Origin of the sequence: Actinomycetospora flava (genome assembly GCF_037400335.1) — a bacterium.
In the GTDB taxonomy this organism is placed as follows: Bacteria; Actinomycetota; Actinomycetes; order Mycobacteriales; family Pseudonocardiaceae; genus Actinomycetospora; species Actinomycetospora flava.
The window spans coordinates 1,178,658-1,344,349 of record NZ_JBBEGM010000001.1; the positions used below are offsets into that span (position 1 = coordinate 1,178,658).

At 74.4% G+C, this 165,692-nt stretch carries 156 protein-coding genes, 2 tRNA genes and 1 pseudogene (1 of these 159 only partly in view); 62 read left to right on the forward strand and 97 right to left on the reverse strand.

What is annotated here, in order from left to right; translation table 11 throughout:
- The 6 genes in view from WCD58_RS05835 to glyA are tightly spaced (at most 42 nt apart) and all read right to left on the reverse strand, a layout consistent with a single transcriptional unit that may run on beyond the window.
- Nucleotides 1-194, reverse strand: the beginning of a protein-coding gene (locus WCD58_RS05835) for a GcvT family protein (RefSeq protein ID WP_337700425.1). The gene continues 2,275 nt to the left of window position 1, outside the view; the window shows 194 of its 2,469 coding nt (coding positions 1-194); its start codon is at nt 192-194; its stop codon lies off the left edge, out of view.
- Between the two features lie 42 nt (nt 195-236).
- The gene (locus WCD58_RS05840) at nt 237-833 is read right to left on the reverse strand and encodes a sarcosine oxidase subunit gamma (protein WP_337700427.1); all 597 of its coding nucleotides are present in this window, start codon (nt 831-833) and stop codon (nt 237-239) included.
- Nucleotides 826-3,582, reverse strand: a complete 2,757-nt coding sequence (locus WCD58_RS05845) for a 2Fe-2S iron-sulfur cluster-binding protein (RefSeq protein WP_337700429.1) — start codon at nt 3,580-3,582, stop codon at nt 826-828. Before WCD58_RS05845 ends, WCD58_RS05840 begins: the two co-directional genes overlap by 8 nt.
- Nucleotides 3,579-3,833 (reverse strand): sarcosine oxidase subunit delta, encoded by a 255-nt coding sequence (locus WCD58_RS05850; protein ID WP_337700430.1) that lies wholly within the window; start codon nt 3,831-3,833, stop codon nt 3,579-3,581. Before WCD58_RS05850 ends, WCD58_RS05845 begins: the two co-directional genes overlap by 4 nt.
- A gap of 9 nt (nt 3,834-3,842) precedes the next feature.
- Entirely contained in the window at nt 3,843-5,081 is a 1,239-nt protein-coding gene (locus WCD58_RS05855; RefSeq protein WP_337700433.1) for a sarcosine oxidase subunit beta family protein, read from the reverse strand.
- A complete protein-coding gene (glyA, locus tag WCD58_RS05860) occupies nt 5,078-6,376 on the reverse strand; it encodes a serine hydroxymethyltransferase (RefSeq protein ID WP_337700435.1) in 1,299 nt (432 codons plus the stop codon). Before glyA ends, WCD58_RS05855 begins: the two co-directional genes overlap by 4 nt.
- 111 nt (nt 6,377-6,487) lie before the next feature.
- On the opposite strand from glyA, the gene WCD58_RS05865 reads away from it, so the two are divergent.
- Nucleotides 6,488-6,709, forward strand: a complete 222-nt coding sequence (locus WCD58_RS05865; protein WP_337700437.1) for a hypothetical protein — start codon at nt 6,488-6,490, stop codon at nt 6,707-6,709.
- A gap of 149 nt (nt 6,710-6,858) precedes the next feature.
- Here the strand turns inward: WCD58_RS05865 and WCD58_RS05870 are convergent, their stop codons facing one another.
- Genes WCD58_RS05870 through WCD58_RS05885 form a run of 4 tightly spaced genes read right to left on the reverse strand, consistent with a single transcriptional unit; the run spans nt 6,859 to nt 8,457 of the window.
- Nucleotides 6,859-7,041 (reverse strand): hypothetical protein, encoded by a 183-nt coding sequence (locus WCD58_RS05870; RefSeq protein ID WP_337700439.1) that lies wholly within the window; start codon nt 7,039-7,041, stop codon nt 6,859-6,861.
- Between the two features lie 53 nt (nt 7,042-7,094).
- Nucleotides 7,095-7,358 (reverse strand): DUF3817 domain-containing protein, encoded by a 264-nt coding sequence (locus tag WCD58_RS05875; protein WP_337700442.1) that lies wholly within the window; start codon nt 7,356-7,358, stop codon nt 7,095-7,097.
- Nucleotides 7,355-7,810 (reverse strand): hypothetical protein, encoded by a 456-nt coding sequence (locus WCD58_RS05880; RefSeq protein WP_337700444.1) that lies wholly within the window; start codon nt 7,808-7,810, stop codon nt 7,355-7,357. The genes WCD58_RS05875 and WCD58_RS05880 overlap by 4 nt, the downstream gene beginning before the upstream one ends.
- Complete coding sequence (locus WCD58_RS05885; RefSeq protein ID WP_337700446.1) at nt 7,807-8,457, reverse strand: DJ-1/PfpI family protein; 651 nt, start codon at nt 8,455-8,457, stop codon at nt 7,807-7,809. The genes WCD58_RS05880 and WCD58_RS05885 overlap by 4 nt, the downstream gene beginning before the upstream one ends.
- 76 nt (nt 8,458-8,533) lie before the next feature.
- Here WCD58_RS05885 and WCD58_RS05890 point away from each other — a divergent pair, with 76 nt between their 5' ends.
- Nucleotides 8,534-8,965: a MarR family winged helix-turn-helix transcriptional regulator gene (locus tag WCD58_RS05890; protein ID WP_337700448.1), complete on the forward strand. Its 432-nt coding sequence runs from the start codon at nt 8,534-8,536 to the stop codon at nt 8,963-8,965.
- On the forward strand, nt 8,962-9,381 hold the full coding sequence (locus tag WCD58_RS05895) for a DoxX family protein (RefSeq protein WP_337700450.1): 420 nt from the start codon (nt 8,962-8,964) through the stop codon (nt 9,379-9,381). Before WCD58_RS05890 ends, WCD58_RS05895 begins: the two co-directional genes overlap by 4 nt.
- Here WCD58_RS05895 and WCD58_RS05900 read toward each other — a convergent pair.
- The gene (locus WCD58_RS05900) at nt 9,359-9,940 is read right to left on the reverse strand and encodes a TetR/AcrR family transcriptional regulator (protein ID WP_337700452.1); all 582 of its coding nucleotides are present in this window, start codon (nt 9,938-9,940) and stop codon (nt 9,359-9,361) included. The genes WCD58_RS05895 and WCD58_RS05900 overlap by 23 nt on opposite strands.
- 103 nt (nt 9,941-10,043) lie before the next feature.
- On the opposite strand from WCD58_RS05900, the gene WCD58_RS05905 reads away from it, so the two are divergent.
- Genes WCD58_RS05905 through WCD58_RS05940 form a run of 8 tightly spaced genes read left to right on the forward strand, consistent with a single transcriptional unit; the run spans nt 10,044 to nt 18,896 of the window.
- Nucleotides 10,044-11,537, forward strand: coding sequence for a class I adenylate-forming enzyme family protein (locus tag WCD58_RS05905; protein WP_337700453.1), 1,494 nt, complete (start codon nt 10,044-10,046; stop codon nt 11,535-11,537).
- The gene (locus WCD58_RS05910; RefSeq protein WP_337700456.1) at nt 11,534-12,325 is read left to right on the forward strand and encodes an MBL fold metallo-hydrolase; all 792 of its coding nucleotides are present in this window, start codon (nt 11,534-11,536) and stop codon (nt 12,323-12,325) included. The genes WCD58_RS05905 and WCD58_RS05910 overlap by 4 nt, the downstream gene beginning before the upstream one ends.
- 9 nt (nt 12,326-12,334) lie before the next feature.
- Nucleotides 12,335-13,099 (forward strand): SDR family NAD(P)-dependent oxidoreductase, encoded by a 765-nt coding sequence (locus WCD58_RS05915; protein WP_337700458.1) that lies wholly within the window; start codon nt 12,335-12,337, stop codon nt 13,097-13,099.
- An 8-nt stretch (nt 13,100-13,107) separates the two neighbouring features.
- Nucleotides 13,108-15,447, forward strand: coding sequence for a xanthine dehydrogenase family protein molybdopterin-binding subunit (locus tag WCD58_RS05920; protein WP_337700460.1), 2,340 nt, complete (start codon nt 13,108-13,110; stop codon nt 15,445-15,447).
- Nucleotides 15,444-16,289, forward strand: coding sequence for an FAD binding domain-containing protein (locus WCD58_RS05925; RefSeq protein WP_337700463.1), 846 nt, complete (start codon nt 15,444-15,446; stop codon nt 16,287-16,289). Before WCD58_RS05920 ends, WCD58_RS05925 begins: the two co-directional genes overlap by 4 nt.
- On the forward strand, nt 16,286-16,765 hold the full coding sequence (locus WCD58_RS05930; protein WP_337700465.1) for a (2Fe-2S)-binding protein: 480 nt from the start codon (nt 16,286-16,288) through the stop codon (nt 16,763-16,765). The genes WCD58_RS05925 and WCD58_RS05930 overlap by 4 nt, the downstream gene beginning before the upstream one ends.
- Nucleotides 16,762-18,075: an enoyl-CoA hydratase/isomerase family protein gene (locus tag WCD58_RS05935; RefSeq protein WP_337700467.1), complete on the forward strand. Its 1,314-nt coding sequence runs from the start codon at nt 16,762-16,764 to the stop codon at nt 18,073-18,075. The genes WCD58_RS05930 and WCD58_RS05935 overlap by 4 nt, the downstream gene beginning before the upstream one ends.
- Nucleotides 18,076-18,080: 5 nt before the next feature.
- Nucleotides 18,081-18,896: an alpha/beta fold hydrolase gene (locus WCD58_RS05940; protein ID WP_337700469.1), complete on the forward strand. Its 816-nt coding sequence runs from the start codon at nt 18,081-18,083 to the stop codon at nt 18,894-18,896.
- Nucleotides 18,897-18,913: 17 nt separating this feature from the next.
- Here the strand turns inward: WCD58_RS05940 and WCD58_RS05945 are convergent, their stop codons facing one another.
- From WCD58_RS05945 to WCD58_RS05995, 11 genes are all read right to left on the reverse strand, one after another.
- The gene (locus WCD58_RS05945) at nt 18,914-19,810 is read right to left on the reverse strand and encodes an SRPBCC family protein (RefSeq protein ID WP_337700472.1); all 897 of its coding nucleotides are present in this window, start codon (nt 19,808-19,810) and stop codon (nt 18,914-18,916) included.
- Between the two features lie 18 nt (nt 19,811-19,828).
- Nucleotides 19,829-21,151 carry an FMN-binding glutamate synthase family protein gene (locus WCD58_RS05950; RefSeq protein WP_337700474.1) on the reverse strand — a complete coding sequence of 441 codons (1,323 nt, stop codon included), beginning with the start codon at nt 21,149-21,151 and terminating at the stop codon, nt 19,829-19,831.
- A gap of 14 nt (nt 21,152-21,165) precedes the next feature.
- Entirely contained in the window at nt 21,166-21,882 is a 717-nt protein-coding gene (locus WCD58_RS05955) for a glutamate synthase (RefSeq protein ID WP_337700476.1), read from the reverse strand.
- Nucleotides 21,870-22,763 (reverse strand): class II glutamine amidotransferase domain-containing protein, encoded by an 894-nt coding sequence (locus WCD58_RS05960; RefSeq protein ID WP_337700479.1) that lies wholly within the window; start codon nt 22,761-22,763, stop codon nt 21,870-21,872. Before WCD58_RS05960 ends, WCD58_RS05955 begins: the two co-directional genes overlap by 13 nt.
- Before the next feature lie 62 nt (nt 22,764-22,825).
- A complete protein-coding gene (locus WCD58_RS05965) occupies nt 22,826-23,086 on the reverse strand; it encodes a hypothetical protein (RefSeq protein ID WP_337700481.1) in 261 nt (86 codons plus the stop codon).
- On the reverse strand, nt 23,086-23,763 hold the full coding sequence (locus WCD58_RS05970; protein ID WP_337700482.1) for a hypothetical protein: 678 nt from the start codon (nt 23,761-23,763) through the stop codon (nt 23,086-23,088). The genes WCD58_RS05965 and WCD58_RS05970 overlap by 1 nt, the downstream gene beginning before the upstream one ends.
- A 1-nt stretch (nt 23,764) precedes the next feature.
- Entirely contained in the window at nt 23,765-25,228 is a 1,464-nt protein-coding gene (locus WCD58_RS05975) for an APC family permease (RefSeq protein ID WP_337700484.1), read from the reverse strand.
- Nucleotides 25,225-25,410, reverse strand: coding sequence for a hypothetical protein (locus tag WCD58_RS05980; protein WP_337700486.1), 186 nt, complete (start codon nt 25,408-25,410; stop codon nt 25,225-25,227). The genes WCD58_RS05975 and WCD58_RS05980 overlap by 4 nt, the downstream gene beginning before the upstream one ends.
- Nucleotides 25,407-25,871 (reverse strand): hypothetical protein, encoded by a 465-nt coding sequence (locus WCD58_RS05985; RefSeq protein WP_337700488.1) that lies wholly within the window; start codon nt 25,869-25,871, stop codon nt 25,407-25,409. Before WCD58_RS05985 ends, WCD58_RS05980 begins: the two co-directional genes overlap by 4 nt.
- Nucleotides 25,868-26,167, reverse strand: a complete 300-nt coding sequence (locus WCD58_RS05990; protein WP_337700490.1) for a hypothetical protein — start codon at nt 26,165-26,167, stop codon at nt 25,868-25,870. The genes WCD58_RS05985 and WCD58_RS05990 overlap by 4 nt, the downstream gene beginning before the upstream one ends.
- A gap of 168 nt (nt 26,168-26,335) precedes the next feature.
- Nucleotides 26,336-27,067: a FadR/GntR family transcriptional regulator gene (locus WCD58_RS05995; RefSeq protein WP_337700492.1), complete on the reverse strand. Its 732-nt coding sequence runs from the start codon at nt 27,065-27,067 to the stop codon at nt 26,336-26,338.
- Nucleotides 27,068-27,241: 174 nt separating this feature from the next.
- Between WCD58_RS05995 and glnT the strand changes: the two genes are divergently transcribed.
- Genes glnT through WCD58_RS06020 form a run of 5 tightly spaced genes read left to right on the forward strand, consistent with a single transcriptional unit; the run spans nt 27,242 to nt 33,680 of the window.
- On the forward strand, nt 27,242-28,606 hold the full coding sequence (glnT, locus tag WCD58_RS06000) for a type III glutamate--ammonia ligase (RefSeq protein ID WP_337700494.1): 1,365 nt from the start codon (nt 27,242-27,244) through the stop codon (nt 28,604-28,606).
- 10 nt (nt 28,607-28,616) lie between these two features.
- Nucleotides 28,617-29,903 (forward strand): FAD-dependent oxidoreductase, encoded by a 1,287-nt coding sequence (locus WCD58_RS06005; protein ID WP_337700497.1) that lies wholly within the window; start codon nt 28,617-28,619, stop codon nt 29,901-29,903.
- Nucleotides 29,904-29,948: 45 nt separating this feature from the next.
- Nucleotides 29,949-30,215 (forward strand): sarcosine oxidase subunit delta, encoded by a 267-nt coding sequence (locus WCD58_RS06010; protein WP_337700498.1) that lies wholly within the window; start codon nt 29,949-29,951, stop codon nt 30,213-30,215.
- Nucleotides 30,212-33,049: a 2Fe-2S iron-sulfur cluster-binding protein gene (locus WCD58_RS06015; protein WP_337700500.1), complete on the forward strand. Its 2,838-nt coding sequence runs from the start codon at nt 30,212-30,214 to the stop codon at nt 33,047-33,049. The genes WCD58_RS06010 and WCD58_RS06015 overlap by 4 nt, the downstream gene beginning before the upstream one ends.
- Nucleotides 33,042-33,680: a sarcosine oxidase subunit gamma gene (locus tag WCD58_RS06020; RefSeq protein WP_337700503.1), complete on the forward strand. Its 639-nt coding sequence runs from the start codon at nt 33,042-33,044 to the stop codon at nt 33,678-33,680. Before WCD58_RS06015 ends, WCD58_RS06020 begins: the two co-directional genes overlap by 8 nt.
- Here the strand turns inward: WCD58_RS06020 and WCD58_RS06025 are convergent.
- Genes WCD58_RS06025 through WCD58_RS06040 form a run of 4 tightly spaced genes read right to left on the reverse strand, consistent with a single transcriptional unit; the run spans nt 33,655 to nt 37,180 of the window.
- Nucleotides 33,655-34,143: a GNAT family N-acetyltransferase gene (locus WCD58_RS06025; protein WP_337700505.1), complete on the reverse strand. Its 489-nt coding sequence runs from the start codon at nt 34,141-34,143 to the stop codon at nt 33,655-33,657. The two genes, WCD58_RS06020 and WCD58_RS06025, sit on opposite strands and share 26 nt — an antisense overlap.
- A 10-nt stretch (nt 34,144-34,153) precedes the next feature.
- On the reverse strand, nt 34,154-34,957 hold the full coding sequence (locus tag WCD58_RS06030) for a cyclase family protein (RefSeq protein ID WP_337700508.1): 804 nt from the start codon (nt 34,955-34,957) through the stop codon (nt 34,154-34,156).
- Between the two features lie 13 nt (nt 34,958-34,970).
- Nucleotides 34,971-35,912 (reverse strand): fumarylacetoacetate hydrolase family protein, encoded by a 942-nt coding sequence (locus WCD58_RS06035; RefSeq protein ID WP_337700511.1) that lies wholly within the window; start codon nt 35,910-35,912, stop codon nt 34,971-34,973.
- Nucleotides 35,909-37,180, reverse strand: a complete 1,272-nt coding sequence (locus tag WCD58_RS06040) for an MFS transporter (protein WP_337700513.1) — start codon at nt 37,178-37,180, stop codon at nt 35,909-35,911. Before WCD58_RS06040 ends, WCD58_RS06035 begins: the two co-directional genes overlap by 4 nt.
- A 125-nt stretch (nt 37,181-37,305) precedes the next feature.
- Between WCD58_RS06040 and WCD58_RS06045 the strand changes: the two genes are divergently transcribed.
- On the forward strand, nt 37,306-37,965 hold the full coding sequence (locus tag WCD58_RS06045; RefSeq protein WP_337700514.1) for a TetR/AcrR family transcriptional regulator: 660 nt from the start codon (nt 37,306-37,308) through the stop codon (nt 37,963-37,965).
- A gap of 7 nt (nt 37,966-37,972) precedes the next feature.
- On the opposite strand, the gene WCD58_RS06050 is transcribed toward WCD58_RS06045, so the two are convergent.
- A complete protein-coding gene (locus tag WCD58_RS06050) occupies nt 37,973-38,188 on the reverse strand; it encodes a DUF3159 domain-containing protein (protein ID WP_337700516.1) in 216 nt (71 codons plus the stop codon).
- A gap of 264 nt (nt 38,189-38,452) precedes the next feature.
- Nucleotides 38,453-39,199, reverse strand: a complete 747-nt coding sequence (locus tag WCD58_RS06055; RefSeq protein ID WP_337700519.1) for an enoyl-CoA hydratase/isomerase family protein — start codon at nt 39,197-39,199, stop codon at nt 38,453-38,455.
- A gap of 69 nt (nt 39,200-39,268) precedes the next feature.
- On the opposite strand from WCD58_RS06055, the gene WCD58_RS06060 reads away from it, so the two are divergent.
- The 3 genes from WCD58_RS06060 to WCD58_RS06070 all read left to right on the forward strand — a co-directional run bounded on the left by WCD58_RS06060 (nt 39,269) and on the right by WCD58_RS06070 (nt 42,119).
- Nucleotides 39,269-39,499 carry a hypothetical protein gene (locus WCD58_RS06060; RefSeq protein WP_337700521.1) on the forward strand — a complete coding sequence of 77 codons (231 nt, stop codon included), beginning with the start codon at nt 39,269-39,271 and terminating at the stop codon, nt 39,497-39,499.
- A gap of 55 nt (nt 39,500-39,554) precedes the next feature.
- The gene (locus WCD58_RS06065; RefSeq protein ID WP_337700523.1) at nt 39,555-41,492 is read left to right on the forward strand and encodes a S9 family peptidase; all 1,938 of its coding nucleotides are present in this window, start codon (nt 39,555-39,557) and stop codon (nt 41,490-41,492) included.
- Between the two features lie 255 nt (nt 41,493-41,747).
- Nucleotides 41,748-42,119 carry a DUF2255 family protein gene (locus tag WCD58_RS06070; protein ID WP_337700525.1) on the forward strand — a complete coding sequence of 124 codons (372 nt, stop codon included), beginning with the start codon at nt 41,748-41,750 and terminating at the stop codon, nt 42,117-42,119.
- 4 nt (nt 42,120-42,123) lie between these two features.
- Here the strand turns inward: WCD58_RS06070 and WCD58_RS06075 are convergent, their stop codons facing one another.
- Together WCD58_RS06075 and WCD58_RS06080 are read right to left on the reverse strand one after the other, a co-directional pair.
- Entirely contained in the window at nt 42,124-44,076 is a 1,953-nt protein-coding gene (locus WCD58_RS06075; RefSeq protein ID WP_337700527.1) for a heavy metal translocating P-type ATPase, read from the reverse strand.
- 2 nt (nt 44,077-44,078) lie between these two features.
- The gene (locus WCD58_RS06080) at nt 44,079-44,429 is read right to left on the reverse strand and encodes an ArsR/SmtB family transcription factor (protein WP_337700529.1); all 351 of its coding nucleotides are present in this window, start codon (nt 44,427-44,429) and stop codon (nt 44,079-44,081) included.
- Between the two features lie 60 nt (nt 44,430-44,489).
- Here WCD58_RS06080 and WCD58_RS06085 point away from each other — a divergent pair, with 60 nt between their 5' ends.
- Nucleotides 44,490-44,783, forward strand: a complete 294-nt coding sequence (locus WCD58_RS06085; protein WP_337700530.1) for a hypothetical protein — start codon at nt 44,490-44,492, stop codon at nt 44,781-44,783.
- 295 nt (nt 44,784-45,078) lie between these two features.
- Complete coding sequence (locus tag WCD58_RS06090; protein WP_337700532.1) at nt 45,079-46,599, forward strand: DUF1996 domain-containing protein; 1,521 nt, start codon at nt 45,079-45,081, stop codon at nt 46,597-46,599.
- A gap of 55 nt (nt 46,600-46,654) precedes the next feature.
- Here the strand turns inward: WCD58_RS06090 and WCD58_RS06095 are convergent, their stop codons facing one another.
- The 9 genes from WCD58_RS06095 to WCD58_RS06135 all read right to left on the reverse strand — a co-directional run bounded on the left by WCD58_RS06095 (nt 46,655) and on the right by WCD58_RS06135 (nt 55,478).
- A complete protein-coding gene (locus WCD58_RS06095; RefSeq protein WP_337700534.1) occupies nt 46,655-47,284 on the reverse strand; it encodes a L,D-transpeptidase in 630 nt (209 codons plus the stop codon).
- A 98-nt stretch (nt 47,285-47,382) separates the two neighbouring features.
- Nucleotides 47,383-48,018, reverse strand: a complete 636-nt coding sequence (locus WCD58_RS06100; RefSeq protein ID WP_337700536.1) for a trimeric intracellular cation channel family protein — start codon at nt 48,016-48,018, stop codon at nt 47,383-47,385.
- Between the two features lie 26 nt (nt 48,019-48,044).
- The gene (locus tag WCD58_RS06105) at nt 48,045-49,217 is read right to left on the reverse strand and encodes a cytochrome P450 (protein WP_337700537.1); all 1,173 of its coding nucleotides are present in this window, start codon (nt 49,215-49,217) and stop codon (nt 48,045-48,047) included.
- Nucleotides 49,214-50,347 (reverse strand): cupin domain-containing protein, encoded by a 1,134-nt coding sequence (locus WCD58_RS06110; protein ID WP_337700539.1) that lies wholly within the window; start codon nt 50,345-50,347, stop codon nt 49,214-49,216. Before WCD58_RS06110 ends, WCD58_RS06105 begins: the two co-directional genes overlap by 4 nt.
- Nucleotides 50,344-51,645 carry an MFS transporter gene (locus WCD58_RS06115; protein ID WP_337700541.1) on the reverse strand — a complete coding sequence of 434 codons (1,302 nt, stop codon included), beginning with the start codon at nt 51,643-51,645 and terminating at the stop codon, nt 50,344-50,346. Before WCD58_RS06115 ends, WCD58_RS06110 begins: the two co-directional genes overlap by 4 nt.
- Before the next feature lie 17 nt (nt 51,646-51,662).
- The gene (gene dapA / locus WCD58_RS06120) at nt 51,663-52,583 is read right to left on the reverse strand and encodes a 4-hydroxy-tetrahydrodipicolinate synthase (RefSeq protein ID WP_337700543.1); all 921 of its coding nucleotides are present in this window, start codon (nt 52,581-52,583) and stop codon (nt 51,663-51,665) included.
- Nucleotides 52,580-53,494, reverse strand: coding sequence for an ornithine cyclodeaminase family protein (locus WCD58_RS06125; RefSeq protein WP_337700545.1), 915 nt, complete (start codon nt 53,492-53,494; stop codon nt 52,580-52,582). The genes dapA and WCD58_RS06125 overlap by 4 nt, the downstream gene beginning before the upstream one ends.
- Complete coding sequence (locus WCD58_RS06130; protein WP_337700547.1) at nt 53,491-54,339, reverse strand: fumarylacetoacetate hydrolase family protein; 849 nt, start codon at nt 54,337-54,339, stop codon at nt 53,491-53,493. Before WCD58_RS06130 ends, WCD58_RS06125 begins: the two co-directional genes overlap by 4 nt.
- Entirely contained in the window at nt 54,336-55,478 is a 1,143-nt protein-coding gene (locus WCD58_RS06135; protein ID WP_337700549.1) for an LLM class flavin-dependent oxidoreductase, read from the reverse strand. The genes WCD58_RS06130 and WCD58_RS06135 overlap by 4 nt, the downstream gene beginning before the upstream one ends.
- 100 nt (nt 55,479-55,578) lie before the next feature.
- Between WCD58_RS06135 and WCD58_RS06140 the strand changes: the two genes are divergently transcribed.
- Nucleotides 55,579-56,544, forward strand: coding sequence for a LysR family transcriptional regulator (locus WCD58_RS06140; RefSeq protein ID WP_337700551.1), 966 nt, complete (start codon nt 55,579-55,581; stop codon nt 56,542-56,544).
- Here the strand turns inward: WCD58_RS06140 and WCD58_RS06145 are convergent.
- Nucleotides 56,487-57,689 (reverse strand): cytochrome P450, encoded by a 1,203-nt coding sequence (locus tag WCD58_RS06145; RefSeq protein ID WP_337700553.1) that lies wholly within the window; start codon nt 57,687-57,689, stop codon nt 56,487-56,489. The genes WCD58_RS06140 and WCD58_RS06145 overlap by 58 nt on opposite strands.
- Before the next feature lie 140 nt (nt 57,690-57,829).
- Here WCD58_RS06145 and WCD58_RS06150 point away from each other — a divergent pair, with 140 nt between their 5' ends.
- Nucleotides 57,830-58,777, forward strand: coding sequence for an EamA family transporter (locus WCD58_RS06150; RefSeq protein WP_337700555.1), 948 nt, complete (start codon nt 57,830-57,832; stop codon nt 58,775-58,777).
- On the opposite strand, the gene WCD58_RS06155 is transcribed toward WCD58_RS06150, so the two are convergent.
- Together WCD58_RS06155 and WCD58_RS06160 are read right to left on the reverse strand one after the other, a co-directional pair.
- Complete coding sequence (locus WCD58_RS06155; RefSeq protein WP_337700556.1) at nt 58,778-59,563, reverse strand: alpha/beta hydrolase; 786 nt, start codon at nt 59,561-59,563, stop codon at nt 58,778-58,780.
- A gap of 114 nt (nt 59,564-59,677) precedes the next feature.
- Nucleotides 59,678-60,466, reverse strand: a complete 789-nt coding sequence (locus WCD58_RS06160; protein ID WP_337700558.1) for an SDR family NAD(P)-dependent oxidoreductase — start codon at nt 60,464-60,466, stop codon at nt 59,678-59,680.
- Between the two features lie 122 nt (nt 60,467-60,588).
- Between WCD58_RS06160 and WCD58_RS06165 the strand changes: the two genes are divergently transcribed.
- Nucleotides 60,589-61,191, forward strand: a complete 603-nt coding sequence (locus tag WCD58_RS06165; RefSeq protein ID WP_337700560.1) for a TetR/AcrR family transcriptional regulator — start codon at nt 60,589-60,591, stop codon at nt 61,189-61,191.
- Between the two features lie 2 nt (nt 61,192-61,193).
- Here the strand turns inward: WCD58_RS06165 and WCD58_RS06170 are convergent.
- A tRNA-Glu gene (locus WCD58_RS06170) sits at nt 61,194-61,266 on the reverse strand.
- A 48-nt stretch (nt 61,267-61,314) separates the two neighbouring features.
- A tRNA-Gln gene (locus tag WCD58_RS06175) sits at nt 61,315-61,386 on the reverse strand.
- Between the two features lie 177 nt (nt 61,387-61,563).
- On the opposite strand from WCD58_RS06175, the gene ileS reads away from it, so the two are divergent.
- The 5 genes from ileS (at nt 61,564) to WCD58_RS06200 (ending at nt 70,791) form a co-directional block, all read left to right on the forward strand.
- Entirely contained in the window at nt 61,564-64,704 is a 3,141-nt protein-coding gene (ileS, locus tag WCD58_RS06180) for an isoleucine--tRNA ligase (RefSeq protein ID WP_337700562.1), read from the forward strand.
- Nucleotides 64,705-64,955: 251 nt separating this feature from the next.
- Nucleotides 64,956-67,136, forward strand: a complete 2,181-nt coding sequence (locus WCD58_RS06185) for an HNH endonuclease signature motif containing protein (protein WP_337700564.1) — start codon at nt 64,956-64,958, stop codon at nt 67,134-67,136.
- A 326-nt stretch (nt 67,137-67,462) separates the two neighbouring features.
- Entirely contained in the window at nt 67,463-67,861 is a 399-nt protein-coding gene (locus WCD58_RS06190) for a hypothetical protein (RefSeq protein WP_337700566.1), read from the forward strand.
- 256 nt (nt 67,862-68,117) lie between these two features.
- The gene (locus WCD58_RS06195) at nt 68,118-69,977 is read left to right on the forward strand and encodes a LamG-like jellyroll fold domain-containing protein (RefSeq protein WP_337700568.1); all 1,860 of its coding nucleotides are present in this window, start codon (nt 68,118-68,120) and stop codon (nt 69,975-69,977) included.
- Nucleotides 69,978-69,996: 19 nt separating this feature from the next.
- Nucleotides 69,997-70,791 carry a class I SAM-dependent methyltransferase gene (locus tag WCD58_RS06200; protein WP_337700570.1) on the forward strand — a complete coding sequence of 265 codons (795 nt, stop codon included), beginning with the start codon at nt 69,997-69,999 and terminating at the stop codon, nt 70,789-70,791.
- A gap of 1 nt (nt 70,792) precedes the next feature.
- On the opposite strand, the gene WCD58_RS06205 is transcribed toward WCD58_RS06200, so the two are convergent.
- The 10 genes from WCD58_RS06205 to WCD58_RS06250 all read right to left on the reverse strand — a co-directional run bounded on the left by WCD58_RS06205 (nt 70,793) and on the right by WCD58_RS06250 (nt 80,684).
- Nucleotides 70,793-71,587, reverse strand: coding sequence for an ABC transporter permease (locus WCD58_RS06205; protein WP_337700572.1), 795 nt, complete (start codon nt 71,585-71,587; stop codon nt 70,793-70,795).
- On the reverse strand, nt 71,587-72,450 hold the full coding sequence (locus WCD58_RS06210) for an ABC transporter ATP-binding protein (RefSeq protein WP_337700574.1): 864 nt from the start codon (nt 72,448-72,450) through the stop codon (nt 71,587-71,589). Before WCD58_RS06210 ends, WCD58_RS06205 begins: the two co-directional genes overlap by 1 nt.
- Nucleotides 72,451-72,455: 5 nt before the next feature.
- Nucleotides 72,456-73,517, reverse strand: a complete 1,062-nt coding sequence (locus WCD58_RS06215) for an ABC transporter substrate-binding protein (RefSeq protein WP_337700576.1) — start codon at nt 73,515-73,517, stop codon at nt 72,456-72,458.
- 100 nt (nt 73,518-73,617) lie between these two features.
- Nucleotides 73,618-74,610, reverse strand: coding sequence for a LysR family transcriptional regulator (locus WCD58_RS06220; RefSeq protein WP_337700578.1), 993 nt, complete (start codon nt 74,608-74,610; stop codon nt 73,618-73,620).
- A gap of 45 nt (nt 74,611-74,655) precedes the next feature.
- Nucleotides 74,656-75,489 carry an alpha/beta fold hydrolase gene (locus WCD58_RS06225; protein ID WP_337700580.1) on the reverse strand — a complete coding sequence of 278 codons (834 nt, stop codon included), beginning with the start codon at nt 75,487-75,489 and terminating at the stop codon, nt 74,656-74,658.
- A complete protein-coding gene (locus WCD58_RS06230) occupies nt 75,486-76,553 on the reverse strand; it encodes an amidohydrolase family protein (RefSeq protein WP_337700582.1) in 1,068 nt (355 codons plus the stop codon). Before WCD58_RS06230 ends, WCD58_RS06225 begins: the two co-directional genes overlap by 4 nt.
- On the reverse strand, nt 76,550-77,677 hold the full coding sequence (locus tag WCD58_RS06235) for an amidohydrolase family protein (RefSeq protein WP_337700584.1): 1,128 nt from the start codon (nt 77,675-77,677) through the stop codon (nt 76,550-76,552). The genes WCD58_RS06230 and WCD58_RS06235 overlap by 4 nt, the downstream gene beginning before the upstream one ends.
- Nucleotides 77,674-78,111: a Rieske (2Fe-2S) protein gene (locus WCD58_RS06240; RefSeq protein WP_337700586.1), complete on the reverse strand. Its 438-nt coding sequence runs from the start codon at nt 78,109-78,111 to the stop codon at nt 77,674-77,676. The genes WCD58_RS06235 and WCD58_RS06240 overlap by 4 nt, the downstream gene beginning before the upstream one ends.
- A 60-nt stretch (nt 78,112-78,171) precedes the next feature.
- Nucleotides 78,172-79,473, reverse strand: coding sequence for an MFS transporter (locus WCD58_RS06245; RefSeq protein WP_337700588.1), 1,302 nt, complete (start codon nt 79,471-79,473; stop codon nt 78,172-78,174).
- Nucleotides 79,474-79,520: 47 nt separating this feature from the next.
- Entirely contained in the window at nt 79,521-80,684 is a 1,164-nt protein-coding gene (locus WCD58_RS06250; protein WP_337700590.1) for a CaiB/BaiF CoA transferase family protein, read from the reverse strand.
- A 151-nt stretch (nt 80,685-80,835) separates the two neighbouring features.
- On the opposite strand from WCD58_RS06250, the gene WCD58_RS06255 reads away from it, so the two are divergent.
- Both WCD58_RS06255 and WCD58_RS06260 read left to right on the forward strand, forming a co-directional pair.
- On the forward strand, nt 80,836-82,338 hold the full coding sequence (locus tag WCD58_RS06255) for a class F sortase (protein ID WP_337700592.1): 1,503 nt from the start codon (nt 80,836-80,838) through the stop codon (nt 82,336-82,338).
- 13 nt (nt 82,339-82,351) lie between these two features.
- The gene (locus WCD58_RS06260; protein WP_337700594.1) at nt 82,352-83,113 is read left to right on the forward strand and encodes an AIM24 family protein; all 762 of its coding nucleotides are present in this window, start codon (nt 82,352-82,354) and stop codon (nt 83,111-83,113) included.
- Here WCD58_RS06260 and lysS read toward each other — a convergent pair.
- The 8 genes from lysS to WCD58_RS06300 all read right to left on the reverse strand — a co-directional run bounded on the left by lysS (nt 83,110) and on the right by WCD58_RS06300 (nt 93,287).
- Entirely contained in the window at nt 83,110-84,780 is a 1,671-nt protein-coding gene (lysS, locus tag WCD58_RS06265; protein ID WP_337700596.1) for a lysine--tRNA ligase, read from the reverse strand. The genes WCD58_RS06260 and lysS overlap by 4 nt on opposite strands.
- A 44-nt stretch (nt 84,781-84,824) precedes the next feature.
- The gene (locus WCD58_RS06270; RefSeq protein ID WP_337700597.1) at nt 84,825-85,616 is read right to left on the reverse strand and encodes a fumarylacetoacetate hydrolase family protein; all 792 of its coding nucleotides are present in this window, start codon (nt 85,614-85,616) and stop codon (nt 84,825-84,827) included.
- Nucleotides 85,617-85,643: 27 nt separating this feature from the next.
- The gene (locus WCD58_RS06275; RefSeq protein WP_337700599.1) at nt 85,644-86,597 is read right to left on the reverse strand and encodes a hypothetical protein; all 954 of its coding nucleotides are present in this window, start codon (nt 86,595-86,597) and stop codon (nt 85,644-85,646) included.
- Nucleotides 86,598-86,667: 70 nt separating this feature from the next.
- The gene (locus WCD58_RS06280) at nt 86,668-87,714 is read right to left on the reverse strand and encodes a 3-isopropylmalate dehydrogenase (RefSeq protein ID WP_337700600.1); all 1,047 of its coding nucleotides are present in this window, start codon (nt 87,712-87,714) and stop codon (nt 86,668-86,670) included.
- A 258-nt stretch (nt 87,715-87,972) separates the two neighbouring features.
- Nucleotides 87,973-89,535, reverse strand: coding sequence for a phosphoglycerate dehydrogenase (gene serA, locus WCD58_RS06285; RefSeq protein WP_337700831.1), 1,563 nt, complete (start codon nt 89,533-89,535; stop codon nt 87,973-87,975).
- Between the two features lie 223 nt (nt 89,536-89,758).
- Nucleotides 89,759-90,796 (reverse strand): ketol-acid reductoisomerase, encoded by a 1,038-nt coding sequence (gene ilvC / locus WCD58_RS06290; protein ID WP_337700602.1) that lies wholly within the window; start codon nt 90,794-90,796, stop codon nt 89,759-89,761.
- 44 nt (nt 90,797-90,840) lie between these two features.
- The gene (ilvN, locus tag WCD58_RS06295) at nt 90,841-91,347 is read right to left on the reverse strand and encodes an acetolactate synthase small subunit (RefSeq protein ID WP_133824746.1); all 507 of its coding nucleotides are present in this window, start codon (nt 91,345-91,347) and stop codon (nt 90,841-90,843) included.
- Nucleotides 91,344-93,287: an acetolactate synthase large subunit gene (locus tag WCD58_RS06300; protein WP_337700607.1), complete on the reverse strand. Its 1,944-nt coding sequence runs from the start codon at nt 93,285-93,287 to the stop codon at nt 91,344-91,346. Before WCD58_RS06300 ends, ilvN begins: the two co-directional genes overlap by 4 nt.
- 234 nt (nt 93,288-93,521) lie before the next feature.
- On the opposite strand from WCD58_RS06300, the gene WCD58_RS06305 reads away from it, so the two are divergent.
- Nucleotides 93,522-94,058 carry a PH domain-containing protein gene (locus WCD58_RS06305; protein ID WP_337700609.1) on the forward strand — a complete coding sequence of 179 codons (537 nt, stop codon included), beginning with the start codon at nt 93,522-93,524 and terminating at the stop codon, nt 94,056-94,058.
- A gap of 45 nt (nt 94,059-94,103) precedes the next feature.
- Nucleotides 94,104-95,945 carry a dihydroxy-acid dehydratase gene (gene ilvD / locus WCD58_RS06310; protein WP_337700611.1) on the forward strand — a complete coding sequence of 614 codons (1,842 nt, stop codon included), beginning with the start codon at nt 94,104-94,106 and terminating at the stop codon, nt 95,943-95,945.
- Between the two features lie 7 nt (nt 95,946-95,952).
- On the opposite strand, the gene WCD58_RS06315 is transcribed toward ilvD, so the two are convergent.
- Together WCD58_RS06315 and WCD58_RS06320 are read right to left on the reverse strand one after the other, a co-directional pair.
- Nucleotides 95,953-96,135, reverse strand: coding sequence for a hypothetical protein (locus WCD58_RS06315; RefSeq protein WP_337700613.1), 183 nt, complete (start codon nt 96,133-96,135; stop codon nt 95,953-95,955).
- A gap of 97 nt (nt 96,136-96,232) precedes the next feature.
- Nucleotides 96,233-97,162 carry a 2-hydroxyacid dehydrogenase gene (locus WCD58_RS06320; RefSeq protein WP_337700615.1) on the reverse strand — a complete coding sequence of 310 codons (930 nt, stop codon included), beginning with the start codon at nt 97,160-97,162 and terminating at the stop codon, nt 96,233-96,235.
- Between the two features lie 77 nt (nt 97,163-97,239).
- Here WCD58_RS06320 and WCD58_RS06325 point away from each other — a divergent pair, with 77 nt between their 5' ends.
- Both WCD58_RS06325 and WCD58_RS06330 read left to right on the forward strand, forming a co-directional pair.
- The gene (locus WCD58_RS06325) at nt 97,240-98,427 is read left to right on the forward strand and encodes a PQQ-dependent sugar dehydrogenase (protein WP_337700617.1); all 1,188 of its coding nucleotides are present in this window, start codon (nt 97,240-97,242) and stop codon (nt 98,425-98,427) included.
- Between the two features lie 29 nt (nt 98,428-98,456).
- Nucleotides 98,457-99,518 (forward strand): catalase family protein, encoded by a 1,062-nt coding sequence (locus tag WCD58_RS06330; RefSeq protein ID WP_337700619.1) that lies wholly within the window; start codon nt 98,457-98,459, stop codon nt 99,516-99,518.
- Between the two features lie 166 nt (nt 99,519-99,684).
- Here WCD58_RS06330 and WCD58_RS06335 read toward each other — a convergent pair whose 3' ends face one another.
- The 4 genes from WCD58_RS06335 to gatC all read right to left on the reverse strand — a co-directional run bounded on the left by WCD58_RS06335 (nt 99,685) and on the right by gatC (nt 103,701).
- Nucleotides 99,685-100,203 carry a hypothetical protein gene (locus WCD58_RS06335; RefSeq protein ID WP_337700621.1) on the reverse strand — a complete coding sequence of 173 codons (519 nt, stop codon included), beginning with the start codon at nt 100,201-100,203 and terminating at the stop codon, nt 99,685-99,687.
- A gap of 173 nt (nt 100,204-100,376) precedes the next feature.
- Entirely contained in the window at nt 100,377-101,885 is a 1,509-nt protein-coding gene (gene gatB, locus WCD58_RS06340; RefSeq protein ID WP_337700623.1) for an Asp-tRNA(Asn)/Glu-tRNA(Gln) amidotransferase subunit GatB, read from the reverse strand.
- A complete protein-coding gene (gene gatA / locus WCD58_RS06345; protein WP_337700625.1) occupies nt 101,882-103,408 on the reverse strand; it encodes an Asp-tRNA(Asn)/Glu-tRNA(Gln) amidotransferase subunit GatA in 1,527 nt (508 codons plus the stop codon). Before gatA ends, gatB begins: the two co-directional genes overlap by 4 nt.
- Nucleotides 103,405-103,701 (reverse strand): Asp-tRNA(Asn)/Glu-tRNA(Gln) amidotransferase subunit GatC, encoded by a 297-nt coding sequence (gene gatC, locus WCD58_RS06350; protein WP_337700627.1) that lies wholly within the window; start codon nt 103,699-103,701, stop codon nt 103,405-103,407. The genes gatA and gatC overlap by 4 nt, the downstream gene beginning before the upstream one ends.
- A gap of 305 nt (nt 103,702-104,006) precedes the next feature.
- On the opposite strand from gatC, the gene WCD58_RS06355 reads away from it, so the two are divergent.
- Nucleotides 104,007-104,666: an ACT domain-containing protein gene (locus tag WCD58_RS06355; protein ID WP_337700629.1), complete on the forward strand. Its 660-nt coding sequence runs from the start codon at nt 104,007-104,009 to the stop codon at nt 104,664-104,666.
- A gap of 6 nt (nt 104,667-104,672) precedes the next feature.
- Here WCD58_RS06355 and WCD58_RS06360 read toward each other — a convergent pair whose 3' ends face one another.
- From WCD58_RS06360 to WCD58_RS06390, 7 genes are all read right to left on the reverse strand, one after another.
- Nucleotides 104,673-106,070: an FAD-binding oxidoreductase gene (locus WCD58_RS06360; protein ID WP_337700631.1), complete on the reverse strand. Its 1,398-nt coding sequence runs from the start codon at nt 106,068-106,070 to the stop codon at nt 104,673-104,675.
- A 154-nt stretch (nt 106,071-106,224) separates the two neighbouring features.
- The gene (locus WCD58_RS06365) at nt 106,225-107,040 is read right to left on the reverse strand and encodes a 3-keto-5-aminohexanoate cleavage protein (protein ID WP_337700633.1); all 816 of its coding nucleotides are present in this window, start codon (nt 107,038-107,040) and stop codon (nt 106,225-106,227) included.
- 208 nt (nt 107,041-107,248) lie between these two features.
- Nucleotides 107,249-109,387 carry an NAD-dependent DNA ligase LigA gene (gene ligA, locus WCD58_RS06370; protein WP_337700634.1) on the reverse strand — a complete coding sequence of 713 codons (2,139 nt, stop codon included), beginning with the start codon at nt 109,385-109,387 and terminating at the stop codon, nt 107,249-107,251.
- Between the two features lie 10 nt (nt 109,388-109,397).
- Nucleotides 109,398-110,141, reverse strand: coding sequence for a hypothetical protein (locus WCD58_RS06375; protein WP_337700635.1), 744 nt, complete (start codon nt 110,139-110,141; stop codon nt 109,398-109,400).
- A 78-nt stretch (nt 110,142-110,219) separates the two neighbouring features.
- Nucleotides 110,220-111,170, reverse strand: coding sequence for an NAD(P)-dependent oxidoreductase (locus WCD58_RS06380; protein ID WP_337700637.1), 951 nt, complete (start codon nt 111,168-111,170; stop codon nt 110,220-110,222).
- Nucleotides 111,171-111,175: 5 nt separating this feature from the next.
- Nucleotides 111,176-112,252: a uroporphyrinogen decarboxylase/cobalamine-independent methonine synthase family protein gene (locus WCD58_RS06385; protein ID WP_337700639.1), complete on the reverse strand. Its 1,077-nt coding sequence runs from the start codon at nt 112,250-112,252 to the stop codon at nt 111,176-111,178.
- Nucleotides 112,253-112,486: 234 nt separating this feature from the next.
- Complete coding sequence (locus WCD58_RS06390) at nt 112,487-113,263, reverse strand: ArsR/SmtB family transcription factor (protein ID WP_337700641.1); 777 nt, start codon at nt 113,261-113,263, stop codon at nt 112,487-112,489.
- Between the two features lie 196 nt (nt 113,264-113,459).
- On the opposite strand from WCD58_RS06390, the gene WCD58_RS06395 reads away from it, so the two are divergent.
- Nucleotides 113,460-114,443 (forward strand): 3-methyladenine DNA glycosylase, encoded by a 984-nt coding sequence (locus WCD58_RS06395; protein WP_337700643.1) that lies wholly within the window; start codon nt 113,460-113,462, stop codon nt 114,441-114,443.
- Between the two features lie 14 nt (nt 114,444-114,457).
- Here WCD58_RS06395 and WCD58_RS06400 read toward each other — a convergent pair.
- Nucleotides 114,458-115,279, reverse strand: a pseudogene (locus WCD58_RS06400) (SDR family NAD(P)-dependent oxidoreductase); the annotation flags it as partial.
- A gap of 90 nt (nt 115,280-115,369) precedes the next feature.
- Between WCD58_RS06400 and WCD58_RS06405 the strand changes: the two are divergent.
- Entirely contained in the window at nt 115,370-115,897 is a 528-nt protein-coding gene (locus WCD58_RS06405; protein WP_337700644.1) for a TetR/AcrR family transcriptional regulator, read from the forward strand.
- Here the strand turns inward: WCD58_RS06405 and WCD58_RS06410 are convergent.
- From WCD58_RS06410 to mrf, 3 genes are read right to left on the reverse strand one after another with little or no spacing between them, the layout of a single operon-like run.
- On the reverse strand, nt 115,865-116,749 hold the full coding sequence (locus WCD58_RS06410) for an EamA family transporter (RefSeq protein ID WP_337700646.1): 885 nt from the start codon (nt 116,747-116,749) through the stop codon (nt 115,865-115,867). The genes WCD58_RS06405 and WCD58_RS06410 overlap by 33 nt on opposite strands.
- Nucleotides 116,750-116,807: 58 nt before the next feature.
- On the reverse strand, nt 116,808-117,167 hold the full coding sequence (locus WCD58_RS06415) for a hypothetical protein (protein ID WP_337700648.1): 360 nt from the start codon (nt 117,165-117,167) through the stop codon (nt 116,808-116,810).
- Nucleotides 117,164-118,432 carry a ribosome hibernation factor-recruiting GTPase MRF gene (mrf, locus tag WCD58_RS06420; protein ID WP_337700650.1) on the reverse strand — a complete coding sequence of 423 codons (1,269 nt, stop codon included), beginning with the start codon at nt 118,430-118,432 and terminating at the stop codon, nt 117,164-117,166. The genes WCD58_RS06415 and mrf overlap by 4 nt, the downstream gene beginning before the upstream one ends.
- Nucleotides 118,433-118,491: 59 nt before the next feature.
- On the opposite strand from mrf, the gene rpmG reads away from it, so the two are divergent.
- On the forward strand, nt 118,492-118,656 hold the full coding sequence (gene rpmG / locus WCD58_RS06425; protein ID WP_337700653.1) for a 50S ribosomal protein L33: 165 nt from the start codon (nt 118,492-118,494) through the stop codon (nt 118,654-118,656).
- Between the two features lie 70 nt (nt 118,657-118,726).
- The gene (locus WCD58_RS06430) at nt 118,727-118,849 is read left to right on the forward strand and encodes a ribosomal protein bL36 (RefSeq protein WP_337700655.1); all 123 of its coding nucleotides are present in this window, start codon (nt 118,727-118,729) and stop codon (nt 118,847-118,849) included.
- A 1-nt stretch (nt 118,850) separates the two neighbouring features.
- Here WCD58_RS06430 and WCD58_RS06435 read toward each other — a convergent pair whose 3' ends face one another.
- A complete protein-coding gene (locus WCD58_RS06435) occupies nt 118,851-119,150 on the reverse strand; it encodes a hypothetical protein (protein WP_337700657.1) in 300 nt (99 codons plus the stop codon).
- 59 nt (nt 119,151-119,209) lie between these two features.
- Between WCD58_RS06435 and WCD58_RS06440 the strand changes: the two genes are divergently transcribed.
- Nucleotides 119,210-120,118: a helix-turn-helix domain-containing protein gene (locus WCD58_RS06440; protein WP_337700659.1), complete on the forward strand. Its 909-nt coding sequence runs from the start codon at nt 119,210-119,212 to the stop codon at nt 120,116-120,118.
- A gap of 78 nt (nt 120,119-120,196) precedes the next feature.
- Nucleotides 120,197-121,423, forward strand: a complete 1,227-nt coding sequence (locus tag WCD58_RS06445) for an acyl-CoA dehydrogenase family protein (RefSeq protein WP_337700661.1) — start codon at nt 120,197-120,199, stop codon at nt 121,421-121,423.
- On the opposite strand, the gene WCD58_RS06450 is transcribed toward WCD58_RS06445, so the two are convergent.
- The gene (locus tag WCD58_RS06450; protein WP_337700663.1) at nt 121,390-121,953 is read right to left on the reverse strand and encodes a PadR family transcriptional regulator; all 564 of its coding nucleotides are present in this window, start codon (nt 121,951-121,953) and stop codon (nt 121,390-121,392) included. The genes WCD58_RS06445 and WCD58_RS06450 overlap by 34 nt on opposite strands.
- A gap of 95 nt (nt 121,954-122,048) precedes the next feature.
- On the opposite strand from WCD58_RS06450, the gene WCD58_RS06455 reads away from it, so the two are divergent.
- The 5 genes from WCD58_RS06455 to WCD58_RS06475 all read left to right on the forward strand — a co-directional run bounded on the left by WCD58_RS06455 (nt 122,049) and on the right by WCD58_RS06475 (nt 128,848).
- Nucleotides 122,049-123,647: a class I adenylate-forming enzyme family protein gene (locus WCD58_RS06455; RefSeq protein ID WP_337700665.1), complete on the forward strand. Its 1,599-nt coding sequence runs from the start codon at nt 122,049-122,051 to the stop codon at nt 123,645-123,647.
- Complete coding sequence (locus WCD58_RS06460) at nt 123,644-126,013, forward strand: xanthine dehydrogenase family protein molybdopterin-binding subunit (protein ID WP_337700667.1); 2,370 nt, start codon at nt 123,644-123,646, stop codon at nt 126,011-126,013. The genes WCD58_RS06455 and WCD58_RS06460 overlap by 4 nt, the downstream gene beginning before the upstream one ends.
- Before the next feature lie 65 nt (nt 126,014-126,078).
- On the forward strand, nt 126,079-126,858 hold the full coding sequence (locus tag WCD58_RS06465; protein ID WP_337700669.1) for an enoyl-CoA hydratase/isomerase family protein: 780 nt from the start codon (nt 126,079-126,081) through the stop codon (nt 126,856-126,858).
- Nucleotides 126,855-127,685, forward strand: coding sequence for an FAD binding domain-containing protein (locus tag WCD58_RS06470; RefSeq protein WP_337700671.1), 831 nt, complete (start codon nt 126,855-126,857; stop codon nt 127,683-127,685). The genes WCD58_RS06465 and WCD58_RS06470 overlap by 4 nt, the downstream gene beginning before the upstream one ends.
- The gene (locus WCD58_RS06475) at nt 127,682-128,848 is read left to right on the forward strand and encodes a xanthine dehydrogenase family Fe-S subunit (protein WP_337700673.1); all 1,167 of its coding nucleotides are present in this window, start codon (nt 127,682-127,684) and stop codon (nt 128,846-128,848) included. The genes WCD58_RS06470 and WCD58_RS06475 overlap by 4 nt, the downstream gene beginning before the upstream one ends.
- Here the strand turns inward: WCD58_RS06475 and WCD58_RS06480 are convergent.
- Together WCD58_RS06480 and WCD58_RS06485 are read right to left on the reverse strand one after the other, a co-directional pair.
- The gene (locus WCD58_RS06480; RefSeq protein WP_337700675.1) at nt 128,833-129,618 is read right to left on the reverse strand and encodes an enoyl-CoA hydratase/isomerase family protein; all 786 of its coding nucleotides are present in this window, start codon (nt 129,616-129,618) and stop codon (nt 128,833-128,835) included. The two genes, WCD58_RS06475 and WCD58_RS06480, sit on opposite strands and share 16 nt — an antisense overlap.
- A gap of 7 nt (nt 129,619-129,625) precedes the next feature.
- Nucleotides 129,626-130,720, reverse strand: coding sequence for a LacI family DNA-binding transcriptional regulator (locus WCD58_RS06485; protein WP_337700677.1), 1,095 nt, complete (start codon nt 130,718-130,720; stop codon nt 129,626-129,628).
- Between the two features lie 271 nt (nt 130,721-130,991).
- On the opposite strand from WCD58_RS06485, the gene WCD58_RS06490 reads away from it, so the two are divergent.
- The 4 genes from WCD58_RS06490 to WCD58_RS06505 are packed head-to-tail and all read left to right on the forward strand — an operon-like array spanning nt 130,992 to nt 135,682.
- Nucleotides 130,992-131,894: an FAD binding domain-containing protein gene (locus tag WCD58_RS06490; RefSeq protein ID WP_337700679.1), complete on the forward strand. Its 903-nt coding sequence runs from the start codon at nt 130,992-130,994 to the stop codon at nt 131,892-131,894.
- Entirely contained in the window at nt 131,884-132,384 is a 501-nt protein-coding gene (locus tag WCD58_RS06495; protein ID WP_337700682.1) for a (2Fe-2S)-binding protein, read from the forward strand. The genes WCD58_RS06490 and WCD58_RS06495 overlap by 11 nt, the downstream gene beginning before the upstream one ends.
- Nucleotides 132,381-134,792, forward strand: coding sequence for a xanthine dehydrogenase family protein molybdopterin-binding subunit (locus WCD58_RS06500; protein WP_337700685.1), 2,412 nt, complete (start codon nt 132,381-132,383; stop codon nt 134,790-134,792). Before WCD58_RS06495 ends, WCD58_RS06500 begins: the two co-directional genes overlap by 4 nt.
- Nucleotides 134,789-135,682, forward strand: a complete 894-nt coding sequence (locus WCD58_RS06505) for a cyclase family protein (RefSeq protein WP_337700687.1) — start codon at nt 134,789-134,791, stop codon at nt 135,680-135,682. Before WCD58_RS06500 ends, WCD58_RS06505 begins: the two co-directional genes overlap by 4 nt.
- Before the next feature lie 3 nt (nt 135,683-135,685).
- On the opposite strand, the gene WCD58_RS06510 is transcribed toward WCD58_RS06505, so the two are convergent.
- From WCD58_RS06510 to WCD58_RS06525, 4 genes are all read right to left on the reverse strand, one after another.
- A complete protein-coding gene (locus tag WCD58_RS06510) occupies nt 135,686-136,042 on the reverse strand; it encodes a PRC-barrel domain-containing protein (protein ID WP_337700689.1) in 357 nt (118 codons plus the stop codon).
- A 10-nt stretch (nt 136,043-136,052) separates the two neighbouring features.
- Nucleotides 136,053-136,520, reverse strand: a complete 468-nt coding sequence (locus WCD58_RS06515; protein WP_337700690.1) for a hypothetical protein — start codon at nt 136,518-136,520, stop codon at nt 136,053-136,055.
- Between the two features lie 93 nt (nt 136,521-136,613).
- Complete coding sequence (gene mnmA, locus WCD58_RS06520) at nt 136,614-137,690, reverse strand: tRNA 2-thiouridine(34) synthase MnmA (RefSeq protein ID WP_337700692.1); 1,077 nt, start codon at nt 137,688-137,690, stop codon at nt 136,614-136,616.
- A gap of 68 nt (nt 137,691-137,758) precedes the next feature.
- A complete protein-coding gene (locus WCD58_RS06525) occupies nt 137,759-138,946 on the reverse strand; it encodes a cysteine desulfurase family protein (protein ID WP_337700694.1) in 1,188 nt (395 codons plus the stop codon).
- A gap of 132 nt (nt 138,947-139,078) precedes the next feature.
- On the opposite strand from WCD58_RS06525, the gene WCD58_RS06530 reads away from it, so the two are divergent.
- Nucleotides 139,079-140,320 (forward strand): cytochrome P450, encoded by a 1,242-nt coding sequence (locus tag WCD58_RS06530; RefSeq protein WP_337700696.1) that lies wholly within the window; start codon nt 139,079-139,081, stop codon nt 140,318-140,320.
- An 83-nt stretch (nt 140,321-140,403) separates the two neighbouring features.
- On the opposite strand, the gene WCD58_RS06535 is transcribed toward WCD58_RS06530, so the two are convergent.
- Both WCD58_RS06535 and WCD58_RS06540 read right to left on the reverse strand, forming a co-directional pair.
- Nucleotides 140,404-141,363, reverse strand: a complete 960-nt coding sequence (locus tag WCD58_RS06535) for an electron transfer flavoprotein subunit alpha/FixB family protein (protein WP_337700698.1) — start codon at nt 141,361-141,363, stop codon at nt 140,404-140,406.
- A 27-nt stretch (nt 141,364-141,390) separates the two neighbouring features.
- A complete protein-coding gene (locus WCD58_RS06540; protein ID WP_337700700.1) occupies nt 141,391-142,173 on the reverse strand; it encodes an electron transfer flavoprotein subunit beta/FixA family protein in 783 nt (260 codons plus the stop codon).
- 260 nt (nt 142,174-142,433) lie between these two features.
- Here WCD58_RS06540 and WCD58_RS06545 point away from each other — a divergent pair, with 260 nt between their 5' ends.
- Complete coding sequence (locus WCD58_RS06545; protein ID WP_337700702.1) at nt 142,434-142,601, forward strand: hypothetical protein; 168 nt, start codon at nt 142,434-142,436, stop codon at nt 142,599-142,601.
- A gap of 4 nt (nt 142,602-142,605) precedes the next feature.
- On the opposite strand, the gene WCD58_RS06550 is transcribed toward WCD58_RS06545, so the two are convergent.
- Nucleotides 142,606-144,024, reverse strand: a complete 1,419-nt coding sequence (locus WCD58_RS06550) for an MDR family MFS transporter (protein ID WP_337700705.1) — start codon at nt 144,022-144,024, stop codon at nt 142,606-142,608.
- Between the two features lie 95 nt (nt 144,025-144,119).
- Here WCD58_RS06550 and WCD58_RS06555 point away from each other — a divergent pair, with 95 nt between their 5' ends.
- A complete protein-coding gene (locus tag WCD58_RS06555; protein ID WP_337700707.1) occupies nt 144,120-145,013 on the forward strand; it encodes a siderophore-interacting protein in 894 nt (297 codons plus the stop codon).
- A gap of 49 nt (nt 145,014-145,062) precedes the next feature.
- Here WCD58_RS06555 and WCD58_RS06560 read toward each other — a convergent pair whose 3' ends face one another.
- Complete coding sequence (locus WCD58_RS06560) at nt 145,063-152,031, reverse strand: non-ribosomal peptide synthetase (RefSeq protein WP_337700709.1); 6,969 nt, start codon at nt 152,029-152,031, stop codon at nt 145,063-145,065.
- Nucleotides 152,032-152,266: 235 nt separating this feature from the next.
- Here WCD58_RS06560 and WCD58_RS06565 point away from each other — a divergent pair, with 235 nt between their 5' ends.
- Genes WCD58_RS06565 through WCD58_RS06595 form a run of 7 tightly spaced genes read left to right on the forward strand, consistent with a single transcriptional unit; the run spans nt 152,267 to nt 157,703 of the window.
- Nucleotides 152,267-153,292, forward strand: a complete 1,026-nt coding sequence (locus tag WCD58_RS06565) for an ABC transporter substrate-binding protein (protein WP_337700710.1) — start codon at nt 152,267-152,269, stop codon at nt 153,290-153,292.
- Nucleotides 153,293-153,317: 25 nt separating this feature from the next.
- Nucleotides 153,318-154,256: a methionyl-tRNA formyltransferase gene (locus tag WCD58_RS06570; RefSeq protein ID WP_337700712.1), complete on the forward strand. Its 939-nt coding sequence runs from the start codon at nt 153,318-153,320 to the stop codon at nt 154,254-154,256.
- Nucleotides 154,253-155,302 carry a FecCD family ABC transporter permease gene (locus WCD58_RS06575; RefSeq protein ID WP_337700714.1) on the forward strand — a complete coding sequence of 350 codons (1,050 nt, stop codon included), beginning with the start codon at nt 154,253-154,255 and terminating at the stop codon, nt 155,300-155,302. The genes WCD58_RS06570 and WCD58_RS06575 overlap by 4 nt, the downstream gene beginning before the upstream one ends.
- Nucleotides 155,299-156,348: a FecCD family ABC transporter permease gene (locus tag WCD58_RS06580; protein ID WP_337700716.1), complete on the forward strand. Its 1,050-nt coding sequence runs from the start codon at nt 155,299-155,301 to the stop codon at nt 156,346-156,348. Before WCD58_RS06575 ends, WCD58_RS06580 begins: the two co-directional genes overlap by 4 nt.
- 1 nt (nt 156,349) lies before the next feature.
- Entirely contained in the window at nt 156,350-157,192 is an 843-nt protein-coding gene (locus tag WCD58_RS06585; protein ID WP_337700718.1) for an ABC transporter ATP-binding protein, read from the forward strand.
- Nucleotides 157,193-157,222: 30 nt separating this feature from the next.
- The gene (locus WCD58_RS06590; protein WP_337700720.1) at nt 157,223-157,459 is read left to right on the forward strand and encodes a phosphopantetheine-binding protein; all 237 of its coding nucleotides are present in this window, start codon (nt 157,223-157,225) and stop codon (nt 157,457-157,459) included.
- Between the two features lie 4 nt (nt 157,460-157,463).
- Complete coding sequence (locus WCD58_RS06595) at nt 157,464-157,703, forward strand: MbtH family protein (RefSeq protein WP_337700721.1); 240 nt, start codon at nt 157,464-157,466, stop codon at nt 157,701-157,703.
- Nucleotides 157,704-157,792: 89 nt separating this feature from the next.
- On the opposite strand, the gene WCD58_RS06600 is transcribed toward WCD58_RS06595, so the two are convergent.
- The 6 genes from WCD58_RS06600 to WCD58_RS06625 all read right to left on the reverse strand — a co-directional run.
- A complete protein-coding gene (locus tag WCD58_RS06600) occupies nt 157,793-160,423 on the reverse strand; it encodes a condensation domain-containing protein (RefSeq protein ID WP_337700723.1) in 2,631 nt (876 codons plus the stop codon).
- Nucleotides 160,420-161,091 carry an isochorismatase family protein gene (locus WCD58_RS06605; protein ID WP_337700725.1) on the reverse strand — a complete coding sequence of 224 codons (672 nt, stop codon included), beginning with the start codon at nt 161,089-161,091 and terminating at the stop codon, nt 160,420-160,422. Before WCD58_RS06605 ends, WCD58_RS06600 begins: the two co-directional genes overlap by 4 nt.
- The gene (locus tag WCD58_RS06610) at nt 161,088-162,776 is read right to left on the reverse strand and encodes a (2,3-dihydroxybenzoyl)adenylate synthase (RefSeq protein WP_373696193.1); all 1,689 of its coding nucleotides are present in this window, start codon (nt 162,774-162,776) and stop codon (nt 161,088-161,090) included. The genes WCD58_RS06605 and WCD58_RS06610 overlap by 4 nt, the downstream gene beginning before the upstream one ends.
- 2 nt (nt 162,777-162,778) lie before the next feature.
- On the reverse strand, nt 162,779-164,011 hold the full coding sequence (locus WCD58_RS06615; protein WP_337700729.1) for an isochorismate synthase: 1,233 nt from the start codon (nt 164,009-164,011) through the stop codon (nt 162,779-162,781).
- 47 nt (nt 164,012-164,058) lie between these two features.
- Nucleotides 164,059-164,823, reverse strand: a complete 765-nt coding sequence (locus WCD58_RS06620) for an SDR family NAD(P)-dependent oxidoreductase (protein WP_337700731.1) — start codon at nt 164,821-164,823, stop codon at nt 164,059-164,061.
- A partial coding sequence (locus WCD58_RS06625) for a SidA/IucD/PvdA family monooxygenase (protein WP_337700733.1) occupies nt 164,820-165,692 on the reverse strand: 873 nt, incomplete at its 5' end. The genes WCD58_RS06625 and WCD58_RS06620, both read right to left, overlap by 4 nt.

Below are 165,692 nucleotides of genomic sequence, written 5' to 3' on the forward strand. Positions count from 1 at the left end.
AACTCGCTCATCGTCTTCGACGCGTTGGTCTGGAACACCAGACCGGGCGCGTGCGAGGTCGACCCGCCGGCCAGCGGCAGCGGTCCCTGGTCGAGGACGGTGACGTCGGTCCAGCCGCGGCCGGTGAGCTCGTCGGCCAGGTTGGCGCCGACGATCCCGGCTCCGATGACGACGACGCGGGGGGTGGTGCTCATGGCGTCTCCAGGAGTGACGGACGAGACGGGTGACGGGACGGGTTACGGGACGACCGCTGGTTGGAACTCCTGGGCGGCGTCGACGAGCCAGTCGGCGACGTAGCCGGCGAAGGAGGCGCGGACGATCAGGAGCAGGTCGTCGGCCTCGAGCGCGACGAGCAGGACGCCGGCCTGGCCGAGGAGGGTCTGGGCGCAGCGGCCGCGCGGGAACGCGGAGGGGCGCAGGTCGAGCGAGCAGCCGAACGAGAGCAGCTCCCGCGCGGCGGTGCCGCGCACGCGCACGGCGGTGCGCTGCGCGGACACGTCGACGGCCATGCCGCCGTGGGCGGCGGCGGTCTCGTCGACGTGGAACTCCCAGTCCTCGGGTTCGGCGGTGGTGCTGGTGAGCAGCCACTCGTCGGGCCCGAGGCGCAGGGCGAGCCCCGTGGGGAGCGCGGTCCAGGTGTCGGGACGCTCGGGCAGCGGCCCGCCGACGGCCGCGCCGACGGCGGCCGGTCCCCCGTGGGCGGGGTCGACGCGCAAATCGACGGTCGCGACGGGGGCCTCGAGCTCGAGGCGCAGGGCCGGCGAGTCGACCGAGGCCAGCGCGGCGCGCCGGCTCTCCAGCGGGTGGGAGGCGGTGAGGGTGCGGTCAGCCATCTCGGCGGGCTCCTTCCGGGTCGACGAGCACGGACTCGCCGATGCGCGCGGCCACGAGGTCGTCGCCGACGGGCACGTGGACGACCTCGCCGAGACGCTCCCGGCCGCCCTTCACCAGGGCGAGCGCGAAGGGCCTGGCGAGCTCGGCGCTGTGGTAGCTCGAGGTGACGTGCCCGAGCATCGGCACGGGCGCCGGGGGCAGGGTGCCGTCGTCGCAGAAGCGCACGATCTGGGCGCCCTCGGGCAGCCTGGTCGCGGCGTCGGTCGGCAGCAGCGAGACCAGCTGCTTGCGCAGCGGGTTGCGGTTCTCCGGGCGGGCGTACGACCGCCTGCCGACGAAGTCGTCCTTCTTCTTCGACACCGCCCAGCTCATGCCGAGGTCGTGCGGCGAGACGGTGCCGTCGGTGTCCTGGCCGATGATCGGGTAGCCCTTCTCGGCCCGCAGGACGTGCATGGTCTCGGTGCCGTAGGGCGTGATGCCGCAGGGCGCCCCGGCCTCGACCAGCCGCGCCCACACCGCGGGGAAGTACCAGGAACTGACCGTCACCTCGTAGGCGAGCTCGCCCGAGAACGAGATGCGCGCGAGCCGCACCGGCACGCCGTCGAGCGTGGTGTCCTGCCAGGTCATGAAGCCGAAGGCGTCGTTCGAGACGTCGACATCACCGAAGACCGCGCCGATCACGTCGCGCGAGCGCGGGCCCGCGACGGCGGCGATCGACCACTGCTCGGTGACCGAGGTCAGCCGCACCCGCAGGTCGGTCCACTCGGTCTGGACCCACTCCTCCATCCAGTCGAGGACGTGGGCGGCGTTGCCGGTGGTGGTCGTGACGAGGTAGCGGTCCTCGGCGAGGCGCAGCACGGTGCCGTCGTCGAAGACCATGCCGTCGTTGCCGCACATCACGCCGTAGCGGACCCGCCCGACCTTCAGGCTCGACATCATGTTCGTGTAGAGCCGGTCGAGCAGGACCGGGGCGTCGGGGCCGCGGACGTCGATCTTGCCGAGCGTCGAGGCGTCCATGATCCCGACCGACGTGCGCACCGCGGCGCACTCGCGCAGCACGGCGGCGGTCATGTCCTCGCCGGCGTGCGGGTAGTGTCGCGCGCGCTTCCACTGCCCGACGTCCTCGAACTCGGCGCCGGCCTCGACGTGCCAGGCGTGCAGCGGCGTGGTGCGCACGGGGTCGAACAGGTCGCCGCGCTCGCGCCCGGCCAGCGCCGCGAACGCGACCGGCGTGTACGGCGGGCGGAACGTGGTGGTGCCGACCTCCTGGATCGGGCGGCCCGTGAGCTCGGCGAGGATGCCGAGGGCGAGGATCCCGGAGGTCTTGCCCTGGTCGTGCGCGGTGCCGATGGTCGTGTAGCGCTTGACGTGCTCGGGGTGGGTCATGCCGGCGCCCACCGCGCGGGCGACGTCGGCGACGGTGGCGTCGCGGGCGACGTCGACGAACTGCCGGCCGGCCTCGCCCGGCGTGTGCCAGAGCACGAGCGTCGGCTCCGGCCACTCCGGCGCGGGGGCGGTCGGGGCGTCGGTGCCCCCGGCCTCGCGCAGGATGTCGGCGAGGCCGAAGGTGCCGTTGGCGGCGCCGACGGCCTCGACACCCTCCGGCTGCGGCGAGGCCGGGCGGAAGGCGCCGATCGCGGCGTCGTAGGTGAGGGTCCCGCCGACGTGGCTGACCAGGTGCGCGGTGGGGTTCCAGCCGCCGCTGACCAGCAGCAGGTCGCAGGGCACCTCGCGGCGGTCGGGTCCGACGACCGCGGCGGTCAGGTGCGCCTCGCCGCGGGTGCCGTGCACGAGCGTGCCCGTCTCGACGGGGATCCCGCGCTCGCCGCAGCGCCGTCGCCACGCCTGCGGCGCGCGCTCGCGGGCGTCGAGGACGCGCACGGCCGCGCCGGCGTCGGCCAGGTCGACCGCGGCCGCGTAGGCGGCGTCGTCGCTGGTGAAGACGACGACCTCGCGCCCGGCGAGCACGCCGTGGCGGTGCAGGAGGTCCCGCGCCGCCGAGGCGAGCATGATCCCGGGGCGGTCGTTGTCCTCGAAGACGATCGGGCGCTCGATCGCGCCGGCCGCGACCACCACACGCCCCGCGCGGATGCGGTGCACGCGCTGGCGCGTGCGCGCCGCGTCGCCCCGGCGCTCGAGGGCGAGCACGAAGCCGTCGTCGTAGTGCCCGAACGCGGTGGTGCGCTGCAGGTGGGTCACCGCGGGCAGCGCCGCCAGCTCGGCGACGACCCCGGCGACGAAGTCGAGGGCGGGCTCGCCGTCGATCGTCTCGGTGCCCGTCAGCGTCCCGCCGGCCTCCGGGCGGTCGTCGACGAGCACGACGCTGCGCCCCGCGCGGGCGGCGGTGCGGGCGGCGACGAGGCCGGCGGGGCCGGCGCCGACGACCAGCACGTCGCAGTGGGTGTGCTTGCGGTCGTAGCGGGCGGTGTCGGGCACCTCGGCGAGGCGGCCCTGCCCGTTGACCCCGCGCACCACGAGCCCGTCGGTGGCCTCGACGGTCGCGGCGAGCAGCATCGGCTCGGGGAACGGCTCCTCGACCTGGACCAGGCCGGTCGGGTCCTCGGTCCACGCCGAGCCGATCCCGCGCGGGCGCCCGTACTTGACGCTGGCGGTCTGCGGGCGCGCGCCGTGGGCGAGCAGCACCGAGGCGACGGTGTCGCCGGGGTGCCCGGTGTAGGGCGTGCCGTCGACGGTGATGGTGACGGTGCGGCTGCGGTCGACGCGGCCGTACCCGGCGATCCTGCTCATCGGGGCACCTCCTCCAGGAACCGGTGCGTGCGGGTGTCGCGGACGGCGGTGAACCAGCGGCGGCAGCCCGAGGAGTGGACCCAGCGCTCGGCGAACGGGCCCTTCGGGTTGGCGCGGAAGAACACGAAGTGCGCCCACTGCTCGTCGGTCAGCGAGGCGGGGTGCTCGGGGTAGGGCACGTGGGCCTGGCCGCCGTAGGAGAACTCCGTCTCCTCGCGGGGGCCGCACCAGGGGCAGGCGATGAGTTGCATCCGGGCTCCTTAATGCGCGACCGCGGCGGCGCCGTGCTCGTCGACGAGGGCTCCGGTGACGAAGCGGTCGAGGCCGAACGGCGCGACGAGGGGGTGGGGGCGGCCGTGGGCGACGGTGTCGGCGAACGCCCAGCCCAGGCCGGGGGTCGCCTTGAAGCCGCCGGTCCCCCAGCCGCAGTTGAGGAAGACGTTCTCGTAGGGCGTGGCCCCGACGATCGGGCTCGCGTCCGGGGTGACGTCGACGACGCCGGCCCAGCTGCGCAGCAGGTGCGCGCGGGCGAAGACCGGGAACAGCTCGACGGCCGCCGCCATCTGGCGCTCGATGATGTGGAAGGCGCCGCGCTGGCCGTAGCCGTTGTAGCTGTCGACGCCGGCGCCCATCACCAGCTCGCCCTTGTGGGCCTGCGAGACGTACACGTGCACCGCGTTCGACATGACGATCGTCGGGTGCACCGGCTCGAGGAGCTCGGAGACCAGGGCCTGCAGCGGGTGCGACTGCAGCGGCGCGGGGACGCCCAGCATGTCGAGCAGCACCGAGGTGTGCCCGGCCGCGCAGAGGGCGACGGTGCCGGCGGCGATGGCGCCGCGGGTCGTGCGCACGCCCGTCACGCGGTCGCCGTCGCTGACGAAGCCCGTGACCTCGCAGTTCTGGATGATGTCGATGCCGGCCTCGCTCGCGCGGCGGGCGAAGCCCCAGGCGACGTAGTCGTGCTTGGCGATGCCCGCGCGCGGCTGGAACGTCGCCCCCTGGACCGGGTAGCGGATGTCGGCCGAGACGTTGACGATCGGGCAGACCTTGGCCACCTCGTCGGGCCCGAGCCACTCGGCGTCGATCCCGTTGAGCCGGTTCGCCTCGACGCGGCGCACGGAGTCGCGGACGTCCTGCTCGGTGTGCGCGAGGTTGAGCACGCCGCGCTGGCTGAACAGGATCGGATAGCCGAGGTCGTCCTCGAGCCCCTCCCAGAGCTTGAGGGCGTACTCGTAGATGCCCGCCGACTCGTCCCAGAGGTAGTTCGAACGGATCAGGGTGGTGTTGCGGGCCATGTTGCCGCCCGCGAGCCAGCCCTTCTCGAGCACCGCGACGTTGGTGATGCCGTGGTTCTTCGCGAGGTAGTGCGCGGTCGCGAGGCCGTGGCCCCCGCCGCCGACGATGACGACGTCGTAGGCCTTCTTCGGCTCGGCGTCGTCCCAGAGGTGGTCGGGGTGCTCGGGCAGGTGGGCGCCCGGCGGGTTCGTTGCGGTCGTCATCCCTGCAGCTCCCGGTAGAGAGGGTGGCGGTCGGCGAGGGCGGCGACGCGCTGCGCGAGCGCGTCCAGCTCGGTGTCGGTGACCTGCGGACGCAGGGCCCGGGCGATGACGTCGGCGACGACCCGGAAGTCGTCGGCGTCGAAGCCGCGCGCGGCGAGCGCGGCGGTGCCGATGCGGACGCCGGAGCTGACCATCGGCGGGCGGGGGTCGAACGGGACCGCGTTGCGGTTGACGGTGATCCCGACGCGGTGCAGCCGGTCCTCGGCCTGCTTGCCGTCGAGCTCGGAGTCGCGCAGGTCGACGAGGACCAGGTGGACGTCGGTGCCGCCGGAGACGACGCCGACGCCGGTCTCGGCGAGGAGCCGGTCCGCCAGGATGCGCGCGCCGGCGAGCGTGCGGACCTGCCGGTCGCGGAACTCGGGCTCCCCGGCGAGCTTGAACGCGACGGCCTTGGCGGCGACGACGTGCTCGAGCGGGCCGCCCTGCTGACCGGGGAAGACGCTCGAGTTGAGCTTCTTCGCGAGGGCCGTGTCCGCGGAGAGGATCACTCCCCCGCGCGGGCCGCCGAGCGTCTTGTGCGTGGTCGAGGTGACGACGTGCGCGTGCGGCACCGGCGAGGGGTGCAGGCCCGCGGCGACGAGCCCCGCGAAGTGCGCCATGTCGACCATGAACCAGGCGCCGACCGCGTCGGCGATCCGGCGGAACTCCGCGAAGTCCTGCTGGCGCGGGTAGGCCGACCAGCCGGCGATGATCAGCTTCGGACGCCGCTCGTGGGCCAGCGTCTCGACCTCGGCCATGTCGACGCGGTGGTCGTCGGCGCGGACGTGGTAGGCCGCGACGTCGTAGAGGCGCCCCGAGAAGTTCAGGTGCATGCCGTGGGTGAGGTGGCCGCCGTGCGCCAGCGCCAGGCCGAGGATCGTGTCGCCCGGCTCGAGGAGCGCGGCCATGACCGCGGCGTTCGCCTGCGCGCCGGAGTGGGGCTGCACGTTGGCGAACTCGGCGCCGAAGAGGGCCTTGAGCCGGTCGATCGCGAGCTGCTCGACGACGTCGACGTGCTCGCAGCCGCCGTAGTAGCGCCGGCCCGGGTAGCCCTCGGCGTACTTGTTGGTGAGGACCGACCCCTGCGCCTCCATCACCGCGAGCGGCGCGAAGTTCTCGCTCGCGATCATCTCGAGCGTGCCGTGCTGGCGGCGCCGCTCACGGTCGACCGCGGCGGCCACCTCGGGGTCGGCCTCGGCGAGCGAACGGTCGAGCACCGGGACGGTGCGACCCTCGGGAGCGACTGTGAGCGACATCCGCGTTCCTCATCGTAGCCAACTGATATATCTGATGGCGATGACTGTAGACACGGAAGCCGAGCAGGGTCAACACTTGTCTCGTCGGCGGAGACAGGAGGAGGGCGCGCGATGCTCGAGGGCACCGACCAGTGGACGGCCGGCTTCGAGATGGGCCGGCTCGATCAGCAGCTCGCGGCGCTGATCCTGCGTGACCGCAAGGTCGGCCTCACGATCCGGAGTGTCAACGGCGAGCAGGCGGCCGCGATCGCACGCCGGCACGGGTACGGGCTGGACCTGCGCCCGGTCGAGGAGCCGGGACACGTGTGGGCGGTGTTCTCGCCGGAGCCCTGATCGTCGATCCGGAGATCAGCAGGTCGTTCGGCACCTCAGAGGCATGATCGACAGTGCTTGTCGGTCTGCTGATCTCCGGCGGGGCGCGGTGATCGCTGCGGGTGCTCCGACGGGGCGACCACATCGCCCGGGAGGAGCACTCGGGCGGATCAGTCGTCGGGCGTCACGAACAGGGCGCCCATGGACGTCCCGCCGGCGCTCCCGCCGGAGAGCGGGTGCCCGATGACCAGCTCCGCGCCGGTCACGAGCAGCAGCGCGAACAGGAAGATGCCCACGGCGGTGACGACGTACCGCGCGAGGCCGCCGGACGCCGTGTGCTCTCGTCTGGTCACGGAGAGATAACGACCCGCCCGGTCGGGCGATACGTGTCGCCGTGAGCTCCGTGTCAGTCGGGCACTGTCGCCGACCTCTCCAGCGCCGCGGCCGCCGCCCATCCCCCGACCGCGGGAACCACGGACAGCGCCGCCGCCCGGGACCGCCACCCGGCGCGCGCGACGGTCAGTGCGATGGCCGCGAGGTAGGCGCACCCGTGGACCGGGCCGACGAGGGACGCCACCTCGGCGACGTGGACGGTCGCGAGGTTCGCGAGCAGGACGACGAGGCTGACCAGCTCGACGGTGGCGGCGATCCGCAGCGGCACCGCGCTCACACCCCCGTCGAGGAGCCCGGGCGCACGATCATCAGCACCGTCACCACGGCCCACAGCAGGTTGAACACGCCGGTGGCGGCGGCGAGCCGGCCGGTCGCGGCGACGAGCACCTCGCGGGGGCCGGCCCCCTCGAGCAGCACCTTCTGGCGCGGCAGGACCACGCCCGCGAGAACCCCGGCCGCCGCGAGGGTGAGGACGATCGACACGAGCACCCACGGCTCGCCCAGCACGCCCATCGACGACGCCGTCGCCAGCCCGAACACCGGGACCGCGATGCCGACGAGCGCGTAGGTCCGGCAGATCCGCGCGAGCACCGGCAGGCGGGACACCGCGCCCGGTTCGTCGCCCAGGGCCCGGCGCGCCTCCGGCGGGAACATGCTGGCCGCGACGCACACCGGGCCGATCGCGATGATCGCCGCGAGGACGTGGACGGAGAGCAGGACGGCGTTCACGCCACCGCCACCGCGGCCCCGGTGGCCCGCCACACCGTGCCCCGCCGCTCGTGGCACATGAGGCCCTCGACGGCGTGGGCGACCTGCGGGCCGATCTCGCGCTCGAGCAGGTAGAGCGCCATGTCGACGCCGGAGGTGATGTTGCCGGCGCTGACGAGGTCGCCGTCGTCGACGACGCGGGCGTCGACGGGCAGGGCGGCGGTGCCGGCGAGGTCGGCGCCGCGCTCGTGGGTCACCAGCGGCCGGCGGTCGGCGAGGCCCGCGTGGGCGACGAGCAGCGACCCGCCGCACACCGTCGCGACCACCGTGCCCGCGCGCCCGACGGCGTCGCGCAGCGCGGGCGTCAGCGGACCCGAGCCGGCGCGTCCCAGGAGCGCCGCGACGCTCCCCTCGACCGCCGGGTCCAGCGACAGCGAGCCCGCGGCACCGGGCACGACGACGAGGTCGGCGACCGCGGGGTCGAGCGTCGCGGTCGCCGTGAGGGAGACCGCGGGGAGCCCGCTCGGCACCTCGCGGGGCCCCTCGGCGCTGACGAGCTCGACGGTCACCGCCCCGCCCGAGAAGCCGCCGCCCGCGTGGAAGACCTCGAACGGCCCGAGGACGTCGAGGGGGTCGAACCCGTCGAACAGCACGATCTGCACGCGCATGCCGCCTCCTTGGTTTCAGTCGGACTGTAACTGCTTACAGTGTGACTGTAACCCCACTCGTCCCGGAGGTGTGCCCGTGAGCGAGACGCCGCCGCCCGCGAGCGCCGCGTTCCTGCTCATGGCCCTGGGGCGGCGGATCCGCGAGGAGGTCGAGGGCGCCCTGAAGGACCAGGGGATCGCCCTGCGCCACCTCTCCGCGCTCGGCCACCTCGCGCCGGACCCCGGCCTGTCCTACAGCGAACTCGCCCGCCGGGCGGGAGTGACACCGCAGAGCATGCAGGCCACGCTGGTTGCCCTCGAGGCGCGCGGCGCGGTCGCCCGCGACACCGACCCGGGCCGCGGCCGCACCGCCGAGCTGCACGTCACGCCCGAGGGCACACGCCTGCAACGCGCCGCCATGGCGATCATCACCGAGGTGGACGACCGCCTGCGCGCCCGGCTCGACGACGAGAGCCACCAGGTGCTCACGCGCGCGCTGTTCACCCTGATCCGCGGGGAGGTCGAGTGATCCGGGGCGCCGCCCGCATCCTGCTCGGGCTCTTCCTGCTCGGCGCCGGGACCGCGCACCTCACCGTGGCGCGCGAGGCGTTCCGCGCGCAGGTGCCGTCCTGGTTCCCCGCCGACGCCGACGCGGTGGTCGTCGTCTCCGGGGTCGTCGAGATCGTCCTCGGGCTCGCCCTCGTCGCGCTCGTGCGCCACCGCGCGCTCGTCGGGCTCGTCGTCGCGGCCTTCCTCGTGGCGATCTTCCCGGGCAACGTCGCCCAGTTCGTCGAGGGCCGGTCCGCCTTCGGCCTCGACACCGACGCGGCGCGCGGCGTGCGCCTGCTGTTCCAGCCGGTGCTCGTCGCCTGGGCGCTGTGGTGCACCGGGGCCTGGGAGCTCCTCCGGAGGAACGGCCGGGCTAGGACGCGCCCACGATCCTGAGCGCGAAACCGCTGTACTGGTCCGCGACCTGCTCGGCGGTCAGCGCGCCGTCGTCGGAGAACCAGCGCGCGATGCTCACGCACAGCTCGCGGATCGCGAACGAGGCGAGCGCGGGCGACTCGACGTGGAAGTCGCCCGCCTCGACGCCCCGGGCGATCACCGCGCGCAGGGCGTGCTCGTGCTCGCGCCGGCGGGCCTGCATCTCGCCGAAGGCGGGCTCGGAGAGGCTGCTGGTGTCGCGGTTGACGACGAGGGCCTCGCGGCGGTGCGTGGCGTGGCGGTGGGCGTAGACGCGGGTGGCGCGGCGCAGCTGCTCGGCGGGCGGATCGTCCGGGTCGAGCACGCGGTGGAAGTCGTCGAGCACGCCCGCCGTCGTGCGGTCGACGATCCGCAGCAGCAGGTCGTGCTTCGAGCCCATGTGGTTGTAGAGGCTGGGCGTCCGCACCTGCAGCGTCTCGGCGATCTCGCTGAGCGCCGTGCCGTGGTAGCCGCGGCGCGCGAACAGCGTCAGGGCCGCGTCGAGCACGACGTCGGGGTTGAGGCCGGCCCGGGTCACCACCGACTCATGGTGGCACGGCGAACGAGCGCTCGTGAGTCTTGTCCGATCCCTGTGGTGCTCGCTACGGTCAAACTAACGAGCGTTCATCAGCTTGGGAGGCGCGATGCTGCGTACCGAGGTGATCCGGCCCGTGCACGAGCTGCTCGACGGCCACGCGGCCGCCCGGCCCGACGACGTCGCCTTCGCCGACGACGCCCGCGACGTGTCGTGGCGGCGGCTCGCGACCACCACCCGCCGGCTCGCCGGCCACCTCGCCGCCCGCGGCGTCCGTCCCGGCGACCGGGTCGCGATGGTGATGGCCAACGCCGTCGAGACCGCCGAGACCTACCTGGCCATCCCCCGGGCCGGTGCGGTCGCGGTGTGCCTCAACCCGGACGCCGCACCCGCCGAGCTCGCCTACATGCTCGCCGACTCCGGCGCCCGCGTGGTGGTCACCGACGTGGCGCACGCCGGACTCCTGGGCCCGGACGTCACCACGATCGTCGTCGGCGGGGACTACGAGGACCTCGTCGCCACCGAGCCCCCGACCCCGGCGCCCGACCCCGCCGACCTCGACGTCACGGCGTTCATGCTCTACACGTCCGGCACCACCGGGCGCCCCAAGGGCGTCGAGCTGAGCCTGCGCAGCTGCCTGTGGGTGGTCGCCGCGTGCTGGGCGCCGATCGTCGGCCTCGGGCCCGGCGAGACCGTGCTCTCGGGGCTGCCGCTGTTCCACTCCTACGCCCTGGACATGTGCGTGCTCGGGATCGTCGCGACGGGGGCGAGCGAGCGCATCCTGCCGCGCTTCTCCCCCACCCGGATGCTCGAGATGCTCGGCGACGGCTACACGGTCCTGCCCGGGGTCCCGACGCACTTCTCCTACCTGCTGCAGGCCGCCGGCCACCGCCCACGGCACCGGCTCCGGATGGCGGTCTCCGCCGGCGCGATCCTGCCCGCGTCGGTGAACGAGACCTTCGAGCAGGTGTTCGGCGTGCCGCTGCTCGACGGCTACGGCATCACCGAGACCTCGACGATGGTCGCGATGAACTGGCCGCACGGGACGCGGCCGTACGGGTCGTGCGGGCTGCCGCTGCCCGGGCTCGCGGTCCGGCTGGTGGACCCCGCCACCGGCACCGACGCGCCGGCCGGCGACGAGGGCGAGCTGTGGGTGCGCGGACCGGGCGTCATGCGCGGCTACTGGAACCGCCCCGAGCAGACCGCCGACGTCCTCGTCGACGGCTGGTACCGCACCGGCGACCTCGCGCGCGCCGACGCGAACGGCTACCTGACGATCTCCGGCCGCGCGAAGGAGATGATCATCCGGGGCGGCGAGAACATCTACCCCGCCGAGATCGAGGCCGTGCTCCTGCGGGCGCCCGGGGTGGGCGACGCCGCCGTCGTCGGCCGTGCGCACCCCGACCTCGGCGAGGAGCCGGTGGCCTTCGTGGTCGGCGACCCGGACCTGGACGCGGTGGCGGCGCACTGCCGGGAGCACCTCACGGGGTTCAAGGTCCCCGTCGCCTTCCACCTCGTCGACGTCATCCCGCGCACGGGCTCCGGGAAGATCAAGCGCTTCGAGCTCGCGCGGCTGCTCAGCGGCGAGAAGGCCCCGGCGTGAAGGTCGGCGACCTCGAGGTCCTCCCGATCGTCGACGGGACCGGGCGGGAGCAGGCCCGCGAGGTGCTCTCCGCACCCGGCGGCGACCGGTGGGCCTGCCACCCCGAGCACCTCGACGCCGACGGGAACCTCGAGCTGACCCTCGGCGGCTTCCTGCTGCGCACCGGCGACCGCGTCGTGCTCGTCGACGCGGGTGTGGGGCGCATCCACAACGACCACTACGCGGGCGGCGGGTTCCTCGACGCCCTCGCCGCCCACGGCGTCGCGCCGGACGAGGTCACCGACGTCGTCTTCACCCACCTGCACTTCGACCACGTCGGCTGGGCGACGAGCAAGGGGCAGGTCGTCTTCGACCGCGCGACCTACCGCGTGCACGCGGCCGACTGGGCCCACTTCGTCGAGGCGGCCGACGCCGACCCCGGCGCGGTGCGCAAGCTCGCCCCGCTGCGCGAGCGCCTCGAGACCTTCGACGCCGAGCACACCGTCGCCCCCGGCCTCGACGCCCGCCCCACGCCCGGTCACACGCCCGGCTCGACCAGCTACGTCGTCTCCAGCCGCGGGGAGCGCGCCCTGCTGATCGGGGACGTCGCGCACTCGGTGGTCGAGCTCGAGGAGCCCGACTGGGAGGCCGTGTTCGACGTCGACCCGGTCGCCGCGCGGGCGATGCGCAACCGCATCGCCGACGAGGTCGCCGACACCGACGACCTCGTCGTCCCCGCCCACCTGCCCGGACTCGCCGTCGGCCGGATCGTCACCTTCGGCGACCGGCGCCGCTTCGTCATCGCCTAGAGGAGCCCCATGGATCTGCAGCTCGCCGGCACCACCGTGCTCGTCACGGGGGCCGGGCAGGGCCTCGGCCGCGCGATCGGCGAGGCGTTCGCGGCCGAGGGCGCCCAGGTCGCCTTCGGCTACAACACCTCGTCCGCCGGCGCCGAGGAGGCGGCCGAGGCCGCGCGCGCCGCGGGGGTGAAGGCGATCGCGGTCGCCGTCGACACCCGCGACGACGCGGCGGTCACGCGTGCGGTCACGACCGTGGAGGCCGAGCTCGGGCCGATCGGCGTGCTCGTCAACAACGCGGCGGTGACCGGCCGCGGGCGCTTCCTCGAGCGCGACGCCGACGAGTTCGCCGCCGAGATCGACGTGACCGTCACCGGCACCGTGCGCATCTCCCACGCCGTCGCCCGGCGCATGGCCGAGCACGGCGGCGGCGCGATCGTGTCGCTCATGGGCGACTCGGGCCGGGTCGGCGAGTCCGGGCTCACCGTCACCGCGACCGCCCGCAGCTCGACCCTCGGGCTGACGAAGTCGCTGGCCAAGGAGCTCGCCCGCCACGGCATCCGCGCCAACGCCGTCTCGATCGGGCTCGTGCAGACCGACCGCTTCTCCGACCACGCGGGCGGCACCGACGACGAGCGCCTGAAGAAGATCACCGCGCTCTACCCGCTCCGCCGCCTCGGGCGCCCCGAGGACGTGACCCCGACGATCCTGCTGCTGGCCTCGCCGTGCTCGTCCTGGACCACCGGTCAGGTCGTGTCGGTCAACGGCGGCTTCGCGATGCCATGAGTGGTGCCATGACGCCTGACGACCAGCACGCCCCCGCCAGCGGCACCTCGGTGCGCCGCAAGGAGGACGCGCGCCTGCTCACCGGGCGCGGCCGCTTCGTCTCCGACCTCGCCCTGCCCCGCATGCGCCACGTCGCGTTCGTGCGCAGCCCGGTCGCGCACGGCCGCATCACCGGGGTCGACGTCGCCGAGGCGCTCGAGGTCGACGGGGTGTCCGCGGTGTTCACCGGCGAGCACCCGGCGATCGCGCCGGTCGCGCTGCGCGCGCAGTCCGCCCTGCCCGGCTACGTCGAGACCGACCAGCCGCCCCTGGCACGCGGGAAGGTGCGTTTCGCCGGCGAGGCCGTCGCCGCCGTCGTCGCCGCCGACCGCTACCTCGCCGAGGACGGCGCCGAGGCGGTCGTCGTGGACTACGACCCGCTGCCGGCGACGGTCTGCGCCTGGGCGGAGCCCGAGCACCCGGTGCACGACGAGGCGCCGGACAACGTGCTGCTCTCCCGGACCTTCCGCGCGGGCGACGCCGACGCCGCGCTGGCCGAGGCGCACGTCGTCGTCGACCGCGAACTGACCACCAACCGCCACAGCGGCAACCCCATCGAGTGCCGCGCCGGCGTCGCCCGCTACGAGGCGGCGGACCGCAAGCTGACGTTCTGGTCGGGCACCCAGGTGCCCTACATCGTGCGCACCCAGCTCGCCGAGCTGCTCGACCTGCCCGAGGGCAACATCCGCGTCATCGCCCCCGACGTCGGCGGCGGGTTCGGCGTCAAGGCGGTGCTCTACTCCGAGGACGTCGCGCTCTGCCTCATGGCGATGGCGATGCCCGGCGTCCCGCTCAAGTGGGTCGAGGACCGCGTCGAGCACCTGCTCGCGGCCACCCACGCCCGCGACCACCGCTACGTGCTGCGCGCGGGGTTCGCCGCCGACGGCGAGCTGCTCGCCGTGGTGGCCGACGCGTGGTGCAACGCCGGCGCCTACTCCGTCTACCCCTGGACCGCGGGCATCGAGCCCCTCATGGCCGGCGGCCTGCTCACCGGGCCGTACAAGCTCGCGCACTACACGGGCACCGTCCGCGGCGTCGCCACCAACACCAGCCCGTCCGGGCCGTACCGCGGCGTCGCGCGGCCGTCGACGGTGTTCGCGATGGAGGCGCTGATGGACTCGGGCGCCCGCGCGCTCGGCATGGACCCGATCGCCCTGCGGCGCCGCAACCTCATCCTCCCCGCCGACGTGCCCTACCGGATGCCGTCGCGGCTGGTCGACGACTCGGGCGCCTACGAGGCCTGCCTCGACAAGGCCGTCGCCACCTTCGACCTCGACCGCTGGCGCGCCGAGCAGACCCGGCGCCGCGTCGAGGGCGGGCGCCCGCTCGGCATCGGCGTCGGCGTCTACAACGAGCTCACCGGCCTGGGCCGCGCCGCGTCCGCCGGGCCTCGCATGGCGTTCCGCACGGGCCACGACGCCTGCACCGTGCGGATCAACCCCGACGGCGCGGTCACGGTGTTCTCCGGCGTCACCTCCCAGGGCCAGGGCCTCGAGACGACGATGGCGCAGGTCGTCGCCGACGCCCTCGGGGTCGACTACGACGACGTCGAGGTCCGCTACGGCGACACCGACGAGTCGCTGTGGGGCTTCGGGGCCTTCTCGTCGCGCCAGGCCGTGATCAGCGGCGGCGCGGCGCACCTCGCGGGCGAGCACGTCCGCGGGCAGGTCCTCGCGCTGGCCGCCGCGCTGAAGGAGGCGCCGGTCGAGGAGCTCGACCTGCGCGGCGGGCAGATCCACATGGCCGGGCAGGAGAAGCCGATCATCTCGCTGGCCGAGGTCGCCCGGGTCGCGTACCTGCAGTCCGACCGCCTGCCCGACGGCTTCGAGCCCGGCCTGGAGGGGACGAGGTTCTACGACCCGATCCGCGGGGCGTTCGCCGCCGGGGCCCAGATCGCCGCCCTCGAGGTCGACCCCGCCACCGGCGAGATCGGCATCCTGGACTGGGTGTGCGTCGAGGACGCCGGCCGGATCGTCCACCCCGTGATCGTCGACGGGCAGATCGCCGGCTCGATCGCCCAGGGCATCGGCGGCGCCATGTACGAGCACCTCGTCTACGACGACGCCGGCAACCTGTCGACCGGCACCCTGCTCGACTACCTCATGCCGACCGCCGGCGAGATCCCCGAGCTGCGCATCGGGCACGTCAGCACGCCGGCCGCGAACCCGACGGGCGTCCGCGGGGTCGGCGAGGGCGGCACGCTCGCGCCGAACGCCGTGGTGGCCGGGGCCGTCGCCGACGCGCTGGGCGTCGAGGTCGACGACCTGCCCGTCACCCCCGCCCGGGTCTGGGAGCTGGTGCAGCGATGAAGTGCCCGCCGTTCTCCTACCACCGCGCGACCGACGTCGCCGACGCCGTGGCCGCCCTGGAGGCCGCCGACGACGAGGGCAAGATCCTCGCCGGGGGCCAGAGCCTGGTGCCGGTGCTCGCGCTGCGCCTGGCGCGGCCGTCGGTGCTCGTCGACGTCAACCGCGTCCCCGGGCTGGACTGTCTCGAGCGGCGCGACGGGGTGCTGCACGCCGGCGCGCTGGTCCGCCACCTCGCGCTCGCCGACCAGACGCACCATCCCCTCGCCGCCGAGGCCGCCCGCTGGATCGGGCACACCGCCATCCGCAGCCGCGGGACCCTCGGCGGCAGCCTCGCGCACGCCGACCCGTCGGCGGAGCTGCCCGCGGTGCTGCGCGCCTGCGACGGCGCGGTGCACGTCGCCGGGCCGACCGGGTCGCGGCGTGTCGGCGCCGACGACCTGTTCGTCGGCGCGCTGCAGAGCGCCGTCGGCGAGAACGAGATGATCACCGGCGTCGAGCTGCCGGTGCCCGACGCCTGGGGCTTCGCGGAGTTCGCGCGGCGCCACGGCGACTTCGCCGTCGTCGCGGTCGCCGCCGCGCGCTTCGGCGACCGGGTGCGCGTGGCCGTCGGCGGCGTCGCCGGTGTGCCCCACCTCGTCGACGCCGGCGACCTCGACCACGTGGGCGACGAGATCTCCGACGACCACGTCGCCCTCCTCGCCGCGGCCGCCGCCGACGACGTCGACCCGGCCTCCGACCTCCACGGCAGCGCCGGGTACCGCCGCGCGCTCACCGAGCAGATGACCCTCCGGGCGCTCGCGGACCTCGCCGGGCGCCCCCAGCCCGTCCGGGAGCCGGCATGAAGATCACGCTGACGGTCAACGGCGAGCGGCACCGCGTCGACGTCGAGCCGCGCCGCACCCTGTCCGACGCGCTGCGCGAGGACCTCGGCCTGACCGGCACCCACGTCGGCTGCGAGCACGGGGTCTGCGGCGCGTGCACGGTCCTCGTCGACGGCCTGCCCGCCCGTGCCTGCCTGATGTTCGCCGTGCAGGCCGACGACGCCGAGGTCGCGACCGTGGAGGGCCTCGCCGCCGACGACGGCACGCTGCACCCGTTGCAGGAGGCGTTCTCGCGGTGCCACGGGCTGCAGTGCGGCGCCTGCACACCCGGGATGCTCATGACCGCGGCCCATCTCCTGGAGACCGATCCCGACCCCGGGCGCGAGCGGATCCGCGCGGAGATGGCCGGCAACATCTGCCGTTGCACCGGCTACGTGGGCATCGTCGACGCCGTCGAGGACGCCGCCCGGCGGTCCCGGTCGGAGGCGGCGTCATGACCTTCGCGCGCGACGCCGCCCTGCTCTCCGAGCGCCTCGGGGCGCTCGGCGCCGACCTCGAGGAGCTGCCTCCCCGGCCCGAACGAACCGAGGGCCAGCAGGAGCGGGCCACGACGCTGCTCGAGCGGGGCCGCGCGGCCCGCGAGGGCTTCCTCGACCACCACCTCGGCGCCGTCTACGACGCCCTCACCGACGGCGCCACCCGGACCCTGCGCGCCGCGGAGCTCACGTACGCGGCCGGCGAGCTGGTGCCCGGCCTGACGCCGACCCGCGAGCGCATCGCCGCCGAGCGCCGGCACCCGCAGAAGGACAAGGAGGGCTGGGAGGTCGATCAGGGGATCTTCCTGTCCCGCGTCCTCGACGACGCGCGCACCGGCTACCACCTGATGCACGCCATGGCGCAGCCACGCCGCGAGGCGCTCGACATGCTCGACCACTTCCGGGACACCGGTCGCGTCGACCTCGGCACCTGTCGGCTCGAGCGCGACGGCACCGTCGGGCACCTGACGATCGCCCACCACAAGTACCTCAACGCCGAGGACGACGAGTCGACCGCGGCGATGGAGACCGCCACCGACCTCGTCCTGCTCGACGACCGGATCGAGGTCGGCGTCCTGCGCGGCGACGAGGCCCAGCACCCGCGCTACGCGGGACGCCGCGTCTTCGACACCGGCGTCAACCTCACCCGGCTCTACCACGGCGAGGTCTCGCTGATCGAGTTCTTCGTCGAGCGCGAGCTCGGGCTGATCACCAAGTGGTACCGCGGCCACAGCCTCGGAGCGGGCGAGGTCAGCATCGTCGAGCGGCGCCACGAGAAGCCGTGGATCGCCGCCGTCGACACGTTCGCCATCGGCGGGGGCTGCCAGTTCCTCCTGGTCATGGACCGCGTCGTCGCCCGGTCCGGCGCCTACGTCAACCTCCCGGCACGGCGCGAGGGCTTCCTGCCCGGCTGCGGGAACATGCGCCTGCCCCGCTTCGTCGGCGAGAAGGTCGCCCGCCAGGGGATCTTCTTCAACCGCGACATCGACGTCGACTCCCCCGAGGGCCGCCTCATCGTCGACGACCTCGCCGCCGACGAGGCCGGGATGCAGGCGGCGATCGACGACGCCGTCGACGCCCTCACCGCGACCGGGTCGGTCGGCGTCAACGCGAACCGCACCCAGATGCGGGTCGGCGTCGAGCCGCTCGAGACCTTCCGGCACTACATGGCCAACCTCGCCATCGGCCAGGCGCGCTGCATGTACTCCCCGGCGATCATCCGCAACCTCGAGCTCGCGTGGGACCCGAAGCGCCGCGGTGGTGTGAAGTAGACGCCGTGATCACTCCCGACGGTGTCGAGCTGGCGGTCCAGGTGCACGGGCCCGAGGACGCGCCACCGATCCTGTTCCTGCACGAGTTCGGCGGCGACCACCGCTCGTGGGTCCCGCAGGTCGCACACTTCGCGGACCGGTACCGCTGCGTCACCTACGACGCGCGCGGCTACCCGCCCTCGGCCGTGCCGACCGATCCCGCCGCCTACTCGCAGGACCACGCCGTCGCCGACGCCGTCGCGGTGCTCGACGGCCTGGGGATAGAGCGCGCGGTCGTCGTCGGCAACTCCATGGGCGGGTTCGCGACCCTGCACCTCGGGCTGCGCCACCCCGGTCGCTGCGTCGCCCTCGTCGTCGCGGGCTGCGGCTACGGCGCGCCCCCGGAGCAGACGGAGGCCTTCCGCGCCGACGCGCTCGCGCTGGCCGACGCCTACCTGCGCGACGGCAGCGCCGCGGTCGCCGCCGACTACGGGAACCGCGCCTCCCGGCAGCCGCTGCGCCGCCGCGACCCCGCCGCCCACGACGAGCACCTGCGGATCCTCGCCGAGCACGACCCGACCGGCGCGGCCCTGACCATGCGCGGCGTCCAGGCCGCGCGGCCCTCGATCTACACGCTTCGCGACCAGCTCGCGACGATGACCGTGCCGACCCTGCTCGTCGTCGGCGACACCGACCGCGACGCCCTGGACGCCAACCTCATGCTCGCCGCGACGCTGCCGGACGCGGGGCTCGCGGTCCTCCCCCGCACCGGGCACCTCACCAACCTCGAGCTGCCGGAGGTGTTCAACCGGCTCGTGGCGGACGTCCTCCCGTCAGCGTGAGGCCGAGGCCCGGGTCGTCAGCCCTCGGCGACCGCGGCGAGCCGGTCGAGCGAGGCCCGCAGCCGGTCGGGGGTCGTGGCGCGGGCGCGCGCGAAACGGTGCTCGTCGACCAGGTGCGACCAGTCGTAGGTCTGCCGGACCGCGGTGCGGTCCCCCGCCTCGCCACCCAGGGGCTGGAGCTCCCAGCGCCAGAGGTGCCCGGGCGGCGGCACGCGGCCGGGGTCCGACGGCGTCCACGCGAGCAGGCGGCCCTCGGTGAACTCGACGACGTGGTTCTCGCGCTCCTCGCCCATGGTCAGCCGCGTGACGAAGACGTCGCCGACGGCCCGCACCCGCTGGCCGCCCGCGGACGCGGCGAGGTTGTCGTTGCCGTCCCACGCGGGCTGGCGGGCGGGGTCCGCGATCAGCTCGAACACCGAGGCCGCCGGCGCCGCGATCACCCGGGCGGCGGTGGCGACGCGCGGCGTGTCGTACAGGGCGGCGAGGCGCTCGGCGACGCCGCGCACCGTCTGCCCGTACGGGTCGTCGCCGAGCACGCCGAGCACCTCCTGCCCGCGGGCGAGGTGGTGGCGCGCCCGGTCGTCGTCGCCGACCCGGCGGAAGTCGTCGGCCAGGCCGAGGTGCAGCGACGGGTAGAAGGCCGCGACGGACAGTCCGCCGTGGAACTCCTGGGCGCGCTCGTCGGTGACCTCGTCGGCGGCCTCGAGCGCGCGCAGGTCCCACGCCAGCTCCTGCTCGACGTCGGGCTCGGCGTCGGCGGCGAAGTGGGCGACCACGCACCGGTGGAACGCGTCGTCCTCCGCCACGGCGGCGCGCCACAGCTCCGCGAACGCGGACCGCGCGCCCTCGACGTCACCGGCGCGGAAGAGCTCGCCCGCCGCGCCGATGTGGGTCATCACGGGATCATCCGTCACGCCCCGCACCGTAGAGGCTCAGAATCCCCGGCCCGGGATCCAGTTCGTGCCGGCCAGCGGGACGCGGGCCATCGCGGCCGCTTCGATCGTGAGGGCGACGAGGTCCTCGGGTTCGAGGTGCAGCACGTGGGCCTTGCCGCACGCCCGCGCCAGGGTCTGCGCCTCCATGGTCAGCACGCGCAGGTAGTTCGCCACCCGCCGGCCGCCCTCCACGGGGTCGAGGCGGGCGGCGAGTTCGGGGTCCTGGGTGGTGATCCCGGCCGGATCCTTGCCGTCCTGGTAGTCGTCGTAGAACCCGGCGGCGGACCCGATCGCCTCGTACTCCGCGGCGTGGCGGGGGTCGTTGTCGCCCAGGGCGATCAGCGCGGCGGTGCCGATGGCGACGGCGTCGGCGCCGAGGGCCATGGCCTTGGCGACGTCGGCGCCGGTGCGGATGCCGCCGGAGACGATGAGCTGGACCTTGCGGTGCAGCCCGAGCTCCTGCAGGGCCTGGACGGCCTGGGGGATGGCGGCGAGGGTGGGGATGCCGACGTGTTCGATGAAGACTTCCTGGGTGGCGGCGGTGCCGCCCTGCATGCCGTCGACCACGACGACGTCGGCGCCGGCGGCGACGGCGAGTTTGACGTCGTAGTAGGTGCGGGTGGCGCCGACCTTGACGTAGACCGGTTTCTCCCAGTCGGTGACCTCGCGCAGTTCGCCGATCTTGATGGCGAGGTCGTCGGGGCCGGTCCAGTCGGGGTGGCGGCAGGCGGAGCGCTGGTCGATGCCGGCGGGCAGGGTGCGCATCTCGGCGACCCGGTCGGAGATCTTCTGGCCGAGCAGCATCCCGCCGCCGCCGGGCTTGGCGCCCTGCCCGAGCACGACCTCGATCGCGTCCGCCGCCCGCAGGTGATCGGGGTTCATCCCGTACCGGCTCGGCAGCAGCTGGTAGACCAGCGTCTTCGACTCGCCCCGCTCCTCGTCGGTCATCCCGCCGTCGCCGGTCGTCGTCGACGTCCCGACCTCGGACGCCCCGCGGCCCAGGGCCTCCTTCGCCTGCGCCGACAGCGCGCCGAAGCTCATCCCCGCGATCGTCACGGGGATGTCGAGGTGCAGCGGCCGGGTCGCGTGCCGGTCGCCCAGCACCACGTCGGTGTCGCAGCGCTCGCGGTACCCCTCGAGCGGGTAGCGCGACATGCTCGCGCCCAGGAAGAGCAGGTCGTCGAAGTGCGGCACCGCGCGCTTGGCGCCCCACCCGCGGATGTCGTACACGCCGGTGCGCGCCGCGTGCTGGATCGCCGCGATGCTCGCGCGGTCGAACGTCGCCGACTCCCGGAGCCCTCGTTCGGCCGGGTTGGTCACTGGTAGCTCTCCCCTCAATAGCTGGCGCTGTGCTCGCTGGTGAAGTGGTACAGCGTCCGACCCGAGCCGTAGCGGCGGAACTCGTCGACGGGATGGTCGAACCCGGCCGCCGCGAGCAGTTCCGCGAGCTCGGCGCGGTGCTCGTCGCGCAGCGGCTTCTCGACGCAGTCCGCGCCGAGCGACCCGACCCGCCCGCGCACGTAGAGGCGCGCCTCGTAGATCGAGTCACCGAGCCCGTCGCCGGCGTCGCCGCACACGACCAGCCGCCCGGCCTGCGCCATGAACGCGCCCATCGCGCCGATGGCGCCGCCGACGACGATGTCGATCCCCTTCATCGAGATGCCGCAGCGCATCGACGCCCGGCCCTCGATCACCAGCAGGCCGCCGCGTCCCGTCGCGCCGGCGGACTGCGAGGCGTCCCCGCGGACCCGCACCGTCCCCGACATCATGTTCTCGGCGACGCCGTTGCCCGCCGAGCCGTCGACGACCACCCGGCCGCGCTGGTTCATCCCGGCGCAGAAGTAGCCCGCGTTGCCGCGGACGTGCAGGTCGATCTCGTGGTCGATGCCGGCGCCGATGGAGTGCGCGCCCGCCGGGTTGAGCACCTCGTAGGACGCCGCGGACGGCGCATGGAGCTCGGCGTTGAGGGCGCGCACCCCGGCGTCGCGCAGGTCGACGGAGACGGGGCGGGCCGACCGCTCCTCCGCCTCCGACCGGCTCAGCGCCGCCACGTGTAGACCTTGCCGGGGTCGGGCTCCCAGACGCGGGCCTCGCCGATGCCCGGGAGGTCGGCGAGCGCCCGGAACTCCGAGGCCATCGCCACCCACCGCGGGTGCTCGGCGATCACCGCCGGCTTGCAGGCGATCTCGTCGCGGACCACCGCGAAACCCTCGTCGGAGGTGACGAGCAGCGTGTAGAAGCCGTCGAAGGTCTCGCCGAGGCGCAGCAACGCCTTCTCGAGGTCGTCGCCCTCGGCCAGGCAGGACGCCACGAAGCGGGCGCCGACCTCGGAGTCGTTCTCCGAGTCGAAGCTGACACCCCGGCGCATGAGGTCGCGGCGCACGGTGGCGTGGTTGGAGAACGACCCGTTGTGCACCAGGCACTGGTTCGGGCCCACCGAGTAGGGATGGCAGCCCTCGGGGATGATCGCGGACTCGGTGGCCATGCGGGTGTGCGCGAGCCCCTGCCAGCCGGTGACCCCGCGCAGGCCGTAGGTCACGGCGAGGTCCGACGGGTGCCCGACGCCCTTGTAGACGACGAGGTCGCCGCCCCGCCCGACGACGAGCGCGTCGGGAGCCGCCGCGGTGACCGCCGCCGCGAGCGCCTCGGCGGCCACCGGTGCGGTGAGCACGGTGGTGTCGCCGACGCGGGTCGCCGTGACGGCCGGACCGCCCGGCAGCAGCCCGCCGACCGCCGCGTCGAGATCCCCGGGCGCGCGCAGCACCGACACCGCGCTGTGGCCGGGCGGGTTGCGCTGCTCGTCGCCGTAGACCGCGACCCCCACGGAGTCGGGCCCGCGCTCGGAGACACCGCAGAGCATGTCGTCGAGGAGCGCGCCGAGCACCGGATGGAGCTCGGGATCGCGGAGGTGCAGACCGATGATGCCGCACATGGGACTCAGCCTTCCTGCGTCGGGAGGGACCGGGTCGACCTACTGACAGGAAACTAGTTTGCCTAGGAGGAGACGTCGACCGGTACCGCCCGACGGGCCGCCCACGTGTACGCGTCGAGCACGCTCACGGCGTACACGAACAGCCCGCCGGCCAGGCGGCCGACGAGCGAGGTCTCCGGTGTCGTGAGGTTCCAGGTGATCACGCCGAGCAGCAGCGTGTAGAACGCGAACATCAGCCCGCGCACCGGCAGCCGGGCCAGCACGTGGCCGCAGCCGGGCAGCAGGACGGCGACGACGAGGACCATCCAGGGTCGGACGCGCATCAGGACCTCACTTCCACGGCGGTGCGCTCGGCGCGGTCGCCCACGCGGCCGAGCACCGCGACCGCCCGGGCCAGGACGTCGGGACGCAGGCGCGGGTCGTCGAACACCGCCCGCCGGGTGCTGCGGTAGCTCGCCTGCTCGGCCTCGGCGACCCGCAGGACCACCCGCAGCCCGCCCCGGCCGACGGCGAGCTCCTTCGTGTCCGGGTCGGCGAGCAGGTCGGTCGCCGGGGCGAGCACGTCGGGCGACGGCGCCCGCCCCGGGCCCGCGCAGGAGACGCGGACCGGCCGCGGCACCCCGGCGGGCGGCTCCAGCTCGTGGCGGAAGCCGGAGTCCGGCGAGAAGAACTCGGTGCCCAGCGGACGGAGCAGGACGTTCAGCGTGCCCGGCACGGCGAGCCGCCGGTGGACGACGACCTCGACCCACAGCACCGGCAGCTTGCGCAGCGCGACCCCGTCGACGATCACCCGCAGCGTCACCGGCCACCCGTCGAGCCGGCCGGTGAGCACCGGGTGGTCACCGCGCTCGCCGACCAGCCGGGCGTCGTCGAGCAGCGGCACGACCTCGGCGAACAGGCGCCACCGCTGCGCCGCGTCCGCCGCCCGGGCCCGCCGGTGGAGCACGGCGAGCGCGACGAGGCCCGCGGCCACGACCAGCAGCACCACCACCGTCGCCATCTCAGTACCCCTGCGGCCGTGGGAGGTCTGCGGTGAACTGCGCGCCGCGGCGGACATACTTGTAGCGCCGGAGCACGAACCAGATCGAGGCGAGCAGGTAGAACGACAGGATCGAGAGCAGCGCGACGCCGTACCCGAGGAACGTCGCGAAGAAGACGACGGCCGACAGCGCCAGCAGTGCGATCGCCGGCGCCGGGTGCAGCGGCAGCGTGTAGGCCCGGGCGATCGTGCCGAGGGGCCACAGCTTGCGGAACCGCATGAAGCTCGGCCCCATGAAGCTGTACATCAGCAGGCCCGACAGGATCGAGAAGGTGATCACCGTCGAGAGCAGCGTCGGCTCGTCGAGCACCACCGGCAGCAGCGCGAAGGCGATCGCGACGGGGACGAGGAACACGATCGCCCGGAACGGCGTGTGGTACCGCGGGTGCACCGCGCCGAACCATTCCGGCAGGTAGCGGTCGCGCCCCATCGAGAACCACGCCCGCGAGGCGTCGTTGATGCAGCCGTTCGCCGAGGCCAGCGTCGCGCACAGCGTGCCGAGCAGGAGCAGCACCACCAGCACCCCCTGGCCCGACACGAGCGCGGCGTCGAACAGCGGGGTGATCGCCGTGCCCAGGTAGTGCCAGGGCAGGGTGCCGGCGCAGACGTACCAGGTCAGCGACGCCGCGATGATCAGCGTCATGATCCCGGCCAGGCTGCCCAGCGGCACCGACCGCGGCGCGGAGCGGCACTCCTCGGCGGCCTGCGCGGTGCCCTCGATCCCGAGGTAGAACCACATGCCGAACTGGAACGCCGCGATCACGCCGATCCAGCCGTACGGCAGCGCGTTGGTGACGTCGCCCGCGAGGCCGGCCAGGTCGAGCTCGGCCGACGGCGACCACGCCTGCAGACCCACGAAGAGCACCAGGATCGTCGCGAAGGCGAACGCCGTGATGACGAGGTTGAGCGTCAGCGACGCGAACACCCCGCGGTAGTTGAGGAAGGCCAGCGCCAGGATCGCGAGCACCGCGAACGGGTACGGCGAGAGCTCCTGCTCGCTGCCGAGCAGCCCGGACAGCGCGGTGAGCAGCGCGCTCATGACGTTGGCGTTGGCGGCCTCGAGCATCGTGTACGCCAGCGTCAGGTACAGGCCCACGTTGAACGCCATCAGCGGCCCGACGGTGTGCTTGGCCTGCGCGTACTGCCCGCCGGCCGCCGGGATCGCCGAGGTCACCTCGGAGTTGATCATGACGATGCACGTGTAGAGCAGGCCGACCACCCAGCAGGCGACCAGCGCGCCGTACATGCCGCCCTTCTCGACGGCGAAGTTCCAGCCCATGAACTCGCCGACGAGCACGATGCCCACGCCGAGCGCCCAGATGTGCATCGGGGCGAGCACCTTGCGCAGGGCCGGGCGGTCGGTGCCGGGCCCGTCGCCGGACCCCGTCGCGGCGACCGGGGTCGGGGCGTCCTCGGTGGCGCTCATGCCGACCTCACCCCCGCGCCGTCACCGGTGGCCGGCGGCGGGTCCTCGAGCGGATCCGGGGCGTTGACCAGCGACGCCTCGTCGTGCCGGCGCCCGGTGCGCAGCAGATCGTTGATCATCCAGGCGGCGATGACCGCGCTGAGCACCCACGCGATCAGCTCCACCACGCCCACGGCACTCATGGCTGCCTCCCGGCGTTCTCGGTCGGACCGGCCGTCCCGGCGGGACCGAAGCGCTCCTCCACGACCTCGCGGTACTCGCGGTACGACACGCGGTAGACGAAGCCGAGGTACAGGCCCAGCAGCACCACCGTGCCGAGCAGGGCGAGGACGTCGATCTCGTACTTGTCGCCGGAGGGCTGGTTCGCCTCGACGCCCGCGGCGAGCGTCGCCTCGTCGGCGACCCCGGCGTCGATCATCTTCTGGTACTGGGTGCGCTCGCCGGGCGTCAGCGGCTGCTCGGCCAGAGGCCGGGCCGGGGTCGACGTCTCGTCCTCGGCACTGGTGATGTACGTGGTGGCGAACAGCGTCACGAAGATCAGGACGAGCACGACGACGGCGTCGAGGAGCTGGCCGCCCACCGACTGCTTCGGGGGCTCGTAGACCGGGCGTGGTGCGGCGGTGCCGCCGCCGGCCGCGGTCACGACCCGCCCCCGTCGCGGGCGGCGCGCTGGGCGTCGAGGTTCTCGATGTCCGGGCGGTAGACCTGGTCGCTGGCCAGGCGATAGCGGCGGACGAGGGCCGCCGCCGACGCCGTGTTCAGGCCGCCGAGCGCGACCACCGCCACGGCGAGCACCACGAACAGCCCGGTGCTCGGGACGGTCGGGGCGGCGGCGACGAGGACGAAGACCAGCACCACCCACATCGCGACGGTCGCCCCTAGGGCGAGGAGACGGTCGCGGCGCAGGAGCACCGCGATCCGTTCGTCGAGGCTCTTCATCGGCATGCCTCCGGGCGCGGCGCACCGGCGTCACGAGCGATCCGACGACGTCGTGCGGGCGCTGGTCCGTGCTTTGGTCTGGAGCGCAGACCATGGACGGAGGGAGAGTAGGTGGCCCACGCCACACCGTGTCAACCCCGCGTGAAACGGACGGGTGCCCGGATCAGGTCAGGCCGAGGACCACTCAGGGTCGCCGTCCGTGTCGTGATCCGTGCCGAAGACGATCGCCCGCAGCTGACGTCTCGCCCGCTCGAGGTGGGCGCGCATCGCCTCGGCGGCCAGGCCGGCGTCGCCGTCGCGGACCGCCTCGAAGATCGCCTGGTGGTCGCGGAGCGTCTCCTCGACCGGCTCGCGGAACGGCAGCAGGTCGCGCGGGCTGAAGAGCTCGCCGCGGGCGGTCTCGACGGCGTCGGTGAGCCGGTCGTTGCGCGCGGCCCGGGCCAGGGCGACGTGGAATCGCGAGTCGGCCTGGCGGAACGCGGTGCGCCCGATGACGTCGCGCAGCGCCCCGAGCGACTCCTGCACCGGGGCGAGCGTGGCCTCGCTCCGGCGGTGCGCGGCCAGGGTCGCGGTCTGCGTCTCGAGCGCGATCCGGAAGTCGACGATGTCGTCGATCTCCCCGGCCTGCTCGCGCATCCGGGCCCGCCACGCCTCGGCGGGCCGGCGCAGCTCGGTGACGTACGTGCCCCCGGTCGACCCGCGCCGGACCTCGACGTAGCCGTCCTCGCGGAGCTGCCGGATGGCTTCCCGCAGGCTGATCCGCGCGACCCCGAGCTGCTCGGCGAGCTCGCGCTCGGCAGGCAGGCGCTCCCCCGGGCTGACGTCCCCACGGTGGATGCGCATCCGCAGGTGGTCGGCCACCGCCTGGGTCAGCGACGTGGAGGTGACCTGCCGGGCCATGACCCGAGACTAGCGCTCCTGGTCACCGTGTGTATCGGGCCGGAAGTCGGGGCCCTCGCTGGCCTTCCGGCCGGGTGTGACGGGGTTGACACTCTCCCCCGGTCACGGTTGCCTCTCCAAAGGTTCTAACTCCACACCTTGATCCGCCGTCGGCGCGGCAGAGGGAGGCCCGGCATGGCCATCGGTGATGACAGTGCACGGAACGACCTGCGGGAACGCGCCGAGGCCGACGGCATCGAGTTCTTCCTGGCGATGTTCGTCGATCTGCACGGCAAGCCGTGCGCGAAGGCGATCCCGTTCTCGTCCTTCGACCTCCTCATGGACGGCGGGGCCGGGTTCGCCGGTTACGCCGCGGGCGACCTGGGCCAGTCACCGGCCGACCCGGACGTGCTCGTCGTCCCCGACCCCGCCTCCTACACGCCGCTGCCCTGGAAGCCGGGCGTCGCCGTGCTGCACTGCGACCCGCACGTCGAGGGCAAGCCCTGGCCCTACGCGCCGCGCGTGATCCTCAAGCGCCAGCTGGCCGAGCTCGCGGACAAGCGCGGCTGGGTGTTCAAGACCGGCACCGAGCTCGAGTACAGCCTGCTGCGCCGCCGCGAGGACGGAACGCTCGAGTTCGCCGACCCGCACGACACCGCCGCCAAGCCCTGCTACGAGGTCAAGGGCCTCACGCGGATGTGGGACCACCTCTCGACGGTGTCGCGCCACCTCAACACCCTCGGCTGGGGCAACTACGCGAACGACCACGAGGACGGCACGGGCCAGTTCGAGAACAACTGGGAGTACTCCGACGCGCTGACCACGGCCGACCGCACGATCTTCTTCCGCTACATGGTCCACATGCTGGCGCACGACGCCGGCATGGTCGCCACGTTCATGCCCAAGCCGTTCAGCACCGTCACCGGCAACGGCCTGCACATCCACCAGAGCCTCTGGACCCAGGACGGCACGCCGCTGTTCGAGGACGACGCGGACTCGCTCGGCCTCTCGCCGACCGCCCGGCACTACCTGGGCGGGCTCATCGAGCACGGCCGCGCGGTCGCCGGGATCATCTGTCCGACCGTCAACTCCTACAAGCGCATCGGCGTCGGCGCGCCCACCTCGGGATCGACCTGGGCCCCCGCGTACGTGGCCTACGGCGGCAACAACCGCACGGTGATGCTGCGGGTGCCCGAGGGCGGGCGCATCGAGCACCGCGGCGTCGACGGCTCGGCCAACCCGTACCTCGCCGCCACCGCGCTGCTCGCGGCCGGGCTCGACGGCATCGACCGTGAGATCGACCCGGGCGCCTGCACCGACGACAACCTTTTCACCCTGCACAGCGACGAGGTCCGCGCCCGGGGCATCAAGCACCTCCCGAAGACGCTCGACCGGGCCGTCGAGGAGCTCGTCGCCGACGACGTCCTGCGCGCCGCGCTCGGCAAGACCTCGGGCGGCGACTTCATCGACTACTACGCCGCGGTGAAGCAGCAGGAGTTCGACGAGTACCACGCCGCGGTCTCCGACTGGGAGGTCCGCCGCTACCTCACCCAGGCCTGAGAGGACATCGTTGACGAACAACGGCAGTTCCCGGTCCGACGGCCATCGCCTGTCGGGGTACTCGGCGTGGAGCCTGCTGCGGCACGGGGCCGTGGGAGGCGAGTGGCCGCGCGCGTGGCGTGAGCACGACCTCGAGTCGTCGTACGACGCGGTGATCATCGGTGGTGGTGTGCACGGTCTGGCGACGGCCTATTACCTGGCCCGGGATCACGGGATGCGGAATGTGGCGGTGCTGGACAAGGCCTACATCGGGTCGGGGGGTTCGGGGCGGAACACCGCGATCCTGCGGTCGAACTATCTGACCCCGGAAGGGGTGCGGTTCTACGACCGGTCGGTGAAGCTCTACGAGCACCTGGCCGCGGATCTGAACTACAACGTGATGTTCTCCCAGCGCGGGCATCTCACGTTGGCGCACAACGACGCGTCGCTGCGCACGATGCGCTGGCGCACCGAGGTCAACAAGCAGCAGGGCGTCGACTCGTCGGTGATCGACCCCGACGAGATCGCGAAACTCGTCCCGTATCTGGATGTGTCGTCCGAGGCGCGGTATCCGATCCTGGGGGCGCTCTACCACCCGCCGGGCGGGATCGTCCGCCACGACGCCGTGGTCTGGGGCTACGCGCGGGGGGCGGACGCGCACGGGGTGCACATCCACCAGCAGACCGAGGTCACCGGGATCGACGTGTCGCACGGCCGGGTCACCGGTGTGCGGACGAACCGGGGTCGCATCTCCACGCCGGTGGTGCTCAACGCCACCGCGGGGTGGGCGACGCTGATCTCGGACATGGCCGGGGTGTCGATGCCGGTGCAGACCTTCCCGCTGCAGGCGGCGGTGACCGAGCCGGTGCGCCCGTTCCTCGACACCGTCGTCGTGTCGGGCACGCTGCACGTCTACGTCTCGCAGACCGACCGGGGCGAGCTGGTGTTCGGCGCGAGCGTCGACCCGTTCGCGTCGTACTCGATGCGCGGCTCGCTGGAGTTCACCGAGGGGATCGCGGGGCATGTGCTGGAGCTGATGCCGGCGTTGCACCGGATGCGGCTGCTGCGCCAGTGGGCCGGGCTGTGTGACATGACCCCGGACTACTCGCCGATCATGGGTCCGACCCCGGTGGAGGGGTTCTACGTGGACGTGGGGTGGGGGACCTACGGGTTCAAGGCCGGCCCCGTGTCCGGTGAGGCGATGGCCGCGACGCTGGCGTCGGGGAAGCCGCCGGAGATCATCGCGGCGTTCGGGCTCGACCGGTTCGCCGATGGGCGCCTGGTCGGGGAGAAGGGCGCGGCCGCGGTCGGCCACTGAGCAGTCGTGGACCCGTTCTCGTCGTCTCGCTGGGGTGATCTGCTGATGATGCTGTTGCCGTGCCCGTGGTGCGGGCCGCGGAATGCCACCGAATTCCGGTATGTCGGTGAGGCCGGTCCGCGCCCGGACCCGGGGTCCGCGACGCCCGAGGAGTGGCGGCGCTACCTCTACATGCACGCCAACCCGTGCGGGCCGGTGCGGGAGACCTGGTACCACCGCGCCGGCTGCCGCCGCTACCTCGCCGTCGAGCGCGACACCGCCACCAACGAGGTCTTCTCCGTCACCGACTCGGCGTCCGGAGCCGCGCGATGAGCCTGCTGCCCCTGTCCCGCGGCACCCGCGGCACCCGCGCAATCCCGGACTCGGCGCGGCTGGGCCCGCAGCCCGGTGAGGTGATCGACCGCGGGCGCAGCGTCCCGTTCACCTGGAACGGCGCCGCGCACAGCGCCCATCCCGGCGACACCATCGCCTCGGCCCTGGCCGCCGCGGGGGTGCGGGTGTTCTCGCGCAGCTACAAGTACCACCGTCCCCGCGGGCTGCTGACCGCCGACTACCTGGACCCGGGGGCGTTCCTGCAGGTCGGCGACGAGCCCAACGTGCGCGGCGCGCACCGTCTCGTCGAGCCCGGGATGGAGGTGTCGTCGCAGAACACCTGGCCCTCGTTGCGGTTCGACGTCAAGGCGGTCAACCAGCTCGCCGGCCGGTTCCTCGCGACCGGGTTCTACTACAAGACCTTCATCAAGCCCGAACCGCTCTGGCCGCTCTACGAGAAGGTCCTGCGCCGCTTCGTCCACGCCGGAACCATCACCCCCGAGGTCGGGGCGGCCTACTACGACCACCGGTATGCCCACCCCGACGTGGTCGTGGCCGGCGGCGGACCCGCCGGCATGGCCGCCGCCCTCGCCGCCGCCCGCGGCGGCGCGTCGGTGATGCTGGTCGAGGAGAACCACCACCTCGGCGGGCACCTGCGCTACGGCGACACCGCCGACCTCGCCGCGCTGGCCGAGCTGCGCGCCCAGGTCGCCGGCCAACCCGGCATCGAGGTCCTCACCGACTCCGTGGTCACCGGCCGCTTCGACGACAACTGGATCCCCGTGGTCCAGCGCGGCCTGCCCGGTGTCACCGAGCGCCTGATCAAGGCCCGCGCGAAAACGCTGATCGTGGCGCCGGGGCTGATCGAGCGGCCCTACGTGTTCGCCGGCAACGACCTGCCCGGGGTCATGCTCTCCACCGCGGTCCGCCGGCTGATCAACCTCTACGCGGTGAAGCCCGGACAGCGGGCCGTGGTCCTGACCGCCAACCCCGACGGCGACGCCGCCGTCGCCGACCTCGCGCGGGCCGGCGTGGAGATCGCCGCCGTGCTCGACCCCCGCCGCGGCGACGGCGTCCGCGCCGCTCACGGGCACGGCGGGCTGCGCGCCGTCGAGACCGGCACCGGGCAGAGGATCGAGGCGGACCTGCTGGTCACCGCGACCGGGTGGACGGCGCCGACCTCGCTGCTCAACCAGTCCGGCGACCGCCCGATCTACGACCCGGCCGCGGCCCGGTTCCTGCCCGACCCCCGGCGCATGCCCGACAACGTCCTGGCCGCCGGCGGGATCGTCGGCGACGGCACCACCGCCCAGCTCGTCGAGCACGCCGAGGCCGTCGGCCGCGAGGCCGCCCGCCGCGCCACCTCCGGACCCACCCCCGTCTCCGTGCCCGAGCTGAAGCCCGCAGCCCACCCCGAGCTCTTCAGTGCCGGCACCGGGGGGTTCGTGGACTTCTGTGAGGACGTGTCCGCCAAGGACATCACCACCGCGGTGGCCGAGGGCTACGACTCGGTCGAGCTGGTCAAGCGCTACACCACGGTCACCATGGGCCCCACCCAGGGCAAACTCGAGACCGTCAACGCCGTCGCCCTGGTCGCGGCCGCCACCGGCAAGAGCATCGCCGAGACCGGCACCACCACCTGGCGCCCCGTCTACTCCCCGGTCACCCTCGGAGCCCTGGCGGGGCGGCCGCACGAACCGGTCCGGCACTCCCCGATGCAGCCCTGGCACCAGCGCCACGGCGCGACCCCGCTGGTGGCCGGGCAGTGGATCCGCCCCGAGCACTACGGCGACCCCGCCGCCGAAGTCCGCGCCGTCCGGGGCGGGGTGGGGATCATCGACGTCACCCCGATCGGCAAGCTCGACCTCCAGGGCCCCGACGTCCCCCAGCTGCTCAACCTGCTCTACGTCAACAAGTGGTCCAAGCTCCCGATCGGGCGCGTCCGCTACGGGGTGATGTGCGCCGAGGACGGCGTGGTCCTCGACGACGGTGTCACCGGCCGGCTCGGGGAGCACCACTACCTGATGTCCACCACCTCGAGCGGGGCGGCGACGGTGTGGGAGTGGGTGGAGAACTGGCTGCAGACCGCCCACCCCGACTGGCGCGTCCACGTCACCCCCGTCACCACCGCCTACGCCTCGATCAACATCGCCGGCCCCCGCTCCCGCGACCTCCTCAGCAGACTCACCGACGTCGACCTGTCCAGCGACGGCTTCGGCTACATGAACGTCCGCCGAGGGACGGTGGCCGGGGTCGCCGAGTGTGTGCTGTGGCGGATCGGGTTCACCGGCGAGCTGTCCTACGAGATCCACGTCCCCGCCTCCTACGGGCTGCACGTGTGGGAACAACTCATGGCCAGCGGCGCCGATCTGGGGGTGGCGCCGTTCGGGGTGGAGGCCCAGCGCATCCTGCGTCTGGAGAAGGGCCACGTCATCGTCGGGCAGGACACCGACGGCCTGACCCAAGGGTTCACCGCCGGCCTCGACGGGCTGATCAAACTCGACAAGACCGACTTCGTCGGCCTGCCCGAACTGCGCTGGCAACACCAGCGCGACGAGCACCCCCACCTCGTCGGGCTGCGCCCCCTCGACGGCTCGGTCGTCCCGCCGGAGGCCAGCCAGATCCTCGACCGGTCCGGCGGCATCGCCGGGCGCGTGACGTCCAGCCGGATGTCGCCGACGCTCGGCCGCGCGATCGGGCTGGCGCAGATCGACCGCGACCTCGCCGCCGTCGGCACCCACGTGACGGTGCGTCTCCCGGACGGGCGCGACATCACCGCCGAGATCACCGACGCCGTCCACGTCGACCCCGAAGGAGAGCGCCAGCGTGTCTGACCGCACCCCTCCCCTGGCCCGCGGACCGGTCGCCGTCGACCCCGGCGTCGTGCGCGACGGCTGGGAGGTCGACGCCCGGGTCGCCACCGGCCCGCTGACGCTCTCCGACGAGTCCCCGCTGGCCAAGGTGCACGTCCGCGCGCCGTTCGACGGCGCGAGCCCCGCCGCCCTCGGCGTCGGCTTCGGCCGAGCCGCCCGCGCCGACCTCGGCACCGGGGACGTGCTCGTCGTGGGCTCGGGCCCCGGCGAGTGGCTCGTGCTCGGGGCGCCGAACACCGCGGGGGCGCTGCGCGCCGCGATCGAGGAGCGCCTCGCCGGAACCGGGGAGTTCACCACGGTCCTCGACCTCACCCACGGCCGCGCGCTGCTCCGGCTCACCGGCCGCGACGCCGCCACCGTCCTCGCCGCCGTCTGCGCGATCGATCTCTCCGACACCGTCACCCCCGACGGCACCGCCCTGCGCAGCTCCCTCGCCGCCGTCGTCACCGACCTCGTGCGCGACGACCAGGACCAGACGGCCTCCTACCTCCTGCACGTCGAACGCTCGTCGGGCCAGTACCTCGCCGACGCCCTCCTCGACGCCGGCGCCCCGTCGAGGCTGGAGATCACCGGGTTCCGCGGCCTGAGCTGATCGACCTGGTCATCCGCGACTCGGTGACGGCCGGATCGCTCGGCAGCGGACCGCGCTCGCCGGTGGCGACGAAGCCGTGGCGCTCGTAGAAGCCCCGGGCGCGCGGGTTCCCGTCGACGACCCAGAGCGCCAGGCGCACCGCGCCCTCGTCGCGGGCCCACCCGACCACCGCGTCGACCAGCGCGTCGGCGACGCCGTGGCCGCGGTACTCGGGGGCGACCCACATGCCGACCAGGTGCCGGCCGTCCGGGTCGTCCGGTTCGGGCACGCCGACGGCGACCCCGACGTCACCGGCCAGGAACCACGCATGGGTGGACACGCGCCGCCGCCACTCGGCCTCGTCGTACGCCTGCTCGCGGGCCAGGGTCGACGCGAAGACCCCCGGCGCGTCGGCCAGCGCCCGCAGGCGCACGTCCCGCGCCGCGACCCAGTCGTCGGCGGCGGCGCGGCGGATCGTCGTCACCCACCCATGATCAGTCCTCGACGAACGCCACCGCCCGGGCCGGCGCGGCGCTGGTGCCCGGGAGCTTGATCGGGAAGAAGCCGACCGTGAACCCGGTGAGCGGCAGGGCCCCGAGGTTGGTCATCTGCTGGACGATGAACGCCTCCTTGTCGCGGATGGCGAAGTGCCCGTCCCAGATCTGGCCGGGGTCGCCGGTCTCCTCGAACGCCCGGCGCATCACGGGGAACGGCCGGTCCCAGGCCATCGCGTCGGTGCCGAGGATCGTGGCGCCGCGGGAGGTCAGCCAGCGGGTGGTCTCGCCGGTCATGCCCGGGTAGTTGAAGTACTCCGGGTCGGCGACCGTGTACCAGTCCTCCTGACCGGTGCGCAGCAGCACGGCGTCGCCCTCGGCGATGTCGCGGCCGGTCGCCTTGACCGCGGCCTCGAGGCCCTCGATCGGGATCGCCTCGCCCGGCGACACCCATTCCCGCAGGTCGAGCACCATGCCGGGGCGGAAGAGCTCGTCGAGGCCGATGTCGCTCAGGGTGCGGGCGGGGCGGCCCTCGACGCGGTTGCCGCTGTGGAGCGGGGCGTCCACGTGCGTGCCGCAGTGGGTGTTCATGTCGGTGAGCAGGTCCTCGCCCCAGCCCTCGCCGTCGGGGAGGTCGGCGGGCTCGCAGCCGAAGATCGAGGTCATGCGGTCGAGGCCGCCGGACTCCGGGCGCAGGTACTCGATGCGCGGCGCGATCACGGTCTCGAGCGCGCGGAACGACTCGTGGACCTGGGCGCGGCGCTCCGGGTCCATGGTGCGGGTGAGGTCGACGAGGGTCGTCACGGGAAGCTCCGGATCAGTAACCCGACCGCAGCCGGGTGACGGGGGGTGCGGGCAGGATCGTCTGGGAGGTCTCCCCCAGCACCGGTGAGCGCAGGGAGACGACGTCGCCGGGCTTCAGCCAGCCGGAGAAGGCGGCGATGTCGGCGGTGTCGACGTGCTCGAGCAGGCAGCCGCCGGGCACCGTGCCGGAGCCGACGACGTCGCCGGGCACGAGGTCGGTGCCCCGGGAGACGTAGGCGAGGATCTCGCCGAACGACCAGTCGGCGTCCGCGAGCGAGCCGCGCGCGACCTCGGTGCCGTTCACGGCCGCCGACACCTCGACCGGGAAGCGCCCGTCCGGCGCCGGGGCGAACTCGTCGACGGTGACCAGCGCCGGGCCGAGCGTGATGGCGCTGTCCTTCGCCTTGCCCATCCCGATGCCGTGCGCCATGTCGCGGATCTGCAGGTCGCGGGCGGACCAGTCGTTGAAGAACGTGAGCCCGACGATGTGGCTCGCGGCGTCGTCGGGGTGCAGGTCGCGGCCGCCGCGCCCGATGACCGCGCCGATCTCCAGCTCGAAGTCGAAGAGCTCGCACGCCGGCGAGATCGCCACGTCGTCGTGCGGGCCGACGACCGCCGCGGGGTTGCCGAAGTAGAACGCGGGCGTCTGCGACCACACCTCCGGGAGCTCCGGCGGGCGGCCCAGGGCGCGGTAGCAGCCGCGCAGGTGGTCGAGGAAGCACAGCGCGTCGCGCACGGCGGGCGGCCGCGGGACCGGCGCGAGCAGCCGCACCGCGTCGAGCGGCCGGACCTCGGCGGGGTCGGTCCGCGCGGTCTCCCCGGCGGCGGCGAGGCGCTCGCCGTCGTCCCCGAGCAGGGACACCAGCGTGGTGCCGGCGGCCAGGCCGTGGACCTTGTCGCCCTCGAGCAGGCCGGCGCGGTCACCGTCGCCGGCGTCGTAGGTCACCCACTTCATGACGCTCCTCCTGCGGTGGTGGTCGCGGGGACGGACGCGTCCGCCGCGGGGGTGGTGCTCGGGAAGCGCGGCGCGGTGAACAGCAGCACGACCGCGACGCCGAGCAGGGCGACGGCGCCGAGCAGCGGCGCGGTGTAGCTGCCGGTCGCACCGCGCACGGCCGCCATGAGCAGCGGGCTCGCGCCGACGCCGAGCGTGAACACGGCGTAGAAGACGCCGAACATCCGGCTGTAGGCGGCCATGCCGTAGTAGCGCGCGACGAGGTAGCCGACGACGTCGACCTCCGCGCCGAGGGCCAGCCCGACGCCGACTGCCGCGGCGCTCGCGAACGTCGGCCCGCCGACGACGAGCGCGACGTAGCCGAGCGCCGCCACCAGCAGCACGCCGACCATGACGCGTGGCGCGAAGAAGCGGTCGACGAGCAGGCCGCTGATGACCCGTCCGACGATCACCGCGATCCCCACGAGACCGGCGGTGGCCGCCGCGGACGTGGGCGCCACGCCGGCGTCGCGGAGCAGCGGCACGAGGTGGACGGTCAGGCCGCCGACGGCCAGGGAGATGGCGAGGAACGCGACGGCGAGTCGCGCGAACAGCGGGGTGCGCAGCAGGGGCGCGACGCGGAACCGGGGTGCGGCCACGTCGCTCGGCGCGGCCGCGGCCGGGCGGTGGCGGGGCATGAGCAGCAGCACGAGCACCGCGCCGGCGAGGATCACGACGCCGAGGATCCGGTAGCCGCCGCGCCAGTCCTCGGCGATCGTCCCGCCGAGAATCTGCGGGACGGCGAAGGCGACGAGCCCGGCGCCGCCGAGCGCGATGCCGAGGGCGAGTCCTCGCGCGCGGTCGAAGCGCTCGTTGACCGTGCGGGTGAACGACACGGCCGTCGAGGCCGCGGCCAGCACGTACATGCCGACCCAGATCGCGAGGTAGCCGGCGAAGGACCCGCCGCTCGCGGAGAGCAGGAAGTAGGCGGCGCCGAGCACCACCAGCGAGATCACGCCGGGCAGGCGCACGCCGAACCGGTCGACGATCACGCCCACGAGCGGCGAGGTGAGGATCGTGATGACGGCGCCGACCAGGGCCAGCGACGACAGCTGGGACCGGGACCATCCGAACTCGGCCTCGAGGGCCGGGATGAACAGGCCGTTCGTGTAGAAGGGCATCACGGCGACGCCGGTGCCGATGCCGACGGTGGCCGCGGTCAGCGCGGCCCAGTGCCGGCGCAGCTCGCCGACGGGGCCCGGCGACGGGGCGGGCGGGGTGAGGGACATGAGGTCTCCGGTGACAGGAATCCGTACCCGAGTACAACTTCGATGTCCCCGGACGCTAGGACGTTGACTCCTACGAAACAAGACCCGAGTACAGATTCGTGGGTGCTCGTGGTGTACTGGGGGCGATGAACCTCGACGAAGCGCCGACGATCCGCGAGCTCGTGGCGGAGTCGGACGCCACGCCCGGGCCACCACCGTCCCGCCGCACGCGCGGGCGCCACGAGCGCCGCGACCGCATGTTCGAGGCCGCCGTCGAGCTCTTCGTCGAGAAGGGCTTCGACGAGACCTCGATGGACGACATCGCCGAGCGCGCCGGCCTCGCGCGGACCACGGTGTTCAACCACTTCCCCCGCAAGGTGGCGTTCCTGGAGGAGTGGACCCTGCGCCGGCGGCAGCGGGCCGCGCTGTCGTTCAAGGACTCCGACCGCACGCGCCAGCCGGCGCGGATGCTGCTCGGGAACTACTTCCGCGCGCTCGCCGCGGTCAACCTCGAGACCCGGGTGGAGACCTCGGCGATCATGCCGCTCGGCGTCCGCCAGACCGACATCCTGCTCGACCACCCGCTCTCCCGGGATCTCGCGGAGCTGCTCTCGGACGCCGACACGGTGCTCGCGCCGTCCGCGACGCCCACGCAGGTCGGGCGCCTCCTGGCGCTCGGCTACTTCTCGGCCGTCACCCGCTGGGTGGCCGTCGAACCGGAACCCTTCGACCTCGCCGCGGAGCTCGCGGCCCTCCTCGACACCGTGCTCGACGGGGCCCTGGCCGGCGAGGGCCGGCCGGGCTGAGCACGGTTCATCCCGTGATCAGGCGCTTGGTCGTGCGACGGAAGGCCCAGATCACGACCAGGCCCATCAGCGCGGTGAGGGGGAACCCGGTGACGACCTTCGCCGCCGCGAGCCCGCCCGTGGCCTCGGCGAGGTGGAGCGTCCGGTTCACCGCGAAGCGTCCGGCGAACACGACCGCGGCGAACGCGGTGGCGACGACGTGCTCGGCAGCAGGGCGATCCACGCGGTGGCGACCGAGAAGACGATCGCCGGCACGTTGGTGTAGACGACCCCGGGCCAGCCGCCCATCTGCGCGAGGATCGCCCGGCCCGGCGACACGGGTGCTCCCGACGCGGCGACCGGCAGTGGCGCGGTGACGGGATCGAGGTCCTCCCCCCGGTGGCGCGGCTTCTCGGTGATCATGTCGTCCCCTCCCGGGGTGTGCTGCGCCGACCGTGCCGAGGGAAGGCCGTGACGTTGCGGCACACTCAAGGCGGCATGACCGGGGTCACCCGGCGCCGAGGGAACTCCGGTAGGCGGCGAGCGCGGCGCGCGTGTCCGCGGCGGCGAAGACGCCGGCGAACTCGTCGACGCTGAGGTCGATCCCCGCCGACAGCGGCTGGTCCTGCCAGGTCTCGAAGAGCCGCTTCTGGGCCGCGACGACGGTCCGGGTGTGCCCGGTGACCCGTGCGAGCAGGTCGCCGACGGCCGCCTCGAGGTCCTCCGGGGCGACCGGCCGCCCGCAGAGCGCGGCGACCTGAGGGGCGTCGGCCGGGTAGACGTCGCCGGTCAGGATCATCTCCTTGGCGTGGCCGAGACCGACGAACTGCTGCAGCAGCGCGGCGTCGATCACCGAGGGGATGCCGAGGCGCACCTCGGGCAGCCCGAAGCGCGCCCGGGTGGTGACCACCCGCAGGTCGGCGGCGAGCGCGAGCTCGAACGCGCCGCCGAGGCAGTGGCCGTCGATCGCGCAGATCGTGACGGCGGGGATGCGCCGCACCGCGGCGAGCAGGTCCCGCAGGGCGGTGATGAACGAGCGCGCCGCGTCCGGCCCGTCGAGCGCGAGGAACTCGCCGACGTCGACCCCGGCGCTGAACGCGCGGTCGCCGGCGCCGCGGAAGACGACGGCGCGCAGGTCGCGGTCGTCGAGCAGCCCCGTCACCTCGTCGATGTCGGCGCGGCGCAGCGCGTTGCGCTTCTCGGGGCGGTCGAACGTGACGTGCAGGACGTCGTCGGTGCGCTCGGCGCGAGCCATGCCACTCTCCTCGGGGTTCCTCGGCGTCGTCGACGTGCGCATGATGGAGGTCCGGGGAGGGAGGCCGCCGTGTCCGACGAGGAGCTGATCGTCGAGTTCGCCCTGGCGCGTCTGGACCACCCGGGCCTCGATCTCGACGAGGTCGCCGCGCTGCTCGTGCGCCGTCTCGGGCCGGAGCGGACGGTCGACTTCGCCGCGCAGAACCTCGCCGACCGCGGCGAGCTGCGCGGGTCGCTGTTCGACGCGGCCGTCGAGCGGGTCATGCGGGTGGTCCTGACGCTGCGCGACGCCCAGGGCTGAGAGCCGCGCCACAGCCGCTTGAGCATGCCGTGACGGCACACCGTCACCTGGCCCCATGACGCAGACGGCAGGCCCGACCAGCACCAGCAGCCGCCCCCGGCTCCGCGACGTCGAGGAGTTCTTCGCCGACCCCGAGTTCGCCCACGCGACGGTCTCGCCCGACGGCACCCGCCTCGCCTACCTGGCCCCGCGGTACGGCCGGACGCAGGTGTGGATCCGCGGCATCGACGAGGACCACGAGCAGGCCGTCTGCGTCACCCGCGACGCGCGCCGCGGCATCAAGAACTACTCCTGGACCGAGGACCCGCGCTGGCTGCTCTACGAGCAGGACACCGACGGCAACGAGGACTGGCACCTCTTCCGCGTCGACCTGACCGGGGTGGGTGGGGATGACCCCGAGCCGGCGGTGGACCTCACACCGCTGCCGCCCGGATCCCGCGTCGCCGGGACCCAGACGCTGCCGTCGGACCCCGGGCACGTGCTGGTGTGGATGAACCGGCGGCCGATGCACTTCGACGCGTTCCGGATCGAGCTCGCCACGGGGGCGACGACCCTGCACCACGAGCAGCCCGCGCTGGGCGCGAGCTACCTGGTCGACGCCGAGGGCCGGCCCGCGTTCCTGACGGAGCTCACGCAGGACGGCACCTACGAGTTCTCCGCGGTCGATCCCGGGACCCTCGAGACGCGCCTGCTGCGCCGCGTCGGCGGCCCGGAGCACCCGCTGGGCGTGAACCCGCAGATGGCCACGCCGGACGGGTCGGGGCTGCTGCTCGGGCTGTACCAGGACGCCGACGACCTGCGGCTGGTGCGCATCGACCGGGAGACGGGCGAGGAGAGCGTCGTCGCCGCCGTCGAGGGGCAGGACGTCGACACGATGGGGCTGCTCTCCCCGCTGCTCCCGGCGGCGGTGTTCACCAGCGCCCGCACCCGCGAGGTGATCGCGGCCCGCTTCGTCGGCGACCGGCCGCGCATCGAGGTCGTCGACCCGGCCTACGCCGACGTGTTCGACGCGGTCGCCCCGCTGTCCGAGGGCGTGCTGCACGGGCTGTCGTCGGACGAGGCCGAGCGGTACTGGATCGCGAGCTTCGTGCACGACCGCGAGCCGGGCGTGACCTGGCTGGTCGACCGCACGACCGGCGAGAGCCGGCTGCTGTTCCGCGCGTTCACCCACCTCGATCCCGCCGAGCTGGCGCCGGTGACCCCGGTGCGGTTCGCCGCGCGGGACGGGCTGCCGCTGCACGCGTACCTGACGCTGCCGGTGGGCGAGCCGCCGTCGGCGCTGCCGCTGGTGCTGGTGGTGCACGGCGGGCCGTGGGCCCACGACTCCTGGGGCTACGACCCGGAGGCGCAGTTCCTGGCCAACCGCGGCTACGCCGTCCTGCACGTCAACTTCCGCGGCTCGACCGGCTACGGCCGGCGCCACCTCACCGCCGCGATCGGCGAGCTCGCCGGCGCCATGCACGACGACCTCATCGACGCCGCGCGGTGGGCCGTGGGCGAGGGCTTCGCCGACCCCGACCGCATCGGCATCTACGGCGGCTCCTACGGCGGTTACGCCTCGCTGGTCGGGGTCACCGTGACGCCCGACTTCTTCGCCGCCGCCGTCGACTACGTCGGCATCTCGAACCTGGCGAACTTCATGCGCACGCTGCCCGAGTTCGTCCGCCCGTTCCAGGTCAACAGCTGGTACGGCTACGTCGGCGACCCGGCGATCCCGGAGCAGGAGGCGGACATGCTGGCCCGCTCGCCGATCACCATGGTCGACCGGATCCGCACCCCGCTGCTCGTCGCCCAGGGCGCCAACGACGTCCGCGTCGTGCAGGCGGAGTCCGACAACATCGTCGCGTCCCTGCGCGGGCGCGGCGTGCCGGTGGAGTACCTGATGGCCGAGGACGAGGGCCACGGCTTCGCGAACCCCGAGAACCAGTTCCGCCTGTACCGCGCGATCGAGGCGCACTTCGCCGAACACCTCGGCGGCCGCCTGCTCGCCTGACCCGGACTGTCAGCGGTGGGCCACCGCTGACACCGGACGTCCGCGATGCCACACGCTCGCCTGGCGTGTCAGCGGCGTGGCGCCGCAGACGTTGAGTGTCCGTATCTCCACGCGGTCGATTCGGGGCCCCGCCGGGCGGCAAGATCCGGGTTACCGGAGCGAACGCTCCGCTCCGCGAGACATTCGCGCCAGGAATCCGGATCTTGCCGCCGGCGACTGGACCTCGAGTTCTGTCGAGGTCCTAGCGTCGCGCCCATGAGCTGGACCCCGCAGACACTGGAACGCATCGCCGCCGCCGACGAACTGGAGATCGCCGTCCGACGGCCCGACGGCACCCTGCGACGCCCGACGCCGATCTGGGTCGTCACCGCCGACGATCACGTCTACGTGCGGACCTGGTACCGGCGTGGGACCGGCTGGTTCGGCCGCGTCCTCGCGTCCCGCCGGGCCCGCGTGCACGTTCCGAGCGTCGACGCGGACGTCACCGTGGACGATCTCGGCACCACGTCCCGGGAGATCGTCGACGACGCCTACCGCGCCAAGTACGGCCGGTACGGCGCCGGCTCCGTGGACCGCATGGTGGGCGACGAGGCCGCGGCCACGACGCTGCGGCTGGACCCGGAGTAGCCGCTCAGCAGTGCTCGCAGCAGCCGTCGCCCTCCCCCGTCGCGACCGGCGCCAGGGCGAGACCGGGCGCCGAGGACGGCGGGGGCGGCGGCGCCTCCGGCAGCGCCGCGATCCGTGCCCCGCGCAGGGCGTTGCCGATGACGAGGACCTCGGCGAGCTCGTGCACGAACACCACCGCCGCCAGCCCGAGCACACCGAGCGCGGCGAGCGGGATGAGCACCACGATGATCGCGAGCGACAGGCCGATGTTCTGCAGCATGATCCGCCGCGCGCGCCGGGCGTGGGTGAACGTCTGCGGGAGGTGGCGCAGGTCGTCGCCCATGAGCGCGACGTCGGCGGTCTCGAGCGCGACGTCGGTGCCCATCGCGCCCATCGCGACACCGACCCGCGCGGTCGCCAGGGCCGGGGCGTCGTTGATGCCGTCGCCGACCATCGCGACGGCGCCCGGGCCCGCGACCCGCGCGGCCTTGTCCTCGGGCAGCAGGCCGGCGTGGACCTCGCCGATCCCGGCCTCGCCGGCGAGGGCCCGGGCGGTGCGGGCGTTGTCGCCGGTCAGCATCACCGTCCGCAGCCCGAGGGCGTGCAGCGCGGCTGTCGCCTCCGGCGCCTCGGGGCGCAGGTCGTCGCGGACGGCCAGCGCCCCGAGCACCACGCCGGACCGTTCGAGGACGACGACCGTCGCGCCGGCCTCCTCGAGCGCCGCGACGGGCAGGTCGCCCGGCGCGACCCAGCCGGGCCGACCGAGACGTATCGGCGCGCCGTCGACCCTCCCGGTCAGCCCGTGCCCCGGCACCGTCTCGACGTCGGCGGCCCCGGGCACGTCGAGACCGTCGGCGGCCGCGACGATCGCCGGCGCCAGCGGGTGCTCGCTGCGCCGCTCCAGGGCGGCGGCGAGCGCGACCACCTCGGCCCGCGTCCCGGACGCCACCACGACGTCGACGACACGGGGCGCGTGGCGCGTCAGCGTCCCGGTCTTGTCCAGCGCGACGGTGTCGACCCGGCCGAGCTCCTCCAGCGCCGCGCCACCCTTGATCAGCACGCCGTGGCGGCTCGCGGCGCCGACGGCGGCCACGACGGTGAGCGGCACCGCGATCGCGAGCGCGCACGGCGACGCCGCCACCAGCACCACGAGAGCCCGCTCGATCCAGCGCAGCGGGTCCCCGAGCACCAGCCCGAGCCCGGCCACCAGCACCGCGAGCACCAGGATCGCCGGCACCAGCGGCCGCGCGATGCGGTCGGCGAGGCGCTGACCGGCGCCCCGGCGCTCCTGGGCCTGCTCGACCATGTGCACGATCCGCGCGAGCGACGAGTCGACGGCCCGTGTCGTGACGACCAGCTCCACCGCGCTGCCGGCGTTGATCGCGCCGGCCGGGACGCCGTCGCCGGCGGCCACCTCGACCGGCACCGACTCGCCGGTGATCGCCGAGACGTCGAGCACCGTGGTGCCTCCGGCCAGCTCGGCGTCGGTCGCCGCGCGCTCGCCGGGGCGCAGGAGCAGGCGGTCGCCGACGACGAGCTCCTCCGGCGCGACCTGCGCCTCCCCGCCGTCCCGGAGCACCGAGGCCGTGCGCGGGACGAGCGACAGCAGGGCCCGCAGACCCCGCCGCGTGCGGTCCACCGCGTGGTGCTCGAGCCCCTCGGCCGTCGAGAACAGCACCCCGAGCAGCGCGGCCTCCTCGAAGCGCCCCAGGGCCACGGCGCCGACCGCCGCGATGGTCATCAGCAGGCCGACGCCCAGGCGCCCGCGGAGCAGGCCCCGCATCGCGCCGGGCACGAAGCTCCGCGCGCCGACCACCGCGGCGAGCAGCTGCACTCCGGCGCCGACGGGATCGGGCAGCGCCCACCCCGCGCCCAGCAGCACCGCCGCGGCCGCCGCGTACTGCAGCTCGCGGACCCGCCACCACCCGCGCCCGCTCGGGGCCGGCGTCTCCTCGGGACCGCAGCAGGCATCGCTCACGGTCACACCACCGCAGGTCCGAGGACCGCGCGGACCAGCTCCCGCCCGACCGGCGTGAGCCGGTACATGACGAGCTTGCCGTCGCGCCGTGAGGTCACGAGGCCCGCCGCCCGGAGCTGGCGGAGGTGGTGCGACGCGAGGTTCTGCGCGTGCCCGACCACCCACGCCATGTCGCAGACGCACAGCTCGTCGCCGGCCAGCAGCGCCGCGGCGACCGCGAGGCGTGTCGGGTCGGCGAGCGCCCGGCCGAGCGCCGCCCGCGCCGTCAGCACCTCGAGGTCGGGCAGCGAGGTCCGGATGTCCTCGGCGTGCGGGAGGTCGAGGCACAGGAGGTCGCACTGGTCCTCGCTCATGCCAACACGCTAACGACCGTTGGAACGAGGCGACAGGGCCCCCGGCGGTACCGTGCGGGCGTGGACGACCGCCAGCGCGACCCGGCCGCCGACGCCCGCCGCCGGGCCCTGTCCGCCGCGGCACGGCGTGACGCCGAGGGCGGGTCCGGGCTCTCCCGCCGGGTGCGGCCCGACGAACGCCGCCGGTACGTCTTCCAGGTCTGGACGACGTCCGCCTTCGCGGTCGCCTGGCTCGTGGTGTTCGTGCTCACCGGCTCCTGGATCTTCCTCGCGCTGGCCGGCGGGTTCCTCGTCCTCACGGTGCTCGCCGCGCTCGCCCTGCGGACGCTGAGGACCCCGACACCGCGGACCTGAGAGACCTGAACGGCACTCGGACGCCCGATTGCGACATCCGGCGCAGACGGGGCGTTGTTCGGCGCGACGGGCACGCCGGTGGGCGGCGCCGCCGCTCGGGCGCTCTCAGACAAGCGATCACCGGACCGTCGTGTCCCTAGCGTGATCTCCCGTCGGAGCCGGGCGGCGACGCTCCCCCTCGTCATCCCGCCGCCTGCGCTCCGCCGACTCCACCGCAGGACACCCCTGCCCCGGCGTCGGCCCCCGGACGAGCTCCCCCGTCCCCGGCGCCGCGGGCACCGTCAGGAGGTTCCCCGTGCCCCGACGCGGCCGACACCGCTCCAGCCTGCCGACACGCCTGATCGCGGCCGTGGCGGCCCTGCTCGTGACGCTCGGCGTCGTCATGGTGGCCGGCAACGCCGCCGCCTCCGACGAGGCGGGCGACGGCGGCGGCATCCTCAGCTCCCTGACGGGCGGGTCGTCGGACGACGGCTCGGGTGACGACGACGGCGGCGGCGACTCGAGCGGCGACTCCGGCGGCGACGACTCGAGCGGCGACTCCGGGGGCGACGGCGAGGGCGGCGACCAGGGCTCCGGCCAGGACGCGTCGGACGAGGAAGGCTCGGGCACCGAGGACGGCTCGGGCACCGAGGACGGCTCGGGCACCGAGGACGGCCGCCAGGGCGACGGGCAGGACGACCGGCGCGAGCAGGACCGGGACGAGCAGCAGGACGACCAGCAGGCCGACGACGGCGAGAACGCCGACGCCGACGCCGACCAGGCCCGTCAGGACGACGGCCAGGAGAACGGTCAGGAGAACGGCCGGGAGAACGGCCAGGACGACGGCCGGAGCGACCGCGTGGACCGTCAGCGTCCGGCCGAGGACGTCGGCGAGGTCCAGAGCGCGCCGAACGCCGCGGCCGCCGACCCGTTCCCCGGTCGCGCCGAGGCCGCCCCGGCCGGTCCGGAGGACTACGTCGACATCGCCGACGTCGAGCCGAGCGGCAACATCGGCGAGGGCGGCGTGTTCAGCCGCGGGTCGTACACCGTCGACTGCGGCGTGAGCGACCACAACAACTCCGACAACTACATGGCCGCCCCGGGCAAGCGGAACGGCGCGCAGCACGTCCACGACTACGTCGGCAACCGCACCACCGACGCGGACTCGGACGAGCGCTCCCTGGAGCAGGGCGCCACGAGCTGCGTCAACGGCGACCAGTCGACGTTCTTCTGGCCGGTCGTCCGCGACCTGAACGGCACCGGCCCCGACGCGGACGCCGACGGCGGCGGCCGCGACGGCAACGTCGGGGCGATCCTGGAGCCGCGCTCGGCGCAGCTGTCGTTCCGCGGGCACGGCGACCGCGAGGTCGAGCCGATGCCGGCGCACCTGATGATCATCATGGGCAACGCGAAGGCCGGCGCCCAGGACCAGAAGAACGTCAACGCGAAGTACACCTGCACCGGGCAGGAGGACCGGGTCACCGACCGGTACCCGATCTGCGGCCCGGGCTCGCAGCTCGTGCGCTTCCTCGACTACCCGAGCTGCTGGGACGGCGAGAACCTCGAGACCGAGGACCTGCGCTCGCACATGACGTTCCCGGACGCGCAGGGCAACTGCGAGCGCGACGAGGTCCCCGTGCCCGCGCTGCGGATCACGCTGACCTACGACCAGCCCGACGGCCGCTCGTTCTCGATCGACAGCTTCCCGAACGAGCAGCACGACCCGCGCACCGACCACTCCGACTACGAGAACCTCGCCACCGAGGCGCAGTCGCAGCGGGGCGCGGACTGCATCAACGCCGGCCAGCAGTGCGCGAACATCCCGCGCGAGGGCTGACCGACCGTCTGCCACACCGTGCCCGGCGGGACTCCCCCGCCGGGCACGCGTGTCGCTACTGGCGGGCGCCGCCGCGTGCGGCCTGCTCCTGCGACGCGTTGACGACCTGCACCTTGTCGCCGACCTCGAGGTCGGAGAACGTGGCCCGGGCGTCGTCGGTCTCCATGCGGATGCAGCCGGCCGAAGAGCGGGAGGGGTCGCCGCTGTGGAAGGCGATCCCGCCGTCGGCGAAGAACACCGAGTACGGCATCGGCGCGGGCCGGCCGTCTCGGGTCTTCGACTCCCCGGAGACGTGGTCGACCTCCTTGCGGTAGACCCGCAGCGAGTGGCCCACCGGCGTGGCGCGGCCCTCGCCGCCCGAGGCGATGGTCATCGGGCCCCGCGTGACCTTGCCGTCGCGGATCAGCCAGGCGCGCTGCGACTCGAGGTCGACGCAGGCGCGCGCCGACACCGAGCAGGGCGTCCCGGGAACCTGCGCCTCCGCGTGCGCGGCCTGCGCCGCGGGGCTCTCCTCGACGTTCTGGGTGTTCTGCGCCGGTGCCGCCAGGGCGGGCACGGCCAGGGCGGTCCCCGCGGCGACGACCACCGCGCCCAGGACGGACGCCGCACGTCCCGGGTGGCGCCGGACCGCGCCGCGCGCGACGACGAGCCGGTGGCGCCCGCGACCTGCCGGGTTCGAGCTCATGGGAACGTCCCTCCCTCCGCGACGGGCGGTGGCCCGTCCCCCTTCCGTCGACGGTTCATGCCGATCGCTGCACCCGCCGACCGGGTGATGCGTGACGATCACGGAGTGTCGGGACGTCCCGGCGGGTGCGGCGCGTCGAGGCGGAAGCGCAGCCCGAGCAGGCGGACGAGCAGGCACACCGCCGCGCCCGCCAGCGCCGGCAGCAGGGCGCCGAAGCCCGTCCGCGTGCCGACCACGACGACCGCGGCCCCGAGCAGCGCCGGGATCGCGTAGAGCTCGCTGCTCAGCACCGTCGGGACGCGGCGCACGAGGACGTCGCGGATCGTGCCGCCGCCGACCGCGGTGATCGCGCCGAGCAGGATCGCCTGCCCCGCGCCCGCGCCCAGCGCCATCGCCTTGGCCGCGCCGGTCACCGCGAACAGGCTCAGCCCGAGGGCGTCGAAGATCTCGATGGGCGTCGCCAGCCGCTCGAGCTGGCGGCTCAGGGCGAAGGCGACCAGGCCCCCGACGGCGGCGACGGCGAGGTAGCGCCAGTCGTTGAACGTCGCCGGCGGCAGGGCGCCGAGCAGGACGTCGCGCACGATGCCGCCACCCAGCGCGGTGATCATCCCGAGGGTGATCACGCCGACGATGTCGAGCCGCGCCGCCCGGACCGCCGTGAGCGCGCCGTTGAGCGCGAACGCGAACGTCCCGGCGAGGTCGAGGACCAGCGCCGTCACCGCCGCCGTCGTCATGGGGGGCATCCTCGCCCCCGGCCCGGTCACTCCTCGAAGCGCACCGGCAGCGCCGTCGGACCCAGGTGGTTGCCGCCCTGCAGACCGCTCCAGCGGACCTCGTCGGACAGGTGCAGGCGCGGGTGGGCGCACAGGGTGGTGAGCAGGATCGTCAGCTCGGTGCGCGCGAGCGCGGCACCCGGGCACGCGTGGATGCCCCAGCCGAACCCGAGGTGGCCGCGGACGTCGCGGTCGGGGTCGAAGCGCTCGGGATCGGCGAAGCGCGCCGGGTCCCGGTTGGCCGCCGCGAACGACAGCAGCACCGCGTCGCCCTCCTCGACGAGCTGCCCGCCGACGCTCACCGGGCAGGTGGCGCGCCGCGCGAAGTTCTGGGCGGGGCTGCGGTGGCGCAGCATCTCCTCGACGAAGCCCTTCGCCCGCGACGGGTCGGCGCGCAGCCGTTCCTGGCGCGCCGGGTCCTCGAGCAGCAGGGCCACCAGCGTGCTCGCCGCGTTCATCGTCGTCTCGTGCCCCGCCACCGCGAAGGTCGCGAGGATGCTGATCCGCTCGTCCTCGCCCAGGGGACGGCCGTCGATCTCGGCGGTGAGCAGCGTCGTCACGAAGTCGTCGGCAGCGTGCTCGCGGTGGGCGGCGAGCTCGGAGGCCATGAGCTCCGAGACCCGCCGCGCCGCGCCCGCGAAGTCGACCTCGTCGCCGTCGGCGGTCAGCCCCGACCACATCTGCTCGGTGACCTCGCGGAACCGCTCGACGGTCTCCGGCGCGAACCCGACGAGCTCGGTGAGCACCGCCAGCGGCAGCGGCAGCGCCACCTCGCGGACGAAGTCGCCGCCCCCGCGGGCGGCGAACCGCCCCACGAGGTCGGCGATCGTGCGCTCGAGGAACGGCCGCAGCGCCCGCACCCGCGCCGTCGAGAGCGCCGGGCCCATCAGCCGCCGGTACGCGGTGTGCAGCGGCGGGTCGAAGTCGATGGGGATCGACCGCTGGGTGCCGTCGGTCGGGATGCGGTGGCCCGACGCCGACGAGAACGTCGCCGTGTCGCGCAGGGCCGCGCGGACGTCGTCGTAGCCGGTGAGCACCCAGAACCCGCCGCGGCGTGCGGACCGCGCGACCGGCCCGGCCGCGCGCGCCGCGGCGTACACGTCCCAGACTCCCGGTTCGGTGAGGTCCGGGTCGTAGGGGTCGAGATCGACCTCGGTCACTCGCCGGCCTCGCGCGGCCCGACGAACCCGGTCTGGCCCGCCTCGGAGCCCAGCGCCAGCACCGGCCCGTCCATCTTCTCCTGCCACACCAGCGACTCCATGCCGATGTGCAGCGGGTGGTCCTGGACGGTGTAGACGGCGAGGCCGTCGGGACCCTCGTAGTGCGCGTGCTCGAGCCAGCCGGGCGCCGAGAGCAGCAGGTCGCCGGCCTCCCAGGCGATGTCGACACCGTCGACGGTGCTGACCCCGGAGCCGGCGAAGTGATAGTTGATCGCCACCGAGGAGTGCCGGTGGCCCGGGCCACGCCGGCGCGGCGGGCGGCCCGCGGGCATCGCGGTCGCGGTGACGAAGAAGCTGTGCGTGGCGCCCTGGCGCCGCTGGGTCGCCGGGTTGTACAGCGCCATGATCGTGCGCTTGCCGTCGCCCACCTCGCTCGACAGGTGCGACGAGACCTCGGCCCACGGCCAGTGCAGGGGCCGGGACTCGACGACCTCGACGTCGACGAGGAACTCGTACCCGCGCAGGCGGGCGCCCCGGTCCCCGATCGCGATGTCGGGCGCGGTCGCGCGGGTGTAGGCGACCTTCTCGCTGTCCTGCGTCGCCGGGGCCGGGGCGTGCGCCGGCGACGGCGCCCAGGTCAGCGGCAGGTCCTCGGCGTAGTGCACGCCGAGCTTCTCGAGCAGCGGGGCGTTGGAGTAGCTCAGGCGCGCCCAGACCTCGCCGGTGTCGTTGCGGAACCGGAACGGCTGCATCGAGGGCAGGTTCGCGACGTCGAGGTGCGCGAGGTCGACGTGGGAGTCAGCCACCTCGATGCGGCCGCTGCCCAGGATGCCGATCTCCACGCGGTGCGCGTTCTCCCGCAGCGGCGTGGTCTCCTCGCCCGGGTTGAGGACCTCGATCGTCACCGCCACACCGGGCGCGAGCCCGAGGCCCGGGGCCGTCGCGGACGGGTGCACGATCCGGCTGCCGCGCCGCCCGTTGGCCGGGCGGGGGGCGGCGGCGAGGCGCTCGATCTCGGCCTCGATCTCGGCGCGGGAGACCTTGAGCGGCGTCCACGGCCGCGGCGTCGAGGCGGCCGCGCCGCTGACGTCGACGAGGGGCGCGGCGGTCGGGATGTCGGTGAGGCTCATGCGGGCTTCCTCTCGAGAGGCGCGTCGGCGGGAGCCGGCGCGAGGTGAGGGCTGCGGAGGGTGAGGGTCGCGACGAGGCTGATCAGCCCCAGGACGACCACGTAGGCGGAGATCGCCGTGCCGGTGCCGGTCGCGGCGAACAGGACGGTCGCGGCGATCGGGGCGAGCGCGCCGCCGAGGACGCTGCCGAGCGCGTAGGCGACCGACGAACCGCTGTAGCGCACGGCCGTCGGGAAGGCGTCGGCGAGATAGGCCCCGTACGGGCCGGACGCCACGGCGAACCCGGCGCCGGCGACCACGCAGGCCGCGAGCGTGCCGAGCACCGTGCCGGTGTCGATCAGCCAGAAGTACGGGAACGCCCAGGCCGTCAGCGCGAGGACGCCGACGAGGATCACCTCGCGCCGCCCGCGGCGTTCGGCCCACACCGCGGCCAGCGGGATCACGCCCGCCCAGACCAGCGCCGTGACGACGGTGACCGCCAGCATCGTCTGCGCGCCGACCAGCTGGCGCACCGCGACGTAGGCGAGGGTGAAGACGAGCAGGATGTTGGCGAGCCCGGAGACGAGCACGTTGAGCCCGGCGGCCGGGACGAGCACGCGCGGGGCGCGGAGCACGTCGGCGAGGGGGGCGCGCCGGACCTCCGCGGTCGCGCGGACCCGCTCGAACTCGGGGCTCTCGTCGAGGCGCAGCCGCAGCACCAGCCCGAACACGACGAGCAGGGCGCTGAGCAGGAACGGGACGCGCCAGCCCCACGCCGCGAAGGCCGCCTCGTCCATCGCGAGCCGGACGGCGAGGAACACCAGGCTCGCCAGCACCACACCCAGCGGCAGGCCGACCTGCGGCAGCGAGCTGTAGAGCGTGCGCTTGCGGGGCGGGGCGTGCTCGAGGGCGAGGAGGGTGGCGCCGCCCCACTCCCCGCCGACCCCGATGCCCTGGACGAACCGCAGGAGCACGAGCAGCACCGGGGCCGCGACGCCGATGGCGGCGTAGGTCGGCAGGAGCCCGATGAGCAGGGTGCCGACGCCCATGATCAGCAGGGACGCGACGAGCATCCGGCGCCGGCCGAGCCGGTCGCCGTAGTGGCCCATCACCGCGCCGCCGACGGGCCGGGCGACGAAGCCGATCGCGTAGGTCGACAGCGCCGCGAGGGTCCCGGCGACCGGGGAGACCTGCGGGAAGAACTGCGGCGCGAACACCAGCGCGGCCGCGGTGCCGTAGATGAAGAAGTCGTACCACTCGATGGTGGTCCCGATCAGGCCGGCGAGAGCCACCCGGCGGGGTCGGTGCGGTGCGGACATGGCGGTCTTCTCTCGCGTCAGGGCGACTCGAGCAGGGCGGCGCCCTGCGCGAGCAGCGCGTCGACCCGCGGGCGGGCCTCGGCGGTGAGGGGGATCAGGGGCGGGCGCACGTGGTCGGACGCGATCCGGCCCTGCCGGGCCAGCACCGACTTCGCCGGGGCCGGGTTGGTCTCGACGAACAGCAGGTCGACCAGCGGGTGCAGGCCGTAGTGCAGGTCGCGGGCGGTCTCGTGGTCGCCGGCCTCCCACGCCGCGTACATCCGCGCGACGGCGCCCGGGGCGAGGTTGCTGACCGCCGAGATGAACCCGGCGCCACCTAGCGCGAGCAGCGGCAACCCGAGCAGCTCGATGCCCGACCAGACCATCAGCTCGCGCCCGCAGAGGTGCAGCACGCGGGAGAAGTGCTCGAAGTCCTTGGTCGTCTCCTTGACCCCGACGACGTTGTCGCAGTCGCGGAACAGCCGGGCCACGGTCTCCGGGGCCACGTCGACCGCCGTCCGGGACGGCACGTTGTAGAGCACGATCGGCAGGTCCGGGAACTCGCCGGCGACCGTGGCGAACCAGCGGTACAGGGCCTCCTGCGTGGGCCGCGCGTAGTACGGCGTGATCACGAGCGCGGCGTCGGCGCCCGCGTCCCGCGCGGCCGCCGTGATCTCCAGCGTCTCGTCGAGCTTCGCTGAGCCGGTGCCGGGCAGGAACGGCACGTCGTCGTCGACCTCGGCGGCCACCGCGCGGATCGCGGCGATCCGCTCGGCCGCCGTCTGCGCCGACGGCTCCCCCGTCGACCCGCCGATCGAGACGCCGTGCGCCCCGGCGTCGAGCTGCCAGCGGACCAGGCCGCGCAGGGACGCGAGGTCGAGCGCGCCATCGGCGGCGAACGGGGTGATCACCGGGGCGATCGAGCCGCGGATGCGGGCGGGGTCGCTGCGGAACTTCACGAGCGCCCCCCGGTGAGCAGCCCGGCCACGGCCAGGTCGGACAGGCCCATGCCCATGCCCTTGAACACGGTCAGGCGGGGCGTCGCGGGGCGCGTGACCTTGCCCGCGACGACCTCGGCGAGCGTGCGGACGCTCCCCCAGTCGTCCCGTTCCCGCAGCTCCCGGGACCCCCGCCGCGCGTTCGGCTCGCTGTCGACGACGGTGAGCGCGGACCCGGCGAGCACGTCCGGGGCGAGCTCCGCGTGCGTCGGCAGGATCGCCCCGACGGCGTTGAGGTGCGCGCCGTCGGCGAGGTGCGCCAGCGACAGGAACGGCTCGTCGGCCCGGGTGATCGCGGTGACGACCGGGGCGTGGCGCGTCGCGTCCTCGACGGTCGCCGCGACGTCGGCGCGCAGGCCCAGCTCGTCGCGGACCCTCGTCGCCAGCGCTTCGGCGCCGGCCGCCGTGCGGTTCCACAGCCGGACCCGGCGCAGCGGGCGCACCGCCGCGACGGCCTCGACCTGGCGCAGCGCCTGGCGTCCGGCGCCGAGCACCGCGAGCTCGTCGGCGGCCGGATCGGCGAGCAGGCGCGTCGCGACGCCGGAGATGCCCGCCGTGCGCAGCGCACCGGCGGCACCGGCCTCGGCGACGCCGAGGGTCGCGCCGTCGGCGGCGGCGAACACCGTCATCAGCGCGCTCGCCCCGGCCGGGGTGTTCACCCAGGTCTTGAAGATCGTCAAGTCGGCGGTGAGGTCCACCGCGCCCAGGGCGTGCGCGCTGCCCCGGCCGCCCTCGGCCGGCCAGGTGCTCATGGTCTTGTCGATGTTCCACGCCGTGCCGTCGGCCTCGTGGGCGAGCACGCGCTCCAGGGCGTCGATCACCGCGGGCACGGTGAGCCCCGCGCGGACGTCGTCCTCGGTCCAGGACCTCATACCGCCGCCTCTGCGAACGCCGGGACCTCGTCGACGACGCCGTGGCGCAGGACCCCGACGCCCGAGACCTCGACCTCCAGCTCGTCGCCGGGACGCAGGAACCGGGGCGGCTCCTGGCGCAGCCCGATGCCTTTGGGGGTCCCGGTGGCGATGAGGTCGCCGGGGCGCAGCGGGGTGAAGGTGCTGACGTAGGCGACGAGCTCGGCGAACGAGAAGGTCAGCCGGTCGGTCGTGTCGTCCTGGACCACCGCGCCGTTGAGCCGGGTCGTGACGCGCAGCGGGCCGCCGCCGACCTCGTCGGTCGTGGTCAGCCACGGACCGACGGCGCCCGACCGGTGCCAGTTCTTGCCGGCGGTGGCCTGGGTGGAGTGGAGCTGCCAGTCGCGGACGCTGTTCTCCGCGACGCAGGTGACGCCGGCGACGTGCGACCAGGCCTCGGCGGCGGGGATGCGGCGGCCGGCGCGGCCGACGACCAGCGCCGCCTCGCCCTCCCAGTCCAGCGAGTCCTCGCCCGCGGGCCGGACGACGGGGGTGCCGGCGCCGACGAAGGAGTCGCCGAAGCGCGCGAACAGGGTGGGGCGGGGCTGCTCGTCGGGCGCCCGGGACGACTCGGCCGCGTGGGCGGCGTAGTTGAAGCCGACGCAGACGACCTTCGGGTGGTCGCCGATCGGGGGCTCCCAGGCGACGTCGGCGACGGGGACCCGCGGGTCGTCGGGCGTCGGGGTCACGGGGTCGGTGAGCAGGTCGGCGAACGAGGGGACGCGGTGGTCGAGCCGGGCGACGTGGTCGCCCAGGACGACGCCGAAGCCGCCGCCGGTCGCGGTGCGGAAGCGCGCGATCCTCATCCCGCGGCCACCGGCTCCCGCGTCGCGGCGGGCGACCCGACCGGCGTCCGCAGCCCGGCCCGCTCGAGACGGGGCAGCACGTCGCGGGTGAAGTCGGCGAGGCCCGCGTCGTAGTCGACCCAGGTCAGCAGCGCGCCCTCGATGCCGGCGGCGCTGAGCATCTCGAGGCGCTCCGCGATCGTCTCCGCGGTCCCGACCAGCGGGAACCCGCCGGCGCCCGCCGCGAAGCGCTGGCGCATGGCCGTCATGACCTCGGGCGGCATGAGCTGGGTGTTCGCGCCCTGCAGCCGCATCCAGGCGTCGACGCTCTCGACGTCCTCGTACTCCTGGGAGAACCGGCGCAGGTAGGCCTCGGCCTCGGCCTGCGTGTCCCGCTGCACGACGACCGTGTGGGTCCAGAGCCGCACCTCGCGGCCGAACTCCTCGCGCGCCATCTGCTGGTAGCCCTCGACCTGGGCGCGGATCGCGTGCTCGTCCTCGGACGCCACGATGACGAAGCACAGGTCGGCGTGCTCTGCGGCGAACCGCATGCCCCGCGGCGACCCGCCCGCGTTCATGATCGGGATGGTGGGCTGCACCGGCTTGGGCTGGGAGACGCCGCCGACGACGTCGAAGAACCGGCCGTGGACGTCGAACTCCTCGGTCTCGGCCCAGAGCCTCCGGATCACCTCGAGCCACTCGGCGAGGTGGTCGTAGCGCTCGTCGTGCTCGCGCATCGGCGCGCCGAACATCTCCAGCTCCGGCCGGTTCCAGCCGCCCACCACGTTGAGCGCGAACCGTCCGCCGGAGATGTGGTCGACCGTGGCCGCCTGCTTCGCGGCGACGATCGGGTGCATGGTCGGCGCGTGCGAGGTGGCGAAGACGCCGATGTTCTCGGTGGCCGCGGCGATGCCGGCCGCCCAGGTGAACGGCTCCATGACCCGCCCCGACCGGTGCTCCGGGCGGCCCTCGGGATAGCCCTTCCAGCGGGCGAACGGCACGACGGCCTCGAGGCCTGCGCGGTCGGCGGCCCGGGCGGTGCGCAGCGAGAGGTCCCAGTCCATCTCGTGCGCCTCGGGCACCAGCGTCTGCGATGCCCCGGAACCGTTGGTGCAGAACAGTCCGAGCTTGAGCGTATTGCCGCTGAGCAGCGGATTCATCGCAGACCTCCTCGTCCGTGGTGGTGTGCTTCTCGACGCTAGAGACGCGGAACACATAGCACCATGACGAGTAGTACGACCTTCCGATAAGCTTTCTCGTATGAGTCTGTCGTCCCAGCTGCGGCGCCTCGAGACGTTCTGCGCAGTGGTCGACGAGGGCGGCGTGACCCGGGCGGCCGAGCGGCTCCAGGTCGCGCAGCCGTGGGTGTCGGCGCAGCTGCGGACGCTGGAGAAGGCGGTGAAGGCACCGCTGTTCGTCCGCGAGGGCCGCCGGATCGCGCTCACCGAGGCGGGCTCGCGCTTCTACGCGTGGGCGAAGGAGGTCCTGGCCAGCGGCGCGCAGGTGCAGCGCGACATCGAGGACCTCAACGCCGGCGCGGCGGGGTCGCTCTCGGTCGCCACGAGCATGGCGATCGGCACCTACCTGCTGCCCCCGCTGATGACCGACCTGCGCCGCGAGCGCGCGGGCGCCGACATCACGATCTCCATCAGCGAGCCGGCCGTCGCGATGCGCCGGGTCGAGATCGGCGAGGTCGACTTCGCCGTCACCACCTGGTACGACGACGTCCCCCCGGCGGGCGTCCAGGCCGAGAAGCTCTGGGACGAGGAGATCCTGCTCTGCGCCGCCCCCGGCGGGCCGCCGGCCGGCGACGAGATCGACCTCGCCGACACGCTCGCGCTGCCGATCGTCGGGGTGCCGGCGGGCGTCGCGATCGAGCGCGTGCTCGACGCCCAGCTGCGGGCCCAGGGCCTGCCGGCGCCGTCCTACGTCATCCGCCTCGGGCACGCGGAGGCCCTCAAGGCGGCCGTCGCCGCGAACGACTGGGTGTGCTTCGCGCCCTGGTACTGCGTCGCCGACGACGTCGCGTCCGGGCGGCTGCGCGCCGTCCGCATCCGGGACGCGCGGCTCGCCGAGGGGATCGGCCTGTTCTCGCGCGACACCAGCTGGTTCTCGCCGCTGCAGCGCGCGGCGGTCGCGGCGCTGCGCGACGTCGCGGCGAGCAAGCGTCAGGAGCCGACGCGCACCGGCAGGGTCGCGAGCGACGGGAACATCAGCGACGGGTAGCGGTCCGACGGGCCGTCCGGCTCGAGGCGCGTGACGTGGCGCGCCAGCCCGGTCACGGTCTCCTGGAGCTGGATCCGCGCGAGCGGGGCGCCGACGCAGTGGTGCAGCCCGCCGCCGAAGGCCAGGTGCCGGGACGCGTTCGGACGCGTCAGGTCGACCCGCTCGGGGGCGTCGAAGGTGCGCTCGTCGAGGTTCGCCGACCCGATCCCGCACAGCGTCGTCGCGCCGGCGGGGACCGTCGTGCCGTCCGAGGCCACGTACTCCGCGGTGAGGATGCGCGGGACGACCTGCACCGGCGCGCGCAGGCGCAGCGTCTCCTCGACCATCGGGGTGACGAGGGCGAGGTCGGCCCGGACCGCGTCGAAGAGCCCCGGCACCGTCGCGAAGAGCTCGACCATGTTGGAGATCGACGTGCGGGTGGTCTCGAAGCCGGCGTCGAGCACCGTGTGCATGAGCGAGAGCACCTCGTCGCGGGACAGCTCGCCGCGCTCCTCGGCGTCGAGCAGGCGCCGGACGAGGTCGGTCGGCGCGGTGGTGCGGCCGAGCAGGCCGTCGAAGTAGTCGAGGTAGAACCCGGACACCTCGTCGAGGCGGGCCTGGTGCCCGGCGTCCAGCGGGAACGGCGAGAAGATCATGAGGAAGTCCACCTGGGTCCGGAGCAGCGGCTCCCAGTCCTCCTCCGGCATGCCGATCAGCAGACGGAGCACGCCGCGGGGCACCCGCGCCGCGAGCTGCGTGACCGCGTCGAACCGCCCGCCCGCGGCCGTCAGTGCGCCGAGCTCGTCGGCGACCTCCGCCGCCGCGGCCGCCCGGAGCTTCTCGACCTGCCGCGCCGTGAACAGCGGCGCGACGACACCGCGCAGGCGCGTGTGGATCGGCCGGTCGGTCTGCACCATGTTCGCCCGCAGCCGTCGGCGCGCCGGACCCTCGGGCATCCACGGCGGCGCGTCCTGGCCCTCCGGCTGCATCCGCGCCGTCGTGTCGCGCAGCACCGCGTGGGTGTCCGCGTAGCGCGTGAGGACGTGCGTCGGGTGCTCCGGATCGCCGACGGTGAGGACGGCACCCTGCTCGCGGATCGCCCGGTACTCGGCGTGGCGGTCGCCGGTGAGGAAGGCGGGGTCGTCGAGGTCCAGCGTGGCGGTCATGGAGCGGCTCCTCGGTCGCGGGGAGCACCCCACGCTAGGAGCACGCGATCCATCGGCACCAATACCGGAAACCCGGGGGACGCATCACCGAACCGTGATGGGTTGCCCGGCAGGTACCCCGGCTGCTCTGATCATCCGTCGTGGGCGACCCCGGCGCCGGAGCCGATCAGCGACCCGCCCGCACCGCGCCCGGGCTCGCGATCGCGCTGCTCTCGGGCTTCTCCTTCGGGCTCGCCGGACCGTTCGCGGCGGCGCTGCTGGCCACCGGGTGGTCGCCGCTCGCCGTCGTGGTCGGGCGCCTCGGCGGGGCCGCCCTCCTGCTCGTGGTGCCGCTGGCGGTCATGGCGGCGCGGGGCCGCTACCTGCGGCGACGCCACCTGCGCCCCGTCGTCGTGTACGGCGTCGTCCCGCTGGCCGGGGCGCAGGTCTGCTACTTCAGCGCGGTCGGGCACCTCTCGGTCGGCGTCGCGCTGCTCATCGAGTACACCGCCCCGGTCCTGCTGCTCGCCTGGACGTGGGCGCGCACGGCCCTGCGTCCCCGGCCCGCCACGCTGCTGGGCGCGGCGCTCGCGATCCTGGGCCTCGGGCTCGTGCTCGACGTCGGGCGCGGTGCGGACGTCGACGTCGTCGGTGTGCTGTGGGGGCTGGGCGCCGCGGTGTGCCTGGCGGCGTACTTCCGGCTGTCGGCCGACGCGAGCGAGGACGACGGTCCCCCGGCGCTCGTGCTCACCGCCGGGGGCGCCCTGGTGGGGACCGCCGTCGTCCTGCTCGTCGGCCTCGTCGGCCTGCTGCCCCTCGAGGCGAACACCGCCCCCATCGACCTCGCCGGCTGGACCGCGCCGTGGTGGGTCGGCGTGGTGCTGGTCGCGGCGCTGTCGACGGCGCTCGCCTACCTCACCGGGATCGCGGCGGTCGGGCGCCTCGGGTCGCGGCTGGCGTCGTTCGTCGGCCTGAGCGAGGTGCTGTTCGCCGTGCTCGGCGCCTGGTGGCTCGTGTCCCAGGAGCCGACGGCGACGCAGGTCGCGGGCGGCGTGCTCGTCGTCGCGGCGATCGCGCTGATCCGCTGGGCCGAGCCGCCGGAAGGCTGATCACAGGTCGGTCAGCACGTCCACCAGCCGCTCCGGCCACAACTGGATCCCGACGTGCGAGGTCGGCACGTCGACCACCGTGAACGGCTGCGCGAGCGCGGCGTCGGCCTCGGCGACGAAGCGGTCCTGCAGCGCCGGCAGCATCGCGCGGTCCCGGGAGAGCCGCACGTAGGTGTGCGGCAGCAGACCCCAGGCCGCGGGATCGACGCGCACGGCGTCCTCGTCGATCGCGAGCGCCTCGCGGGTGTCCATCGCCGCGAGGACCGCGAGCAGCTCGGGCCGGGAGCCGTCGGCGAGCAGGGCGTCCTGGAGGGCGTCGAGGGCCTGCGGGTCGGTGGTGTGGAGGTCGACGCGCAGCTCCCCGACCTCGGCGGGGTCGGCCGTGATCAGGCTCGGGGCGAGCACGTCGAGGGCCGAGGGCCCCGTCTCCGCGAGGTAGGTCGACGGCCCCGCACCCACGCAGCACCACGCCGAGACGTAGACGACGTGGTCGAGCAGCTCGGGCACCGCGTTCGCGACCGCGGTGACCGTCATCCCGCCCCGGCTGTGGCCGACGAGCACGACCGGACCGTGCTCCCGGGCGGCGTGGACCACGGCGACCACCGCCGCGACGTCGTCGGCGGTGGAGATCCCGGCCATGCCGGTCGGGCGCGCGTCGAGCCCGTGCCCGGGCAGGTCGACCGCGACGGCACGGTGGCCCTCCAGGGCGAGCGCCCGGGCGACCGGACCCCAGTGCGAGGCGTTGGCGAACGCGCCGTGGACGAGGACGTAGGTGATCGACGACAAGGGAGCACTCCTTCGGGGACGGGCCGGCGTCGGGCGAGGAGTGCTCAGATCACGGGGCGGGAGGCTACGGGCGCGGCCGCCGGGGTGTCGACGGGGTTGCCGGCGCCGCGTCCGTCACAGCGCGCGCTTGGCCCCGGCGTCGACGAGGACGTTCGCGCCGATCGTGCTCGCCGAGAGCGGCGACGCCAGGAACACGACGGACGCGGCGATCTCCTCGGGCGTGATCCAGCGCCCGGTGATCAGCCCGGCCTGCGCCGGCAGCGCGGCCAGCAGGTCCTCCCGCGAGACGCCGGCCGCCGCCGCGAACGCGGCGCCGACCTCGCCGTCCCAGAGCGAGGTCCGGGTCGCGCCGGGGCTGATGGTGTTCACCCGGACCCCCTGGGCGCCCTCCTCGACCGACAGCGCCTTCATCGTCGCGTTCAGCGCCGCCTTCGCGGTCGGGTACGCGATCGGCGTGCCCACGGCTCCCTGGCGCGGGGTCAGGGCGCTGTCCGACGACACGCTCACCACGGCGCCGCGGCTCGCCCGCAGCGCGGGCAGCGCCGCACGGGTGATCCGCACCGGCGCCATGAGGTTCAGCTCGAGCGCCTCGTGCCACTCCTCGTCGGTCGTCTCGCCGAACACGAGGTTGCCCACCCGGTCGCCGCCGCCGACGTTGTTCACCAGGACGTCGAGCCGGGGGTCGGCGGCCAGGGCCGCGTCGACGAGCTCCTGCGGGCCGTGCGGCGTCGCGAGGTCGGCCGCGACGAACTCGGCGCCGGTGGCGTCGAGCTCGGGCGTGCTCCGCCGGGCCGCGGCCACGACGGAGGCCCCCTCGTCGCGGAAGGCCCGGACGATCGCGAGGCCGATGCCCCTGCTCGCGCCCGTCACGAGAACGCGCTTGCCGGTGAGTTGGAGATCCACGGTGTGCTCCTGAGCTCGTGCCTGCGAACTAACTGCGACATCAACGTAGCACTTAACTGACCAACTGCGCCGCCGATGTCGCACTTGTGCGAGGCTGGGTACGGTCACGGCGAGGAGGTGGGATGAGGGCGGACGCCGAACGGAGCACGGCACGGATCCTCGAGGCCGCGGAGGACGTGCTGGCCGACGACGCCGCCGCGCCCCTCGAGCGGATCGCGGACGCCGCCGGGGTCGCGCGCGCCACGCTCCACCGGCGGTTCTCGTCCCGCGGCGCGCTGATCGACGCCCTGGCCGCCCGGCTCAACGAGCGCTACGTGAGCGCGCTGGCGGAGACGCGGGTGGAGTCGGCGCCGCCCCTGGTGGCGCTGCGGCGCCTCACGGAGACGGTGTTCGACCTCAAGCTGGGCCACCGGTTCGCCGCCTCGCTGCCCGCCGCGGTGACGCCGGACGTGCTCGCCGGTCTCGACCTCGTCTTCGCCCGGCTGCACGACGCCGGGATGATCACCGCTGCGGATCCGACGTGGGGACGGCGGATCTTCCTGGCGCTGCTCCACGAGGTCGCCGACCTCCCGGCCGGCGCGCCCACCCTGGCCGCGACGGGCATCGACGACGAGATCGACGCCCGCACGGAGCTCCACGTGCGGACGGTGCTCGGCGCCCTCGGGGGCGACCCGGCCCGGAACGACGAACGCGGCGCACCGGAAACCGGTACGCCGCGTTCGTGATGTAGCCCCGAGGGGATTCGAACCCCCGCTACCGCCTTGAGAGGGCGGCGTCCTAGGCCGCTAGACGACGGGGCCCTAGGAGAACGGTGGAGACTCTAGATCACGCTCTGCCACCGCTCGCAGCTGGGGTACCAGGACTCGAACCTAGAACAACTGAACCAGAATCAGCCGTGTTGCCAATTACACCATACCCCATGGCGATCACCGAGCGTGACGCAGCGCGTCCTGCCCGATGACGACGACAAGTCTAGGACATGCCCGCGCGGCGATTCGACACCCCCCGGAGCGACCCGGGGCCGCAGGTCAGGACCGCCACGTGCGCACCGGTAACCTGGGTGAGTTCGGCCGCCGCACCACCAGGAAGATCGTGACGTGAGCTCTTCGCCGTCCCCCGGTTCCGCGGGCAAGCCCGCGTTCGCCCCTCTCCCCGCGAGCGTGGACCTGCCCGCGATCGAGCGCGAGGTCCTGGCCCGCTGGGCCGACCGCGACGTGTTCCGTCGCACCCTCGAGCGCACCGCGGACGGCGAGCCGTGGATCTTCTACGAGGGCCCGCCGACGGCCAACGGCCAGCCGGGCACCCACCACGTCGAGGCCCGCGCGTTCAAGGACCTCTTCCCCCGGTTCAAGACGATGCGCGGCTACCACGTCCCGCGCCGCGCCGGCTGGGACTGCCACGGCCTGCCCGTCGAGCTCGCCGTCGAGAAGGAGCTCGGCTTCACCGGCAAGGCGGACATCGAGACCTACGGCATCGCCGAGTTCAACGCGGCGTGCAAGGAGTCCGCGCTGCGCAACGTCTCGGCCTTCGCCGCGATGACCGAGCGCATGGGCTACTGGGTCGACCTCGACGAGGCGTACCTGACCATGGCCCCGCGCTACGTCGAGAGCGTCTGGTGGTCGCTCAAGAAGATCTTCGACGACGGCCTGCTCGTCGAGGACCACCGCGTCACGCCCTACTGCCCGCGCGACGAGACGCCGCTGTCCGACCACGAGGTCGCGCTCGGGTACGAGGACGACGTCGACCCGTCGGTCTACGTCCGCTTCCCGCTCACCGACGGTCCGTGGGCCGGCGCCGACCTGCTGATCTGGACGACGACGCCCTGGACGCTGCCGTCGAACACCGCCGTCGCCGTGGCCCGCGACATCGTCTACGTGCGCGCGACCACCGCCGACGGTGAGGACCTCGTCGTCGCCGAGGACCTGCTGTCGGTGCTCGGCTCCGAGGCACGCGTGACGGACCGCCTCACCGGCGCCGACCTGCTCGGCAGCCACTACCGCCGGCCACTCGACCTGATCGCCGACGACCGCTTCGGCGACGCGCACCGCGTCGTCCACGGCGACCACGTCACCACCGACGCCGGCACCGGCCTGGTGCACATGGCGCCGGCGTTCGGCGCCGAGGACCACCTGGTCGCCAAGGCCGAGGGCCTCGAGATGGTCAACCCGATCGGGCCGGACGGGCACTTCTACGCCGACGTCCCGCTCATCGGCGGGATGTTCTTCAAGGGCGCCGACCCGACGCTGGTCGAGGAGCTGCGCGCCCGGGGCGTGCTGTGGCGCTCCGAGTCCTACGAGCACTCCTATCCGCACTGCTGGCGCTGCCACACGCCGCTGATCTACTACGCGCTGCCCTCGTGGTTCATCCGCACCACCGAGATCCGCGACCGGCTGGTCGAGGAGAACGAGCGGACGAACTGGTACCCGCCGCACATCAAGCACGGCCGCTACGGCGGGTGGCTCGAGAACAACGTCGACTGGGCGCTCTCGCGCAACCGGTACTGGGGCACGCCGCTGCCGATCTGGCGCAACGACGCCGACCCGTCGGAGATGGTGTGCGTCGGGTCGCTGGCGGAGCTCTCGAGCTGGGCCGGCGAGGACCTCGCCCAGCTCGACCCGCACCGCCCCTACGTCGACGACGTCACGTTCCCGGCGCCGTCCGGCACGGGCACGATGCGGCGGGTCACCGACGTCATCGACGTCTGGTACGACTCGGGCGCGATGCCGTTCGCCCAGTGGGGCGCGCCGCACCACCACGAGGCCGACTTCGAGGCGGCCTACCCCGCGCAGTACATCTGCGAGGCGATCGACCAGACCCGCGGCTGGTTCTACTCGCTGATGGCCGTGGGCACGCTGGTGTTCGACAGGTCGTCCTACGAGAACGTCGTGTGCCTGGGCCTGCTGCTCGACGAGCAGGGCCGCAAGATGTCGAAGCACCTGGGCAACGTGCTCGACCCGTTCGAGCTCTTCGACTCGCACGGGGCCGACGCCGTCCGCTGGCTGATGCTCGCCCAGGGCTCCCCGTGGGTCGACCGCCGCGTCGGCCACGAGGCGCTGCGCGAGATCGTCCGCAAGATCCTGCTGACGTACTGGAACACGGCGTCGTTCCTCGTCACGTACGCGAATGCGGCGGACTGGACGCCCTCTGGCGGACCGGTTGCCAGTGACCACCCGATGGACCGCTGGGTGCTCGGCGAGCTGGCCACGTGCGTCCGCGAGGTCACGCGCGCGCTCGACGACTTCGACTCCTCGAGCGCGGGGCGGGCGATCTCGGGGTTCGTCGACGAGCTGTCGAACTGGTACGTGCGCCGCTCGCGCCGCCGCTTCTGGGCGGGCGAGCCCGCGGCCCTGGCGACGCTGCACCACTGCGTCGAGACGCTCTCGCGGCTCATGGCCCCGTTCACGCCGTTCGCCACCGACTACCTCTGGACGCTGCTGCAGGGCGACGTGGTGGAGGCCGCGCCGGACTCGGTGCACCTCGCCGACTGGCCCGTCCTCGACGAGGCCGCGATCGACCCGGGCCTGGCGGAGCGGATGGCGCTCGTGCAGCGGATCGTCGAGCTGGGCCGGTCGACGCGGGCGGCCAGCGGGGTGCGCACGCGCCAGCCGCTGTCGCGCGCGGTGGTGGCCGCGCCGGGGTTCTCCTCGCTCGACGACGACCTGCTCGCCGAGATCGCCGAGGAGCTCAACGTCGGGCGCGTCGAGGCCGCCGGCTCGGACCTCGTCGAGGTCACCGTGAAGCCGAACTTCCGCGCGCTGGGCAAGCGCTTCGCCAAGCAGACCCCCGTGGTCGCGGAGGCGGTGAAGACGTCCACGGCGGCGCCGGTCGACGGGACGCTGACCGTGGTCGTCGAGGGCGAGGAGATCGCGCTCTCCGGCGACGAGATCCTCGTCGAGGAGACGCCGCGCGAGGGCTGGGCGGTCCGCTCGGAGGGCGGGCTGTCGGTCGGCCTCGACACCGAGCTCACCGACGAGCTGCGCGCCGCCGGGCTCGCCCGCGACGTCGTGCGCGTCGTGCAGGAGGCCCGCAAGACGCGCGGCCTCGAGGTGTCCGACCGGATCGCGCTCACCTGGGCCGCCGAGCGCGCCGACGTCGCGGACGCCGTGCGGGCGCACGCGGGCACGATCGCCGAGGAGGTCCTCGCGGTGTCGATGACCGAGGGGGCGGTGAACGGCGACGCCGCGGCCCGCTCCGACGACCTCTCGCTCGCCGTCGCGATCACGCCCGCGGGGGCCTGACCGCCCGCGGTGTCAGCGGGGGGCCACCGCAGACGTTGAGCGTCCGTGATGCCACCCGCTCGGTGTCGGGCCCCCGGGGCGCGCGGAGTGTCAGCGGCGTGGCGCTGCAGACGTTGAGTGTCCGTAACGCCACGCGCTCGCGCGGCAGGGGCCACCTCTCCTCTATCGTTACCAATCCGTGACCTGCACCCTGGCGGTGACCTGCGCTTTCTAGGGCGGCACTGTCGGGGGTCGGTTCTAGCGTTCTTCCCGTGAGCGTCGAGCAGGATCAGCGGCCTGGGCTGGCGGCCCGGCTGTCGGGTCGTGCGCCGGATGCTGATCTGCACGCGCTGCTCGACACCATCGACCCGGCCGGGTTGGACGGCCCGGAGCTGGCCGCTTATGTGCGGGCGCGGTTCGCGGTGCACAACCGCGCGGAGGCCCAGCTCCTGGCCGGGTTGCGGGAGCTCGGGCTGGCGGTGGAGGACGCCGACGGGCGCCCGCGGCGGTTGCCGAGCTCGGACGAGTTCTCCGGCGACGAGGTCGCCGGAGTGCTGGGCTGCTCACGCACCATGGCGGCCCGTCGGCTGGCGCTGGCCGAGGATCTGTTCTGCCGGTTGCCGGCGCTGGGCGCGGCGCTGTGGCGCGGCGTGTTGGACGAGTCCAAGGTGCGCGCGATCAGTGAGTGTGTGGCCGATCTGTCCGCCGACCACGCCCGGCTGGCGGTGGCCGAGGTCCTCGACGAGGCCGCCGAGCTGCCGGTGATGGCGCTGCGCGAGCGGGTCGGTGAGGTCGCGCTGGCGCTCGACCCGGAGTGGGCCGAGCGGCGCCGCCAGCGCGCCGAGGCCCGCGGGCGGGTGGGGTTGGTGTCGAACCCAGCCGGGACGGCGACGTTGTCGCTGCTCGACGCGCCGGCGGCGGACGGCATCGCGTCGATGGCGCGGGTCGAGGCCCTGGCCGCCCAGCTGCACGCGGCGGGGGTGCTGACCCCGATCAACCAGCTGCGCTTGCATGTCGGAACCCGGCTGCTCGACGGGTCCACCGCCGGCATGACCGACGCCGAACTCATCGCGCTGCTCGCCGCCGAGTACCACGCCGCGAACGGTCCCGACCCCGACGACGGGCCCAACGGCGACGGAAGCGATGGCCCAGACGACAGCCCCTACGGGCCGGACGACGAGCCAGACGACGAGCCAGACGACGAGCCAGACGACGGGCCAGACGACGGGCCAGACGACGGGCCAGACGACGGGCCAGACGACGGGCCAGACGAGGGGCCGGACGACGGTGGCCCGGACAGCGGGCCGGGTGGCGGCGCGCCCGGCGACGGCTCGGGCGACCGCGGGCCCAGCTCCGGCGAGAGCTCCGGCGAGGACCCCGGCTCCGGCGAGGACGAGCCGGGCAGCCGCCACGACCTCGACCTCGCGCTGCCCGCGCCGGGCTCACCCGCCGCGCAGGGTGTCCTCGACCTCAACGGACTACCCAACCTGTCGGAGCCGGTGGTCGAGCCCGAGCCGGTGGAGCCGCGGGCTGGGCGGGTGCGCCACGGCACCGTCGAGATCCGCCTCCGGCTGACCACCGCGTTGGGGCTCGACCAGCACCCCGCCACCGTCCCGGGTTTCGGGGCGGTCACCGCCCCCGTGGCCCGCGACCTGATCACCGAACGCCACCGCGGGGAGTGGCGGGTCGTGCTCGTCGACGACGACGGGCACCTCCAGCACGTCCTGCTCGCCCGCAGCCGACCAACCCGCCCCCGCAACCAGACTCGGGTGCGGGGGCGGGCACCGGGCGCGACCCGGACCGGGGCGATCGTCGAACTCCACGTTCCGACGACGATCCTCGCCGCTCTCGACCCGGACGATCACCCCGGATGGGCCGGGCTACTCGCCGAGCTCCACGCCCGGCTCACCGACCTCCAGCACACCGGGCGGCTCGGGCTACCCCCCGACGCCGACTCCGGGCCCGCCGACTGGTTGCGTCGGCGGCCCGGTGCCGAGGCCGAGCGCTGGACCCGCGCCCGCGACCGGCACTGCATCGTCCCGTGGTGCCGCCGCGCCGCGCACCGCGCCGAGATCGACCACACCCGCGACCACGCCCACAGCGGGCCGACCGTGACCTGGAACCTCGGCGCCTGGTGCAGCCACGACCACCGCGCCAAACATCACGCCGGCTGGCACGTGCGCCAACCCCTACCCGGCTGGTTCGTCATCCGCACCCGCGCCGGGATCACCCACACCACCCGGCCACCACGCATCCTGCGACCACTCCCGACACCCAGCCCGGCGCAGCGCCCGCGACCACTCCCCGACGACGGCTGGGCCGACACCGACGGCGAGTACCTCGACGACTGGCGCCGACGCTTCGCCGCCAAATTCGGCGGCCCCCGCGACACCACGACCGCGAGCACCCCGCCGCCCGTCCTCCACGACCCCAACGACCCGCCACCCTTCTGACCGGCCACGCCGAAAGAGAGCATCGCCGGCCACGCGCCACCGCGAAGAAAGACCCAGCTCAGGCCGGGCTCCCGCCTAATCCGGCCGCCCGACAGGCCCCGACCACCTCTCGTGATCACACCCGCGGGGGCCTGACAGGCGCGTCGACGAGCGACACGCCGAACGCACCGTCACTCGTTGGGCTTTTCGGGTCAAGACATAGGTCCGTGCGTCCGTTGGCCAGAACGCGCGGTGGGATGCGCCCGCCGAGCAGCACTCGTCGTCGCTCGGAAGGTGGTTCTGATGCCTCGGGACAACGCGTCCCCCAGCAGCGCCGGTTCGTCCGGTTGATCATCGCGGCCGGCCTGGTCGGCGCGCTGATGATGTCGCTGGCCATGACGAACACCTTCTCGGCGTTCGTCGCGACGATCACCAACACCAACGACACCGCCGCCGCGGGCTCGCTCATCCTGCAGGAGTCCGGCGCCACGGGCGCCCCGTGCAACAGCACCGACGGCGGCGGCGTCAGCACGAACACGTCCACCTGCGCGACGTTCAACAAGTACGGCGGCAGCACTACGTTGGTGCCCTCGAACGCCACCGGGACCACCAACAACGTCGTCACCACGGTGAGCTTCCGGAACACCGGCACGCTCCCGGCGACGTCGTTCACGATGGCCTTCGGCGCCTGCACCCAGCCCGCCCCCGCGGCCGGCGCGACCGCCGGCACCGCGACCGACTTCTGAAGCAAGCTGCACGTCAAGGTCACGTCGGGCACCACGGAGGTCCAGGCCGACACGGTCGCCTCGACCCTGGCCAACAAGACCGTCACCCTGCCCGTCGGGCTCATCCCGCCCGCCAACGGCGGCACGGCGGTCCCGCTGACGTTCACCGTCTATCTCGACAGCACGGCCGGCAACACCTACCAGGGACTGTCCGCCTCGCAGCCGATCACCTGGACGCTCACGAGCTGAGCGAGTCCGACCCGACCGAGAGCAGGCTGTGGGTGCACGCGACCCCGGCACCGACGGGCTCGATGTCGACCCCGACGCGGTGACCGCTCCCCTCCCGCTGCCGCTCCCCCCGCAGGCTCCGGCCCGGCGACCGTCCTCGCTCGTGCCGGGGGTCATCGTCGCCGCCGCGGTGCTCGCCGTGTTCGCGGCGGCGCTGGCCTGGCACGCGACCGGGGGGCGCTGGCAGATCATCTCCACCCCGTCGATGGGCACCGCCGCGCCCGTCGGCTCGGTGGTGCTGACGCGACCGGACCCGAGCCCGGCCATCGGCGACATCCTCACGTTCCAGCCGCCGTCGACCGAGCGTGCGCGGTCGGTGACCCACCGCGTCGTCGCGGTCGAACCGGGCCCGCGCGGCACGGGCATCAAGACCCGCGGCGACATCAACGGCGGGGTCGACCCGTGGGTCCTGCACGCGCCGGACCTCACCGGCCGCGTCGTGCTCGTCCTGCCCGGGCTCGGCTGGCTCGTGCGGGCCCTGCCGGCGCTCATCGCCGGGATCGTCCTGCTGTGGTGGGCGACACGGCGGTGGCTGCCGTGGCTGTGGGCGGTGCCGACGCGCGTGCTGGGGCTGTCGCTCCTGCTCGCCGCCACGAGCCTCGTCCTCAAGCCCTTCGTCGGGACGACGACGCTCGCGAGCCACGCCGACGCGGGCGGCGCGCACCTCACCCTGGTGTCGACCGGGGTGCTGCCGACGCGGATCACCGCCGACACCGGGGGCGAGCTCGACCTGGTCAGCGGCCAGGTCGGCCTGCTCACCATGCCCCGGCCCCCGCAGGCGAACGGCAACGTGCTGACCAGCGGCGTCCACATGCCGTGGTGGCTCTGGATCGTGATGACGGCGTTCTGGCTGCTGCCGATGATTTACGGCCTGGTCGCGGCCCGGCGCCACCCGCTGGTCGAGGAGTCCGGGCCGGCCGACCGCGGCCCGCCCCCGCCGCTCGACCCCGACACCGACCCCGGCCCGTCCGACCCCGCTCCCGACCGGGGCCGTGGCGGGGGCACGACGTTCCTCGGGATGACGCTGGCCCTCGTGCTGACGGTCCTGCCCGACCCGACCTTCGCGGCCTTCACGGCGCGGGTGGCCAACACGGCGAACACGACGACCGCGAATCCGTACTTCACGTGCCTCGGCGCCACCGCGGGCTTCGGCACCAACTACATCGCCTGGCCCCTCGACGACGCGACCGTCACCAACGGCGCCACTGCCCGCTCGCTGACCGGCGGCGCGACCGGCACGTACACCGGCATCTTCAACCCGGCCACGAGCAAGCCGTGCCCGCGGGACCCGGGACGCGCGGTGACCCTGGCCCCGACGCTCCTCGCTCCCTCCTCGATCGTCACGACCAACACCACCGCGAGCGCGAGCACCACCGTGTTCTCGCTGGTCCTCTGGTTCCGGACGGGCACCACCACCGGCGGCAGGCTCCTCGGGTGGTCCAGCTCGCGGACACCGGGCCTGCTGTCCGACCTCGGCGGCTTCGACCGGCACCTGTACATGACCAACTCCGGCCAGCTCGTCTTCGGCGTCTACCCCAACGCCTACAAGACGGTCACCAGCCCGGGCTCCTACAACGACGACGCGTGGCACCTCGCCGTCGCCACGCTCTCGCCCGCGGGCATGGTGCTCTACGTCGACGGCGCCCAGGTCGCCGCCGACCCGGCGACCACCACGGCCCAGGGCGGCACCACCCGCACCGGCTGGTGGCGTGTCGGCGAGGGCAGCCTCACCGGCTGGGCGTCCTCTCCGACGACCACCGCCTGGAGCGGCAGCCTGTACGACGCCGCCGTCCTGACCAGCGCGCTCACCCCCGCCCAGGTGGCGCAGCTCTACCGCTCCGGCACGTAGAGCCCCGACACTGCTGGTCATGGCCCTGACCACACACGACTGGACCGTCGTCGACGAGGGGTGGGGCCGCCGGGCCGCCGACTTCGCGACGCTCTCGGAGCCCAGCAACTGCCGCGAGTACGTCGCGATGCACCACCACCTGCACGTCGACGCCGGCGACCGGCTCCTCGACATCGCCTGCGGCTCCGGGCTCGCGCTCGAGCTGGCCGCCCTGCGCGGCGCGACCTGCGCCGGCATCGACGCCTCCGCCCGGCTCGTCGCCGTCGCCCGCGACCGCAACCCGGACGCCGACGTCCAGGTGGGCGACATGCACGCGCTGCCCTGGGCCGACGGCAGCCAGGACGTCGTCACCAGCTTCCGCGGCATCTGGGGCACCACGCCCGAGGCGCTCGCCGAGGTGCACCGCGTGCTCGCGCCCGGCGGCCGGGTCGGACTGACCGTGTGGGGCCACCTCAAGATGTCGCCCGGCGCGTGGATGCTCGCGCCCTTCCGCCTCGCCGACGAGCCGGCCGTCGCCCACCAGGCGGCGATGGTGTCGCTGGGTCGCCCGGGCGCCGGCGAGGAGCTGCTCGCCTCCCACGGGTTCGCCGACGTCCGCCGCGTCGACCTCCGGCTCGCCTGGGAGGCTCCCGACCCGCGGGGCTACGCCCGGGCGCTCGCCTCCACCGGGCCCGCCTACGAGGCGATCCGCGCCGTGGGTGAGCAGGCGTTCCACGACGCCGCGGTGGGCATCGCCGAGCAGCACGTCCGCGACGGCCTGCCGCTGCGCGCCGAGCTCCCCGTCGTCGGCTACCTCGCGCGCAAGGCCGCCTGAGTCACGCGAACTCCTTCTCGCTCACCGACTCGTGCCACGGGATGACCAGGCGCTTGGCCAGGTTGACCGCGAAGAACAGCACGGAGCCGACCGCGGCGAGCAGCACGATGACGGCGAACAGCGCGGGGGCGTCGAGCGCGTTGAGGCTCGAGACGACGAGGAACCCGAGGCCCTCGTTGCCGCCGAGGTACTCCCCCACGATCGCGCCGATCACCGAGAAGACGATCGCGACCTCCATGCCCGCGAAGACGTAGGGCAGCGTGCTCGGCAGCTCCAGGTTGCGGAACGTCGACCACCGGCTGGCGCCGAGGCCGCGCATGACGTCGCGGTGCCCGCGGTCGACCGAGCGCACGCCGAGCAGCACGTTCAGCAGGATCGGGAAGAACGCCAGGATCGCGGCCATGATCACCTTGGAGGTGAGGCCGAACCCGAACCAGATCACGAAGATCGGGATGAGCGCGACCTTGGGCACCACCTGGAAGGCCACCAGCGCCGGGCGCATCGCCACCTCGAGCCACGCGATCCGCCCGAGCACCACCCCGCCGAGCACGCCCAGCACGAGCGCGATGGCGAAGCCGGACAGCACCTCGGTGACGGTCACCTGCACGTGACCCCAGGTCGCCGGGTCGACCACCAGCTCGCCCAGCGACGCCGCCACCGCCGAGGGCGCCGGGAGCACGAACTCCGAGACCCCGAACACCGAGACGACCAGCGACCACACGATCACCAGCAGGATCAGCAGGACCGGGGCCGAGACCCACGGCAGCCACTTCGCGAGATTGCCGCGTTGTTCCATCAGTCCTCCTCCCATGGTCCAGCTCCGCTGCGCTTCGTGTCCTCCTCGTCCAGGCCTGCCCGCAGCGCCCGCACCGTCTCCCGGAACGCGGGCTCCACGTCGATCTCCAGCTCGCGCGGGCGGGCGAGGTCGACGTCGGTCACCGAGTGGATGCGGCCGGGCCGCGGCGAGAGCAGCACGACCCGGTCGGCGAGGAAGACCGCCTCGGGGATCGAGTGCGTCACGAACACGACGGTGGCGCCGGTGCTCGACGCGATGCTCTGCAGCTCCAGGTTCATGCGATCGCGGGTCAGCGCGTCGAGGGCGCCGAACGGCTCGTCCATCAGCAGCACGCTGGGGTCGCAGCTCAGGGCCCGGGCGATCGCCGCGCGCTGGCGCATGCCCCCGGAGAGCTCGCGCGGCAGCGACTTCTCGAAGCCGCCGAGCCCGACGAGCTCGCACAGCTCGTGCGCCCTGGCCCGGCGCGTCGCCCGGTCGGTGCCGCGCAGCTTGAGCGGCAGCGCGACGTTGTCCTCGATCGTGAACCACGGGAAGAGGTTCGGCTCCTGGAAGACGAGCCCGAAGCGGCTCACGGTCTCCTCGTCGCGCCGCCCGCCGCGCCACACCGGGCGCCCGCCGGCGCGCACGTCCCCGCCGGTCGGCGGGAGCAGCCCCGCGAGGATCCGCAGCAGCGTCGTCTTCCCGCACCCGGACCGTCCGACGAGCGCGACGAACTCGCCGGCGGCGACCCGCAGGTCGATGCCGCGCAGCGCCTCGGTGCTCCCGCGCCGCGAGCTGTAGACCTTGTCGACGCCGGCCAGCTCGAGCTCGGGGGTGACGACGTCCGGCGGGGTGGTGGGCTCGGCCAGGAGGTGATCGGTCATGCGGCTCAGCTCCCGAGCAGCTCGTTGGTGAACCAGGGGTCGGGCTGCAGGCCGCCGGGCATGATCCCGGCGGAGCTCAGCTCGGCGTAGCCCGCCTGCCAGCGCGCCGGATCGGTGCGCATGACGTTCTGCGGCCCGGCCGCCTGCCAGTTCGCGGTGTAGGCGGCGAGGCTCGCCTTCGCCAGCTCCGTGTCCTGCAGGATCGGGAAGTCGAACCGGCTGCGGATCGTCGCGAGCGTCTGGTCGCCGGTGGGGTCGGCGAGCACGGTGTTCACCGACGACCGGATCGCGCGCAGGTAGCGCGTCATGAGGTCGCGGCCCCGCGGGTCGTCGAGCTGGGGCCGAGAGGTCGCGTAGACCTGGGCGCCGCTGGCGATGACGTCGGCGGGGTTGAACACGACGGCGTCCGGGCGCTGGCGGCGCAGCTGCTCGGAGGTGTCCAGCGAGGCGATGTAGGCCGCGATCCGGCCCTGGGCCACCAGGTCGAACACGCCGGGGGCGACGCCGACGACCTGGCGCTGCACGGTCGCGGGGTCGACGCCGCCGCGGGCGAGCACGAGGTCGAGGGTGGTCTCGCTGGTGCCGCCCTCCGAGGGCAGCCCGATCGTCTTGCCCGCGAAGTCGGCCGGGGTGCGGATGGGCGCGCTCGCCGCGGACACCATCCGCACCGTGACCTGCTGCAGCATCGTGCTGACGTTCACCAGCGGCGCGTTGCGCGTCCCGACGGCGATCATGGTCTCGATGTCGCCGATGCGGGAGACGAGCGCGCTGCCCGCGATGAGCGTCTGGATCGCCTGCGCCGAGCCCCGGGTGGTCTGGAACTGGACGTCGAGGCCCTCGCGGGCGAAGTGCCCGCCGGCCGACGCGACGAGCTCCGGGGTGAACGACAGCGTCTCCAGGGGCAGGACGTTCAGGAACGTCACCCGGTCGCCGCCCCCGCCCGCCCCCGACGAACAGGCGGGGACGACGACCGCGGCGGCCCCGACCGTCGCGGCGAGCCCGGCGCGGTGCAGGAATCGACGGCGGGACATCCCCGGCGTCGAACTGATCGGGAACGTCGTCGTCACCCGAGCCTCCTCGTCAATTCGCCGGAGCGGTGGCTGCGCGGAAAATCACACTACGAACGATTCCGCGTCGGCGGCCAATCAGTAGTTCGAATTGACGTCATCATCGGGGTGTATGGCTTGTCGCCGTGATCGCACCGTGATCGGCGAGGCGGATCTCGGGGGCCTGCCGGGCCGCCTGGCGGATCACGCCGCGCAGCCACCGGTGCGCCGGGTCGTCGTCGAGGCGCTGGTGCCACCACAGGCACTCGACGATCTCGGGCGGGTCGCCCGGGCACGGCACGATCCGCAGGTCGGGGCGGTCGGCGAACGTGACGGCGAGCCGGCGCTGCATCACCGCGACCCGGTCGGTGCCGGCGACGAAGTAGGGCGTGGCCCGGTAGCTGTCGACGCGCACCGCCACGTGGGGGCGCCGCGAGAGCCGCGCCAACAGCGGCGTCAGCGGGTAGCTCGCCGGATAGCCGCCGTCGGGGTGGTGCGGCACGACCCAGGGCAGCGCCTCGAGGTCGCGCAGGCCGAGCCCCTCGGCCGCGGGGTTGTCGCGGTCGAGCACGCACACCCACCGGTCGCGGAAGAGCTCGGCGTCGCGGATGCCCGCCGTGCGCAGCGCCTGCGTCGGGGCGGACAGGATCCCGTCGATCACCCGCAGCGTGTCGAGCGGGTCGGTCGGCAGCGCCTCGTTGACCAGCTTGACGTGCAGGCGCGTGCTCGGCGCCGCCGCGAACATCGTGCGCGACAGCGTCTCCCCGAGCGCGGTGACGACGTAGTCGGGCATGAGCAGCGTGAACTCCCGGCGGGAGTCGTCGGCGCGGAAGTCGCCGGTGGTGACGAACAGGGCCTCCAGGCCCTCGCAGACCGGCTCGACCTGCCCGGCGAGCTGCTCGGCCAGCGGGGAGAGCACGAACTGCGCGCCGTTGCGCACCAGCAGCTCGTCGGAGAAGTGGCGGCGCAGGCGCAGCAGTGCCGCGCTGGCGGCGGGCTGCGTGACCCCGATCCGCTCCGCGGCCCGGGTGACGTTGCGTTCGCGGAGCAGCTCCCGGAGGAAGACCACGAGGTTGAGGTCGAGGTTCGCCAGCGACGCCCGTGAGCGGCTCATGCCCGATTCTGCTGGTGGGACGGCCTGCCGCGTCAACGGCCTGTCTCAGCAGGCGAGAAGCTCCCGGACCGCCTCCAGTGTCTCCGCGGGCCTCTCCTCGGCCGGGTGGTGGCCGCACGCGAGCGCCCGGCCCGTCGCCGTCGGGGCCCAGCGACGCCAGGTCCCGAGCACGTCGGGGGCCCGCCCGAGCGGTCCCGACGCGCCCCAGAGCACCAGGGTCGGGCACGCGATCCGGCGGCGGTCGCGGTCGGCGTCGTCGTCGGCGGCATCGATGGTCGCGCCGGCGCGGTAGTCGGCGCACATGGCCGCGACGACCTCGGGACGGCGCCACGCCTCGCGGTGCGGCGCGGGATCGGGCACGTAGCGGGCGAAGAAGGCATCGGGGTCGGCGAGGATCATCCGCTCCGGGACGCCGCCGGGCTGGGCGAGGAAGAACCAGTGCCAGGCCGAGAGCGCGAACGCCGCGTCGACGGCGGCGAACACGTCCCCGGTGGGCAGGACGTCGAGGACCCCGAGCGCGGTGACGGCGTCGGGGTGGTCCAGGGCGAGGCGGTAGGCGCAACGGGCGCCGCGGTCGTGGCCGACGACCGCGAAGCGCTCGTGCCCCAGCGCCGCCATCACCGCGAGCTGGTCGCGGGCCATCGCGCGCTTGTCGAACCCCGCGCCGGCCGGGGCGGTGCTCTCGCCGTAGCCGCGCAGGTCCGCGGCGACGACGGTGTGGTCGCGCGCGAGATCCGGGGCGATCGCGTGCCACATCGCCGAGGTCTGCGGCCAGCCGTGCAGCAGCAGCACCGGCGGGCCCGACCCCGCGACGTGCACCCGGATCCGCACACCCGGCTCGGTGTCGACGTCGCGCGCGACGAAGCCCGGCAGGCTCACAGCCGGTACCAGGCGACGGCGTTGTCGCGCGTCACCGCCGTCCGCTCGTCGTCGGTGAGCGCGTCGAGCAGCCACTGCCCGCCGGGACCGTGGTCGTGCGGGTGGTCGCTGGCCCACAGCAGCGGGCCGGTGCCGCCGAGCAGCTCGAGCACCTCGCGGATCCGGTCGCGGTCCGGCGGGAGCGCCGCGGGGGCCGTCGTGAACCGCACCTGCTCGCGCACGATCTCCGATGGGCGGCCGGCGACCCACGGGACCTCGCGCCAGACGCCCTTCCAGTCCTTGTCGAAGCGCCACAGCAGCGCCGGCAGCCACGAGAAGCCGCACTCCAGGAACGTCACGCGCAGGTCCGGGACGGCGGCGAACGCACCCTCGGCGACGAGGCTGGTGAGCTGGGCCTGGGCGGCCACCTGGGAGTTGGTGAGGTAGTCCTCGAGGTAGGTGTGGGTCAGCCCGGACGGGGTGCCCGCGTGCCCGGCGCGGCCCCACGCGTGCAGGCCGACGACCAGCCCGTGCTCCGCGGCCGCCTCCAGCACGGGGCGGTGGCGGACGTTGCCCCACGGCGCGTCGGTGCGCACGGGCAGCAGGACCTGGACGACGCCGGGGTGCGCCCCGACCCGCTCGATCTCCGCGACGGCGGCCCGCGTGTCCAGGGTCGGCACGACGATGCTCGCGCGCAGGCGGGCGTCGTGGGCCAGCCAGTGCTCGAGCAGCCAGTCGTTGACGGCCCGTGTCAGGGCCGCCTCGTAGTACGGGTTGCGGTTGACCGGGAACGCGCTCGTGCAGCTCAGCACGGCCGTCCGCAGGCCGGCGGGGTCGAGCAGCGCGTCGCGCAGGGCGTCGACGGTGCCCGCCGCCGGGAGCAGGCCCGCGGCGCGCGCCTCCGGGGTCGCGCTGGTCGGCGCGGTCGGCGGATAGGCGCCGGCCTGGGTCGGCGACAGCGTGATCCCGCCGTCGGCGACGTAGTTGCGCCAGTAGCCGTCGAGGTAGCCGGTGAGCACGTCGAGGTGCGCCGGGGCGACGTGGACGTCGCAGTCGACCGCCGAGGTCAGCGTCGGCGCGCTCACCGCGACTCCCGCGCCGGCAGGCCGTAGAGGCGGCAGGCGTTGGCGCCCATCACGGTGTCGCGGATCGCGGACGGGAACGCCCGGGGCGCGTGCCTGGGCGAGTCGAAGTCCCAGTGCGGGTAGTCGGACGCGAACAGGATGCGGTCGTCCATGTCGAGGTGGCGCAGCGCGATCTCGAGGTGGGCCGGGTCCTCGGGCTCCTCGATCGGCTGCGTGGTGAACCAGACGTGCTCGCGCACGATCTCCGACGGCGGGCGGCGCAGGTGCGGGACGTCCTCGCGCAGCCGCGCCCACGCCTGGTCGAGCGCCCAGAGCAGCGGCCCCGCCCAGGCGATGCCGCCCTCGACGAGCACGAGCTGCAGGGACGGGAACTCCTCGAACACGCCCTCGAGCAGGAAGCTCGTCAGCAGCGAGGCCATGGTGTTGCCGTTCCAGACGTGCTCCTCGAGGTAGAACGAGGGCCAGCCCGCGGACCGGTGCTGCGCGAGCCCGCCGGTGTGCGCCGCGATCGGGCGCCCGGCCTCGGCGGCCGCCGCGTAGATCGGCCAGTAGTTCCGCCGCCCGAGGGAGAGCTCCGCGCCGGTCGAGAGCAGCACCTGCACGAACCCGGGGTCGTCGGCGTGGCGCCGGATCTCGGCGGCGGCCAGGTCCGGGGCCTCGTGCGGGACGGCGATCGAGCTGCGCAGCCGCGGCTCGGGGTCGAGCCACTCCTCGCGCAGCCAGGTGTTCAGCGCGCCGCACAGCGCGGCCGCGTACTCCGGCGCCTCCATGCCCCAGCTGTGGCCCTGCAGCGGGATGAGGACGCCGTGGTCGACGTCGAACTCGTCGAGCAGCTGGTCCCGGACCATCCCGAGGTCGCTGCCGGGAAAGCCGCCGGGCGGCCACGCGTCGGCGCGGAACCCGGCGTTGCGCACCCGCGGGTAGATCTCCGGCGGCGCCAGCACGCGGCTGCCGAACATCTCCCAGCGCCGCCGGTGCCCGGGCGCGAGCCGCGCCGCGATGTGCGGGGCCAGGGCGGTGGGGTGGATGTCGGCGTCGACCAGCGTCCGCGCGGTGCGCGCGCGTCCGGGCTGCTCGGTGGCCTGTTGAGTGGCCTGCTGGGTGGCCTGCTGGGTGACCGTCATGCCGAACCCTCCCCACGGGTCGCGGTGTCCACCACGACCCAGGCGTCCTCCACGTGCACCGGGTACGTCTCGACGACGTACGGCCCCGGCTCCCGGGTGCTGTCGCGCGCCCCGACGCTGACCCCGTAGGTGCGGACCGGCGGCTCCCCCGGGCCCAGGAACGACTGGCCGGTGGCGAGGTCGTACTCCCAGCCGTGCCACGGGCACGCGACGAGGGCGTCGTCGCCGTCCACCCGGTAGTCGCCGGGGGTGGTCGAGCTGACCCACGGCACCGTGCGCCCCAGGCAGAGCGGCCCGCCCTGGTGGGGGCAGTGGTTGTTCACCGCGTAGAAGCGGTCACCGACCCGGAACACGCCAATCGAGCGCCGGCCGTTCTCGACGATGCGACGTTCCCCCGGGGGGAACTCGTCGAGCCGTGACACCGCGATCCGCACGGAACCGATCGTAGGAATGGCGTCAGCGGGCGGAGAAACAGCGATCGGGAATGACCGGCATCAATTCCGCTGATGCTCGCCCTGTTCCTGCGTCCGGGCGGAGCCCTCGCGCAGGCCGAACACCGCCAGGAGCGTCAGCAGCGAGAGGGCGGCGACGTAGAGCGCGATCGGGGTGGACGAGCCGGTCGCGCCGAACAGCGCCGTGGCGACGATGGGGGTGACGGCGCCGCCCACCATGCCCCCGATCTGGTAGGCGATGGAGATCCCGCTGTAGCGCACGCGCACCGGGAAGATCTCGCTGAACAGCCCGCCCTGGGCGCCGGCCATGATGCCCTGGACGACGGCGGCCACCGCGAACGCGAGCCCCGCCAGCGCCGCCGACCCCGTGTTGACCAGCGCGAACATCGGCAGCGGCCAGATCACCGCGGTGAGCGCGCCGATCACGTACACCGGGCGCGAGCCGTAGCGGTCGGAGAGCACGGCCGCCCCGACGATCGTCGCGACCCACACCACCGTCGACAACATGATCAGCGTCAGTAGCGTGGTGCGCTCGTAGTCGAGCACCGTCGTGCCGTAGCTGAGCATGTAGACGATCACCGTGTAGCCGATCGCCGGCGGCGCGATCGAGGCCAGGCTCGCGAGCACGAGGGTCCGCGGGTGCCGCCGGACGAGCTCGGCGACCGGCACCGTGCTGGTCTCCCTGCTCTGCTTCACCCGCTCGAACTCCGGCGCGTCCTGCAGGCGGCTGCGCACGACGAAGCCGACCACCACGAGCACGACCGACAGCAGGAACGGGATGCGCCAGCCCCAGGAGCGGAACGCCTCGTCGGGCAGGCCCGCGACGGCGAGGAAGGCGAGGTTGGAGGTCAGCACGCCGATCGGCACGCCGAACTGCGCGAAGCTGCCGTAGACCGCGCGGCGCCTGCTCGTGGCGTGCTCGGTGGCGATGAGCACGGCGCCGCCCCACTCCCCGCCGACGCCGAAGCCCTGCAGCAGGCGCAGCAGCACGAGCAGCAGCGGGGCGCCGATGCCGATCGCGGCGTAGGTCGGCAGCAGGCCGATGAGCGCCGTCGCCCCACCGGTGAGCAGCAGCGTCAGCACGAGCATGGCCTTGCGGCCGAGGCGGTCGCCGTAGTGGCCGATCACCGCCGCGCCCAGCGGGCGGGCGATGAAACCGACCGCGAACGTGCCGAACGCCGCCAGCGTCCCCGCCACCGAGGAGAACTGGGGGAAGAACAGGCTGCCGAACACCAGCGCCGCGGCGGTGCCGAAGATGTAGTAGTCGTACCACTCGATCGACGTGCCGACGAAGCTCGCGGTGAAGATGCTCCGCCGCGAGGGCGCCGTGCTCTGCTCGGCCATGGTCCGGCAGGGAAGCGCAGCGGGCCGGTGAGGACAAGCGGCCGGCGTCAGGTCTTCCGGAACTCGGAAAGGACGGCGTCGGTGTGCTCGCCGACGTCGGGGATGTCGCCCATGCGCAGCGGCCGGTCCGCCAGCCCGATCGGCGGGACGAGCGCGGGCACCGCGCCGGCCGGGGAGCCCACGGTGCGCCAGCGGTCGCGGGCGAGGTGCTGCGGGTGGGTCAGCACGCCCTCGTCGCCGACGAGGTCGCGCCGGCGGGCGTGCGCGATGCCGGCGCCCACGAGGCGGGCGACGACCTCCTCGCCGTCCAGGCCGCCGAGCACCGCGTCGATCACCGCGTGCAGGTCGCCGCGGTGCTCCACGCGTGCCGAGCCGGTGGCGAAGCGCTCGTCGGTCGCCACCGCCTCGTCGCCCAGGACCTCGGCGCAGAAGCGCGCCCACTCGCGTTCGTTCTGGATCGCGAGGACGACCTCGGTGCCGTCGCCCGCGGTGAACGTCCCGTACGGCGCGATCGCGGGGTGGGACGTACCCGCGCGCTGCGGGGCGTGCCCGGCCCCGGCGGCGTAGGTCAGGGGGAAGCCCATCCACTCGCTGAGCGCGTCGAAGAGGCTGACCTCGAGCGCGGTCCCCTCCCCCGTGCGCTCCCGCTCGTAGAGCGCGGCGAGGATCCCGGAGAACGCGTACATCCCGGCGCCGATGTCGGCCGCGGGGATGCCGGCCTTCGCGGGGTGCTCCGGCGTCCCGGTCATGGTGACCAGGCCCGCCTCGGCCTGGATCAGCAGGTCGTAGGCCTTGGCGTCGCGGTACGGGCCCGCCGAGCCGTACCCGGAGATGCTGCAGTGCACGAGCCGCGGGAACTCGCGGCGCAGCTCGTCGGCACCGAGGCCCAGGCGCTCGGCCGCCCCCGGCGCGAAGTTCTGCACGAAGACGTCGGCGCGCGCGAGGATGCGCCGCAGGTCGGCGATCGCGTCCGGGTCCTTGAGGTCGAGGGTCACGCTCTCCTTGCCGCGGTTGAGCCAGACGAAGTGGCTCGACAGCCCGCCGACGACGGTGTCGTAGTCGCGCGCGAAGTCGCCCCGGCCCGGGCGCTCGATCTTGATGACGCGGGCGCCGAGGTCCGCGAGGTGGCGCGTCGCGAGCGGGGCGGCCACGGCCTGTTCGCAGGCCACGACCAGGACGCCGTCGAGCGGGAGGGACACGGGGTCGGGCATGCGCTGATCGTGCCCTCCCCGTCGCATCCTCGCGCGGTGCCGCTCGTTGTGACGGACGTCGTCCTGATCATGCGAACCCGCTCGCCCATTCGGCCGAATACTGGGGCGTCGGGGCAGGGGATCGGGCACGGCGAGCAGCAGGAGACGGCGGATGGGGCCACGAATGGGGCGGTTGGTCGGGCAGGTGGTGGGACGCCGGGCGGGCACGGCCGCGCTCGCGCTCACCACGACGGCGCTCGCGATCGGCGGGACCGGCGTGCTCGCGCAGGCCGGCGTGGTGTCACTGGCCGTCGAGCCCTCGTCGCAGTCGTCGCCGTCGGCGCCCACCGACCAGGGACTGCTGCGCGTCGCCCACCTGTCGCCCTCGACCGGTGCGGTCGACATGTACGCCGAGGGGCCCGGGCTGCCGCTCACCAAGGTCGCCTCGAGCGTGTCGTACCGCGGGCTGACCGACTACCTGCCGGCCGCGCCCGGGGTCTACACGCTGCAGGCGCGCCCCGCCGGCGCCGCGGCGTCCACCCCGCCCGCGCTGTCCGCGAGCGTCGCCGTCACCGCGGGATCGGCGCAGACCGCGGCGTTCGTCGACGTCGGCCCGAACGGCACGCCGCAGGCGGAGCTCCTCAGCGACCGGACCACCGCGCCGCCGCCCGGCTCGGCGCTCGTGCGCGTGGTGTCCGCGGCCGCCGGGGTGGGCGCGGTGGACGTGACCGCGCAGGGCGGCGGCCCGATCGCCGACGACATCTTCTACGGCGCCTCCTCGGACTACGCCACGGTGGACGCGCGCACCTGGACCATGGACGTCACCACCAGCTCGGGGCAGTCGACCCAGGTGACGCTGCCGGTCGGCAGCTCCTCGGTGAACTCCGTGATCGTCACCCGCGACCCGCAGGGCGCGCTCGCGGTCACCGCCGTCCCGGACGGCGCCCCGCCCGCGCCCGCGTCGGCCGACCCGACCACCACGGCGAGCCCGGCGCCGTCGTCGACCCCCTCCTCGTCGGCCTCCGCGAACCCGCCGGCCACCACCGGACCCGCCCCGACGGCGACGCGGTCCCCCACGGCGCCGTCGTCCGGGAGCGCCCCGACGCGCCGGACCCCGAACGGCGGCGTGCCGGCGGGCTACGGCGGCCTCGCCGGCGCGTCCGCGCCGACCCTCGCCCCGGCCGCCGGCCCGATGCCCGTCGTCGGCCTGCCCGCCTCGCCGCACTCCGCCCTGCGCCCGACCGGGCTGTCGGTCCCCGCGGCGGGCGTCGCGGCCGATCACCTCACCGACCTCGGGCTGGAGCGCCGGGGCGGCGCGCTCCAGGTGCCGGCCGGCCCGCAGGAGGTCGGCTGGTTCAGCGAGGGGTCGGTGCCCGGCGCGACCGGGCCGGCCGTCGTCGTGGGGCACGTCGACTCGTGGCAGGGACCGGGCGTCTTCTCGCGGCTGCGCGACCTGCGCCCCGGCGACACCATCGACGTCCCGCGCAGCGACGGCACCGTCGCGCACTTCGCGGTCGACTCCGTGGAGCGGTTCGGCAAGAACGCGTTCCCCACCGACCGGGTCTACGGCCCGACCGCCGGCCCCACGCTGCGCCTCGTCACCTGCGGCGGGCCGTTCGACCCGCAGACCCGCTCGTACGTCGACAACGTCGTCGTCTTCGCCTCGCCCCGCTGACACACTCCGGGGCATGCGCAGCAACCTCTTCGCCCCGGAGAACCAGGAGCAGGAGTCCGCGCAGCCGGGCCTGCGCCTGCAGAACTCGAAGATGCTCAAGATCGAGCTCAACGGCGAGTGCCTGGCCCGCCAGGGGTCGATGGTCGCCTTCCAGGGCGACGTGCGGTTCGAGGCCAAGGGCTCGGGCGGCATCGGCCAGTTCCTCAAGCAGCAGTTCACGGGCGAGGGCGTGCCGCTGATGACGGTGGCGGGGCGGGGTGACGTCTTCCTCGCCGACGCCGCCTCCGACGTGCACCTCATCGACCTCGAGGGCCCGCACGACGCGCTGTCGATCAACGGGAAGAACGTGCTCGCCTTCGAGCCGACGCTGTCCTACGACATCCAGATGGTGAACGGCGCGGCCTCGATGTCCGGCGCGGGCCTGTTCAACTGCGTCTTCTCGGGCCGCGGCCGGCTGGCGATCACCTGCAAGGGCACGCCGGTCGTCCTCAACGTCGACCAGCCGACCTACGCCGACCCCCAGGCCGCCGTCGCGTGGTCGGCGGGCCTGCAGACCGGTGTGCACCGCGCCGACCAGCTCGGGCTCGGCACGCTCATCGGCCGCACCACGGGCGAGGCGTTCACCATGGGCTTCTCCGGCCACGGCTTCGTCATCGTGCAGCCGTCCGAGGAGGTGCCGCTCAACAGCGGCGTCGGCGGTGTCGGGGGCCAGGGCGGCGGCGGGCAGGCCGGCCAGAACGGCGTCGGCGGCGTGCTGGGCAGCTTCCTGCGCTAGCTGTTCTCGCCGCCGAGGAGGTGGCGCACGCGCTCGGGGCCGGCGGCGAGGAGCAGCGTGGGCAGGCGCGGGCCGGTGTCCGCGCCGACCAGGAGCTGGTAGACGACCACGAAGAAGCGGCGCTGGGCGGCCTTGAGCTCGTCGGTCGGCTTGACGTCGAGCGGCAGGCCGGCCTGCTTCTTGGGCACGCCGTAGACCAGCGACGTGAGGCCGTCGAGCGACCAGTCGTCGGTCAGGTGGTCGCGCAGCATCGCGACGGCCTCGCGGTCCTGCTCGTCGAGCGAGCCCAGCAGGGCGGTGTCGGGCTCGTCGCGCAGTCGGGTGTGGGCGTCGTCGGGCATGTAGGTCTCGACCCACCGCGTGGCCCGGTCGAGACGCGGACGAGCGCCGTCGAGCGTGGCGCCGACCCCGGCGAGGATGCGCTCGAGCTGGGCCGGGTCGCCCGCGGTGATGTCGACGACCGACGCCAGCGTCCGGTACGCGACCGGCTCCGGGGTCCGGGGCAGCTCGCGCTCGGCGGTGCTCACCGCGCGCACGTGGCCGGTGGTCTCGATGCCGCCCGCCGTGCCCGCGGCGACCTTGCGCTCGAGGGCGTCCCACTCGTCGTAGAGACGGTGGATCTCCTGGTCGAACGCGACCTTGATGGCCTGGTTGGGCCGGCGGCGCGCGAACTGCCAGCGCAGCACGGGGACCTCGAGGATCTCCAGGGCGTCACCGGGCGTCGGGACGGAACCGCGCGAGCTCGACATCTTCGCCTGGCCGCTGATCCCGACGAACGCGTACATCGGGCCGATCGGCTGCTCGCCGCCGAAGACCTCGTCCACGATCAGCCCGCCGACCTGGAACGACGACCCGGGCGAGGAGTGGTCGACGCCGGACGGCTCGAAGTGCACGCCCTCGTAGGCCCAGCGCATCGGCCAGTCGACCTTCCACACGAGCTTGCCGCGCGTGAACTCGCGCAGCAGCACCGTCTCGCCGGCCCCGCACGCGCACGTGTAGGTCATCTCGGTGGTGTCGTCGTCGTACGCCGTGATGGTCGTGTCGTCGCGCCCGCAGTCGCCGCAGTAGGGCTTGAACGGGAAGTACTCGGCGCTGGTGACGACGTCCTCGCCATCATCGGAGTCGACGTCCGGCGCGTCCTTCTTCTTCGTGCGGAAGCGGCCGAGGATGCCGTCGATCTTCTGCCGGTCGCGCATCGCGAGCAGCACCTGGTCGCGGTAGGCGCCGCCGGTGTACATCTCGGTCTGGCTGATGCCCCGGTACGGGACGCCGAGCTCCTCGAGCGCGGCGATCATCGGCGCCTTGAAGTGGTCGGCCCAGCTGTCGTACGGGCTGCCGAACGGGGCCGGCACCGCCGAGAGCGGCTTGCCGACGTGCTCCTGCCAGGCCGGGTCGATGCCGGCGGGCACGCGGCGGAAACGGTCGTAGTCGTCCCACGAGATCAGGTGATCGCAGTCGTGGCCGCGGCGGCGGATCTCGTCGGCGACGAGGTGCGGGGTCATGACCTCGCGCAGGTTCCCGAGGTGGATCGGGCCGGAGGGGCTGAGCCCGGACGCGCACACGATCTTCCCGCCGGGACTGCGTCGTGCGGCGGCCTCGATCACCTCGTCGGCCATCTTCGACACCCAGTCCGGCTCCGGTGTCCCGGCCGTCTCCACCACCTGCACGTGCTCCTTCTCGAACGGTCCGATCCTGTCCAGGATACGAGCCGCTAGCGGGCCTGGACCGGGTTGGTGAGCGTGCCGATGCCCTCGACGGTGACGCTGACCTGCTGGCCCGCGGTCATCGGCCCGACGCCCGCCGGGGTGCCGGTGAGGATCACGTCGCCGGGCAGCAGCGTCATGACCCGCGAGATGTAGGCGATGAGCTCGTCGATCGGGTGCAGCAGCAGGTGCGTGCGGGAGTCCTGGCGGACCTCGCCGTCCAGCTCGGTGCGGATCGCGAGGTCGCCCGGGTCGACCGACGTCTCGATCCACGGACCGAGCGGGCAGAACGAGTCGTAGCCCTTCGCGCGGGTCCACTGGCCGTCGGCCTGCTGCAGGTCGCGGGCGGTGACGTCGTTGGCGACCGTGTAGCCGAGGACGACGTCGCGGGCGCGGGCCTCGGGCACGTCGCGGCACGGCATCCCGATCACGATGGCGAGCTCGCCCTCGAAGTCGACGCGCTGGGAGTCCGCCGGCAGCTGGATCGGCAGGCCGGGCCCGATGACGCTGGTCGAGGGCTTCATGAAGATCAGCGGAGCGGGCGGGGCCTCGCCGCCCATCTCGTCGACGTGCGCGGCGTAGTTCTTGCCGATGCAGACGACCTTGGTGGGCAGGATCGGCGCGAGCGTCCGCACGTCGGCGAGCGGCCAGGTCCGTCCCGTGAAGGTCGGGTCGCCGAAGGGGTGCTCGGCGATCTCGGCGCAGACGTCGCCGCCTCTGGGGTCGCCGCCGGCCGTGGTCGGCGACTGCAGCGCGGCGAACGAGACTCCGTCGGCGTGGGCGATCCGGGCGAGGCGCACGGGCGGTGACCCTATCCGGCGGAGTGCTCAGAGCGCGCCGGCGGCCATCGGCTCGTCCTCGTCCACCCACGACCACCGCTCGTGCTCCGGGGCGACCGCGTTCAGCTCCGCGAGGCCGCCGGCCGGCACGGCGATGTACACGCCCTGGTCGACCCACAACCACGCGAGACGGGCGCCGGCGGCCCGGGCGGCGCGGGCGACCGCGACGTGCAGGACGGTGCTGAGGTACTTGACGTGACCGGCGTAGTCGAGGTCGGCCACGTCGTCGCCCAGACGCAGGCGCAGGTGGTGGCGCCAGTCGTCGGTGATCTCGACGTGCTCGAGGCGCACGGTGAGCGCGTCCCCGACCAGCCGGGCGAGGTCGTCGACCTGCTCGCGCAGGGTGTCGGCGAACTGCTCGGCGTGACCGTCGTGGAACGCGAGATTCGCGAGGTGGGGCCCGGCGTCGAAGCCGGGGTGCCAGAAGCCGGCCTCCCCGATCGCGCCGAGCACCGACCCGGCGGTCGGCGGCTCGCCCGCGTCGGCGACGGCCTCGGCGATCGCGTCGACGTCGGGGACGGTGGGCGGCAGCACTCCGGCCCTGGCGAGCACCCGGAGCAACCGCTCGGTCTCCGTCCGACCCTCCGGCGACAGCTCGGGCACCTCGGCGGGCGGGGACATGGTCGTGGTCGCGGTCGTGGTCGTGGTCGTGGCGCGGGGAGTGCCAGCGATGCGGCTTTGCTGGCGTGTGACGCCAGGATCGCCACATCGATCACTCGCGACCGATACCGGCCTGTCGCGGGAGCGCCGGACGCTCCGCCAGGCCATGCCGCCCAAGACGGCGAGGGCGAGCGCCGCCAGGGCGAACGGGAACGCGCGGTCGACCGCCGTGCGATCCGGACCGTCGGCGGTCAGGCCGACGACGACGAGATAGATCGCGACGCCGACACCGCAGGTCAGTTCGATCGCGGCGACGGCGAGATGCGCTCGGCGTGTCGTCATCGAGGATGTGGCGATCCTGGCGTCAGACGCCAGCAATGCCGCATCGCTCGCACCGGGACGGGCGGCCGCTCTAGGCCGGGGTGCGGGTGCCGGCGGCCGAGGAGACGAGGGCCGCGAGGCGGTCGCCGACGGCGTGGGTGCCGCCGGGGTTGGCGTGGTCCCGGGTCGCGAGGTCGAAGGCCACGGCCGCCTCGACGCGGCGGGCGAGCTCGGGCTCACCCAGGTGGTCGAGGAGCAGCGCCACCGACAGGATCGCCGCGGTCGGGTCGGCGATGCCCTTGCCCGCGATGTCCGGCGCGGAGCCGTGCACCGGCTCGAACATGCTCGGGTTGGCCCGCGACACGTCGAGGTTGCCCGAGGCCGCGAGCCCGATGCCGCCGGTGACCGCCGCCGCGAGGTCGGTGAGGATGTCGCCGAAGAGGTTGTCGGTGACGATCACGTCGTAGCGCGACGGGTCGGTGATCAGGTGGATCGTCGTCGCGTCGACGTGCTGGTAGTCGACCGAGACGTCCGGGTGCTCGAGGGAGACCTCCTCGACCACGCGCGACCACAGCGACCCGGCGTGGGTCAGCACGTTGGTCTTGTGCACCAGCGTCAGCTTGCGGCGCGGGCGGTTGTTCGCGCGGGCGAAGGCGTCCCGCACGACCCGCTCGACGCCGAACGCCGTGTTGACGCTGACCTCGGTCGCGATCTCCTGCGGGGTGTCCTTGCGCAGCAGGCCGCCGTTGCCGGCGTACGGGCCCTCGGTGCCCTCGCGCACGACGACCAGGTCGATCTCGGCGTTGCCGGCCAGCGGCCCGCGCACGCCCGGGTAGAGCCGGGCGGGACGCAGGTTGACGTGGTGGTCGAGCTCGAAGCGCAGGCGCAGCAGCAGCCCGCGCTCGAGGATGCCGCTGGGCACCGACGGGTCGCCGACCGCGCCGAGCAGGATCGCGTCGTGCTCACGCAGCTCCGAGAGCACCGATTCGGGCAGCAGCTCACCCGTCGAGTGCCACCGCGCGGCGCCGAGGTCGTACTGGGTGGTCTCCACCGACGGGGCGACCTCGTCCAGCACCTTGAGCGCCTCGCCGACGACCTCGGGACCGATGCCGTCGCCGGGCACCACCGCGAGTCGCATCCCTACCAACCTCCACGAGCGGGTCGCCCCGCGACGGGGTGACCGGGGCCGACCCGGGGAGACTACTAGGCGTATCGGTCGATCACGGAACCGGATCGCCGGATCGTAGGAACGCGGTGTCCGACGGAGTTGCTGCGCCCGGCGGGGTTTGACATCGGGGACGCTCCCCCGCCGGGCCCAACAAGATCGGCAACTCGGCCGCCCGTTCGGCGAGGACGCGCGGGCGCGGAGCGACCGCGGGTCCTCGCTCCGAACGGATCAGCCGAAGCTGATGAGCCGCGTCGTCCGCGCGTCGAGCGCCTTGCCGATCGGCTCGAGCACCTCGGCCGCGACGCGCTGGTCGACGCGCAGCAGCATGATCGACGAGGACCGGTCACGCTGCTGCGAGAGCTGGGCGGCCTCGATGTTGACGCCGGACTCGCCGAGCATCGTGCCGACGGTGCCCATGGCGCCGGGGCGGTCGGAGTACTCGAAGAGCAGCACGTGGCCCTCGGCGCGCAGGTCGAAGCTGCGGCCGTTGATCTCGACGAGCTTCTCGACCTCGTCCTCACCGGTCAGCGTGCCGGACACCGTGACGGCGTCGGCGCCGTCGCGCACCGCTCGCAGGGTGACCAGGCTGCGGTGGTTCGGGCTCTCGGTGGCGGTCTCGACCGTGGCGGTGACCCCGCGCTCCTCGGCCAGCGCCGGGGCGTTGACGAAGGTGACCGGCTCGTCGACGACCTCGCCGAACACCCCGCGCAGCGCGGCCAGCGCGAGCACCGAGACTTCCTCGTGGGACAGCTCGCCGCGCACCTGCACCTGCAGCTCGCTCGGCGTGCCGACCAGGTCGGAGAGCAGGATGCCCAGCTTCTGGGTGACGCCCAGCCAGGGCCGGACCTCCTCGCCGACCGCGCCGCCGGACACGTTCACGGCGTCCGGGACGAAGTCGCCGCGCAGGCCGGCCAGCACGGAGTGGGCGACGTCGGTGCCGGCGCGGTCCTGCGCCTCGGCGGTCGACGCACCCAGGTGCGGCGTGACCGTCACCTGCGGCAGCTCGAACAGCGGGCTCGAGGTGGTGGGCTCGGTGACGTAGACGTCGATGCCGGCGCCGGCGACGTGCCCGGAGCGCACGGCCTCGGCGAGGGCCTCCTCGTCGACGAGGCCGCCGCGCGCGGCGTTGACGATGATGACGCCCGGCTTGGTCTTGGCCAGCGCCTCCTTGCCGATGAGGCCCTGGGTCTCCGGGGTCTTCGGCAGGTGGATGGTCATCATGTCGGCACGCGCGAGCAGCTCGTCGAGCTCGACGAGCTCGATGCCGAGCTGGGAGGCGCGGCTCTGCGGCAGGTAGGGGTCGTACGCGATGACGTGCGTGCCGAACGCCGCGATGCGCGCCGCGAACAGCTGACCGATCTTGCCGAGGCCGATGACGCCGACGGTCTTGCCCTGGATCTCGACGCCGGAGAGCTTGCTGCGCTCCCACCGGCCGTCGCGCAGGCTCGCGTCGGCCTGCGGGATGTGGCGCGCGGTGGCCAGCAGCAGCGCGAGCGCGTGCTCGGCGGCGGAGACGATGTTCGAGGTCGGCGCGTTGACGACCATGACGCCGTTCGCGGTGGCGGCGGGGACCTCGACGTTGTCGAGGCCGACACCGGCCCGGCCGACGACCTTGAGTTGCTTCGCGGCGCCGAAGACCTCGGCGTCGACCTGCGTGGCGGAGCGCACGAGCAGCGCGTCCGCGGTCGCGACGGCCTCGAGCAGCGCGGGCCGGTCGGTGCCGTCGACGGTGCGGATCTCGACCTCGTCGCCGAAGACCTCGAGTGCCGATGGTGCGAGCTTCTCGGCCATCAGGACGACGGGCTTGCTGGCGGCGGTGGTCACGTGAGATCGCTCCCGGGGGTCGACGGTCGGTCGGTCTGAACGCCGCCGACGCCCCTGCACCTGCTGATGTCACACACGCCGACGTGCTCGCAGGACACTGTCCCGCACTCACGCGGACCCTACCGACCTGTCGTGAACCGATTCACATGGCCGGACGGAGCCCCGCCCGGCCACGCGAACCGGACGCGGACTACGTGGTCGGGCGCGCCATCCACGGCATGAGGCCGCGGAGCTTGGCCCCGACCTGCTCGATCTGGTGGGCCTTGCCCTCGTCCTCGAGCTTCTGGAAGTTCGGGCGGCCGTTGTCGTCCTCGGCCACCCACTCGCGGGCGAAGGTGCCGTCCTGGATCTCGCCCAGGATCTTGCGCATCTCCTCCTTGACCGCGTTGTTGACGATGCGCGGGCCGCGGGTGAGGTCGCCGTACTCGGCGGTGTCGCTGATCGAGTAGCGCTGGCCCCAGATGCCGTTCTCGTACATGAGGTCCACGATCAGCTTGAGCTCGTGGAGGCACTCGAAGTAGGCGATCTCGGGCTGGTAGCCGGCCTCGACGAGGGTCTCGAACCCGGCCTGGACCAGCGCCGACGTGCCGCCGCAGAGCACGGCCTGCTCGCCGAAGAGGTCGGTCTCGGTCTCCTCGGTGAACGTCGTCTTGATGACGCCGGCCCGCGCGCCGCCGATGGCCGCCGCGTAGGACAGCGCGAGCGCCTGGGCGCCGCCGGTCGCGTCCTGCTCGACGGCGATGAGGCAGGGCACACCCTTGCCGTCGACGAACTGGCGGCGCACGAGGTGGCCCGGGCCCTTGGGCGCGACCATCGCGACGTCGACGTCCTTCGGCGGCTGGATGAGGTCGTAGCGGATGTTGAAGCCGTGCCCGAAGAAGATCGCGTTGCCCGACTCGAGGTTGGGCGCGATGTCCTCGGCGTAGATCGTGCGCTGCTTCGTGTCCGGCGCCAGGATCATGATCACGTCGGCCTCGGCGGAGGCCTCGGCGGGCGTGACGACGCGCAGCCCCTCCTCCTGGGCGCCGGCGCGGCTCTTCGACGACTCCGGCAGGCCGACCCGCACGTCGACGCCCGAGTCGCGCAGCGACAGCGCGTGGGCGTGGCCCTGGCTGCCGTAGCCGATGACGGCGACCTTGCGCCCCTGGATGATCGAGAGGTCGGCGTCGCTGTCGTAGAAGACCTCCGCCGATCCTGTGGACACAGCGCCGGTGGTCGGGGCACTCATGATGCGGGACTACTTCCTTCCGGGAACAACGAACAGGGTCGAACTTAACGGTGGTGCGCGGCGATGGAGCGCGGCCCACGGGCCAGCGCGACCATGCCGGACTGCACGATCTCGCGGAGCCCGTAGGGCTCGAGCATGCGGCGCAGCGCGTTGAGCTTGTCCTCGGTGCCGGTGGCCTCGACGGTGACCGCCTCGGGCGAGACGTCGACGACCTTGGCCCGGAACATCTGCGTCACCTCGAGCACCTGCGAGCGGACGCTCGCGTCGGCCCGGATCTTCATCATCACGAGCTCGCGCTGGACCGACGTCGACGGCTCCAGCTCCACGATCTTGATGACGTGGACGAGCTTGTTGAGCTGCTTGGTGACCTGCTCGAGGGGAAAGTCGTCAACCGTCACGCAGATGGTCATGCGCGAGATCCCCTCCTCCTCGGTGGGGCCCACGGCGAGCGACTGGATGTTGTAGCCGCGCCGGGAGAACAGGCCCGAGATGCGCGCGAGCACACCGGGCTTGTCCTCGACGAGCACGGACAACGTGTGGGTCGTGGTCACGCGGTCACCTCGTCCGCTCCGCCCGCCTCCGGGTCGTCGAACAGCGGGCGGATGTCGCGCGCCGCCATGATCTGGTCGTTGCCGGTGCCGGCGGCGACCATCGGCCAGACCTGCGCGTCGGCGCCGACGGTGAAGTCGATGACGACGGGGCGGTCGTCGATCGCCATGGCCTGCTCGATGACGCGGTCGACGTCGTCCTTCGACTCGCAGCGCAGCCCCTCGCAGCCCAGCGCCTGGGCCAGCAGCACGAAGTCGGGCACGCGGTGCTTGTGCGTGCCGAGCTCGGTGTTGGAGTAGCGCTCCTCGTAGAACAGGGTCTGCCACTGGCGGACCATGCCGAGGTTGCCGTTGTTGATGACCGCGACCTTGATCGGGATGCCTTCGATCGCGCAGGTCGCGAGCTCCTGGTTGGTCATCTGGAAGCAGCCGTCGCCGTCGATGCACCACACCGTGGTGTCGGGCTGTCCGACCTTCGCGCCCATCGCGGCGGGCACGCCGTAGCCCATCGTCCCGGCGCCGCCCGAGTTGAGCCAGGTGCGCGGCTTCTCGTAGCGGATGAACTGCGCGGCCCACATCTGGTGCTGGCCGACGCCCGCCGCGTAGATCGCGTCCGGGCCGGCGATCGCGCCGATCCGCTCGATGACGTACTCGGGCGACAGGGTCCCGTCGGCGGGGTCGTCGTACCCGAGCGGGAACGTCTGGCGCCAGCGCTCGAGCTGGTCCCACCAGGGCCGGAGCCGCTCGGCGCGGGCGTCCCGGCCGCCGTCGTCGGCGCTGCGCAGCGCCGCGGTGAGCTCGGTGATGACCTCGCGGGCGTCGCCCACGATCGGCACGTCCGCGACGCGGTTCTTGCCGATCTCGGCGGGGTCGACGTCGGCGTGGACGACCTTCGCCTCGGGGGCGAACGTCGACAGGTCGCCGGTGACGCGGTCGTCGAACCGCGTGCCGAGGGCGATCAGCAGGTCGGCCTTCTGCATCGCGGCGACGGCGGCGACCGTCCCGTGCATGCCCGGCATCCCCAGGTTCTGGTGGTGACCGTCGGGGAAGGCGCCGCGGGCCATGAGGGTGGTGACCACGGGCGCGCCGGTCTCGTCGGCGAGGTCGAGGAGCTCGGTGGAGGCCTCGGCCTTGATCACACCGCCGCCGACGTAGAGGACGGGACGACGCGCCTCGCCGATCAGGCGGGCGGCCTCCCGGATCTGCTTGCTGTGCGGCCGGGTGGTCGGCCGGTAGCCGGGCAGTCGCGTCTCGACCGGCCAGCTGAAGGTGGTCTGCGCCTGCAGGACGTCCTTGGGCAGGTCGACCAGGACCGGCCCCGGGCGTCCGCTCGACGCGATGTGGAACGCCTCCGCGATCGCGCGCGGGATGTCCGCCGGGTCGGTCACCAGCATGTTGTGCTTGGTGATCGGCATCGTGATGCCGCAGATGTCGGCTTCCTGGAACGCGTCGGTCCCGATCAGCTTGCGGCCGACCTGACCGGTGATCGCGACGACCGGCACCGAGTCGAGCATCGCGTCCGCGAGCGGGGTGACGAGGTTCGTCGCCCCCGGCCCCGAGGTCGCGATGCAGACCCCGACGCGGCCCGTGGCCTGCGCGTACCCGGTGGCCGCGTGCCCGGCGCCCTGCTCGTGGCGCACGAGGATGTGGCGCACGATGCGGGAGTCGTACAGCGGGTCGTACGCCGGGAGGATCGCCCCGCCGGGGATCCCGAAGACGACGTCACAACCGACGGCCTCGAGCGAGCGCACCAGCGACTGGGCGCCGGTGGCCGGCGAGGGGTCGACGTGCGTGGGGCGGGTCGCGCCCTCCTGCACGGGAGCCTGCAGGGCGGTGTCCTGCTGCTCGGTGGGCGCACCGGTCCGCGGGGTGGGACGCCGGGTCTCGGCGCCGTTCGCGGCCGGACCCGTGGTGCCGGGGGGCGCCGGTCTGGCTGTGGTCATCGGGTGGAACACCTCGGTGGGTCGATCCGGATACGGAAACAGGGGCCGAACATGAAAAAGCCCCCACCGCCTCGAGGCGGAGAGGGCAGGCGCGTCAGCAGGTAATCGCGGCGGGCTGGTGGGCCCGTCAGGCGCTGACGCGCCCCGGGATTACGAGAATTCGCCGCTGGATCACGGCGCCGAGGGTAGGTGGCCGATCTGTACGACGTCAAACCGGGTGGCACCATCGGCAGGGTGAGCGAGCAGACCACCGACGACCCGGTCACCGCGGCGGCCGGCCCGGCGACCTTCCGGCCCGTGCCGCTGGTGGCGCTGGTGGCCGTGGGGTTCGTGGTCATCGGGATCTCACCGATCGCCTTCCAGGGCGGGGCGTGGTTCCTGCTGTTCCTGCTCCCGCTGGCGCCGGCCTGGTGGCTGCTGCGCACGCGCACGATCGTCGACGGCACGTCGCTGCGGGTGCTCTCGGCGTTCGGGTCGCGGCGGGTGACGTGGGACGAGCTCGCGACGCTGCGGGTCGCCGAGCGGGGCTGGGTGCGCGCGGTCGAGGCGGATGACCAGGAGGTCGCGCTCGTCGGCGTGCGACCGCGCGACCTGGGCCGCGTCGCCCGCGCCAGCGAGGGCCGGATCGACATGCCGACCCCCGAGGAGGTCGCCGAGGCGCGCGAGCACCAGCGCGAGCTCGAGGCCACCCGGATGCGGATCGCGCGGTTGCGGGAACGGCAGGAGTCGGAGCAGGAGTCGACCTCCGAGGAGGGTGACGACCGGGCGTAGCCTCGCCGGTGGTCCACCACCGATCACATCCCTGCGAGGTCTGCCGTGCCGCCGCTGCGCTCGCGCGTCACCACCCAGGGCCGCAACGCCGCCGGGGCTCGCGCCCTCTGGCGCGCCACCGGCCTCACCGACTCCGACTTCGGCAAGCCGCTCGTCGCGATCGCCAACTCCTACACGCAGTTCGTGCCCGGGCACGTGCACCTCAAGGAGCTGGGCGAGCTGGTCGCGGGCGCCGTGCGCGAGGCCGGCGGGATCGCGCGGGAGTTCCACACGATCGCCGTGGACGACGGCATCGCGATGGGTCACGGCGGGATGCTGCACTCGCTGCCGTCGCGCGAGGTGATCGCCGACGCCGTCGAGCACATGGTGCAGGGCCACGCCGTCGACGCGCTGGTGTGCATCTCGAACTGCGACAAGATCACCCCCGGCATGCTCAACGCGGCGATGCGGCTGAACATCCCGACGGTGTTCGTGTCCGGCGGGCCGATGGAGGCCGGCAAGGCCGTGGTCGTCGACGGTGTCGCGCAGGCGCCGACCGACCTCATCACCGCGATCTCCGCGTCGGCGTCGTCGCAGGTCACCGACGAGGGCCTCACCGAGGTCGAGCGTTCCGCCTGCCCGACCTGCGGGTCGTGCTCGGGCATGTTCACCGCCAACTCGATGAACTGCCTGACCGAGGCGCTGGGCCTCTCGCTGCCCGGCAACGGCTCGACGCTCGCGACGCACGCCGCGCGGCGGCAGCTCTTCCTCGACGCCGGGCGCACGGTCGTCGACCTCGCGCGCCGGTACTACGCCGAGGACGACGAGTCCGTGCTGCCCCGCAACGTCGCGTCGAAGCACGCGTTCGAGAACGCCATGGCGCTCGACGTCGCCATGGGCGGCTCGACGAACACGGTCCTGCACATCCTCGCCGCCGGCCACGAGGCCGACCTCGACTTCACCCTCGGCGACATCGACGCCGTCAGCCGCCGGGTGCCGTGCCTGTCCAAGGTCGCGCCGAACTCGTCGCACCACATGGAGGACGTCCACCGCGCCGGCGGCATCCCCGCGATCCTCGGCGAGCTCGACCGCGCCGGGCTGCTGCACCGCGACGTGCACGCGGTCCACGCGCCGTCGCTGGAGCAGTGGCTGGGCACCTGGGACATCCGCGGCGGCTCCCCGTCCGACGAGGCCGTCGAGCTGTTCCACGCCGCCCCGGGCGGCGTCCGCACCGTCGAGCCGTTCTCGACCACCAACCGCTGGTCCTCGCTCGACACCGACGGCGCCGAGGGCGTCATCCACGACGTCGAGCACGCGTTCAGCGCCGACGGCGGGCTCGCGGTGCTCACCGGCAACCTCTCCCCCGACGGCGCCGTGATCAAGAGCGCCGGCCTGCCCGAGGACGGGCGCCACTTCCGCGGGCCGGCCCGCGTCGTCGAGAGCCAGGAGGAGGCCGTCTCGGTCATCCTCGGCAAGCAGGTGCAGCCCGGCGACGTGCTCGTCGTGCGCTACGAGGGCCCCGCGGGCGGCCCGGGGATGCAGGAGATGCTCCACCCGACCGCGTTCCTCAAGGGCGCGGGCCTCGGTGCGGTGTGCGCCCTGGTCACCGACGGGCGGTTCTCGGGCGGCTCCAGCGGGATCTCGGTCGGCCACGTCTCCCCGGAGGCGGCCGCCGGCGGGACGATCGCGCTGGTCCGGGACGGCGACGAGATCCTCCTCGACGTCGACACCCGCCGCATCGAGCTACTCGTCGACGACGACGTGCTCGCCGAGCGCCGCGCCAAGATGGACGCCTCGGAGCGCCCCTGGCAGCCCGTGGCCGAGCGGAACCGCCACCTCACCAGCGCCCTGCGCGCCTACGCGAAGCTCGTCACCTCGGGCGCGACGGGCGCGGTCCGCTCGGTCTGAGCCGGGATCACCGCGGCGGGTGCCGCCGGGACGCCGCGCGCAGCGCGTCGGCGATCCGGCGGCACTCGTCGCGCGTCAGCACCGCGGTGTAGCGCCCGAGCGCCAGCACCGCGTACGGGTCGCCGTCCTCGACCTGCACGGACACGATCTCCTCGCCCGCACCCGCGTTCACGCTCGTCCTCGCCGTCATGGCTCTACCTCGCTGAAGGAGATGTCGTCCACGTCGGGGTGCGTGGGCGTACGTGTCCTTTCTACATACTTGCGTGTCAGCTGGCAAGTAAATGCGGTCAGTACCCGTTGATGACGAGGTTCGGCGGGTCCTCGCCGCGCGCGACGGCGGCGAGCTGGTCGTGCACGACGCGGTAGGCGCGGTCGAGGTGGCCGGGGACGCTGCCGCCGACGTGCGGGGTGATCAGGAGGTTGGGCGCGGACCAGAGCGGGTGGTCCGCGGGCAGCGGCTCGGGGTCGACGACGTCGACCGCGGCGCGCAGGCGCTCGGTGCGCAGCTCGGCGAGCAGGGCGTCGGTGTCCACCACGGGGCCGCGCGCGGCGTTGACCAGCAGCGCCCCGTCGGGCATGCCGGCGAGGAACGCGGCATCCACCAGCCCGCGCGTCTCGTCGGTGAGCGGGACGAGGAGCACCACCACGTCGTGGTCTCCCAGGAGGTCGGGCAGCTCGGAGGTCGCGTGCACGCCGTCGCGGGCACGCCGCCCGACGCGCGTGATCGCGGAGACGTCGAAGGTCTCGAGACGCCGGGCGGTCTGCTCGGCGAGGTCGCCCGCGCCGACCAGCAGCACCCGCTTGCCGGTGAGGGTGTCGGTGATGTGCTGGTCCCAGCGGGCCTCGTCCTGGGCCCGCACGAACGGGGGGATCTCGCGCAGCACCGCGAGCGTCGTGGCGAGCACCCACTCCGCGGTCACGCCGCCGTGCGCGCCCTGGCAGTCGGAGAGCTGCACGCCCTCGGGCAGCCGGCCCACCCACATCTCCGCGCCCGCCGAGAGCAGCTGCACCAGGCGCAGCCGCGGGCAGCGCTCGACGAGCTTCAGCGCCTCGGTGGTGGCCAGGAAGCCGGGGATGAGGACCGCGGCGCGCTGCGCGGCGTCGGGCAGCTGGTCGGCCTGTTCGTCGTAGCGGACGAGCTCGAGCCCGTCGATGTCGGCGAGGGCGGCCTCGCCCTCGGCGTGCGGGACGAGGACGGTCACGGGTTCCGGGGCCACGGTCGGCGGAGGGTAGTGCACCGCGCGCCACCCCGTCTCACGGCCGGCACAGCCGGGCACGCCTAGTGTGTCCCACCGTGATCGGTCCGGGGTGCGGCGTCTCCCGGCGGGCAGCGGTGCTGCTCGCTGCCGTGGGAACAGTCCTCGCCGCACTGCTGGCGGGGTGCGCCCAGTTCCCGGACGCCGGTCAGCAGCCGTGGCGGGAGCGGCCCGACCTCGGCGCCGAGCGCGCCCCCCAGCCCCAGCTGCCCGAGACCGGCGAGCCCACGCCCGCTCCGAACTCCGGTCCGCCGTCGACGCCCCCGCCGTGCGTGGACCCGGACCCGCAGGTCGTCGCCACCTGCCTCGAGCCGCTCTCGGCCATCGTCACCCTGCCCGGTGGCGCGGCCGCCCTGGTCGCGGAGCGCACCACCGGGCGCATCCTGCGCGTCGCCCCCGACGAGGAGCCCGAGACCGTGGCGACGGTGCCGGTGACCGCCGCCGGCGACGGCGGGCTCACCAGCATCGCGCTGTCCCCCAGCTACGCCGAGGACCAGCTCGTCTACGCCTACGCCACCACCGCCGGCGGCAACGCGGTCATGCGCGTCGCGCCCGGCGACGTCCCGAAGACCGTGCTCGGCGGCATCCCGAGCGGGCCGTCGGGCAACAGCGGCGCGATCGGCGTCGAGTCCGACGGCACCCTGCTGGTCGCCACCGGCGACGGCGGCGACCGCGCGGCGGCGGCGTCACCGACCTCGCTCGCCGGCAAGCTCCTGCGCATCGACCCGTTCGGCCGGCCCGCCCGCGGGACGCCGAACCCGACGTCGCCGGTGGTGGGCAGCGGCCTGCACGCCCCGGGCGACGTGTGCGCCGACCCGACCACCGGCGTCAGCTGGGTCACCGACCAGGCCGGACCGCGCGACGTCCTGCTCGCCGTGCGGCCCGGCGAGGCGCCGGGCGCGAACGCCGCGACCTCCCCGGCGTGGACCTGGCCCGACCGGCCGGGCGTCGCCGGGTGCGCCGCCCTGCCGGGCACGCTCGTCGTCGGCCTGGAGGGCTCGAGCGCGATGTTCGTGCTGCGCCCGACGCCGCAGGGGTCGTTCGTCGGCAACCCGCAGTCCGTCCTCGCGGGCACGTACGGGCGCATCACCGGCACGGACGTGGCCTCCGACGGGCTCATCTGGTTCACGACGGCCAACAAGGGCGGCGGCGGGCCCGTGACGCCGACCGACGACCGGGTCGTGCGCATCCGGCCGCCGTCAGGCGGGGCGAGCGGGGCCGATTAGCCGGGGACCGGTCGTGGGCAACCGAACCCGTGACCACCACCCCGCTGCCGTACTCGGACGACGTCGAGGTCCGTGAACCCGACGAGGACGAGCACATCCGCCGCTGCATCGACTCGCTGCTGCGGACCAACGAGATGACGTTCGACCTCTACCGCCACGGCTACCGCGCGACGCACGCGAAGAGCCACGGCATCCTGCGCGGGCACCTCACCGTGCACGACGACCTGCCGCCGGAGCTGGCGCAGGGCCTGTTCGCGACGCCGGGGAGCCACGCCGTCGTGGTGCGGATCGCGACCGAGACCGGGCAGCTCGACGACGACCGCAAGCCGAACGCCCGGGGACTCTCGCTCAAGGTGTTCGGGGTCCGTGGCGAGTCGATGCACCCCGACGACCCGGGGCACGACGTCCAGGACTTCCTGTTCAACACGCTGCCCGTGCTGCCGCCGGGGACCGCGCGGAAGTTCATGGAGATCACCGAGATCCGCGAGAGGCACTTCTCGGACCCGGATGCGATCGCCGCCGAGATCGCCGCGCGGCCCGACGGCGAGGCGATGTCGGCGTTCGACCGGCTGGCGGTGCTGCACCCGGTGGCGAACGCCTTCTACACCCAGGGGGCGTTCCGGTACGGCGACCACGTCGCGAAGATCGCGCTGTACCCGGGCACCGACGAGCAGGAGGCGCTCGCGTCGCAGGAGTACTCGGGCGCGGAGCGGCGCGGCATCCTGGCCGACCTGCTCGACACCTGGGCGACCGACCGCGAGACCGTCTTCGACGTGCGCGTGCAGCTGCGCACCGACGCCGCGACGATGCCGGTCGAGGACGCGGGCGTCGACTGGCCGCAGGAACAGAGCCCGTACCGCAGCGTGGCCACCGTGCGCCTGCCGCCGCAGGACCCCTACTCGCCGGCCCGGCGCGTGTTCGCCGACGACCGGCTCGCGTTCCGGCCCTGGCACGGGCTCGCGGCGCACCGCCCGCTGGGCTCGGTGAACCGGCTACGCCGGCAGGCCTACCGGGAGATGGGCGGGCAGCGGTTCGCGCTCAACGCCGTCGAGGGCACCGAGATGCGCGCCGCGGACGAGCTGCCGGACTGACCCTCAAGATCGACGTGGCCCTATCGGCGTGCTCAATTGAACTCGGACGTTCAGCGTCAGCGACGCCACGTCGCTGACACGAGCCCTGGACGCACCAACGGCCCCGGTCCTCCTCCTCGGGGTGGGGAGGAACGGGGCCGCGGGCTCGCCTGACCTGGGGAGCGGGTCAGGCGTCCTCGTCGTCGCTGTCGGCGTGGCCGCCGAAGGAGAGCACGCTCGAGCCCTGCGAGGCGGCCTCGTCGAGCTCGAGGGCACCGGCGCCGGTGGCGTCGTGAATCTTGCCGGAGGCCTGCGAGACGGCGCCGGTGATCTTCTGCTCGCCGTCGGTCAGGTTGCTGCCGAGGCCCGCGCCGTGGGCGTTGGCGACGGTCTGCACGTCGGAGGTGACCGCCGAGGTGATGCGGTTGACGGAGTGCTGGCCCGCCGAGACGTGGCCGCCGACGAACTCCTCGCCGCCCTTGAAGGTCGTCGGGACGTCGGTGTCGGGCAGCGCCGCGAGGCTCTCGGCGTTGCTCTGGGCGACGTCCTGCAGCGTGCTCGTGGTGTTGTCGAAGTTCGCCGGCGCGTCGGCGAACGCGAACGAGGCGGTGCCGCCCGTCAGCGCGAGCGCAGCGGCAGCGGTGAGCGCGCCGCGACCGGCGACCTTGCCGACCGTGCTGGTCTGCCGGGCACTGTGTGCACCCATTCGGAACCCTCCAGTACTTCGTGTGGCGTCGGGGGATACGACCGAGCGATGGCACGCTGTGACGCCCGGTCAAGAAGCCGCTACACGCTGCTCCCTGAATCACCCAACGGAGGGATCTCGTTCGGGTTACGGCCGGATCACGGAAAACATGATCCAGATCTTCGCGCGACGGCCTACTGGCAGCGCTCCAGCACCAGCTCCTGCACGCGGGCGGCGTCCGCCTGACCCCGGGTGGCCTTCATCACAGCCCCGACGATCGCACCGGCGGCCTTCGTCTTGCCCGCGCGGATCTTCTCGGCGATGTCCGGCTGGGCGGCCAGCGCCTCGTCGACCGCGGCCGTGAGCGCGCTCTCGTCGCTGACCACCGCGAGGCCCCGGCCGGCGACGACCTCGTCGGGCTCGCCCTCCCCCGCCAGCACGCCGTCCACGACCTGGCGCGCCAGCTTGTTGGTCAGCGTGCCCTCGGACACCAGCGCCACCACACGCGCCACCTGCGCGGGCGTGATCGCGAGCTCCGGGAGCGTCACCCCGGCGGTGTTGGCCTGCTGCGCGAGGTAGGACACCCACCAGGAGCGCGCCGACTCGGGCGGCGCGCCGGCGTCGACGGTGTCGGCGACGAGGTCGAGCGCGTCGGCGTTGACCAGGTCGCGCAGCTCCTCGTCGGACAGGCCCCACTCGGTCTGGATGCGCGCCCGGCGCTCCCACGGCCGCTCGGGCAGCCCCGCGCGCAGCGTCTCGACCCAGTCGCGCGGCGGCTCCAGCGGCGGGAGGTCGGGCTCGGGGAAGAAGCGGTAGTCGGCGAAGGTCTCCTTCGGCCGGCCCGCGGACGTCGTCCCGGACTGCTCGTCGAAGTGCCGGGTCTCCTGGGTGACCGTCCCGCCGGAGAGCAGGACGCCGGCGTGGCGCCCCATCTCGTAGCGGACCGCGCGCTCCACCGAGCGCAGCGAGTTGACGTTCTTCGTCTCGGTGCGGGTGCCGAACGCCTCGGTGCCCTTGGGCTTGAGCGACACGTTGGCGTCGCAGCGCATCGAGCCCTGGTCCATGCGCACGTCGGAGACGCCGAGCCCGCGCAGGACGTCACGCAGCGCCGTCACGTAGGCCCGCGCGACCTCGGGTGCGCGCACACCGGCCCCGACGATCGGCTTGGTGACGATCTCGATGAGCGGCACGCCGGCGCGGTTGTAGTCCAGCAGCGAGTGGTCGGCGCCGTGGATGCGCCCGGTGGCCCCGCCGATGTGCAGGGACTTGCCGGTGTCCTCCTCCATGTGCGCGCGCTCGATCTCGACGCGCCACGTGTCGCCGTCGTCCAGCGGCACGTCGAGGTACCCGTCGAAGACGATCGGGTCCTCGTACTGGGAGATCTGGAAGTTCTTCGGCATGTCCGGGTAGAAGTAGTTCTTCCGGGCGAAGCCGGAGCGCTCCCGCACCTGGCAGTTGAGCGCCAGCCCGATCCTGATCGCCGACTCGACGGCCGTGCCGTTGAGGCGCGGCAGCGAGCCGGGCAGGCCGAGGCAGACCGGGCAGATGTTCGTGTTGGGCTCGGCGCCGAAGGCGTTGGCGCAGCCGCAGAACATCTTGGTCGCGGTGTTGAGCTCCACGTGCACCTCGAGCCCCATGACGGGGTCGAAGCGCTCGCAGACCTCCTCGACGGTGTAGGGAGCCGCATCGACGGTGACGGTCATCGGGTCGTCTCCAGGGCACGCAGTTCGGGAATGCGGGGGCCGGTGTCGCCGCGGGCGACCTCGTAGGCGGCGGCCACCCGGTAGGCACGGTCGTCGGCGAGCGCCGGGGCCATGATCTGCAGTCCGACGGGCAGGCCGTCGTCCGCGGAGAGGCCGCACGGCACCGAGAGCGCGGCGTTGCCGGCGAGGTTCGACGGGATCGTGCAGAGGTCGGCGAGGTACATGGCCAGCGGGTCGTCCGCCCGCTCGCCGATGGGGAACGCCGTGGTCGGGGTGGTCGGCGAGATCAGCACGTCGCAGGTCTCGAACGCGGCGGTGAAGTCGCGGACGATCAGCGTGCGCGCCTTCTGCGCCTTGCCGTAGAGCGCGTCGTACGACCCGGCGGACAGCGCGTGCGTCCCGATCATGATGCGGCGCTTGACCTCGGCGCCGAAGCCGGCCTCGCGCGTCAGCGACATGACCTCGTCGGCCGCGTGCTCGCCGTCGTCGCCGACCCGAAGGCCGTAGCGCATGGCGTCGAAGCGGGCGAGGTTGCTCGACGCCTCGCTCGGCGCGATGAGGTAGTACGCCGGCAGGGCGTAGCCGAACGACGGGCACGAGACCTCGACGACCTCGGCGCCCAGCTCGCCGAGCACCCGCACGGCGTCGGTGAACGCCCCGAGCACGCCGGGCTGGTAGCCCTCGCCGGAGAACTCGGTGACGACGCCGACGCGCACCCCCGCGAGGTCGCCGCGCGCACCGGCCTGGGCGGCCTCGACGACGGGCGGCAGGGGCGCGCTCACCGAGGTCTGGTCGCGCGGGTCGGCGCCGCCGATGACCTCGTGCAGCAGGGCGGCGTCGAGCACCGAGCGCGCGCAGGGGCCGATCTGGTCCAGCGACGACGAGAACGCGATCAGGCCGTAGCGCGAGACCGTGCCGTAGGTCGGCTTGACGCCCACGGTGCCGGTGACGGCGCCGGGCTGGCGGATCGAGCCGCCGGTGTCCGAGCCGAGCGCGAGCGGCGACTCGCCCGCCGCGACCGCCGACGACGACCCGCCGCCGGAGCCCCCGGGGATGCGCGTGAGGTCCCACGGGTTGCGGCTGGGCCCGAACGCGGAGTTCTCCGTCGAGCTGCCCATCGCGAACTCGTCGAGGTTCGTCTTGCCCAGCGGCACCAGGCCCGCGGCGCGCAGCCGGGACACGACCGTCGCGTCGTACGGCGGCCGCCAGCCCTCGAGGATGCGCGAGGCGGCCGTCGTGGGCATGTCGGTGGTGGTCAGGTTGTCCTTGAGCGCGATCGGCACCCCGGCCAGCGGGGACGCGGGCGCGCCCTCGGCGATGGCGCGGTCGGCAGCCTCGGCGGCGGCCAGCGCGCCCTCGGCGTCGAGGTGCAGGAACGCGTGCACGCCGCTCTCGGCAGGGCCGTCGACGGCCTCGATGCGCTCGAGGTGCGCGCGGGTGACGTCCACCGACGACACCTCGCGGGCGTGGATGCGGCGCGCCAGCTCGGCGGCGTCGAGCGAGATCAGCTCCGAGGCGTTCACAGTTCCTCCCCCAAGATGCGCGGGACGCGGAAGCGGCCTTCCTCGGCGGCCGGGGCCTCGGCGAGCGCGACGTCCCGGGGCAGCGACGGCTCCACCGCGTCCGGGCGCAGCACGTTCGTCTGCGGCACGACCTGCGCGGTCGGGGGGACGTCGTCGGGAATCTCGCCGACCCGGGACACGGTGTCGACGATGGCGTCGATCTGTCCCGAGAACACGTCGAGCTCGGCGTCGGAGACGGCGAGTCGGGCCAGGCGGGCGAGGTGGGCGACGTCGTCGCGGGTGATGTCGGACATGTCCCTCCGGGGTCGTGCACGGTCGTGCGTGCACGACGGGCGTCGTCGTGCCGTGATCGGGTCGAGCTCCGCTTCGCTGCGTCTCCCGGCGCGAACGTCCAGTCTAGGACCGGCCCGGAGGAGGTTTCCGGCGGTCAGGCCTGATCATCGCTCGCCTGGACGGGGGTCGGACTGCGAGGATGCGCCGGTCCCGTCGGCGGGGTCCCATGACGGGCGTCCCGCGGGCGCGGCGCCGGGTCCAGCCACGTGCCCGCGCCGCGGGAGCACGCCGGAGCCGTCGGGAGTCCCGGGAGTCGAGGAGGGCCGTGACCTACCTGCTGCGCGTGGTGCTGCCGGACCGTCCGGGCACCCTCGGGGCGCTCGCGTCCGCACTCGGGGCCGAGGGAGCGGACATCCTCTCCGTCGACGTCGTCGAGCGCGGGGGCGGCTCGGCGGTGGACGACCTCGTCGTCGACATGCCCAGCTCCCGCCTGCCGGACGTGCTCATCACCGCCGCGGAGGCCGTGGACGGCGTGATGGTCGAGTCGGTGCGCCCGTTCGCGGGCGCGCTCGACACCACCCGCGAGCTGGAGCTCGTCGAGGCCATCACCGCGCGGCCCGAGGAGGGCCTGGCGCTGCTGGCCGAGGGCGTGCCGCGGCTGTTCCGCTCGGCCTGGGCGCTGATCACCGAGCGCACCGGCGACGGCACCCGCGTCCGCCGCGTCGCCTCGAGCGCGGCGGCCCCGGAGACCGAGGCCGCCGAGCTCCCCTGGCTGCCGCTGGACAAGGCCACCGTGCTCGACCCGGCCGGCGGGCACACCGTGCCCGAGGCCTGGACCGCCCTCGACACCGAGCTCGCCGCCGCGCCCCTGGGCCACCCCGAACGCGCCGTCGTCGTCGGACGCCCGGGCGGGCCGGCCTTCCGGCCCTCGGAACTCGCTCGCCTGTCCCACCTCGCCGGGATCGTTGCGACGATCACCGGCTGAGATCCGTCAGGCCACCGGCGGGATGTTGGCGTTGCGGTGGAAGAGGTTCTCGGGGTCGTAGGCGGCCTTGATGCGCGCGAGCCGGGCGTACTTCGAGCCGTAGGACGCCGGCACGCGATGGACGTCGTCGGGCATCATCTCGTTGACGTAGCCGCCCCGGCTGATGGCGTGCGGCATGAGCGCGTCGTAGAAGCCCCGCACCCAGACGCGCTCGTCGGCCAGCCCCTCGGCGCCCGGTGTCATGCCCACGATGAACACGCACAGCCGCGGGGACCGTCCGCCACCGAACGCCGTGGCCTCCTCCTCCGCGGTGCTGAAGGCGCCGGAAAGCACGTAGAAGAACAGAGCGCTCATCGGTGAGGCCATGCGTCCGGCATGCTCGACGATCACGTCGACCGCACCGTCGGTGAAGCTCGCGAGATCGAGGGACTTCTCGTAGGTGTGCGTGCCCCACGGGAACCCCTCGTCGAACATCAGCTGCAGGGCGGTGAAGGGCATCGGCGTGACCAATTCCCACAACGCCGGTGGCAGGGCGTCGCGCACCCGGCCCACCACGCCGCGGTGGCTCTCCTCCGTCCCGAACCCCACCACGGCGATCGCGACACCGAGGCGGCCGCGGTGCTCCTCGGGCACGAACGGTTCCGGCGGGGCGTGCAGGAAGACCGCTTCGAAGCTCACGTCGGGCGGCAGGTCGGCGATGACGTCGCGAGCCACCCGCAGCGCGTCGGCGGCGTCGTCCATCCCGTAGAAGAGCATCCCCAGCTCGACCTGCGGACCGACCTCGTGCAGGGCGACCTCGAATTCTGTGATCACACCGAAGTTCCCGCCTCCGCCGCGGATCGCCCAGAACAGGTCGGGGTTCTCGTCCGGCGCCGCGCGCACGATGCGCCCGTCCGCGAGGACGACCTGCGCGGCGACCAGGTTGTCGCAGGTCAGGCCGTACTGTCGGGTCAGCCAGCCCATGCCGCCGCCGGTGGCGATCCCGCCGATGCCCGTGTGCCCGATCTCGCCGAGCGGCACGGCGAGCCCGTGCGCCTGGGTGGCCGCGTCGACGTCCCGCTGCAGCGCGCCCCCGCCGATCCGGGCTCGGCGGGCCGTGGGGTCGACGACGACGTCGCCGATCCGGCTCAGGTCGATGACGATGCCGGCGTCGCCGACGCCCATGCCGGACGCGGAGTGGGCGCCTGCACTGCGCACCGAGATCTCGAGCGATGCCTCGCGGGCGTACGACACGGCCGTCGCGACGTCCTCCGCGCTCGTGCAGTACGCGACGACGGCCGGTCTCCGGTCGATGGATCCGTTCCACACCTGGCGGGCCTCGTCGTAGCCCGGGTCGTCCGGGGTGACGACGGCGCCGTCCAGCGCCGCCCGGAGCTCGTCGAATCGGGAAATGACCTGTGTCATGGTGGTGCTCCGCTCGCGCGAAGAAAATGGGCCACCACGGTACGGCGACGCTGCGTATTGACGCGCTGCTCTGAACGAGTCGTACAGCGGGTGAACTCAGAAAGTGAAGCGCGTATTCATCACGCCGCGTGAGAGATCGAATGCGAACGGGGAATCAGCGTCGGTGGTCGGCCCGCGAGCCGGACCAGAAGCCCGACGACCGCAGGCCGCCGCGGCCACCGTTGCGCCGGCGCTCGTAGCGCCCGCCGACGTCGTGGCCGAGCGCGTAGCGCACGAGCTCCTCGTTGCCCGTCGCGAGCCAGGTGCCGTCGGGACCCTTGAGGGTGTCCTCGAAGCCGATGCGGGTGTCGAGGTTGTTGCGCTTCGCGTACTCGAGGACGGGCCAGGCGCCCGCCTCCTCGCCGTGCAGCAGGATCGGCGCCGGGACCGGGCCGAGGGCCTTGAGGATGCGGACCGCCTCGGCGACCGCGGTGTCCGGGTCGGTGACGGTGACCTCGGCGAGCACCCGCACGGTGCCGCGCGGCAGGCCGGCCTGCTTGAGCTGGACGGCGTCGCCGGTGGTCCAGACGCCGAGCTCGACGCCGATGTCTACCGCGTCGAGCGCCGCGCACACCCGCTGCCAGCCGCGCTCGTGGACGTTCACCGACGCGACGTCGGGGCGCGCGTGACGCGGCAGGCGTCCCCACTGCCCGATGATCTCGGTGCGTTTGAGGGGGTCGGGCTCGACCCAGCGGGCCGTGGTGACCCCGATCTCCATCTCCGGCGCGTCGGTGCGGATCGCGTCGACGACGGTGCCGATGACACGCGGGTCTAGGCTCTCCTGGCCGTCCCGGTCGCGGGGGTGCACGTGGAGGCTCGTGACCCCGAGGGCGGCCACGGCGCGGGCGTCCCGCGCCAGGTGGCGCGGGCTCATCGGGACCGCCGGGTACACGTCGGCGGGGCGGGCACCGTTGGGGCAGCACTGCAGCACCGCGGCGTCCCTCCCCTCTCGCGACCCGGACCGGGGGTGTCCAGCTTCGACGCTGCCGACGGCGAGGGCAACGCCAAGCCGACGACGTCGGGAATCCCACATCGATGCCACCCGGACGGACGCAGGCGTGGTCACCCGACGGTGTGAGTGTGCCCGATGCCCCCGGCGTGCCGCAGACCGCCCGGTTCGTCCCGGTCCCGGCGGGCGCTCAGGCGTCGGTGCCGGCCTCGGTGCCGGCCTCCCCGGCGGACGGGTCGACCGCGGCCGCGGTGGCCGCCTCCGGCCCGTCGGCGAGCAGCACCCGGAAGCCGTCCTCGTCGAGGATCGGCACGCCGGCGGAGACCGCCTTGTCGTACTTCGACCCCGGCTCGTCGCCGACGACGAGGAACGCCGTCTTCTTCGACACCGACCCCGCCGCGCGGCCGCCCCGGGCGAGGATCGCCTCCTTCGCCTCGTCGCGGGAGAACGTCGGCAGCGAGCCCGTGACGACGATCGAGAGGCCCTCGAGGGTGCGGGGCACCGAATCGTCCGCCTCCTCGGCGAGCTGGACCCCCGCCGCGCGCCACTTCTCGACGACCTCGCGGTGCCAGTCGACCGAGAACCACTCCCGCACCGCCCGGGCGATGGTGGGCCCGACGCCGTCGACGGCCGCCAGCTCCTCCTCGGTCGCCGCGTCGATGGCGTCGACCGACTGGAAGTGCCGCGCCAGCGCCTGCGCCGCCGTCGGGCCGACGTGGCGGATCGAGAGCCCGACCAGCACCTTCCACAGCGGGCGGTGCTTCGCGGTGTCGAGGTTGGTGAGCAGCTTGCGCCCGTTGGCCGAGACGTTGCCCGCCTTGGTGCGGAAGAGGTCGACCTGGATGAGGTCGTCCTCGGTGAGCGCGAAGACGTCGCCCTCGTCGGCCACCACCCCGGCGTCGAGCAGCGCGGTGGCCGCCTCGTAGCCGAGCACCTCGATGTCGAAGGCGCCGCGGCCCGCGACGTGGAACAGGCGCTCGCGCAGCTGCGCGGGGCAGGAACGGGCGTTGGGGCAGCGCAGGTCCTTGTCGCCCTCGCGCATCTGGCGCAGCTCGGTGCCGCACTCGGGGCAGTGGGTCGGCATCACGAACGCGTGCTCGCTGCCGTCGCGCGCCTCGACGACCGGCCCCAGCACCTCGGGGATGACGTCGCCGGCCTTGCGGATGATCACGCGGTCGCCGATGAGGACGCCCTTGCGCTCCACCTCGCCCGCGTTGTGCAGCGTCGCGAGCGAGACCGTCGAGCCCGCGACGAGCACCGGGTCCATCTCGGCGAACGGCGTGACGCGCCCGGTGCGCCCCACGTTGACGCTGATGTTGCGCAGCGTCGTGGTGGCCTGCTCGGGCGGGTACTTGTAGGCGATCGCCCAGCGCGGCGCCCGCGATGTGGAGCCCAGCCGGCGCTGCAGCGACACGTCGTCGACCTTGATCACCACGCCGTCGATCTCGTGCTCGGCGTCGTGGCGGTGCTCGCCCCAGTAGGCGACGTGCTCGATCACCGCGTCGACCCCGTGGATGACGCGCGTGTGCGTCGAGACGGGCAGCCCCCACGCGGCCAGCGCGTCGTAGGCCTGCGACTGGCGCTCCGGGGTGAAGCCGCGCCGCTTGCCCAGGCCGTGACAGATCAGGCGCAGCGGCCGCGTGGCCGTCACCCGCGGGTCCTTCTGGCGCAGCGAGCCCGCCGCGGAGTTGCGCGGGTTGGCGAACGGCTGCTTGCCGGCCGCGACGAGCCCGGCGTTGAGCTCCTCGAAGTCGGCGAGGCGGAAGAACACCTCGCCGCGGACCTCCATGAGCTCGGGCACGGGGAACTCGTCGGTGCCCGTGAGCTCGGTGGGCACGTCGGCGAGCGTGCGCATGTTGAGCGTGATGTCCTCGCCGGTGCGCCCGTCGCCGCGCGTGAGCGCCCGGGTGAGGTGGCCGTTCTCGTAGAGCAGGTTGACCGCCAGCCCGTCGATCTTGAGCTCGCAGAGGTAGAGCAGCTCCTCGGTGGGGAAGTCGAGCTCGCGCTGCACGCGCAGCACCCACTCGCGCAGCTCGTCGGCGGTGAAGGCGTTGTCGAGCGAGAGCATGCGCTCGAGATGGTCGACCGCGACGAAGTCGGTGGAGAACCCGCCGCCCACCCGCTGCGTCGGCGACTCCGGCGTGACCAGCGACGGGTACTCCTCCTCGAGCCGCTGCAGCTCGCCGAACAGCTCGTCGAACTCGCCGTCGGTGACGATCGGGGCGTCGAGCACGTAGTAGCGGAACTGGTGGTCGGCCACGACCTCGGACAGCTCGCGGTGGCGCTGGGCGGCCCCGCTCGGCACGTCGGTCTGCTCCGTGCTGGTCACAGCGCCGAGATTAGCCGCGCACCCCGACAGTGAACCGTGACTCGGCCGTGTCGGGGCCCGGCGGCGGCGCGGCGCGGAACGGGATCGAGCACGCGAGCGTCAGGACGCCGAAGCAGGCGAACAGCAGCACGGCCGCATCGACGCCCGCGGGGGTGAGTACGTTCCGGCCCGCGTCGAGCAGCGCCACGATGACGACGAACGCCACGACCGGGACGGCCGTCGCCGCCCACGCCCACCGCCGCCCGCGCGGGGTCCCGCGCCCGGCCAGGGCCCACCCGCCCGCCATCGCCGGCAGCACGAGCAGGAGCGCGGACGGGTCCAGCGCGAAGATCAGCGGCACGTACCGCAGGCGGCGGCCCGGGCGGCCGGCTCGCCGCCGGTGCTCGGCGTACCCCAGCAGGCCGCCGACGACGGCGCTGGTGAGCAGGATGAAGCCGAAGGTGCCGAGCCAGCTCACGACCGACGCCGGTCCGGCCACGCCCGCCATGAACCCCCGCAGCGCGGCACCCCAGGCGATCCCGGCGACGACGCCGACGGCGACCAGCTGCGCGCCGGTCCGTGGCGGCGCGCCGGCGAGGGCGAGCACTCCGAGCCCGAGCACGGCGACCAGCGCCCCGAGCAGCACGGCGTGCCACGCGCCGCGCGGGGTGTCGAGGGCGAAGCCGCCGTCGGTGGGGGCGGCGAGGACCACGGGCAGGGCCGCCGCCCAGGCCAGGGCGCAGACGCCGCCGGCGAGCACCCGCGATCGCACCATGGCCGCCTCCCCGGAGCGTCGGTGCTCACGGAGAGTACTCGCCTGCGGGGCCTTGCGGGTGAGATCGTTCGTGGGCGATCACGCCACGTGTCGACCGAGGTGTCGTTCCACCGAGGCGACGAAGCCGGTGGCGATGCCGGCGTAGGAGGTCTCGGTGACGCCGCCGACGTGCGGGGTGACGGCGACGTTCTCGGCGAGCAGCGGGTCGTCGGGGTCGATCGGCTCGGCCCAGGTGACGTCGAGGCCCGCGCCGGCCAGGTGGCCCTCGTGCAGGGCGGCCCGCAGCGCGTTCTTGTCGACGACGCCGCCGCGCGCGACGTTGACGAGGTACCCGCCGGCGCGCAGCGCGTCCAGGGCGGCGGCGCCGACGATCCCGCGCGTCTGCGGGGTCAGCGGGCAGGCCACGACGAGGTCGTCGCAGCGGGCGAGGGCGGGGAGCAGGTCGTCGACGTGGTGGTAGTGGGCGTCGTCGAGGAGGTCGGCGGCCCGTGGGGTCTCGGTCCTGGTGCGCCGGCCGATCCCGATCGCGTCGGCGCCGAACGCCCGGAGGCGCACGATCACCTCGGCGCCGATGTCGCCGACGCCGAGCACGCCGACGGTGCGCCCGGCCAGGGTGCGGCCCGACGGCTCGCCGACCAGCTCCTTCGCGACGTTGGCCCGGGCCTCCTCGAAGCGGCGCAGGAGCGCGAGCAGGTGCAGCAGGGCGACCTCGGCGACGGCGACGGCGTTGCCGGACTCGGCGCCGGAGACGTTGTCGACCTCGAGCCCGCGGGCGGCGGCCGCGTCGAGGTCGACGCCGGACAGGCCCACGCCGAACTGCTGGATCATGCGCGGCGTCGTGGCGTCCATCAGGGCGCCCGAGATCGTGCTGCCCATCGGGCACAGGACGTCGACGTGCCCGAGGCCGCCGTCAGGGACCTCGACGGGGATGTCGACGATCTCGATGCCGGCCCAGCCGACCTCGTCGAACGCCGACTCCAGGGCCCCGCGCAGGGCGGCGAAGCCGCCGCCCACCAGTCCGATCCGCACGGCGGTCAGTATCCCCAGCCCTCGGGCGGGTCGAGGAAGGCGCGGGCGAGCTCGACGGACGTGCTCGTCGCGCGTCGTGCCCATCCCGGGCTGGCGCCGGCGAGGCCGCAGGTCGGGGTGACGACGGCGCGGTCGGCGAGGCGGGCGCGGTCGAAGCCGAGGCGGTCGGCGAGGTCGAGGGCGGGGCGGGCGAGCGCGTCGAGCTCGGGTTTCGCGGCCGGGTCGGTGGAGGGCACGACACCCAGCCACAGCTCGGTGCCCGCCTCCCAGATCTCGCCGAGGGCGTCCAGGACCTCCTTGGGGGCGTCCGGTCCCCCGAGGGCGCCGAGGTCGACGGCGACGGCGTCGGGGCGCGTCGCCTGGATCAGCGCGAGCGGCGGGGTGGGGTGGCAGCAGTGGACGACGGTGGTCGCGCCGGCGTCCCGTGCTGCGCCGATCGCGCTCTCGAGGAGCGCGCGGGCCTCGGCACCGGGCACCGCGCCGACCGTCCCGTACCCCGAGGGAGTCTTCAGCGACCCGGCGAGCACGGCGGGCAGGGTCGGCTCGTCGATCTGGACGACGACGGGCGCCTCGGTGCGCCGGCGGATCTCGGCGACATGCGTGCGCAGGCCCTCGCCGAGGCTCGCGGCGAACTCGGCGAGCGCGCCGCGGTCGGTGAGCACGCGGTGCCCGGAGCGCAATTCGATCCCGGCGGCGAGCGTCCACGGGCCCGCGACCTGGCACTTCACCGCCGGCGGGCGCGCGCCCGCCTCCCCCAGCGCCTCGTCGAGGGCGTCGACGTCACGGGCGAGCAGCTCCTCGGCGCGGCGGTGCTCCACGCCGGGCCGGCGTGCCACCCGCCAGCCGGACGGCCACACCTCGACGGCGAGGTCGACGAGGAGCGCGGCGGTGCGCCCGACCATGTCGGCGCCGGCCCCGCGGGCGGGGAGCTCGGGCACGTACGGGAGGCCGGGCACCTCGCCGACGATCGTGCGCGCGGCCTCCCGCGCGTCGGTGCCGGGCCAGGACCCGAGCCCCGTCGCCCGGTCGCCGGGCTGGGGCTCGCGGGCTTCCGGTGCCGCCGACGCGCTCGTCTCGCTCACGGCGCCAGGATCCACCTGGGGGCGGGGGTCGGGCGCGCCGGGGGTTGTCGGCCGGCCGGGGTTCTGACCGAAGGGCACCTTCGGTCGGCTAGATGGGCAAAGGGCGCCCTCGGCCGGAACGCGGCCCCGGGGTGGCGCAGCGCGTGGGGAGATCACGGGCGACGTCATGCACGTCGGGAGACGCATGGACGTGGATGAGGGCGCTCGTGATCTTCGGGGTGATGCGCGAGGAGGTCAGGCGCGAGCACCCCGGAGATCGACCGAAGGGGGCGGCCAGCCCACCCCTAGTCGGTCGGCGAGGCCGGCGACGCCGGCATCGGTCACCGTGAGCGCGCGGTGCCCGGGCGAGGAGCGCAGCCAGCCGTCCTCGTCGAACCGCGTGAGCAGCGCGGCGGCGAGCGGGCCGGAGAGGTGGTGGCGCTGTTCGGTCCAGTCGACGCAGCAGCGCACGGCCGACAGGCCGTCCGGCACGCGCACGCCGAGGTCGCCGAGACCCGCGCGGCCCGCGTCGGTGAGGCGGTACGCGCCGTCGTCGGCGACGTGGCCCGGCAGCTGGTGGCCCTCGCGCGCGGTCGGGTCCTGGGTGCCGTCGGAGCCCTCGACCCAGCCGCGCTCGCGCAGCGCGTCCGTGACGGGGACGCCGAGGCGACCGGCGAGGTGGTCGTAGCAGCGGCGCGCCATCCGCATCGCGTGCGCCCGCGTGCCCTCGCGCAGCGACCGGACCGGGCGGGCCGGCGCGATCCGGCCGACCACCTCGACGAGCCGGGCGACCTCGGGGCCGGCGAGGCGGTAGTAGCGGTAGCGGCCGGTGGCGACCACCTCGGTGAGCCCGCGCTCGGTCAGCCGCCCGAGGTGACCGCTCGCGGTGGACGGCGCCACGCCCGCCTCGGACGCGAGCACGCTCGCCGGCAGCGCGCGGCCGTCGGCGAGCGCCAGCAGCATGCGGCAGCGGGCGCGGTCGGCGAGCAGCTCGCCCACCGCGGCCATGTCGACGTCTCCCCCGGTGTCCATGGTCCCGACGGTAGGAGCGCGACGGTGCGGCGTGCGCCGAAGTGTCGGCGCACCAGGATCGAGCGTGCGGCGTGACGGACGCTCAGCGTCAGCGGTGGCCCACCGCTGACACCGGGATGCCCACGGTCGAGCGCGTGGCGATAAGGACACTGGATGACAGCGACGCCACGCCGCTGACATCGCGCGCGCTGGCAGCATGGGGCGGGTGGAGGTGCTGGCGAGCGAGGTGTGGCGCGCGCGGGCCGCGGCGCACGCCGAGCGCGCCGACGCGCTCACCGCCGGGCACCGGGCGCGGAGGGCGCGGGGCGAGGCGCACCCCGTCGAGGACTTCCTCTACACCTACTACCCCACCCGTCCCAGCCGGTTGCGGCGCTGGCACCCGGGCGCCGGGGTGCTGCTCGAGGACGCCGAGGAGCGCGCCGACTGGCGCCACTACGTCCGCGACGGGAACGGCGTCCGCGTCGACCACGCCGCCCTCGCGGACGAGCGCGCCACCACCCTCGCCTTCGTCGCCGGCCTGCTGCGCGCCACCGCGGGGCGCCCCGCCCAGCTCGGGTGCTTCGGGCTGCACGAGTGGGCGATGGTCTACCGCGACGCCGACACCCGCCATCCCGTCCCGCTGCGCCTCGGCCGCGGGGGCACCGATGCGGTCGTCGAGTCCCACCGCATCCGCTGCTCGCACTTCGACGCCTACCGGTTCTTCACCGACGCCGCCGCGCCCCGCAACACCGTCACGCCGACCCGGGAGCGCCAGGTCGAGCTCGAGCAGCCCGGCTGCCTGCACGCCGGGATGGACCTCTACAAGTGGGCCGACAAGCTCGGGCCGCTCGTGCCCGGCGAGCTGCTGCTCGACACGTTCACGCTCGCCCACGACATCCGCGCGCTCGACATGCGCGCCTCGCCCTACGACCTCGCCGGCCTGGGCTACGAGCCCGTGCGCATCGAGACCGCCGAGGGCAAGGCCGCCTACGCCGCCGCGCAGCAGGGGTTCGCCGAGCGCGGCGCGGACCTGCGTCGACGGCTCCTCGCGGTCGGCGATCAGGCGACCAGGTCGTCGGAGAGCACCCAGAGCCGCCCGGCGAGGTCGGGGTCGAGCGCCCAGCGCTTCACCCCGTGCGGCACCGCCGTCGGGTCGGCGTCGTCGTCGACGGTGACGGCCTCCCGCCCGTCGTCGAGGTAGTGTCCGCCGGTCCGGGCGAACGCCGGGTCGACCGCGGCCACCAGCGTCGTCGCCGCGCCCTGCTGCGGGGTCTTGTAGCGGAAGGTCCCGCCCTCGGCGTAGCCCTCCATCTGCTCGGCGAGCTCGGCGTCGAAGTGGCGCTGCAGCCCGGTCCGGATGCCGCCCGGGTTGACCGCGTTGGCGACGATCCCGTCGTCCGCCCAGCGCCGCGTGGCCCCGACCGCGAACAGCACCGTCGCCGACTTCGACCGCCCGTAGGCGACCATCGGGTCGTAGGCGCGCTGCCGGAAGTCGACGTCGTCGAGGTCGACCGGCGCGAACATGTGGGCCGCCGAGCTGAGCGCGACGACCCGGGCCCCGCCCCGCTCGCCCGCGCCGGCCGCCAGCGCCCGGTGCAGGCCGCCCGCCAGCGCGTGGTGCCCGAGGTGGTTGACCGCGAACTGCCACTCGCGGCCCTCCGGCGTCCGCCGCAGTGGCGTCGCCATGACGCCCGCGTTGTTCACGAGCAGGTGCAGCGGCCCCTGCCAGGCGTCGGCGAACCCGGTCACGGACGCGCGGGACGCCAGGTCGAGCGGCCTCACGGTCAGCCGCGCACCGTCGACGTCCGCCGCGATCTCGCCCGACACCCGCTCCCCCGCCTCGACGGACCGCACGGCCAGCACGACCTCCGCGCCCCCGCGCGCCAGCGAGCGGGCGGTCTCGACGCCGAGGCCCGACGCCGCGCCGGTGACGACCGCGCGCACGCCGCGCAGGTCGTGGTCGGCCACCACCTCGTCGGCCGTGCTCGCGGCGCCGAACCGCGTGGTGATCGGTGCCGTCTCCTTGACCTCCACCATGGTCGTCCCCTTCACTCGACAGAACGGAGACCTTCTCCGCTTCCGTCGCCACGGTAACGGAGACCCTCTCCGTTTCGCAGAGGAGGCCCTGTGCCCCGCTCCGACGCCCGCCTGAACCGCGAGCGCATCCTCGACGCCGCGCGCACGGTGCTGGGTGCGGGCGGGGAGCCGTCGATGAACGCCGTCGCCAAGGCGGCCGGGATCGGGCCCGGCACGCTCTACCGGCACTTCCCGACCCGCGACGACCTCGTCACCGCCGTCTTCCGCGCCGACGTCGACGAGCTCGCGGCCGCCGTGGGACCCCTGCTCGAGCAGCACGGCCCGCTCGAGGCCCTCGACCGCTGGCTCGTCCTCGTCGTCGAGCGGGTGCACGCCCGCGCCGGGCTCGCCGACACCCTCGCCGGCGCCGAGGCGAGCGCCCTGTACGCGGTGGTCCGCGACGCGCTCGCCGAGCTGCTGCGCGCCGGGATCGGGGCCGGGCAGGTCCGCGCGGAGCCCGACCCGGACGACGTCGTGCTCGTCGTCGGGCTGCTGTGCCGCGCCGACGTCACCCCGGAGCGCGCCGCCCGGCTCGTCGACCTGCTGCTACACGGCCTCGCCGCCCGCACCGCCGCGTGAGGTCCGCACCGCCCCGATGCTCGCCGCGACGACGAGACCGACGGCCAGGGCGGACAGCGGCGTCACCTCCTGGCCCAGGACCACGAAGCCGGCGGTCGCGGCGATCGCCGGCGCCAGGCTCATGAGCACCGAGAACGTCGAGGTCGGCATCCGGCGCAGGGCGAGCAGCTCGAGGCTGTAGGGCACGAGGGACGACAGCAGCGCCACCGCCGCGCCCCACCCGAGCACCACGGGGTCGACCATCGCCGCCCCGCCCTGCACCACGCCGAACGGGACGGTGAGCACCGCGCCGACGGTCATCGCGAGCGCCAGGCCGTCGAGGCGCTCGAACCGCCCGCCCGCGTGGCGGGACGCGAGGATGTACGCCGCCCACATCGTCGCGGCACCCAGCGCGAACAGCGCGCCCGTCAGCGTCAGCCCCGCCAGCCCCGCGCGGCCCAGCAGCGCGACGCCGGCGAGCGCGAGCGCCGCCCACAGCCAGCTCGACGCCCGCCGTGCCGCCACCACGGAGAGCACGAGCGGGCCGAGCACCTCGAGGGTCACCGCCGCCCCGAGCGGGATGCGGGCGATCGCCTCGTAGATCAGCGAGTTCATGCCCGCGAGGGCCACGCCGAAGCCGACGACGGTGGCCCAGTCGCGCGGACCGAGGTGACGGAGCCGCGGCCGGCAGACCACCAGCAGCACCAGCGCCGCGAACGCCAGCCGCAGCGACACCGCACCCACGGGCCCGACCCGCGCGAACAGCCCGGTCGCCGCCGTCGCACCGAACTGCACGGAGAACTGGCCGACCAGGACCATCGCGACGGCGTCGGCCCGGGTCCGGCTCCGGGCCGCGGGGCGCACGTCCGTCACCCCCCGACAGTGCCATCACGTGGCCCGATCACAGCACGCGGCCGGTGGATCGTGCCGATCAGCCGGCGCGCAGGTGGTCCGGCGGCGGGTGCTCGACGCCGCCGGCGAGCCAGGCGCAGAGGTCGTCGACGTCGGCGTGCTCGTGCAGCGGCCCGGCGACGACCGCCGGGGCGGTGGGGCTCCGCGCGTGGTCGCAGGGCTGGACCAGCACGAGGGCGCCGGCCCCGTGCGGCGCGGTGCCCTGCCCGCACGCCGAGGTCGTCAGGCAGGGCGCGCTGACCAGCACCCCGTGCGGGCACCGGCGCACGGCGCCGCGCAGGGCCTCGCCGACGTCCTCGCGCCCGGGCGCCGGGTGCTGGTGGTGCGGGCAGTCGGCGGTGCCGCAGTAGACGGCGGTGAAGCCGACGGTGCCGGTCACCGCTCCCCCTCGGTGAAGGCCTCGTCGACGACCCCGGGCAGCTCCGCGCACGGGTCGACGTGCCGGTGCTCGAACGGGTCGGGGAACCGGCGCCACGCCGCCTCCCCGAGCGCCAGCTCGTCGTCGGTGAGCAGCGCGGCGTCGAGCGCGGTGACGATCGCGGCCGGGTCGGCGTCGTGGACGAGCACCACGAGCTGCTGCTCGCGATCGCCGAACCGCTCGTGCCAGCCCAGGGCCGCGGCGGCGCGGCGCTCGTCGTCGACGTCGTCCCAGGTGCCCCCGGCCGCGAGCCACGTCCCCGCGGACCCGACCTGCAGCGCCCCGCCCGCCGGCTCCAGCCACAGCACGTGCTCGGGCTGCGAGGCGACCCAGACCCGCCCGCGCGCCCGGATCGTGCCGTGCAGCAGGACGTCGATCGCGGCGTGCAGGCGCTCCGGGTGGAACGGGCGGCGGTGCCCGACGTGCAGCAGCGACATCCCGGCGTCGCGCGCCAGCGGCGGCTGGCCGCGCAGCAGCGGCGCGTGCGCGTCCTCGACCACGCCGCGGCGGGCGTCGGGACCGAGCGCCGCGAGCCGGGTGACGATCTCCGCGCCCAGCTCGGCGACGACCTCCGGCGCGCTGCCCGGCGGGTCGGCCACGGTGAGACGCTGCGCGCGCGGGGCGAGGCGGTCGAGCACGGCGTCGAGGCGCACGCGGTCCCAGGGCGTCGGGCAGCGCCCGGCGACCACGAGGACGTCGGCGAACTCCGCCTGCGCCACCGCCATCTGCGCGACCGTGCGCTCGTCGTCCTCGGTGAGACCGAGCCCCCGCTCCCGCAGCGAGTCGTCGCCCCCCGCATCGTCGAGCCAGGTCCCGGCGTCGATCACGCCGACGACGCCGCGCAGGGCGAGCACGTCGGTGACCGGGCCGTCGGCGCCCTCGGGCACCAGCGCGTGCAGCGCCCCGGCGGTCGCCTCGGGCTCCATGCCGGGGTCGAGCAGGAGGACGACGTCGCGTACCGCGGGGTCGCGGGCCAGGCGCAGCAGCAGCGGCAGGAGGTCCTCGCGCAGCGTGCAGGCCACGCAGCCGTGGGCGAGCTCGAGCACCGAGTCGCACCCGCCGTCGTCGTCGACCACCCGCCGGTGCACGACGCCCTCGCCCCGTCCGCGCAGGTCGTGGGCCACGAGCACCCCGTGCGCGGCGCGCAACGACCCCGCCACCGCGGCCGTCGCGGCCCGGTCGGCGCCGCACACCAGCGTCAGTCCGGTCTCCGGACCCTCAGGCATAACGCTCCCTCCGTCGGCGTTATCGTGAACGATAATCATTCTCAACAAGAAGGGGAACAGTGGCCCGCAACGACATCCGCCCGATCGTCAAGCTGCGCTCGACCGCCGGCACCGGCACGACCTACGTCACCCGCAAGAACCGCCGCAACGACCCGGACCGGCTCGTGCTGCGCAAGTACGACGCCGAGGTCGGCCGCCACGTCGACTTCCGCGAGGAGCGCTGACGACGGCGCGGCGAGTAGGACCGCGCAGGGTGCCCGCCCGGCGTCGGGTCGAGCTGGTGAAGGAGTCGAGATGAAGGTCCGCGCCTCGCTGAAGGCCCTCAAGCAGAAGCCGGGTTCGAGCGTCGTGCGCCGGCACGGCAGGACCCTGGTGATCAACAAGCAGAACCCGGGGTGGAAGGCCCGCCAGGGCTGAGCTACGCCTGCTCCGGCGGTGTGTCGGTGACCCGCAGCAGCAGGGCGACGAACGCGTCCGCGTGCAGCCGCCCGCCGCTGCGGGGCACCGCGCCCCGGCGCTCGTCGTCGGCCGCGAGCTCCTCGGACACGCGGCTCATCGCGCGCAGGAGGGGGTCGGCGAGCTCGGGCGGCACGTCGCCGAGCAGCTCGAGCGAGCCGTCCTCCCGCCGCTGCGTCGACAGGTGCGCGAGCGCCCGCCGCAGCACCCGGCGCGGCTCGCCGGCCACCAGGTCCGCGTCGTCGCCGTCCGGCGTGGCCATCGGGGCCTCCTCTTGTCGACCGTGGCCCGAGTGTGCCGGGCGGCGCTACCGTCATCACGGTGGCCGTCTGGGACATCTCGACGCTGCCGGCACGGGACCAGTTCTCGTACTGGCACGAGGTGATCTGCCAGGCCTTCGTCCCGCTCACGCCGCACCGCACGACCGACGAGGACGGGTTCGCGGCGAAGGTCGAGACCCGCCGGCTCGCGGGCCTCAACCGCGCGCGGCTGCGCTCGCGCCCGCAGCGCACCGACCACGGCCCGCGCGAGGTGGCCCGTACCGACGGCGCGTACTACTTCGTCAACCTGCAGCTGGCCGGGCGCTGCATCACCACGGTCGGCGACCGCACGAGCGTCGTCCGTGCCGGCGAGATCGTCGTCGTCGACACCGCCGAGCCCTACTTCTTCGAGCTCGACCGGCCCTGGCAGATGCTGTCGTTCCGCGTCCCGCACGGCGACCTCGACGCGAAGCTGCACGGCCGCCGCCCGCGGCTGGGCCGGTCCGTCGCCCCGACCGGTGCCGGCGCCGCGGTCGCCGCCCTGATGCCCGCGCTGTGGTCGGTCGACCCGGACGCCCCCGGGAGCGGCGAGCTCGCCGAGTCCTTCGCGACGGCGGTGGCCGCGGCGACGGCGGAGCACGCCGAACACCCCAGGGCCGGCGTCACCCGCGCCGCGGTCCTCGCGCACGTCGAGCGCCACCTCGCCGACCGCGACCTCACCGTCACCGCGGTGTGCCGCCACTTCGCGATCTCCCCGCGCACCCTGCACAACCTGTTCGCCGACACCGGCGAGTCGTTCGCCGCGACGGTCCGCGGCCGACGCCTGGATCGGTGCGCTGCCGTCCTGACCTCGGGGACGCCGGCCACCGTCACCGCCGTGGCCCGCGCGCACGGCTTCGACGACCCGACGGCGTTCGCGCGGGCGTTCCGCCGGCGGTTCGGGGTCTCGCCGCGGGAGATGCGCCCGTAGGAGCGGTGCACGCACGGCACGGTCCGGTGCGCGCACGGCCGGGACGGGCGCCCGCACGGTGGCCAGGATCTGCAGGGCATGACCGTGTCGTTCCTGCTGAGCCCCGAGCAAGAGCAGCTCAAGGCCGCCGCCCGCGGCTTCGCCGAGGAGCACCTGCGCGACCTCGCCGCCGCCGTCCGCGCCGAGCCGGACCCGCTCACCCGCGCCCTGCTCGCCCGCCCCGTGTTCGAGAAGGCCGTCGGGCAGGGCTTCCTCAAGGGCCTCATCCCGGCGCCGGTCGGCGGCGCCGCGTCGAACGGGGTCGACGCGGCGATCTTCGTCGAGGAGTGGGCGGTCCACAGCCCCGACTTCACGATCTCCATGGCCGGCCCGCTCATCGCGCTCGCGCCCGTCTACGAGGCGGGCACCCCGGAGCAGGTCGCTCGCTTCGTCGCGCCGTTCCTGGCCGATTCCGGGGCGCCGCTGGCGGCCATGGCCTACAGCGAGCCCGAGGGCAGCGCGAACTTCGACACCCCCACCGGCACGCGGACGACCGCGACACCCGACGGCGACCACTACGTGATCAACGGCCGCAAGGCGTGGGCGTCGCACCTGTCGGGGTGGGACGGCGACGGCCCGGACCTCATGACGATCGTCTGCCGCGCGCCCGGCGGCATCTCGCTGATCGTCGCCGAGCGCGAGCACCTCGCCGGGCACGTCGAGGTCGAGGAGCACCTCGACCTGCCCGGCCTGCGCGGCTGCCTGACCTCGCGGGTGCGCCTGCACGACGTCCGCGTGCCGAAGGCGAACCTGCTCGGCGCCGAGGGCCAGGGCGCCGCGCTCACCCGCAACGCGTTCCTGCCCAGCGGCGCATCGATCGGCATCTTCGCCGTCGCCGCGATGCGCGGGGCCTTCGAGATCGCCTGGCGGTTCGCCACCACCGAGACCCGCGGCGGCCCGTCCCCGATCATCGACCACCAGTCCGTGGCGGACGTGCTCGCCGACGCGAAGGGCCGGATCGAGGCCACGCGGCTGCTGGCGTGGCGCGCCCTCGACGCCGTCCTGGCCCAGCACCCGTCGGCGCCCGAGCTCGCGCTGCACTCCAAGGTCTTCGGCTCCGAGACCGGCGTCGACGTGATCAACGACCTGGTGAAGCTGGTCGGCGTGACCTCCTACGACGCGCGCTTCCCGATCGTCGAGTACCTGGACGAGGCGCTCGCCTACCCGATCATCGAGGGCAGCAACATCGGGGTGCGCCGCCGCCAGCTCCAGGACCTGTTCCGCGCGCCGGGCTACGACCCGCTCGCGGCGTCCGGGATGGCCTGAGCGCCGACCTCCTCCAGCAGCGCCGACCAGAACCGCAGGGCGGCGTGCTCCATCTCCAGGCCGAGCCGCAGCGTGATCATGCGCTTGGCGACGGCGTCGAGGTCGGTGTACCGGGCCTGCATGTCCTCGTAGACCGCGATGCGCTCGCGGTGCGCGGCGATCTGCTCGCGCGCCAGCCGCTCGACGTCGCCGGGCTCGCCGACCTCGTTGAAGAACAGCTTGAGCTCGGCGATGTCGCGCATCTGGAAGTGCTCCGGCGTCGGCTCGGCGAGCCACGCCTTGAGCTCGCGGAGCCCCTGGTCGGTGAGCCGGTAGGTCCGCCGGCGCCGGCCGTCGGGCTCGGTCTCCGCCTCCAGCAGGCCGAGCTCGGCCAGGCGCTGCGGCTCCGAGTAGAGCTGGGCGTGCGGGAAGTGCCAGAAGTAGCCGATGGAGCGCCCGACCGCCCGCTTGAGGTCGTACGACGTCGACGGTCCGCGCAGCGCGATCGTGCCGAGCACGACGTAGGAGGTCGGGGAGAGCCGATCGGCCACGAGCACGGAGCGTACCGACCCTTGCCACCCCGCGGTACGTCCCATACCGTCCGAAACAGATGGTATGCGTCGGAGCATGATCAGGAGGCGGGCCCGTGGATCTGGCGACGGTCTGGGCGTGGGCGGTCGAGCGCTTCCCGACGCGGCGAGCCGTCGGCGGCCCGCGCCCGATGACCTACGCCGAGTGGGACGCCCGCACCGCCCGCCTGGCCCACGCCCTGCTCGCGCTCGGGGTCCGCCGCGGCGACCGCGTCGCCCTCGTGCTGCACGGCGGCGAGCCGGCGGCGTCGCTGCACCTCGCGGCCCAGCGGATCGGCGCCGTCGCCACCCCGCTCTCCCCGCGCTTCGGCCCGCCCGAGCTCGCGCACTGCCTCGCCGACGCCGCGCCCGCGCTGGTCGTCAGCGAGCCCGCGACCGGGGAGGCGACCGCGGCGGCCCTGGGCGACGAGCGCATCCGCCCGGTCGCACACCTCGACCTCGCGGAGGTCGAGCGCCGGTCCCTCGACCAGCACGACACCGCGCCGTCCGACCCGCCGACCGCGGACGACGTCAGCGTCATGCTCTACACGTCGGGCACCACGGGCCGCCCGAAAGGCGTGCCGCGCACCCACCGCGCCGAGCACGCCGCGGCCGTCGCGCACCTCGTGCAGACCGGCGGGCGCCCCGGCGACGTCGTCCTCGGGGTGATGCCGCTGTTCCACACGATGGGCGTGCGCACCCTGCTCGCCACGATCGTCGCGGGCGGGACGTGGGTGCCCCAGGCGCGCTTCGACGCCGCGGAGGCCGCCGAGCTGATCGCGCGCGAGCGGGTCACGTCGCTCTACCTCGTGCCGACGATGTACTGGTCGCTGCTGCGCGAGGCCGACCCCGCCGCGCTCGCCGGGGTGCGCCGGCTCGCCTACGCGGGCGCGCCGATGGCGCCCGCGCTCGCGGAACGGCTGGTCGACGCCGTGGCGCCCGAGGCGTTCGTCAACCACTTCGGCTCGACGGAGATCTACACGTTCACGATCGGCCCGGACGTCGCGGCGAAGCCCGGCTGCGCGGGACGTGCCGGGATGTTCGGCCGCGTCCGGCTCGTCGACCCCTCCCCCGGCGCGTCCCCGGACGACGAGGTGGCGCCGGGCGAGCAGGGGCAGGTCGTCGTGTCGATGGCGAGCCCCGAGGCGTTCGCGGGGTACTGGCTGCGCCCGGACGCGACAGCGAAGGCCGTGCGCGGCGGCTGGTACTTCACCGGCGACCTCGCGGTGGCCGACGACGACGGCGACCTGTGGGTGTCCGGCCGCGTCGACGACATGATCAACACGGGCGGCGAGAACGTGTACCCCGACGAGATCGAGGCCGCGCTCGTGCGCTGCCCGGCGATCGCCGACGTGGTCGTCGTCGGGCTGCCCGACGAGCGGTGGGGGCAGGCGGTCACGGCGTTCGTGGTGCCGGCGGCGGGCGTCGCGCCCGACGAGGCCGTCGTCGCGGCCGACCGGTGGGGGCGCGACGCGCTGCCCTCGCTGCGCCGTCCGAAGCGCGTGATCGCCGTCGACGCGGTGCCGCGCTCGGCGGTGGGCAAGACGCTGCGCCGGGTGCTCGTCGGCGGCGGCTACTCCGCGCTCGCGGACAGCGCGGTGGTCCCGACCGAAGGGCACCCTCGGTCGGATAGAACGACCGAAGGGGCCCTCCGGTCGGATCGGGGGACGCCGTGAGCTGGGTGCCCGCCCGCGACGAGGACGCGGCGCTCGTGGTCGGCGCCGGTCGGTTCGTCGACGACCTCGACCCGCTGCCCGGCACGCTCGTCGCCGCCGTGGTGCGCAGCCCGCACCCGCACGCGCGGATCGTCGCCGTCGATCTCGAGGCGGCGCGGGCGCACCCCGGCGTCGCGGCGGTCATCGGGCCCGACGAGGTGCGCGCGGCCGTGCGCCCGTTCCCGCTCTCGACCGCGACGCCGATGCCCTACCTGCCCTCCGCGGTCGACGTCGCGCGCTACGTCGGGGAGCCGGTGGCCGTGGTCGTCGCGAACGACCGCTACGTCGCCGAGGACGCGTGCGAGCTCGTGACCGTCGACTACGAGGTGCTCGACGTCGTCGTCGACACCCGGGCGGCGCTGGATCCCGAGGCGGTGCTCCTGCACCCCGAGGCCGGGACCAACGTCGCGACCGACCGGACGTTCTCCTTCGGCGACGTCTCCGCCGCGTTCGAGCGGGCCGACCACGTGGTGCGCGGCGAGTACACGTTCCCGCGCTACTCGTCGGTGCCGATGGAGTGCTACGGGCTCGTCGCGCACTGGGGTGTCGAGACCGTCGAGGTGTGGGCGAACTTCCACGGGCCGTTCACGATGGTCCCGGTCGCCGCGGGCGCGCTGGGCGTGCCGGTGTCGCGGTTCCGGCTGCACGTGCCCGCCGACATCGGCGGCAGCTTCGGGATCAAGTCCGGCATCTACCCCTACGTCGTGCTCATGGCGCTCGCCTCCAAGCACGCCGGGCGGCCGGTGCGCTGGACCGAGGACCGCGTCGAGCACCTGCTCGCGAGCTCGTCGGGGGCGGGGCGGGCGATGTCGTTCGAGGCGGCGGTCTCCTCCGACGGCACCGTCGAGGCCCTGCGCGTCGACCTCGTCGACGACGTCGGCGCCTACCTGCGCCCGCCGGAGCCGAGCACGCTCTACCGCTGCTTCGGCAACATCACCGGCGCCTACGACGTGCCCGCCGTCGGGATCCGCGCCCGCGCCGTCGTCACCAACCGCGCGCCGACCGGCCTGAACCGGGGCTTCGGCGGCCAGCAGCTCTACTTCGGGCTCGAGCGGCTCATGGACGCCGTCGCCGCGCGGACCGGGCTCGACGTCGCCGAGGTGCGCCGCCGCAACCTGGTGCGCTCGTTCCCGCACCGCACCCCGACCGGCGGGCTCTACGACTCCGGCGACTACCCCGGCGCGCTCGACCTGCTGCTCCGCAAGGGCGGGTACGACGAGCTGCGGGCGCGGCAGGTCCGGGCCCGCGCGGCCGGCGCGTTCTACGGGGTCGGGCTCGCGCTGGTCGTCGACCCGTCCGGCACCAACATCGGCTACGTCGGGCTGGCGACGCCGGCCGCCGACCGGAAGCCGGGGCGCGACAAGTCCGGCTCGACCGAGATCGTGCGGGCGTCGGTGGACCTCCAGGGCGTCGTGACGGTGCTGCTCGGCTCGGTGCCACAGGGCCAGGGGCACGCGACGGTCGCGCGCCGGGTGGCGGCGGACCGGTTGGGGCTGCCCGTCGACCAGGTGCGCGCAGTCGTCGACATGGACACCGCGTCGACGCCGTGGACGGTGACCTCGGGGAGCTACTCGTCGCGCTTCGCGCCGCTGGTGACGAGCGCGGTCGTCGCGGCGGTGGACCGGCTGGCGGAGACGGTGCGCGCCGGGGCGTCGGTGCTGTTGGGGGTCTCGGCCGAGGACCTGGAGCTGGCGGACGGGTCGGTGCGCGACCCGGCGACCGGCGCGTCGTGCCTGTTCCGGCACGCGGCCGGCGTCGTGCACTGGGACCCGGGGTCGCTGCCCGCGGGGGCGCCCGCGCGCCTCGCGACCGAGGGCGAGTTCGTGCCGCCCGAGGCCGTCGCGGCGACCGCGGAGGACAGGATCAACTCCTCGCTCTGCTACGGCTTCGTGGCCGAGATGGTGGGCGTGCGGATCGACGCCTCGACGTTGGAGGTCACCCTCGACCGGGTCGCGACCGTCCACGACGCGGGCACGGTGCTCGACCCGGTGCTCATCGAGGGACAGGTGCTCGGGGCGCTCGTGCACGGGCTCGGCGGGGCGGCCTACGAGGAGTTCCGCTACTCCCCCGCCGGCCAGCCGACGTCGGCGACGTTCCTCGACTACCTGTGCCCGACCAGCGCGGAGACCGCGTTCGAGCTGGTCTCCGACCATCTCGCCTCGCCCTCGCCGCTGACCCCGCTCGGCGCGAAGGGCTGCGGCGAGGGCAGCTCGATGAGCCTGCCCGTGGCGTACGCGAACGCGGTCGCCGACGCCCTCGCCCCCGCGGGCGTCGCGATCGACTCCCTGCCCCTGCACGGCTCCGTGATCCACGACCTCCTCATGTGAGTGCTTTCCGGCCCTATAGGGGCGGAAAGCGCGCACGTACCCCGACGACGAGAGGCACACGACCCATGGCACTGACCGGTGGCGAGGTCCGGCTCGAGCGGTCGCACGACGGCCGCGTCGCGGACGTGACGCTGTCCCACGGGCGCTACACGGTGATCACCTGGGAGATGCGCCGGCTCATGGCCGAGCGCTTCGCCGAGATCGACCGCGACCCGGACGTGCAGGTCGTCGTCATCCGCTCCGACGGCGAGCACTTCTCCTCGGGCGGCGACATCGCCGGGTTCATGGAGGTCGACCCGATCGACTTCACCGACCTCGGGCACGACGTCACCGCGCCCGCCCGCAGCCCGAAGCCGGTGATCGTCGCGGTCGACGGCTACGCCTTCGGCGTCGGCCTCGAGCTGGTCCTGTCCTGCGACATCCGGCTCGCCACCGAGCGCAGCCGCTTCGCGCTGCCCGAGATGAACCTCGGCATGATCCCGGGCTCCGGCGGCACGCAGCGCCTCGCGCGCCTGATCGGGCTCTCGCGGGCGAAGCACCACGTCATGACCGCGCGCCGCATGACGGGCCGGGAAGCGGCCGACTGGGGCGTCGTCGCCGAGCTGCACCCCGACCGCGAGGCGCTGGACACGGCCACCGAGGCGCTCGTGACCACGATGCTCGGCTTCTCCCCGCTCGCCCTGCGCGCCGCGAAGGAGGTGCTCGACCGCGGCGTGGACGCGCCGCTGGCCACCGGTATCGAGCTCGAGCGGAAGGCGTACGCGATGCTGCGCTCGAGCCACGACTTCGCCGAGGGCGTCGCCGCGTTCGGGGAGAAGCGGGCGCCGGAGTTCACGGGACGATGAAGGCCGCTCCGTTCGCCTACTGCCGCCCCGACAGCGTCGACGAGGCGGTCGGCGTGCTGGCCGGCGGCGACGCGAAGGTGCTCGCCGGCGGCCAGTCGCTGGTGCCCGTGCTCGCGATGCGGCTCGGGCGCCCGGGGACGCTGGTGGACATCACGCGGCTGCCGGGGCTCGACGCCCTGGTGATCGAGGACGGTCAGCTCCACGTCGGCGCCGCGGTCCGGCAGCGGGCGCTCGAGCGGTCGTCCCTCGCCGGAGCCGTTCCGCTCGTCGGGCGCGCGCTGCCCTTCGTCGGGCACCGCGAGCTGCGCAGCCGCGGGACCGTGTGCGGGAGCCTCGCGCACGCCGACCCGGCGGCGGAGCTGCCCGCCGTCGCCGCGTGCCTCGGGGCGTCGGTGCTGGTCCGGGGCCCGCGCGGGGAGCGGGTGGTGCCGGCGCGGGAGTTCGTCACCGGCGCCATGACGACGGGCCTGGGCCCCGACGAGCTCGTGACCGGCGTGCGCTTCGCGGTGGCGCAGCCCGGCGAGGGCTTCGGGTTCGCCGAGATCGCGCGGCGCCACGGCGACTTCGCGCTGGCGGGGGTGGCGGTGCGGGTGCGGGGGAGCTCGGCGACGCTGGCGGCGTTCGGGGTGTCCGATCGGCCCGTGGTCCGCGAGCTGACGCTGGACGACCCCACCGAGGCGGGGCTGCGACCGATGACCGACGCGCTGGCTCACGAGATCGTCGACACCGACGGCGACGCCCACGGCTCGCGGGGCTACCGGGCGCGCCTGCTGGGCGTGCTCGCCGCCCGGGAGCTGGCGCGGGCACACCGGGAGGCGCACCGATGAGGGTCGAGGCCGACGCCACCACCGACGTGACGATGACCGTCAACGGGCGCGAGGTCACGCTCGCCGTGTCCCCGCGCACCACCCTGTCCGACGTGCTGCGCGACCGCCTCGGGCTCACCGGCACCCACGTCGGCTGCGAGCACGGCGTGTGCGGGATGTGCACGGTGCTGCTCGACGGCGAGGCGGTGCGCGCGTGCCTGCTGTTCGCGGTGCAGTGCGAGGGCGCCGCGCTGACCACGGTCGAGGGCCTCGGCAGCGCCGACGACCAGCACCCCCTGCAACAGGCGTTCTCCCACCACCACGGCCTGCAGTGCGGGTTCTGCACGCCCGGGATGCTGATGAGCGCCTACGACCTGCTCGCCGGCGGGACCTACGCGCAGGAGTCGCTGCCCGAGGACATGTCCGGTGTGCTGTGCCGCTGCACCGGCTACCGCGGCATCCTCGCCGCCGTCGCCGACGTCGCCCGCGAGCACCCCGACGGCGTCCCCCCACCCCGCGCCGCCGTCCCCCCGGCGCTCACCGGGCGCCTCGGCAACGTCAGCGGCGTGGCGTCGCAGACAACCAGCGTCCGTAGCGCCACGCGCTCGATCCCGGAGATCACGGTTCCCTCGGGCCCTCCGACCGCGACGGTCGACGTCCGCCGCGAGCTCACCGCGGGCGTCGACGACGTCTGGGCGGTGCTCGCGGACATGGACCGCCTCGCCGCCTGCCTGCCCGGCGCCGAGATGACCGAGGACCTCGGCGACGACCGCTACCGCGGGCGCGCCGTCGTCGCCCTCGGCCCGGTGTCGCTGCGCTTCGAGGGCCTCGCGCACGTCGTCGAGCACGACCCGTCGACGCACCGGATGCGGGTCCTCGCCCAGGGCGCCGACCGGGGCGGTTCGTCCACCCAGGCCGTCATCCGCCTCGCCGCCGACGCGAACGACGGCGGCGGCACCACGCTGACCGCCGACGCCGACGTCCACCTCACCGGCCGCGTCGCCCAGTTCGGCCGGGCGCTGGCCGGCGACGTCTCCCGCCGGCTGTTCGAGCAGTTCGCGGACGCCGTCGACGAGGCCGCGCACACGGGCCGGGCGCCCACGAGGACGACGAGTCCCCTGCGCCTCGCCCTCGCCGCACTCCTCGCCCGCCTCCGGCGGTTGCTCGGTCAGCGACCCTCGTAACGCGGCGGGCGCTTCTCCGCGAAGGCCGCCGGGCCCTCGAGCGCGTCGTCGGTGCGCATGACCCGCAGGAACGCCTCGTGCTCGCGCGCCATCGCCTCGTCGTGCTCGAGCCCCAGCCCGTCCAGCACCCGGGCCCGCGCCTCGCGGACCGCCAGCGGCCCGCGGTCGGCGATGGACCGCGCGAGCCCCAGCGCCGTGTCGAGCAGCGACGGCAGCGGCACCACCCGGTTCACCAGCCCGACACGGTGGGCCTCGGCGGCGTCGATCGGCTCGCCGGACAGGATCATCTCCATCGCCAGCCCCAGCGGCACCGCGCGCGGCAGCCGCACGGTCCCGCCCGCGCCGGGGATGATCGCCCACTTCGTCTCGGCGAGCCCGAACGTCGCGTTGTCCGAGCACAGGCGGATGTCGCAGGCCAGCGCCATCTCGAGCCCACCCGCCAGCGCGTGGCCGTTGACGGCGGCGATCAGCGGCTTGGCCCGCTCGACCGCGGTGAACCCGCCGAAGTTCCACGGCACGTCCTCGCCGGCGCGCACGCGGTCGCGGTAGGCCGGGATGAGCCGCTTGAGGTCGGCGCCGGCCGAGAACGTCGTCTCTCCCGCCCCGGTGAGCACCGCGACGAGCAGCGCGTCGTCGGCCTCGAACGCGGCGACGGCGTCGCCGAGCGCCTGCTGGTGCTCCGGGTCGAGCGCGTTGCGCGCCTCGGGCCGGTCGATCGTCAGCACCGCCACCCGGGGGTCGGCGGCATCGGTCTCCACGCGGATCGCCACGGCGACATCATCGCGCCCCGGCCGCCCGCGGCGGTCTGCGCGGCACGGTCATGAGCGAGCGGGGGCAGCCGCAGCTCGTGCCGATGCGCAGGGTGTGGGGCACGGTCTCGTCGAGCGCGCCGCCGCCGTGCCCGTCGATGCGCCGGATGAGCTGCTCCACCGCGATCCGGGCCATCGTGCGCCGGGCCAGCGCGACGGTCGTGAGCTCGGCCAGCATCGACGCGCCGGGGAAGACCCCGTCGATCCCGGTGACGGCGACGTCGTCGGGCACCCGCAGGTCGTGCTCGCGGAGGGTCCCGATGACCCCGGAGGCGATCGCGTCGGACCCGCACGCGATCGCGCGCGGGACGTCGTCGGCGTCGACGAGGTGCTGCGCGACCCGGCGTCCGCCCTCGGCGTTGAGGAACGCGATGAACCGCCGGTGGGCGGGCAGCGGCACCCCGAGCTCCGCGGCGGTGGCGGCGAACGTCCGGGCCCGCTCGGCCGACGACGACGAGCTGCGCGGGCCGGTGATGATCGCGAGATCGGTGTACCCGTGGCCGAGGAGGTGGCGCAGGATGTCGGCGGACAGCGCCGTCTCGTCGACGCCGATGAAGTCGGCGCGCAGCCCCGGGATCCGGCGGGTGACCTGCACGAACGGCATCCCGGCACGGCGCAGGGTGCGGATGGCGTCGCCGTCGTCGGTGTGCAGCGAGGTCAGGACCATCCCGTCCACCCGGCGGGCGATCATCGTCCGGACCACCGTGTCCAGCGTCGGCGAGCTCTCCTGGGTGTGGGCGACGAAGACCTCGTAGCCCCGGTCGCGGGCGATGTCGATCGTCCCGGCCGAGAACTCCGAGTAGAACGGGTTGCTGATGTCGGTGAGGACCAGCCCGAGCACCCGGGAGGGTTCGGGCTCGACCGCACGCTCGTAGCGGTCGAGCGAGTGGCCGAGCTCCGCGGCGGTCGCGAGCACGCGGGCCCGCACCTCCGCCGAGACGCCCGGCTTCCCGTTGAGCGCGTAGGAGACGGTCGCCGCCGACACCCCGGCCCGGCGGGCGACGTCGGCCGCCGACACCCGCAACGCGCGGACGCCCGAGCGGGGGCGCGCGTCGCCGGTCACGCTCCTCAGCCTGCCGTCGGCCGCCGACCGCGTCACGCCCCGTGCGGTCCGAGGACGACCCGAGCGTCATCGGGGCAGGCGGGGAGGGCCATTCGGACGCCGAGGGTGAAACCGACGCGACTTAACGTTGCTTAAGTCACGAGCGAACGTCGACCATCGACCGCAGTGTGATCTGAGGCACACCACTCGAGGTCCGGTCCCACCACCCGGCCTCTCCTCACGACCCGCCCGTCGGGGCGCCGGTCGAGCACACCAGCACCCGGAGGTGCCCATGAAGCCTGCGCCGTTCGAGTACGCGGCACCACGGGATCTCGACGAGGCACTCGACCTCCTCGCCGAGCACGGCGACGACGCGCGGGTGCTGGCGGGCGGCCAGAGCCTCGTGCGGATGATGAACGCCCGCCAGGTCAGCCCGGCCGTCGTGGTCGACATCAACCGGGTACGCGGGCTCGACTCCCTCGGCGTGACCAGCGACAACGGCTCGTCCACCCTGCGCCTGGGCGCCACCGTCCGCCAGCGCACCAGCGAGCTCTCCGGCGAGGTCGCCGCCCACGCCCCACTGCTGGCCGAGGCCGGCGCGCAGGTCGCCCACGCGCCGGTGCGCGCCCGCGGCACTGTCGTCGGCAGCGTCGCGTTCGCCGATCCGTCCGCCGAGCTCCCGGCCGCCCTGCTCGCGCTGGACGGTCTGGTCAAGGTGCGCAGCCGCGCCGCCGAGCGGACCGTCGCCGCGGACGACTTCTTCACCGGCCCGTTCCGCACCTCGCTGGCGCCCGACGAGATGGTGGTGGGGGTCGAGGTGCCCCTCACGCCCGGCCGGACGGGCAGCGCCTTCGTCGAGCTCACCCGCCGCCAGGGCGACCTCCCGGTCTGCGGGGCCGCCGCGGTGGTCGGCGTGGGTGACGACGGCCGGGTCGCGCAGGCGCGGGTCGCGCTCTGCGGCGCCGACCAGCGGCCCGTCCGCGCCACGGCCGTCGAGGCCGCGGTCGTCGGTGCCGACGGCCCCGCCGCGTTCACCGAGGCCGCCGCCCGTGCTGCCGACGGCCTCGAGCCCATCCCGAGCTGCCACGGCTCGGCCGACTTCCGCCGCCACCTCGCGCGCGTGCTGACCGCCCGCGCCCTGCGCACCGCCTTCGCGCGTGCGACCTCGCCGAAGGAGACGACCGATGCCCGATAAGGTCCGCGTCCGGATCACCGTCAACGGCACCCGCCACGACCTCCTCACCGAGCCGCGCACCCTGCTGGCCGACCTGCTCCGCAACGACCTGGCCCTGCCGGGCACGCACCTCGGGTGCGAGCAGGGCGTCTGCGGCGCGTGCACCGTGCTCGTCGACGGCGTCGCGACGCGCTCCTGCCTGGTCTTCGCCGCGCAGCTCGACGGCTCGTCGGTGCGCACCGTGGAGTCGCTGGCCGGCGTCGACGGCACGCTGCACCCGGTCCAGCGGGCGTTCACCGAGGAGCACGGCCTGCAGTGCGGCTTCTGCACCCCCGGGATGCTCATGGCCACCTGCGAGCTGCTCGAACGGGTCCCCGACCCCGGACGCGAGGACGTCGAGGAGGCGCTCGGCGGCAACCTGTGCCGCTGCACGGGCTACCAGAACATCGTGCGGTCGGTGCGCGCGGCCGGGCGGCTGATGGCGGACGAGAAGAGCGGGGTCCGGGCATGAGCACCGTCGAGGAGACCCGGCGCTGGATCGGGCAGAGCGTCGCTCGCAAGGAGGACCCGAAGCTCCTGACCGGGCGCGCCGGGTTCGTCGGCGACGTCGTCCTGCCCGGGATGCTGCACGGCGCCGTCCTGCGCAGCCCGCACGCCCACGCGAAGATCGTCTCGATCGACACCTCGGAGGCCGAGGCGCTGCCCGGCGTCGTCGTGGTGCTCACGGGCGCGGCCGCCGCCGAGCTCGTCGACCCGATGCCGGCCTTCTGCGCCGAGCCGGTCGAGCAGCGCGCGATCGCGGTCGACCGCGTGCGGTTCCCCGGCGAGGCCGTCGCCGCCGTCGCGGCCACCGACCGGTACGTCGCCGAGGACGCCTGCGCGCGCATCCGCGTGGAGTACGAGGTGCTGCCCGCCCTCGTCGACCCGGTGGCGGCGATGGACCCGTCGGCGACCCGGGTGCACGAGACGCTCGACTCCAACGTCGTCTTCCACCGCAGCCTCGACTGGGGCGACGTGGACGGCGACCTCGCCCGCGCGCACACGGTCGTGCGCTCGAGCGCGCGGTGGCACCGGATGGGGGCGCACCCCATCGAGACGGCCGGGGCCGTCGCGTCCTGGGACCCGTTCGGCCAGTCGATGACGGTCTGGTCGAACAGCAACTTCATCAACTTCCTGCCCTGGGCGTTCGCCGGGATCCTGCGGGTCTCGACCAACCGGCTGCGCATGATCCCGTGCACGGTCGGCGGCAGCTTCGGCAGCAAGCACCTGATCACCAAGGTCGTCTCGATCACCGGGGCGCTCAGCAAGGCCTGCGGCCGCCCCGTCCAGTACCTCGAGGACCGCCCCGACAACGTGGCCGCCAACGACAACGTCGGCTGCGACCGGATCTACGACGCCGAGCTCGCCCTGGCCGAGGACGGCGAGATGCTCGGCCTCGTCCTGCGGATCATCGACGACTACGGCGCCTACTTCCAGTTCGCCCACGGCCAGCACGGCAACGCGGTCGCCCAGCCCGTCGGCCCCTACCGGATCGGCAGCCTGCGCTACGACGTCTCGTGCGTGCTGACCAACAAGGTCCAGCAGGGCTTCTTCCGCGGCGCGGGCGCCGACCCGGGCAACTTCATCCTCGAGCGGCTGGTCGACAAGGCCGCCCTGGAGATGGGCGTCGACCGCGTCGAGCTGCGCCGGCGCAACTTCATCCGGCCCGACCAGTTCCCGTACAAGATCCCGACGGGCAACATCTACGACAGCGGCGACTACGAGACCGTCCTCGACCGCGCCCTCGAGCTCGCCGGGCTCGACCGGTGGCGCGCCGAGCAGGAGCGGCTGCGCGCCGAGGGCCGCTACCTCGGCATCGGCCTGGCGAGCTGCCAGGAGCGCTCGGGCTACAACGCCTCCGAGTGGTGGTCCTTCTACGACGAGCCGCCGCTCCCGGCGACCAGCACCCCGGAGAGCTGCAAGATCGACGTCGACGCCATGGGCGGCGTGCGCGCCACGATCGGCTGCCCGCTGTGGGGCAACAGCCCCGAGACCGTCGTGGGCCAGGTCGTCGCCGAGGAGTTCGGGATCGACCCGTCCGCCGTCTCGGTCGTCTACGCCGACTCCACGATCGGCGCGATCTCGGCCGGCCCCGGCGGCAGCCGGGTCACGATCATGCTCTCGGGCGCGACCCGCGGCGCCGCGCGCACGGTCAAGGACAAGATGATCCGGGTCGCGGCCTCCGCGATGGAGATGGACGCCGAGGACGTCGAGTGCGTCGACGGCGTCTTCCGCGCCAAGGGGGCGCCCGGCACGTCGATGACGATGGCCGAGGTCGGGATGAGGGCCCACCTGTTCCACGACGGCACCGACGAGGCCGAGAGCAGCGGCCTCGTGTCCGTCTACACCTACGACCACCCGTACTTCACGCCGCCCACGGCCGACCGCAGCGACCTCGGCGCGTTCTACCCGATGGTCTCGCACGCCTGCCACATCCCGATCGTCGAGGTCGACCCGGAGACCGGCGAGGTCACCCTGCGCGCCTACTACGTCGTCAACGACTGCGGCACCGTGATGAACCCGGCCCTGGTCGAGGGCCAGGTCGTCGGCGGCATCGTGCAGGGCATCGGCGCGGCGCTGATGGAGGAGTACAGCTACGGCGCCGCGGACGGCGCGCTGGAGACGCCGACGTTCCGGGAGTACCTGCTGCCGAGCATGCACGAGGTCCCCGAGATCGTCCTCGAGCACGTCGAGACGCCCTCGCCGTTCACCACCTACGGCGTCAAGGGCGCCGGCGAGGGTGGGCGGCTGGTCGCCCCGACGGCGATCGCGAGCGCCGTCGACGACGCGCTGCGGCCCCTCGGGGTGTGGGTGGACGAGCTGCCCATGACGCCGGAGCGGGTGGTCGGGATGATCGCGGACGCGCAGGGGAGCCCGTGACGGCGGTCGACCCGGAACGCGGGCCGGCGGCCTTCCGGCGGCCGGAGGAGATCCTCGCCGCGCTGGCGCTGCCCACGCGCGGCGAGGTCTTCTCGCTGGCGGTGCCCCGGTTCACCGACATGCCGCTGTTCGGCGCGCACCCGCCGTTCCGGGTGAGCATGGCCCGCACGCCGGGCGGGCTGCGCGCCGAGGGCGCCCAGCCGTGGGGCCCGCGCAACGGCGTCGGCTACGGGTACATGGCCGAGCTGCTCAGCGCGACGTCGCACAGCGGCGCCCACGTCGACGCGCTGGCCCACGTCACCATCGGCGACGACGACCACTGGTACGGCGGCGGCAACCCGCGCGAGCACCTCGGCGACAGCGGCCCGCGGCACGGCGACGCCTCGAAGCTGCCGCCGTTCATCGCCCGCGGCGTGCTGATCGACGTGCCCGGCCACCGCGGGGTGGACGCCCTGCCGCGGTCGTCGGTGGTGGACGCCGAGGAGCTCGCGGCCGTCGCGGCGCACCAGGGCGTCGAGGTCCGGGCCGGGGACGTCGTGCTCGTCCGCACCGGGTACCTCGGGCACTGGCCGGACACCGAGGCGATGACCCGGCACGCCACCGCCGGCCCCGATCTCTCCGCGGCCCGCTGGATGCTCGAGCGCGGGGTCGTGGCCGCGGGCAGCGACACCGAGACCTTCGAGGTCCAGCCACCCCCCGACTACGGCGACCCCGCCAACCCGCAGCCGGTCCACAGCCTGCTGCTCATCGAGCACGCGATCTACCTGTTCGAGTCCCTCTACCTGGAGGAGCTCGCGCGGGCCGGGGCGTACGAGTTCCTCTTCGTCGCGCTCCCCCTCAAGATCCAGGGTGCGACGGGCTCGATGCTGGATCCGGTCGCGATCGTCTGACGGTCAGCGCCGGGCGAGACGACGGGCCGCGCCGGGCGACGACGCGGCGAGGCCGTAGTGCTCGAAGATCGCCGGCTCGTCCTCGGCGGCGAGCTCCCCGTCGGTGTCGATCGACGGGGCGTGCTTGGCGAGGTCCTTCGCGACCGTGACCCGCACGTGGTCCGGCGCCACCGTCGCCCCGGCCAGGGGGACGAACGCCAGGCGCCGGCGCCCGACGATGCCGACCACGGCCGTCGCGAACGCCGGCTCGTCGGTGAGGGTGTCGACGTAGATCGCCTCGAGCGTGCCGATCTTCCCGCCGGCGGGGTCGACGATCGCCTTGCCCTGCCAGTCGCGGATGTTCTCCGCCTCGAAGCCCATGGGCGGGAGGTTAGCGGCGAGGAGACGAGAGGATGCGGACCGCGAGGTTCTCGGTCACGTCGAGCCGCGGCGTGTTCTGGCGGGCCCGCTCGGCGATCTGCCGCGGCGAGAGGCCCATGTCCGCATAGAGCCGGACGATGTTCTCCTGGGCCGGGGTCCAGGAGGGACTGCTCCGGCGGGAGGGACGGGTCTGGCGGCGTGTGACGGGGCGGCGCGGCGCCGGCACCCGCGGCACGTCGACGTGCTCGGTGCCCAGGCCGGTGTTCTTCCGGCCGAACTCGCCCGCGGCGGCGCGCGCCGCGATCTCCTCGGGTTCGGCGACCCGGAAGGCGTCGCCGCTCTTGTTGACGGCCACCGCGGTGACCGTCGGGCCCCGGCGGAACCGCGCCTGGCAGTCCGGGGCCGTGCAGTAGGTGTATCCCAGCTCGGCGCGCTCCGCGGGGATCTCGCGGCCGCACCCGATGCAGTCGGTGCTCATGCTCACACCGATTCTACGCCTCGCGCTATACGGAGTGGGGCGCCGCGAGGGGGTTCGAGCTGCCCCGGGGGCCGGTCGGTCTCCGGGGCGCGCTCAGCCGGACGTCGACGCGATGGTCGCGCTGCCCAGCACGACGTCCCCGCCGGGCTCCGGGCGGTAGAACACCACCGCCTGCCCGGGCGCGACGCCGCGCAGCGGCTCGTCGAGCACGACCTCGACGCCGTCGCCGACCGCCCGCACGGTGGCGCCGGCCAGCCCGCCGTGGGCGCGGACCTGCACGACGCAGGTCAGGTCGTGCGCCGGCGGGTCGACGAGCCAGACCGGCGAGGTCGCCGCCAGCGCCGTGACGTCGAGGTCCTCAGCGGGCCCGACGCGCACCGTCCGGCTCACCGGCTCGAGCCCGAGCACGTAGCGCGGGCGCCCGTCGGGGGCGGGGCGGTCGATGCCGAGGCCGTGGCGCTGGCCGACGGTGAAGTCGTGGACGCCGCGGTGGTGGCCGACGACCTCGCCGGCCGGGTCGACCATCACCCCGGGCGCCTCGCCGATCCGCGCGGCGAGGAAGCCCCGGGTGTCGCCGGAGGGGATGAAGCAGATGTCGTGGCTGTCGGGCTTCTCGGCGACGACCAGCCCGCGCGCCGCGGCCTCGGCGCGCACCGCGGTCTTCGGGCTGTCGCCGAGCGGGAACAGCGCGCCGGCGAGCTGGTCGGGGCGCAGGACGCCGAGGACGTAGGACTGGTCCTTGTCCGGGTCGGCGGCCCGGCGCAGCACCCCGTCCGGTGAGAGGCGCGCGTAGTGCCCGGTGCCGACCGCGTCGAAGCCCAGCGCCCGGGCCCGCTCGAGCACCGCCGAGAACTTGATCTTCTCGTTGCACCGCAGGCACGGGTTGGGCGTGCGGCCGGCCGCGTACTCGGCGACGAACGGCTCGACGACGTCCTCGCGGAACCGGGCGGCCATGTCCCAGACGTAGAACGGGATGTCGAGGACGTCGGCGCAGCGACGGGCGTCGCGGGAGTCCTCGACCGAGCAGCAGCCGCGCGCCCCCTCGCGCATGGTCGCGGGCTTCGCGGACAGCGCGAGGTGCACACCGGTGACGTCGTGCCCCGCGTCGCGCAGCCGCGCGGCCGCGACCGCCGAGTCGACGCCGCCGCTCATCGCGGCCAGGACTCTCATGGGCGGAGCCCATGTGAGTGGAATGGGTCGCCGGGGCCGATCCGTATCGCTCACCTGGCCGGAGGCCATCACGACCGCGCCAGCGCGTCCCCGGCCCGGCGCGCGCGCTCCACGACCGGGCCGATCGCCTCGACCACCGCGTCCACGTCGGCGGCCGTGGAGTTGTGGCCCAGGGAGAAGCGCAGCGAGCCGCGGGCGAGGTCCTCGTCGAGGCCCATGGCGAGCAGGACGTGGCTCGGGCGGGCGACGCCGGCGGTGCAGGCCGAGCCGGTGGAGCACTCGATCCCCCGGGCGTCGAGCAGCATGAGGAGGCTGTCGCCCTCGCAGCCGGGGAAGGACAGGTGCGCGTTGCCGGGCAGGCGCTCGCCGGGCCGGTCCAGCGGGACGCCGTTGAGCCGGGCGTCGGGCACCTCGGCGCGCACGCGGGCCACGAGGTCGTCGCGCAGGGCCGTCATCGTCGCGGCGCGCCGCTCGACGTCGGCGACGGCGGCGCGCACGGCGGTCGCGAGGCTCATGGTGCCGGGGACGTCGAGGGTCCCCGAGCGCACGTCGCGCTCCTGGCCCCCGCCGTGCAGCAGCGGCGTGCACGCGGTGTCGCGGCGCAGCAGCAGGGCCCCGACGCCGACGGGCCCGCCGAGCTTGTGCCCGGTGAGCGAGAGGGCGTCGACGCCGCTGGCGGCGAAGTCGACCGGCACCGCGCCGACCGCCTGCACGGCGTCGGTGTGGATCGGCACCCCGAACTCGTGCGCGACCTCCGCCAGCGCGGCGACGTCGTTGACTGTGCCGACCTCGTTGTTCGCCCACATCACGCTGACGACGGCGACCTCGTCGCCGTGGTCGTCGAGCAGGGCCTTGAGCGCCGCCGGGTCCGCGCGCCCCTCCGCGTCGACGGGGAGGACGTCGAGGAGCGCGCCCTCGTGCTCCGCGAGCCACTCGCCGGCGTCGAGGACCGCGTGGTGCTCGGCGGCGGACACGACGACGCGGGTGCGGCGGGGGTCGGCGGCCCGCCGGGCCCAGTACAGGCCCTTGAGCGCGAGGTTGTCGGCCTCGGTGCCCCCGGTGGCCAGCACGACCTCGGACGGCAGGGCCCCCACGGCCTCGGCGATGGTCTCGCGGGACTCCTCGACCGCGCGCCGCGCCCGCCGCCCCGCCGAGTGCAGCGACGACGCATTACCGACGCGCCCGAGCGCCTCGGTGAGGGTTGCCGCCGCCTCGGGCAGCATCGGCGTGGTCGCCGCGTGGTCGAGGTAGGTCATCGACCGGCCAGCGTAATCCCCTCGTGCGCGACGGGTCTCCCCACATCGATTCCGCTCCGGGTGATCTGGCCCCGTGTCGCCGCGGCGCACTAGCGTCGCGGCCGGTCACGCCCGTCCGTCGCTGGAGGCCGTATGACCGAGCACACGGGCTACTGGGCACCGGGATGCCCCGCCGGCGCCCACGACGACCCCGCGCACGTCCGCGACCACTTCGACCCGCTGTCGCCGGACCTCACCCGCGGCCGGTACGTGCGGGTGGCCGGCGCGATGGCGGCGGGGTGCCCGGTGACGCGGACCGACGGGTTCTCCGACGGCGAGAGGGAGGGCATCTGGACCGTCTCGGGCTACGCGGAGCTCCAGGAGGTGCACCGCCAGGAGGATGCGACGTTCTCGGCGTTCCCCGTGCTGCTCCAGCACTTCGGCAACACGCGCCCGATGATCCCGATGGAGTCGGACCCGCCGCTGCACCGCCAGTACAAGCAGATCATCGCGCCGCTGCTGTCGCGGTCGGTGCAGGCCGGCAAGGAGCCGGCCTACCGCGCGATCGCCCGCGACCTCGTCGACCGGTTCGCCGGCCGCGGGCGCTGCGAGCTGTTCGGCGAGCTGTGCAACCCGATGACCGCGCACGCGCTGATGGACGCGCTCGGGGTGCCCGCGCCCGACCGCGAACGGCTCGCCGACCTCGCCGTCGCGCTCGTGCGGGGCCGCGCCGAGGGCGGCACCCAGGCCGACGCGATCTACGAGTACTTCACCGGCCTCGCCGCGGCCAAGCGCCGCGAGCCCGCCGACGACCTCGTCTCGGCGCTGACCACCGCGACGGTCGACGGGCGCCCGCTCACCGAGGAGGAGATCCTCGACTACTGCGTGATCCTGCTGCCCGCGGGCTTCGAGACGACCGCGAGCTCGATGAGCTTCGTGTTCCTGCTGCTCGCCGAGCACCCGGAGCTGCAGGACGAGCTGCGCGCCGCCCCCGAGCGCATCCCGGACGCCCTCGAGGAGCTCATGCGCCTCGCGACGCCGACGCGCTCGCACACCCGCACGGTCCTCGCCGACACCGAGATCGGCGGGCAGCGGCTGCGCGCCGGCGAGCGCGTCTACCTCAACTGGGCGGGCGCCAACCACGACCCGCGCACCTTCGACCGGCCCGAGGAGCTCGACGTCGACCGGCGCCCCAACCGGCACATGGCCTACGGCTTCGGGCCGCACCTGTGCGTCGGGATGCACATGGCGCGCGCCGAGCTCAAGGTCGCCGTGGAGGAGGTGCTCGCGGCCCTGGACGACATCGCCGTCGAGGACCCGGCCGCCGTCGTCGAGGAGATCGGCACGACCTGGGCGCTCACGCACCTGCCGCTGACGTTCACGCCGCGCCGCTGAGACGCGCCCGGAACGACCGAAGGGCCCCTTCGCTCGATCTACGCGAGCGAAGGGGCCCTTCGGTCAGAACGGCGAGCGCGGCCCTACGAGCTGCGCTTCTTGACCTCGTCGGTCAGCTGCGGGCTGATCGAGAACAGGTCGCCCACGACACCGAAGTCGGCGATCTCGAAGATCGGGGCCTCGGGGTCCTTGTTGACCGCGACGATCGTCTTCGAGGTCTGCATGCCGGCGCGGTGCTGGATCGCGCCGGAGATGCCGAGCGCGATGTAGAGCGACGGCGACACCGTCTTGCCGGTCTGCCCCACCTGGAACTGGTTGGGGTAGTAGCCGGAGTCGACGGCGGCACGCGAGGCGCCGACCGCGGCGTGCAGCGAGTCGGCGAGGGTCTCGACGACGTTGAAGTTGTCGGCCGAGCCGACACCGCGGCCACCGGCGACGACGACGTTCGCCTCGGTGAGCTCCGGGCGGTCGCCGCCGACGATCGGCTGGCGGTTCGACACCTTGGCCGACGTCGCCTCGTCGATCGCGGGGACCTCGACGGTCTCCTGCGTGCCCGCGCCGGCGTTCTCCTCGGCCTCGATCGAGCCGGAGCGCCACGAGATGACCGCGGTGTCCGTGGTCGCGCGCGACTGCACGGTGAAGGCGCCACCGAAGATCGAGTGGGTGCCCTCGCGCTGGCCGTCGATCTCGACGAGGTCGTTGAGCCAGCCGGAGTTGGTGCGCACGGCCAGGCGGCCCGCGACCTCGCGGCCGTCGGCGCCCGCCGCGATCAGCACGGCCGGCGGGGAGACCCGCTCGACCAGCGCGGCCAGCGCGTCGACCTGCGGGGTCGACAGGTAGTTCACGGCGTCGTCGGACTCGGCGACGTAGACCTTCTCCGCGCCGTGCGCGGCCAGGCCTTCGGCGAGCTTCGCCGCCGTGCCCGGGGTGCCGACGACGACGGCCGACGGCTCGCCCAGGCGGCGCGCCGCCGTGAGCATCTCGTAGGTGTTCTTCTTGATCTCCCCGTCGACGTGGTCGACGAGGACCAGGACCTCAGCCATGGTTTCCTCTCGTGTCGGTGGGGTGGATCAGATGAGCTTCTGGCCCACGAGGAACTCGGCGATCTTCGAGCCGCCGTCGCCCTCGTCCTCGACCTTCTGGCCGCCGGACTTCGGCGGGCGCGGGGCGAAGGAGTCGACCTGGCTCAGCGAGCCCGCGAGGCCGACCTCACCGGCGTCGAGGCCGAGGTCGGAGATGCCGAGGGCGCTGACCGGCTTCTTCTTCGCGGCCATGATCCCCTTGAACGAGGGGTAGCGCGGCTCGTTGATCTTCTCGCCGACGCTCACGACAGCGGGCAGCGCCGAGGTGACGTCGCAGGTGCCCTCGTCGGTCTCCCGCTTGACGTTGGCGGTGCCGTTCTCGACGGTCAGGGCGTTGGCGTGGGTCAGCGACGGCCACCCGAGGACCTCGCCGAGCATGGCGGCCATCGCGCCGCTGCGGCCGTCGGTGGCCTCGTTGCCCGCGAGCACCAGGTCGACCTCGCCGACGGTGCCGATGGCCTTGGCCAGCACCTTGGCGGTGGTCACGGCGTCGGAGCCGTGCAGCGCCTCGTCGTTGACGTGGACGGCCTTGTCCGCGCCCATCGAGAGGGCCTTGCGGACGGCGTCGGTGGCGCGGTCCGGGCCGACGGTGAGCACCGTGACCTCGGCGTCGCCCGACTCCTTGATCTTGAGCGCCTCCTCGACGGCGCGCTCGTTGATCTCGTCGAGCACCGCGTCGGAGGACGCGCGGTCGAGCGTCTTGTCGGCGTCGGAGAGGGTGCGCTCCGACCAGGTGTCCGGCACCTGCTTGATCAGCACGACGATGTTCATGGGCCTTCTGCGACCTCCTGTGCTCGCATCCGTCCCGGTGGGACGCTGTTACCGCCCAGTAAGATACCGATCGGTAACTTACCTTCTGCCCTGACTCTCCCATGCCCCGTGCCCGGTGGCAGCGTGGCGTATCCCTCTCTTGTTACTCGTCAGTAGGGTGTAGGCCCCTACCCGCCGGTAACAACTGGGCGCCCGATTCGGGCGATATCCTGGGCGGACACGGGGCGGAAAGACCGCCTCGCCCTCCGTGAGGAGCCGTCGTGCCCGGTCTGTTCTCGAAGATCAGTGAGTTCCTGAAGAGCCCGCAGGGACGCAAGTACACCGACCAGGCCAAGCGCTACGCGCAGGACCCGAAGAACCGCCAGAAGGCGCAGGACGCACTCAACAAGTTCCGCGGCAAGGGCGGCGGACAGGGCGGCCATCACTAGGCAGCTACGTCGAGGCGTGCTCCGCCGGCGCCCGGCGGGGCAGCCTCGTCGCCCCGACCACCGCGACGAGACAGAAGCCGAGCGTCCACCAGAACGTGTCGGCGAACGCGAGCGCGACCCCCGGCTCCCCCAGCGGGGCGCGCGCCGCCAGCCTGCTCTGCAGGATCACGGCGAGCACCGCGGTCCCGACCGACCCGCCGAGGGTGTTGAGCAGGTTCAGCGCGCTCGAGGCCCGCGGGAGCTGCGCGTGCGGCATCGACGAGTAGACGATGCTCATGACCGGCGCGCCGATCATGCCGAGCCCGATCCCCCGCACCAGCAGTGACGCGACGATGAGCGGGTCGGACGGGACGCTGCCCAGCTGGGTGAACAGCACCGTCCCGAGCGCGATCAGCCCGATCCCGGTCAGCACCAGCGTGCGCGGCGCGACCCTGTCGACGGTGCGGTTGACGACGATCGAGCCGATCGCCGCCCCGACGCCCTGCGGGACGAGCAGCAGGCCCGCCGCGAACGGCGTCAGGCCGCGGCCGATCTGGAAGTAGAGCGGGAGCAGGAACATCGCCCCGTAGACCGAGGCGCCCAGGATGATCAGGGCGCTCGCCGCGGCCCCGAACGGCGACCGCGTGAACAGCCTCAGGTCGATGAGCGGCACGCCCCGCATCCGCAGCGCGTGCACCACGTAGCCGGCGAGCAGCACCACGCCCCCGACGAGGCCGAGCAGCACCGGCGCGGAGCCGACCGCGCGCCCGTTGCCGAGCTCGGTCAGCCCGAACACGAGCGCCGCCACGCCCGGCGGGAGCAGCGCCGCACCGCGGACGTCGAAGGGCGCACCCTGCGCCGCCGGCGGGTTCGGTGCCACGAACCGCAGCGCGAGCAGGGCGGCGACGATGCCGATGGGCAGGTTGACCCAGAAGAGCCACGGCCAGTCCGCGACGCCCAGGATCGAGCCGCCCACGATCGGCCCGATCACCGGCGAGAGCAGCGGGACGACCCCGACGATGCTGATGATGCGCCCGATGCGCTTGGGCCCGGCCTCGCGCGCCACCAGGGCCTGGCCCACCGGCGGGAGCAGCCCGCCGCCGAGGCCCTGGATCACGCGGAACACGATGAGGCTCTCGATCGACCACGCCAGCGCGCACAGCAGCGAGCCGGCCAGGAAGAGGATCACCGCGCCGATCCACGTCCGCCGGCCGCCGAACCGGTCGACGATCCAGCCCGACGACGGCACGGCCAGCAGGACGGCGAGCAGGTAGGCCGTCGTCACCCACTGGATCTCGGTGACCGTGGCCCCGAACTCCTGCGCGAGCGTGTCGATGCCGACGTTCACGATCGTCGCGTCGAGCGTCGCCATGAACGTCCCGAGCACCAGCACGAAGGCGGCGCGCAGCAGGCGCGCGTCGATCTCCGTGGGCGGATCGGTCACGGGCGGGGTTCTCCCCGGATCGGCGGCAGTCAAGGCAAGGGTTACCTAACTATGGCAGGGTCGCGGTGATCGTCGAGGAGAGGAGAGGACGGGGCATGGTGGATCGGGATCGACCCCGGGAGCGCGTGGCGGAGGCCCTGCAGGGCGCGGCGGTCGCGAAGGTGCCCTACCCCATCCGCATCCGCCGGCTCGAGATCGCCGGCACCCGCAGGGTCGGTCCCGCGATGCTGCGGATGACGCTGACCGGCCCCGAGCTCGCGGGGTTCGAGAGCCACAGCGTCGTCGACGAGCACGTCAAGCTGATCTTCCCGGACGACGACGGCGGGCTGCGCGTGCCCGAGCAGGACGGGCTGATGCTGTTCTGGCCCAAGCCGATGCCTCCCACCCGCGACTACACGGTCCGCCGCCACGACCCCGAGGCCGGCGAGCTCGACCTGGACGTCGTGCTGCACCCCGGCGGGCTCGCCTCGGAGTGGGCCTCGCGCGCGCAGCCCGGCGAGCTCGTGTGGGTCGCCGGCCCGCCCGCGGGGCTCGCCGTGCCCGGCAGCTACGACCGCTACCTGCTCGCCGGCGACACCACCGCGCTGCCCGCGATCGCGCGCTGGGTCGAGAACATGCCGCCGGACACCCGCGGATGGGTGTTCGTCGAGGTCGCCGACGCCGCCGAGGAGGTCGACCTCGGGGCGCCGGCCGGTGTCACGGTCACCTGGCTGCACCGCGACGGCGTCGCCCCCGGCCGCAGCGACGTGCTCGCGAGCGCCGTGCGCGCCGTCGCCGTGCCGCCCGGCGAGTCGGTCTACGTCTGGGTCGCGGGCGAGGCGGGGTCGATCAAGCCACTGCGCCGGTGGGTGCGCGACGACCTGGGCCTCGACCCGGCCGACGTCTCCATCACCGGCTACTGGAAGCTCGGCCTGTCGATGTTCGACGAGGACCACAACCCCGGTGAGGGCGAGGCGCACGGTCACGGCCACGGGCACGCCCACGCCTGAGCCGTCACTCCGGCACCCGTCACGCCAGCGCCCGTCACGCCGGCACCCGTCACGACAGCGCCCGCGCGACGACCGGGCCGATCGCGGCCCAGCCCCGCGGCGACACCATCGCCCCGTGGTCACCCTCCACCTGGTGGGCGACGAGGCGCTCGGCACCCACGAGCGAGCGCCAGGCCGCGACGAGCTGCTCGCCGTCCCCCTCGGCGCCCTCGGAGGCCGCGAACAGGGTCAGCGTGCCCGGGTAGGTCGGGGCGTGCGAGGCGGTGCGGATCGCCACCGTCTGCTCGACCGCCCGGCGGACCGCCGCCAGCAGCTCCGGCGCGTCCTCGGCGGCCCCCGGGGGCAGGGCCGCGCGCAGCTCGCGCTCCACCACGTCGGCGCTCGGCCCCCGCCCGTCCGCGCGCTCGGCGGCCAGCGGGCCGGAGTCGATCATCCCGGCGAACGCCACCTCCTCGCCCCGGGCCGCCAGCAGCGCCGCCAGCGAGTGCACGACGTTGCCGCCGAACGAGTAGCCCAGCAGGTGGTACGGGCCGGCGGGCTGGATCCCCCGAATCGTCGCCAGGTAGGACTCCGCGAGCTCGTCGACGGTCGCCGCCGCCACCTCGGCGCCGTCGAGGGACGGCAGCTGCAGCCCGATCACCGGCCGGTCGGCGGGCAGCTCGCGCACGAGCCCGGTGAACACCGTCGCGAACCCGCCGGCGGGGTGGACGCAGAAGAACGGCTCCGCGGAGCCGGCGCGGCGCAGCGGCAGGACGTGGGAGCGCGGGAGGTCGATCACGTCGGCCCCGGCACCGTCGGCGGTCCCGATCGTCGCGCGTGCCGCGATCCCCGCGACGGTGCCGCCCTCGAGCACGTCGCGGACCGACAGCTCGACGCCCTGGCGCCGGGCCCGGGAGACGAGCGCGAGGGAGACGATGCTGTCGCCGCCGACGTCGACGAACTCGTCGTCGAGCTCGATCGCGTCGTTCTCCAGCACCTCGCGCAGCACGCCGAGCAGCACGGACTCCGCCGGCGTGCTCGGGGCCCGGGACGCGGTGGCGTGGTGCTCGGGGGCGGGCAGCGCGCCCCGGTCGAGCTTGCCGCTGGGGCCCAGGGGCAGGCGGTCGAGGGGCACGATCGCCGTCGGCACCATCGCCGTCGGGAGCACCGCGGCGAGGTCGGCGCGCAGGGTCGCGGGGTCGAGGTCCGCCCCGTCGACGGGCACGACGTAGCCGACGAGGCGGCGCTCGCCGGGCCGGTCCTCGCGGATGTCGACGACCCCGGCGCGCACGGCGGGGTGGCGGGCCAGCGCCGCCTCGATCTCGGCGGGCTCGATGCGCACGCCGCGGACCTTCACCTGGTCGTCGGTGCGTCCCAGGTAGACGAGGTTCCCGTCGGCGCGCCAGCGCACGCGGTCACCCGTGCGGTACATCCGCTCGCCGGCCGGGCCGAAGGGGTCGGCGACGAACGCGCCGGCGGTCTGGCCGGGCAGGTGGAGGTAGCCGCGGGCGAGGCCGGGCCCGGCGAGGTAGAGCTCGCCGACCATGCCGACGCCGACCGGCCGCAGCCCGGGGCCGAGGACGTAGGCGCGGACGTCGGGGTCCGGCCGGCCGATCGGCAGCGTCCCCTCGTCGGTGTCGAGCGCCGGCTCGGCGGGGTCGTAGCGCCAGGTCACCGCGTTGATCGTGACCTCGGTCGGGCCGTAGGCGTTGAAGAGCGCCCGCCGCCCGTCGCCCCAGCGGCGCGCGAGGGCGGGGTCGAGGCGCTCGGCGCCGACGACCATGAACACGTCCGGGTCGATGCGGGCGTCGTCGGGCATCGCGGCCAGGAAGGACGGCAGCAGGTTGATCCCCGTGACCCGGTGCGCGGTGATGTAGTCCAGCAGCTCGGGCCCGGGCAGCCGGACCTCCTCCGGCGCGATCACCGAGGTCCCGCCCGAGAGCAGCGGCAGCATGGTCTGCCACATCGCGACGTCGAAGCTGGTCGTCGCGAAGTGCAGGTAGCGCTCCTGCCCGACACCGACGACGTCCTCCTGCAGCGCGATCAGGCCGGCGAAGCCGCGGTGGCTCACCGCGACGCCCTTCGGCCGGCCCGTGGTGCCCGAGGTGTAGATGACGTAGGCCAGGGCGTCGTCGGTCAGGCCACGACGGGCGTGCCCCGGATCGGTGTCGTGGGCACCGCCGACCAGCTCCGGGTCGTCCAGGCGCAGCACCGGGACGTCGGTGATGGGCAGGTCGAACGGGACGTCCGAGGTGGTCACCGCCGCCACAGCGTGCGCGTCGCCGACCATGTACGCCAGGCGGTCGCGGGGGTAGTCGGGGTCCATCGGCACGTAGACCGCGCCGGCCTTGAAGATGCCGAGGATCGCCACGACCATCTCGACGTCGCGGCGCAGCAGCACGGCGACGGGCTGCTCCTGGCGCACGCCGAGGTCGAGCAGGGCGTGGGCGAGCCTGTTGGCCCGCCGGTCGAGCTCGGCGTAGGTCAGGGTCCGGTCGCGGCACTCGACGGCGGCCTGGTCGGGCCGCGCCGCGACCTGGGCCGCGAACTCCGCGAGGCAGCCGCCGCGGACGCGGTGCGAGGCGACGTGCTCGGTGCCCGCCGCCAGCACCAGGGCCTCCTGCTCCGGCTCGAGCAGGCGCAGCCGGGAGACCGCGCGTCCGGGGTGGTCGACCATGTCCCGCAGCAGGGTGCGCAGCCGGTCGCCGATGTCGCGCACGGCGTCGTCGTCGAACGCCCGGGGCTGGTAGCCGAAGCGGACGACGATGCGCGGCTCCGGCAGCACCACGACGTTGAGCGGGTAGTGGGTGCCGTCGTCGGTGTCGACGCCGTCGAGCTGGACGCCGGGGGCCAGCGTCACACCGGTGCGCGCCGACATCGGCAGGTTCTCGGTGACCAGCAGCGTGTCGAACAGGTCGCCGACGCCGACCGCGCGCTGCACCTCGGCGAGGCCGACGTGGTGGTGGTCGGTCATGGCGACCGACTGCTCGTGCATCGCCGCCAGCACCTGCTCGACGGTGTCGCCGTCGCGGTGGGCGAGGCGGACGACGACGGTGTTGCCGAGCTGGCCGATCATCGTCTCGATGCCGTCGACCTGGCCGGAGCGCCCGGAGACCGGCGTGCCGAACAGCACGTCGTGGCGGCCGGTGAGCCGCGCGAGCAGCAGGCCCCACGCGGTCTGGACGACGGTCGCCAGCGTGACGCCGCGCTCGCGGGCGAAGGCGCGCACGTCGTCGGAGAGCTCGCGGTCGAGTTCCATCTGGCGGCGCGCCGGGCGCTCGGGACCGGCACCCCTGGCCGCCGGCGCGAGCCGGGTGCCCTCGTCGATGCCGGCGAGGCGGTCGCGCCACGCCGCGAGCGACGCCCCGCGGTCCTGGCGGGCGAGCCAGCGCAGGTAGTCGGTCACCGGGGCGAGGACCGGCGCCGGGGCGCCGCCGCCGAGCTCGTCGTAGATCGCGAACAGCGTCCGGCACACCAGCGGCATCGACCAGCCGTCGAGCAGCGCGTGGTGGTTGGTGACGACCAGCCGGTGATCGGTCCCGCCGAGCGTGAGCAGGGCGAACCGGATCAGCGGCGGCCGGGCGGGGTGCCAGTCGCGGTCCGTCTCGGCGCGGGCGGCGGCGGTGACGGCCCGCTCCTGCTCGTCGGGCGGGAGCGCGGACAGGTCGGCCGACGACCAGCCCGGCTCCACCTCGGCGGGCACCACCGCGACGACCTCGCCCGACGCGGCGGTGGTCAGCGCGCTGCGCAGCGCGGGGCTGCGGCGCAGCAGCTCGGCGGCGGCCGCCCGCAGGCGCTCCGTGTCGAGGGCGCCGGTGAGGTGGTGGACGCCCTGCACGAGGTACACCTCGGCGTCCCCGGCCTCCCGGGCGAGGCTGTGCACCACGAGCCCGGCCTGCAGCGCGGTCGCCGGGAGCGCCTCGCGGATCGCGCCGTCGAAGTCGACGCCGGCCGGGTCGACGGCGACGTCGACGGTCGTGTCCTCGTCCTGGTGGAGGCGCGCCAGCGACGCCAGCGACGCGAGGTCCGGCGCCGCGAGCAGCTCGCGGGGCCGCAGCTCGAGACCGTGCGCCCGCAGCCGCGAGCACACCGCGATCGCGGTGATGCTGTCGCCGCCGAGCCCGACGAAGTCGTCGTCCGCGCCCACCGTCTCCAGGCCCAGGACGTCAGCGAGCACCGCGGCCAGCGCCCGCTCCGACGGCGTCTCCGCGGCCCGGCCGGAGCGCGCGGTCGGCGGCGCGGGCAGGGCGCGGCGGTCGAGCTTGCCGCTGGTCGTGGTCGGCAGCTCGTCGAGCACGACCACCGTCGAGGGCACCATGTGTTCGGGCACGCGGTCGGCGAGGGACGTGCGCACGAGCTCCGGCGTGACGTCCCCGACGACGTAGCCCACCAGCTGCGGGCGACCGGTGTCGGTCCGCACCGCGGTCGCCGCGGCGCGCACGCCGGGCAGGTCCGCGAGCTGTCCCTCGACCTCGCCGATCTCGATCCGGTAGCCCCGGATCTTCACCTGGCCGTCCCCGCGGCCCAGGTAGTCCAGGCCGCGGCCCGGGACCCAGCGCGCCAGGTCGCCGGTGCGGTACATGCGCTCGCCCGCCGGGCCGAACGGGTCGGCGAGGAAGCGCTCGGCAGTGGTCCCGGGGTGGTTCAGGTAGCCGCGCGCGAGGTGCGGGCCGGCCAGGTAGAGCTCGCCGACCGCGCCGTGCGGCACCGGCTGCAGGGCGACGTCGAGCAGGTGGACGCGGGTGCCGGGCAGCGGTCCGCCGATCGTCGGCACGCCGGGTGTGAGCGCGGCGGCGGTGGCGTCGACGGTCGCCTCGGTCGGCCCGTAGACGTTGCGCGCGGGCACCCCGGAGTCGACCACCCGCTGCCACAGCGCGGGCGGGGTGGCCTCGCCTCCGAGGATCAGCAGGGCCGGCGGGTGCGCGCCGCTGAGCAGGCCGAGGTCCACGAGCTGCGTCGCCATCGAGGGCGTCGTGTCGACGACGTCGATGCCGTCGGCACCGAAGGCCGCGAGGAGCTCCTCGGCGTCCCTGGTCAGGTCGGCGTCGTAGAGGTGCAGCTCGTGGCCGTGGAGCAGCCAGAGCAGCTGGTCGATCGAGGCGTCGAAGGCGAACGAGTAGGTGTGCGCGACGCGCAGGACGCCGCGGCCGGCGAGCTCGGGGGCGGTCGCCGGGTGGTGCGCGAGCAGGCCGGACAGCCCGCCGGCGCGCACGAGCACGCCCTTGGGCCGGCCGGTCGAGCCGGAGGTGTAGATGACGTAGGCGAGCCGGTCGGGCGCGAGGGACCGGTCCCCGGGCGCAGTGGCCGGTTGGGCGTCGGCCTCGGCGCGGAGCTCGGCGACGTCCTGCTCCCCGATCACCAGCGCGGGGCGGGCGTCGTCGATCAGCTCCTGCCGCCGCGCGGCCGGGTGCGCCAGGTCCAGCGGCAGGTAGGCGGCGCCGGCGTCGAGCGCCGCGAGCAGGGTGACGACGAGGTCGACCCCGCGCGGCAGGGCGACGGCCACGACGTCGTCGGTGCCGATCCCCCGCGCCCGCAGGGCCCGCGCGGTGCGGTGCACGCGGGCGGCGAGCTCGGTGCCCGTGAGCCGCTCGTCGCCGCAGACCAGGGCCGTGCCCGCGCCGAGCCGGTCGATCGCCGTCGCGACGTCCTCGGGGGCGCCGGCCGCCGGGCCCGACCGGTCGGCCAGCAGCCGCCGGCGCTCGTCGGGGGCGAGCAGGTCGACCGCGCCGATCGCCGGGGCGTCGGGCGCGGTCAGGGCGTCGACCACCCGCAGCAGCGACTGCGCCCGCCACGCGACGCCGGCCTGGTCGGTGAGGCGGTCGTCGACCTCGAAGCCGAGCCGCAGCCCGCCGTCGGCGGTGGGCGTCGCGGTGAGCTCGTAGTCCTGGGGCGGCCCGCCCGCGACGTTGCGCATGACGCCGGTGGAGCCGGCGAAGTCGATCGTGTAGTCGAAGGCCTTGAGGTTGATCCCGCCGAGGAGCATGGCGCCGAGGCCGGGCACGCCGAGCTCGCGGGGCAGGTCGGCGCCGCGGAAGCGCTGGTGCGAGCGCATCTCCTTCATGCGCTCGGCGACCCGGCGGCTGAGCGCCTCGAGGCGGTCGTCGCCGCGCACCGCGACCCGCAGCGGCAGCAGGTTCACCGCCATCGCCGGGGTGCGCAGGGCGGCCTTCCCGACGCGGCACATCAGCGGCATGCCGATCACCACGTCGGACTCGCCGTGGGCGCGGTGCAGGAAGGCGGCGAAGCAGGCGATGAGCACGTCCGCCCAGGTCGTGGACGTCTGCTCGCCGACGGCCTTCAGGCGGGCGAGGGTCTCCGCCGGGACGACGACCGACGCGGCGACGGTGCGCTCCGGGGCCCCGGACGCGGTGCGGGACGCGCCGGCGGGCTCGGGCAGCGGGGTGAGCCGGTCGCGCCAGTAGGCCCGGTCGCGCTCGTGGCGCTCGCCGGCGCGGTACTCCTGGTCGGCCGCGACGAGGTCGGCGATCGCCCCGAACTCCGGCGCCGGGGGCTCGGTGCCCCGGACCAGCGCGGTGTAGTGCGCGGCGGCCCGGCGGGCCATCATCGCCGCGGAGTACCCGTCGATGATCACGTGGTGGTAGAGCTGCACCCACCACACCGCGCGGTCGGACAGGCGCACGAGCGTCTGGCTGTCCAGCCGGCGGTCCACCAGGCCGCGGCAGGCCTCGGCGGCCCGGGCCCGGATCGACGCGACGGCCGCGTGCGCGGCGGCGACGGGGTCGGGCTCGCCGCGGAGGTCCACGACCTCGGGCGGCACGGCGGGCTCGTCGGAGAGCGTCTGGCGGGGACCGGCGGGGGTGTCGTGGAACCGCAGCCGCAGCGTCTCGGCCTCGTCGGTCGTGCGGCGGACGGCCTCGGCGAGCGCACCGACGTCGAGGACGTGGCGGCCGTCGATCTCCACGACGTCGCCGACGAGGTAGTGCGGCGAGTCCGGCTCCAGCCACTGCGCGTTCCAGATGCCCAGCTGGGCACCGGTCAGCTCCAGCAGCTCGGCCTGCGCCCGGACAGCAGTGCTCAACCCGTCCTCCCGTCCCGCGCGGAGGACGGACCTCGTCGACGTGCCCGAGCCGTCCCCGCTGCCGATTCTGGTTAGGCAAACCTAATTCACCCGTCCGGGGACACCCCACCCAGCGTTGCCCAGGTCACTCCTGGTGCCCGAATCACCACCACGGGCGATCACCCGGCTGGTGCACTGATGCAAGGCTGCCCTAACCTCCGTCGCGACGAGGGTGGTGCGACGAGAAGGAGGACCCGTGGGCCCTGGGGGCAGAGACGCCGCAGCCGTCCGAGGAGCGACGGCGGCCGGACGGCTCACCGTGCGGGCGCTGCTCGCCGGGCTGGCCGCGCTGCTGGTGGTGGCCGGCTGCAGCGGCGGCGGCGAGCAGGGCGGCGGATCCGGCGGCGAGACGCGCACCGTCCAGTCCGAGCGCGGCCCGGTGCAGGTCCCCGCGGCCCCGCAGCGGATCGCCGTGCTCTCGGGCAGCCTCGCCGGTGACCTGTTCACCCTCGAGGCGCCGGTGGTCGCGGCCGATCCGCGCGTCCTGGGCGTCCAGGCCGACGCCTCCGGGTTCCCGCCGAGCTGGTCGGCACAGGCCCAGCAGCAGGGCACCCAGCGCCTCGCCAGCGAGGGCGCGGGCCTGTCGATCGAGCAGGTGGCCGCGGCCCGGCCCGACCTGATCATCGGCGGCGGCCAGGGCTTCACCGCCGCGCAGGCCGCGAACGCCTACCCGCAGCTCCAGGAGATCGCGCCCACGGTCCTGCTCCCGGCGTTCACGCAGTGGCAGGACCAGCTCACGCGGATCGCCGAGGTCGTCGGACGCTCCGACCGCGTCCCGGGCCTGCTGCAGGCCTACCAGGACCGGGCCGCGCAGGTCCGCGGCGCGCTGCGCCTGCCCCCGCAGCCGACGGTGTTCCTCTACCAGGCGCGCGACGGCAAGTCCTACGTCGTGACGCCGACCGCGGCCCTGCCGCGCATCGCGACCGACCTCGGCTTCACGCCCGACGACGTCATCCGCAAGGCGAACAACCCGCCGCTGTTCGGCACCGGCGACTCGTTCGAGGTCAGCCAGGAGCTGCTCCCCCAGGTCGCCGACGCGCCGACCGCGATCGTGCTGCCGATCGGCCAGATCCCGCTCGACCAGCTGCGGACCAACCCCGTCTACGCGCGGCTGCCGGCCTTCGCGAGCGGCAACGCCTACGAGGTGCCCTCGACGAGCTTCCGCCCCGACTACCAGGGGGCGATGAGCACGCTCGACACGTTCGCGACCCTGTTCCGCTGAGCACCGCTGCCACCAGAGGAGCCCGATGCGCGTCGTCCTGTTCGGCTACCAGAAGTGGGGAGCGCGGCTGCTGGCCGCGCTGCTCGAGTCCCGCCACGAGGTGGTGCTGACGATCAGCCACCCCGAGGAGGGCGAGTGGGCGCCCGCGATCTTCGAGGAGTCGATGGGGGATCTCGCCCGCGAGCACGGCATCCCCGTCGTCTACCGGGAGAAGGCGGTCGACGACGAACTGGTCACGACCATCAAGGAGTCGGGCGCCGAGATCGGGCTCGCCTGCAACTGGCGGACCTGGATCAGCCCGGAGGTGTTCTCGGCGCCGGAGCGCGGGACGGTGAACACCCACGACTCGCTGCTGCCGAAGTACGCGGGCTTCTCGCCGCTGAACTGGGCGCTGATCAACGGTGAGAGCCAGGTCGGGATCACCGCGCACTGGATGGACGCCGACCTCGACCGCGGCGACATCATCACCCAGCGGACGGTGCCGGTGACGCCGACCGACACCACCGAGGACCTGTTCCACCGCACCGTGGAGCTGTTCGGGCCGCTGTCGCTCGACGCGTTCGACCGCATCGAGCACGGGCCGCACGACTGGCTGCGCCAGGACCCGGAGCACGCGTCCTTCTTCCACAAGCGCGCCGACCCGGACAACAGGATCCACTGGGACCGGTCGGCGCGGGACCTCGTCAACCTCGTGCGCGCCCAGACCGGGCCGTACCCCAACGCCTGGTGCCTCCACGAGGGGCGCCGGCTGCGGGTGCTCGAGGCGTCGGTGTCGCGGGAGAAGGCCGGCGGCACGCACGGGCGGGTGTTCGCCCGCGAGGGCCGTGGCGTGATCGTCGTCGCCGGGCCCGAGTCGTGGCGCGGCGGGCAGCACGGGCTGGTGCTGCAGCGGGTCCTCGACGAGGACGGCACCGAGCACGTCGCCGGCGACTACTTCCGTCGCATGGGCGACTACCTCGAATGACGGCCGCGACGGCGAGTACCGCCGAGGAGCGCAGCGCCCCTCCCCTGGCCACCGGGACCGCCCGCACGGCGGGCCTGGTGGTCGGGCTCGCGCTGCTCCTCGGGGCGGTGCTGCTGTCGCTCGCGGTGGGCGCGCTGCCGGTCCCGCCGGCCCAGGTGATCACCGCGTTCACCGACTGGGCCGGCACCGACGCGCACGTCGCCGTCCGGGAGCTGCGGCTGCCCCGGACGCTGATCGGGATCGCGGCCGGCGCCGCCCTGGGGGCGGCGGGCACGGTCATCCAGGGCGTGACCCGCAACCCGCTGGCCGACCCCGGGATCCTCGGCATCGAGGCCGGGGCCGCGTTCGCCGTGGTCACCGCCATCTACGTCCTCGGCATCACCGCCGTCACCGGCTACGTGTGGTTCGCGCTGGTCGGGGCGGGGGTGGCCGCCGTCGTCGTCTACGCCCTCGGGGCGTCGGGCCGCGCCGCCGCGAGCCCGGTGACCCTGGCGCTGGCGGGCGCGGCCGTCGCGGCCCTGCTCACGGCGCTGACGTCGGCGCTCGCGCTGCTCGACTCCGGCACGCTCGACGCGTTCCGGTTCTGGGTGGTCGGCTCGCTGTCCGGGCGCGACCTCGGGACGCTCGCCGGCGCGGAGCCGTTCATCCTCGTCGGTCTGCTGCTCGCGCTGTACTCGACGCGCGCGCTCAACGCCCTGGCCCTCGGCGAGGACGTCGCGCGCTCGCTGGGCCAGCGGGTGGCGGTGTCGCGGGCGCTCGCCGCGCTCGCGGTCGTCTGCTGCGCGGGCGGTGCTGTGGCGGTCGCCGGCCCGATCGGGTTCGTCGGGCTCGTCGTGCCGCACGCCGCGCGGGCACTGGTCGGTCCCGACTACCGGTGGATCGTCCCGTACTCGCTGGTCATGGGCCCGATCCTGCTGCTGGTCGCGGACGTGCTCGGCCGGGTGCTCGTGTCGCCGGGCGAGCTGCAGGTCGGGATCGTCATGGCCGTGATCGGCGCGCCGGTGTTCATCTGGCTGGTGCGCCGGGGCAAGTTGGTGCAGCTGTGACCGGGACGCTGACGCGCCGCGTCCCGGTCCGCTCGCGGGGGTTCTCGCGGCTGCTCGACCTGCGGCTGCTCGCGGTGTGCCTCGGGGCGGTCGTCGTCGGGGTGGTCGCGACGGCGCTGTCGGTGAGCCTCGGGGAGTTCGCGATCCCGCTCGGCGACGTCGCCGCCACCCTGGTCGGGGCGGGCACGCGCACCGACGAGTTCATCATCGTCGGGCTCCGGCTGCCGCGGGCGCTGGTCGGGCTGGGCTGCGGCATGGCGCTCGGGGTCTCCGGGCTGATCTTCCAGACGCTGGTGCGCAACCCGCTCGCCGCGCCGGACATCATCGGCGTCACCGGCGGCGCGAGCCTCACCGGCGTCGCGATCCTCATCCTCGGCGCGCCGCCCGCCCTGCTGCCCGTCGGGGCGTTCGTCGGCGCGGTGGCGTCGGCGACGCTGGTCTACGCCCTGGCCTGGCGCGGCGGGCTCTCGCCCTACCGGCTGGTGCTGGTCGGCATCGCGCTGGCCGCCGCGTTCGGCGCCGGGACGTCGTACCTGCTGGTGGTCGGCGAGCTCATCGACGTCCAGCGCGCCGCGGTGTGGCTGGTGGGCAGCCTCAACGGCGTCACGTGGGACGCGTTCTGGCCGCTGGTGGTGGGGCTGGTCGTGCTCTTCCCGGCGACCGCGGCGCTCACCCGCGCGCTCGACGCGCTGTCGCTGGGCGAGGAGTCGGCGGTCGCCCTCGGCGTGCCGGTGCAGCGCGCCCGCCTCGGGCTCGTGGTCGTGGCCGCCGCGCTGGCGGCGTTCGCGGTCGCCGCGTCGGGGCCGATCGGGTTCGTCGCGTTCATCGCCCCGCACATCGCCCGGCGCCTGTCCGGGCTGACCGGCGCGGCCGTGCTCCCCGCGGCCGCGCTCGTCGGCGGGGTGCTGGTGATGGTGTGCGACCTCGTCGCGCGGCTCGTCCTCGCCCCCATCGAACTGCCCGTCGGCACGGTCACCGCCGTCGTCGGCGCGCCGTTCTTCCTCTGGCTGCTGTACCGCGCCAACCGTCCTGTCCGAGGAGGCTGACGTGAGCCTGCGAGCTGATGATCTGACCCTGGGCTACGGCGGCGACCCGGTCGTCGCCGACCTGTCCCTGGAGCTGCCCTCCGGGGCGATCACCGCGATCGTCGGCGCCAACGCGTGCGGCAAGTCGACGCTGCTGCGCGGGCTGGCGCGCCTGCTCGCGCCGCGGTCCGGGGCGGTGCTCCTCGACGGCACCGAGCTCGCGAAGCTCGGGACCCGCGAGATCGCCCGGCGGCTCGGCCTGCTGCCGCAGTCGCCCGCGGCGCCCGAGGGGCTGACGGTGGAGGACCTCGTCGCGCGCGGGCGCTACCCGCACCAGTCGTGGCTGCAGCAGTTCTCCCGCGACGACCAGGACCACATCGAGTGGGCCCTCGAGGTCACCGACACGGTCGGGCTGCGCCGGCGCGCGCTCGACCAGCTCTCCGGCGGCCAGCGCCAGCGCGCGTGGATCGCGATGGCGCTGGCGCAGGACACCGAGACCCTCCTGCTCGACGAGCCCACGACGTTCCTCGACATGGCCCACCAGGTCGAGGTGCTCGACCTGCTCGCCGACCTCAACCGCGACCAGGGCCGCACCGTGGTGATGGTGCTGCACGACCTCAACCAGGCGGCGCGCTACGCCGACCACCTCGTCGCCATGCACCGCGGACGCATCCACGCCCAGGGGCCGCCCGCCGAGATCGTCGACGCGGACATGGTGCGCGCGGTCTTCGGGCTCGACGTGCGGATCGTGCCCGACCCCGAGGAGCACACGCCGATGTGCGTGCCGGCCCGGCGGCGCCGGCGGCGATCGGAGGTGGCCGTCGGTGACGCGGAGCACGAGCCCCTGGCACCCGACCGTTCCTGACCAGCACGCTCGATACGAAAGGACCCAGTCATGGCGGCAGTGACCCTCGACCGCGACCGGCTCCGCGCCGACATCGCGGCGGCCCTGGGCGAGGCGCCCGAGGACGTCGGCGACGACGACGACCTCATGGACCTCGGCCTCGACTCGATCCGCCTCATGAGCCTCGTGGAGCAGTGGCGCGCCGAGACCGGCTCCGAGATCGGTTTCGTCGACCTCGCCGAGGAACCCACCGTCGCGGCCTGGAGCCGCCTGTTCAACGGAGCGTGATCCGATGCCGAATCCTTTCGACGACCCCGACGGCCGCTTTCTCGTCCTCGTGAACGAGGAGGGCCAGCACAGCCTCTGGCCCGTGTTCGCCGACGTCCCCGCCGGCTGGACCGTGGTGTTCGGTGCCGAGGGAACCGACGGCGAGCCGGGCGCCGACCGCGCGGCGGCGCTCGAGTACGTGGAACAGCACTGGACCGACATGCGCCCGCGCAGCCTCGTGGAGCGCATGGACGCCGCCGGCTGAGCACCTCGTGACGCGGTTACTGGCTGGTATCGCTCGCCTGGCGAGCGATACCAGCCAGTAATGCGGGGTGCGGGCGGGGCTCGAGCCGATCAGGTCGTGGAGACGGAGCCGGCGGCGCGCAGGACCTGGGCCGGGGTGACCCGCGCCGCCAGGAGCTCGGCGAGGCGGGCCGGGGTGGGCGCGTCGAAGACGTCGCGGACCGACGGGGTCACGCCGAGCTCCTCGCCCACGCGCGACATCAGCACCATCGCCAGCAGCGAGTGACCGCCGAGGGCGAAGAAGTCGTCGTCGGGACCCACCGCGTCGACGCCCAGGACGTCGGCGACGATCGCGCACAGCCGCTCCTGCGTCCGGTCGGCGGGCTCGCTGCGCGGGGTCGTAGCGGGCAGGCGCGCCGTGTCCACGCGGCCGTCGGCGGTGCGCGGGAAGGCGTCGACCGCCACGACGTCCGCGGGCACCAGGGCCGCCGGGAGGACCGCGGCGAGGCGGTCCCGGACGTCGGGGGGCACCGCGCCGACCACGTGTGCCACCAGCCGCCCCTCGCGCACCGACACCACGGCCGCCGCGACGTCGTCGAGGGCCTCCAGCGCGGCCTCGACCTCGCCCGGATCGACGACCCGGCCGTCGAGGACCAGCTGCCCGTCCACGCGCCCGAGCACGTGCAGCGTGCCGTCGTGGTCGCGGCGCACGAGCTCGCCGGTGCGCAGCATGCGGGCCCCCGCGTCGCCGGCCACGAAACGCAGGGCCGTCAGGCCGGGGAGACCCGCGTAGCCCTCGGGCAGCGCCGCGCCCCCGACGTACAGCTCCCCCGCCGCGCCGTCCGGGACGTCGTGCAGCGCGCGGTCCAGCACGCGCGCCGTGGTCCCCGGGCGCGGGCGCCCCTCCGGGGTGAGCCACGAACCGTCCCAGGACAGGCCGAGCGCCCCCCGTACCGCCGCGCGCGACACCACGAGCCCGACCGGCCGCCCGTGTCCCGCCGACACGGGCACGACGAGAGCCGGCTGGGCGTCGTCGACCTCGGGCAGCGGCGACGGCTCGGGACGCGGCTCCCCCACGTCCACCGTCACCAGCCCCGCGGGGAGCACGTTCCGCGTCGCCGCGGACACCACCCCGAGCACCGGGGCCGTCTCGGCGAGCAGCGGAGCGAGTCGCGCCGGTGGGGCGTCGACGTCGACCGGGAGCACGCTCGCGCCCGCGTGCAGCACGGCCCTCACGGCGGCGTCCCGCTCGGGGCCCGAAGGCAGCGCGACGGCGACCGTCGTCGCGGGGCGCGCGCCCGCGTCGCGCAGCCGCACCGCCGGCCCGTCGGCCGCACCCAGCAGGGACGCCAGGTCACCGGTCTCAGCCGGCGCCCCCCGACCAGCAGCGATCGCGGCCGCGCGCTCGTCGGCGTCGAGCAGCGGGACGGCGGCCAGCGACGTGTCCGGCGGCGTCCCGGTCAGCGCGCGCAGCAGCCCGTCGAGGTGTGCCTGGTGGCTCTCGAGGGCGGCGACGTCGTAGGTCTCCGGGTTGGCGTCGACGTCGAGGGCGAGCCCGCCGTCGGGGAGCCGCTGCACGTGGACGGCGAGGTCGTGCACCGGACCGCCCGAGACGGGGCGCGTGACGCCCGTGGTCCGCGCGCCGAAGCGCAGCAGGTCGGGCGGCCGCACGTTGACCCACGGCCCCACGAGCGCGGCCTCCCCGCGGGGGCCCTCGGCGGCGTCGAGCCGCAGGTCGCGGCGCAGGTCCTCGAACCGGTAGTGCTGGTGGGCGCGCACGGCGGCGAGCTCCGCGACGACCTCGGCGACGAGCTCGCGCACCGTCGCCGTCGGACGCGGAGCCACCCGCAGCGGCACGATGTTGACGAGCATCCCGGGCGTCCTCGCGGCGGGCGCCCCGGGCTTGCCGAGCCGTCCCATCATCGGCACCCCGAGCACGACGTCCGGGGCGTCGCAGAGCCGGTGGAGGTACAGCGCGACGCCCGCCAGCACCATCTCCGGCCAGTGCCCCGTGGCCCGGTCGGCCGCGGCCTCCATCCGCACGACGACCTCGGGCGGCAGCGTGCTGCTGCGGCGCAGGCGCGTGCGGGTCACGCGCCGGGTGCGGCCGGCGAGCGTGGCGGGCGAGGGCGGCCCGGGGAACCGCTCGGTCCAGAACGCGCGGTCGTCCTCGACCGCCCGCCGCCGGGCCTCGGCGTCGGCGGCGACCAGCTCGGGCAGCGTCCCGGCCCGCGACGGCGGCGCGGCGTCGACCGCGAGGCGCGCGCCGTAGAGCGTCGCGACCCGCCGCGCGATCAGCGAGAAGCCGTAGGCGTCCATCACGACCTGGTGGTAGCGGTGGAACCACACGTGCTGGCCCTCGCCCAGGCGCAGCAGGGCGTGGGAGAACCGCGGCCCGTCGTCCAGGTCCGACGGCGCGCCCAGGGCCTGCTCGATCCACGCCTGCGCGGCCGCCTCCGGGTCGGGCTCGCCGCGCAGGTCCACCCGCTCCACCGCCCAGGCGGCGCGCTCGTCGCGGCCCAGCGGGACCTGGCGCGGCCGCCCGTCGCGGACGACGAACCGCACGTGCAGCGCCTCGGTCTCCTCGACCGCGTCGTGGATCGCCGCGGCGAGCACGTCCCCCGCGAGCGGGCCGGTGATGTCGACCCGCGCGCCGGTGGTGTAGATCGGGTTGGCGGGGTCGAGATGGTGCGCGAACCAGATGCCTTCCTGCGCCCCGGTGAGGGGCAGGTCGACCGTCACGCCAGCGCCCGGGGGGCTGCCTGCTCGAACGCCCCCAGCACCGCGTCGGCCGACAGCACGACCCCGCAGCGCTGCGCGGTCCAGGTGAGCGCCTGCTCGTGGTGCGCGCGCGAGAAGTCGGCGACCGCGTCGGCCACGAGGAACGGCTGGACGTCACGCATGAACGCCTCCACCGCGGTGACCATGCACCCGATGTGCGCGTAGATCCCCGTGATCAGCAGCTGGTCGCGGCCGGCCTCGGCCAGCAGCTCCTGCAGCGAGCTGCGCTGGAACGCGCTGTAGCGCCACTTCGTCAGCACCTCGTCGCCGGGCTCGGGGGCGAGCTCGTCGACGATCGACACGATGCCCGGGTCCTCGAGGTAGGCGGCGGCCGGGCCGCGGCCCCAGAAGTCGTCGAGCAGCCCGCGGTCGGCGGGCGGCTGCTCCCCCGGCTGGGCGGTGTAGACGACGGGGACGCCCAGCGCGCGGGCGCGGGCCGTCAGCGTCGCGATGTTCTCGACGGCGACGCTCACCGGCTCCTCGCCCCGCGAGAACGGGGCCAGGAAGTAGCGCTGCATGTCGTGCACGAGCAGGACCGCCCGCGCGGGGTCGGGCGACCAGTCGGGGCGGCTGGCCGGCAGCTCGTGCGACCGCGGCATCGGGTAGGGCGCGATCGACGGAATGCTCACGACGGGCTCTCCTTCTCTGCCTGCTTCTCGGTTGCCCGCGCGGCGAGCGCCGTGCGCAGCGCGCGGCGGCTGGTCTTGCCGACGCCGGTGACGGGGAAGGCGTCGACGACCTCGACGGTGTCGGGGACCTTGTAGGCCGCCACCCCGCGCTCGCGCACGAAGCGGCGCAGGGCGTTCGGGCGCGGCGCGTCCCGGTCGGGCACCGGGATGACGTAGGCGTGGGTGCGCTCGCCGAGGAAGTCGTCCGGGACGCCGACGATGGCCGCGTCGACGACGTCGGGGTGCGCCAGGAGGTGGTTCTCGACCTCCTCGGCCGCGATCTTCTCGCCGCCCCGGTTGATCTGCTCCTTCACCCGGCCCGTGACGACGATGTCGCCGCGCTCGGTGATCCGGACGAGGTCGCCGGTGCGGTAGAAGCCGTCCTCGGTGAACGCCGTCGCGTTGTGCTCCTCGGCGCGGTAGTAGCCGCGGATCGTGTAGGGCCCGCGGGTGAGCAGGGCGCCGACCTGGCCGCGCGGGACCTCGCGCTCGTCCGGGTCGGCGGGGTCGACCACCCGGATCTCGTCGTCCGGGGAGATCGGGCTGCCCTGGGTCTCCTCGACGACGTCGTCGGGGTCGTCGTCGCGGGTGTAGTTGACGAGCCCCTCGGCCATGCCGAACACCTGCTGCAGGCGCGCGCCCAGCGCCACGGGGATGCGGCGGGCGAGCTCGGCTGCGCACTTGGCGCCGCCGACCTGCAGCATCGCGAGACTGGAGAGGTCCTTCGTGGTGCTCGACGCCGCCTGCACCCACGCCGCCGCCAGCGGCGGGACCACCGCCGCCAGCGTGACCCGCTCGGCCTCGATCAGCCCGAAGCAGGTGTCGGCGTCGGGCGACGGGGCGAGGACCGTCGTCCCGCCCGCGTGGATCACGCCGAGCAGACCCGGCGAGCTCATCGTGAAGTTGTGCGCCGCCGGCAGGGCCGCCAGGTACACCGTCCCCGGCGACAGACCGCAGATCTCCGCGCTGGCCCGGACGCTGTAGAGGTAGTCGTCGTGGGTGCGCGGGATCAGCTTCGGCAGGCCGGTCGTCCCCCCGCTGAGCTGCAGGAACGCGACCGACGACGGGTCGGCGTCGTCGCCGGGCAGCGCGTCGCGCGGGGTCTGGCGCAGCGCCGCGAGCGGGAGCGCGCCGACCGGCAGCTCGGCGTCCCGGGGTGCCGCCACGACGACGTGCCCCACGCTCGGCACGGCGGCGGCCACCTCGAGGGCCGCCGCGGCGTGGTCGAACCGGTCGTGCCGGGCGACGGTCACGATCGCGACCGCCTCGGCGTGCTCGGCGAAGTAGCGGATCTCGCTGCCCCGGTGCGCGGGCAGCGCGAACACCGGCAGGGCGCCGAGCCGGAACAGCGCGAAGATCGTCTCCAGGTACTCCGGGACGTTCGGCAGCCACACGACCACCCGGTCGCCGGGCTCCACCCCGAGGTCGGCCAGGCCGGCGGCGAGGCCGCGCGCCCGGGCGTCGAGCTCGGCGTAGGTCCAGCGCTGCGTGCCCGACGGGCCGGTGCCGACCACCGCGGTCCGCCCGCCGTGCTCGGCGACGGCCGTGTCGAGCAGGTCGGGGAACGTCTGGCCCGTCCAGTACCCCGCGGCCCGGTAGCGCTCGGCGAACTCCGCGGGGTACGGGACGACGCCGTCCGCCACCAGGTTCACGGGGTGGCCTCCAGCCCCAGCGCCGAGAGCAGCGTGCGGAACTTGGCGGCGGTCTCGGCGAGCTCGGCCTCCGGCCGCGAGCCCTCGACGACGCCCGCCCCCGCGTACACGCGCACCGCGCGCCCGGCGACCTCGGCGCACCGGATGGTCACCGCCCACTCCCCGTCGCCCGCGGCGTCGCACCACCCGACGAGCCCGGTGTAGAAGCCGCGCGGGAACTCCTCGAGCTCCTCGATGGCCGCGCGCGCCGCGTCGGTCGGCTCCCCGCACACCGCGGGCGTCGGGTGCAGCGCCTCGGCGAGCTGCAGCGACGTCGGCGCGGGGTCGCGCAGCGTGCCCTCGATGCGGGTGCCGAGGTGCCACAGCGACGCGGTGCGGGTGACGCTCGGCGAGGACGGGACCTCGAGCGAGGTGCAGAACGGCTCCAGGCGCTCGGCGACCCGGTCGACCACCAGCGCGTGCTCGCGCAGGTCCTTCGTCGACCGCGCGAGGACCTCGCCGCGCCGCGCGTCCTCCTCGGGGTCGGGGCTGCGCGGCGCGGTGCCGGCCAGCGGGTGCGACACGACGACGTTGCCCCGGCGGGCCGCGAGCAGCTCGGGGCTGTTGCCGAGCAGGGTGCGGCGGCCGTCGACGTCGGGGTCGGTGACGTCCGCGGCGAACACGTACCCGGAGGGGTTGCGGGCGGCGAGACGCTCCAGGACCGCGGCGACGTCGAGCGGCTCGGGGGCGGTCAGCGTCGCCGCGCGGGCCAGCACGACCTTCTCGAACTCGCCCTCGGCGATCATCTCCAGCGCCCGCGCCACGGCCGCCGCGTAGCGGGGCGGGGGCGGCTCGGCGCGGAAGTCCCAGCGGGTGCCGACCGACGCCGGCGCCGACGGCGGCGCCACCAGCGGCGGGACCGGCGGCGCGTCGCCCTCCACGCGGTCCACGGTGGGCGTGCGGTGGACGTGCGCGGGGACCACGAGACGGGCCTCGCCGTGCGCGAACCCGACCGCCCCGACCACCAGCGGGTCCGGGTTGCCGGCGGCGCGCTCGGCGGCGAGCGTCGCGGCGGCCATGGCCCCGACCGACCCCGGCGAGGCCCCCGGCACGCGGGTCCGTCCCCCGGTCGTGCGCAGCGTCATCTCGCGCGTCGAGAAGAGGAAGGCGCCCGGCCCGGCGCCGGGGCCGGGCGGGACGTCGACCGACACGTCGGGATCCGGACCGGCGCTGGTCGGGGTGCTGGTCATGGGTGTCCTCTCACAAGCGGGCGGGTGGTCGTGCGAGAACAGGGCGGTCAGGGCCCGAGCGAGGCCCCGCCGTCGACGTAGACGGTCTGCAACGTGACGTGCCGTGCGGCGTCGGAGGCGAGGAACGCGACCACCTCGGCGACGTCCTCGGGGGCGGCGACCCGGCCGAGGGGGATGCCGAGCTTGAACGTCTCCGCCGAGCCGCGGACGAGGGCGGCGTGGTCGGCGGGCAGGTCGCCCATCGCGTCGAGCATCGCGGTGTCGGTCGACCCGGGGCACACGACGTTGGCCCGCACGCCCTGCCCGGCGAGCTCCAGGCCCAGGCAGCGCGTGACCGCGACGGCGGCGGCCTTCGACGCGGCGTACGCGGCCATGCCCGTGCGGGGCACGCCGGCGGCGTTCGACGCGACGGTCACGACCGACCCGCGGCCCCGCGCGGCGAACCGCGCGCCGACCGCACGGCAGGCGTGCATGACCCCGGTGGCGTTGACGTCCAGGCAGTGGCGCCAGTCGGCGTCGTCGATCTCGGTGACCGCCGCGACGTGCAGCACGCCGGCCACGTTGACCAGCGTCGCCAGCGGCCCGAGCGCGTCCTCGGCCGCGACGACCGCCTTCTCCACCGCGCCGGCGTCGGTGACGTCGCCCGGGACGGCGACGGCGGTGGCGCCCCGGGCGCGCAGGGCGTCGGCCGCGGCCTCGGTGGCCTCGGGATCGCGGTCGAGCAGCGCCACGGGAGCGCCCGCGCCGGCGAGGCGCCGGCACACCGCGGCCCCGATCCCGCCGGCCGCGCCGGTGACGAGGGCGGCACTCATGACGTGATCACCCCGGGGTCGCCGAAACCGTTGCCCATCGCGGCGGGCTCGCCGGACGCGTCGTGCGCCACGTTCAGGTCGGGCTCGGGCCGACGGTGGCCGAGCACCGAGTCGAGGATCTCCTCGGCCCGCACGGCCGTCGTCGACAGCAGCGTCGAGCTGATGCCGTGGGTGTGCTCGGTCGGCCCCTGCAGGTAGATCCCCGCGCGCAGCGGGTGGACGGTGTGGAGCCGGTAGTCGCGCTCGACCAGCAGCTCGCCGTCCTCGGCGCGCCGGCACCACGCGCCGACGTCGCCCAGCAGCCCGCTGGGATCGATCGGCCGGTACCCGGTGGCGTAGACGACGATGTCGGTGTCGATCGTGTGCGTCTGCCCGGTGGGCAGGAACTGGATGTCGAGCGCGATCCCGGCGGTGTCCGGCGACGTCGTCGGGGTGCCCGCGACGCGGCTCGCGCCGTGGACGTGCAGGCGCTGTGTCCCGCCGACCTTCTCCTGGTAGGCGCGGGTGTAGAGGTCCTGGATCAGCTCGGGATCGACCACCGAGTAGTTCGTGTTCGCGTGGTAGTCCATGAGCATCTGCTTGACCTCGCCGGGGGCCGCGTAGAAGTGGTCCACCGCCTCGGGGTCGAAGATGCGGTTGGCGAACGAGGTGTCGTCGGCGGGACTGTAGCCGTAGCGCGAGAACACCGAGTGCACCGCGGCCGCGTCCTCGCGGTCGTGCAGGTAGGCGGTGGCCTCCGCGGCGCTCTGCCCCGCGCCGACGACCACGTAGCGGCGGCTGCGCGGCGGGGCGGGCGCGAGGTCGGCCAGGCGGAACAGCAGCTCGCTGTTGTGCCAGATGCGCTCGCACCGTTCCACCCCCGGCGGCAA

What these genes read in the sequence shown, in the direction of transcription:
- WCD58_RS05840 (WP_337700427.1), bottom strand. Translation starts at nt 833, where the DNA reads ATGGCTGACCGCACCCTCACCGCCTCCCACCCGCTGGAGAGCCGGCGC.
- WCD58_RS05845 (WP_337700429.1), bottom strand. Translation starts at nt 3,582, where the DNA reads ATGAGCAGGATCGCCGGGTACGGCCGCGTCGACCGCAGCCGCACCGTC.
- WCD58_RS05850 (WP_337700430.1), bottom strand. Translation starts at nt 3,833, where the DNA reads ATGCAACTCATCGCCTGCCCCTGGTGCGGCCCCCGCGAGGAGACGGAG.
- WCD58_RS05855 (WP_337700433.1), bottom strand. Translation starts at nt 5,081, where the DNA reads ATGACGACCGCAACGAACCCGCCGGGCGCCCACCTGCCCGAGCACCCC.
- glyA (WP_337700435.1), bottom strand. Translation starts at nt 6,376, where the DNA reads ATGTCGCTCACAGTCGCTCCCGAGGGTCGCACCGTCCCGGTGCTCGAC.
- WCD58_RS05865 (WP_337700437.1), top strand. Translation starts at nt 6,488, where the DNA reads ATGCTCGAGGGCACCGACCAGTGGACGGCCGGCTTCGAGATGGGCCGG.
- WCD58_RS05885 (WP_337700446.1), bottom strand. Translation starts at nt 8,457, where the DNA reads ATGCGCGTGCAGATCGTGCTGTTCGACGGGTTCGACCCCCTCGACGTC.
- WCD58_RS05905 (WP_337700453.1), top strand. Translation starts at nt 10,044, where the DNA reads ATGCTGCGTACCGAGGTGATCCGGCCCGTGCACGAGCTGCTCGACGGC.
- WCD58_RS05915 (WP_337700458.1), top strand. Translation starts at nt 12,335, where the DNA reads ATGGATCTGCAGCTCGCCGGCACCACCGTGCTCGTCACGGGGGCCGGG.
- WCD58_RS05920 (WP_337700460.1), top strand. Translation starts at nt 13,108, where the DNA reads ATGACGCCTGACGACCAGCACGCCCCCGCCAGCGGCACCTCGGTGCGC.
- WCD58_RS05925 (WP_337700463.1), top strand. Translation starts at nt 15,444, where the DNA reads ATGAAGTGCCCGCCGTTCTCCTACCACCGCGCGACCGACGTCGCCGAC.
- WCD58_RS05930 (WP_337700465.1), top strand. Translation starts at nt 16,286, where the DNA reads ATGAAGATCACGCTGACGGTCAACGGCGAGCGGCACCGCGTCGACGTC.
- WCD58_RS05935 (WP_337700467.1), top strand. Translation starts at nt 16,762, where the DNA reads ATGACCTTCGCGCGCGACGCCGCCCTGCTCTCCGAGCGCCTCGGGGCG.
- WCD58_RS05960 (WP_337700479.1), bottom strand. Translation starts at nt 22,763, where the DNA reads ATGTGCGGCATCATCGGTCTGCACCTCCGCGATCCCGAGCTCCATCCG.
- WCD58_RS05965 (WP_337700481.1), bottom strand. Translation starts at nt 23,086, where the DNA reads ATGCGCGTCCGACCCTGGATGGTCCTCGTCGTCGCCGTCCTGCTGCCC.
- WCD58_RS05970 (WP_337700482.1), bottom strand. Translation starts at nt 23,763, where the DNA reads ATGGCGACGGTGGTGGTGCTGCTGGTCGTGGCCGCGGGCCTCGTCGCG.
- WCD58_RS05975 (WP_337700484.1), bottom strand. Translation starts at nt 25,228, where the DNA reads ATGAGCGCCACCGAGGACGCCCCGACCCCGGTCGCCGCGACGGGGTCC.
- WCD58_RS05980 (WP_337700486.1), bottom strand. Translation starts at nt 25,410, where the DNA reads ATGAGTGCCGTGGGCGTGGTGGAGCTGATCGCGTGGGTGCTCAGCGCG.
- WCD58_RS05990 (WP_337700490.1), bottom strand. Translation starts at nt 26,167, where the DNA reads ATGAAGAGCCTCGACGAACGGATCGCGGTGCTCCTGCGCCGCGACCGT.
- WCD58_RS05995 (WP_337700492.1), bottom strand. Translation starts at nt 27,067, where the DNA reads ATGGCCCGGCAGGTCACCTCCACGTCGCTGACCCAGGCGGTGGCCGAC.
- glnT (WP_337700494.1), top strand. Translation starts at nt 27,242, where the DNA reads ATGGCCATCGGTGATGACAGTGCACGGAACGACCTGCGGGAACGCGCC.
- WCD58_RS06010 (WP_337700498.1), top strand. Translation starts at nt 29,949, where the DNA reads ATGATGCTGTTGCCGTGCCCGTGGTGCGGGCCGCGGAATGCCACCGAA.
- WCD58_RS06015 (WP_337700500.1), top strand. Translation starts at nt 30,212, where the DNA reads ATGAGCCTGCTGCCCCTGTCCCGCGGCACCCGCGGCACCCGCGCAATC.
- WCD58_RS06035 (WP_337700511.1), bottom strand. Translation starts at nt 35,912, where the DNA reads ATGAAGTGGGTGACCTACGACGCCGGCGACGGTGACCGCGCCGGCCTG.
- WCD58_RS06040 (WP_337700513.1), bottom strand. Translation starts at nt 37,180, where the DNA reads ATGTCCCTCACCCCGCCCGCCCCGTCGCCGGGCCCCGTCGGCGAGCTG.
- WCD58_RS06045 (WP_337700514.1), top strand. Translation starts at nt 37,306, where the DNA reads ATGAACCTCGACGAAGCGCCGACGATCCGCGAGCTCGTGGCGGAGTCG.
- WCD58_RS06055 (WP_337700519.1), bottom strand. Translation starts at nt 39,199, where the DNA reads ATGGCTCGCGCCGAGCGCACCGACGACGTCCTGCACGTCACGTTCGAC.
- WCD58_RS06065 (WP_337700523.1), top strand. Translation starts at nt 39,555, where the DNA reads ATGACGCAGACGGCAGGCCCGACCAGCACCAGCAGCCGCCCCCGGCTC.
- WCD58_RS06070 (WP_337700525.1), top strand. Translation starts at nt 41,748, where the DNA reads ATGAGCTGGACCCCGCAGACACTGGAACGCATCGCCGCCGCCGACGAA.
- WCD58_RS06080 (WP_337700529.1), bottom strand. Translation starts at nt 44,429, where the DNA reads ATGAGCGAGGACCAGTGCGACCTCCTGTGCCTCGACCTCCCGCACGCC.
- WCD58_RS06095 (WP_337700534.1), bottom strand. Translation starts at nt 47,284, where the DNA reads ATGAGCTCGAACCCGGCAGGTCGCGGGCGCCACCGGCTCGTCGTCGCG.
- WCD58_RS06100 (WP_337700536.1), bottom strand. Translation starts at nt 48,018, where the DNA reads ATGACGACGGCGGCGGTGACGGCGCTGGTCCTCGACCTCGCCGGGACG.
- WCD58_RS06110 (WP_337700539.1), bottom strand. Translation starts at nt 50,347, where the DNA reads ATGAGCCTCACCGACATCCCGACCGCCGCGCCCCTCGTCGACGTCAGC.
- WCD58_RS06115 (WP_337700541.1), bottom strand. Translation starts at nt 51,645, where the DNA reads ATGTCCGCACCGCACCGACCCCGCCGGGTGGCTCTCGCCGGCCTGATC.
- WCD58_RS06125 (WP_337700545.1), bottom strand. Translation starts at nt 53,494, where the DNA reads ATGAGGTCCTGGACCGAGGACGACGTCCGCGCGGGGCTCACCGTGCCC.
- WCD58_RS06130 (WP_337700547.1), bottom strand. Translation starts at nt 54,339, where the DNA reads ATGAGGATCGCGCGCTTCCGCACCGCGACCGGCGGCGGCTTCGGCGTC.
- WCD58_RS06135 (WP_337700549.1), bottom strand. Translation starts at nt 55,478, where the DNA reads ATGAATCCGCTGCTCAGCGGCAATACGCTCAAGCTCGGACTGTTCTGC.
- WCD58_RS06140 (WP_337700551.1), top strand. Translation starts at nt 55,579, where the DNA reads ATGAGTCTGTCGTCCCAGCTGCGGCGCCTCGAGACGTTCTGCGCAGTG.
- WCD58_RS06145 (WP_337700553.1), bottom strand. Translation starts at nt 57,689, where the DNA reads ATGACCGCCACGCTGGACCTCGACGACCCCGCCTTCCTCACCGGCGAC.
- WCD58_RS06165 (WP_337700560.1), top strand. Translation starts at nt 60,589, where the DNA reads ATGAGGGCGGACGCCGAACGGAGCACGGCACGGATCCTCGAGGCCGCG.
- WCD58_RS06200 (WP_337700570.1), top strand. Translation starts at nt 69,997, where the DNA reads ATGGCCCTGACCACACACGACTGGACCGTCGTCGACGAGGGGTGGGGC.
- WCD58_RS06205 (WP_337700572.1), bottom strand. Translation starts at nt 71,587, where the DNA reads ATGGAACAACGCGGCAATCTCGCGAAGTGGCTGCCGTGGGTCTCGGCC.
- WCD58_RS06210 (WP_337700574.1), bottom strand. Translation starts at nt 72,450, where the DNA reads ATGACCGATCACCTCCTGGCCGAGCCCACCACCCCGCCGGACGTCGTC.
- WCD58_RS06220 (WP_337700578.1), bottom strand. Translation starts at nt 74,610, where the DNA reads ATGAGCCGCTCACGGGCGTCGCTGGCGAACCTCGACCTCAACCTCGTG.
- WCD58_RS06235 (WP_337700584.1), bottom strand. Translation starts at nt 77,677, where the DNA reads ATGACGGTCACCCAGCAGGCCACCCAGCAGGCCACTCAACAGGCCACC.
- WCD58_RS06245 (WP_337700588.1), bottom strand. Translation starts at nt 79,473, where the DNA reads ATGGCCGAGCAGAGCACGGCGCCCTCGCGGCGGAGCATCTTCACCGCG.
- WCD58_RS06250 (WP_337700590.1), bottom strand. Translation starts at nt 80,684, where the DNA reads ATGCCCGACCCCGTGTCCCTCCCGCTCGACGGCGTCCTGGTCGTGGCC.
- WCD58_RS06255 (WP_337700592.1), top strand. Translation starts at nt 80,836, where the DNA reads ATGGGGCCACGAATGGGGCGGTTGGTCGGGCAGGTGGTGGGACGCCGG.
- WCD58_RS06260 (WP_337700594.1), top strand. Translation starts at nt 82,352, where the DNA reads ATGCGCAGCAACCTCTTCGCCCCGGAGAACCAGGAGCAGGAGTCCGCG.
- WCD58_RS06275 (WP_337700599.1), bottom strand. Translation starts at nt 86,597, where the DNA reads ATGACGACACGCCGAGCGCATCTCGCCGTCGCCGCGATCGAACTGACC.
- WCD58_RS06280 (WP_337700600.1), bottom strand. Translation starts at nt 87,714, where the DNA reads ATGCGACTCGCGGTGGTGCCCGGCGACGGCATCGGTCCCGAGGTCGTC.
- serA (WP_337700831.1), bottom strand. Translation starts at nt 89,535, where the DNA reads ATGGCCGAGAAGCTCGCACCATCGGCACTCGAGGTCTTCGGCGACGAG.
- ilvC (WP_337700602.1), bottom strand. Translation starts at nt 90,796, where the DNA reads ATGAGTGCCCCGACCACCGGCGCTGTGTCCACAGGATCGGCGGAGGTC.
- WCD58_RS06300 (WP_337700607.1), bottom strand. Translation starts at nt 93,287, where the DNA reads ATGACCACAGCCAGACCGGCGCCCCCCGGCACCACGGGTCCGGCCGCG.
- WCD58_RS06315 (WP_337700613.1), bottom strand. Translation starts at nt 96,135, where the DNA reads ATGACGGCGAGGACGAGCGTGAACGCGGGTGCGGGCGAGGAGATCGTG.
- WCD58_RS06335 (WP_337700621.1), bottom strand. Translation starts at nt 100,203, where the DNA reads ATGGGTGCACACAGTGCCCGGCAGACCAGCACGGTCGGCAAGGTCGCC.
- gatB (WP_337700623.1), bottom strand. Translation starts at nt 101,885, where the DNA reads ATGACCGTCACCGTCGATGCGGCTCCCTACACCGTCGAGGAGGTCTGC.
- gatC (WP_337700627.1), bottom strand. Translation starts at nt 103,701, where the DNA reads ATGTCCGACATCACCCGCGACGACGTCGCCCACCTCGCCCGCCTGGCC.
- WCD58_RS06360 (WP_337700631.1), bottom strand. Translation starts at nt 106,070, where the DNA reads ATGACACAGGTCATTTCCCGATTCGACGAGCTCCGGGCGGCGCTGGAC.
- WCD58_RS06375 (WP_337700635.1), bottom strand. Translation starts at nt 110,141, where the DNA reads ATGGTGCGATCGCGGGTGCTCGCCGGCGGCGTCTGCGCCCTGGCCTGG.
- WCD58_RS06390 (WP_337700641.1), bottom strand. Translation starts at nt 113,263, where the DNA reads ATGGACACCGGGGGAGACGTCGACATGGCCGCGGTGGGCGAGCTGCTC.
- WCD58_RS06395 (WP_337700643.1), top strand. Translation starts at nt 113,460, where the DNA reads ATGGGGCGGGTGGAGGTGCTGGCGAGCGAGGTGTGGCGCGCGCGGGCC.
- mrf (WP_337700650.1), bottom strand. Translation starts at nt 118,432, where the DNA reads ATGCCTGAGGGTCCGGAGACCGGACTGACGCTGGTGTGCGGCGCCGAC.
- WCD58_RS06430 (WP_337700655.1), top strand. Translation starts at nt 118,727, where the DNA reads ATGAAGGTCCGCGCCTCGCTGAAGGCCCTCAAGCAGAAGCCGGGTTCG.
- WCD58_RS06435 (WP_337700657.1), bottom strand. Translation starts at nt 119,150, where the DNA reads ATGGCCACGCCGGACGGCGACGACGCGGACCTGGTGGCCGGCGAGCCG.
- WCD58_RS06445 (WP_337700661.1), top strand. Translation starts at nt 120,197, where the DNA reads ATGACCGTGTCGTTCCTGCTGAGCCCCGAGCAAGAGCAGCTCAAGGCC.
- WCD58_RS06465 (WP_337700669.1), top strand. Translation starts at nt 126,079, where the DNA reads ATGGCACTGACCGGTGGCGAGGTCCGGCTCGAGCGGTCGCACGACGGC.
- WCD58_RS06470 (WP_337700671.1), top strand. Translation starts at nt 126,855, where the DNA reads ATGAAGGCCGCTCCGTTCGCCTACTGCCGCCCCGACAGCGTCGACGAG.
- WCD58_RS06475 (WP_337700673.1), top strand. Translation starts at nt 127,682, where the DNA reads ATGAGGGTCGAGGCCGACGCCACCACCGACGTGACGATGACCGTCAAC.
- WCD58_RS06490 (WP_337700679.1), top strand. Translation starts at nt 130,992, where the DNA reads ATGAAGCCTGCGCCGTTCGAGTACGCGGCACCACGGGATCTCGACGAG.
- WCD58_RS06495 (WP_337700682.1), top strand. Translation starts at nt 131,884, where the DNA reads ATGCCCGATAAGGTCCGCGTCCGGATCACCGTCAACGGCACCCGCCAC.
- WCD58_RS06500 (WP_337700685.1), top strand. Translation starts at nt 132,381, where the DNA reads ATGAGCACCGTCGAGGAGACCCGGCGCTGGATCGGGCAGAGCGTCGCT.
- WCD58_RS06510 (WP_337700689.1), bottom strand. Translation starts at nt 136,042, where the DNA reads ATGGGCTTCGAGGCGGAGAACATCCGCGACTGGCAGGGCAAGGCGATC.
- WCD58_RS06515 (WP_337700690.1), bottom strand. Translation starts at nt 136,520, where the DNA reads ATGAGCACCGACTGCATCGGGTGCGGCCGCGAGATCCCCGCGGAGCGC.
- mnmA (WP_337700692.1), bottom strand. Translation starts at nt 137,690, where the DNA reads ATGAGAGTCCTGGCCGCGATGAGCGGCGGCGTCGACTCGGCGGTCGCG.
- WCD58_RS06525 (WP_337700694.1), bottom strand. Translation starts at nt 138,946, where the DNA reads ATGACCTACCTCGACCACGCGGCGACCACGCCGATGCTGCCCGAGGCG.
- WCD58_RS06530 (WP_337700696.1), top strand. Translation starts at nt 139,079, where the DNA reads ATGACCGAGCACACGGGCTACTGGGCACCGGGATGCCCCGCCGGCGCC.
- WCD58_RS06535 (WP_337700698.1), bottom strand. Translation starts at nt 141,363, where the DNA reads ATGGCTGAGGTCCTGGTCCTCGTCGACCACGTCGACGGGGAGATCAAG.
- WCD58_RS06540 (WP_337700700.1), bottom strand. Translation starts at nt 142,173, where the DNA reads ATGAACATCGTCGTGCTGATCAAGCAGGTGCCGGACACCTGGTCGGAG.
- WCD58_RS06555 (WP_337700707.1), top strand. Translation starts at nt 144,120, where the DNA reads ATGGTGGATCGGGATCGACCCCGGGAGCGCGTGGCGGAGGCCCTGCAG.
- WCD58_RS06570 (WP_337700712.1), top strand. Translation starts at nt 153,318, where the DNA reads ATGCGCGTCGTCCTGTTCGGCTACCAGAAGTGGGGAGCGCGGCTGCTG.
- WCD58_RS06575 (WP_337700714.1), top strand. Translation starts at nt 154,253, where the DNA reads ATGACGGCCGCGACGGCGAGTACCGCCGAGGAGCGCAGCGCCCCTCCC.
- WCD58_RS06590 (WP_337700720.1), top strand. Translation starts at nt 157,223, where the DNA reads ATGGCGGCAGTGACCCTCGACCGCGACCGGCTCCGCGCCGACATCGCG.
- WCD58_RS06595 (WP_337700721.1), top strand. Translation starts at nt 157,464, where the DNA reads ATGCCGAATCCTTTCGACGACCCCGACGGCCGCTTTCTCGTCCTCGTG.
- WCD58_RS06615 (WP_337700729.1), bottom strand. Translation starts at nt 164,011, where the DNA reads ATGACCAGCACCCCGACCAGCGCCGGTCCGGATCCCGACGTGTCGGTC.
- WCD58_RS06620 (WP_337700731.1), bottom strand. Translation starts at nt 164,823, where the DNA reads ATGAGTGCCGCCCTCGTCACCGGCGCGGCCGGCGGGATCGGGGCCGCG.